Here is a 208,117-nt window from a genome sequence, read left to right as displayed (position 1 = left end):
CGCTGCGACCAGCGTTTCGCGGTCGGCCAGGAGACTTGGAAGCGGATCGCGGCCGCGGCGATCGGCCAGTTCTGCTCGACGATCAGACGCGCGAGCTTCAATCGGCTGCGCGGGGTCAGTGCCGCGTTAGCGTGGGCCACGGAGGACCTCCCGGTGGTGATGGGTGCCGTCAGACAGCTCCACAGCACTCCCGAGAGGTCCTCCCCTCAAGATCATTCAGACCGTGTCGTCACACCGGTTCAACCAACGTGTTCGGTCAGTACAACTAGCAACCGCGGGCGCCCGAGCACGGCGACTCCTCCCGGGCCGACCCATCCAGGGTATCTTTCGTGGCAGCAGGCGCCATCAATCGTGGGATCGGGCGCCGTCGAGAGGCGGAGCGACATGACCGGACGGGTCGCGGGGAAGGTCGCGCTGGTCACGGGCGCGGCGCGGGGGCAGGGGCGGGCCGACGCGGTCCGGCTCGCCGAGGAGGGCGCCGACGTGATCGTGGTCGACGTCTGCGGGCCGCTGCCCGGGGTCGACTACGCCTCGGCGACGCCGGCCGAGCTCGACGAGACCGTGGCCCTGGTCGAGAAGACCGGGCGGCGGGCGGTGGCGGGCCGGGTCGACGTCCGGGACCTCGACGGGCTGCGGACCGTGGTCGACGACGCCGTGACGACGCTGGGGCGGCTCGACGTCGTCGTGGCGAACGCGGGCATCTGCATCCCCCGCAGCTGGCACCGGGTCACCCCGGAGATCTTCCGCGACACCCTCGACGTCAACGTGACCGGCACCTGGAACACGATCATGGTCGGTGCACCGCACCTCGTCGCCGCGGGCGGCGGCTCGGTGATCGTCATCAGCTCGGCGGCGGGCATGAAGGTGCAGCCGTACATGGTCCCCTACACCGCGAGCAAGTGGGCCGTCCGCGGGATGGCGAAGGCGTTCGCCGCGGAGCTCGCGCAGCACTCGATCCGCGTCAACAGCGTGCACCCCACGGGCGTGGCCACCGGCATGACCGGGGAGGCGATGACGACCGCCCTCGGCGAGGCGATGGCCGAGAACCCGCGCCCGCGGGGGATGTTCACCAACCTGCTGCCGGTGGACATGACGCTCCCGGAGGACGTCGCCCAGACCGTGCTGTTCCTCGCCTCGGACGAGTCCCGCTACATCACGGCGCACGAACTGGCGCCGGATGCCGGGGTGACGGAGTTCTAGGTGGCCTCCGGCCCCGTGAGTACTTTTCCGTGCTCCAGCACGGAGAAGTACTCACAGGGAGCGGAGCTCCACCTCCAGCGCCTCGACGAACCGGTCCAGGCCCTCGTGGCCGCCGATGAGCCCCAGGTCGGCGTCGATCCCGAGACGCACGCGGCCGGCGTAGGAGAGCACCGAGACGCCGAGGCCGAGGCGGGCCGAGCACGGCACCCAGAACATCACGTCGCGGACGCGGACGGAGCCGATCGTCAGCTCCTCCAGCGGGCCGGGCACGTTCGAGATGATCAGCGATCCGGCCCGGGCGTAGCGGGCGACCAGGTTCTGCGTGTGCGACGGCGTCCCCAGCCCGGCCGCCGCGATGCCGGTGAAGCTCGCCAGCGCCTGGTTGGTCCGCTTGATCGTCGCCATCGACCGGTGCATCCGGTCGATGCGCCTGGCGCGGTCGGGCTCGTCGGTGGGCAACGGCGGCAGGACCAGCCCGAACTCGTTGCCGAGCTCGGCGGAGATCGGCCGGTCGAGCGGCCGCAGGTTCGTCGGCATCACCGCGCGCAACCGGGGCACGTCGTCGCCCAGGTGGGTCCGCAGGGCCCCCGCGATCGCCGCGCACAGCACGTCGTTGACGCTGCCGCCCGCGGCCTTCCCGGCCGCCTTCACGACGTCGAGCGGCACGTCCCCGGTCCACCGGGCGCCCTTCGCGACGCCGGGTCGGCCCTGCAGCGGTGACGGCTTCTCCCGCGGGGGGCTCGCCAGCAGCCACGCCGAGTTCTTGATGGCCCGGCCGGTCGCCCCGAGCTCCGCGGCGCCCTCGGGCGTGCCCGACCGCTTGATCGTCGCCCACAGCGCGGACGCCCGGTCCCGCACCTCGCGGCGGAAGAGCCGGAGGTCGTGGACCGGCTGCACCTCCTGCGGCGGATCGACGTAGACGGCCGGGGTGCGTGGGTCGGACACCGGGTCGGCCAGGGCGTGGAACAGGTGGCTCAGCGCGACGCCGTCGGCGAGGCCGTGGTGGATCGCGACGTGCACGGCGGTGCCCTCGTACCCGGTGATCGCCTCCATCCGCCACCAGGGCCGGTCGGTGGGCAGCGGCGTCGACATCAGCTCGCCGATCCGCCGGGCCAGCGCGTGGTCGTCCCCCGGCGCGGGGAGCGCCATGGTCGTCACGTGCCGGGTGAGGTCCGGCGGCGCGTCCACCCAGCGGGCCGGCCCGATCGGGCCGGTCGGCCACGTGGGGCGCTGCCGGAACCCCGGATACACGTCGACCCAGCGCTCGCGGACGCGGGTCCGCAGCTCCTCGAGGTCGATCGGTCCGTCACAGAACAACAGCCCGTGGACGACCATCCGGTTGGTCTCCTGCTCGAGCTGCAACCACGCCGTGTCGATCCCGGACGCCCAGCGGTCCATCGCACCTCCCGGAAGTGTGAGGTACGCACGGTACCGGGTGAGCGGGGCCACCGTGCAGGGACACCCGGCAGACTGGTGAGCATGAGCGCCACGCCGATCGACGACCAGGGGACGACCGTGGCGGTGCCCGACACGGTCCGCCGCGTCGTCAGCCTCGTCCCCTCCCTCACCGAGGCGATCGGGGTGTCCGACCCGCACCTGCTCGTCGGCGTCACCGACTGGTGCACCCACCCGACCGACCTCGACGACGTCGTCGTCACCCCGCCGGCGCGCATCCGAGGCACGAAGAACCCGGACCTGGACGCGATCGTCGCGCTGGCGCCCGACCTCGTCGTCGCGAACGAGGAGGAGAACAAGCCGGAGCACATCGCGCAGCTGCGCGAGCGCGGGATCGCGGTGTACGTCACCGACGTCCGCACCGTCGACGGCGCGTTCTCCAGCCTCGACGGGATGCTCGCCGCGTGCGGGCTCGAGCGCCCCGCCTGGCTCGAGGGCGCGGAGAAGGCCTGGTCGGAGATCGAGCCGGTGCCCGACGGGGAACGCCGGACCGCGATCGTGCCGATCTGGCGGCGGCCGTGGATGGCGGTCGGCGCCGACACGTTCGCGGGCGCGCTGCTCGACCGGCTCGGGATCGACAACGTCCTCGCCGACGGCGGGCCCACCGCGGAACGCTATCCGCGCTTCGACCCCGCCGACCTGCCCGCGCACGACCTCGTCGTCCTCCCCGACGAGCCCTACCGCTTCACCGCCGACGACGGGCCGGAGGCGTTCGACGTCCCCGCCGCGCTGGTCAGCGGCCGGTTGCTCACCTGGTACGGGCCGAGCCTGCTGGAGGCGGCGACGACGCTGCCGGGGGCGCTCCGGGTACCGACGGCGTGAGCGCCCGCCGCAGCACCGCGACCGTCTCCGCGGCCTGCCGCTGCGAGACGGCGGCGCCGGCGAGGATCACCGACCGGTGGAACGTGCCGGGGAACAGGTGCAGTTCGACCCCGACCCCGGCGGCGAGCAGCCCGGAGGCGTAGGCGAGGCCCTCGTCGCGCAGGGGGTCGTTCTCGTAGACCACGACGTAGGCCGGGGGCAGGTTCGCGAGATCCGTCGCCCGCGCGGGCGCGGCGTAGGCCGGCACGTCACCGTCCACGGTCCGCAGGTAGTGCACCCAGCTCCGCTCGGCGTCCGGCTGGCTCCACAGCGGGGTGTCGGTGAACGCGCGCATCGACGGGGTGTCGAGGCGGTCGTCGACCTCGGGGGCGTCGAGGACCTGGAAGCACACGGCCGGGCCGCCCCGGTCGCGGATCCGGAGGGTCAGCGCCGCCGCGAGCCCGCCGCCGGCGCTCATGCCGTGCAGGGCGACGCGGGCCGGGTCGACGTCGGGTCGCGCCGCCAGCCACGCGAGGGCGGCGGCGCAGTCGTCGAGCGCGGCCGGGTAGGGGTGCTCCGGCGCGAGCCGGTAGTCCGGGACCACGACGACGGCGGCCAACGCGGCCGCGAGGTCGGCCGCGAGCGTCGCGGACATGTCCGCGGACCCCATGACGAACCCGCCTCCGTGCAGCACGAGCACACCGGGGACCGGACCCGTCGTCGGGACCGGCGGGTGCGCGACGAGGACCCGCACCGGACCGTCGACCCCGGGCACCCGCTCCTCGACGACGGCGCCCGGGGGCGGCGGCGGAGTCCGGGCGGCGACCTCGCGCACCCGGGCACGGGCGACGTCGAGGTCGGCGATGTGCAGGTCGGGCAGCGCGGGCAGGGCCGCGGCCAGTTCGGGGTCCCAGCTCACCCCGCCGATCCCACCGTCCGGTCCCCGGTCGCGTCCAGGGACCTGGGTCGTGTCAGCTCGTGAGCAGCCCGCCCTCGACCGGCAGGGTGATCCCGGTGCAGTAGGACCCGGCGTCGGAGACCAGGAAGATCAGGGCCGTCGCGAGCTCCTCCGGGTCGCCGATGCGGCGGGCGAGGATGCGCGGGAGCTGCGCGTCGAGGTAGCCGTCCTGGTAGGAGTCGGTCATCTCGGAGGTGAAGAACCCGGGCGCGATCGCGTTCACGCGGATGCCCCGGCGCGGCGTCCACTGCTGGGCGAGGTCGCGGGTCAGGCCGATCAGGCCCGCCTTCGAGGCCGAGTAGGCGGCCTGCGGCAGACCCGCCGTCGTCATCCCGAGCACCGAGGAGATGTTGACGATGGAGCTGCCCTCCCCCATCACCCGCGCGGCGGCCTGCGCCATCCAGTAGCAGCCGTTGAGGTTCACGTCGATGACCTCGCGGAACTGCTCCGGGGTCTCCTTGAGCGCCGGCACCGCCGTGCCGATCCCGGCGTTGTTCACCAGCACGTCGACCCGGTCGAACTCGGCCATCGCGGCGTCGATCAGGGTCCGGCAGTCCTCCGGCGACGCCACGTCGGTCCGCACCGCGAGGGCCCGCCGACCCGCCTTCTCGACCGCCGCCCGCGTGTCGTCGAGCTTGTCGGTGCGCCGGGCGCCGAGCACGACGTCGGCGCCCGCCTCCGCGAGCGCCTGCGCGAACACCGCGCCGAGCCCCGAGGAGGCGCCGGTGACGACGGCGACGCGGTCGTCGAGACGGAAGCGGTCGAGGATGCCCATCCCCGGGACCGTAGTGGGTGCGCCGCGCTCAGGCCCGGGCCGAACTCTCGAGCGCCGCCGTCTCCCCGTGGTGTTCCTCCCGCGGCTCCGGGTCGAGCGCACCCGGCTCGGGCTCGGGCACCGGCTCGGGCCACACCCGCCCGCCGAGACGGCCCAGCTGCGTCTCCTCGGGGTCGGCGAAGATGTGCAGCCCGAAGCGGTCGGAGAGCTCGCGGAACACGTTGATCCCGCGCACCGAGTTGCCGTGCATGTCCAGGCCCGGGGAGAACACCGCCATCCCCACCTGGTTCGGGATCGCCGCCATGATCCCGCCGGACACGCCGCTCTTCGCCGGGATCCCCACGTCGTTGGCCCACTGACCGGCGGCGTCGTACATGCCGCACGTGAACATCACACCGATGACGTCGCGGACGTAGGTGCGCGGCATCGCCCGCTCCCCCGTCCGCGGGTTGACCCCACCGTTGGCGAGCGTCGCGCCCATCTCGGAGAGCTCCGCCGTCGTGACGTGCACCGAGCAGGCCGCCAGGTAGACCCGCAGGATCTCCTCCACCTCACCGACGAGCATCCCGAGCGAGCGCATGTAGTAGCTGATGCCGAGGTTGCGGTCGGCGTCGACCATCATCGCGTCGAGGAGGTCCTCGTCGACCTCGAGGTGCGGGTTCCCCGCGTAGATCCGCATCCGCTCGAGGAGACGGCCGACCTTCTCGTCGACGTCGGCGCCCCCGATGATGTCCGCGGCGACCAGGGCCCCGGCGTTGACCATCGGGTTGTGCGGGCGGCGGTGGACCTGGTCGAACTCCAGCGCGTTGAACGGGTCGCCGGACGGCTCGACCCCGACCCGGGTCAGCGTCGTCTCCCGCCCGTTGTCCTCCAGGGCGAGCGCGTACGTGAAGACCTTCGAGATCGACTGCAGCGGGAACCGGTGGTCGCAGTCGCCCACCGCCCACTGCGTGCCGTCGACGTGGGTGCCGGCGAGCGCGAACAGGTCCCGCTGGGCGATCGCCTCGGGCGGGTAGTAGGTGACGACGTCGGCGTGCCCCATCCGGGCCTGCCGTTCCAGCAGCTGCTCGAGCTGCTCCCGGGCACGCCGCTTCTCCTGCTCGGTGAGCGTTTCTTCCCACGACACGACGCGCATGATGACGTGCCGCATGGGTGATCGTCACGGGGGGAAGCCCCCGAACGTGCAACACGGCATCATGATGTTCCCGACCGACTACGCGATCGACCCGGCCACGCTGGCCAAGGAGGTCGAGGACCGCGGGTTCGACTCGCTGTGGTTCCCCGAGCACTCCCACATCCCGGTCTCGCGGCGGTCGCCGTACCCGGGTGGCGGCGACCTGCCCCGGATGTACGTCCACACCTACGACCCGTTCGTCGCCCTCTCCTTCGCGGCCGCCGCGACGACGACGCTGAAGGTCGCCACCGGCATCTGCCTGCTCATCCAGCGCGACACCATCCACACCGCGAAGGAGGTCGCCTCGCTCGACCGGCTCTCCGGCGGCCGGTTCCTCTTCGGGATCGGCGGCGGCTGGAACCGCGAGGAGATGGCCGACCACGGGACGAACCCGAAGACCCGCATGCGCCTCCTCGGCGAGCAGGTGCACGCCATGAAGGCGCTGTGGACGCAGGAGGAGGCCTCCTACGACGGCGAGTTCGTCCACTTCGAGACCTCCTGGGCCTGGCCGAAGCCGACCACGTCCCCCCACCCGCCGGTGATCGTCGGCGGCATGGGCCCGACCGTCGAGGACCGCATCCTCGATTTCGGCGACGAGTGGCTGCCGCAGCGCGTGGGCCCCGACAACGTCGACGAGTTCATCGAGCGCGCCGAGAAGCTCCAGCAGCGTGCCGCCGACGCCGGGCGCGGCCGCATCCCGATGTCGCTGTTCGGCGCCGAGACCTCGCAGGAGGCCCTCGACGGCTACCACCGCGCCGGGCTCGACCGCGTGATCTACGGCGTCTCCAGCGCCGACCGCGACACCGTGCTGAAGGAGCTCGACGAGCTCACGCCGCTGGTCCGGCAGCACTGATGCCCACGCTCGGGCCGGACGACGCGCGCGCACGGTTCGCCGCCGCGCGCGTCGCCCGGCTCGGGACGGCCTCCGCGACCGGCGAGCCCCACCTCGTGCCCGTGGTGTTCGCGGTGGTGGACGACCGGGTGCTGATCGCGATCGACCAGAAGCCCAAGCGGACCCGCGACCTGCGCCGGCTGCGCAACATCGAGGCGAACCCGACGGTGTCGCTGCTCGTCGACGTGTACTCCGACGACTGGTCCGCGCTCTGGTGGGTGCGTGCCGACGGGAGGGCCTCCGTGCGGGAGGACCTCCTCGGCGAGGCCCTTCCGCTGCTGGGGGCGCGCTACCCGCAGCACGCGGCGGATCCCCCGCAGGGTCCGGTCATCGAGGTGGCCGTCGCCCGGTGGTCCGGGTGGTCCGCGTCCTGACCGAGGGGCGATCGTCGCCACGTCGTGGGCGATTCCATCGTGCCCCATCGGACACTCCGACCCCACCCGTCACAGGAGCATGCACGATGGAGTGATGAGCAGCGCCGCTTCGATCACCATCGGTGTGCTCGTCGTCCTCACGATGGCCGCAGGCGTCCTCCTGGTGCGGCGCCGTGGACCCGGCGGGTCACACCGCGCCCCCGCCCCGCCGCCCCGCTTCCCCCTGGCCCACGCCGCACTCGCGGCCCTCACCGTGGGCAGTACCGCCTGGGCCGTCACGGTGCTCGCCGGAGGCGGCTCCCTCCCGGCCGCGCCCGAGCAGCCCCGGGCCCTTCCGCCCGGGGACGTACCCCGAGTCGTCGGGCCCGGCGCAGGCGCCCACCCGGACGGGCCGGCGCCGGACACCGGTCCGGTCGCACCCGTCGTCCTCGTCCCCGCCCCGGCGGCCACGCGCACGGTGGCCGCCACACCGGTGGTGCGCACGGTGTGGACGACCCTCGAGCCCATCGCCGACCTCGGCCGTCTCGTGCCCTGGCTGGATCGCCCCGCCGTGCACCTGCCCGCCGAGCGCCTGCCCGCCGTGCACCTTCCCGCCGTGGACCTGCCGGTGGCTCCCCTCCCGAACCTGCCCGTGCCGGGCGTGCCCCACCTCCCGGTCACGACCACGCCGAGCCTGCCGGTACCGACCCTGCCGTCCCTCCCCGGCACCACCGTCCCGGGCACGTCGCTGCCGACCACGACCCCTGCTCCGACGGCGCCGCCGATCCCTCCGACGACGCTTCCGATGACCCCGACGAGGACCACCTCCGGCGCGCCGACGCGCACGCCCGTGGCGTCCGCCGGCCCGACCGGGACGTCGACCTCCACCCCGTCGCGGTCGTCGAGCCCGTCGAGCCCGTCGAGCCCGTCCCGGACCTCGACGCCCGCGCGGTCGTCGTCCCACCCCACCAGCGCCCGCCCGATGCGCGGGTCGGACGGGCGTCGCCCGGAGGGACCGGGCCGCAGGACGTCCGACTGACCCGTCAGGCCGGAACGGGCACCGGAGCGCCCCGCCGCGCCTCCCGACGGGCGTGCACCTGCAGCCCGCCGCTCACCACCAGCACGGCCAGCCCGGCGACGGCGAGCACGGCCCCGACGAGGGCGGGCGCGAGCAGCCCGAACCCGGCCGCGATGACGATCCCGCCGAGCCACGCGCCGAGCGAGTTCGCGACGTTCGAGGCGGACTGGATCGCCGCCGAGGCCATCGTCGGGGCGTCGCCCACGATGTCCATGATCCGGGTCTGGATCGCCGGGCCGAGGGCCAGCGAGAACATGCCGGCCCCGAACAGGGACGCGACGGCGAGCACCGGGGTCCCGACGGTCAGCGGGAACGTCGCGAGCACCACGGCGAGGGCGACGAGGCAGCCGCAGAGCGTCTTCAGCGGCGCCCGGTCGGCGAGCCGGCCGCCGACGACCGATCCCGCGGTCATGCCGAGGCCGACGACGGCGAGAAGCAGCGTCACGGTCGTCGGGGCGAAGCCGCCGACGTCGGTGAGCATCGGGGTGACGTAGGAGTAGCAGGCGAACATCGCGCCGAAGCCGAAGACCACGGCGCCGAGCGAGAGCAGGACCTGCGGGTGGCGCAAGGCGGACACCTCGGTCCGCAGCGCGGCGCGACCGCCGCCGGACGGGGCGGCCTCCGGCACGAACGCCCACACGGCGGCGACGGCGAGCACCCCGATCACGCCGACGGCGGCGAACGTGGCACGCCAGCCGAGCGCCTGCCCGAGCAGCGTGCCGAGGGGGACGCCCGCGACGTTGGCGATCGTGAGGCCCAGGAACACCCGGGCGACGGCGGTGGCACGACGGTCCCGGTCGACCATCGAGGCCGCGGCCACGGACGCCGCCCCGAAGAACGCGCCGTGCGGCAGCCCGGTGAGGAACCGGATGACGAGCAGCGAGCCCATCTCGGGCGCGAGCGAGGAGAGCAGGTTCCCGACGGCGAAGGTGCCCATCAGGGCCATGAGCACCTGTCGGCGGGAGAAGCTCACTCCCGCCCCGGCGAGCAGCGGGGCACCGACGACGACACCGAGCCCGTAGGCGGAGATGAGGTGTCCGGCCTCCGTGACGGGCACCCTCAGCCCCGCGGCGACCTCGGGCAGCAGGCCCATGATGACGAACTCGGTGGTCCCGATGCCGAACGTGCCGACGGCAAGGGCGAACAACGCGAGCCCTGCGGAAGGACGACTGATCACGGCGGCTTCTCCAACGGGATCGATCCAGCAACGACGCGATCCAGGGTTGGCACGCCCGCGCCATAAGTCGAAGAACCGACACGCGAGAGTCGATAAGCTCAGCTTGTCTATGCTGGTCCGATGCCGACGCTGCGTCAGCTGGAGTCGTTCCTCACGGTCGTCGATGAGGGCTCGTTCACACGGGCGGCCGGCCTGCTCGGGGTGTCACAGCCCGGGTTGTCGCAGCAGATCGCCGCGTTGGAGGCCGAACTGGGCGCCTCGCTGTTCAGCCGGCTCCCCCGCACCGTGACGCTGACGCCCACCGGCCGGGCGCTCCTCCCCCACGCCCGCGCGGCCGTCGACGCCGCCGGCCGGGGCGCCCAGGCGGCCCGCGCCGTCGTCGGGACCGGGGCCGGCGAGCTGCGGATCGCGACGGTCTACTCGACCGGGCTCGGGGTCCTCCCGGCCGTCCTGACGCGCTGGCGCGCCGAGCACCCGGACGTCTCGGTGCGGCTGCTCGAGCACCGCACCACCGACGCGATGACCACCGCGATGCAGGCCGGGCAGGCCGACGTCGCGGTCGGGCCGACGCCCCCGGGGTGGCGGGGCCGGGTCCGGGTGCTGGGGGCGGAGGAGCTCGTCATCCTGCTGCCCGCCGAGGGCCCGCCGGACGTGCGGCACCACGAGGTCGCCCTCGAGCGGCTCGCCGACGCGGCGTGGGTGCAGTACGCCCAGAGCCACGGCCTCGCCGAGGAGCTCGACCGTGCGGCCGGTCAGGCCGGGTTCCGCCCGCGGGCCGCGGTGCGCACCGAGCAGACGGCCATGGCGCCCCTGCTCGTCGAGGCCGGGCTGGGCCCCGCGCTCGTGCCCGCCGGCATCGTCCCGGCGTCCTTCGCCGGCCGGATCGCCCGGCCGGTCCCGGTGATCACCCGGGAGCTGGCCGCGACGACGGGACCGGAACCCGACGAACTGACCTCACGCTTCGTCGCGCTGCTGGCCCGTCGGGCTGTCCTCATGCCCCCGCACGTCGCGCAGCGTCTGGGCTGAACCGGTCGCGAAATCGGGCGGCGAGGCCGCGCGCCGTCGACGACGGCACGCCCTCCGGGACCTCCAGCGGGGGCAGGTCGCCCAGGGCACGGGTGAGCAGGAGGTCGGCCAGCTCCGGGTTCCGGGCCAGGACCGGGCCGTGGAAGTAGGTCCCGACGACGGAGCCGCCCACGACGCCCTCGAGTCGGTCCCCGGTGCCGTTGCCGGCCCCGTTGCCCCGGACGCGGGCCAGCGGCGCGGCGTCCGGACCGAGGCTGGTGACCCCGCCGTGGTTCTCGAACCCGACCAGCAGCTCGGAGAGCCCGTCGACCAGCGGGTCGGCGGTCACGTCACCGATGCGTCGCGCCCCGCGACCGGGCACGGTCTCGACGTCGAGCCGGTCGAGGCCCGCTACGCGCGTCCCGTCGGCGACCGTGAACGCCCGCCCCAGGATCTGCAGGCCGGCGCACACGGCGAGGGTCGGGGCCCCGCGGTCGAGCGCGTGGCGCAGCCCGGCGGAGTCGCGCAGCCGCTCCACCGCGAGCATCTGCGCCGCGTCCTCACCACCGCCGAGGACGTAGACGTCGGCGTCGGCCGGGACGGCGTCGTCCCAGCCCACGGTCCGGACCTCGGCGTCGATGCCCCGCCAGCGCAGGCGCGTCGCGAGGACGGCCGCGTTGCCGGCGTCGCCGTAGGTGCCGAGCACCTCGGGCAGGACGAGGACGATCGTCGCGGGGCTCACGTCAGCACCCGCGCGGCGTCGTGGAAGGCGGTGTAGTTGCCGACGAGGTCGACCGCGCCCACCGTGTCGCGGGTCGCGCCCACGGCGTCGTCCGCGAGCCGGTGCGGGACGCCGGCGTAGGCCAGGCGCACCGAGAGCTCGCTCGCCCGCTCACCCGTCACGACCACAGGGTGCCCGGCCAGGCGTTCGAAGGGAACGTCCCACAGCCAGGAGACGTCGCGCCCGTCGGCCTCGCGGGAGTTCACCGCGACGACGACGGGGCGTCCCGGCCCCTCGTCGAGCAGGTCGAGCACCTGCGCCCAGCCAGCCGGGTTCTTCGCGAGCAGCAGCCGCGTGGTCCCACCCGGACGGGTCACCGTCCGGTAGCGGCCACCGACCTGCTCGAGCCCCCGCAGCCGGGCGGCGGCCACGGCGGGCGCGACGCCGAGCTCGGCCGCGACCGCGATCGTGAACGTCGCGTTGAGCCGGTTCGCGTGGCCGGGGAGCGCGAGCTCGAGCGGTACCTCGACCCCGTCCGGGCCCCGCGCCGACCACCCCCCGTCGGGGCGGTCCTTCTGCTGGACGAGCGCCCAGTCCCCCGGCGGGCGTTCGAGTCCGCAGGACCCGCAGGCCCAGCGCAGACCCATGTGCGACACCGGCCCGTCGCAGCGCGGGCACACCCCGGCGTCACCGGTCCAGCAGGACGGCGAGGACACCCAGAGCGGCGACGCGGACCGCAGCCCGGCCCCGGCGCAGAGCACGTCGTCGGCGAAGGCGACCACCCGGGCGCGCGGGTGCGCGGCCACCGCGTCACCGACCCGACGGGCGACGGTGCGGACCTCGCCCACCCGGTCGAGCTGGTCGCGGCTGAAGTTCAACAGCACGATCACGGCCGGATCCGTGGCCGCGGCGACCTGGCCGAGATAGGACTCGTCGACCTCCATGACGGCCAGCGTCAGGTCGGGGGCGTCGAGCAGCGCCGTCGTGATCCCGTCGGGCATGTTCGCGCCGAGGTGGTTGGTCGCGACCTGCCCGTCGCCGCCGAGCGCCCGCGCGATCATCGAGGTCGTCGTGGTCTTGCCGTTGGTCCCGGTGACCAGCACGACCGTGCGGCCCGCGGCCAGGCGCGCGAGCACCCGGCCGTCGAGCATGGTCGCCACCCGCCCGCCGATGACGGACCCGTTACGTCCCGTCCGACGGGCCACTTCGCTCACGCTGCGTGCAGCGGCGACGGCCAATCGGGCTCGCGTCGGCAGCCTCGGAGTCACGCTGTTGATCGTGCGCCCGCCCGGGTTAACGCTCGGCAAGACGACGCGCGGCACAGTACCGGCGAACGGGACCGTACCGTGATCGCCTGTGGCACAGCTGTGGGTCGTCGAGGACGACGACACGATCCGGGGAGTGCTCAGCTCCCGGCTGCAGGCGGAGGGTCACCAGGTCAGGGCGCTTCCCGACGGCGGGTCGGCGCTGGCCCGCCCGGTGACACCCCCGGACCTCGTCCTGCTCGACCTCGGGCTGCCCGACCTGGAGGGCACCGAGGTGTGTCGGCGACTACGGGTGACCTACCCGGACGCGGTCCTCGTGGTGGTCACCGCTCGCGACGACGAGATGGACGTCGTCGTCGCCCTCGAGGCGGGCGCGGACGACTACCTCACCAAGCCGGTGCGTTTCACCGAGCTCGCCGCGCGGGTGCGCGCCCACCTCCGCCGGGCGGGGGCGGCGATCCCCGAGGACCGGGGGGCACGGGTCGTCGTCGGGAACCTCACCATCGACCTCGCGGCCCGGCGGGTGACGCGCGGGGACGAGGACCTCCCGCTGCGCGCCAAGGAGTTCGACCTGCTCGCGCGCCTCGCGGCCGAGCCCGGGGTCGTCGTCACGCGGGAGACGCTGATGAGCGACGTGTGGGACGAGCACTGGTCGGGGTCGACGAAGACCCTCGACGTCCATATCGCCGCGCTGCGCCGCAAGCTCGGTGCCCGGCCCGCGATCGCGACCGTCCGCGGTCACGGGTACCGCCTCGAGAAGCCCTGATGCGCGCGCGCATCGTGCGGTTCGCGGTGGTGGTGTCCATGGTGGCGATCACGGTGTTCGGGCTGCCCCTGGCTGCCGGCGCCGCCCGCTACTACGTGGTGGACGAGCAGACCGACCTCGAGGGCGACACCCAGGTCGCCGCCGACGGGATCGCCGCCGTGCTCGCCGCGGGCGGCGTGCCCACCAACGTCTCCCCCGTCTCCGCCGAGAGCCCGGCCGCCGTCTACGCCCTCGACGGCCACCGCGTCACCGGCGACGGCCCGGACCGCATCGAGCCGATGCTCGCCGGTGCGCTCAGCGGCCGGATCGAACGTCGCAGCTCCTCCGGACTGTTCCTGGTCGCGGTGCCGGTGCTCGACGGGGACCGGCGCGTCGGCGTGCTGCGGGCGCAGCGCTCGCAGGGCGAGGCCGTCGAGCGGACGGCGATCACCTGGGGGGCGATGATCGTGCTCGGCCTGGCCGCCGTGGGAGGCAGCCGGCTCGTCGCGGGCCGGCTCGCGACGCGCCTCGCCGCCCCCCTCGAGGTCCTCGCCGACGACGCCCGGCGCCTCGGCGACGGCGACTTCACCGTCTCCGCGGACGCCGCCGACGACGCCGTGCCCGAGGTGGCCGCCGTCCAGCGGTCCCTCTCGTTCACCGCGACGCGCCTAGCCGACCTGCTCGCCCGCGAGCGCGCGTTCTCCGCCGAGGCGTCCCACCAGTTGCGCACCCCGCTCGCGGGGCTCCGGCTGCGCCTCGAGGAGGCCACGACCCTCCCGGCCGGCTCCCCGGCGCTCGCCGAGGCCCTGGAGAGCTCGCTGGAGTCGGCCGACCGGCTCGACCGCACCGTCACCGAACTCCTCGCCCTCGCCCGCGAGCCCGCCGGGGCACGACGGTCGACCGTGGACGTCGTCGCCCTGATGCACCAGGTCGTCGAGGAGGCCCGGGCCGACGGGATGACGGTCGACCTCGTCCTTCTCGACGACGGCGCGTCCATCTCGGGTTCGGGCGCGGCGGTCCGCCAGGTGCTGGCGGTGTTGCTGGAGAACGCGCGGGTCCACGGGGAGCCGCCCGTGACCGTGACGGTCCGCGAGGCGGGTCCGGCCGTCGCGGTCGACGTCGCCGACGCCGGGTCCCTGACGATCGACGAGTCGGCCCTGTTCGCGACCCGCCTCCCCACCGAGGGCCACGGCATCGGCCTCGCCCTCGCCCGACGCCTCGCCGAGGACCAGGGGGGCCGGCTCCGGTTGCGCTCCGCCTCCCCGACGACGATCACCCTGCTCCTCCCGGCCGCGTCCACCCCCGCAGCCTGAGGGGAACCTTCGCGCCACGAGAGCGCTCGAATCCTCCCATCACGATCACCGCCGGGGCCGCACACCCGCCGTCGGGAAGGGATGGAAGCCGGGCGCGCGGGGAAGGCAGCGCCCATGGACCTCGGACTGGGTGGAGCACGCGCGATCGTCACCGGGGCGTCGCGCGGCATCGGGTTGGCGTGCGCGCAGGCGCTGGCGGCGGAGGGTGCCCGGGTGGCGCTCGTGGCGCGGACGGCGGCGGACCTCGACGCCGCGGCCGCGACGGTCGACGGCGAGACGCTCCGGCTGACGGCCGACACCACCGACGACGCGGCGGTGCGGGCGGCGGTGGACCAGGTCGTGGCGGCCTGGGGCGGGGTGGACGTGCTGGTCAACGCCGCCGCCCGGCCCGCCGGCGGCGCGGCGATCCCGTCGCTGACCGACCTCACCGACGACGCGGTGCAGGTCGAGTTCGACACGAAGGTGATGGGCTACCTGCGGACGACCCGGGCGGTGGCGCCGTCGATGATCGCGCAGGGAGCGGGGCGCATCGTCAACATCAGTGGCCTGAACGCCCGCAGGACCGGGTCGATCGCCGGGACGATCCGCAACGTCGCCGTGGCGGCGCTGACCGCGAACCTCGCCGACGAGCTCGGCCCGCAGGGCATCAACGTGACCTGCGTGCACCCCGGCCTCACCGACACCGAGCGGACGCCCGGGATGCTGGCGGACATCGCCGCGAAGCAGGGCATCACCGAGGCGGAGGCCCGGGAGGGACTGGCGGCGACGACGAGCCTGCGGCGGGTGATCACGGCGGCGGAGGTGGCGGACGTCGTCACGTTCCTCACCTCGCCCCGTGCGGTCGCGGTGACCGGTGACTCGCTGGGCGCGGGCGGTGGGCAGCCGGGGGTCGTGCACTACTAGGTCCGGACACGCCGCGGCGGCGCCACCCCCGTCCCGGGAGTGACGCCGCCGTGGGCTTCGAAGGAACGTTCGGTATCGGGACCCGCCCCGGAGCTGATGTCTCGGGTCGCGGCTCACCGCTCGTGGGTCTGCGCTCTCTCGGCGTCGCCGCGCCGTACCTCGGGGGCTACGGGCGACCGGTGTCCGTTGAGCGGCACGAGCCGGTCCGGTGCGGGATGGTCCCTGCGATCAAACGATCACCTGCCTCCACGTCGGGACTGGGGTCGTGCCGCTGTTGGTCGATCCACGGGTGCTGCCTCGGTTGCTCTGTACCCTGTGATCGGAACCACATCGACACCCCCGAAACTACTCCGCGTCCGGTCGATGTCAACGCCCTCGTTCGCCCGCCGTTCGGGCGACGTTCACGCAGCGTCCCTCACCCACACGCGCGCCTTCCCTGCTCGGCACCGCATCGAGCGCCTGCCTCCCGCCGGCAGGGGTGGCGCGCACCTCGGACCGGCGCACAGCCGGTGTCGGGACCGATCGAGCGGCACCGGGACGGGTCAATCCGAGAAACACTCCGCGAGCCACTGCCGGTAGGTCCGGGCCGGGTGTCCGGTGCGGCGCGCGACCTCGTCGGTGACCGTGGCCGGCACCCCGTCGGTGGCCCGCCAGTAGCGGAAGAGCGAGTCGACGATGCCGGCCGGGACGAACCGGGTCATCTGCTCCCGGGCCTGCTCGGGGTCGACGGCCCGCACCTCGATCGGTCGTCCGACCCGCTCGGCGACCTGGCCGACCTGCTCGGCCATCGTCAGCGACTCCGGACCCGTGAGGTGCGGCGAGGCGTCGGCGGGGTCCGCGAGCAGGGCCGCGACCGCGACGTCGGCGATGTCGCGCTCGTCGATCGGGGTGGACTGGGCCTGCGGGAACGGCAGTTCGACGACGCCCGCGGCGATCCCCGGCGACCACTGCCCGGTGTTGCCCGCGAACGCTCCGGGGCGCAGCGCCGTCGTGGTGAGCCCGGCGTCGCGCAGGGCCGCCTCGGCGTCGGCGTGGTACGCCGCGATCCCCCCGGGCTCGGGGTCGGGCTCCTGCAGGACCGACTCGGAGGACAGGACGACGACGTGGCGCACGCCGGCGTCGGCCGCGGCGCGCGTGAACGGGCGGAGGTCCTCGGCGGCGTAGAGGAACACCCGGTCCACACCCGTCAGCGCGGGCTCGTACGACGACGGGTCGGCGAAGTCGAGCGCGACCCGCGCGCTCCCGTCGTCGGGAAGCAGGCCGGGATCGCGGCCGGCGGCACGGACATCGACGCCGGCGGCAAGCAGGCCCGCGCGGACGTGGGAACCGACGGCGCCGCGGGCGCCGGTGACGAGGACGGTCATGGCTCCACTGTGCTCCCGATCGATCACCCCGGCAGCGACAGGCGCACCAGCACCCCTCGGTGGTCGGTGCCCGGCAGGTCGAGCACCTCGCCGTCCTGCACGCCGACGCCGCCGGTGGTGAGCACGTGGTCGATCTGCACGCCGAACCAGCGCGGCAGGGACGACGGGAACGTGCCGGTCGTACCCGCGCCCACCGTCTCCAACGCGTCCGTGCAGCCGTCGGACGCCGACCGGAAGGCGCTCTGGTCGGTGGTGGCGTTGAGGTCCCCCGCGACGACGGCGGGTGCCCCGGCGCGGCAGGCGGGCGCGACGAGGTCCGCGAGGTCCCGCTGCCACATCCCGACCTGCCCGGACACCGGTGCCGCCGTGTGCACCGCCAGGAGCCGCACCCCGCCCGGCAGCGTCGTGGCGAGGCTCCCGAACAGCTGTCCCCGCAGCACCTGGACCGGCCCGACGTCGATCCGGGTCAACAAGGTGGTCGACCCGCCGTCCTCCACGGCGGGGGCGCTGACGCCGCGGTAGTCGGCGAGCAGCGGGGCGAGGCGGGTCCGGAACGTGTCGCCCCCCTCCGGGAGCACCACCACGTCGGGCGCCCGCTCCCGCACCAGCGCCGCGAGCGCCCCGACATCGGCCTGACCGTGGTCGACGTTGACCGACAGCACCGTCACGGACCGACCGGGCGGCGCGGGTTCGTCCGCCAGGAACCGGCTCCCGACGATCCCCGCCGCCCCCAGCGCCACGACCGCCGCACCGACCATGGCCGCGAACCCGACCGCGAACAACCGCGGCCGCCGCTCGTCGAGCGGTCGCCGCCCACGCCGCCGGGTGACCAGCACCCCCGCGAGCCGCCCGACGAACACCGACCCGGCGACCAGCACCAGCACCATCGGTGTCAGGGCGGCCAGCTGCACGAAGGGGGTGACGCGGTCCAGCCCGACGTAGCCGGGCAGCAGGACCACGAGACCCACGGCCACGCCCACCACACCACCGAGCAGGGCGGGCAGGGATCGGCGCACCCGATCATCGTCGCAGCAGCACCGGCCGCCGCGTGACCGCGTCCGACCGACGGGGCCACCACACCGCTACCGCCCGCAGGCGAGGACCCCCGTCACCGACCCCGGGAACGCCCCGGGCGCGTCGAGCTCGGCGAACCAGGCGGCGACCCGCGCCGCGTCGAGCCGGCCGTCGGCCACCGCCTCCTCCACGGGAGCGCGGACCGCCGAGGCCCACACCGGCGGCGGGATCGGCATCGCGAACGGCGTCTGCTCCACCACGAGCACGCCCGCGTCGGTGAGCAGCCGCCCGAGCGCGCGTCCCATCCGGTCGCAGCTCACCGTGCCGCACACCACCGCGAGCACCTCGTCGGCCGTCTTCGGGTCCCCGCCGAGCACTATCGAGGCGTAGTCCAGCTCGAAGAGCGCCACCCGTCCGTCGGGCCGGCGCACCCGGGCGATCTCGGCGACCACGTCGACCGCGTCGTCGGCGTACATGAGCACCCGCTCGGCGTAGACCGCGTCGACGCTGTCGTCGCCGAGGGGCAGCGCCTCCCCCGCCCCGGGCAACCACCGCACGGCGTCCCCGTAGCGCCCGGCCGCCTCCTCGAGCATCCGCGGCCGGTCGATCCCGACGACGGGTCCGGGCGCGTCCGCCGCCCGCGCAGCGGCGATCGCGGCCGCGTGGTGCCCCGCCCCGCACCCGACGTCGAGCACCGTCTCCCCCGCCGCGGGGGCGAGGTGCTCCGCCAGCCGCGTCCGGTAGGCGAGCACCGCCGGCGCCGCCTCGACCGACCGGAGGAACTCCACCGCGGGTCGGGCCGAGGTGCCCCGCTCCACGTCGTGGAACAGCCGGTGGATGTCCTCTCCACGCCCCGTCATGATGACCATGGAACGCGATCTTGGGGACACCGTCACCGTCCGGTCGGGTCGTGGATCCGTTTCCGGACGAAGTCGAGGACCGCGGGACGAACGATCTGCGCGCCCGGCGATCCGTACGGGTGATCGAAGACGTGGTCGGCGTAGGGCACCTGGACCAGTCGGCCCGGCACCCCGGCGTCGCGCAGGGCCGCGTCGAAGCCTCGGACGAGGTCGGCCCGGATGAAGTTGTCGGCCTTCCCCAGCACGAGCAGCGTCGGCGGCAGCCGGGGGTCGACGAGGTCGTCGGGCGAGGCGGCGCGCGTGAGGGCCGGGTGCGCGGAGGTGGACCCCCCGAACACCGCGTCCTGCAGCCCCGGAGCGATCTGCGTCATGTCGACGACGGGGTAGAACGCCACGGTCGCGCGCGGCGGCGGGGCGGTGCAGCCCCCGGGCAACGACGCGCGGGGCACCCCGGCCAGCGCCGCCGTCGTCGAGAGGGCGAGCGTGGCGCCGGCGGACTGGCCACCGAGGACGACCGCGTCGGGGTCGAGCCCGTGCGCCGTCCCGGGGCCCCGGACCCACGCGAGCGCGCACGCCACGTCGTTCCGCTGCGCCTCGCCGAGCGTCGAGCCGGGCAGCGGCGGGTCGCCGGGGAGGCGGTACTGCACCGCCACCACCGCGAGGCCGTGGTCGGCGTACCAGCGGTTGGCGCGGGCCCGGTCCGCGACGGTGCCGCGGACCCAGCTGCCGCCGTGCACCCACACCATCACCGGGTGCGGGCCGGGTCCCGACGGCAGGTGCACGGCCAGCTCCAGCCCCGGCTGGTAGGCGACGACGAGGTCCGGCGGGGCACCCCGCTGGTCGAGCGCCGTGAGGGTCAGCCCCCAGTCCAGACGCACGCCCGCGGCCCGTGCGGCGGCGGCCTGCGTCCCCAGGACCACGAGGGTCCCGACGACGGCGATCGCGCCGACCGTCGTCACCGCCCCGCCGAGACGGGGCACGCCGAGCGCGAGGAGCCCCACCCCGGCCGCGAGGCTCGCCACCGCCCCGAGCGCGGCGTGCAGCGGGTACTGGCCGGAGACGAACGACCCGAGGAAGCCGATCACCGGGAGCCGCGGCAGGAACGCGCCGAGCACGATCACCGCGAGTGCCACGGCGCCCGCGGCACCGACCAGACCGAGGGCGACCCGAGCGACCGTCACACCCCGATCTTCGCGGTGCGACGGTGCCCGGTGCGGGTGATCAGTGTCGCGGCCCCGCCAGGTCGTACACGGTCTCCGACCCGACGGTGCGTCCCGTGTAGTGGGCGGCCACCCACTCCTGGATCGGCAGGATGGCCTTTCCGCGGCCGTACCCGCCCCGCTGCGAGGCGGCGCCGCCCTGCTGCTGGAGCGCCGCCGGGACGATGTAGTAGCGGATGAGCCCGCGGGTCACGTCGTCCTGGAAGGCACCGAGCGTCGGTGTGGGGTCGCTCCCGGAGAACCCGCCGAGGCCCATGACCGAGGTGCCGCTCGCGAGTTCGAGGCTGGAGGCGGCCATCGTTGTCGGGGTGGCGGCGGACCACTGCGTGGTGGCCGAGCGCAGCAACGCCGTCACCTGCGGGTCCGTCCGGCCGTCGTAGCCGCCGCCGAAGCCCCCGAAGCCACCGGACCCGGCGGAGCCACCGCCGCCGGGGGCACCCGGTCGCCCGGCACGCGGGTACCGGGAGCCGCGCGCATCGCGGACCGTGGGCCCCGGGGAGTCGGCGCTGGTGTGCGGCGTCGCGACCGTGTCCACGGCCCACGCCGTCGTCCCGCCGAGCGCACCGACCAGGCCCAGCACGACGGCGGCCACGACGCCAACGCGCCGCGCCAGCCCGGCCGGGCCGAGCAGCACCACGGCCGCGAGCACGCCCGCGAGGAGCACCAGCCAGCGCATCCAGGGCACGAAGGTCGGCGCCCGATCGAGCAGCACGAACCCCCAGGCGGCGCTGCCGAGCACCCCGACCGCCAGCAGCACCCGGGCCGCGACGATCTCCCGCCGGCGCCACCCCTCGCGGGCACCGACGGCCACCAGCGCCGCGACCGCCGGGGCCATGACGATCGTGTAGTACGAGTGCACGGTCCCGGCCATGAACGAGAACACCGCGCCGCTCACCAGCAGCCACCCGCCCCAGAGCAGGGCCGCCGCGCGGGTGCGGTCGCCCCGCGGCGCGCGGCGGGTCGCCCACAGCAGGGCCACCAGGGCGAGCACCGCGACCGGCAGCAGCCACGCGATCTGACCGGCGAACTCGCCGGTGAACAGCCGCGTCAGGCCGGGCGCGTCACCGCCGCCGAACCCGCCGGGCCGTCCGCCGCCACCGCCGGCACCGCCGCCCCGGCCCTGCAGCCGCGACAACCCGTTGTAGCCGACCGCGAGCTGGAGCAGCGAGTTGTCGTCCGACCCGCCGATCCACGGCCGCTGCGACGCCGGCCAGAGCGACACCAGGGCGAGGAACCACCCGGCGCCCACCACGACCCCGAGGCCCCCGACGAGGAGCTGCCCCAGCCGCCGCGCCCACGTACCGGTGGCCACGACGAGGAACGTCACCGCGAACGCCGGCAGCACCAGCAGCGCGACGCCCATCTTCGCGAGGAACCCGAGCCCGATGAGCACGCCCGTGGCGGCCAACCATGCGGTCGCCGACCGGGCACCGACGGCGTCGACGGCGCGGACGAGCGTGTAGGCGGCCGCCACCAGCAGGAAGGTCAGCATCGGGTCGGGGTCGTCGAACCGCGACATGATCACCACGACCGGCGTCAGCGCCAGCACCGCGCCCGCCCCGATCGCGGCCGCGTCCCCGCACCAGCGGCGCACCGCGAACACGAGCAGCACCACGGACCCGATCCCGAGCAGCGCCTGCGGGATCAGCATCGACCAGGGTGAGAACCCGAAGACGTTCGCCCAGAGCCCCATCCACCAGTTGTCGGCCGGCGGCTTGTCGACCGTGATGAACCCGGGCGCGTCCACCGCCGCGAACAGCCACGCGACGGGGTTGCGGGTCGAGGCCTGCACGGCCGCGGCGTAGAACGGGTTCGCGTCGCCCTGCGCGCCGAGGTCCCACAGGTCGATCAGCGCGGAGAGGGCGACGACCACGGCGAGGGCCGGTCGGAACCAGTGGCGTTCCCGACGACCCGTGGGGGCAGCCGGGCGGGTGAGTGTGGCGGTCACGGACGCTGATGATCACCGCCCATCCTCACCACCGGGTGTGCCGTTGCTGTGCGCTCCCTGTGCGCGCGCCGAGCGGGCGGGACGGCCCGGCGGGCGGGGGTCGCGGGCGCCCGACCTGCCGCCCGGCCGGCTGGCTCGGCTGGCCGGGTCGCGCGGGCCGGCTCGGCGGGCCGGGTCGCGCTGACGCCGGACCGGCCATCATGATCAACAGCCCTTCGGCGGGCTGAACCGGGGTCCGGGAGCCCGTGCAGGGACTGTTGATCTTCGACGGGGGCCGACGGCCCTGACGGCGGGTCCCGGCGCGGGGTACCGACGGCTACGCGACCCGGGCGGGCCGCGGCCGACGCACCCGGAGCGTGCCGTCCGCCACGAGTCGGCGCACCACCGCAGCCACCACGACCGCCGCGGCGACGACGGCGGCGATCACCACGAGCACCGGGCGTCCGGCCACGACGATGCCGCCGAGCGCCCAGAGCACGGCCGCCGCGTAGGCCACCGGCGCCGGGCCCGCCGTCACCACCGCCGCCGCGATGAGGCCGGTGACGACCAGCATCACGACGCCGAGCGCGATCGCCACCCCGCCGGTCCCGGGCAGGCCGGCCCAGACGCCGGTGACCGCCGTGCCGACGACGGTCGCGACGCTCACCCAACCCGCGTAGAACGCGACCGGGACCGCGAGGAGCCAACGGTCCGCACCGGTTGTCGGGAAGGTGGCGAGGCGGGCGAGCACCACGGCGAGGCACACGAGCAGGACGATGATCACGATCTCCGCGAGGCCCGGCAGGGGCTGCGAGAAGAGCACGATCCAGGCCATGTTGGCGATCGCGGCCCCCACCAGCCACCACCCGGTGGCGCGGTGGACGGGGCGCGCCCACTGCGAGGGCAGCACCTGGCGGACCGCGAGGACGAGGACGCCCAGGTAGATCAGGCCCCAGATCGCGAAGGCTCCGCCGGCGGGGACGATCGGGGTCGAGAGTTCCGCGGACACCTCCGCGATCGGCCGCCCGAGGGCCCCCGACCCGCCGATCGACCCGACGACGAACTGGGCGAGCGCCGTCACGAGCACCGCCACGGCGCGGGCGGCATCCGATGTCTTGGTCACCAAGACATCATGCCCGGGCGTCACCCGGGCGAAACCGACGCGGATGGGATGCTGGGGCGGTGGCGAGCTTCGTGCGGGCCGGTCGGCAGCCGCGTTGGGTGCTCCCCGCGGCGCTCGCCGTCGTCGTGGTGCTGGCGCTCGTCGTGCTGGTGGTCGTCGTGACCGGCACCGGTCCCGCGGCCCGGCCGACCTGCACCGTCACCGCTCCCGCGAACTCACCGGGGCTGCGGTCGAGCTGGAGCGGGTCGCCGGAGCAGATGGACAACGCCGCGACGATCGCCGCGGTCGGCCGCAAGCTCGGTGCCCCCGACCGCGCGATCACGATCGCCCTGGCCACCGCGATCCAGGAGTCGACGCTGGCCAACCTGCCCGGCGGCGACCGCGACTCGGTCGGCCTCTTCCAGCAGCGGCCCTCGCAGGGCTGGGGCACGGTGTCCGAGCTGCTCGACACCGTCACCTCGTCGACCAAGTTCTACGAGGCGCTGCTCGCGACGCCGGGCTGGGCCGACATGGACGTCACCGAGGCCGCCCAGCGGGTGCAGCGCAGCGGCTTCCCCGAGGCCTACGCCGACCACGAACCCGAGGCGCGCACCCTCGCCGTCAACTTCCTCGGACAGAACCCGGGCGGGTTGACCTGCACCGACCTCGACCTGTCGGCGCCCCCCAAGGACACCGTGGCCGGGCTCGCGCGGGCCGAGCTCGGCAACGCCCGGCTCTCCGGGCCGCAGAACGCGGAGAACGGGTGGGCGATCGCGTCGTGGCTGGTCGCGCACTCGACCCGCCTCGCCCTCGACCGCGTCACCTACGACGGGCGGACCTGGACGGCGGCGTCCGGCACCTGGCAGCAGACGGGCGCCGCCGACGGCATCCTCGCCCTGCACCGCGTCGGAGAGCCCTGATCTCCGACGCGGCCGCGACGGGCGACCGGACGCGGGCCGCCCCGGCCTAGGGCAGCATCCAGCCGAGCACCGGCGTCGACTGCAGGAAGACGAGCAGCGCCATCCCGGCGAGGAAGGCCAGGCTCCACGGCAGGACGCGGCGGAAGATCTCGCCCTCGCGCCCGGCCATGCCCACAGCCGACGCGGCGATCGCCAGGTTCTGCGGCGACACCATCTTGCCGAGCACGCCACCGGAGGTGTTGGCGGCGGCGAGCAGCACCGGGTCGAGGCCGCTGCGCTGGGCCGCGGCGACCTGCAGGGCGCCGAACAGCGAGTTCGACGAGGTGTCCGAGCCGGTCACGGCCACGCCGAGCCAGCCCAGGACCGGCGAGAGCACCGCGAAGAACCCGCCCGTGGCCGCGAGCCACTGGCCGATCGTGATGGTCTGGCCCGAGAGGTTCATGACGTAGGCGAGGGCGAGGACCGCCATCACCGTCACGATCGCCGTGCGCAGCTCGGAGAGCGTCTGCCCGTACGAGCCGACGGCGGTGCGGGGCGCGACGCGCAGCACGAGCACGGTGATCAGACCCGCGATCAGCAGGATGGTCCCGGCGGTGGCCAGCCAGTTGAACGTGAAGGTGGTCGAGGAGACCTGGCTCCCCGAGGGCGAGCGCACGTCCAGCCCCGGCCACCGGAACTTCACGGTCGTGGCGTCGATCGCCTTCTTCACCGGCGGGATCTGCTGGATGGAGAAGAGCGCGATGATGATGATGTAGGGCAGGTAGGCCAGCAGGGTGTCGCGGGCGGAGTCCCGCTCGGGGGGCTCCGGAGCCGTGTCGACCCCGCCGTGGCGACCGGACCCGGCGTCGGGAACGTCCCCTCCCCCGGCTGCCACCGCCACCCGGTCCGCACTCCCGCGCCGGGCGCGGACGGTCAGGACCACGGCGCCGGCGCAGAGCAGGGACGCCACGATGTCGGTGAGCGGGACGGACAAGAAGTTCGACGTGAGGAACTGGGCGACCGCGAAGACCAGGCCGCCGACGAGCGCGACGCCCCAGGTCTCGCGCAGCCCGCGTACACCGTCGACGAGGGCCACGAGGACGAACGGCACGAACACCGCGAGCACGGGGGTCTGGCGCCCGACGACGGCGCCGAGGACGTCCTCGGGCAGGCCGGTGACCTGGGCGAGGGTCGTGATCGGAACGGCGATCGCGCCGAAGGCGACCGGCGCGGTGTTCGCGACGAGGGCCACCACCGCGGCCTTCAGCGGGTGGAAGTTGACCGCCATGAGCATGACCGTGCAGATGGCGACCGGCGCCCCGAAGCCCGCCAGTGCCTCGAGCAGCGCGCCGAACGCGAAGGCGATGATGATCGCCTGGACGCGCTGGTCGTCCGACACCGAACTGAAGGAGCGCCGGAGTACGTCGAAGTGCCCGGTGCGTACCGTCATCCGGTAGATCCACAGGGCGTTGATGACGATCCAGAGGATCGGGAAGAACCCGAACACCGCGCCCTCGCTGCCCGCGAGCAGGGCCTGCCCGACCGGCATGGCGTACACGAGGACCGCGACCAGCAGCGACACCACCAGCGCGATGATCGCGGCCAGCCATGCCCGGACCCGTAGCCCGCCGAGCAGGACGAACAGCACGAGAAGCGGCAGCGCCGCCACCAACGAACTCCAGGCCAGCGACTTCAGCACCGGCGCGTACTGCTGCACGTACATGGGCGGTTGCTCCTCGTCGTCGAGTTGCCGCGCTTGATACCCCTTTCATGGTCACGCACGCCACCGCACATCCACTTGACGGAATTTCCGACACCTACTGGTGCGGACCACTCAGTTTTGTCAGGGTGTCGGTCCGTGACCATCACCCCTGGTAACCCCGACGACCCGAAGGCGGTCGACCCCGCTGACGGGCGCGTGACGACGGCCGACGCACCCGATCCCGGCCAGGACTTCTCCGCCGACCGCCGGTTCTTCGGCCATCCCCTCGCGCTCGCGAACCTCTTCTCCGTGGAGCTGTGGGAGCGCTTCAGCTTCTACGGCATGCAGGCCGTCATGACGCTCTACCTCTACTACCAGGTCGCCGAGGGCGGTCTGGGCCTGGAGAAGAGCGAGGCGACGAGCATCGTCGGCGCCTACGCGGGCACCGTCTACCTCGCCTGCGTCGCCGGCGCCTGGATTGCGGACCGGCTGCTCGGCGCCGAACGCACGCTGTTCGGTGCGGCCTGCATCGTCATGCTCGGCCACCTCGCCCTCGCGGTCATCCCCGGCATCGCCGGTGTCGCGGTCGGCCTCTCGCTCGTCGCGCTCGGCTCCGGCGGGGTGAAGACGGCCGCGACCTCGGTGGTCGGCTCGCTCTACCGCCGCGACGACCCGCGCGCCGACGCCGGGTTCTCGATCTTCTACATGGGCGTGAACATCGGCGCCCTGGTCGGCCCGCTGCTCACCGGTCTGACCCGCACGACGTTCGGCTTCCACTGGGCCTTCGGCCTCGCGGCGGTCGGCATGGCGGTGGGCCTCGGCATCTACGTCACGGGCCGCAAGAACCTGCCGGACTCGGCGTCCGTCGTCCCGAACCCGCTGCCCCGCGGCGGGCTGACGCGGCCGGTCATGGGTGTCGTGGTCGTCGGCGTCGTCGTCGCCCTGCTGTTCGTGACCGGGGTCCTGACCGCCGAGAACCTCTCGACCGCGGTCGCGATCGTCGTCGCCGTGATCGCCGTCGGCATCTTCACGGTGCTGCTCTCCAGCCCCAGGGTGACGAGCGTGGAGCGGAGTCGGGTGCGGTCCTTCATCCCGATGTTCCTGGCCAGCGTGGTGTTCTGGTCGCTCTTCCAGCAGCAGTTCTCCGTCGTGGAGATCTACGCCGACGAGCGCCTCGACCGGGTGATCGGCGGGTGGGAGATGCCGACCGAGTTCGTCAACTCCCTCGAGCCGTTCTTCGTGATCGTGCTCGCCCCGCTGTTCGCCGTGCTCTGGACCAGGCTCGGCGAGCGGGGTCCCTCCACGCCGGTCAAGTTCGCGATCGGCGCGGCAGGCATGGGCGCGGCGTTCCTGCTCTTCCTGCCCTGGGCCGGCGGCACGGGGAACACGACCCCGCTGCTCGCGATCATCCTGATCCTGCTCGTGTTCGCGCTGGCCGAGATGAACCTGTCCCCGGTGGGCCTCTCGCTGTCCACCCGGATCGGACCGGCCCTGTTCCGCAATCAGACGGTGGCGCTGTACTACCTGTCGGTCTCCCTGGGCTCGGCGCTCGCGGGCACCCTGGCGAAGCTCTACGACCCGACGGTCGAGGGGACCTACTTCAGCGTCCTCGGCGTCGTCGCCCTGGTACTCGGCGGCGTCCTCCTCGCGCTCGCGCCGTGGGTGAAGCGGGCGATGCAGGGCGTGCGCTGAGCAGGAGGCCTCGGCGAGGGTGACGTCAGGCAGCCTCCGGTCGCCCCGGACCTGCCTGGCGTCACCGTCGCGGCCGCCCAGACGGCGCCGGTCAGAGCGAGTTCGTCGAGAACGTGTCGCAGCGCGTCGGGTCGCCGCCGGTGAACCCGGTGGTCAGCCACCGCTTGCGCTGGTCCGACGAGCCGTGGGTGAAGGAGTCGGGGTTCACCGTGCCGCCCCCGAGCTTGCCCTGGATGTAGTCGTCGCCGATCCGCGAGGCGGCGTCGACGGCGGAGGCCAGGTCGGCCTGCGTGATGTCCTGGATCAGCGCCGGGCGGCCGTTGGCCGGCTGGCTCGCGTGGTTCATCCACACGCCCGCGTAGCAGTCGGCCTGCAGCTCGAGGCGGACCGAGTCCGACGACGCGCCCTGACGGGTGCGGACCTTCGCCTCGGTACCGAGCTGCGCCTGGACGTGGTGGCCGTACTCGTGGGCGAGCACGTAGGCGTTCACCAGCGGGCCGCCCTGGGCGCCGAACTGCTGCTTGAGCTGGTCGTAGAAGCTCAGGTCGATGTAGACGAGGTTGTCGCCGGGGCAGTAGAAGGGCCCCGCGCTGGCGTCGGCCGAGCCGCACGCGGTGCGCACCCCACCGCTGAAGAACACCGTGTCGACGCGCTGGTAGGTGGGCTGGGCGCCCCGCACCGCCCCGGACGCCCGCGCGTACCCGCCGCCCGACCAGTAGCCCTGGATCGAGTTGATGTCGGCGACGATGGCGCAGTCGAGCTTGGTGTTCGCGTCGGCGCCGGTGCGGCACTCGCTCGCGAGGTCGCTGGTGCCGACCTTCGCCGGGCCGCCGGGCTGCCCGAAGCCGCCCGCGACCCCCGCCGTCGTGCCGGAGCCGCCGCCGAGGAACTGCACGGCGAGGAACCCGACCACCGCGAGCACGACGACGCCGAGGGTCGCCTTCCCGCCCCGTCCCCGCAGGAGCAGGCCGAGGACCAGGCCGATCAGCCCGCCGCCGCCTCCCCCACCGCCGAAGCCGCCGAGGCCGGACGACCCCCCGGAGCCGCCCCGCTGGTCGGTGACCTCGGACGCGTCGAGCTGGGCGTCGTCGTCGTAGCGCATCGCGTGCTTCCTCCGGCGGTGTCGGTTCGCGACGATCCTGTCGCGATCGCCCGTCCGACCGGAAGGCGGGGCCCGGGACGCCCTAGGAGCGGTAGTTCTTGCGCCCGTTCCACGCGTTGCGCCCGTCACGCCGCGCCCGTCCGGTCTCGGCGCGCCACCGCCCGAGGAAGTACCCGATGACGATCCCGACGAGCACGAACAACATCCACGACTCGATCACTGCCGTTCCCCCCCGTGTCATGACCCCGCCATGAGGAGTAGCACGCCAGTTCGAGGCGACGAGCGGAGTTACGACGTCGGGTGGTGCAGGTTCGGCCGGCCGGCTCACCCCATGGGCGGCTGGTCGGGCTCCGGTGACGCGGTGTCGATCGAGGGCGGGGTGGTCGTCGCCGGAGCCGGGGCGCGTGTGGACGTGGTCGTCGGGGCGGCGGCTGCCGGGGCGTCCGTCGTCGTGGCGGGCGCCGCCGCGCTCGTCGTGGCGGGCGCCGGGGTGCTCGTGGGGCCTGCGGGAGTCCCGGCAGGACCCGACGTCCGGAAGGCGGGGGCGCTGAGCGACGCCAGGCGGGCCGGGGCGGACACCGGGAGCACGGCCGCGGGCACGGGGGCGCCGGCGGCGAGCGGGGCGAGCCGGGTCCTCATCAACTCGACGCGGTAGGTGGTGAACTGCGACATCGTGAACCAGATGTCGGGCCCGCCGTTCCAGCGTGGCGTGATGTAGGGCGCGTAGGCCTGCGGGTAGTCCTTCGTGGTGGTGACCACCTGGGCGGGCGTCCACGGGCCCGTCGGTGCGGTGGCGGTGCGTAGGACGACCTCGCCGGTGTCGTCGACCAGGTACATCATGATCCAGCGCTGGTAATAGGCGTTCCAGCGCACCGAGAGCTCGCCGACGGGGCCCTTCACCACGGGCACGGCGTTCGCCTCCCCCGCCACCCAGCTCGTGCCGTTCCAGTAGCGGTAGGCGGCGGTGTCGGTCAGCCGGTCGGCCGCCACCTTCGCGAGGGACAGGTCGCCGTAGCGCCCGCCGGGGATGCCGTAGACGTAGATCTCCGAGCCCGGGGCCGTGCCCGCCTCGACCGGCGACGACGGGTCGTCGGGGCCGCCGGGACGCACGTAGGCGACCTGGCCGAACTTCGAGTCCGCGGGCCAGCGGGCGCCCGAGTCGGTCCAGGTGGTGCCGCCGTCGGTCGAGGTGACGATGCCCGAGCCGGTCAGCCGCCAGTGGCCGGGCCGGTCGAAACTGCGCACCGACATGTACTGCAGGTTCATGGTGGTGTTCTTCGCCCCGGTGGCGATGCCGTAGGTCGGGATCACCGTCTCCTGCACGCCCTTGTTCTTCTGCGAGGGGATGAGCTCCTTCGCGTGCCCGGAGCGGTCGGTGATCATCCCCTTGAACGGCAGGCCCTTCGCCGGGGAGGCCGGCGGGTCGATGGAGGCGATGACGTTGGAGCGCCAGTCGGTGTGCTTCACCGAGAAGAAGTCCTTCGCGGCCGGCGCACCGAACGTGTCGCCGAAGGCCATGGCCAGCTGCGGGCCGACCATGAACATGTGCCCGAGGTCGGTCCCCTCCACCCCGTAGCGTGCTCCCGTGTCGTTGATCGACCCGGCGCCGATCAGGTCGGCGACCTTCGCGGTGGCCGCCGGATCGACCACCCAGGCGCCCGTCTCCGCGGGGGCGGCCACGGCGGCCGTCCCGACGGTGAAGCCGACGAGGGCGACCACGCCGGCGGTCAGCACGGCGAGGATCCGTCGGCGGCGTGCGTGCTCCATGGCGGCGAACGCTAGGAAGCGGGCGGGCCGCGGCCGGGGCACGAAACACCTGGTCACCCACAGGTGTCCCAACGACCACCCGAGTACTCCCGGACCCGTCCGGCATGATCACGTTCCGCCCACCAGCACCCCGTTCGAGGAGTACCGATCGTGAGCGCGGAGATCGACACGCGAGCCTTGGCGTCCCTGGTGCGGCGCGGCGCCCGGATCGCGGTGGCCGACGGCTGCGGCACCCCCCGCGCGGCCTTCCCCGCCCTCGGCGACCTCGCCCGGGAGCGGGGGGACGTCCGACTGCTCCTCGGGTGGATGCCCGCCCCGGTGACGGGGCTCGACCTCGCCGCCTTCGCGGACGCGCGCACGGTCATGCCGGGCTGGGGCCTGCGGCCCGGGGTGAGCGCGGGCCACGTGCGGGCCGTCCCGGCGCGGCTCTCGGCGATGCCGGCGCTGCTCGCGGGCCCGCTGCGCCCGGACCTGCTCGTCGTGGCCGCGGCCCCGGGTCCCTATGGCCCGGTCCTCGGCAGCGAGGTCTCGTGGATGCGGGCCGTGATCGACGCCGGGGTGCCGCTCGCGGTCGTCCTCGACGACGCGCTGCCCCGCGCGACCGCCGGCCCGCCGCTGCCCGAGGAGCAGACCTTCGTGGTGGGGCACGCCTCCGACGGCCCCGCCGTGATCGCGTCGGCGCCCGAGCCGAGCCCGGAGCACCGTCGCATCGGCGAGCTCGTCGCCGGGCTCCTTCCCGACGATGCCCGGGTCCAGTGGGCCCCCGGCCAGCTCGGCCAGGCCGTGGTGGGCGGGATGCTCGCGCGGGGTCGCCCGGTGCACGTCGACTCGGGGCTGCTCGGTGACCCGGTGGTGGACCTCCACGAGGCCGGACTGCTGGCGTCGACGCCGACGGCCACCTACCTCGTCGGGACCCCGCGGCTGTACGGGTGGGCCGACGAGCAGGGGCGGGCGGGCCGCCCGGTGCTCCACGGGGTGGAGGTGACGCACGATCCGAACCGGCTGGCGGCGGACCCGCCCCTGGTCGCGGTGAACACCGCGGTGGAGATCGACCCGGACGGTCAGGTCAACGTCGAGGGTCCGGCCACGGCGATCGTCGGCGGGATCGGCGGGCACCCGGACTACGCCGCCGCCGCCACCCGCTCCCGCCGGGGCCTCTCGGTCGTGGCGCTCGCGAGCACGCACCGGGGCCGGTCGACCATGGTGGAGCACCTGTCCCGGCCGGTGACGACCGCGAGCCACGACGTCGACGTGGTCGTCACCGAACACGGCGTGGCCGACCTGCGCGGGCTCGACCGCGAGGAACGGCGGCGGGCGCTGTGTGCGCTCTGGCCCTGACCGGTCAGCTCGCGAGGACGCGCCCCGCGGCGTCCTCGCGAGGAACGTCGGGCCGCACGTGAAGCGCACGTGACGGTGCGGTTCGACCCGGCGACAGGACGGTGAACGGCGGGTAGCGTCGGCCCGCATGGCCGACCGAGTGCTGACCAGTGTCCCGACCGGCCCGGAGGCGGCGCCCGCGCTCCCGCCGGAGAAGCACGGGGACCCGCTGCACGCGCCGGACCTGCTCTCTGCGCTCGACCGGGGTGACGACGCCGCCGTCCGCGCCTGGATCGCGGCGCACGTCCCGGAGCCGGAGAGCCTCCTGATGTACGCGCTCTTCCTCGGGGCCGGCGTCCTCGGGCTCGTCGAGTGGCCCGCGGTGCTGCTCTCCTGCCTCGGCCAGCTCGTCGTCGACCGTCGCTTCGGCGGCGTGGAGAGTCTGGCGGCGGAGCTGCGGGCGCGGGTCGCTCCCCGCTGACCCGCGCTCCCGTCGTCGGACCCGGCGGCGCGCTACGCGGCGCGGTGCAGGTCCGGCGCGTCGTCGGCCCGCGCGCCGAGGACCTCGGTCGGCTCGATGACCTCGTGGTGCGCGGTGTCGAGCTGTCGGTGGTCGACCCGGAGCCGTGCGGGCTTCTCGGCCTTGCGCGGCGGCGCGTCGTTCGCAATGAGCACTGCGATCCACGGCAGGGGCACGGAGGCGACGATGAGCGCGACCGCGACCCACGTCCAGCCGAAGGCGATCCCGAAGAACCCGGCCAGGACGAGGCACGGGATACGCATCGCCATGATCCACGAGTAGCGACGGCGGCGGGCGGCGAACTCCTGCTCGAACGAGACGGCCGCGTCGGTGATGAGTACGGGTGACTGACGACGTCCCACGACGTCCTCCTCCCCGGGCGCCCTTGCCCGGAACCGCCGCCTCGCGCCCCGGTTCGGGACGGTGTCTCCAGCGGCATCCGGGACAACACCGGGGGATCTCCGGCCCATCCGTGGGCGGCTCCGGGGCGACGTGGCCTCAGTCATGTCGCCGTCGGCGGTTCGCGATCCGTACACCCTGTGCGACCCGATCGGGCGGTTCGAGGTTCTCGACGCGGCAATGCTCACATTGCGTGCAACTGCTTGAGGGTTCTACAGTTGCTCTGCCGGTCACTCGCCCCCCGAGTGGGCCGGTTCGACCCCGTCGCCCCTCCCCCCGGGGCGGCGGGGTCTCCTCATGTCCGGGGCCGGCCGGTCAGGATCGGACGAGCCGCGCGATCGCCGCCGAGGCCTCCGCGACCTTCTCCTTGGCCTCCGCGTCACCCGCCTTCGCCGCATCGACGACGCACGAGCCCATGTGCTCCTCGAGCAGCGCGAGCGCGAGGTTCTGCAGCGCACCGGTCACGGCGCTGACCTGCGTGAGGACGTCGATGCAGTACTTGTCCTCCTCGACCATGCGCGCGATCCCCCGCACCTGTCCCTCGACGCGCTTGAGCCGGCGCAGGTGCGCGTCCTTGTGCGGGGAGTAGCCGTGCTGGTGCTCGCTCACGGGTGTCATCATACCGGGGTGGGGTATGCCCACGACGATTGACTCGTATACCCCCTGGGGGTATCTCTGAAGACGTGGAGACGATGACGCCCGCCCTCGACGGCCGCACGAGCACCGAGCTCGCGATCTCCGGGATGACGTGCGCCTCCTGTGCGATGCGGATCGAGAAGAAGCTGAACCGTCTCGAGGGCGTCACCGCAGGCGTCAACTACGCGACGGGGAACGCCCGCGTCGAGCACCCCGCGGGGGTGTCGACGGCGACGCTGGTCGAGACGGTCGAGAAGCTCGGCTACGGCGCGGCCCCGCCGGCGACACGCGAGGAGCCCACGTCCGAGGGGGCCGACCGGTCCGACGGGTCCGGCGACTCCGGCGGCGAGGTCGGCGCGCTCCGCCACCGCGTGCTCGTCAGCGCGGCGCTCTCCGCCCCGGTCGTCGCCCTCGCGATGGTCCCCGCCTGGCAGTTCGTCGACTGGCAGTGGATCTCGCTGGTGCTCGCGGCACCCGTCGTCGTGTGGGGTGGCTGGCGCTTCCACCGCGCCGCCGCGGTGAACCTGCGCCACGGCACGGCGACGATGGACACGCTGATCTCGCTCGGCACGCTCGCCGCGCTGCTGTGGTCGGTGTGGGCGCTCGTGTTCGGCGACGCCGGGATGCCGGGCATGACCCACCGGCTCTCCTTCACCGCCGAGCCCGGCGATGCGATCTACCTCGAGACCGCCGCGGCGGTGACCACCTTCGTGCTCGCCGGCCGCTTCTTCGAGGAGCGCGCCCGACGTCGGGCCGGGGAGGCCCTGCGGGCGTTGCTCGACCTCGGCGCCAAGGACGTCGCGCTGCTCACCGACGCGGGCGAGGAACGCGTCCCGGTGGAGCGGCTCGTCGTCGGGGACCGGTTCGTGGTCCGGCCCGGGGAGCGGGTGGCGACCGACGGGGTCGTCGTCGCCGGCGTGGGCGCGGTCGACGCGAGCACGGTGACCGGGGAGTCGGTGCCGGTCGAGGTCTCCCAGGGCGCGGAGGTGGTCGGCGGCTGCGTCGCGGTCGGGTCGCGGCTCGTGGTGCGGGCGACGCGGGTCGGCGCGGACACCCAGCTCGCCCGGATCGCCCGGCGGGTCGCCGAGGCGCAGCACGGCAAGGCCGCGATCCAGCGGCTGGCCGACCGCGTGTCGGGCGTGTTCGTGCCCGTCGTGGTGCTGATCGCCGTCGCCACCTTCGTGGGCTGGCTCGTCCTCGCCCGCGACGTGACCGGTGCCTTCACCGCCGCCGTCGCGGTCCTCATCATCGCCTGCCCGTGTGCCCTCGGCCTCGCCACGCCGACGGCGCTCATGGTGGGCACCGGGCGCGGGGCGCAGCTGGGCATCCTGCTGCGTGGCCCGGAGGTGTTGGAGTCCACCCGGCGCGTCGACACCGTGGTGCTCGACAAGACCGGCACCCTCACCACGGGGCGGATGCGTCTGGTCGGGGACGTGGCGGACACCGCGTTGCGGCGGGCCGCCGCGGTCGAGGACGGGTCGACGCACCCGATCGCGCGGGCGATCGCGGACGCCGGGCGGGCCCGCGGTGCGCTGCCCGCCGCGACCGACGCACGGACGATCGACGGGCTGGGGGTGAGCGGGACGGTGGACGGCGTCGAGGTGCTGGTCGGCCGCCCCGCGCTGCTGGCCGAGCACGGGATGGACCTCACGGCCGCCCTGCGCGCCGAGCTCGAGGCCGCGCAGGCCGAGGGGGCCACGGCCGTCGTCGTGGGCTGGGAGGGCGCGGCCCGCGCGGTCCTCGCCGTGACCGACACGGTGCGCGAGACCTCGGCCGCGGCGATCGCCGAGCTCCGCGCCCTCGGGGTGCGCCCGGTGCTGCTCACCGGCGACCACGAGTCCGCCGCCCGGGCGGTCGCCGCGAGCGTCGGGATCGACGACGTCCGGGCCGGCGTGCTGCCCGAGCAGAAGGCCGACACCGTCGCCGCGCTGCAGGCCGAGGGGCACGCCGTGGCGATGGTCGGCGACGGCGTGAACGACGCCGCCGCCCTGGCCCAGGCCGACCTCGGGCTCGCGATGGGCGCGGGCACCGACGTGGCCATCGAGGCCGGCGACGTGACCCTCGTCCGGGAGGACCTGCGCGCCGTGCCGGACGCGCTGCGCCTGGCCCGCCGGACGCTCGGGACCATCCGCGGCAACCTGTTCTGGGCGTTCGCCTACAACGTGGCCGCTCTCCCGCTCGCCGCGCTCGGGCTGCTCGACCCGATGGTCGCGGGGGCCGCCATGGCGTTCTCCAGCGTGTTCGTCGTGGGCAACAGCCTGCGGCTGCGGCGGTTCCGGTGAGCCCGTTCGTGGCGCTGGCCGTCGTCGGCGGGGCCGCCCTCGTCGGCGTCGGCCTCGTCGTCGCCGTGTCGTGGCTCCTGCGGGCGGCGGCACGGACGCGACGGCCGCTGCTCGCCGCCCCGCACGCGGGCGGCATGCCCGTCGTGGAGCACGCGGTGTCCCGCTGGCACGTCCGGTGGTCCACCCTCGCGCTGGTCTTCCTCGCCTTCGACATGGAGATGCTCTTCATGTACCCGTGGACGCTCGTCGTGGCGCGGACCGGGACGGGCGCGGCGGTCGAGATGTTCGTGTTCCTCGCGGTCCTGCTCGTCGGGGTCGGCTACGCCTGGCGGGAGGGCGCCTTCCGGTGGTCCTGAGGTCCCTGCGATCGCCGGTCGCCCGCCGCCCGCACGTCCTGACGATCGCGCCCGCGACCGTCGACCCCGCGCTGCGGCTCGCCGTCGAGGCCGACCTCGCCCGCCGTCGCTGGCCCGCGGCCGACTCCCCCGCCGACACCGACGTCGTGCTCGTCCTCGGGGTGCCGGGGCCACGCCTCGCCGACGTGGTCCGCGCCGTGTGGGCCACCGTCCCGGCGCCGCGGGTGCTCACCGGGGTCACGACGACGGGTGCGGTGCGGTCGGTCCTCGACGACGCGGTGGCGGGGCTGCGGGGTCGTTCCCATGCCGGCAATGCGTCACTGCGTGCGTCCAGTGGCAGGGAATCCACATCGTCGGGCGCGGTGGCCGGAGCCGACGATGTGGATGTCCTGGCGTCCGGTGCACGCAGTGACGCATTGCTTGCACCGGAGCCCCAGATGGCCGACCTCGCCTTCTACGACCGGGACGGCCTCGCCCTCGACGCCCTGCACGTCGCACTCGGGCCGGTCCTCCCCCACTGGCCGCCGGGGCTGGTGGTGCACGCGACGCTGGCCGGCGACCTCATCACCGATGCGCGCGCCGAGGTGCTCGACGTCCCGGCGCGCGTGGGGCCCGGCAGCCGCGGGCGCTCGCCGCTCGGGCCGGACCGCACCCGGCTCGACGTCCTGACCCGCGTCCTCGGGCTGCTCGGTGCCGACCACCTCGCCGCCCGGGCCCGGCAGCTCCGCGACCGCGACCCGGTGCCCGGCGAGCTCACCACGTTCGGCCGCCGGCTGCGGCGGCACCGCCCGCTGCGGTGGGCCGTCCGCGGCGTCCCGCTGGTCGGCGGGGTCGTGGAGGAGCGGACGCTGGAGCAGCGGGTCGCGAACCTCGCGGGCGCCCTCGGCGGGAGCCTCCCGCCGCCCGTCCGGCCGACCGCGGAGAAGGCGGTGCAGGCCCTGATCGGGCTCGAACTCGGCACGGCCCGGCTCGTGCTGGCCGCCCTCGACCCCGACACCACCCTCGGCGCCGGCCCCGTCACCCCGTTCGCCCCGGCGGAGGTGGCCCATCACCATCACTGAGCTCGTCCTCCTCGCCCCCGCCCTCGTCGCCGCCGCCGGGCTCGCCGCCGTCGTCGGGGCCGCGGCCACCGGCGCGGGGCCGACCACCCCCGTCGTCGAGACCCTGCGTCTCCTGACCAAGCAGCGCCGCCGCACCCCGTCCGACGACCCGGGGCTGGCCCGGATCGGGCTCGCCGTGCTGCCGGTCGCGGCCGTGCTCGCGCTCGCCGTCGTGCCGCTCGGGGACCGGGCTCCGGTGGACCTCGACGTCGGCGTCGTGTGGTTCAACGCGATGGAGGTCGTGGCCTGGTTCGTGGTGTGGGTGGCCGGGTGGGGCCCCAACGCGGCGACGAGCGTCGCGGGCGGGTACCGGGTGCTGCCGCTCGGGCTCGCCTACGAGATCCCGCACATGCTCGCGATCATCACCCCGGCGATCGCGGCCGGCTCGCTGTCACCCGGGGCGATCGCCGCCGCCCAGCACGACCTCTGGTACGCCGTGTGGATGCCGGCGGCCTTCCTGCTCTACCTGCTCTCGGTCGCCGCCATGGCCTTCTGGGGGCCGTTCGCCGCGCCGCTGGGCCGCGACCTCGCGGGCGGGGCCGCCGCCGAGCACGCCGGGCTCGACCGCCTCCTCCTGCTCGCAGGCCGGTGGATGCTGCTCACGGCGGCCGCGGCGATGGCCGTGCCGCTGTTCCTCGGCGGGGGCGCACCGCCGCCGATCACCGGCCCCGACCCGCTCCCCGGCCTGCCCGCGCTCTGGTTCGCGGTGAAGCTCGTCGTCGTGCTCGGGCTGCTCCTGGTCCTGCGCCGCGCCGTGCCGATGCTGCGGATGGCGCGGTTCGCGACCCTCGCCTGGGTCGTGCTCGTCCCCCTCGCCGTCGCGCAGGCCCTCGTCGTCACGCTGGTGGTGCTCGCGTGATCGCGCTGGTCTCCGCGCTCGGCGCGGTCGCGGTGGTCACGGGCCTGCTCGTGTTCACCGCCGACTCGATGGCCCGGGCGACGTTCCTGCTGCTCGGGTCGTTCGTCGCGGTGGCGGTGGTGCTGATCGGGTTCGGGCTCGGCTACCTCGGCACCGTCGTGATCCTCATGATGACGATCGAGATGATGATCATGGTCGTCTTCATGGTGATGCTGATGATGAACCCGGCGGGGCTCATGCCGATGACGATGGTCCACAACCGGCGCGGCTCCTGGGCGATCGCGCTCGTCGTCTTCGGGCTCCTCACCGCCGGGGTGTGGCTCGTCCCCTTCCCGGTCCGGGCGGGCGCAGCGACGGGGGGTGTGACGTCGGGTCCTGCCGCGGGTCCCGACGCCACGGTCGCCCTGGGCGATGCCCTCATGGGCGGGCAGATGCTGACGATGATGACGCTCGGGCTCGCGCTGCTGGCCACGATCGTCGGGACGGTCGCGGTGGCGGTGAGCCGACGCGAGGGGCGAGCAGAGCGACGGGGGATCTCATGACCGAGCTCGTCCTGCGGATCGCGCTGACCGCGCCCGCCGCCCTGGTGGCCACCGGGCTCTACGGCGCGCTGTCCCAGCAGTCGGTCGTCATGATCATGATGGGGCTGGAGCTGGTGGTGAACGGCCTGATCCTGGGGGCGGGCGCGTTCTGGTGGGCCGGCGGAGCGCCCGTCGTCGCGAGCGTGCTGATCGTCGTGCTCGTGACCGTCATGGCCGTCGAGATGGCGATGGGCTTCGCCGTCGCACTCGCGATCTACCGGGCCCGGCAGGTCGACCTCACCGACGACGCCGAGGAGCTCGCCGGATGACCCTGCTGCTGGCGCTGCTGCTCGCCGTGCCCGTCCTCGCGGGCCTCGTGCTGCTCACCGCGTTCCCCCGGGCCACCGGCGCGCGGGTGGTCGCGGCCGGCCTGGTCGCGGCCGTGGTCACCGCCGTCCTCGCGGTCCAGCTCGCGACCTCCCACCCCGTCGTCGGCATCCCGCTGCTGATCGTGCCCCTCGTCCCGGCCGTCGACTCCCCCGTCGCTGCCCTCGCCCCGATCACCTTCACCTACGCCGTCGACGGGCTCGGCGCGGTCCTCGCGGTGACGGTCGCCGTGATCGGCACGCTGGTCCTGCTCGCGGCCGCCGGGGAGGAACGCCTCCGGCGCGGCCGGTTCGTCGGGATGGTGCTCGTGTTCCTCGGCGCGATGCTCGCCACCGTCACGGCCGCGACGCTGCCCGCCCTCCTCGCGCCCTGGGAGGTCATGGGCGCGGCGAGCTGGGCGCTCATCGCCTTCGACCGTCGCGACCCGGCGGTCGGGCCCGCCGCCGGCCGCGCCCTCCTGACGACGAGGGCGGCCGACGTCGGCCTCTACGTCGCCACCGGCGCAGCGCTGGCGGCCGGCGTGCCGGGCCTCTCGTTCGCGGCGCTCGGCGCCGCCGACCCTGCGTGGACCTCCCTCATCGCGGCGGGGCTCGTCGTCGCGGCCCTCGGCAAGTCCGCGCAGCTGCCGTTCTCCGGCTGGCTCTCCGGCGCGATGATCGGGCCGGGCCCGGTGTCGGCCCTGCTGCACTCGGCCACCATGGTCGCCGCCGGGGCCGTGCTGCTGCTGCGGTCCGCGCCGCTCCTCGCGAGCACGGGGTGGGCGGCCACGACCGTCGCCTGGGCCGGCGCGCTGACCGCGGTCGTCCTCGGCGTCGTCGCGTGCGTCCAGCGCGACCTCAAGCAGCTCCTCGCCGCCTCGACGTGCTCGCAGGTCGGACTCATGGTGCTGGGCGCCGGGGTGGGGGCGACCGCGGGCGCGGCGGGCCTGCTCGTCGCCCACGCGACGGTCAAGGCGCTGCTCTTCCTCGCGGCCGGCGGGTGGCTCGCCCTGCTGCGGACCCGGGCGCTGCCCGCACTGCGCGGCGCGGCCCGACGCCACCCGGCCGTCGGCGTGCCGTTCACGGTCGGCGCGATCGCCCTCGCGGGGGTGCCGCCGCTGTCGATCTGGTGGACCAAGGACGCCGTCCTCGCCGGCATCCCGCTCGGCGACGGCGGGCTCACCGTGGCCGCCCTGCTGGCCACGGCGCTCTCGGCGGTCTCGGCCACCCGTGCGGCCTGGTTCGTGTGGCGGCCGGTGCGCTCCCCGTCGATCCGTCGCGGCGCCGAGGGCACCGGCCGGACCCGGCGCCACGTGCCGCTGGCGATCACCGCGGCCCTGGCCGTGCTCGCGGTGCCCGCGGTCGCGGTGGGGGCGGTCGGGGTGGCGGTCGGCCTCGTCCCCGGGGCCGACCCCGGCCAGCTGGTGACGACCGGGGTCGTCGTCGTGCTGGTGGCCGCCGCGACGTGGGTGCTGCACAGCCGGCCGGTCCGGTTGCAGTCGCCGCGCTGGGGACGGGCGGCCGGCGTCGCGCGGGGCTGGCTGGGGCTCGAACGCGTGGTGGGCCCCGTCGTCGGGACCCCGGTCCTGGCGCTGGCGCGGCTCGTGGACCGGGCCGACGCTTCCCTCGGCACGGCGCTCCCGCGGGCCGCCGCGACGGTGCCCGCACTCGCCCGCGGGGTCGAGCGGTACGGCGAGCGGCCGATCGCCGCCGCCGTCGACCGGCTGGCCGCCGGGGTGCGGCGGCTCGGCGACCTCGCGCGGCGCCCGCAGACCGGACAGCAGCACCAGTACTACGCGCAGGGGGTGATCGCGATCGGCGTGCTGGCGGGGGTGGCGGTGGTCGTGGTGACGGCGGGGGTGCGCTGATGCTGACCGCGATGTGGGTCGCGCCGCTGGTGGTGGCGCTGCTGCTCGCCCCGGTGACGCGGCGCGAGGTGCTGCTCGGCGGCTGGATCCTGCTCGCCGTGCTCGAGGTGGTGCTCGCGGGCGTCGCGTGGGCGGGCGTCGGCACGGGCTACGCCCACGAGGTGGTCGTGGCGTGGATCCCGGCGTTCGGGGTCGGCTACCACGTCGGGCTCGACGGGCTGTCCGCGCCGCTGGTCGGGATGACGACGCTGGTGTTCCTCGCGGTCGCGCTGTACTCGCTGCGCGCCGACCCGGCCCAGGACGGCGACACCGACCCGCGCCGCACACGAGGCTGGGTGCTGCTCTTCCTCGGCCTCGAGGCGGTGTCGGTCGGCGTCTTCGTCGCCCTCGACCTCGTGCTGTTCTTCGTGTTCTTCGACGTCGCGATCGTGTTCATGTACTTCGTGATCGCCGGGTGGGGCAGCGGCGCGCGGGACGCCGAGCGGAGCGGCGCCGGATCCTCGACGGCGGCCCGGTCGGCGCTGCAGTTCTTCCTCTACACGTTCGTCGGGTCGCTGGTGATGCTGCTCGGCTTCCTCGCGCTCGCCGTCTCGGGCCCCCAGCTCACCTTCGACATCCCGACGCTGGCCGCGCGCCCGCTCGGGGGCACGGCCGGGACCCTCGCCCTCGTCGCGATCGGCGTCGGGCTCGCGATCAAGACGCCCGTGTGGCCGGTGCACACCTGGCTGCCGCCCGCCCACACCGACGCCCCGGCCGCCGGGTCGGCCGTGCTCGCGGCGGTCCTGCTCAAGATGGGGACCTACGGGTTCGTCCGCATCGCGCTGCCGCTGCTCCCCGGGCCGTGGCGCTCGCTGGCGCTCGTCGCGGTGGTGCTCGGCGTCGTCTCCGTCCTGTGGGGCGCGCTCGTCGCCCTGGCGCAGCGCGATCTCAAGCGGATGGTCGCCTACACGTCGGTGAACCACATGGGCTACGTCCTGCTCGCGCTCGGCGCCGCCGGGTTCGTGACGGCGGGTCCGGAGGCCCGGGGCCTCGCCGTCACCGGGGCCACCGTCCAGATGGTGAGCCACGGGCTGGTCACCGGGGCACTGTTCCTGCTGGCCGGGGTGCTGCGCGAACGCGGCGGGACGTCGGAGATCGCGGCGTGGTCGGGGGTCGCCGGCCCGATGCCGCGCTTCTCCTGGACCTTCGCCGTGGCGGCGTTCGCCTCGCTCGGGCTGCCGGGCCTGTCCGGGTTCGTCGCCGAGTTCTCGATGATCGCCGGGTCGCTGCCCGCCGTGCCGGTCGCGGCGGCACTGGCCGCCCTCGGCCTGGCGGTGACCGCGGCGCTGTTCGTGCGGGCGCTGCAGTCGATGCTGCTCGGTGACCGGCACCTGCCGCGTCGCGCGGAACGGGTGCCCCCGCGGACCGGGACCTTCCGCCGTCCGGCGTCGGTCGACCTGCGCGTGGGCCAGACCGTGGCGGTCGGGCTCCTGCTCGCCGCCTCGCTCGCGATCGGGCTCGCGCCGGCCCTCGTCACCTCGACCATCGCCCCGGCCGCGTCGACGGTGGTGGACCTGGTGTCGCGGTGACGGCCGACGTCCTCGTCCTCGCCCCCGAGGTGCTGCTCGCGCTCGGGGCGGTGCTCGGGTTGGCCGTCGGGACCTGGCTCCCGCCCGGGCGGGAGGGCGCCGTCCGCGGGATCGGCGTGCTCGGGGCGCTGGCGGCGGTCGTGGCGGCGCTCGGGGGTCCCCGCGGCACGGCGTTCGGCGGGACCTACCTGGTCGACACCGCGACCACCGTGGTCCGGGTCGTCGTCGCGGGCGCCGTGGTGGTGACGCTCGTGCTGGCCGGGGACCGGCCCGACGTCAGCGGTGGGCCACGGTCGACACCGGACGTCAGCGGTGGGCCACGGCTGACGGCGGACGGCGGCGCCCGGGTCGACACCGCGTTCGCGGTGCTGCTGCAGCTCGCCGCCGTCGGCGCGATGCTGCTCGGCGGGGCGACCGACCTGCTGCTGCTCGCGGCCGCGGTCCTGCTCGCCGGCCTCCCGCTCGCCGCCCTGGCCGGCCTCGCCCGCGACGGGCGCGCCACCGAGGCGGCTCTCAAGTACTTCCTCACCTCGGCCCTGTTCGGGCTCCTCGCCCTCACCGGCACGACCCTGCTGCTCGGCCTCGCCGGGGCCACCGCCTACCCCGCCCTCGTGGGCCTGACCGGACCGGCATCCGCCGTCGGGGTCGTCCTCGTCCTCGCCGGGCTGCTGATGGCGGCCGGGGCCGTTCCCGCCCACTTCTGGGTGCCCGACGCGGTCGACGGCACGACCCCGGTGACCGGCGCCGTCCTGACCACCACGGCCAAGATCGGTGCCCTCGTCGCGATCTGGCGGCTCACGGTCGCGCTGCCGGGGCTGCCGACGCCCCTGCTCGTCGCGATCCTGGCCGTCGCGTCGATGACCCTGGGCAACCTCGCGGCGTTCGCGCAGACCTCGCTGCGGCGGCTGCTCGCCTACTCCACGATCAGCCAGGTCGGGTACCTGCTCGTGCCGGTCGCCGTCGCGCGGGACACGGTGCTCGCACTGCCGGTCCTGCTCGGCTACCTGGCCGCGTACGCCGTCACCAACCTCGCCGTGTTCGCCGTCCTCGCCGCCCGGCCACAGGCCCTCGAGATCGGCGAGCAGCGCGGGCTCGCCCGGCGTCACCCGGGGCTCGCGGTCGCCCTGGCGGTCGGGCTGCTGGGCCTGGTCGGCACCCCGCCCACCGTCGTCTTCGCCGGCAAGCTCGGCGTGGTCGCCGCGGCCCTCGGCGGCGGGGCGGCGTGGCTCGGCGTCGTGGTCGTGGTCAATACGATCGCGAGCCTCGTCTACTACCTGCGCTGGATCGCGCCCGTGTTCTCCACGGGCGACCCGGTGCTGCGCGACCCGGTGGCGCCCCGCGCCCGCGCGGTGGCGGTGGTGCTGGCCGTGGCGTCGGTGGCGGGCACCGTCGCGCTGGCCGTGACGTCCTGACGCCGTCCCGGGTCGCCGGGTGTTCACACGCCGGAAACGCGCGTCCCGTGACGGGACGGGTCGTGGTACGGCAGGGTGGTTGCCCTGTCCGGGTGAAGGCGGTGTCGGAGGGTGGTCAATTCCGGGGACACGGCGTGGGTCCTGGCGTCGAGTGCGCTCGTCATGCTGATGACGCCGGGTCTCGCCTTCTTCTACGGCGGCATGGTGGGCACCCGCAGCGTGCTCAACATGCTGATGATGGTCTTCGCCTGCCTGGCCCTCGTGCCGGTCCTGTGGCTGCTCTACGGCTACTCGGTGGCGTTCGGCTCCGACGCCACCGAGCTCGGCCTCTTCGGCGGCCTGGAGCACGCGGGGATGCGGGCGGTGATCGGTGCGACGGTCTCGACCGGACCGGGCCACGCCATCCCGATGTTCGCCTACGTGATGTTCCAGCTCATGTTCGCGGTGGTGACCCCGGCCCTCATCGCCGGCGCGATCGCCGACCGCGCGCGGTTCGGCGCCTGGATGGTCTTCGTGGCGCTGTGGTCGACCCTCGTCTACTTCCCGGTGGCGCACTGGGTGTTCGACTTCTCCGGGTACGCGTCCTCGGTGTCGGGCGGGCCGGCCGACGGCGGCTGGATCGCCAACGTGCTCAAGGCGGAGGACTTCGCGGGCGGGACGGCCGTGCACATCAACGCGGGCGCCGCCGCCCTCGCGCTCGCCCTCGTGCTCGGGCGTCGGGAGGGCTGGCCGAGCTCCGCACCCCGGCCCCACCACGTGCCGTTCATCCTGCTCGGCGCCAGCCTGCTGTGGTTCGGCTGGTACGGGTTCAACGCCGGCTCGGCGCTCGCCGCCACCGACACCGCGGGGCTCGCCTTCACCAACACCACCGGCGCGACGGCGGTCGCCGTCCTCGGGTGGATGGCGATCGAGTGGTTGCGCGACGGGCAGCCGACGACCTTCGGCGCGGCGTCCGGGGCCGTCGCGGGCCTCGTGGCCGTGACGCCCGCCTGCGCCTACGTGAACACGATCGGTGCCCTGTGCATCGGCCTGGTCGCGGGCGTGGTCTGCGCCTGGGCGGTCGGGTGGAAGTACCGCCTCGGGTTCGACGACTCCCTCGACGTGGTCGGGGTGCACCTCGTCGGGGGTCTGATCGGGGTGCTGCTCATCGGCCTGTTCGGCACGTCGAGCACCGGCACGGCCGGCGCCGCGGACGGTCTCCTCTACGGCGGGGGCGTCGACCTCCTCGGGCGGCAGGCCCTCGCGGCCGGCGCGGTGGGCCTGTACTCGTTCCTCGTGGCGGGCGCCCTGGGGATCGCCATCTCGACGACCATCGGCTTCCGGATCCGTCGTGAGGAGGAGCTCGCCGGGATCGACGAGAACGAGCACGCGGAGACCGCCTACGACCTCGCCGGACTGCTCGCGGGCCCGTCCGCACCGCCGACGGGTGGGCTGCCCGTCGGGGAGCTGCCCCCCGGGGGCCGGCACGCCTCTCCCGACGAGGGCTCCCCGGACGGGGTCGCGGACCTCGACCCGGCCACCCTGCCGCCGTGGGCGCGGTGAGGGTCGGCGGCACGGAGCGCAGCGGCTAGCGTGCGGCGGGTGACCACCGCCTTCGACGCCCACTTCGACGTCGGACCCGGCTACCTGAACACGCCCTCGGTCGGCGTCCCGCCGCGCCACGTCGTCGACGCGGTCCGCTCCTGGACCGACGACTGGGCGGCCGGGCGCATCTCCGCGCCCGGGATGGACGCGCCGGTCGACGCCACCCGGGACGCCTTCGCCGCCCTCACCGGGTTCCCGACGACGGGTGTCGCCGTCGGATCGGTCGTCTCCGGCCTCCTCGGGCCGGTCGCGGCGTCGTTCCCGCCCGGCACCCGGGTGCTCACCGCGGCCGGTGAGTTCACGAGCGTGAGCTTCCCGTTCGCGGCGTGCGGGCACGACGTCACCGAGGTGCCGCTCGCGGACCTGCCTGCTCGGGCGGGCGAGCACGACGTGGTGGCGGTCAGCGTCGCGCAGTCCGCCGACGGTGCGCTCGTGGACCTGGCGGCCCTGCGGGCAGCGGGCAGCTTCGTCGTGCTCGACGCGACGCAGTCGCTGGGGTGGCTGCCGGTGGACCTGTCGTGGGCCGACGTCGTCGTCGCGGGCGGGTACAAGTGGCTGCTCGCGCCGCGCGGCTGTGCGTGGGGCGCGTTCTCCGACCGGGCGCTGGAGCGGGTGACGCCGAGCGGGGCGGGCTGGTACGCGGGCGAGGACCGGTGGAGCTCGGTGTACGGCCTGCCGCTGCGCCTCGCCGGCACGGCGCGGCGGCTGGACCTCTCCCCCGCCTGGTCGGCGTTCGCCGGTGCCGCCGTCTCGCTGCCGTGGCTCGCCGGTCTCGACCGCGACGCCGTGCACGCCCACGGCGTCGGCCTCGCGGACCGCCTGCGGACGGCGTTGGGCCTCGGCGCGGGCGGGTCCCCGATCGTCTCGATCCCCGGGGACCCGCAGCGCCTGCTCGACGCCGGGGTGCGCTGCGCCGCGCGCGCGGGCGCCACCCGGGTCGGCTTCCACCTGCACAACACCGACGCCGACGTCGACCTGGTGCTGGACGCCCTCGGCTGAGCCTCCTCAGACGTGGAAGGTGGTGAACCCCGCGACCGGTTCGCGCTCGGTCCGCAGGTCGTCGAGGGCGTGCTCCTCGTCCGCGTACCCGAGGGCGACGCCGCACACCATCATCTGCTCGGCCGGGATGCGCAGGTGGCGGCGGACGACCGGGTGGAAGTCGAGGAACGACGCCTGGGGGCAGGTGTCGAGCCCGCGGGCCCGGGCGAGCAGGACGATCGCCTGCAGGAACGCCCCGGCGTCCACGAGCCCGCCGCCGAGCGCCTGCCGGTCGACGGTGAGGACCAGCCCGACCGGCGCCCCGAAGAACGCGTAGTTGCGGCGGTGGTGGGCCAGCCGCCCCGCCGTGTCGGAGGCCTCGACGCCGAGGGTCGACCCGTAGAGCTCCTCGCCGAACCGGCGGCGCCGGGAGCGCAGCGGCTCGGACCAGTCGTCGGGATCGGGCTGGTAGGGGTACTCCGGGGTGGTCCGGTCGTCGGCCGCCAGCGCCTCCCAGAGGGCCTCCGTGAGGTCCCGCTTCGCCGCGCCGGTGACGACGTGGACGTGCCACGGCTGGGTGTTGGAGTTGCTCGCCGTCCGGGCCGCCAGCGCCAGGATCTCCTCGACGTCCTCGCGCGGGACGGGGCGGGGCAGGTAGGCCCGGACGCTGCGCCGGGTGGCCATCGCCTCGTCGACGTCGAGCCGGCGGCGGCTCCCGGGCCCGACCCGGTCCGGGGCCGTCGCGGTGCTCACGACGCGACGACCTCGCGCTCCTGGTCGGGGGCGGTGATGTCGTAGGAGATGCGGCCGGCCGGCAGGTAGAACAGCGCGATCACGGGGCCGCCCTTCGACTCCGGGTAGTGGTGGCTCGCCGGGGCGGGGGCGGTCCACCCGGCCGCGCACCAGCCGTTGGGCCCGCGCAGCACGGCGCCGGGCTCCAGGGGGACGACGAGGTTCAGCTCGCCGTAGGGGTGCTGGTGGTACTGCCCGCGGAAGGGCTCCTGGCTGTCCATGTACACGGCGGTGATGCTGAACCACTCGAGGCGCTCCTGGGGCTCCGCGATGCGGCTGCGCCGGTAGTGCGGCCCGTCGACCTCGATGTTCGCCGCCCAGCCGTCCCGGACGCCCTCGGTGATCATCGCCGCGAGGTCGTCGTAGAGGGGCGAGCCCGGGCCGTGGGTCGTGTTGAGCCAGGTCTCGAGGTCGGTGCCCGCCGTGCGGTTCCGGATGTCCCGGACGAACGGGATGCTGCGCTCGATCAGGTCCTCGGCCGTGTAGCTCATCGCTGCCTCCTGCGCGACGTGTCCTCTCCTACCGCCGACGACGCTAGGCCGGAGTTCGGTTACGTGCAATAGCTGTAACGTAACTTCACGGGTCGCGTCCGGTGCGGGACACTGGGCGCATGACCGACACCGCGCCCGTCGGGACGGCGGGGGGCGAGGAGACCGCCTCGCGGGGCGGCCGCCCCCGGGACCCCGCGCTCGACGAGTCGATCATCGAGGCCACCCGCCGGCGACTGGTCCTCGACGGGTACTCCGCCATGTCCCTGGGCGAGATCGCGAGCGATGCGGGGGTCTCCCGGCCCACCATCTACCGGCGCTGGGCGAACAAGCTCGACCTCACGATCGACGCCCTCGACTGGGGCTTCCGCCGCCAGCAGGCCAGCTACCCCACCGCGCCGCTGGCGACGATGCCGCCGCGTGCGGCGCTCACCGAGGCCGTGCGCCGGGTCGACCCCTGCTACTTCAACCCGGACGCGATGGTCCTCATGGGCAACTTCATGGGCGAGACGCTGCGCACCCCGGAGCTGCTCGCCCACGTGAAGTCCCACGCCGTCGAGCCCCGGGTCCGGCTCGTGGAGAACACCCTGGCCGAGTTGCAGGACCGTGGGGCCGTCCGGGCCGACGTCGACCGGCACACCGTGGCCACCCTGTGCTTCGGCGCCTACTACGCCGCGTTCCTGCGCGACGAGCACGACCGCGGGCGGCTGGCCGAGGACGTCGTCGCCACCCTGTGGCCGGCCCTGGCGGTGTGACGGCCGCCGCGCGATCGGCGTCACCGGGACAGGTCGGAGCGTGGCGGGCACCCTCGGGGTGCTCCCCGCGAACCGTCTGGAGGTGCGAGATGCGCACCGGAACCCGTCACGGGCAGGCCGTCACCAGCCTGTTGCTGGCCGCCCGCACGATCGTGCTGACCCGTCGCCGGACCGGCCGCCACGCCGAACTCTGCGACGCCGCGGTCAACGTCGTCACCAACGGGTTGACGAGCATCGCCGTCGACCCCCAGTCGGTGCCGACGCCGCTGCGGGAGGAGGCGACGGCCCTCGCCCACCGCATCGTCGACGACGACCACCCCGAGGACTCGCCGCTCTGGCCGCCGCCGGGCGAGGACCTGCCGGTCACCAGCTGGGTCCACCCCGACCGGGCGCCGTCACTGGTCGCCTAGCGTCCACCCCACCGGCTCGGCGAGGCGCAGCGCCTCCTGCGGGCCCCAGGAACCCGGCGCGTAGGGCCGGATCGGCGCCGACCCGTCGAGCGCCGCTCCCGCCGCCTCCCAGACCTCCTCGAGCCCGTCGGGGCGGGTGAAGAGCGTCCGGTCGCCGAGCAGGATGTCGTGGATCAGGCGGACGTAGGGCGGCAGCGGGTCACCGCCGTGCACGTCGTGCAGCGGGATCGTCGTCCACTGCGTGGTGAGCTGCGACTGGCTGCCGGGCAGCTCGATGTTCATCGAGAGCCCGAGCTCGCCGTCGCCGGAGAGGTCGAACCGGATGACGTTGCCGCGCGGCGGGATGTCGGCGCACTCCGGGGCGCCCGACTCGTTCGGCGCGCAGTACGGGCCGCCCTGCGGGTCGCGCATGATCAGCGACACCTTCTGGTGGCTCTCGGCCATCTTCTTGCCGGTGCGCATGAGGAACGGCACGTCGCGCCACCGGTCGGTGTCGACGAACATCCGGGCCGCGACGAAGGTCTCGGTGTCGGAGTCGTCGGCGACCTCGTCGATGTCGCGGTAGCCCTCGAACTGCCCGCGGACGATGTCGTCGGTGGTCAGCGGGCGGAACGCCTTGACCGCGTCGGCCCGGGCCTGCGCGATGTCGTCGGCGGCCAGGGTCTTCGGCGGCTCCATCGCGATCTCGGCCGCGACCTGGAACAGGTGCGTGACGAGCATGTCGAGGACGGCGCCGGTCTGGTCGTAGAACTCGGCGCGGTCGGCGACGTCGAGCGTCTCCGGCACGTCGATCTGCACCGAGGCGACGTGGTGGCGGTCCCAGCTCGAGCCGAACAGGCCGTTGGCGAAGCGCAGCGCGCGCAGCTGCTGCGTCGCCTCCTTCCCGAGGAAGTGGTCGATCCGGTAGATGACCGACTCGTCGTAGACCCGGTGGACGGCCTGGTCGAGGGACCGGAAGGACTCCAGCGAGGTGCCGAACGGCTTCTCGTAGACCACACGGCTGCGCTCGACGAGGTCGTGCGCGGCGAGGGCGTTCGTGTAGTCCTCGAAGGTGGTGGGCGGCAGCCCGAGGTAGTGGACCCGCTGGACCGTCGACGGGTCGCCGCCGCCCAGCTCCTGCTCGGCCTGCGCGACCTTGTCCACCAGCTCGCCCGGGTCGTCGACGGTGAAGCCGTCGCCGGCGAAGTGCAGCCGCGCCGCGAACTCCTCCCACGGCCCGTCCTCGGGCTTCGGCCCGAACTCGTCGAGCTTCTCGTGCACGTGGGCCCGGAAGTCGTCGTCGGAGAGCTTCCGCCGGCCGCTGCCGATCAGCTGCCACTCCGAGGGCAGGAGCTTCTCCTGCGCGAGCCGGAAGAACGCCGGCAGCACGAGACGCGCCGCGAGGTCGCCGCTCGCGCCGAACAAGACGAAGACGGTGGGCGGGGTGTCTCCGGGATCGGTCACGTAGACGAACTTCCCCCGCTTGCCCGCGCTTGACACGTCACCGGGCGTCCGGAGCGGGTTCGGTGACGCCGCAGTGGGAGCACTCGTGGACCTCGAACCGGGCCGACGGGCGCAGCAGCAGCGCCGTGAGCACGGCCGCGCCCAGCAGCAGGCACGCCGCGATGACGACGGCCCGGTGGTAGCCCGCCGAGAACGCCACCGGGTTCGTGTAGTCCGCCCCGGCGATGCCCGCCGCGGCCGGGATGACGGCGACGGCGAGCAGACCGGCCGCGCGGGCGACGGCGTTGTTCACCCCGGAGGCGACGCCCGCGTGCCGGTCGTCCGCGGCGTCGAGCACGGTCGCGGTGAGCGGGGCGACCGTCGCCGAGAGCCCGAGGGCGAACAGCAGGACGGCCGGCAGGACATCGGTCCAGTACGACGCGCCGGGGCCGACCCGCAGGAGCAGCAGCATCCCGGACGCGGCCACCACGAGCCCGACCGTCATCGGGAGCCGGGGACCGATCCGCGTCGCCAGCCGTCCGGCGCGCGCCGAGAGCAGCAGCATCACCAGCGTGATGGGCAGCGTGGAGAGCCCCGCGCGCAGGGGCGAGAACCCGGCGACGACCTGCAGCTGGAGCACCAGGAGCACGAACAGCACCCCGAGCGCGGCGTACATCAGCAGCGTCACGCCGTTGAGCGCGCTGAACCGCGGGTTCGCGAACAGGTCCGGCGGCACCAGCGGCGAGCGCGACCGGCGTTCCACCAGGACGAAGGCGACCAGCGCGACCACCCCGGCCGCGCCCGTCGTCAGGACCGCCGGGGACGGGCCCGCGGCACCGGCCTCGGTCAGCGACCACGTCACCGCGCCGAGCCCGAGCAGCGCGAGCACCGTGCCGGGGAGGTCGAGGTGCGGCGCCGCCGACGGATCCCGCGACTCCGGGACGTGCCGGAGCGCGGACGCCACCACTATTGCGGCGACCGGCAGGTTCACCAGGAACACCGCCCGCCAGTTCCACTCCACGAGCCAGCCGCCCACGAACGGGCCGACCGCCCCCGCCACCCCGGCGAGGCCCGACCAGGCCCCGATCGCCGCGGCCCGGTCCTCCCCGTGGAAGGACGCCGAGATCAGCGCGAGCGAGCCCGGCGTCAGGAGGGCCCCGCCGACGCCCTGCAGCGCGCGGGCCGCGATGAGCACCTCGACCGACGGCGCCAGCCCGCACAGCGCGGACGCGAGCGCGAACCAGACCACCCCGACGAGGAAGACGCGGCGGCGGCCGAACCGGTCCCCCAGGGAGCCGCCGAGCAGGATGAAGCCCGCCAGCGTGAGCGTGTAGGCGTTGATGGTCCACTGCAGGTCGGCGAACGCGGCGCCGAAGTCCGACCCGATGCGTTCGAGCGCGACGTTGACCACGGTCGAGTCGAGCATCGCGAGGCCCGACCCGAGCACCGTCGTGGCCAGCACCCACCGGCCGGCGGGGGTGCGCATCCGCAGCTCGGTCGTCACAGGGTCCCACGCTACGGTCAGGGGCACTGTGCTCGAACCACTCGGTGACCTCACCGCCGACCAGACCCAGGTCGCCCTGGTCGTCTGCGCCGGTCTCGTCGCGCTGCTCGTGATCGCCTTCGACACGACGTGGCGGGTGGCGCGCAACGTCGTCACGATCGCCCACGAGGGCGGGCACGCGCTCGTCGCGATCGCCACCGGCCGGACGATGACCCGCATCCGGCTGCACTCCGACACCTCCGGCGTGACCCTGTCCAAGGGGCGCCCGACCGGACCCGGCATGGCGTTCACGGCCTTCGCCGGCTACCCCACGCCGCCCCTGCTGGGGCTGGGCGCGGCCGCGCTGGTGGCAGGCGGGGCGGTCCCGACGATGCTCGGGCTGGCGATCATGGTGCTGCTCGGCACGCTCGTGCTGATCCGCAACGTCTTCGGCGTCGTCTCCGTGGTGCTGACCGGCGCCGTCGTCGCGCTCGTCATCGCCTACGGGTCGGTGACCACGCAGTACGCCTTCGCCTGCTTCGTGACGTGGTTCCTCATCGTCGGCGGCCTCAGGACGGTGCTGGAGATGGCGCAGAAGCGCTCCCGCCTGCAGCGTCGGGGCGCCCCGACCTCGGACCCCGACCAGGTCGAGCACCTCACCGGCGTGCCGGCCGGCGCCGTCGTCGCACTCTTCGCGCTGATCGGCGTGATCTCGCTGATCCTCGCGGCGAACCTGCTGCTCGCCTGGCCGCCCCTACCCTGAGTCGACGGTCGCGAGCACGCAGTCGCCGCAGGTCCCGCCGCCGGGCACCTGGTAGAAGAGGCAGCACGTCCGGCGCCGGAACCCGATCCCGGTCGGGTGCCGCGGCTCGGGCACGAACTCCCCCAGCCCCGCGAACGGCGGGTTCCCGACGACGGACCGGGCGACGTCGGCCGCGCGGGCGGCGGTCCCCGGGCGGTCGGTGAGGATCATCCGCAGCGCGCCGCCGACCGACGAGGCGACGTTGCCGCGCAGGACCGTCCCGGAGACGCTCGCCTGGCGGCCGATCGCGCCGAGGACGGGCTCCAGGGTGCGGGCGATCTCGGCGGTGGCGGTGGCCCCCAGGTCGTCGTGGGGCAACGCCTCGGGGCGCTCGACCCACAGCGGCGCCGGTCCCCCGGACCAGGGCCGCCAGTGGACCCGGTCGTGCAGGCGGGGCACCAGACCGTGCAGGGCCGCCGCCCCCAGCACGAGGCCCGTGATCCGCGCCGACACCGAGAGCCCCAGGAGCGAGCCGGCGACGCGGCGCGTGGCGCCGAGCTGGCGGGCGATGGCATCGATCCGCTCGTCGAGAACCGTGCCCGAGAACTCCGGTAGCGGCCGCCAGGACGGGTCGGCGCCCTCGACCGGACCCGTGGCGAGGACGAAGAAGCCGCCCAGCGAGTCGACGTCGGCGAGCGCCTCCGCGGCCGTCGGGATCGGTGCCATGGGGCCATCGTCCCGGACCGGGCGGGACCACACGTCGGTGGCTGTCGTACCCATTCGTTAAATTCGGCGCATGGTCGAGTCCGGTCTGCGGTTCGCGTTCGCCTTCCTGCCGGCGGGCGTCGCCGTCGTCGTGGGCCTGGTCCTGGCCGTCCAGCGGCGCAAGGTGCAGCCCGACGTGGCCACCCCGGCCTTCTGGGGCCTGGCGCTCCAGCTCGTCGCCATCATCGCCGGCGCCCTGGTCAACGTGATCCCGTCGTCGATCGTGCAGGGCGGTGGGAGCCCGCAGACGGCCGTCACGGTGGCGACGGTGATCGCCCTCGTGGTGGCGGCCCTCACCGTCGTGTCGTGGGTGCTGATCCTCACCGCGCTGTTCCGACGGCTGCCCTCGGAGGCCGCGGTGGCGGGGTCCGACGCGCCGACGCGCGCGGTGCCCACCCCTCCCCCGGGCTTCGCCCCCGAGCCGTTCGCCGACGACGCGCCCACCGGGCGGCACGCGCTGCTCGACGAGCACGGCCAGCAGGTGGTCGCCCAGGCCGGGGTCCGGCTCTCCCCGCAGACGGCCGGGCTCGCCGCGGGCGCGGCGGGGGGTGCGGCGGCCGTCGGGTTCGGCGCGGCCGCGGCCGGGTCGGGCCCGTTCGCTGTCCCGGAGCACACCGCCGACCTGCCGACCGAGGCCGTGCCCGTCGTCCGTACCCCGGATGCCGACGAGGCGCCGACGCCCGGTGAGCGGGACGCGGGCACCGTCGAGGCCGACCAGCCCGATCCCGGCCCGGCCGGGGTCGACGAGGCCGCCGTGGGCGGGACGCCCACCGGCGCCGACCCCGACGACGCCGAGGCACCCGTCTCGCCCGCGGACGTGGCCCCTCCGGCCGTCCCCGCGCAGTCCGTCGCGGCGCAGCCCGTCCCCGCCCGGCCCGACCCCGGTCCGGCCGGCGTCGACGAGGCCGCGGTCGGCGGCACCCCGACCGGCGCCGACGCGTCGGACGCCCCGGACGAGGGCGACACCGCTCTGACGCCCACCCCGGACGCCGCGCGCACGGCCCACGGGGTGGCAGAGGCCGCCGCGGTCGACGTGGACGAGGCCGCGGTGGGCGGCACCCCGACCACCGCCGACGCCGACCCCGGGACGCCCCCGGCCGACCACGGCACGAGCCAGACCGGCCCGGCCTCCGCGCCTCAGCCCGCCGTGCACCCGTCGGCGCAGCCGTCCTCCGCTCCGTCGTCGCCGCAGCCGTCCTCCGCTCCGTCGTCGCCGCAGCCGTCCTCCGCTCCGTCGTCGCCGCAGCCGTCCTCCGCGGCTCCGTCGTCGGCGGGGTCTCCGTCCGGCCCGCCGCCGGCGGCCCGCCCCACCCCGCGCCCGGCGCCGTCCCCGGTTGACGCCGAGGAGCCCGCCGACCCGTCGTCGGGCGCCCCGGCGAGCCACCCCGGTCTGGCCGGGACCATGCGCACGCCGCGCCCCGCCCCGGCACCCGCCCGCGGGTCGGATCTGTTCACGCCTTCGGCGCCCATCCCGGAGGTGCCCGAGGAGGCCGTGGGTGGGACGCCGGTCGAGCCGCAGGAGGCGAGCGCCACGCGAAGCCGGTCGTCCAAGGCCCCGGTCGCGGGGTGGTTCGAGCCCGTCACCGACGGGTCGGGCGACAGCTACGGCGCGGAGCACCGCGAGAACTGACGGCCGGGCGGAGTTCCTGCCGCGCGAGAGTGATGTCAGGCAGGCTTCGGGCGTTCACGGTCTGCGCGACGTCACTCTCGCGACGACCGGTCGCCCCGGTCAGGCGCCACATCCACGACGCCAGGTCCGCGAGTGGCATGTCTGGTGCACCGGATCCCTGTGCACCACACACGCCATGCGGTGCCCTAGCCGGCCGACACCGCCACGCGCGGCACCGTCTCTGCCGCGAGCACCCGCGCCACTCCGCGGACCGTCCCGACAGCCGACAGGATCGAACCCGGCCCCTCGAGCGGACTCCGCGCCCAGAACACGTCGTCGTCCGTGCCCCCGTCCTCACCCTCGTCCCCCGCGCCGACACGGACCACGGTGCCGGCCGACCGGGCTCCCCCGGTCCCGCCGATGCCGGTGAGGGCCGGGTCCGTGCCGTCGAGGACGGTCGTCGCCGCGAGCAGGCACCTCCCCTCGACCGACGCGTGCACCGACGAGGAACACCGTCCCCCGCGCTGCCCGGCCCGTCCCAGCACGACCTGCTCCACCACCCGCGCCGTCGCCCTCGCCGCCGCGTCGATCCGGACCGAGGGCGCCCACACGGCGCCGTCGCACACCACGGTCGGCTCCGGCACCCATACCAGGTCCGCCTGCTCCGCCAGCCGAGCCTCCACGTCGAACGACGCCTCCGTGCCCGGCTCCCGACCCGGTTGGACCACCGTCGCGGCCGCGGAGTGCACGGCGAGGTGCTCCCCCGGCCCGAGGTCGATCTCCAGGCGCAGCCGGTCGCCGCCCAGCGGCCCGCCGCCGACCGCGACGACGTGCACCCGGCTCGGTCCGGTCCGCCGCAGCACCACGGGGGGCGCGGAGGTCCAGGTCAACCGCCCGTCCACGAGGGACACCCGCGCCGCCGCGAGGACGGCTCCCGTCACGCGGTGACCCGGACCTGCGCCCGCACCCAGTCCACGATCTCGGGGATCGGTGCGGTCCGCACGCTCACCAGGGCGGTCGGCTTGCCGTCCCGGACACGGGCCGCGTCGGCCGCCATGCGGTCGGTGTCCGCGCCGACGAGGGGTCCGAGATCGACCTTGTTGATCACCAGGAGGTCGGCGCCCGCCACCCCGGGACCGCCCTTGCGCGGCACGTCGTCGCCACCGGCGGTGTCGATCACGAAGATCTGCCGGTCGATCAGGCCGTAGCTGAAGGTGGCGGTGAGGTTGTCGCCGCCCGACTCGACGAGCACCAGGTCCGGGTCGAAGCGCTCGACGAGGTCCTCCACGGCGTCGAGGTTCGCCGTCACGTCGTCGCGGATCGCGGTGTGCGGACAGCACCCGGTGCGCACCGCGACGATGCGCTCGGCGTCGAGGACGGCCTCGCGCCGGAGGAAGTCGGCGTCCTCGGTGGTGTAGATGTCGTTGGTGACGACGGCTACCGAGAGCTCGTCGCGCAGCACCCGGCACAGCGCCGCGACCAGCGCGGTCTTGCCGCAGCCGACCGGCCCGCCGATGCCGATCCGCACCGCCCGACCGGGCTTGGGGTGGTCGTGCGCGCCACCGGACAGGTCGAGCTCGTCGAGTCTATGAAGCAAAGAGGGCTCCCTCGGATCGGGCGTGCAGGACGGCGAGCACCTCCGGCAACGGCGTCGTCGCGGTGGGCAGCAGGTCGGCTTCGGCGGCCCCGGCCGCCGTCGTCCCGGCGTCGGCGGCCTTCCCGACGACGGGTCCGTGCGCGGTTAGGGCGCGGGCGTGGACCCCGGCGAGGGCCAGCGGGTCGAGTCCGAGGAGCCGGACCGCCGCGGAGCAGACCTGCCCGACGAGGTGGTGGACCGCCAGACCCGCGGCGTCCGTGGGCGTACCCCCGGCGGCGGCGGTGGCCACGCCGAGGACCAGCGCCTGGTGCGGTCGAGTGCCGAGCCCGGTGACCGCCGCGTGGGGCCAGGCGGCGCGCACCGTGCGCAGCATGGCCCGGCCCTGTTGCCGCGAGACCTCCCGGAGCGCTGCGACGGGCGTACGCGCCGAAATCGCCGCGTCCCACGGTTCCCAGTCCGGCCCCGTCGTCGTCCCGTCCCCGCGCGAGGGGAACTCTCGCGCCACAAGAGCGCTCGGATCGTCCCCTCGCGAATCGAGGAGGGCACAGGCCGCGGCCGCCGCCGCGGCCGTGACCAGACCCGCCGTCGGGACCCTGCCGGAGAGCCAGGCCGCGACGTCGTCCGGCGCGCGGACCAGGCCACGCCGGACCGCCGACTCGATGCCGCCGGAGTGCGCGTGCCCGCCCGTCGGCAGGCGGGAGTCGGCGAGCAGCCAGAGCTCCGGTGCGGGCACCCGGACACCGTAGACGGGCTCTGTTACGGCCGTGCTGTCAGCCGAACAGCGTCGGGACTCCGCGGCCCTCGAGGTCGAGCAGTGCGCGCTTGCGTTCCATCCCACCGCCGTAGCCGGTGAGGGAGCCGTTCGCCCCGATCACCCGGTGGCACGGCACGACGATGCTCACCGGGTTCTTCCCGTTGGCGAGCCCGACGGCGCGGACGGCCGTCGGGGACCCGATCGCGGCCGCGAGCTCGCCGTAGGTCCACGTCGCACCGAACGGGATCGTGCGCAGACCGGCCCACACCCGGGACTGGAACTCCGTGCCCCGCAGCACGACGTCGACCGTGAACTCCTGCAGCTCACCCGCGAAGTAGGCGGTGAGCTCCTCGCGGGCGGCCGGTACCGCGTCCTCGACCCGCTTCCCCAGGGCCTCGATGGCCGGCCCGTGCCGGTGCTCGGTCATGTACAGCCCGGAGAGCACGCCGTCGTCCGCCCGCAGGGTCAGCGGACCGAGCGGGCTGTCCGTGATCGAGTGCGTGACCGCCATGTGGCCTCCGGCCCTGTGAGCAGTAATCCGTGTCCCAGCACGGAAAAGTACTCACAGGGCCGAAGGCCACCTAGAACAGGAAGTACCGCTGCGCCATCGGGAGTTCGCGCACCGGATCGGGGTCGACCACGGACCCGTCGATCGTCACCGTGAACGTCTCCGGGTCGACGCGGATGTCGGGCGTCGCGTCGTTCTGCGGCATGTCGGCCTTGGCCACCGCCCGCGTCGACGTCACGGGCACGAACCGGCGCGCCACGTCGACGTCGGGCGGGGTCACGCCCGGCGCGGTGAAGAAGACCGACGACGCCGCCGGGGCGCGGCCGTAGGACCCGAACATCGGGCGGGACAGCTCGGGCTGCGGGGTCGGGATCGAGGCGTTGGCGTCGCCCATGCGGCCCCAGGCGATCATGCCGCCCTTGACGACGACCTGCGGGCGGACGCCGAAGAACGCCGGGTCCCAGAGCACGAGGTCGGCGAGCTTCCCGACCTCGACCGACCCGACCTCCCCGTCCAGCCCGTGCGCCACCGCGGGGCAGATCGTGTACTTCGCGACGTAGCGCCGCGCCCGGTCGTTGTCGTCGCCCGAGGCCGAGACACCGGACTGGCCGGTCACCCGTCGTCGGGCGGCGTGCGCGGTCTGCCAGGTCCGCAGGACGACCTCGCCGACCCGGCCCATCGCCTGCGAGTCGGAGCCGATCATCGAGATGGCACCGAGGTCGTGGAGCAGGTCCTCCGCGGCGATCGTCGACGCCCGGATGCGCGACTCGGCGAACGCCAGGTCCTCGGGGATCGACGGCGAGAGGTGGTGGCAGACCATGAGCATGTCGAGGTGCTCGTCGACGGTGTTCACCGTGTGCGGGCGCGTCGGGTTGGTCGACGACGGGAGCACGTGCGGCTGCCCCGCGACGGTGATGATGTCCGGCGCGTGCCCGCCCCCGGCCCCCTCGGTGTGGTACGCGTGGATCGACCGGCCGGCGATTGCGGCGAGGGTCGAGTCGACGTAGCCGGCCTCGTTGAGCGTGTCGGTGTGCAGGGCGACCTGCACCCCGGTCTCGTCGGCCACCCGCAGCGCGGCGTCGATCGCGGCGGGCGTGGCGCCCCAGTCCTCGTGGACCTTGAACCCGGACGCGCCCGCGGCGACCTGCTCGCGCATCGCCTCGAGGCCCACCGTGTTGCCCTTGCCGAGTAGCGACACGTTCAGCGGCACCGCGTCGAGTGCGGTGAACATCCGCGCGAGCCACCAGGCGCCCGGCGTCACGGTCGTCGCCTTCGTACCTTCCGCGGGACCGGTGCCCCCGGCGATCCACGTCGTGACCCCGGACCCGAGCGCCTCGGGGATCTGCTGCGGGCTGATGAGGTGGACGTGGCAGTCGACCGCACCCGCCGTCAGGATGAGCCCGTTCCCGGCGAGGATCTCCGTCGACGGGCCGATGACCAGCGCCGGGTCGACCCCGTCCATCGTGTCCGGGTTCCCGGCCTTGCCGAGCCCGACGATCCGGCCGTCGCGCACGCCGACGTCGGCCTTCACGACGCCCCAGTGGTCCAGCACCAGCGCGCCGGTGATGATCAGGTCGGCCGCACCCTCGGCCCGCGTGGCGCGCGACTGGCCCATCGACTCGCGGATGACCTTCCCGCCGCCGAACACCGCCTCGTCGCCGCCGCGCGGACCGCGTGAACGGTCCTCCTCGACGCGGATCGTCAGGTCGGTGTCGGCCAGCCGGACGCGGTCGCCCGTCGTCGGGCCGAAGAGCGCCGCGTACCGGTCGCGGCCCACGCTCCAACCGCTGCCCGTGCTTCCCGACGAGGAGTTCGTGCCGGCCGGGTCCGGCACGTCCAGCCGCCCGCCGGGGAACGACCCGCGTCCGCCCAGCGCGACGAGGTCGACGTCCTTCTCGACGCCGGGCTCGAACCGCACCGAGGTGCCCGCCTGGATCGCGAGGCGCATACCGGTGGCGGCGTCGCGGTCGAAGGAGAGCGCCGGGTTGGTCGACGCGAAGTGCATGTGCGAGCCGACCTGGATCGGCCGGTCGCCGGTGTTGGTCACCGTCACCGTGGCGGTGCGGGCGCCCTCGCCGGCGAGGATGTCGCCGTCGCCGGGGAGGATCGCGCCGGGGCCCTGATCGGTGCCGCTCACTGGATCGGCTCGTGCACGGTGACGAGCTTCGTCCCGTCCGGGAACGTCGCCTCGACCGCGACGCTGGGCACCATCTCGGGCACGCCCTCCATGACGTCGTCGCGGGTCAGCACGTGCTGGCCGTCCGCCATGAGCTCGGCGACCGACCGACCGTCACGGGCCCCCTCCAGAATCCAGGAGCTGAGCAGGGCGACGGCCTCGGGATGGTTCAGCCGGAGCCCACGGCCCCGCCGTTCCCTCGCGAGGTTCGCCGCCACGTGCAGCAGCAGTTTCTCCTGTTCGTGGGGCGACAGCAGCACCTCGAGGCTCCTCCGGGTCGGCTGGCGGCGAGACTACGGGGAGGCCGGCAGCACGTGGGTACCGCTGCGGTCGGTGGACAGGCACAGCGAGCAGACGTGACCGCTGCCGGTGCCCGAGGCGGTCATGTCGGGCCGCTCGAAGTCCTGGTCGCAGACCTGGCAGTGCAGGGTCTCCGCCGACGGGTTGCCGTGCCCGTCGAGCATCGGCGAGTCGATCCCGTCGTCGGGACGGCGCAGGTAGTACCGGCCCCGCGTGGCCATCGCGAGGACCGGCGGCAGCACGAAGGCGAGCCCGATCGCGACCAGCGGCGAGTACGACGCGAGCGTCGATCCGAGGACGCCGAAGAACGCGAGGATCGAGACACCGGCCGAGACGATCATGGAACCGAACCCGACGGGGTTGACGTTCGGGATCATGCCGCGGCGGAACTCCGGCTGCTTCGGCGAGAGCCCGAGCACGTACTTGTTGATCGCGATGTCGGTGGCGACGACGACCACCCACGACATGCCGCAGTTCGCGTAGAACCCGAGGATCGTGTTCAGGAAGTCGAACATGTTCGCTTCCATGAGGATCAGCGCGATCACGAGGTTCACGCCGAGGAACACGAGCCGGCCCGGGTAGTACTTCGTGACGCGGGTGAACGAGTTGGTCCACGCGAGCGACCCGGAGTACGCGTTCGTCACGTTGATCTTGATCTGACTGATGACGACGAGGATCACCGCGAGGGTGAGCGCCAGCCAGCCGGGCAGGATGTCGTTGTAGATCGCGACGAACTGGCGGACCGGCTCGTTCGCGAACTCCGCGGCCCCCGCCACGTTCGCGAGCAGGTACACCGCGAGGAACAGGCCGACGACCTGCTTGGCCGCCCCGAAGATCACCCAGCCCGGGCCCGCGAGGACGACGGCGGTCCACCAGCGCCGTGAGTTCTCGGGCGTCTTCGGCGGCATGAACCGCAGGTAGTCGATCTGCTCGGCGATCTGCGCGATCAGCGAGAGGCAGACGCCGGCGGCGAGCATGACGGCGCCGAGCGACGGCGTGCCCTTGCCCTCCTCGCCCTGGTAGGCGAAGAACGTCTGCACCGAGTCCGGGTGGCTCAGCAGCAGGTAGACGAACGGCGCGACCATGAGGACGAGCCACAGCGGCGTCGTCCAGAGCTGCAGTTTCGAGAGCAGGCTCATCCCGTAGACGACCAGCGGGAAGATGATCATCGTCGAGAGCGCGTAGCCCGCCCACAACGGCAGACCGAGCCCGAGTTCCAGGCCCTGCGCCATGATCGAGCCCTCGAGGGCGAAGAAGATGAACGTGAACGTCGCGAAGATGATGTTCGTGACGACGGAGCCGTAGTAGCCGAAGCCGCTGCCCCGGGTGATGAGGTCCAGATCGAGGTTGTAGCGCGCGGCGTAGTAGGCCAGCGGGAACCCGGACAGGAAGATCACGACGGCGAACACGCCGATCCCCCACAGCGCGTTCACCGTGCCGTAGGAGATGCCGATGTTGGCGCCGATGGCGAAGTCCGCGAGATACGCGATCCCGCCCAGCGCGGAGGTGGCGACGACGGCCGTGGACCACTTCCGGTAACTGCGCGGGGCGAACCGGAGGGTGTAGTCCTCGAGCGTCTCGTTGGCCTTGGCCGGTGGCGCCGCCGCCGGCGCCTCCACGTCCTGCGACATCAGCGCACCCCTTCGCCTCGGCCGACCCGATCGGGTGGCGCGCCGTGAAGCCTGGGTGAGCGCGATGAGGTCAGCTTTGCCGCGGTGTCACAGGGTCGTTAACGGCAGCCCGGACGGGCGGCGGAGCACAGTGCTCCTCGTGGTCGGCGTGCTCGGGCGTCTCGATCTGCAACGTGGAGTGATCGAGCCCGAACTCGTCGCGCAGGGCCGCGGCGGCCCGGTCGAGCACGCTCGAGTCCGCGGCCCGGCCCTCGCAGTGCGACGTGGTGCCGTCGTCGACCACGAGGTGCGCCGACGCGGCCGGGGTGCGGTCGGAGATGACCCACACGTGCAGATCGTGCACCGCGCGGACCCCGGGCACGGCCAGCAGGGCGGCGCGCACGTCGTCGACGTCGATCCCGGGGGGCGCGCCCTCGAGCAGGACGTGGGCGGTGGTGGAGAGCAGCGCGACCGTCCTCGGCACGAGGATCGCGACGATCACCAGCGAGGCCACGACGTCCGCGTACGGCCAACCGGTCAGCAGCAGCACGCCGGCCGCCACCATCACCGCGACCGAGCCGAGCGCGTCGCCGAGCACGTGCAGCGCCGCACCCCGCACGTTGAGCGAGCCGCTCCCCCCGGAGAGCACGGCGAGCGAGACGAGGTTCCCGACGAGGCCGACCGCACCGAAGACCAGCAGCGCGAACCCCGGCACCTCCGGGGGCGCGGCCGCGAGCAGGCGCTCCACCGCCTCGACGGCGACCCACACCGTCACGGCGAGCAGGGCCAACGCGTTGACCGCGGCGCCCAGCACCTCGCTGCGCCCGAGCCCGAAGGTCCGGCGTGCGCTCGGCGGGCGCTGCGCCAGGCGGGCGGCGACGACGGCCGTGACCAGCGCCGCCACGTCGGTGACCTGGTGCCCGAGGTCGGCGAGCAGCGACAGCGACCCGGTGACCCACGCCCCGACCGCTCCGGACACGAGGACGAGAGCGGTGATGACCAGGGCCACGGTCAGCCGACGGCCGTCCGTCGCGGCTCCGTGGCCATGACCGTGGCCATGTCCGTGCCCGTGGTCGTGCCCCATACCGCGCACCATACATGCACGCATGCGCATGTGGACTGCTCCACGTCGGCCCCGGTCCGGCCGTTCCCCGATCACCTCCCGGGCGTCGGACCGTGATCGTCGGACCGAGCGCGGGCGTCGCCGCATCGTCGCACGGGTCCCCGCCCGCGAAATCGGGTGCGACCCGTCGTCGGGAAGCGTTGGCTGTCCGCCGTGGGCGTGACCTTCCGGCCCGTGACGGCCGACGACTTCCCGCTGATCGGGCGCTGGCTCGCCGAGCCCCACGTGGCGCGGTGGTGGGCGCACGACCCGCGCCCCGAGGCGGTCGAGCGGGACTTCGGACCGACCCTGCGCGGTGAGGAACCGGCCGAGGACCTCGTCGCCGACCTCGACGGACGCCCCCTGGGCCTCTGCCAGCGCTCGTTCTGGCACGCCTACCCGGACGAGCTGACGGAGTACGCGGGGCAGATCGACGTCCCGACCGACGCCATGACGATCGACTACCTCGTCGGCGACCCCGCCGACATCGGGCACGGCCTCGGCAGCGTGCTGGTCGCCGCGCTCGCCACCGACACCTTCGCCGCGCATCCCGACGCCGGGTGCCTGCTCGTCCCGGTCGCGGTCGGCAACCGCGCCTCCCACCGGGTGCTCGAGAAGGCCGGGTTCCGGTTCGTCGGGCACGCGCGGGCGACGCCCGACAACCCCGTCGACCCACCGGATCACCGGGTGTACCGCCGCGACCGGTCCGATCCGCCGTCGCCGCGCCCGCCCCGGCACTAGATCCCCGTCGCTGCGCTCGCCCCGGCACTAGATCCCCGTCGCTGCGCTCGCCCCGGCACTAACATGCGCCGGTGCCCGACAACCCCTGGCTCACCGTCACCGGAGGGACCGCCGGACCCGGCTACGCGGAGCGTTTCGCGACGATGGCCGCGGCGGGCGCCGATCTGCACGGTGAGGCCCGGCGGGTCCACGCGCTGCTCGACGGGACGCCGTCCGACGTGCTCGACGCCGGGTGCGGGACCGGCCGCGTCGCCGTCCACCTCGCGGAACTCGGCCACCGCGTGGACGGCGTCGACCTCGACGTCTCGATGCTCGACGAGGCCCGCCGCGCCGCCCCGGGACTGCGCTGGCACCTCCGTGACCTCGCGACGCTCGACCTCGGCCGCCGCGTCGACCTCGTGGTGGGGGCCGGCAACCTCTGGCCGCTGCTCACCCCCGGCACGCACGCGCGGGTGATCGCCCGGCTGGCCGCGCACCTGCGCCCGGGCGGGCTCCTCGTGCTGGGGTTCGGGCTCGACGACGAGCACGTCCCCTTCATGCTCCCCGACGGCGTGCCGTTCCCCGACCTGCACGCCTACGACACGGCCGCCGTCGGCGCCGGCCTCCAGCTGCTCACGCGCACCGCCGACTGGGACGGCCACGAGCCGTACACCGGGGGCGGCTACGCGGTGAGCGTCCACCGTCGAGGGAGGACCGCCCCGTGAACGGGCTCGCCCTGCTGATCGTCCTCGTCGTCTCGCTCGCGGTCACCGCCCTCGCCGACCGGTTCCGCGTCTCCTCCCCGTTGCTGCTCGTGCTGGTCGGCCTCGTGCTGTCCTTCGTCCCCGGCATCCCCAACGTGCCGCTGGACCCCGACCTCGTCCTGTTCCTCGTCCTCCCGCCGCTGCTCTACTCCGCCGCGCTCGAGTCCTCGGCCCTGCGCATCCGGGAGAACCTCAACCGCATCGGCCAGCTCGCGTTCGGTCTCGTCATCTTCACGACGGCGGCCGTGGGTCTCGTCGCGTGGTGGGTCGTACCCGGGCTCCCGCTCGCGAGCGCACTGGTGCTGGGCGCCGTGGTCGCACCGCCGGACGCCGTCGCCGCGGCCTCGATCGGGCGCCGCCTCGGGCTGAACCGCCGCATGATGACCGTCCTCGAGGGCGAGAGCCTCCTCAACGACGCGACGGCGCTGACCCTGTTCCGGGTGCTGCTCGCGGTGGCCCTCGGGACGGGCGCGTCGCCGTGGGAGGGCATCGGCGAGTTCGTGCTGGCCGCAGCGGGCGGCATCGCGCTCGGAGCGGCCGCCGGCTGGGTGATCCACCGCCTGCGGCTGCGGCTCGGGGACTCGTCCCTGGAGAGCGCGGTCGGCCTCGTCGTGCCGTTCGCGATCTACCTGCTCGCCGAGGACCTGCACTGCTCGGGGGTGCTCGCCGTCGTGATCGCGGGGCTCTACCTCGGGCACAAGTCCAACGAGGGCGGGTTCGCGACCCGCATCCAGGACCAGGCCGTCTGGAAGGCGCTCGACCGCCTGCTCGAGGCCCTGGTCTTCGCGCTGATCGGGCTGCAGCTGGCGGTCGTCGTGGCGGACCTGCAGCTCACGTTCGCCCTCGTCGCGTGGTCGTCCGTCGCCGTGCTCGGCGCGACGATCCTCGCCCGCTTCGTCTGGATGTTCCCGACGATCTACCTCCCGCGGCTGCTGCCCAAGGTCCGGGCCCGGGGACCGGCGCTGCCCTGGAAGGTCCCGGTGGTGCTGTCGTGGGCGGGGATGCGCGGGGTGGTCACGCTCGCCGCGGCGTTCACGATCGACCCGCGGATGCCCGGCCGGGACATCGTGCTGTTCCTGGCGTTCGTGGTGACCGTCGGGACGCTGCTGCTCCAGGGCCTCTCGCTGCCGTGGGTGATCCGGCGGCTCAACGTCTACGACACCGGCGCCCAGGCCGACACGCTCAAGGAGGCCGCCGCGAAACAGGCGGCCGCCGAGCAGGCGCTGGCCCGCCTCGAGGAGTTGACCGGCATCGACGGCGACCGCACCCCCGGGCACGTCACCGACCAGCTCCGCTCCTGGGCCGAGCAACGTTCCAACGGCGCCTGGGAACGGCTCGGCCGCCCCGCCGAGGAGATCGGCGAATCGCCCTCGGTGGCGTTCGTCCGGCTGCGCCGCGCCATGCTCGACGCCGAGCGCCGGACCTTCGTCCGTTTCCGCGACATGGGGCGTCTCGACGAGTCCGCCATGCGTGAGCTGCTCCGCGAACTCGACTACGAGGAGGCCATGCTCGACCGCTGAGCCTCGCGGCGCGGAGCCCGCCGGGTCCGACACGGCGAGCCGTGGCGACCGCACGAGCGGCGGCCACCACGGCCCGACGTCACACCGTCGTCGTGATCTCCTGGAACTCCATGTCGACCCCGGCCTGGGCGAAGTTCTCCAGGTCGGCCACGGCCGCCTCTCCGGGCTCGGAGCCGAGGGCGGCCTGCGCGGCCTCCTTCGAGTCCCAGTCCAGCACCGCGATCAGCGCGTGCGCCGGCTGCGAGCCGTCGGGGGTCTCGCAGACACCCCACGTGAACGACCGGAGGTCGGGCAGCTTCGCGGCCAGCGGCGCGTGGGTGTCGCGGTAGTGCGCGACGAACTTGTCCTTGTCGGCGGGGTGGTGGTAAGAGGCGGTCAGGCGGTACGTCATCGGACCCTCCCTGCTGAATTCGGTGTGCACTGCAACACAACCAGCCCGACCCGTCGTCGGGAAGGGGTCAGCGGGCGGGAGTGACGATCGGGTTGTGCGCGCTCGCGGCGGGCTCGCCCGGCTCGGTGTCGGGGACGAAGAGTCGCCAGTCCCCGCTCACCATCGTGGGTCGGTCGATCAGGCGGGCACCGTCCGCGTAGTAGGTCGCGCCCAGGACCATGCGGGGGCGGGTGGTCCGGTTCGCGCCGGCGGTGTGGAAGCACAGCGTCGAGTGGAAGCTGACGTCGCCGAGGGCGAACGGCTCGTCGTGCACGACGACGCCGGCCTCCCGCAGCGACTCCGAGACCTGCAGGTCGTACGAGGTCCCGACCTTGTCGAACGGCACGTCCGCCAGCAGCCGCCAGGTGTCCATGCCGCGGGCGAAGGACAGCGGGCCCATCGCGGCGGGCACCGGCTGCAGCGGCATCCACGTCGAGATCACGTCGTGGGAGTCGAGCGGGAAGTGGTGGGCGTCGTAGTGCCACGGGGTGCGGCCGGCGCCGGGCTCCTTGCAGAGCGCGCTGTCGTGGTAGAGCCGCAGCGTGTCGTGCCCGAGCAGCGCCGCGCAGATCCCGGCGATCCGCGGCGAGAGGACCGCGGCGCGCACCAGCGGGTCCTCGAGCCACATCATCTCGCGGGCGCGCAGCGCGGAACCCGTCGTGGTCGCGAGCAGGTCGGTCAGCCGCCTGCGCAGTGCCTCGGCCGCGCCGGGGGTCACGACGCGCGGCAGCACCACGAAGCCGTCGGCCGCGAAGGCGCCGGCCGCGCCGAGGGGCAGGTCGTACGGTTCGGCGAGCTCGGCGATCACCGTGGCGTCGTCGGGCAGCGGGCCGGGGTCGGGGGCGGGGACGTCGACGAGGGCGGCCGGCTGCTCGTTGGCGGCAAGGGACATGTACCAGTCCCACCACTGCTCGTTGTCGCGGTCCCAGGCGGGGGCGACGTCGTCGGGGGCACCGGCCGCGGTGGCTTCGCTGAGGTGCGGGTTCATGTCGGTCTCTCCCAGGTGATGACGTCGACGACCTGCGTGAAGCGGTAGCCGTCGGCGCCGTGCTCGGCGGCGAGGTACTCCCCCACCGCACCCTCGGTCTCCATCCGTTCCAGCGGGACCGAGTCGTCGAACGCACAGCGCTGCAGGAAGCCCTCGATCACGCGCCGGTCGGGGTGCCCGACGTCGTAGCGGATCGTGGTGACCGCGGGCGTCACGCCCGCGGCGACGAGGGCCTCCCGGACCTGCTCGGCGCTGGTGAAGGGGACCGTGTCCGGGGCGAAGGTCGCCTGGAACGCCGCGGCGAAGCGCAGGTAGTGGGAGTCCGCGGCGGCGTGGACGACCGCACCGAAGCCACCGGGACGCTGCGCGGCGACCATCCGGGCGATCCCGGCCCCGATCTCGGTGGGCGGGACGACGTAGAGCGCGTGGGTGGCCCAGGCGACGTCGAACCCGCCGACGTCGTCGGGCAGATCCTGGATGCGGCACTCGTGCTCGCCACGCGGGACGAACGGTGCCTCGAGCACGGAGCGGGCCTCGGCGATCGAGAAGGCCGACGGGTCGAGGAGGTCGACCTCGACCCGGAGGTTCCCGACGGCGTCCGCGAGCCCCCGGCGCTGCAGCTCGGCCGGGAACTTGCCGCTGCCGCAGGCGACGTCGAGCACGCTCACCGCGTCGCCGTGGGCGTGGCCGCGCAGGTCCGTGGCCCAGTCCCGGGCGGCCACCATCTGGCGGTAGTCCTCGGCGGCGAGGGCGTAGAACGCCTCCATGCCGGCCCGCCCCTCCTCGGCCCAGTGGGCGAGGCTGCGTTGCTCGGTGGTGCCCTGCTGCGGCATGACCCGCGCCTCCGTAAGTGCCGTGACGGGCTGTCACACGAACAGAACCACGTCCACGGACGTTCGGCAGGGCGAGCTCAGCGGTGGCGGATCCGGTCGACCAGGCGCGTCGTGAGGGGGTCGAGGAACAGCAGGAAGAGGGCGTAGTAGCTGACCTGCGGGGCGACGAGGACGAGCAGGAACGCCAGCCCGATGTTGGTCGTCGCGGCGACGGAGCCGGTGACGAAGGAGTCCGGCGGGCCGCTGTCGTCCCCGTCCACCACCCCGAGGCGACGCAACAACACGGTGAGGGCGGTGAGCAGGCCGCTCGAGACCAGCAGGTCCCCGACGAAGCACCGAAGGACGAGGGCGCTCGACCCGTACGAGGAGACCAGCTCGACGAAGAACGGCAGCACCGTGATCGTGAGGATCCAGGCCAGGTTGACCGTCACCAGCGTCCGCGTCAGCCGCGTGGCGAAGCCGAACAGCCGGTGGTGGACGACCCACACGCGGGCGATGACGGCGAACCCGAGCAGGAAGCTGCCGATGGCGTCGAGGTTGCCGGTGATGATCCTCCCGGCCGGCTCGCCGGCCCGGACCCCCTCGGGGACGAGCTCCACGAGCGGGAGCACGAGCAGGGTCAGGGCGATCGCGACGGCGGCGTCGGTGAACGCCGCCATCCGCTCGGGCGTGGGATGCCGGTCCTCCGACCTCACAGCAGCTCCGCGACGTGACCCGTCTCGTTGACCGACCGCACCTTGCGGGTGCCCGACCGCGAGACGAGGACCCGGCTCAGGCCCACGTGGTCGAGCGGGAAGGTCAGCGGACGCGCCAGGGCCAGCTCGAGCGCGAGGAACATGTTGATCGTGCCCGCGTGGCAGACGACCAGGACCGACTCGCGGCCGGCGTCGGCGTGGCGCGCGAGGATCCGGTCGAAGGCGCCGCGGACCCGGGCGGTGAAGGCCCCCACGTCGACGAACTCGGGCAGGAACCCCTCCCGGATCCGCTCCCAGTCCGGGTCGTCGGACCCGATGCGCTGGTGCACCGGGGTGTAGGAGGACCGGCCCTGGTCGAACTCGGCGAGGTCCTCGTCGACGACGGGGACGAGGCCGAGGGCGTTCGCCGCCGGCTCGGCCGTCTCCTGGGCGCGGCGCATGCCGGAGACGACGATCTCGGTGACCTTCTCGCCGGTGTTGTTCGCGGCCCACCAGCCCAGCGCGCTCGCCTGGACCCGCCCGCGGGACGAGAGCTCGGGGTCGGCGGGGGCGCCGTCCGCGGTCGGTTCGGCGGCCACCGGCTCGGCGTGGCGGGCGAGGATGAGCTGCATCGACCCGTGTCCTGTCGCGTCGTGCGGTCAGGCCGGGACGTGGTCGCCGTGGCCGGCGGCGCGCAGGCCCGCCCGGATCCGCTCGGCCTGGTCGTCCATCGCCGCCTGGTCGGGGTCGCTCGCCGCCCGGGAGAAGTCGAACGCCTCGAGGCCCCACGCCGGGTGCACGTGGACGTGCAGGTGGGGCACCTCGAAGCCCGCGATCATGAGCGCGACGCGCGGGGGTTCGAAGACGTCGCGGATCACGGTGCCGATGGTCCGGGCCGTGGCCATCGCGTGCTCGAAGAGGCCGGTTGGGGCGTCGATCCACTGGTCAATCTCCTCGCGGGGCACCACGAGGGTGTGGCCGGGCCCCAGCGGGTTGATCGAGAGGAACCCGACGACCTGGTCGTCGGCCCACACGAAACGCCCGGGGATCTCGCCGTTGATGATCTTCGTGAAGACGGTCGCCACGCGCCGGAGCCTAACGACGCCGAGGGCGTCGGTGGGGGCCGGTAGCGTGGCGTCGACGTTCCTGTCCGCGTCCGAGGTGTTGAGGAGAATCGATGCAGCCCTGGCCGGGCACGTCCTACCCGCTGGGTGCCACCTACGACGGGGCGGGCACGAACTTCGCGCTGTTCAGCGAGGTGGCGACAGGGGTCACGCTGTGTCTCTACGATCCTGACGGCACCGAGACCTCGATCCCGCTGCCGGAGCGTGACGGGTTCGTGTGGCACGGCTACCTGCCCGGCGTCGTGCCCGGGCAGCGCTACGGCTACCGCGTGGACGGCCCCCTGGCCCCCGAGGCGGGCCAGCGGTGCAACCCGCACAAGCTGCTGATCGACCCGTACGCGAAGTCGATCGACGGGAGCCTGGGCCAGACCTACGCCTGGGACGAGAGCCTCTTCGGCTACCACTTCGAGAACCCCGACGAGGTCAACCACGACGACTCGGCGCCGCACGTGCCGAAGGCGGTCGTGGTCAACCCGTTCTTCGACTGGCACGACGACCGGCCGCCCCGCACGCCCTACCACGAGACCGTGATCTACGAGGCGCACGTCAAGGGGCTGACCTACCAGCACCCGGACATCCCCGAGGAGATGCGCGGCACCTACTCCGCCGTGGCCCACCCGGCGACGATCTCCCACCTGCAGCGGCTCGGCATCACCGCGATCGAGCTCATGCCGGTGCACCAGTTCGTGCACGACGACGCGCTCGTCCAGCGCGGTCTGCGCAACTACTGGGGCTACAACACGATCGCCTTCTTCGCCCCGCACTTCGGGTACGCGAGCGTCGGTCCGACGGGGACCACCACGCCGGGCTCGCAGGTGCAGGAGTTCAAGGCGATGGTGCGCGACCTGCACGCGGCCGGCATCGAGGTGATCCTCGACGTCGTCTACAACCACACCGCCGAGGGCAACCACCAGGGCCCGACACTGTCCATGCGCGGCATCGACAACCAGGCCTACTACCGCCTCGTCGACGACCAGCCGCAGTACTACATGGACTACACGGGCACCGGGAACTCGCTGAACGTCCGGCAGCCGCACACCCTGCAGCTGATCATGGACTCGCTGCGGTACTGGGTCACCGAGATGCACGTCGACGGCTTCCGGTTCGACCTCGCGTCCACCCTCGCCCGCGAGTTCTACGACGTCGACCGGCTGTCGACGTTCTTCGACCTCGTCCAGCAGGACCCGGTGATCTCGCAGGTCAAGCTGATCGCGGAGCCGTGGGACGTCGGCCCCGGCGGCTACCAGGTGGGCAACTTCCCGCCCGCGTGGACCGAGTGGAACGGCAAGTACCGCGACACCGTGCGCGACTTCTGGCGCGGCACGCCCGGCACGCTGGGCGAGTTCGCCGCCCGCCTCACCGGCTCCTCGGACCTCTACCAGGACGACGGCCGCCGGCCCTACGCGTCGATCAACTTCGTCACCGCGCACGACGGCTTCACCCTCAACGACCTCGTCTCCTACAACGAGAAGCACAACGAGGCGAACGGCGAGGGCGGGCAGGACGGCGCCGACGACAACAACTCGTGGAACTGCGGCGTCGAGGGCCCGACGGACGACGCGGCGGTGCTCGAGCTGCGGCAGCGCCAGCGCCGGAACTTCCTGGCGACGCTGTTCCTGTCCCAGGGCGTGCCGATGGTGCTGCACGGCGACGAGCAGGGCCGCACGCAGGACGGCAACAACAACGGCTACTGCCAGGACTCCGAGATCTCGTGGATGGAGTGGGCGCCCGAGAAGTCCGACTCCGAGCTCATGAGCTACACCTGTGAGATCTCGGCCCTCCGTGCCGCGCACCCCGTGTTCCGTCGGCGCCGCTTCTTCAACGGCCGCGAGATCCGTCCCGCCGCCCCCGGTTCCTCGGACGAGCCGCAGCGCGACATCGCCTGGTTCGCGCCCTCCGGTGAGGAGATGAACGACCAGGACTGGGAGGCCGGGTCGGCGGCGACGCTGACGGTGTTCCTCAACGGCGACGGGATCCTCGAGGCCGACCAGCGGGGCCAGCGGGTCGTCGACGACTCGTTCCTGCTGGTGTTCAACGCCCACTACGAGGACGTGGCGGTCACGCTGCCGGGCGAGGGCCTGCCCGACCGGTGGGCCACCGTGCTCGACACGGTGGACGGGACGGTGGTGGTCGGTACCGCGCGGTCGACGGCGCAGACCACGGTCGACGCGCTGCCCGACGACCTCGAGACCGTCGGCGGCGGGGACACCGTGACCCTCACGGCGCGCTCGATGCTGCTGCTCCAGAAGACGGACGCGGGCGCGTGAGCAGCCGTATCCCCTCCTCCGGGGCCAGCTCCGCTGCGCTGCGTGTCCCGTCCTCGACGTACCGGCTCCAGCTCTCCCCCGAGCAGGACTTCGCCGCGGCGACCGACCTCGTCGGCTACCTCGGCGACCTCGGCGCGGGAGCCCTCTACTGCTCCCCGCTGCTGCAGCCCTCTCCCGGCTCCATGCACGGCTACGACGTCGTCGACCCCACGCGGGTCAACGACGAGCTGGGCGGCGAGCAGGCCCGCGTGGCGCTGATCGGGGCGTTGCGCGAGGCGGGCCTGAAGGCCCTGATCGACCTGGTGCCGAACCACATGGGCGTCGCGGTGCCCCCTGCCAACCCGTCGTGGTGGTCGCTGCTGCAGCTCGGACCGGAGTCGCCGTACGCCTCCTGGTACGACGTCGACCTCTCGGTGCCCATCCTCATCCCGGTCCTCGGGTCGCCGGAGGACGTCGAGAAGCTCGAGATCTCCGACGACGGCTCCGAGCTGCGGTACTTCGAGCACCGCTACCCCGTGGCCCCCGGCACCGGGGAGGGCTCGCCGCAGGAGGTCCACGAGCGCCAGCACTACCGGCTCGTGCACTGGCGGCGCGGCAACGCGGAGCTGACCTACCGACGGTTCTTCGACGTCTCCGACCTCGCCGCCGTCCGCGTGGACGACCCGGCGGTCTTCGACGCGACGCACGCCGAGGTGCTGCGCTGGGTCGGCGCCGACCCCGACGTCGTGAGCGGCCTGCGGATCGACCACCCCGACGGGCTGACAGCTCCCGGGGCCTACCTGCGTCGGCTGCGCGAGCGGCTGGGCGACGACGCGTGGCTGCTGGTCGAGAAGATCACCTCGCTGCGCGCCGACGGCGCCACCGAGGCGCTGCCCGCGTCCTGGCCGGCCGACGGGACGACGGGTTACGACGCGCTGCGGGAGGTCTGCGGCCTGTTCATCGACCCGCGCGGCGAGTCGCTGGTCGAGCAGATCGCCGCCGAGCACACCGGCGAGCGCCAGCGGCTCTCCGTCGCCGAGCACACGGCGAAGCGGCTGGTCACCGACGAGATCCTGCTGGCCGAGGTCCGCCGGATCGCGGCGCTGGTGCCCGCGGGCGAGGAGCCGGCAGACGTCGTGCAGGACGCCGTGGCGGAGCTGCTGGCCGCCTACCCCGTGTACCGGTCCTACCTCCCGGAGGGACGGGCCGACCTGGAGCTGGCGGTCGACACGGCCTCGAGCGCCCGCCCCGAGCTGGCGCCCGTGGTGCGGCGGATCCGGGCGGCCATGATCGCCGACCCGGACGGGCCGCTGACGCTGCGCGTCGAGCAGACCAGCGGGATGGTCACCGCCAAGGGCGTCGAGGACACGACCTTCTACCGGTGGAACCGGTTCGTGGCGCTGAACGAGGTCGGCGGCGCCCCCGACCGGTTCGGGGTCTCCCCCGCCGAGTTCCACACGGCGGCCGCGCACCGCGACGCGGCGACCCCGTTCGCGATGACGACGCTCTCCACGCACGACACGAAGCGCTCCGAGGACGTCCGCGGCCGGCTGGCGGTGCTCTCCGAGCTCACCGCGGAGTGGGGCGCGTTCCTGCGGGCGCAGTCCGCGCGCCACCCGCTGCCCTCGCCGTCGCTGGAGCTGCTGGCGTGGCAGTCGGCGATCGGGGCCTGGCCGCTGACCGAGGACCGGCTCGGCGGCTACCTGACGAAGGCGTCCAAGGAGGCGAAGCTCGTCACCGCCCACGTCGACGCGAACGCCGAGGTCGACGAGCAGATCGCGGCGTGGCCGGGCCAGGTGCTGGGCGACGCGGAGACGGTCGCCGAGATCGAGACGTTCGTGGCGGAGATCGACGCGCACGGCCGGTCGAACTCGCTCGGACAGAAACTGCTCCAGATCACCGGGCCGGGCGTGCCCGACGTCTACCAGGGCACCGAGCTGTTCGAGTACTCCCTGGTCGACCCGGACAACCGGCGCCCCGTCGAGTTCTCCCGCCACCGCGAGCTGCTCGCCCGGATCGACGGCGGGTGGCTCCCGCCCGGCGACGACCCGGACGGCGCGTCCAAGCTGCTCGTGACGGCGGCGGCCCTGCGGCTGCGCCGGTTCCGGCCCGAGCTGTTCGACGGCTACACGCCCGTGCCCGCGTCGGGTCCCGCGGCCGAGCACGCGGTGGCGTTCGCCCGCGGTGGGCCGGCCGGGCGGGAGCGCCTCGTCGTCGTGGCGACCCGGCTGCCCGTCGGGCTCGCCGCCGCCGGAGGGTGGGCCGACACGGTCCTCCCGCTGCCCGGCGGCGCGTCGGACTGGACCGACATGGTCACCGGCGAGGCCGTCGACGGTGCCGCCCCGGCCCTGTCGGACCTGCTCGCCCGCTACCCCGTGGCGCTGCTGGTCCGCCCGGCCTGAGCACGGCCCGCCCGCGAGGGCTACGTCAGGCAGGATTCGACGCTCCGGGTCCTGCTCCACGTCACCCTCGCGGCGCGGGTCGGACCCTCAGCGGCGCGGCTTCGGCTCCAACGGGACCACGCGGCGGGCCGGGCGCACGGCGGGCAGTACCTCGGTCTGCGCGTCGACGGGCGACATCGTCTCGGTGACCGCCTCGTCCGGCCTCGCCGTTCGGGCGATCGGCACCTCCCCCGTCACGGCGCGGATCGCCTCCTCCGGCACCCGCCCCCGCTCGGAGACCGGGATCGAGGTCCGCCGTGTGTCGCGGCGCCGGTAGAGCAGCGCGACCACGATCGCGAGCGTCGAGACCAGTGGCACCACGAGGGTCCACCACGTCGTCCCCCGGAACGACAGGTTGAGCACGGCGTGCGCGACCACGACCGGCCAGCACAGGTACGACGACCAGTGCACCCAGAACCACACCCGCCGCGGGATCCGCGACCGGAGGACCGACGTCAGGATGATGGCGATGATCAGGTCGGTCGCGACCGTCCCGAGGGCCGCGCCGATCGGGTTGTACAGCGCGATGCCGGGCACGAACACGTCGACCACGCGCAGGTGCACGTAGTCGGTGACCAGCACCGTCACCACGTGCAGCACCACGAACACGACGGTGATCAGTGACAGGTTGCGGTGCAGCGCCACCAGCACGAACCGGGGCAGGCCCAGCTCGGCGTTCTTCACCACCGAGGTGTTGTGCAGGACCCCGAGGACCACGACGAGGCTGAGCAGCAGCAGGCCCATCGCGCCGAGGGCCCGCGAGACGAACCAGAGTTGGAGCACCCCGTCACCGCGTGAACGGCGTGTAGACGAGCGGCCCCTCCTGCGGGCGCGTGTACTGGTACTCCAGCGGCGTCACCCGCGGTACGTCGGGGGCGGAGGCGGTCGCGGAGATCGCGGCCTGCAGCCCGACGGTGAGTGCGGCGGCGATCGCGGTGATCCACGCGGTGGTCTCGACGATCATGCGCTTGTTCGTCTCGTGCTGGGACTTCTTGCGCGCGCCCGTTCCCGCCCGCACCGCTCCCGAGGCCGCCACGCCCCCAGGATGCCGGATGAGGTCCGGGTGAGATCACCCGAGGGCCGCCCAGCACCGGGCCTCGTGGGCACCCGGGGTCGGCGACGCGACCCGGGGTGCTCACGAGCCCGGTGAGGTCCTAGCCGAGCAGCGTCGCGTCGGCGGGCGAGAGCCGGTCGGTGATCGTGTTCTTCTGGTGCCAGTAGGGGTAGAGCAGCGGCATCGCGGAGACCTCGTCGAGGCGGCGCATCTCGTCGTCGGTGAGCGCGAGGTCGGCGGCGGCGAGGTTGTCGGCGAGCTGCTCCTCGGTGCGGGCGCCGATGACGAGGGACGTCACCCCGGGCTTGTGGAGCAGCCAGGCGTTGGCCACCTGCGCCACCGACACGCCGTGGGCGTCCCCGACCTCGGCGGCGACCTCGATGATGTCGTAGAGCCGCTCCCGGTCGTGCACCGGCGGCTCGGACCACTCGCCGAGGTGGCGCGAGGTCTCGGGGTCGTCCTTCCCACGGCGGAACTTGCCGGAGAGCAGGCCGCCGGCGATCGGGCTCCAGACGAGGATGCCGAGGCCCTGGTCGACCGAGACCGGGACCAGCTCGTTCTCCGCCTCGCGGGCCTGCAGGGTGTAGTGGATCTGCTGGGAGACGAACCGCTGGAACTCGCCGCGCTCGGAGACGCCCAGGGCCTTCATGATGTGCCAGGCCGAGTAGTTCGAGCAGCCGATGTAGCGGATCTTGCCCTTGCGCACGAGCGTGTCGAGCGCCTCGAGGGTCTCCTCGAGCGGGGTCTGCCCGTCCCAGCCGTGCAGCTGGTAGAGGTCGATGTGCTCGACGCCGAGCCGGCGCAGGCTGTCCTCGCAGGACCGCACGATGCGGGCGCGGGAGGCGCCGCCGTCGTTCGGGCCGTCGCCCATCGGGAATCGCATCTTGGTGGCGAGGTAGACGTCGTCGCGGTGGTTCTTCGTGGCCTCCCCGACGATCTCCTCGGACTGGCCCGCCGAGTACATGTCGGCGGTGTCGACGAGGTTGACGCCGTGGTCCACGCACATGTCGATCTGCCGGGTGGCGCCCTCGACGTCGGTGGTGCCGAGCTGCTCGAACATGCCCCGGCCGCCGAAGGTCATCGTGCCCATCGTCATCGTCGAGACCTTGAGTCCCGACCGGCCCAGCTGCCTGTACTCCATGCCGGTCGGATGCCCGCCACCGGACGTCCCCGAACAGGGCCGGCGGTCACCGCTCAGGGGCGGGCGGCGGCCTCCCGCGGCGCGGCCAGCCCGCTGAGCGCGAGGACCCGGGCGGCGGGCCCGGTCTCCGGCAGCACCAGCGTCGCGCCGGCGTCGGCCGCCGTGAGCAGCACGCCGATGCCCGCGCTCGCGAGGTAACCGATCCCGGTGACGTCGACCGACCACGTCGGCGCGGGCGGGGTGGCGACGACCCGGGCCAGCACCTCGGCCCCGGCGAGATCGAGGTCCCCGGCGACCCGCACCGTGCCGCCGTCGACCGTCACCGCCACCTCGCGGTCGGGCGCGGACGCGGACGCGGGCACCTCGCGGTCGCTGCGGCCCGAGCGCCGGGCCGGCGGCACCGTGAACGACACCGTCGTGCCGCCCGGCCCGGCGTCGAGCACGACGGCGGAGGCCAGCGCCCGGATCAGCGAGAGGCCACGACCACGGTGCCCGGGGTCGGTCGGGATCTCCCGCCACGTCCCGTGGTCGGACACGTCCACCACGACGCCGCCGTCGGGCTGGACCGTGAGGGAGACGGTGACCTCGGCGTCGGCGGGCGGGACCGTGCCGTACGCGTGCTCGACGGCGTTCGTGGCGGCCTCGCCGAGCGCGAGCTGGAGGTCCTCCGCGACCTCGTCGCGCAGCCCCGCCGGGCCCGACCACGCCCGGACCGCGCGGCGCATGCGGGCCAGCTCGGTGGGATCGGCCGGGAAGGTGCGGGTCATGGGCGAGGGCGCCAGCCGCAGCACGACGACCGCCACGTCGTCGATCGCCTCGCTCGGCGCGAGCGCGTCGAGCAGGTAGGTGGCCGTCGGCTCGGGCGCGACGTCGGGTCGCGCCACGGCGACGGCGACGAGGCGGTCGAGGCCCTCGTCGAGCGACTCGCCGCGGCGTTCCACGAGCCCGTCGGTGTAGAGCACGAGGTCGTCGCCGTCGCGGATGGTGACGACGCCCTCGGTGCGCGGCACCCGGGACTCCTGGGCGAGGCCGAGCAGCGGGCCGTGTCCGGCGGAGTCGGTCAGCAGCCGGGGCCCGGCGTCGTCGACGAGCAGCGCGGGCAGGTGTCCCGCGCGGGCCCAGCGGACCTCGCCGCTGTCGGTGTCGACGAGCACGCAGATCGCGGTGGAGGCCCGCGCCCCGGGCACCCGGGCGACGAGCCCGTCGAGCAGGTCGAGGGCCGGCCCGGGGCCGTGGCCCGCGAGCAGGTACCCGGACAGGGCGGTGCGCAGCTGGCCCATCACGGCCGCCGCCGCGGTCCCCTGGCCCACGACGTCGCCCACCACCACGGCCACATGGTGGGAGCCGACCTCGACGACGTCGTACCAGTCGCCGCCCGCCGAGGTCCCGACGGCGCCGGGCAGGTAACGCACCGCGACGGGGAGGCGCGCCACCTCCGGGAGTGCCTGCGGCAGCAGCGAGCGCTGCAGGGTCTGGGCGATCTCGTGCTCGGCCCGGAAGAGGCGGGCGCGGTCCAGGGCGACCGCGCAGGGCTCGGCGAGCGCCAGCAGCGTCGTGCGCTCCCCCGCGTCGAGCCGGCCGAGGACGTCCCGGCCGACGGCCAGGGCACCGACGACGTTGCCCGCCGCGATCAGCGGCACGGTCACCACCTTGCGCATGCCCCGGGCACGCATGAGGGCCACCAGCTCCGGGTCCTGCGCGTCCTCGGGCTCGCCCGGCTCGGGCTCGTGGACCCAGATCGAGCGCTCGGAGCGCACGGCGCGGGTGAGCAGGGTGTCGGTGTCGAGGGACACGACGTCACCGTTGGACCGCGGGTCACGCGCCGGCGGACGGCGGGTGACCATGCGCAGCTCGCGGCCGGCGCGGTCGTACTCGAAGACGGCCGCCTGGGCGTCGTCCCCGAGGAGCTCGACGACGTGGTCCATCATCGCCCGGCCGACCTCGGCCGGGGTCGCCGCCGCGGAGAAGGCCGCGGTGGCGTGCTGGACGATCGCGAGCCGGTGCGCGGCGCTGCGCTCGTCGGCGTAGAGCAGCGCGTTGTCCAGGCTCGGGAGGGTGCGGCCGACCACCTCGTCGACGACCCCGCGGTCGGCCTCGGACCAGGGCGCGACGGTCGGGTCCCGCTCGAGCACGAGCACCCCGATGGTCCGGTCGCGCACCCGCAGCGGACGCACCAGCCGGTGGGTGTCCCCCGCGGCGCCGACCTCGCCGCTGTCGTCGATCTCGACGCGGTCGGCCAGGCCGGCGTCGCGCAGGACCCGGGCGAGCTCCCGCAGCCGGCCCGCGACGGTGTCGGTGGACTCCATGCCGGCACCGACCTCGGCGAGCAGCCGGGCCCGGTCGGCCTCCCGCAGGCGGGTCTCCACGTCCACGGCGGCCCCGACCCAGCCGGTCGCGCGGCCGTCGGGGCCGGGCACGGGCGTCGCCTGCTCGACGAGGCGGTGGTACGTGCCGTCGACGTGACGGAGCCGGAAGTCGGTCTCCCAGCTGCGCCCCTCGGCGCGGGCACCCTCGACCGCCTCGTCGTAGCCCGCGCGGTCGAGCGGGTGCATCCCCGTGACCCAGCCCTCGCCGAGCTCGTCGGCCCGGTCGCGCCCGGTGAAGCGGGTCCACCCGGCGTTGAGGAAGACCCGTCGACCGGCGGCGTCGGAGACCCAGATCATCGCCGGGGCGAGGTCGGCGACCGCGGTGAAGCGGGCCTCGGCCTCCCGCCGGGCCCGTCCGAGCTGCAGGTGGGCCTGCACGCGGGCCTGCAGCTCGCCGGGGGCGAACGGCTTGACGAGGTAGTCGTCGGCCTGGGCGGCGAGCCCCTCGACGGCGGCCTCCTCCCCGGCCCGCGCGGAGAGCAGCAGCACCGGGACGCGGGCGGTGCGCGGGTCCGAGCGCAGGGCGGAGAGCAGACCGAGGCCGTCGCGGCCCGGCATCATCACGTCGGAGACGACCATGTCCGGCGGGTCGGCCAGCGCCAGCTCGAGCGCGGCGTCGCCGTCGACCGCCGTCACCACGGTGCAGCGGGGGGCGAGCAGCCGGCTCACGTAGGCCCGCATGTCGGCGTTGTCGTCGGCCACCAGCACCCGGCCGATCACCGGCCGGTCGGGGTCGGGCCTGCCCGCGGTGGGTCCGGCCGGGACCCAGAGCTCCGCCTCGTCGACGAGCGCCCGTCCCCGGTCGGAGTCGTCGGACCCGTCGTCCGGGACGTCCCCGGTCTCCTCGCCGGTCGCGCTGACCGGCATCGAGACGGTGAAGGTGGTCCCGACGCCGAGCTCGCTCGCGACCTCGACCGACCCGCCGTCGTACTCGACGAGCTCGCGCACGAGCGCGAGCCCGATCCCGCTGCCCTCGGCGCTGCGGGCCCAGGTGCCCTCGATGCGGTGGAACCGTTCGAACAGCCGCGGCAGCTCGTCGGCGGCGATCCCGATGCCGGTGTCGGACACGGTGAGCACCGCCCGGTCGTCCTCCCGCCGCAGCCGGACCGCCACGGTGCCGGCGCGCGTGTACTTGAGGGCGTTGGCGACGAGGTTGAGCACGATGCGCTCCCACCCGACACGGCTGACGGCCACCGGGGTCCCCCACGGCGACGCGTCCACGACGTAGTCGAGGCCCGCGCGCTCCATCGCCGACGCCACCATCCCGGCGACGTCGGCGGTGAACCGGCCCAGGTCGAGGGCGCTGCGGCGGGGCTCCGCGCTGCCCGCCTGCAGCCGCGCCACCTCCAGCAGGTCCCCGACGAGCCGGGTCAGCCGCCGCGTGTTGCGGGCGACGACCTCCAGGTCGCCCCGGGCGCGCGCCGGGCCGAGCTCGGGGTCGGCGAGCAGGCCGTCGACCGGACCGGAGATCAGGGTCAGCGGGGTCCGCAGCTCGTGGCTGGCGTCGGCGAAGAACCGGCGGCGCGCCTTGTCGAGCTCGGCGAGCGCCTCGGCGCGGCGGCGCTCGGACTCCGCCGCGCGGGCGTCGAGCACGCCGGAGGTCACCTGACCCGCGACGAGCTCGACGAAGTCGCGGTAGAGGTCGTCGAAGGCGAGGAACCGGGAGAGCCCGACGACGAGCACGCCGAGCACGTCGTCCGGCGCGGCGCCCGGCGGGCGCAACGGGACGAGGACCGCCCGGTCGCAGACGTCGGGCACCGTGGCTCGCACGTCGGCGGGCAGCTCGACCTGCACGGTGCCCTGCCGGGCGCGGTCCAGCGCCCAGGGCCCGGCGTCGTCGAGGGTCGCGGTGACGGGCGCGCCCGGTCCGCCGCGGCGGGTGCCGATGGCGGCGGCGAGCTGCAGGTCGTCGCCCTCCTGCAGGTAGACCAGCCCGAACGGGATGTCGGCGTGGTCGCCGCCGAGCACGTCGACCGCCGCGTCGGCCACCTGCCGCGTGGTGCGGGCCAGGGTCATCGCGCTCGCCAGGTCCCGCAGGAACGCCATGCGCCGCTCCGAGAGCACCCGCGGTGTCGTCTCGGCCACGGCGCAGAACAGGCCGTGGACCTCGCCCTGCTCGTCGACGAGCGGGCTGTAGGAGAACGTGTGGTAGGTCTCCTCGGGCCAGCCGTTGCGCTCGAGGTAGAGCAGCAGGTCCTCGTCCCAGGTCGCCTCACCGCGCTCGGTGACGGCCGTGACCTGCGGCCGCACCGCGTCGTAGATCTCCGCCCAGACCTCGCGGAACGGCCGTCCCAGCGCCCACGGGTGCTTGGCGCGCAGCGTGTCCCGCCGGTAGGCGTCGTTGTAGAAGAACGTGAGGTCCGGGCCCCAGGCCATCCACATGGAGAACCGCGAGGTCAGCAGCAGCCGGACGACGGTGCGCAGCTCCTGCGGCCACGACCGCGAGGGCCCGAGGGGCGTGGCGGCCCAGTCGACCTCCGCCATCGCCGCCGCGACGTCACCGTCCGCGGCGAACAGGGGATCGACCTGCCCCACGTGCGCCTCGTCCGATGCGCCTGCCATCCGTGCTGCTCCTCCGTGCCGTCGCCGACCGACCCTAACGCCGCGAGCGTGTACCCGGTTCACGCAGCGACGCGTCCTCCGGACCGGGATCATCACGTGTCATGACGGGACTGGGCGTCGACGGGACGTTCGCGGTGTGGGCTCCGACGGCGGACTCGGTGTCGGTGGTGGTCGACGGGACCACCCGGCCCATGACCGTCGAGGGAGGGTGGTGGACCGCCACCGTCGACGGCGCCGGCCCGGGCAGCTCCTACGCCTACTCCCTGGACGGCGCGGACCCGCTGCCCGACCCGCGGTCCCGCCGGCAGCCCGACGGCGTCCACGCCCCCTCGCAGGTCTGGGAGCCTCCGGGGCTTCCCGACGACGGGTGGACGGGGCGGGCGCTGCCCGGTGCGGTGATCTATGAGCTGCACGTGGGGACGTTCACGCCCGGGGGGACCTTCGACTGCGCGGTCGACCGCCTCGACCACCTCGTCGACCTCGGCGTGACGATCGTCGAGGTGCTCCCCGTGAACGCCTTCGACGGCACCCGCGGCTGGGGCTACGACGGCGTGCTGTGGTTCGCGGTCACCGAGAACTACGGCGGCCCCGACGCCTTCCGCCGGTTCGTCGACGCCTGCCACGACCGCGGCCTGGGCGTGGCGCTCGACGTCGTCTACAACCACCTCGGGCCGTCCGGCGCCTACCTCGACCGGTTCGGGCCCTACTTCGCCGGGTCCAACGACTGGGGGTCCGCGCTCAACCTCGACGGTCCGGACTCGGATACCGTGCGGGCCTACATCCTCGAGAACGTGACGATGTGGTTCGTCGACTTCGGGGTGGACGCGCTGCGACTCGACGCGGTGCACGCGCTGCGCGACACCCGGGCGACCCACCTGCTCGAGGAGATGGCGGTCCACGTGCAGGGGCTCGAGGCGGCGCTGGGACGCCCGCTCACGCTCATCGCCGAGTCGGACCTGAACGACCCCCGGCTGGTCACCCCGCGGGAGGCGGGCGGCTACGGGCTCGACGCGCAGTGGTGCGACGACATCCACCACGCGCTGCACTCCACGCTCACCGGCGAGACCCAGGGCTACTACGTCGACTTCGGCGACCTGGAGACCCTCGGCCGCGTCCTGCGCGAGGCCTACGTGCACGCCGGGACCTGGTCGACGTTCCGCGTCCGCACCCACGGCCGCGCCGTCGACCTCGACCGCGTGCCCGGCTGGCGCTTCCTCGCCTACCTGCAGGACCACGACCAGGTCGGCAACCGCGCGGGCGGCGACCGGCTGTCCGCCTCCCTCTCCCCCGGCCGCCTGGCCTGCGGAGCGGCACTGGTGTTCTGCTCGCCGTTCACACCGATGATCTGGATGGGCGAGGAGTGGGGTGCGTCCACCCCCTGGGCGTTCTTCGTCGGCTTCGAGGACCCGGGGTTGCAGGACGCCGTCCGGGAGGGGCGCCGGCGGGAGTTCGCCGAGCACGGCTGGGGCGCCGAGGAGGTCCCCGACCCGACCGACCCCGCCACGTTCGAGCGCTCCCGTCTGGACTGGGCGGAACCCGAGGAGGGCCAGCACGCCTGGCTGCTCGAGGTCTACCGGTCCCTCATCGCCCTGCGGCGCACCGAGCGGGAACTCGCCGACCCACGCCTGGACCGGGTCCACGTCGACGTGGACCCGGCCGCCCGCACCCTCGTCGTGCACCGCGGGGCCCTGCGGCTCGTGGTCAACCTCGGCGGCGGGGAGGCCACGGTGCCCCTCGACGGGGCGACCGACGTCCTGTGGGCACCGTTCGAGGTGGGGCTCTCCGAGGCCGCGGTGGTGCTGCCCGCCGAGTCGTGCGCGGTGGTCCGGACGTCGTAGCCCCCACCGGATGGCAGCGAAGCGTCACTGCTTGCACCCAGTGCCAGGAAATCCGGCTCCGTCGATCAGCCCCGCAGCGCCGCCCGGGCCTGGTCGAGCGCCGCCGGGTCGACGATCGACGTCGTGTCCCCCGGCTCCCGGCCGGACGCGAGGTCGAGCAGCAGGCGGCGCATGATCTTGCCGGAGCGGGTCTTCGGCAGCACCGAGACCACGTGCACCTGCTGCGGCCGGGCGACCGGGCCGAGCTCGCGGGTGACGTGCGCCCGCAGGTCGGCGGTGAGGTCCTCGTCGGGCGCGCCCTCGCCCCGGGTCACGACGAAGGCGACGACCGCCTGACCCGTCGTCGGGTCCGGCGCCCCGATCACGCCGGCCTCGCCGACGCGCGGGTGGCTGACGAGCGCGGACTCCAGCTCGATCGAGGACAGCCGGTGGCCGGAGACGTTCATGACGTCGTCGACCCGGCCCTGGAGCCAGACGTACCCGTCGTCGTCGATGCGGGCGCCGTCGCCCGCGAGGTACCAGCGCTGCGCCCGGAAGCGTTCGAAGTAGGACGACACGAAGCGGTCGGGGTCGCCCCAGACGGTGCGGGCCATCGACGGCCAGGGACGGTCGACCACGAGCAGGCCGCCCTCGTCGGGGTCGGCGTCGGTGCCGTCCTCACGGACCACCCGGACCGAGACGCCGGGCAGCGGCCGCGTCGCCGAGCCCGGCTTCAACGTCGTCGTGCCGGGCAGCGGGGCGACCATCGCGGCGCCGGTCTCGGACTGCCACCAGGTGTCGACGATCGGGCAGCGCCCGCCGCCCACGTGCTCGTGCAGCCAGCGCCACGCCTCGGGGTTGATGGCCTCGCCGACGCTGCCGAGCAGGCGCAGCGCCGACAGGTCGTGCCCGTCGGTGATCCCGGTGCCCCACGTCATGAACGTGCGCACGAGGGTCGGCGCGGTGTAGTACACGGTGACGCCGTAGCGGGCCATGATCTCGAAGTGGCGGCCGCGGTGCGGGGTGTCCGGCGTGCCCTCGTAGAGGACCTGGGTGACGCCGTTCGCGAGCGGGCCGTAGACCTCGTAGGTGTGCGCGGTGACCCAGGCCAGGTCGGCCTGGCACCAGTAGACGTCGTCGTCGCGGTGGTCGAAGCACGCCCAGGCGGTCCACGCCGTCTGCGTCAGGTAGCCGCCCATGGTGTGGACCAGGCCCTTCGGCCGGCCCGTCGTCCCGGACGTGTAGATGAGGAAGAGCGGGGTCTCGGCGTCGAACGCCCGGGCCTCGTGCGTGGTCGGCTGCGTCTCGACGACGTCGTGCCACCAGACGTCGCGGCCCTCGGTCCACGGCACGTCCTGCGCGGTCCGGCGGACGACGAGGACGTGCTCGACGTCGGTGCCCGCCACCGCGTGGTCGGCGTTCTCCTTGACCGCGATCGCCTTCCCGCGCCGGTACTGCCCGTCGGTGGTGACGACGACCTTCGCCCGCCCGTCGGTCACGCGGAACCGCAGCGCCTCGGCCGAGAACCCGCCGAACACCAGCGAGTGCAGCGCCCCGATCCGCGCGCACGCGAGCATCACGACGACCGTCTCGACGAGCACCGGCAGGTACACGACGACGACGTCACCGGTCCCGACGCCGAGCCCGGTCAGCGCGTGCGCGGCCTGCGCCACCCGGCGCTGCAGGTCGGCGTAGGTGACGGCGACCCGGTCCCCCGGCTCGCCCTCCCAGTACAGCGCGACCTTCTCCCCGCGCCCGGCGGCGACGTGCCGGTCGACGCAGTTGTGCGCCACGTTGAGCCGACCGTCGGCGAACCAGGTGACGAACGGGTGCTCCGTCCCGTCGTAGCCCTGCGTCGGCTCCCGCTCCCAGTCCAGCTCCCGGGCCCGGGCGAGCCAGAACGCGTCGAGGTCGGCGTCCGCCTCGGCGCGTAGCCGCGTCTCGTCGTCGGCGGTCACGTTCGCCCGGGCGGCCAGCGCGGCGGGCGGGGCGTAGCGGTCGTCGTCCATCCCGGATCGATGCCCCCTCCGTGGCAGCAACGCGTCGTTGCCGGCGTCCAGTGGGAGGAACACCACATCGTGGCTCCGGCTCAGCACCCCGCCGGGAGATCGCGCCGCACCCAGAGCGACCCCGCCCTCGTCGTCGCCACCTGCCGGAAACCGGCTCCGAGGGCGACCGAGGTGGGGCGCCAGGCGTCGTCGGCGGGATCGGGGGTCCCGACGACGAGCACGCTGTCGAGCGGGTAGCCCGCCCGCATCGCGCCGGCCAGGTCGACGTCGGGCGGCACGGACTCGAGCGCGTCCTGGCTCGGGGCGAGCACCGGGACGGCGCGGGCCCGGTCCGTGTAGCCCCAGACGTAGTAGGACGCGGTCCCCGACACGTTGCCGAGGTCCAGCAGCCCCGCGTCGGCCGCGACGTACCCGACGAACGACGAGTCGGGGCGCAGCGTCACCGCCCGGTCGCGCCCGTCGTCGGTGTCGAGCTGCACGATGGTGGCGCCGTGCGGTGCACAGGCGCTCATCGACCGGATCTCGGCGAGACGCTCGCCCTCCGCGCGCAGTGGGCCCGTCCGGACGACCACGAGCGCCACGGTCACCCCGACGGCCGCGGCGGCCGCGACCGCCACCACGGCGGTCCCCGTCCGGGCGAGCCGCGACGAGCCGTCGGCGAACGTCCCCCGCGCGCCGGCCTGGGCCCCCACCCACGCGGTGAGCAGGACCGGCGGCAGCACCGCGAGCCGGGTCGCCGCGAGGCTGACCGACCCGATGCTCTCGGGGGTGACCACCGCGATCACCTCGAGCACGAGGGCGGCGACCAGGAGGCCGTCGATCCGCCGGAGCCACGGTGCGCCGGTCACCCGACGTCGGCGGACCCGCTCCGCGACCACGAGGACGACCGCGACGACGAGCAGCACCGTGAGCACCCGCACCAGCTGGTACTCCCACCGCGACCAGCTCGCGACCGCCTTTGTCAGGTCCGCGGCGCGGGCACCCCCGCCGAACCAGCGGCTGGAGATCCCGCCGTCGCTCCCGCCGGTCGCGGCGAAGCCGAGCGTCAGCAGCGCCACCACCGCGACCCCGGGACCGGCGGACCGCAGCGTGCGACGCATCCCGACCCGGACCAGGAGGACCGCGACGACGGCCACGACCGCCGACAGCGCCGGGATCAGGTGGGTGAACCAGGTCAGCGCGAGCAGCAGGGCGAGCTGGACCGGCCGAGTGCGGACGGGGCGCAGGGCGACGGCGATCGTGATCACGGCGAGCACGACGGCCGCGGCGAAGCCGAGCAGGCCCGCCATGAGGCTCACGTTCGCCGCGAACGGCAGGGCCAGGGTCGCGGACCACCACGGCGCCCCTGCCGCTCGCGCGAGCAGCAGCACCGCCCCGGAGAAGCCGAGCACGACGACGACCGCCAGGCCCCGGACGACGACGTCACCGTCGAGCACCGGGGTCAGCACCAGCGCGAGCGCCTCGACGGTGAGGTTCGGCGCGAGGACCGGGCGCCACGTCAGCAGGTCCCCCCACCGGCCGTCGACCAGGCCGCGCAGTGCGGTCGCGGACGACAGGTGCAGACCGCCGTCCATCAGGACGAGTTGGCGCGGGATCGCGAGGCCCGCGACCACGACGGCCGTCACCGCGGCGTGGGGGACGAACCACCATCGTGAGCCCGACGACGGCTCGACGTCCTCCGTCGACCGGCGCATCCGCGGGATGCGCCCGACCCCCGTGTCGTGTCCGGCCGTGACTCGACGGCTCGTTGCCGAATCTGCGTGCACGTACGCCCCCCGGCGTCCCCACCCGGTCGTGGACGACCGAGCCCCCGGGTGTGACGTCGGGTGACGGCGACGCGGTGTTACGCGGGCGGGTCGTCGATCAGCTCGTCCAGCGTCACGAAGAGCGGCTCGCCCCGCTCCCGGGCCCGCGCGGCGGCCCGTCGGGCGGCGGCCGCGATCCGGCTCAGCTCGTCGGCACCGACCACCCGGGTCTGCACGACCTCGCCCGACTCGTCGGTCAGCGTGACGGCGACCAGGCCGGTCTCACGCTCCTCCGAGAACGACAGCGGCATACCTCCACCCTAGGCGCCGACGGTGCCGCTTTTCCTGGCGCTGGGTGCACGCAGTGACGCATTGCTTGCACGTCAGTGCAGGGCCGCCGCCATCCGTTCGAGCGCCTCGGCGAGGACCGGGCGCGCCGTGGCGAGGGTGATCCGCATCCCGCCCGGGCCGCCGCAGCGTGCCCCGTCGGTCAGCACCACGCCGGCCTCCCGGGCGAAGAACGCCGCCGGCGGCTCGTCGAGCCCGAGGCCGGACGCGTCCAGCCACGCCAGGTACGTCCCCTCCGGCACCACGGTCCCGACGCCGGGCAGGGGCGAGTCGCGCAGCAGGGCGCGGTTGCCGTCGAGGTAGGCCAGCACGTCGTCGAGCCAGGCCTTCCCGTCGCGGTACGCCGCGGTCGAGGCGAGCACACCCGGCGTCGCGGTGCTGTGCTCGGCGAGGTAACCGCGCTCGGCCCAGGTCGCCGCGTCGGCGTCGTTCGACAGGATCACCTGGCCGCACTTGAGACCGGGCAGGTTCCACGCCTTCGACGCCGAGGTCGCCGTGACGGTGTGCGCCGCGGCCGCCGCCGAGGTCGACGCGTACGGGACGTGCGCCCGGCCGTCGAACGTCAGCGGGGCGTGGATCTCGTCGGCGAACACCCGCGCGCCGTGCCGCTCGACGACGGCCGTCACCGCGGCGAGCTCCTCGGCGGTGAACACCCGCCCGGTGGGGTTGTGCGGGTTCGTGAGTACGAGCAGCCGCGCGCCCGACCGCGAGAACGCCGCGTCCAGGGCGTCGAGGTCGAGGGCGAACGAGCCGGTGGCTCGCGCCATCGGCACCGGCACCATCTCCCGCCCGAGCCGCCCGGGCACCGTCAGGAACGGCATGTAGGCGGGCATCGGCAGCAGCACCGGCGTTCCGGACGGGGTGTAGTGCTCGATCGTCGCGACCAGCGCGGTCATGACGTCGGGGACGGGCCGGATCCGCTCCGGGTCCACCGACCAGCCGAAGCGGTCGGTCCAGTACGCGGCGCACGCCTCGGCGAGGTCCGCGACCCACGCGTCGGCGAGGTAGCCGAAGCGGGACGCGTCGGCGCTCGCGCGGACCGCGTCGGCGACCACGTCCGCCGTCGGGAAGTCCATCTCGGCGACGAACGCGCCGAGCAGGGGGCGGCCGTGCCGGTCGGTCCCGTCGGCGACGCCCTGGCCCGACCACTTCCACGAGCCACCGGCCCGCATCACGTCGGCAGTCAGGGCGTCGAACGGGTGCGCCATGCCCCCATCCAACCGACTAGTGCGTGTCCTCGCCCAGCCGGTGCACGCGGATGAGGTTGGTCTTGCCGGCCTGCCCGGGCGGCGAGCCGGCGACGATGACGACGAGCTCGCCGGGGGCGAAGCGGCCGATCTGCAGGATCGACGCGTCGACGCGGGCGATCATCGCGTCCGTCGTCTCCTCCCACGGCACGAGGAACGTCTCGACGCCCCAGGAGAGCGCGAGCTGCGAGCGGATCGCCGGCACGGGCGTGAACGCGAGCACGGGCAGCCGGGTGTGCAGCCGGGCGAGGCGGCGCACGGTGTCCCCGGAGCGCGTGAAGGCGACGAGCGCGCGGGCGTTGAGCCGCTCGCCGATGTCGCGGGCGGCCGTGGTGACGACGCCGCGCTGGGTCCGCGGGACGTGCTGGATCGCGGGCACCGACGCCGGGCCGGACTCGACGGCCTCGACGATGCGCGACATCGTCTGCACCGTCTCGATGGGGTAGTCGCCGACCGACGTCTCGCCCGAGAGCATCACCGCGTCGGCGCCGTCGAGCACCGCGTTCGCGACGTCGCTGGCCTCGGCGCGGGTCGGGCGGAAGTTGTGGATCATCGACTCGAGCATCTGCGTCGCGACGATCACCGGCTTCGCGTTCTCCCGCGCGATCTGCACCGCGCGCTTCTGCACCAGCGGGACGTCCTCGAGCGCCAGCTCCACGCCCAGGTCACCGCGCGCGACCATGACGGCGTCGAAGGCCAGCACGATCGCCTCGAGCGCGTCGACCGCCTCGGGCTTCTCCAGCTTGGCGATCACGGGCAGCCGGCACTCGTACTCGTCCATGATCTTGTGGACCAGCTCGGCGTCGGCCGGGGAGCGCACGAAGGACAGCGCGATCATGTCGACCCGCAGGCCCAGGGCGAAGCGCAGGTCGGCCTCGTCCTTCTCGCTCATGGCCGGGACCGACACCACGGTGCCCGGCAGCGAGATGCCCTTGTTGTCCGAGACGCGGCCGCCCTCGACGACGCGGCACACCACGTCGCGGCCCTCGACGGCGGTCACCTCGACCGAGACGTTCCCGTCGTCGATCAGCAGCGACTCGCCCGGCCGCACGTCGTCGGCGAGGCCCTTGTAGGTGGTGGACACCCGGTCGTGCGTGCCGGGGACGTCCTCGGTGGTGATCCGGACGGTCTCGCCGGTGGCCCACATCTGCGGCCCGTCGGTGAAGCGGCCGAGCCGGATCTTCGGGCCCTGCAGGTCGGCGAGGATGCCGACCGCGCGGCCCTCGGCGTCGGCGGCCTCGCGCACGAGGCGGTAGACCTCCGCGTGCTGGGCGTGCTCACCGTGGGAGAAGTTGAGCCGGGCGACATCCATCCCGGCCCGGACGAGGGCTCGGATCCGTTCCGGGGACGACGTCGACGGACCCAGCGTGCAGACGATCTTCGCGCGACGGCTCACGGCCCTCAGCCTACGCCGCTCTGCACCGATCAAGAAGCCCGGGACACGATGCGCCCGGACGCCTCATCTTCAGGTCGGCCGTCCGGCCCTCCGACCAGCGCGGGTCTACCGTGACGCCCGTGACGGCGCAGCGTGGGACCGGGACCGGCGCCCCGGAGGTGGTGGGCGACCGCATGGACCCCGCGGCGGGACAGACCACCACGGCCCGGCCGCTCGTGGAGGCGAGCCCGAAGCGCCCGAAGCAGCGCTGGACGATCCCGCGCGGCCTCGACGTCGCCGCCGGGCTCGCGTGGCGCGTCGTCCTCATCGCGGCCGCCGTCGCCACCGTCATCTACGTCGCGAGCACTCTCTCGGTCGTCCTCATCCCGGTGGTCATCGCGCTCATCCTCGCCTCGCTGCTCGCGCCCGAGGCCCACCTGATGAGCTCGAAGGTCCGCTGGCTCCCCCACGCCCTCGCCACGGCGATCGTCATCATCGGCGGGCTCGCCATCGTCGGCGGCGTGTTCACCGGGGTGGTCTACGCCTTCATCTCCGGGCTCCCCCAGCTCACGAGCGCCTTCTCCGGGAGCCTCGCCGAGATCCAGAACTGGGTGCGCACCGGGCCGCTCGGACTGAACAACCAGCAGTTCGCCCAGATCGGCGACCAGATCCTCGGCAGCATCCAGTCGAGCCAGGCCGCCATCGCGACGAGCGCGCTGAGCGCCGTCGGCACCGTGGGCGAGCTGTTGACCGAGGGCCTGCTGGCCCTGTTCACGCTGATCTTCCTCATCCACGACGGCGGAGCCATCTGGCGCTTCCTGCTCGGCGGCGTCCCGCGGGCGGTGCGCGACCGGGCCGACGTCGCCGGCCGCCGGGCGTTCGCCTCGCTGGTCGGCTACACGCGGGCGATCATCGTCGTGGCCTTCATCGACGCGGTGACGGCGGGCATCGGACTCTGGCTCATCGGCGTCCCGCTGGCGGTCCCGCTGGCCGCCCTCATCTTCTTCGGCGCGTTCATCCCGACCCTGGGCGCCGTCATCTCGGGCGCCGTCGCGGCGCTGGTCGCGCTCGTCAGCGGCGGCCTCACCGACGCCCTGCTCGTCGTGCTGCTCCTGCTCGCCGTGCAGAACCTCGAGGGCTACATCCTGCAGCCGCTCTTCCTCGGCAAGTCGATCAAGCTGCACCCGCTGGCGGTGGTGCTCCCGATCGCCTGCGGCCTCGTCGTCGCCGGCATCCCCGGGGCGTTGCTCGCGGTGCCGCTGGTGACCGTGGTCGACAACGGCGTCCGGTCGCTGCTGCGCACGTCCGACGGCGAGGTCGACCCCGGGACGGTGAACCCGCTCGACCCGCGCAGTGCCCGCCCCGAGTACCACTCCGATCCCGCGGTCGACGTGGTCCCCGAGGCGAGCTGATCCGTTCTACGCTCCGGCCATGACCCTGGTCGTGGCCTCGCGGTTCACCTGGAGCGACTACCCCGGGCTGCGGCCCGGACGGGTCTACGCGGGCAAGCCCGACCTGTTCCGGCGCCCGTCCGGTGACGTCCACCTGCTCGCCGACGGGGACGCGGACGCCACGCGGTGCGGGCTGCCGCGGGCGGACTTCCCCTACGAGTTCGCGTCCGCCGACGCGATGGTCAAGGCGACGCCGTGCGCCGCGTGTGGGCTCTAGCGAGGGCTGTCGCCCTCTGACCTCTCACCGGGCGACGCCACCGGCTCGATGTCGGGGTTGGCGTACTCCCGCATGAGGTCGAGCAGCATCGCCTGGCGCCGGTCCTCGATCCGTGGGATGGCGTGCGGCATGTCGGGCGCCTCCGCGCCGCGGGCGGCGGGCAGGTCGGCGCCCTCGCCGTCGGACACGTGCGCCATCGCCCACTGCCCGAAGGCGCGCGCGGAGACCACGCCCTCGTCGAGCGTCTCCACCTTCTCGTGCCGCTGGTCGGCGTCGATGGTGGCGTACAGCTCGCGCACCGTCGCCTCGTCGCCCTCGAGCACCTGGACGAAGGTGTCCTGCCACACGAGCAGCGCCCCGCTGAGCCGGCGGTCGTGGTTCTTGCGCCGCGACACCTCGAAGATCTCCTCGAGCTCCGCGGGCCGGTTCTCGCTGCCCATCGTGGTGCGGCTGCGGTAGACGAGGCGGAAGACCTGCTCCCCGAGCTGCGCGGTCGTGTCGGTCACGTCGTCGTACTCCTTCATCGCGCTCCGGGGTGCTCGGTCGGCCGAGCGCCCGGGCGCCGCTCGCCGGAGGATCGGGAGTGCCCGAGCTCGACCGGCGCCACACCCGGGCGTTCAGGACCGCCCGGCCCGGAAGAACGCCTCCAGGCCCGGCACGTCGGAGATCAGGTTCTCCGCCGCGGTGATGCGCCCGTCGGCGACGGTGAACACGATGACGACCTGCTCGTCGAGCACCGTCCCGTTCCGCTCGCCGGTGTTGTGCAGCAGCACCGCCACCCGGTCCCGTCCGGTCAACTCGTACTGCAGCCGGATCGAGACGCCCCCGGCCGCCACCGCCCGGGCCCGCTCGACCACGGCGTCGGCACCTCGGGCGACCCCGGAGATGCCGTGGTCGCCCGGCACGCTCCAGGTCGCGTCGGGCGCCAGCGCCGCGTGCATGCGGTCGAAGTCGTGCTCCATCACGCCGGCGACGAAGTCGCGGGCGAGATCGCGTGCGCTCACGGGGGTGCGGTACCCGCAGGTGAGCAGAAAGTGGGGCTATGGGCCCACTTTCTGCTCACGTGGCCGACGGCCACACCGGAGATCGCTTCTCCCGCAGCGCCGCCACGCCCTCGTGGACGTCGGGGCCGAGGAAGCAGAGCATCTCGTAGGCCGCGGACTGGTCGAAGGTCGGTCCCATCGCCCGCAGCCAGTTGTTCAGCGACTTCTTGGTCAGCCGGATCGCCTGCTGGGACCCGGTGGCCAGCACGTCCGCGACCCGCAGCGCCTCGGCGAGCACCTGGTCCCGCGGCAGCGCCTTCGCCACCATGCCCAGCTTCTCGGCCTCCGCCCCGGTCACCATCTCGCCGGTGAGCAGGTAGTAGCGCGCCTTCGCCATGCCGGCCAGCAGCGGCCAGATGATCGCGGCGTGGTCCCCGGCGGAGACGCCGAGCTTGACGTGCCCGTCGCCGAGCTTCGCGTCCTCGGCGGCGATCGCGACGTCGGCCAGCAGGGCCACCACGACGCCCGCCCCGACGGCCACGCCGTTGATCGCCGAGACGATCGGCTTCTCGCAGTCGATGATCCCGTAGACCAGCTCGGACATCTCCTTGAGCATGTGCGAGACCCGCGCGTGGTCGCCCGCCATCCGCTCCACCATCGCGAGGTCGCCGCCGGCGGAGAACGCCTTCCCGGCCCCGGTCACCACCGCGACCCGCACCTCGGGGTCCGCGTCCACCTCGCGCCAGACCCGGGCGAGCTCGCCGTGGAGCTGCTCGTCGGTGGCGTTGTACTTGTCCGGGTTGTTGATCGTGATCAGCAGGACGCCGTGGTCCCGGCGTTCGAACACCAGCTGGCCGTAGTCATCGAAGGACATCCGTGCCTCCTCGCCTCTGACGTGAGCAGGCCGCCTGCTCCGTCGCCCGGTCCTGCATCCTCGTCCGGGTCGCGGTCCACGGCAGCGCGTCGACGATCACGAGCGCGACGCTCAGGACATCGACAGCCCGCCGCTGACGCTGACCGTCTGGCCGGTGACGAAGCCGGCCTCGCCGGACGCGAGGAACGACACCGTGGGCGCCACGTCGGCGGGCTGCGCGAGCCGCCGCATCGGGATCGACTTGATCAGGGCGTCGCGGAGCCGGTCGTTGCCCTCGACCACCGAGGCGAACAGCGCGGTGTCGGTCGGGCCCGGGCACACGCAGTTGACGCGGATCTGGTGGCGGGCGGTCTCGCGGGCGACGGTCTTGGTGAACGCGATGATCCCGCCCTTGGCCGCCGAGTACACGGCCTCGCCGGACGAGCCGACGCGCCCCGCGTCGGACCCGAGGTTCACCACCGCCCCGCGCCGCCGGGAGATCATCACCGGCAGCACCGCATGGCAGGTGTTCAGCACGCCGTAGAGGTTGATCCCGATGATGCGGCCCCAGCGGTCGGGGTCGGAGTCGACGAAGGGCCCGACCTCGTCGTAGCCGGCGTTGTTGACCAGCACGTCGATCCGACCGTGCTGCTCGAGCACCCGGGCCACCAGGGCGTCCACCGCCGCCCGGTCGCTGACGTCGGCCGCGATGCCCGTGCCACCGACCGCGGCCGCGGTGTCGTGCGCGGCGGCCTCGTCGACGTCGGTCGCGACGACGACGGCGCCCTCGGCCGCGAGCGTCTCCGCGATCGCCCGGCCGATGCCACGCCCGGCACCGGTCACGATGGCGACGTTGCCGTCGTGTCGTCCCATGGGCTCCTCCTCGTGCTCGCCCGTGAGCAGAAAGTGGGGTCGCAGCCCCACTTCCTGCTCATCTGCGGAGCACCTCAGCTGGCCGACGTCACCCGGTAGACGTCGTAGACGCCCTCGACGTTGCGGACCACGCGCAGCACGTGCCCGAGGTGCTTCGGGTCGCCCATCTCGAAGCTGAACCGGCTGACGGCGACGCGGTCACGGCTCGTCGTCACCGACGCGGAGAGGATGTTGACCTTCTCGTCGGCGAGCGCCTTCGTGATGTCGGAGAGCAGCCGGTGCCGGTCGAGCGCCTCGACCTGGATCGCCACGAGGAACACCGCGGTCGACGACGAGGCCCAGCTGACGTCGACCAGCCGCTCCGGCTCGGAGCGCAGGTCGTCGGCGTTGGTGCAGTCGGTCCGGTGCACCGAGACGCCGCCGCCGCGCGTGACGAACCCGAGGATGTCGTCGCCGGGGACGGGCGTGCAGCAGCGGGCGAGCTTGATCCACAGGTCGGTCGACGAGGACTCGTCGTCGGCGTCGACGCCGTTGATGACCACCCCGACGTCGCCGGTGCCCCGGCGGCGCTGGACCGTCGAGGGCGTCGCGCGCTCGGCGAGCTCGTCCTCGTTCTGCTCCACCCCGCCGAGCAGGGCGACCAGACGCTGCACCACGTGGCGGGCGGAGACGTGGTGCTCCCCCACCGCGGCGTAGAGCGCGGTGACGTCGGCGTAGCGCAGCTCGCGGGCGAGCGCGCCCATCGAGTCGGCGGACACGAGCCGCTGCAGCGGCAGGCCGGTGCGCCGCGCCTCGCGGGTGATCGAGTCCTTGCCCTCCTCGATCGCCTCCTCGCGGCGCTCCTTGGCGAACCACTGCTTGATCTTCTGCTTCGCCCGGGGCGAGGAGACGAACCCGAGCCAGTCCTTCGACGGGCCCGCGCTCTCGGCCTTCGAGGTGAAGATCTCGACGACCTCACCGTTCTCGAGCTGGCGCTCGAGCGCGACGAGCCGGCCGTTGACCCGCGAGCCGATGCACTTGTTGCCGACCTCGGTGTGCACCGCGTACGCGAAGTCCACCGGGGTGGAGCCGTGCGGCAGCGTGATCACGTCACCCTTGGGCGTGAACACGAAGATCTCGCGGGTGGCGAGGTCGTAGCGCAGCGACTCGAGGAACTCGCCGGGGTCGGCCGCCTCCCGCTGCCAGTCGAGCAGCTGGCGCATCCAGGCCATCTCGTCGAGCTCGAGCCCGGCGGTGTTGTGCGAGCCCTTCGTCTCCTTGTAGCGCCAGTGCGCGGCGATGCCGTACTCGGCGGTGCGGTGCATCTCGTGGGTGCGGATCTGCACCTCGAGGGGCTGCCCGTCCGGCCCGATCACGGTGGTGTGCAGCGACTGGTACACCCCGAAGCGGGGCTGGGCGATGTAGTCCTTGAACCGGCCCGGCATCGGCTGCCACAGCGCGTGGACCATGCCCATCGCGGCGTAGCAGTCGCGGACGTCCTCGACGAGGATGCGCACGCCCACCAGGTCGTGGATGTCGTCGAAGTCCTTACCCTTGACGATCATCTTCTGGTAGATCGAGTAGTAGTGCTTCGGGCGCCCGAGCACCTCGGCCTTCACCCGCGCCGCCTCAAGCTGGCCCGAGACCTCGTCGATCACCGAGCGCAGGTAGGTGTCGCGGCTCGGGGCGCGGTCGGCCACGAGGCGGACGATCTCGTCGTAGCGCTTCGGGTGCAGGATCGCGAACGCGAGGTCCTCGAGCTCCCACTTGACCGTCGACATCCCCAGCCGGTGGGCCAGCGGCGCGAGCACCTCGAGCGTCTCGCGGGCCTTCTTGGCCTGCTTCTCGGGCTTGAGGAAGCGCATCGTGCGCATGTTGTGCAGCCGGTCGGCCAGCTTGATGACGAGGACCCGCGGGTCGCGCGCCATCGCCACGACCATCTTGCGGATCGTCTCCGCCTCGGCCGCCGCCCCGAGCTGGACCTTGTCGAGCTTGGTCACCCCGTCGACGAGGTGTGCGACCTCGGCGCCGAAATCCGCGGCGAGGCGTTCCAGCGAGTACTCGGTGTCCTCGACGGTGTCGTGCAGCAGCGCCGCCACCAGCGTCGTGGAGTCCATGCCCAGCTCGGCGAGGATCGTCGCGACGGCGAGCGGATGGGTGATGTACGGGTCGCCCGACTTGCGCATCTGGCCCTCGTGGAAGGCCTCCGCGGTGTCGTACGCGCGCTGCAGGATCGCGAGGTCGGCGCTCGGGTGGAGTTCCCGGTGGACCGTGGCGAGCGGTTCGAGGACCGGCTTGATCGGCCCGGTGCGCTGCGCGGTGATACGCCGCGCGATGCGCGCACGCACGCGCCGGGTGGCGGACCGCGGCCGCGCACCGCCGGATCCGGCGACCGGCTCCAGCCGGTGGGCCTCCCGCGGCTCGGTCGACCCGACGGTCGGCTCCGCGGCGGCTCCGGCCTCCCCGGTGCCCTCGACCGTGTCGACCGGCCCCACGTCCTGGCTCACGGTCACCTCCGCTGGTACGGCCTCCTGCGCATCCCGTGGAACGCCCTCGTCCCCGGAATCAGTCCAGCGTAGGTCAGGAGCGACGACGGTGTCCGGCGACGTCGCCGGTCGGTCCCCCCGGGGCGGCGGCCCGTGGTCGCCCCGGACCGCCGTCCGGTGAGTGGTCGCTCAGCGGCGGGCGACGCGGGACGGGCGCAGCACCACGTCGTGCGTCCCGCCCGCCACCCGCCCGGCGTAGGGCGCGTAACCGTCGGCCGCGACGACCAGCTGCCGCCATCCGTCGTCGGGAACGTCCACGGTGAAGCGGCCGTCGGCCGCGGCGTGGACCCGGCCCCGCTGCGTCCCGTCGGGGTCGACCACGGTGACGACGGCCGCCAGGCCCGCGCCCCGCTCGTCGGTCACGCGTCCGCACAGCCCGGCCGTCCCGACGACGGGTGGGGGTGACATCTCCGCGTCCGCCGCGGCGGCGTCCGGGTCGATCTCGTGCAGCGCCACGAGTGCGCCGTGCAGGGCCGAGAGCTCGGTGAGCAGGTCGTCCGGCGCGTCCTCCCAGCCCCGGTGCCGGTGCTCCCCCGGGCCGCGGCCCTCGGCGAGCGCGTCGACCAGGCCCTGGACGGCCCGGGTGGCGGCGCCGACCCGCTCGTGGCGCACGGCCGGGTCGGAGCGCCGGGTGCGCTCGAGCTGGAGCGCGGCCTCGACGAGCGCCCGCACCCGCACCGCGCACCGCACCCACGCGGCGAGCCGCCGGGCGATCGTCGGACGCCGCCGCGCGCCGCCCGGCGCGAACCGCAGCGAGAGGGGCACGCCGATGAGGGCGAGCTGGTGCACCGCGGCGTCGAGCGCCCGGGCGCGGGCGTGGAGGTCGGGGCGCTCCGTGGCGGTCCCGTGCACCACCGCGGCCACGTCGGTGGTCGCCGCGCGCAGCTCCTCCGCGAGCCGCGTCCGCGCCGCGCGCTCGGCCCGCAGCGCGGTGATCGGCAGGAACGACACCGCGACGACACCGCCGATCACGGCACCCAGCGCCGTCTCCCCCACGCGCAGCGCGAGGAGCCCGCCGGAGTAGGTGCCGAGCAACTCGTAGAGCTCGGCGACGATCAGTGTCACGGCGAACGCCAGCGACGTGTACGACACCCGGAACAGGTAGAACCCGACGAAGATCGCCACGAGGATCACGGTCAGCGAGACGGCCGTCGAGTGGCCGAGCCACGGCACGACGACGAGCGCGACGACGACGCCGACCAGGGTCCCCACCGTGCGCTGCGCGGCCTTGCGGACGGTCTCGGCCGCGGTGGCCGTCCCGGTGAAGGCGAGGAAGCAGGCGAGGACCGCCCAGTACCAGCGCTGCCCCGACACCGCGTCGCCCAGCGCGATCGCGAGGGCGCCCGCGAGCGAGATCTGCCAGGCCTGCCGGGTCGACAGCAGCATCCCGCCCGCGCGCCGGTCCGCGGCGTCGTCCTCCGGCGCCACCATCGGCCCGACGGTGATGGCGCTGCCGGGCAGGAACCCGGCGAACAGGTCGGTGGCGGGCGTGAACGGAGCGGGCTCCCCCGTCCCGTCGTCGGGCCGCGGCCGGCCGCGCCGGTCGTCGTCGAGGACCGCGTCGAGGGCGGCGAGGGCGTCGGTGACGGCGCGATCGTCGGTGGGGTCGTCGGTGGGGTCGTCGGTGGGGTCGTCGGTGGGGTCGTCGGTGGGGTCGTCGATGGGGTCGTCGGTGGGGTCGTCGATGGGGTCGTCGATGGGGTCGTCGGTGGGGTCGTCGATGGGGTCGTCGTCCAGCGCGCGGGCCAGCGCCGCCTCGACCCGGATCACGGCGGCCCGGACGTCGCCGGCCCGGGCGGGGTCGGCGAGCGAACCGGGGATCGCGAGCTGGCCGTCGACGAGCACCGCGGCCTCGTTGACGCGCAGGACCGCGCGGTCGCGGGCGGTCTCGTCGGCCCGCCGCCAGGCCGGGCGCAGGTCGGGGTCGCGGTGCTCGGCGACCGCGATACGGACCCGGGCGCCGAACGAGTCGACCATCCGGCGCAGCCGCAGCGCCGGACGCTGCGGGGCGACGACCAGGGCGATCAGGAGCAGCAGGACCGTGGTCGTCGCGACGGCGAGCAGGACGGTCGGGAGCTGGGCGAACGTCAGCTGCAGGAACAGGGCGATGAAGTAGCCCATCCACGCGACCATGCCGCAGGCGAAGGCGCGCGGCCCGAAGCGGCGCACCCACACGACCACGAACATCACGACGACGAAGACCGACAGCGAGAGCACGCGGTGCTTGTCCACGAGGGTGCTCAGCGTGATCCCGGCGAGCATCGCCAGCGGGAGACACACCTGCGTGATCGCGCGGCCGCCCGGGGTGGGATCGGCGGCGGTGAAGGTCGTGATCATCGTGAGCACGGCGCCGAGGACCAGCACGATGATCGCCTGAATGCCGGCGAGCCCGAGGACCGAGGCCAGCACCGCGGAGACGCCGAGGGACAGCGCCAGCGCCACGGCCGCCCGGGAGGCGAGCGCGAGCCGGACGTGGCCCGGGTCGGAGGCGAGCAGCCGGTCGCGGGTCCGGACCACGGCGCGGGGCCCGTGGGGCCGCGGCGTCGGGTCCGGCGCACCGGCAGGGGTCGAGGGGCGGACCACCCGATCCGTCGGGGTGGGCTCCTCCGGCCCGTCGTCCCCGGTGTCCGCGCGGCGACCGGTCGCCTGGATGGTCATCGTCCTCCTTCTCGAACGGCCGTCCAGAATGTTAGCTGGGCGAAGCAATTCGTGGACGCAGAGGAGTAGTTCCCGGGCCGGGTGTGCTCAATCCCCTCCCGGACGACGGACCTCGGGCGCCCGTCGCCGGGTCAGCGCTCCAGCACGGTGTGCAGCGGGCGGCCGCCGAGGCGGTCACGGCCGGCCAGCGCCGGGAGCTCGAGCACGACGGAGAGCGCGGCCACGTGGGCGCCGCAGCTCTCGACGAGCTCGCTCGCGGCCGCGGCGGTCCCGCCGGTGGCCAGCACGTCGTCGACGAGCAGCGCCCGGGTCCCGGGGGCCAGCACGTCGGCGGGGAGCTCCAGGGTCGCGGAGCCGTACTCCAGGTCGTAGGACCGCGACGCCGCCACCACCGGGAGCTTGCCCTGCTTGCGGACGGGCACGATCCCGAGCCCGAGCGCCTGCGCGACCGCGGCCCCGAGCAGGAAGCCCCGCGCCTCGATTCCGACGACGACGTCCACCCCGCTCGCCGCGACCGGCTCGCTGAGCAGCCGGGTCGTCGCGGCCAGTCCGGCCGCGTCGGCCAGCACCGGGGTCAGGTCCCAGAACCGGATGCCCGGCTCCGGGAAGTCCGGGACCGCCCGCAACAGCTGCTCGACGGTCTCCCGGTCGGTGGCCGGGCTCACCGGCGACGCTTGCCGCTCGGCCGGCCCGACTTCCCCGCCGGACGGGCGCCGGGACGGGGCGCCGTCGACGCGCGCCCGTCGACCACCGGCCGGGACGCGACCCCGGCACCGGCTGCGGCGACCGCGCGGGTGTCGATGACCTCGGTGCTCTCGCCGGGCGTCGGGCCCTCCTCGGCGCGCCGGGCGTTCTTCGCACGCCGGGCCGTGACGCGCTGGGCCTGCTGGATCCACGTCCGGTCCCGCATCGCCAGGTCGACCACGATCGGCGTCGCGAGGAGCACCGACGAGGCGGCACCGATGATGGTGCCGACCAGCTGCACGAGGGCGAGGTCGCCCAGGACCCCGACGCCCAGCAGCACGACGCCCACCACGAACAGGCCGATCAGCGGCAGGGCCGCGATGAGCGAGGTGTTCAGCGACCGCATCAGGGTCTGGTTGACCGCGAGGTTGGCCGCCTCGGCGTAGGTCCGCCGCGTGAGGCTCTGCAGCCCCCGCGTGTTCTCGCGGACCTTGTCGAACACGACCACGGTGTCGTAGAGGGAGAACCCGAGGATCGTCAGCAGACCGATGACCGTCGCCGGGGACACCTCGAACCCGACCAGGGAGTAGACGCCCGCCGTCACGACGATGTCGTTCGCGAGCGCCACGAGGGCGGCCAGGGCCATCCGCCGTTCGAAGTAGAACGCCAGGTAGATCGAGACGAGCACCAGGAAGACGACGAGCGCGATGAGCGCCTGCCGCGTGATCTCACCGCCCCAGCTCGCGCTGACCGCGCTGTCGCTCACCGCGTTCTGGTCGGGGACGCCGGCGCTGTCGAGGGGCTGGAACCGGGTGAACAGGGCCTGCCGGAGGCCGACGACCTCGCCCTGGGACAGCCGGTCGGACTTGATGATGATCGTGGCGTTGGTGCCGGTGCCGGCGGTCTGCACGCTCTCGGCCGGGCGCCCGACCGCCTGGTCGAACACCTGCTGCACCTGGCTGACGTCGGCCACCCCCGTCGCCCCGCGGGCGGGGAACTGGACCGACGTGCCGCCCTCGAAGTCGATCGAGAAGTTGAAGCCCCGCAGGATGATCGAGAGCAGGCAGACCACGACGACGGCGCCGAACACGGCGTACCACGTCTTCGACCGGCCGATGATGTCGAGGCCGCCGTTGCCCTCGTACAGCGCGTCGAGCCGGCTGCGCCGGCCGCGCCGCGCCGCGGGAGCGGCGACGTCGTCGTCGGGCTCGGCGTCACCGTCGGGGTCGGGTCCGGCGTCCTCGGACACCAGGTCCTCGGGGTCGTCGTGGGCGTCGCGGCCGGGACGGCCGCCTGCGCGGGTCATCGGGCACCTCCGCGGCCGGAGCCGCTGCGCGTGGTCGAGCGGTTACGGGTGCTGGAACTGCGGGAGCTCCCGGCCCGGGCCCCCACCCGGGGCGTCGCGCCGGGGCGCGGGCCGGTGGACCGGGACTGGTTCGCCACCTTGCCGAGGCCGGACCACGCCGGGCTGGCGAACAGCTTCGAGTTCGAGGCGAGCGCCAGCAGGGGGTGCGTGACGAGGAAGACGACGATGAGGTCGAGGATCGTCGACATGCCCAGGGTGAACGCGAAGCCGCGGACCTGTCCGACGGCCAGCACGTAGAGCACCACGGCGGCGAGGAAACTGACCGCGTCGCCCGAGAGGATCGTGCGCCGGGCGCGGACCCACCCGCGCGGCACGGCCGAGCGGAAGCTCCGCCCCTCCCGCATCTCGTCCTTGATCCGTTCGAAGAAGATGACGAACGAGTCCGCCGTGATGCCGATGGCGACGATGAACCCGGCGACCCCGCTGAGGTCGAGCGTGAAGCCGATGCTGCGCCCGAGCAGGACCAGCACCGCGTAGACGATCAGGCCCGACAGGACGAGCGACAGGATCGTCAGCACGCCGAGCGCGCGGTAGTAGAACAAGGAGTAGACGAACACCAGGGCCAGGCCGATCACACCGGCGATCAGGCCGGCCTCCAGCGAGGCGAGCCCGAGGGTGGCCGAGATCGTCTGGGCGTCGGAGGTGTCGAAGGAGAGCGGCAGCGAGCCGTAGCGCAGCACGTTCGCGAGGTCCGTCGCGGACTGCTGGTTGAAGTTGCCGCTCACCTGCGAGTTGCCGGCGGGCTGTGCCGCCTGGATCACCGGCGCGGAGACGACCTCGGAGTCGAGCACGAACGCGACGGCCTGACCGATGTTGGCGGCCGTGTACTGCGCCCAGATGCCCGCGCCCTCGGACTTGAAGGTCACGTCGATGACGTAGCCCGCGCCCTGCGGGTTGGGGCTGGCGTTCGCGCCGGCCACCTCGGTGCCCGAGAGGATCGACGGCCCGAGGACGTACTTCGCGGTGCCGTTGCGGTCGCACGCCACGAGCGGGCGCGTCGGGTCGTCGTAGCCGCGCAGCGGGTCGTCCGCGGCGCAGTTCAGCGTGGTGAGCGCCCGGGCCTGGACGGCCGGGTCGGTGCTCTGCCGCGTCTGCTTGGCCTGCGCGATCGCCGCGGCCAGCCGTGGGTCCTGCGACGTGCCGCCGCCGGGCGACGGCGACGGCGGGGTCGGCTGCTGGGCGGGCAGCTGCACGGACTGACCGGCGGGCGCCTGTCCGGGCGTGGCCGCACCGGTGCTCCCGGGCTGGCCCTGCTGGCCGGTCTGGCCCTGCTGCCCCGTCTGGCCCTGCTGGCCGGACTGGCCCTGCGGGGCGGTGGCCGGGGTGGCCGCGACCGGCCCGTTGACCACCGGGCGGAAGTACAGCCGCGCGGTCTGGCCGAGGCTGCGGGCCTGGTCGCCCGAGGTGCCCGGGACCGTGATGACGAGGTTGTTGCCGTTCTGGACGACCTCCGCGCCGGAGACACCCAGGCCGTTCACGCGCTGCTCGATGATCTGGCGCGCGAGGTTCAGCTGGTCGGGCGTCGGCGCGGCTCCGGTCTCGGTGCGCGCGGTGAGCGTGACCTGCGTGCCGCCCTGCAGGTCGATACCGAGCTTGGGGGTGGGCCGACCGTCTCCGGTGAGGAAGACCAGGCCGTACAGGACCGCCACGATGGCCACGAAGACGGCCAGGTAGCGCCCGGGCCGGAACCGGACGGTGGGAGGGGCCACGCTGCGAACTCCTGGGTCAGGCGGGATCGTGTCCTCGGGTCGGCCGGCGGCGGGCCCGGCGTCCGACGCCCCGCCCGCCGCGCGGGGTGCCGCGGCGCTCGGCCGCGGCGGCCCCCGAGAGGCCTCACCGCAGGGTAGGACCACCCTCCGACCACGACCGCACCCGGCCCGCGACGGACGCCCGGTCGGCGTCCGCTACGGACGGTGTCAGTTGTTGCGGGACTCCTGGGTGCCGGCGGACACGCCGGTGCCGTTGGGGCGGGCGTCCTGCGGCTCGGTGGCCACGGCCGGGGCTGCCACCGTCGGCGACGACTCGACCGCGGTCGCGTCCTCGGCGTCCTCGACCGGGGTGACCCCCTCGGCGTCGGTCGACAGCTTCTCGCGGACCGCGGCGCGCAGCCACGTGGTGATGACGTCGGGCGCGATCTCGAGGTCGATGGTGCGCTCGTCGTCGACGTCGACGACGGTGCCGCTGATGCCGGAGGTCATGAGCACGACGTCACCGACGGCGATCGCGTTCTGCAGGCTCTCCTGCTGCTGCTGCTGCTTCTTCCGCTGACGGTTCGAGAAGAAGATCATGCCGATCATGAAGACGATCAGCAGGGGGAAGAGGAGGTCCATCTCTCTCCAATGCGGGTACTCGGTCGGATTGACGGTGGGTCCGCCTCCGAGTCTGCCAGCTCAACCGAAGAGCGTGGGCGGGCCGTGGTCATCCGGTTCGTCCTGAGCGTCCGGTTCGGGGGGCGTCTCGCCCAGGTGTCGCCAGGCCGCCGGGGTGGCGACGCGCCCCCGTGGGGTGCGCGCGAGCATGCCCGCGCGCACCAGATAGGGCTCGCAGACCTCCTCCACCGTGCCGGGCTCCTCCCCCACCGCGACGGCGAGCGTGGACACCCCGACCGGGCCGCCGCCGAAGGACCGGACGAGCGCCCCGAGCACGGCGCGGTCGAGCCGGTCGAGGCCCAGTTCGTCGACGTCGTAGACCGCGAGCGCGGCCCGGGCGATGTCGCGGGTCACGCGCCCGTCGGCGCGGACCTCGGCGTAGTCGCGCACCCGGCGGAGCAGCCGGTTGGCGATGCGGGGCGTGCCGCGCGAGCGGCGGGCGATCTCCCGCCCACCGTCGGGCTGCAGGTCGACCTCGAGGATCTGGGCGCTGCGGGCGACCACGAGCTCCAGGTCGGACGGCTCGTAGAACTCCATGTGGCCCGTGAAGCCGAAGCGGTCGCGCAGCGGGCCGGTGAGTGACCCGGCCCGTGTCGTGGCGCCCACGAGGGTGAACGGCGCGACGTCGAGCGGGATGGAGGTGGCCCCGGGGCCCTTCCCGACGACGATGTCGACCCGGAAGTCCTCCATCGCGAGGTAGAGCATCTCCTCGGCCGGACGTGCCATCCGGTGGATCTCGTCGATGAACAGGACGTCGCCCTCGACCAGGTTGGAGAGCATGGCCGCGAGGTCACCGGCCCGCTCGAGCGCCGGTCCGCTGGTGATGCGCACCCCGCTGCCCAGCTCGGTACCGATGATCATCGCGAGGCTGGTCTTGCCCAGCCCGGGCGGGCCCGACAGCAGCACGTGGTCCGGCGGGCGGCCACGGCGCATCGCGCCCTGCAGCACGAGGTCGAGCTGCTCACGGACGCGCGGCTGCCCGATGAACTCGGTGAGCCGGGCGGGCCGGAGGCGGTTCTCCAGGTCGGACTCCCCGACCTCCCGGGTGGCCGCGAGCGCCCGTTCCAGGTCGGCGGACAGCTCGTCCCCGCTCACGCCGTCCTCCCGTGACACCGCTGGCCGCTCATCGGTTCGGCCCCAGCCGGTGCAGGGCCGCGCGCAGGACCGCCGACGACCCGGCGGTCTCCCCGAGCGCGCCCACGGTCTCGTCGACCGCCTTCTCCGCCGGCTTCGCCGCGAAGCCGAGCCCGACGAGGGCCTCGACCACCTGCTCGCGCATCGTGCCCGAGGCGACCACCGAGCCCGTCGCCCCGTCGTCGGCCGGCAGGTCGGCCACCGGGTCCGGCGGCGCGACCTTGTCCCGCAGCTCCACGACGAGCCGCTCGGCGCCCTTGCGGCCGATGCCGGGGACGCTCATGAGCGTGGTCAGGTTGCCGTCGGCCAGGGCCCGCGAGAGCGCGGCAGGATCGAGCACCGCGAGGGTGGCGAGCGCGAGGCGCGGACCGACCCCGGTGACGGTCTGCAGCAGGCCGAACAGCTCGCGCTCGGCGGCGTCGGCGAAGCCGAACAGCGTGAGGGAGTCCTCCCGCACCACGAGCGCGGTCTCGAGCCGGGCCGCCTGTCCGCGACGCAGCCCGGCGAGCGTGTTGGGTGTGGCCTGGACAGCCATCCCGACCCCGCCGACCTCGACCACGGCGTGGTCCAGCCCCACCGAGAGGACCTCACCGCGCAACGACGAGATCATCGTCCACCTCTCCCCGACCCGCCCGCCCCACGAACACCTGTTCGACGCGGGACGCTACCGCGAGGGTCCGACACCGCCGCCCCGACCCGCCGCCGGGGCCACGCACGGGCGGGTGAGCCGTCAGCGGGCGCCGCGCCGCCGGGTCGCGGCCGCGAGCTTCGCGGCGTGCACGCGGGAGAGCTCGGCCGCCCGCGCCTCCGCCTCGGCCAGCCGGGCGGCCATCGGGGCGCGCCAGCAGTGGCAGACGGCGAGCGCGAGGGCGTCGGCGGCGTCGGCGGGCCGCGGCGGGGCGTCCAGGGCGAGCACGCGCGTGACCATGGCCGTGACCTGCGCCTTGTCCGCCCGTCCGGAACCGGTGACCGCCGCCTTCACCTCGGAGGGCGTGTGGAAGGCGACCGGCAGCCCGGCCCGTCCGGCGACGAGGGCGACCACACCGCCGGCCTGTGCGGTGCCGATGACGGACCGCACGTTGTGCTGGCTGAACACCCGCTCCACCGCGACGACATCGGGGCGGTGCCGGGCGATCCACCCCTCGACCGCGTCGGCGATGGCACCCAGCCGGGCCGCGACGTCGTCGTCGGGCGGGGTGCGGACGACGTCCACGGCGACGGCCCGGACCTCGCGGCCGCGCACGCCCTCGACGACGCCGAAACCGCATCGCGTCAGCCCGGGGTCGACGCCCAGCACCCGCATGCGTCCCCCGTCGCTCGGCCCGGTCCGGCCGGGATGTCCGGGTCACGCTACCCAGCGGCGCCCTCGCACCCCCACGACGCGCCCGGCGTGGTGAGGTGATCGTCATGAGCACCCCCACCGAGGAGCCCCGGCCCCCGTTCCCGCCCTTCGACGCCGAGAGCGCCGCGAAGAAGGTCCGGGCCGCCGAGAACGCCTGGAACACCCGCGACCCCGAGAAGGTCTCGCTCGCCTACACCGCCGACACGGTCTGGCGGAACCGCAGCGAGTGGGTCCGGGGGCGCGAGGAGGTCGTGGCGTTCCTGACCCGCAAGTGGGAGCGCGAGCTCGACTACGCGCTGCGCAAGTCGCTGTGGGCGTTCGCGGACAACCGGATCGCGGTGCGCTTCCAGTACGAGTGTCGCGACGCGGACGGCCAGTGGTGGCGCTGCTACGGCAACGAGAACTGGGAGTTCGCCGACAACGGCCTGATGCGCCGCCGGGAGGCGAGCATCAACGACCTGCGGATCACCGAGGCCGAGCGCCGCATCGTCGGCGCGCGCGAGGAGGGCGACGAGTCGGACCTGCCCGTCTGACCCTCTCCCGGCCGGGCTCAGCGCAGCGCCCAGGCGGGGATCTCCCGCGCCCGCTCGGACCGTGCGGCCACCGGCCCCGGGTCGGAGTGGCGGAACGTCACACTGATGCGCGGACCCGCGCCGGGCTCCTTGGGCACGGTGTGCTGCCACTCGTGCTGGCACCGCCCGCCCATCACCAGCAGGTCGCCCCCGCAGACCGTCAGCCAGCGGGTCCCGCCGCCGCGCCGCCCGCTCGCCCCCGCCGGCCCGACCGGGCGCAGTCCGAAGCGCCGTGGCGCCCCGAGCGAGACGATCGCGACCACCGGGGAGGGGTGCGTGAACCGGACGCGGTCCCCGTGCCAGGCCACGGAGTCGGTGCCGTCGCGGTAGAAGTTCGCCGACACCCGGTCGAAGGCCACGTCGTAGCGCTCCACCAGGTGCGCGGCCAGCTCGTCCGACGGCGCGGGGGCGTCGGCCAGCGCCCAGCCGGAGGTCAGCCGCGGCTCCACGATCTCCTGCTCGAACATCCGGCGCCGCCGCTGCTGCCACGGGACCTCGTGCGACAGATGCGAGAACCACGACTCGGCGCCCGGCAGCCAGCCCGGCACCACGTCGACCCAGGACCGCTCGTCGAGCTGCGTCCGGTGGGCACCCGACCACGAGACGTCGCCGGGGCGCCCGGGCACGAGGTCGGCACCGTCGAAGAGGGAGGGCGTGAACACCGCGGTCATGAGCTAGATTCGAACACATGTTCGACGACGGGGCAAGTCGCATCGCGGCGCCGGGTCCAGGGTACGAAGCACGCCATGAGCGCGCGTCACCTCGTCGTCCACGGCACCGTGCAGGGTGTGTTCTTCCGCGCGAGCGCGGAGCAGGAGGCCCGACGGCTCGGGGTGGCCGGGTGGGTGCGCAACCGGTCGGACGGGACCGTCGAGATGGTGGCCGAGGGTGACGACGAGGCGGTGGACGCCCTGGTCGGGTGGGCGCACCAGGGCCCACCCCGCGCGGACGTCACGGGGGTCGACGTCACCGACCGCGAGCCCGAGGGGCTCACGGACTTCACGGAGCGGTGAGCCGGGCGGGGTCCCGGTCGTCCGCCCACTCCTCGGGACCTGCCCGGACGGAGGGGGCGGTTCCCGCTGATCCCGATCGGGTACGTCAGTGGCCGAGCGGATCGCACGATCCGACGCCCATCACGGAAGGGGACGCCATGAGCGGCGCCGACAAGGCCGAGAACAAGGGCGAGGAGCTCAAGGGCAAGGTCAAGGAGTCCGCCGGGAGCGCGGTCGGCAACGAGTCCCTCGAGGCCGAGGGCAAGGCCGACCAGACCAAGAGCAGCATCAAGCAGGCCGGTGAGAAGATCAAGGACGCCTTCAAGTCCTGATCAGAGCGACTCGACGGCGCCCGCGGCCCCTGGCCCGGGCGCCGTCGTCGTTTCCGGGCACAGGCCGTTCGTCCTGCGACTTCTGGCGTGTCTCCGCAGGTCCGTTCGAGTGATCGGCGCGCGTGCGGACCTCGTCCGTCGCTACGGTCCGTTCGTGCCGACCAGCCCGCCGACCCCGCCGGAGGTCGTCGTGATCGGCGCCGGCGTGCTCGGTCTGACGTCGGCCGTCGTGCTGTCGGCCACCGGACGACGCACCGAGGTCTGGACCGCCGACGACCCGTCGGACACTCCCTCGTACCGCGCGGGCGCCGTGTGGACCCCGGTCCCGCAGGCCCCGCTCGAGACGTCGCTGGAGTGGTCCGCCCGATCGCTGCAGGAGTTCTGCGGGCTCAGCCGGGTCCCGGGCACGGGCGTGGCCCTCGCCGAGGGCCTGACCCTGACGGCGGACGGACTCGACGGGCGCCTGCCCCCGCTCACCCGCCTCTCCCCCGACCTTCGTGACGCCCGGCCGGAGGAGCTGCCGGCGGGCATCGCCGCGGGAGTGCGCTACCGGGTCCCGGTGGTCGACATGACGCGGTACGTCCCCTGGCTGATGCGGCGTCTCACCGACGCCGGGGGCCGGGTGCGGCGACGACGGGTGGCGACCCTGGGCGAGGCGCTCGCGGCTGCACCCGTCGTCGTGAACGCCTCCGGGCTCGGGGCGCGCGACCTGACCCCCGACCCGACGGTGCGCCCCGTCTTCTCGCAGTACGTGGTCACCGACAACCCGGGGCTCGAGCAGGTGGTCGTCGACACCCGGGACCCGCGCCGGTGGGTCTCGATCCTCCCGCACCGTGACCGGGTCCACCTCGGGGGTGTCCGGATCACCGGGCGCGACGACGACCGGCCCGACCGCGAGCTCACCGTGGACGTGCTGCGCCGCTGCCGGGAGATCGAGCCGGCGCTGGTCGACGCCCGGGTCCAGCGCGTCGACACCGGCCTGCTGCCGAGCCGCCCGACGATGCGGGTGGAGGCCGAGCCGCGCGACGAGGGGCTCGTGGTGCACGCCTACGGCCACGCGAGCGGCGGGGTGACGACCAGCTGGGGCGCGGCCCACGCGGTCGCGGACCTGGTGGCGGGCTAGAAGGGGCGCCGGCCGAGCCCGGCGACCCGCGCGGGCGGGACCACCTCGCCCCGGGCGCGCTGCGCGGCGTGGCGCAGCACGGTCACGAGCCGATCGCCGTTGCGGCGCCCGCTGACGGGGTCGAGCCGGTCGTGCACGAGCGGGTTCGGGTGGGGTGCCCGCGAGACGGTGGCCGTGGTGAGCTGCCAGGGCAGGCCCGCGCGCCGCGCCAGCACGTCCCACGCCTTCGTCGCGGGGGCACCGAGCAGCACCACCTCCGCGGGCGGGGCGCCGAGCAGGTCGAGGAACTCCGCGAGCCGGGGCTTCGCGCGGACCACCTCGTCGACGAGGCGCCGCGGCGGGTGGTGGTTCGGGTTCGCGATCCACCAGGGCACGAGGTGCCAGTGCAGCGTCACCTCGTGGCCGAGCCCGGCTCGGTCGGCGGCGCGGTAGAGGTTGGCCGAGACCGCGTCGTTGGCGTAGCGGCTGACGAAGCCGCTGCCGTCCTCGGCGTCCGCGGCCGGTTCGTGCAGGAGCAGCAGGACCCGCGCACCGTCGGCGGCGGCCGTCGGGTCGACGTACGGGACGTTCTCCAGGGTGGTGTCGCGCAGCCGGTCGACCCACCGGTTGAGCCGACCCGGCGCGCCGTCGTGCCGACGCGCCCACCAGAAGGCGTGCCGCTCCGGGTCGAGCTCGCGGCTGAACAGCTCCCCCCGTCGCTGGGCGAGCCGGTTCCACACCACGCGTTCCGGGCGTGCCACCGGGCGCCGCTCGTCCTGCCCCACACGATCCACCCTAGGGTGCGCCACAATGCGCGGCGTGCTGTGCGCGCACCGGGCCCGCTGATGGCCGACGACGTCGTGGTGCGGCTGGTCGGGGGTCCCGACCACCCCGGCGAGCTCGACGCGGCCGGGCTGCGGGGCGTCCTGGGCGCCGTCCAGCTGCTGACCACCCGGGCGGCCCGCCACCTCGTCGACCAGGCCCGTCCGGGACGCAGCGCCGGGGTGGTCGAACGCTCGGCCCGGGTGCGGCTGGTGGGACTCGCCGGAGAGGGGTCGGCGACGGTGCTCCGGTTCGCGGTCGGCGAGGAGGGCGTCCTCGGCGACGGGCTCGAGCACGAGGTCACCGACACCGTCTTCGAACTCGTGCGGGGGCTGTGGAACGAGGTCCCGCCCGGCTGGACGACCCCGCTGCTCGGCGACGCGTGCGTGGAACTGCTCGACGCGCTCGCGCGGGTGGCGCGGACGACGACGTTCGGCGGAGCGCGGTTCCGCGAGGTCAGCTTCGCGCCGGGTGCCCTGTCGCGGGACGTGTGGCCCCGGGAGGACGCCCCGCGCCGGTACGGGGCGGCGGCCACCGTGCGCGGCCGGCTGGACCGCGTCGACCTGCGGCGACGGGTCCTCCGGGTGCTCGACGAGTCCGGCGCGGACGTCGTCGTCGAGAGCGTGCTGGCCGGCTACGACGCCGACGCGGATCCGTTCGTGGCGGCCGCGCGCCTCATCGGGAGCGAGGTGGTGGTCACCGGGCCCGCCAGCCGTGGCCCGGGCGGCCTGCGGCTGCGCGGGGCGACGGTGCGGCCGGCCTGACCGGGACCGCCGCAGGATTCCTGGAACCGATCGACGCCCGGCGCACTCCAAGGGGATGACGGCACCCGCGACCCCAGGAGGCAGCCGTGAGCGCGACCGCTCGCACCCGAGGGCCCCGCACCCCCGATCCCGCCCTCGGGCCGACCCGCTACCCGCCGGCCCTGCCGGGCTGGGACGACGTGGTCGTCACCGCGCTGGTGCCCCCGGCCGCCCTGCCCCTGCTGCGGTCGCGGCGTCCGGGCGAGACGGTGCGGGTCGCGCTCGCCATCGCCGAGGAGGAGATCCGGCCCGCCCTCGTCGGCGCGGACCGCTGGCGCGCCGACCACCGCGCCCGGGTCGACGCCCGCGGGAGCTTCGGCCGGCTCCCCGGCGAGCCGCTCTGCTCCCCCGGCCACCTCGAGGTGGTCGGGCGCCGGTGGCCCCTCGGGGCGGGCGTCGACGTCCGCCCGGGCGCCCGGCTCGAGGTCGCGGGCCTCCTCCACGTCGTGCTCGACGCCACGCCCTTCACCCGGCCCTGGGTCGTCCGCGCGTGGCACCGCCAGGGCCGGGACGCCGTCGTCGACCTGGCCGAGCCCGCCCTCGGGCGGACGGCGTGAAGCGTCCCCGCCGCCGCCGTCCGGTGCGGGTCGCGGGCGACCGGCGGGGCGGCCCCGTCGTCGTGCACCGCCACCGCACCGACGAACTGGCGGTCCAACTGCCCTCGACGTTCCTCGACGACCCCGACCTCGCGTCGCTGGTGCCCGGCGCCGTGATCGACGCGGCGCCGGCGTTGTTCGTGGCCGAGACGCTGCCGGCGGGGGCCGGGCCGGACGGCTGGACGCACGACGAGCTCGGCCTGGTGCGCGCGCAGGGCACGGTCCTCTCCGCCCTGCCCAGCGACGGCGGGGCGCCGCCGGTCAGCGTGCTCGACGCGGGCGAACGGCTGTTCCCGCTGTTCTGGTCGACCACCGAGCCGCGAACGGGGCGACTCGCCGTCGCCGGCGCGCTCTACCTCGACCCGGACCTGGCGCCGGGGACGGGCCACGGGGAGCAGGTCGCCCTGTGCCGCGAGCGCTACCGCGTCACCGCCCTCCGGCTCTCCTCGCGCCTGTCCTGGCACCCCGAACCGCCGCGGCACCTCACGGAGGTGCCCCGGGAGATCGGCGAGGATCTCGTCCTCGTGGTCGGGCTGGTCCCGGCCGGGGTCGCCGACACGCCCCGGGTCCCCCGTGTCGGCTGACCGGGGACCGACGGGGCCAGGGCCTACGGTGCACGACGTGCGGGTGGAGGCGGTCGTGCCGGCGTGGATGCTGGCCGACGGGGAGTACGTCGGGCTCGCGCCCGGTGACCACGTCCGGACCGGGTTCGCGCTCGCCGTCACCGCGACCTCCGCCGGGGATACGGACCGCTTCGCCCAGTGGACGGACCGACCCGGGCTCACGACGGTCGGCGGCCGCTCCACCACCGTCGGCCGGACGACCGTCCTGTGCAGCGGGCCGTGGGCGCTGGCCCTGTTCACCAGCGGTCGCCTGCCGAAGGACGTGGGGCTCGAGGTCGAGGGATGGCTCACCGTCGAGCCGTTCCTCTGGGTTCCCGACGGCGAGCTCGCGCGGACCCGGCCCGACGGGCGCCTCGGGTGGACGGTCGTCCGGGTCCGGGTCGTGGGCGACGACGCCACCGACCTCGACCGGCTCCCCGACGAGGACGGCATCGACGCCGACGCCGCCTACGTCCTCGACCTCACCCGCTGAGCCACCAGCCGGCGTGGCTGGGCGGGCCGCCGTCGCACGGGAGGATCGACCACGCCTCCGCGCTCCAGCGGAAGATCGCATCCTGGCCGTGGCGCGCGCCGAGGGCGACGGCCTCGTCGTCGGTGAGGCCCTCGACGAGCACGCTCCGTTCGGTGTGCGAGCCGTCGGCGGCGCCCGCCTCGGCCTCCCAGCGGCGCGTCGTGGGACCGAGCTCGTCGACGAGGGCGTCCTGACGGCGGGCGTTCTCCTCCGTGGTGAGCCGCGCCGGGCCGGGGTCGTGCGCGGTGAGGACGTGGACCGGAGCCGGGAAGGGGAACGTCCCCGCGGTGACGCCCGGTTCGCGGGGGTGCACCTCGATGGTCCGGCCCGCCAGGTCGTGGATCCGCAGCCGCGCTCGCCGGTAGCCGGCGAAGCGCTCCTCCCGGTCGGGCACGTCCCCGATCCTGCCCGACGCGGTCCGGCGCATGTCGGCACAGGTGGCGGGACACCTGGGGTGCTCCACACGCGACACGCCACGTCCGGCGGGTGCGCGCCGGCAGGAGGTGTCGGTGCGGCACGCTGACGCGCATGACGTTGGTCCGGGGGGCGGCGCCACTGGTTCTGCCTCTGGGACCGGTGGCGACCGAGGCGTACGGAAGACCGGCGTCGTCGACGACCCGTCGGGCGCGGGAGTCGGCGTGGTGCGTCGCGCTCTGGCTCGCTGCGGCCGCCTGGTTCTGCTGGCTCGCGTCCGCCGCGTCGAGCTCGGGGACGATCACCGGCGAGGAGGCGTCGATCAGTCTCCGGGACCCGCTGGCGATCCTGCTGCGCTGGCAACCGTCGGTGTGGTCGACCAACGTCGGGGGCGCGGCGTTCTACGGACTCGCGGGCTGGTTGCACCCCGACCCGGGGTTGCTGTCGATGCGTCCGGCGAAAGCACTCGCGACTGCGCTGCTCGCGCCACTGGTCTACCTCGTCGCCCGGCGGCGGCTCGGGTGCGAGCGGCCGGCAGCGGTGGCCGGGGCGGCGGGCGTAGCGCTGCTGCCCGGGGTCTCGACGATGGCCTGGGTGGCCATCGAGACGCCGCTGGACACCGTCGCGGGCGCGGCGGCGCTGTTCGTGGTGACCTCGCATCGCCGCTGGTGGCCGACGGGGCTGCTGCTGGCCGGACTGAGCGTGTCGATCTACACGGCGGGCCTGGCATGGGCCGCGGTCGTCCTGCTGGTCGCTCTGGCCCGGGTCCGCTCGTTCCGTGCCGCCGGCGCCGTGACCGCCGCGGTCGCGGGCGGCACCGCGGTCGTGGCCTGGCCTCTGGCTTGGTGGCTCAACGGCGGCGTCATCGTCACCGGCGGTGGGCACGGCGGGCCGGACCTCGGCGCGCTGCCCGGCCACCTGGCCGAGCTCGGCCGCTATCTCGCGATCGACGGCAGCTCCTACTACTACTTCTCCGATGCCCCGATGCTCGGGCACTGGTGGCTCGCGGCGCTGGTGGCCGGCGCCGTCGTCGCGTCGGCTGCAGCGCGTTGGCGGGTGCTGTGGCCGTGGCTGGTGCTCGGGCTCGCGAGCTGCGGGCTCTACGCCGTGTCCTCCGGTGTGCCGGGTTCGCGGCGGGTGGTCGCGCTGTGCGTGGTGGCGGCCCTCGCCGTGGCGGTCGCGCTCGACACCCTCGGCGCGGTGGTACCGATCGAGGGGCAGCCCACCTACCGGGTCATGTCGGCCGTCGCGGCCGTGGTCCTCGTCGCCGCCGCGACCGTGCCGAGCGCCGTGGCGTGGCGAGCCGACATGCTCGACGGGGCCCGTGCGTTGCCCCACGACTGGCCGTTGCACCCGGACCCGAGCGGGCCCACCGCCACGGTGGACCGGCTCGACGCCGACCTGAGGACCGGGCGGGTCACGGTCGGCGAGGTCGCCGAGCAGCACGGAGGAACCCGAATCCTCGCGATGGTCTGGGTACTGCACAAGCACGACCCGTCGCCGCCGTTCCCCGTCGGCGAGATCGTCGAGGCCTACTGGCGCTCCGGGGACCGCTGCTCTCTCGACGGCGGCTGCTGAATCCACCACGGCCAGGACGCGCCGGAGCAGGCTCGTCGAGTCGACCGGGCCGCCTCCGTCCGTCCGGTTCGACGCGGACGCCGAGGTCACCGTCGGGCCGCTGCTCGCCGGAGCCGTGCTGATTCTGCCGGGGACCAGGAGATCTTGACGTCGTCGGACGACCACGGTCACCGTGCCCCGGATGACGAAGGATCGGATCACGAACGTGCTCGGGGTCCTCGGGGCGATCTTCTGTCTCGTGGCGGTCCTGACCGGGTTCGGCCACGCCCCGGCCACGGACGACAACGGGAACGCCGCGCCCGCCCCACCGCCGACCGGCCAGGTCGCGCCCGCCCCGGCGCCGCCGGCCGCTCCCACGGCGCAGCAGGACGGGAACGGGTAAGCCGTTCGCCGTCGGTGAAAGCCGACCAACCCGTCGTCGGGACGGACGACGATCAGCAACCGTGACCCGCACCGAGCTCGTCGTCGACACCCCGGACGGCCCCTGCCGCGCCACGCTGCACACGCCGGAGGGGTCGGGGCCGTGGCCCGGGGTCCTCTACTACCCCGACGCGGGCGGGGTCCGGGGGACCATCGGCGGGATGGCCGACGCGGTGGCTGACCAGGGCTTCGCCGTGCTGCTCCCCGACATCTACCACCGCACGCCCTACGCACCGTTCGACACCTCGACGCTGTTCGGCGACCCGGAGGAGTTCGCACGGCTGACCGCGCTGGCCGGCAGCCTGACCCCGACGCAGGTGGTCACCGACGCGCGAGCCCTGGTCGCGACGCTCGTGGCGCGGGCCGAGGTGGCGCCGGGCGGGGTCGGTGCGGTCGGGTACTGCTTCGGCGGGTCGATGGCGTTCCGAGCGGCGGCGGCCGAGCCGGAGCACGTCGCGGCCGTCGCGACCTTCCACGGCGGGAACCTCGCGGCGGCCGACGACCCGTCGAGCCCGCACCTGCTGGCCGGGTCGATCAGCGCCGCGGTCTACGTCGCCGCGGCCACCGACGACGCGAGCTTCGACGCCGACCAGCACGCCCGGCTGCAAGCGGCCTGCGAGGAGGCGGGAGTGCCGCTCACGCTGGAGACCTACCCCGCCGCCCACGGCTTCGCGGTACCCGACAACCCGACGCACGACGACGGGGCCGACCGCCGCCATCGCGAGACGCTCGCGGCGTTCCTCAGCGAGCACCTCCGCCGTCGGGGATGAGCGGGAGCGCGTGCTGCCGGAAGAACCGGCCGTCGGCGGGGTGGGACAGCAGGCCCGGCACGTCGACGGCCGGCACCCAGCGCGCCTCCGGGTTGGCGGGGTCGAGCGGTCGCAGGTCGGCGGCACGGCTGCGGAACAGGAACAGCGTGATCGTCTTGTGCTCCGGCAGGCCGTGACGGACCGCCATCCGACTGAAGGAGCCGAGCTCCTGCACGAGGTCCAGACCGTCGAGCCCGCACTCCTCGTGGATCTCCCGGCGCGCCGCGTCGAGCACGCCCTCGCCCTCCTCGACGTGTCCCTTGGGCAGTGACCACGTCCGAGAGCGTTGACGCACGACGACCACGTGGCCCCGCGGGTCGACGACGACGCCCCCCGCGGCCCGGCTGGAGAACATGTCCGCAGTCTCCCCGGTCAGGCCGCCAGGACCCTGCCCACGCCACCCCGGGCCGCTGCCTCGGACGTCACGTGCCGCGCGGGAGCCCGCGTCCGGACCCGCCGTCGACGATGTGGCGTTCCTACCACTGGATGCCAGCAACGACGCTTCGCTGCCACCGGGGAGCAGGGCCGTCACGACGCGGGCGTGACCTCGACGACCGGTTCCTGCACGTCCGCGACCCCGGCGTGCACCGGGCGGGCGGCTTTGCGGGCACGCTTGTTCTCGTACATCGCCGCGTCGGCCTCGGCGAGGGCGCGGGCGAAACCGCCGTCCACCCGGAACGGCGCGACCCCCACCGAGCACGGGACGTCGGCGTCGGTCAGGACCGCCTGGAGCCGGTCGGCCAGTCGTGCGGCGTCGTCGGCGGTGACCGCGGCCACCAGCCCGAACTCGTCGCCGCCGAGACGCGCGAGCGGGTCCCCGGAACGGACCGCACCGAGCAGGGTCTCCGCAGTGCGGCGCAGGTAGCGGTCGCCGGCGTCGTGCCCCTCGGTGTCGTTGACCGTCTTGAGCCCGTCGAGGTCGAACATCACCACCGCGGCCGGGTCGCCGAAGCGCCGGAACCGGTCCTCCTCGCGCTCCATCCACCGCTGCCAGCCCCGCCGGTTGAGCAGACCCGTGAGCTGGTCGGTCTCCGCGTCGGAGACCGCCCGCTCCAACGCCCGCGCGGTCTCCACGGCCGCGCTGTCGGCCTCGAGCACGCTCGACAGGAGGCTGGAGAGCAGGTCCAGCAGCGTCTCGTGCTCCAGGAACGTGTCAGGCAGCGGATCGGGGTTGAGCCCGACGACGGTCCCGAACAGCGAGCCGTCCGGCTGCAGGATCGGCGTCCCGACGTAGGCCCCGACGCGCACCGCGCCCTTCGCCTGCGCGTCGACGGCCTCGGCGAGGTCGGGGACGAGCGCGGTGTCCGCCACGACGCGGGGCGTCGAGCCCAGCGACATCGTGCGGCACAGGGAGGTCGACCAGGCCACCTCGGCGCCGGGCCGGATGCCGTAGGCGCGGTCGGCGGTGACCAGCATCGTCTGCCGCCGTCCGACCACGCGGGACACCGCCCACACGCCCATGGGCACGGTGTCGGCGAGGTAGTCCACGACCATCCGGCACGCGGCGTCGAACGCCTTCGGTGGCGTCAGCTCCGCGGCCACCTCCTCGAGCGCCGTCGGCACGGTGACCCCCTCGTCGTCGGCGGGAACTCCGCCTACCGGTACCACCGCCCGGCCCCCTCCTACGCGTCGTTCCCGCGACGTCCACCCCGTCGGGCGGTGTCCGGCGCTCACGATCGGGCGGCGGACCCCTTCCGGGCACGTTTGTCGGAATACATGGCCGCATCGGCCTCCGACACCGCCTCGGAGAAGCCCGTCGCCACCCCGACCGCCGCCACGCCGACCGAGCAGGGCGTGCCGGCCTCGTCGAGCACGGCCTGCAGCCGGCGGACGAGCGGCCCCGCGTCGTCGGGGCCCACGGTCGCCACCATCGCGAACTCGTCGCCGCCGAGGCGGGCGAGCGGGTCCCCGTGGCGGGTCGCGCGGCGGAGCGCGTCGGCGGCGCGGCGCAGGTAGCGGTCCCCGGCGTCGTGGCCCTGGGTGTCGTTGACCGTCTTCAGCCCGTCGAGGTCCATCATCACGACGCAGGCCGGGTCCCCGAAGCGGCGGAAGCGTTCCTCCTCGCGCTCCAGCCACCGGGTCCACCCCCGCCGGTTGAGCAGGCCGGTCAGCTGGTCGGTCTCGGCGTCGGACACGGCCCGCTCGAGCTCCCGGGCGGACTCCACCGACGTCGTGTCGGCCTCGAGCACGCTGGAGAGCAGACTCGACAGCAGGTCGAGCAGGCCCTCGTGCTCGACGAACCCGGGCTCCATGGGCCGCCGGTTCAGCCCGAGCAGGGTGCCGAACAGCGCGCCTCCCGGCTGGACGATCGGCGTGCCCACGTAGGCCGCGATCGGGAACTCCATCGCGGCCGCCGACGCGACCGGTCCGGCCAGCTGCGGATGGGCCGCGACGTCGGGCACCACCCGCGGGGTCTCCCCCGTCACCATCGTGCGGCACATCGCCTCGGTCCAGCGCTGCTCGACGCCGGGCTGGAGCCCGTAGTCGCGGTCGCGCGCCACGAGCACGGTCTGGCGGCCCGCGGCCACCCGCGTCACCGCCCAGGCCCCGAGCGGGACCGCCTCACCCAGGTAGTCGACGACCATCCGGCAGGCCTGGTCGAAGGCCCGCGGCGGCAGGACGTCCGTCAGCAGGAGGTTCTCGTCACCGTTGTCCACGTCGTCCCCCACGAAACACAGCACGCATTCTGAGCGATGTGTTCACCCGCTGCTAGGGAGGGGTGACCCGTCTGAGGTGGATCAGCGGGTACGGGCGACCGTCGGCGTCGGTCTCGGAGCGCGCGGTCTCGACGAAGCCGCGGCGCCGGTACCAGGCCCGCGCCCCCGGGTTCTGCTCGTTGACCTGGAGCGTGAGGATCGGGGCACGCACGTCGTCGAGCAGGGCGGTGCCGATCCCGCGCCCGTGGGCGGCCGGGTCGACGAACAGCATGTCGACCTCGCCGCCGCGCGCGGCGAGGAAGCCGAGCGGCCCGTCGTCGGGACCCACCGCGACCCGCACCGCCGCCCGGGGGAGATCCGCGCGCAGCCGCTCCTCGAGGCCGTCGATCACCGACGTCGTCAGGAACCGGTGGGTCGCCTCGACCGCGCGGCGCCAGATCCCGACGAGCACCTCGAGGTCGGCCGGAGCGGCGTCTCGCAGTTGCATGGTCCCCCGTCGCTCCGCTCGCCCCGGCACTTGACCCTCACGCGACGTCAGGCCGGAACCTCTCCATCATGACCGGGATGACGGAGACGGGGTGGACGGTGGGCCGGCTCGCCGAGCGCTTCGGGCTCACGGTGCGCACGCTGCACCACTACGACGAGGTGGGGCTGCTGCGGCCGAGCCGTCGCAGCCCCTCGGGCTACCGCCTCTACACCGACGCCGACATCACCCGCCTGCAGCACGTCGTGGTCTACCGACGGCTCGGGTTCGCCCTGGAGGACATCGCCGCCCTCCTCGACGACCCGGACGCCGACGTCGCGGCGCACCTGCGCCGGCAGCGGGACGCGGTCACCACCCGGCTCGACGAGCTCACCGACCTCGTCGTGGCCATCGACCGAGCCCTGGAGGCGGAGATGGACGGAATCCAGCTCACCCGCGAGGAGCGCCGCGAGCTCTTCGGCGACGGTTTCTCCGACGAGTACCGGGCCGAGGCGCGCGAGCGCTGGGGCGAGACCGAGCAGTGGCGGCAGTCGCAGGAGCGGACCGCGCGCTACACGAAGGACGACTGGGTCGCGATCACGGCCGAGACCGACGCCGTCAATGCCGCCTTCGTCGCGGCCAAGCGGGCGGGCGCCGCCCCCGACTCGGCGGCGGCCCGTGCGGCGGCGGAGGCGCACGGACGGCAGATCCACGAGCGGTTCTACGACCTCTCGCCGGAGATGCACCGCAACCTCGCCTGCCTCTACGTGACCGACGAGCGGTTCGCGGCGACCTACGACGACCTCGAGCCCGGCCTCGCGCAGTACGTGCACGACGCGATCCAGGCGTACCGGGGCGAGCGGAGCGACGGGGAACCGGACCGGGCGGACTGAAGCGGCCCCACCCGGCGTCGGGAACGTGTCACGATCGACGGGCACCGAGGAGGTGACATGAGCATCAGCTACTCCGCTCCCTCGCGGCTGCTCGTGCTCGCCGACTGGGAGGCGCTCCCGGAGGACGAGCTGCATCACGTGGAACTCGTCGAGGGGGTGCTGCACGTGTCGCCGCGCCCACACATCCGCCATCAGGACGTGCTCGGGCGCACCTACCGCACCCTGTGCGCCCGGGTGCCGGCGCGGTGGACGGTGCTTCTCGAGGTCGAGGTCGTCGTGGAGGGTGACCCGGTGCCGACCGTGCGCGTCCCCGATCTGGTCATCGTTCCGGCCGCGAGCGTCGACGCCCGCCCCCGTCTGGACGCGGCCGAGGTCGCCGTCGCGGTGGAGGTCCTCTCCCCCGGATCCCGCCGAACTGACCGCATCATGAAGGCGGCCGAGTACGCGTCGGTCGGCATCGGCACGTACGTGCTCGTCGACCCGGAGGGCGCCATCACCGTGCTGGAGCTCCACGGCGACCGCTACGCCGAGGTCGACGCCCTGGAGCTGGACGGCGCGCGGATCGACCTCGACTGAGGTGCCCACCTACCTCGGCGTCGACATCGGGACGCAGAGCTCCAAGGGCGTGCTCGTCGGCGACGACGGCACCGTCCTGGCCCGGGCCCAGGTGGAGCACGCGACGTCCTACCCGGCGTCGGGGCACGTCGAGCACGACGCCGAGACGGTCTGGTGGCACGACCTCATCCACCTGGTGCGCGAGCTCGGCGGGACGCCCGACGCGGTCGGCCTCAGCGGGATCGGACCGGTCCTGCTCCCCGCGGACGCCGACGGCCGGCCGCTGCGCCCGGCGATCCTCTACGGGGTCGACACCCGGGCCGGCCGCGAGATCGAGGAGCTCACGGACCGGCTCGGGGCGGCGGAGATCCTGCGCCGGGGCGGGACGCCGCTCTCGAGCCAGGCGGTCGGCCCGAAGATCGCCTGGCTGCGCCGTCACGAACCCGAGGTCTGGGAGCGGACGGCGATGCTGCTCATGGCGAGCTCGTTCCTCGTGCACCGGCTCACCGGCGAGTACGTCCTCGACCACCACTCCGCGAGCCAGTGCGACCCGCTGTACGACCTCGACGCCGCGGACTGGGCGCACGACTGGGCCGACGAGGTCGCGCCCGGACTGACGTTGCCGCGGCTGGCGTGGCCGACCGAGGTCGTCGGGCACGTGATGCGAGCGGCGGCCGAGGCCACCGGGCTCCCCGCGGGCATCCCGGTCACGACGGGGACCATCGACGCCTGGGCCGAGGCCGCGTCGGTCGGCATCGCGGCGCCCGGGGACACGATGGTCATGTACGGCACGACGATGTTCCTGGTCCAGACCGCAGCGGCCCCGGCCCGTCACGAGACGCTCTGGTCCACGCGCGGCGTCCGGCCCGGCTCGTTCACGACGGCGGCCGGGATGGCCACGGGCGGCGCGGTCACCACCTGGTTGCGCGACCTCGTCGCCGGGGACCACGCGGCGCTGACCGCCGCGGCCGGGGACGTCCCGGCGGGCGCGAACGGGTTGCTGCTGCTCCCCTACTTCGCCGGCGAACGGACCCCGGTGTTCGACCCGGACGCCCGCGGGGTGCTGATCGGCCTGACCACGCGGCACGACGCGCCCGACCTCTACCGCGCCGCCCTCGAGGGCATCGCGCACGGGGTGCGGCACAACCTCGCCTCGTTCCCCGCGCCCGACCCACGGCTCGTCGCCGTCGGGGGCGGCACCGCCGGCGGGGTGTGGACGCAGATCGTCAGCGACGTGACGGGCCTGCCCCAGGACGTTCCCGTCGACACCACCGGCGCCGCCCTCGGCGACGCGTGGCTCGCCGCGGTCGCGACCGGGACCGAGCCGGACATCGGAGCCTGGAACCCCGTCGTCAGGACCCTGGAGCCGGACCCGGCGACCAGGGACCTGTACGACGAGCTGCACGAGCACTACCGCGCCCTCTACCCGGCGACCCGGGCGACGGCGCACGTGCTCGCGCGCCTCAGACGGTGATCGCGACCTTGCCGGTCATGTGCCCGCCCTCGACCAGCTCGTGCGCGCGCTGCAGGTTCTCGGCGGTGAGGCCGTCGAGCCGCTCCGAGAGCGTGGTGCGCACCGAGCCGGCCGCGACGAGCTCGGCGGTGCGGTCCAGCAGCTCGTGCTGGGCGATCATGTCGGCCGCCTCGAACATCGGTCGCGTGAACATGAGCTCCCAGTGCAGGGCGAGGCACTTGTCCTTGAGCGGGAGCGTCTCCAGGCCCTCCGGCTCGTCGATCGCGACGATCCCGCCGCCCGGGTTCAGCAGCTCCGCGTAGCTCTCGATCATGCCCTCGGTGTAGGGCGAGAACACGAGGTCGACCCCCTCCGGGGCCACCTTCCGCACCGACGCGACCAGGTCGTGGTGGTCGGCCGTGTGGTGGGCCCCCATCGCGGTCGCCCAGTCGCGGGAGGCCTCGCGGGAGGCGGTGCCGACGAGCGTGAGGTCGGTCAGCGCCCGCGCGTACTGCAGCACCATCGACCCGACCCCGCCGGCCGCACCCATGACGAGCAACGTGCGCGACCTGCCGTCGGGAAGGCGGAAGCGGTCGAACAGCGACTCCCACGCGGTGATCGCGGTCAGCGGGAGCGCGGCGGCCTCGGCCCAGTCGAGGGTCGAGGGCTTGCGGCCGACGATCCGCTCGTCGACGACGTGGTACTGCGCGTTGGTCCCCGGGCGCAGGATCGAGCCGGCCTCCATCACCTCGTCGCCGACGGCGAAGAGCGTCACCTCGTCGCCGACCGCGGTGACCACCCCGGCGGCGTCGAAGCCGAGGACCTTCGGCTCGCCACCCGGATCGACCCCGTGGTGCAGCTTCGTGTCGACGGGGTTGACCGAGACCGCGCGGACCTCCACGACGACGTCGCGGGGCCCGGGGGTCGGCTCGGGCAGCTCGATCTCGGTGAACGGGCCGGACTTCTCGGTATAGGCGATGGCCTTCATGGAGGTGCGGTACCCGCTCGTGAGCACTTTCCGTGGCTCCCGCCACGGAAAGTGCTCACGAGCGTCAGCCCAAGGTGAACGGATCCCGCGTGCCGCCGGTGAGCTCGACCCACACGGCCTTGGTCTCGAGGTAGGCGTCGATGCCGTGCAGACCGTTCTCGCGGCCGAGGCCGGACTGCTTGAACCCGCCGAACGGCACGCTCGGCGACAGGACGCGGTAGGCGTTGATCCACACCGTGCCCGCCCGGATCTTCCCGGCGACCCGGTGGCCGCGGTGGATGTCCTTCGTCCACACCGCGCCCGCGAGCCCGTAGGGCGTGTCGTTGGCGAGCTTGATCGCCTCCTCCTCGTCGGTGAACGTCACCGCCGAGAGGACCGGGCCGAAGACCTCCTCGCGGTACACGGTGTCGCTCGGCTTGACGCTCAGCACGGTGGGCCGCACGAAGTAGCTGCCGAGCGACTCCTCGGCCACGCCGCCGTACGCGATGGTCGCGCCCTCGTTCCGCGCGGTCTCCAGGTAGCCCAGCACCTTCTCGTACTGCGGCTGGTTGGCCACCGGACCCATCTCGGTCTCGGCGTCCATCGGGTTGCCCAGCTTGATGGTCGCGGCGCGCTCGGCGACGAGCCGCACGAGCTCGTCGTGGACGTCGGCGTGGACGATGAGGCGGGAGCCCGCCATGCAGGTCTGACCGGTCGCGGCGAACACCCCGGCGACGAGGCCGTTCGCGGCCGCCTGCAGGTCGGCGTCGGCGAACACCACCTGCGGCGACTTGCCGCCCAGCTCCAGGGTGACCGGGTTGAGGTTCTCCATGGCGGCCTGACCGACGTGCTTGCCGGTGGCGGTCGAGCCGGTGAAGGCGACCTTGTCGACGTCGGGGTGGGCGGCCAGGTGCGCGCCGGTCTCGCGGCTGAGGCCGGTGACGACGTTGACCACGCCCGCCGGGATCCCCGCCTGCTCGATCAGCTCGGCGAAGCCCAGCGTCGAGGCAGGGGCGTGCTCGGACGGCTTGATCACGACGGTGCAGCCGGCCGCGAGCAGCGGCGCCAGCTTGAAGGTCATGAGCAGCAGCGGCGAGTTCCACGGCGTGATCGCGGCGACGACGCCGATCGGCTCGCGTCGGGTGTAGACGAGGTAGTTCGGGTTCGGCGACGGGATCTGCGCGCCCTCGATCTTGTCGGCCAGGCCCGCGAAGTAGTGGTACCAGCCGCCGAGCCCGTTGAGCTGCCCGAGCATCTCGCGGTAGAGCTTGCCGGAGTCGTTGACCTCGAGCGTCGCCAGCCGCTCCGCGTTCTGCCCGATGAGGTCGCCGAGGCGACGCAGGCACGCGGCGCGGGCGAACCCGGTCATGGCGCCCCACTCGCCCTCGAAGGCCGACCGCGCGGCCGCGACGGCGGCGTCGACGTCCTCCGGGCCGCCGTCGGGGATCGTCGCCCAGTTCTCCCCGGTGTACGGGTTCTGCGACTCGAAGGTCTTCCCGGAGACGGCGTCGACGGCCCGGCCGCCGATCAGCATCTGGAACTGCTCCATCGGACTCACTCCCTCGTGATCAGATCGGTGACGGCGAGGTCCACGAGGCCCTCGACGCGGGCGAACGCCCCGGCGGTGACCGTGTCGAGGAGCTCGCCCGATTCCTCGTCCAGCAGCGTGCAGAGCACCGCGACCGGCCCGAGGCCGGCCAGTTCGATGAGCGCCGAGGCGGCCTCGGCGGTACCGACCCGGTCCGGGCGGGTCGCCGTCGCGACGACGTGGCCGGGGCGGGTGAGGTCCTCCGGGCGAGTCGCGGGGTCGGCGAGCAGCGCCAGGGTGCGGGCCCGGTCGGTGGCGCTGATACCGGTGCTCACGCCCGACGCGGCGTCGAAGGGCACCGTCCGGGCGCTGCGCCCGTAGGCGGGCGGGAGGTCCAGCGCGTCCAGCACCGACTCCGGTGCGGCCGCCTCCAGGAACCCGCTGCCGTACCGCACCAGGAACGCGACGGTCGCGGGTGTGATGCCGGCGGCCGCGGCCACGAGGACCGCCCCCTGCACACCCCCGTGCACGACGACGGGTCGGCCACGTCCGAGCTCGGCGAGCGCGAGGTCGACGGTGTCGACGGACGGGGCGACGGCGAGGCTCACGGCGGGTCCTTCCGCGGGTTCTGGTGTGGGGTGTGGTGCGTCGGCGGCTAGAGCAGCGGGGCGAGGGCGGTGACGGCGGGCGCGGCGCGCACCGCCGTCGTGAACTCGCCGAAGGCCCGCCCGTGGGCGGCGACGAGCTCGAGGGTCTCGGCGGTCAGCTCGCCGTCGGGTCCGAAGTGCGCGCCGCTGAGGAACAGGCCGGGTGAGAGCACCTGGGCGGCGAAGAACCCGGCGAGGATCGAGCGCAGGTCGTCGACGGCGAGGAAGTGCTCGGCGGCGTTGCCCGTGTGGACGATCGCGGTGGCCTTGCCCCGCAGCGGCGCCCGCTGTTCCCCGGCGGCGCCGCGCTGGGTGTTCTCGAGGAACGCCTTGATCAGCCCGGACGACCGGGCGCGGTAGGTCGGGGTCGCGAACACGACGCCGTCCGCCGCCTCGACCGCCCGCTGCAGGTCCTCCGGGTCGGGCCCCTGGCCGAGCTCGACGACCGTGCTCGGGGCCCCCGTGGCGTCGAGGAACGCCTGGAGCGCCGTGGAGCTGCGGCCCCCGGCGTTCGGCGATCCGACGAGACCGAGCAGGGAGACGGTCACCAGTTGACCTCCGGGTCCGGGGGATGTCGCACGGGCGGGGTACCCCGGAACGCTAGGGAGCCGCCCGGTCGTGCCCCATCCGTCTCGCGCACCGGGTCAGCCGATTCGCGCAGGCTCCTCGCTGCGACAGCAACGCGTCATTGCTGTCATCCAGTGGGAGGAAGTCCACATCGTCGCGGCGGGTGGCTGCGACGGCTCCTGCGCGCGACGCACACATTCCGCCCCGCCAGGCACGCGATCGCGCCGATCCCTGCGCGCCACGCACACACCGTCGGGCGCAACACGGTCTCCGGCCCGGCGGTCGCTCATGATCGGCTCCTCATGCGCGACACGCGCACGTGGTGCTGCGACGCGCTCACGAGGTCCGCCCGTGCACCTCGAACCGACCCCCCACGCCACGTCCGGGCCGCGTCGCAGTGCATGAGGAGCGCCATGTCCCAGCACCGAGGGGCGTGAACGCACGACGGGGCGGGCCTGTCGGACCGGATCGGCCCGAGGGTCCACGCACACCGAGGCGCGGCCGGCGTCGCGGGAGCTCCCACGTCGGGCCCGGGCGGAGACCAACTCGGCGAGCAAGGATCCCGACGCCGGCATCGGCGGGGACGGGCGCGGGCTGACCCCGGGCGCTCCCCGGACCGAGTACGCCACGGTGACAGGCCTCGACGGCACCGCCGCCACTCTGGATTGTGTGCGCCGCGCGCAGGCCCTCGCGGAGCCCTACCGGTCGACCGCCGGGCTGTGTGCGCCACGCGCAGGCCCCCACCGCACAGAACCGGCCCACCCCCGGAATGCGTGCGCCACGCGCAGGACCCCACGGAACCGAAGCGGCCCACGCCCGGACTGCGCGCGTCACGCGCGGACCCCGCAGCAGCCGGACCCGCCCAGCCCCGAACTGTGTGCGCCACGCGCGCGCACCTTCCGGGACAAAGCAGAGCCGGGGACGACCCGGCGTCGGGAAGGATCAGGCGTCGGTGGCGCTGCGGGCGGCCGCGTGGCGGGCGCCGAGGATGTGGGAGCGCATCGCGGACTCGGCGAGGGCAGCGTCGCGGTGCTCGATGCCGAGGACGAGGTCGTGGTGGCCGGTGACGCTGCGGGCGAGGTCGGGGTCGGCGTAGTGGCCGAAGGCGAGCGCGACGAGCGGGGTCGACGAGACCGAGGCCAGCAGCGACGCGAGGCGGGGGCTGTCGGCGGCCTGCATCACCGCGTCGTGCAGCGCGCCGTTGGCCTCGACGGCACGCCGCAACGCCGGCGCCCCGTCCTCGCCGGCGGCGCGGAGCCGGGAGAGGTCGGCCGCGGCGGCGGCGAAGGCGCGGTCGTGCTCGCGCAGCGTGGCGACCACCGAGGCGTCGGCACGCTCGGCGGCCAGCCGGGCGCCCTCCCCCTCGAGAAGCGCGCGGAGGGTGTAGACCTCGTCGACGTCGCGGCGGGTCCAGGAGCTCACCCGGGCGCCGCGGTGGCGGACGATCTCCACCAGGCCCTCCGCGGCGAGCGCGTTGAGGGCCTCCCGCACGGGGGTGCGGCTGACCCCGAGCGTGTCGGCGAGCGGTCCCTCCCGCACCCAGGAGCCGGGCACGAGCGCACCCGCGGCGATGTCGGAGCGGATGCGGTGGTAGGCCTGCGTGCGGGCCCCGTCCGGCTGGACGGCGGAGGACATCGAGGGGACTCCCTGACGGGTCGAGGCGCGGATCGTATGCGTTCCGGCGCCCAACCTCGCGGTCTGCTCCACGTGGCGGGGTCGTCGTATGCATCCTAGTGTGACCCCGACCACGACGCATCGGACGCGTGGGCGGCGGGCCTCTGACAGCCGCGACATTAGGGGCACCAGCCGCGACGTGCCCCCGACCCGTCGTCGAGAATCGTATGCAGGATCGCCCGTGCGAACCGTCGAACGGCCGCCTTGCGCGCGGATCGTATGCGTGCGACCGTGACTGCCACCACACGACGGCGTGATCGAGCAAGGGGTCATGCAGGTGAGCGCTCCGACCGAGGAACCCCTGGCCGCCCACGCGGTGATGAACACCGACGACGTCGACGAGGCGCGTCACGTCGTCACCGAGGTCTACGTCCCGCACGAGCTGGACTCGCTGGGCGGTCGCCCGCTCGACGCGCGGCTGAACAGCGTCGCCTCGGAGCGGCTCACCCTGGGCTACCTCGTCTACGGCGCGCACGCGTCGCTCGACCTGCCGCCGCTCGAGCACTGCTACCACGTCAACCTGACGCTCTCCGGGCGGACCGAGGTGACCCGTCGTCGGGGGCGGGAGCGGGCGGTCACCGAGGGTGGACGCAGCGGCGCGGTGCTGCTGCCGACCGAGGACTCGACGGTCACGTGGACCCCCGAGGCGACGCAGTTCGCCATGAAGTTCCCGCGCGGCCCGCTCGAGGACCACCTGGGCGGGCTGCTCGGCCACCCCATCCACGACGCGCTCGACTTCGACGTCTCGATGGACCTGACGGCGGGTTCCGGCGCGGCCCTGATGAGCGCGGTGCGGTTCCTGCAGACCGAGCTCGACCGGCCCGGCGGGATCGCCGCCGCTCCCCTGGCGCGCGCGCAGCTCGAGACCTACGTGATGACCGCCCTGCTCCACGGGGTCGGGCACCAGTACACCGACGAGCTGCTGACCCCCCGCACCGAGGAACGGCCCGCCGTCGTCCGCCAGGCCCTCGCGTTCATCGAGGCCCACGCCGCGGAGCCGTTCAGCATCCCGCAGCTCGCGCAGCGCATGGGTGTCTCGACGCGGACGCTGCAGGTGACGTTCGCGCGCCACGTCGGGATGACGCCGAGCGAGTACGTCCGCGACGTCCGCCTCGCCCGGGTGCACGCGGACCTGCTGGCCGCCAATCCGGCCGACCACTCGGTCACCGAGCTCGCCGCCACGTGGGGCTTCCTGCACCAGGGCCGGTTCTCCGAGCAGTACCGCGCCAAGTACGGGCGCCTGCCGTCGCAGACCCTGCGTTCCTGACGTCAGGTGCTGCGCACTTCGGATGCCCGGCTGCGCCAACCGGATGGAACGGCCGCGCGCGACTTCCTAGCGTGATCGCAGTCACCGAGGACGCCCTTGGAGGTAGTCACCCATGGTCCAGACGATCACGTACGGCCGCGAGCAGACGCTGCCCCTGGAGCACACCCGCACCGGGCCGTCCATCTTCAACGACCAGAAGATGAAGCTCGGCCTGTTCGGGTCGAACTGTTCGGGCGGCCTGTGCATGACCGACGCCCCCACCACCTACGAGATCACCTGGGACCACACCAAGTCGATCGCGCAGAAGGCCGACCGCCTCGGCATGGAGGCGATGGTCCCGGTCGCCCGCTGGAAGGGCTTCGGCGGCAACGTCAACTTCAACGGCACCAACTTCGAGACGTTCACCTGGGCCGCCGGCATCGCCGAGGCCACCGAACAGATCACCGTCTTCACCACCACGCACATCCCGACGGTGCACCCGGTGGTCGCCGCGAACATGGCCGTCACCAACGACCACATCGCGCAGGGCCGGTTCGGGATGAACCTGGTGATGGGCTGGTTCACCCCGGAGATGGGGATGTTCAACCCCAAGCAGCTCGAGCACGACGAGCGCTACGTCTACGGCGGGGAGTGGATCGAGCTCGTCGAGCGCCTCTGGACCGCCGAGGGCGAGTTCGACTTCGACGGCACCTACTTCCAGGCGAAGGCGCTCGAGTCCGAGCCGAAGCCGGTCCAGGACCCGCGCCCGGTGCTCATCAACGCCGGCAACTCGAAGTCCGGCACCGACTTCTCCGCGAAGTACGTCGACATCAACTTCGCGTCGCTCGACATGGACGCGATGGCCGACTACACGAAGGAGATCAAGCGCAAGGCCCGCGAGGAGTACCAGCGGACGATCTCCACCATGACCTACGGCCTGATCGTCTGCCGCGACACCGAGGCCGAGGCCAAGCGCGACCACCAGCGCATCATCGACGAGGGCGACTGGCCGGGCGCTCGCAACCTCATGTCGATCATCGGCATGGAGTCGCAGTCGTTCAACGAGCAGATCGAGAAGTTCCAGGAGCGCTTCATCGCGGGCTGGGCGGGCCAGCCGCTGGTCGGCACGCCCGAGCAGGTCGTGGAGGGGTTCCAGCAGCTCTCCGACCACGGCATGGAGGGCATGATCATGGGCTTCCTCGACTACAACGAGGAGATCGACCAGTTCGGCGAGCAGGTCATGCCGCTCATGCGCGAGGCGGGTCTGCGTCACTGACGTGCCCTGAGCACTTTCCGTGGCCAGAGCCACGGAAAGTGCTCACAGGAGCGCCAGCTCACGGACGAGGTCGTCCAGGCCCAGCGACCCCTGGGCCAGGGCGCCCGCGTGCCAGGCGGGCAGGTCGAAGTCCGCGCCCGCCCGACGCCGGGCCTCGTCCCGCCCCGCCAGCCACGCGCGCTCGCCGAGCTTGTAGCCGATCGCCTGGCCCGGCCCGCCGAGGTAGCGGATGAGCTCGGAGTCCAGCATCTCGGTCGAGCGCCCGCTGTGTCGCCCGAAGAACTCGCGCGCCAGCTCCGGGGTCCACCGCTCCCCCGCCCCGACCGGCGAGTCGTCCGGGATCGGCAGCGACAGGTGCATGCCGAGGTCGATCACCACCCGGATCGCCCGCAGCATCTGCGCGTCGAGGTACCCGAGCCGCGAGCCCGGGTCGGCGTGGTGCCCGAGCTCGTCCATGAGGCGCTCCGCGTAGAGCGCCCAGCCCTCGACGTTCGCACTGACCGCGCCGGCCATCGAGGTCTGGAAGAGCGACAGCCGCTCGGCGTGCAGCGGCCACGACGCCAGCTGCAGGTGATGCCCCGGGACGCCCTCGTGGTACCAGGTCGAGTAGAGCCCCCACATCGGGTAGCGGTCGTCGGACGCGGCCGGGAGCCACGTCCGGCCCGGGCGGGCGAAGTCCATCGACGGAGGCGTGTAGTACGGCGCCGCGGCGCTCCCCACGGGCGCGAGCCGGGCCTCGACCCGCCGGATCGGCCCCGACAGGTCGAACTGCGACCCGTCCAGCGCGGCGATCGTCGCGTCCATGACCTCCTGCAGGTGCGCCACCGCGGCCTCACCCCCGGTGAGGACCTCGCCCGCGGTGTCCAGGTGCGCCATCGCCGTCGCCGCGTCGGCCCCGGGCAGCACCCGGTCCGCCTCGACGGCGATCTCGTCGCGCAGCCGCCGGAACTCCGACCAGCCCCAGGCGTACACCTCCTCGACGTCGAGGTCGGTGCCGTTCCAGTACCGCGCCGCGATCCGGTAGCGCTCGGCGCCCACCCCGTCCGGCGTGCCCTCGGCCGCGGGCAGGTACTCCTCGAGCAGCCAGTCCCGCAGCCCGGCGAGGGTCCCGGCGGCGGCCGCCGCGCCCCGGTCCAGCTCCTTCCGGACGGCGGGTCCGACCTCGGCGTCGCGCGCGAACGCCGAGAACCAGCCGCGCCCGCCGTCGTCGTCGAGCCAGGCCCGGAGCTGGGCCGCCACCCGGACGACCTGCCGCGGTGCCGCGAACAGGCCCCGTCGTCGACCCTCCTCCAGCGAGCGCCGGTAGCCCTCGAGGGCGGCCGGGACGCGCGCGGCGCGCCGGGCGACCGCGGCCCAGTCGTCCTCGGTCCCGGTCGGCATGAGCGTGAACGCCATGCGCACCCCGGCCGTCGGACCGAACAGCTCCTGGACCGTGCGCAGCGGCTCGCCCGACGCACTGTGCGCGAGCTCGGCCTCCAGCCGCTCGACCAGGAGCCGGGCGCAGCGGCGTTCGTCCGCGTCGGTCGGGGTGGGCAGCGCCGCGAGGCGGGCGAGCGTGCCGCGGCGGACCGCCTCGCCGGCGGCGATGCCGTCCGGCGAGAGGTCGGGCAGCTCGTCGAGGCGGTCGTTCCACCCGAGCTCACCCGCGAGGATCGGGTCGAGGTCGGCGAGGCGGCGGACGTGGTCGTCGGCGAGCTCGCGCACGGCGCGCTGCGGATCGGTCTCGGTCATCGCGGTGCAGTGTGCCCCGGTGCGGGCGGGGGCACAGAAGAGTGTGTCGACCACGATGCCCGCCCCCGCCAGCGAGCCCGGCGAGGCCGCCGACCTCGACACGTTGCGGGACGTCGAGAAGCGGGTCCTCTGGCTCTCGACCGCGATCGTCGACCACGCGAACCGTGTCCGGGAGTCCACCGGCGGCGTCAAGGTCGGCGGCCACCAGGCGTCCTCGGCGTCGATCGTCTCCATCATGACGGCGTTGTGGTTCGGCGTCCTGCGCCCCGAGGACCGGGTCTCGGTGAAGCCGCACGCGAGCCCGGTCCTGCACGCGATCAACCACCTCCTGGGGCGGCTCGACGCCCGCTACCTGACGACGTTGCGGCAGAAGGGCGGGCTGCAGTCCTACCCGTCGCGGTCGAAGGACCCCGACCCCGTCGACTACTCGACCGGGTCCGTCGGCATCGGCGCGACCGCCCCGATCTGGGGGGCCATCGCCCGCCGGTACGCCCACGGGCTCGGCACGCGGGCGGGCACCGGCCGGCAGTTCTCGCTGGTCGGCGACGCGGAGCTGGACGAGGGCGCGGTCTGGGAGGCGGTGCTCGACCCGATCGTCCGGGAGCTCGGCGAGGTCACGTGGATCGTCGACTTCAACCGTCAGTCGCTCGACCGCGTCGTCCCCGACATCTCCGTCACCCGGCTGCAGGGCCTGTTCGAGGCGGCCGGCTGGCAGGTCATCACCGTCAAGTACGGGCGGCTGCTCACCGACCTCTACGCCCGCGAGGGCGGGGACGCGCTGCGCCGTCGCATCGACACGATGTCGAACCCGGAGTACCAGCGCCTGCTGCGCTGCAGCGCCGCCGAGCTGCGGGAACGGTTGCCACAGGCCTCCGACGACTTTCCGGACGACGGGTCGCTGGTGGCGTCCCTGCTCGACGGGCTCGACGACGACGCGGTCCACGCCGCGATCCGCAACCTCGGCGGCCACGACCTCGGGGCGCTGCTCGACGCGTTCACGCGCATCGACGACACCCGCCCCACCGTGATCTTCGCCTACACGGTGAAGGGCTACGGCCTCGCCACCCAGGGTCACCCGCAGAACCACTCCTCGCTGCTCACCGAGGACCAGATGCGCGAGCTCGCCGCGTGGGCGGGCACCGACCTCGACGAGCCGTGGGCCGCGCTCTCCCCCGACTCCCCCGCCGCGCGCCTGTGTGCCGACACGGCGGAGCGGCTCACGCGGCCCGACGAGACCGACCGCCGCGGCTCCCGGCCGGCGAGCCAGGACCACGGGCCCGAGCTCCCCGAGATCCCCACCGACGTCGGACGCACCCCGTCGGGCACCGGCACCACCCAGCAGGCCCTGGGCCGCGCGCTGCTCGACCTCACCCGCTCGGCGCCGGAGGCCGCCGGACGGGTGGTGACGTGCTCGCCCGACGTCGCCTCGTCCACGAACCTCGGCGGCTGGTTGAACAAGGTCGGCTCGTGGTCGCCCCGGGAGCGGCGCGACTGGTTCGCCGACGACGCCGAGACGATCCTGCACTGGAAGGAACGGCCGACCGGGCGGCACATCGAGCTCGGGATCGCCGAGACCAACCTCGTCGGGCTGCTCGGCGAGCTCGGGGCGACCTGGTCACGCTGGGGCGAGCCGCTGCTGCCCATCGGCGTGCTCTACGACCCGTTCGTCGCCCGGGCGCTCGAGCCCTGGGCCTTCGGGATGTACGCGGGCGGGCAGTCGATCCTGGTCGGCACCCCGTCCGGCGTCTCGCTCGCACCCGAGGGCGGCGCCCACCAGTCGATCACCACGCCGTCGATCGGGCTGGAGCAGCCGGGCTGCACGGCGTTCGAGCCCGCGTTCGCCGTCGAGGTGGCGTGGTGCCTGCTCGACGGGCTGCGGCGCCTCGGCCGCCCCGACGGGTCGTCGACCTACCTGCGGCTCTCGACGCGGCCGGTCGACCAGTCGATCGCCGGGGTCCCCGAGGACCCGGCCGCCCGGGAACGGCGGCGCCGCCAGGTGGTGGGCGGCGGCTATCTGCTGCGCCGCGCCGAGCGCCGGCCGCAGGTGACGATCGCGGCGATGGGTGCCGTCGTCCCGCAGGCCCTGGAGGCCGCCGAGCGGCTGGACGCGCTCGGGCACCCGGCCGACGTCGTCGTCGTGACCAGCGGGGACCTGCTCTTCCGGGCCCTCGACACGGGCGACCGGGCCGTGCTCGACGCGGCGCTCCCGCCGGACCGCGCGGCGCCGCTGGTCACGGTGCTCGACGGGCACCCGCACACGCTGGCGTTCCTCGCGGGCGTGCACCGGGTGCGGGCGCGCCACCTGGGCGTGCGGACGTTCGGGCAGTCGTCCGACCTCGCCGACGCCTATGCCGTGCACGGCATCGACGCCGACGGGATCGTGTTCGCGGGGCTGGATGTGGCTGGCGCCATGTGAGCACTTTCCGTGGCGCCAGCCACGGAAAGTGCTCACGAGGCCGCAGGCCACCCGGCCTCTACTCGAACGGCCCGTTCTTGACGAGGCCGCCGGCCGGCCCCTCGGCGTACCGGTAGTCGGCGTTCGGCACGCGGGTGTCGGTGCCGTCGGCGGTGTCGGGGCGGTTGCCGTCGACGTTCGAGGCGTCCTTGCCCTGGGCGAGGAAGTCGGCGCCGAGGGCACTGACGGCGGAGGCGGCCTGGAGCGGGCTCTGGCTCTCGTCGGCCTGCGCCACGCCCGCGAGCAGCGGGAGGGTGGCGCCGGCCAGCCCGAGGGCGGCGAGCGGCTTGCGGAAGGACACGATTTCTCCCTGGTGTCTCGAGGTCACATCTTCTCCGCGCCGGCCTTGATGGCCTCGCGGATGCGGTTGTAGGTGCCGCAGCGACAGATGTTGCGCAGCTCCTCGATCGCGGCGTCGTCGACCTCGCGGCCCTCCGCCCGGCACTGCCGGACCTTGGCGACGGCCGCCATGATCTGGCCGGGCTGGCAGTAGCCGCACTGGGCGACGTCGTTGTCGATCCACGCCTGCTGCATCGGGTGCAGGCCGCCCCCCGCCTCGGTGGCGGCGAGGCCCTCGATGGTGGTGACCTCGTCGGTCGGCTTGATGGCGCCGACCGGGACCGAGCAGGGGTTGAACGCCTTGCCGTTGATGTGGCTGGTGCACGCCTTGCAGACGTTGATGCCGCAGCCGTACTTGGGGCCGGTGACGCCGAGCAGGTCGCGGATGACCCACAGCAGGCGGACGTCGTCCTCGACGTCGACGTTCACCGGCTCGCCGTTGAGCCTGAAGGTGTGGTTGGGCATGCGGAACTCCTCGTCAGAACGTGGTCTCGAGGCCGTTGGTCGGCGAGGGCGGGACGGGCGGCGACGTCGGGTAGGGCGTGAACGGCAGCGGGTCCTTGTGGTCCAGCGGGAAGTAGGTCGGCGTCTTCCCGGTGGCGCGCACGTAGGCGCAGGCGATCGCGCCGCACGTCGCGGCGATACCGAACTCGCCGACGCCGCCGGGCTCGGGCGCGTCGGAGTCCTCGACGACGATGATGTTCATCTCCGGCGGGGTGTTCCACTGCCGGGTGTAGAAGTAGTTGTCCCAGCTCGCCTCGACGAAGTGGCCGTCGGTGAGGTGCAGGCTCGAGGTCAGCGTCATCGCCAGGGCGTCGTTGATCCCGCCCATCATCTGGGCGCGGACGCCCCGGGGGTTGATGACGAGCCCGACGTCGACGACGTAGGTCACCTTGGTGACGCGCGGGCCGGTCCGGGCCTGGCGGATCTGCCGATTGACCGTCTCCGGGCGGCAGTCGAGCTCGACGACCGCGCAGGCCACGCCCTTGTACTCGACGTGCATGCCGATGCCCTGGGCGGTGCCGTCGGCCATCGACTTCCCCCAGTCGGCCTCCTTCGCGGCCCGGTCGACGACCTTCTTCCAGCGCTCGAGCTTCGTGAACTCGCTGCGGAACTCGTAGGGGTCCTTGCCCATCTGCGCGGCGATCCGGTCGACCATGAGCTCGCGGGCGGTGGCGACGTCCGGGGAGTAGATGTTGCGCATCGAGCTGGTGTTGAAGCGCATGTCGACCTCGCTGAGGAAGCGGGTCGACACCCCGACGTTGTAGGGCGTCACCTGGGTGGTCTCCCAGATGCTCTCGGAGACGGTCAGGTTGCCGCCGGGCGCCTTCTGCGCGGACGCGGTGATCGCCTCGGAGAGACCGGGGTTGGTCTCGGTGGCGACGCTGGTGTGCCGGATCTCGAAGCTCGCGACGGCGTCGCCGACGACGTTGGCGCGGACGCGGGTGGTGGCCATCGGGTGGACGCGGCCCTGGCGCGAGTCGTCGGCGCGGGTCCACATCAGCTTGACCGGCTTGCCCATGGCCTTCGAGACCTCGGCCGCCTCGAGGGCGGCGTCGTAGAAGAGCTTGCGGCCGAACGAGCCGCCGCCCTCCATCACGTGGAAGGTGACCGCGTTCTGCGGGATCCCGAGCTTGCGCGCGATGTCGTTCTGCGCGGCGATGGGGCTCTTGGCCGGGCCCCAGATCGTCGCGCTGTTCGCCCGGACGTCGGCGATGGCGCAGTTCGTCTCCAGCGAGGAGTTGCTGCGGAAGTAGAAGACGGTGTCGCTCTCGAGCGTCGTCCCGACGCCCTTCGGCACCGCGAGCGGCAGCTCGGCGGCACGGAGCTTGCGCAGCACCGACTCGTCGTCCGCGCCGGGGACGGTGCCGGCGGCCCAGCGGACCTCGAGCGCGTCGACCGCGTCGATGGCCTGCCCGTAGGTCTTCGCCCGCACCGCCACACCACTGCCGACCTTCACGACGTCGGTGACCCCGGGCATGGCCCGGACCGCGTCGAGGTTGCCCACCGAGCGCGGGAACCCGTTGAGGTCGGGCGCCCGGCAGATCACCGTCGGCAGCGCGTCGGGGATCCTCAGGTCGGTCGTGAACTTCTTCTTCCCCGTGACCATGGCGAGCGCGTCGGACTTCGTCCGGTTCTTCCCGATGACGGTGAACTTCTCGCGCTGCTTGAGCACGACGTTCGCGGCCTCGGTGACCGGCGCCGCCGCCTTCGCGGTGAGGTCGCCGAAGGGCAGGGACCTCCCGTTCGGGCCGGTGATGAGGCCCTGGCGGCTGGTGAGGACCGAGACGTCCTGGTCGAGCTCGTTCGCGGCGGCCCCCAGGAGGCGGCCCTGCGCGAGTGCCGCCGCGACCCGGATCGGCGTGTAGGTGCTGAACGTGGTGCTCGACCCACCGGTGAGCTGGTTGAACACCAGCTCGGGGCGGGCGTCGGCGAGGGTGACCACCACCTGGTCGGGGTCGAGGTTCATCTCCTCGGCGATGATCATCTGGGTCGAGGTGATGATGCCCTGCCCGTTGTCCGAGCGGGGCAGGGCGAAGGAGACCGTGCCGTCCTTGTTCACCTTGACGGTGATGAGGTTGGCGGTGGGCCGGGCGCTGTCGCGGATGACGTCGAGCAGGTCGTAGAGCTCGGCGGGCTGCGGGGCCGAGGGCAGGGCCACGGCCGAGGCGTCCGGCACGGAGTCCACGAGCGTCTGCCGCCCGATCTCGGCGGCGGTGACCAGCACCGGCGCCGCGACCAGGAGCCCGAGGAAGCTGCGACGCTTCACGTCCGCGCGGTGCGCGGGTTCGGCGGTCGGTCGCGAGCGCGTGGTGGTCGCTCGGTGAGTGGGCATCGTCGTCCCTCCCGACAGCGTCCGAACGGCTCATGGGGGGAGCGGCCGTCCGGACGAGGACTGTGTTGAGGGCCTCAACGAAGTGACGTTTTAACGGTCACGCGACGTTCCGGCGACGGACGGTTGAAAGTCCGACGACGGAACGTCGTTCTCGCAGGTCAACGGACCTGAAACAGACGTGAAACTTTGTTGCTAGCTCGATCGGGTGATGCGGCGTGTCGGGGCTCGACACGCGGAGGGGCTGACTAGCGCAACGGGTGCCGCGGGATGGAGCGCAGGTTCGACCGGGCGAGCTGGACCATCTTCCCGACGCCGCCCGCGAGCACCGTGCGCATGCCCGCGAGGGCGAACCCGCGGACCTGCTCGGCGGTGATGTGCGGCGGGATGGAGAGGGCGTCGGGGTCGGTGCGCACGTCGACCAGGGACGGACCCCGGTGGTCGAGGGCGGCCCGGAGCGCCGCGCGCAGCTCGCCCGGGCGCTCCACCGTCACCGCGTGCAGCCCGGCGGCCGCGGCGATCGCCCCGAGGTCGGCGGGGCCGTGGTCGGTCTGGAAGGACGGGAACCCGGCCACCATCATCTCCAGCCGGATCATGCCCAGCGCGCCGTTGTTGAACGCGACCACCGTGAGGTCCAGGTCGTGCTCGGCCGCGGTCAGCAGCTCCCCGAGCAGCATCGTCAGCCCGCCGTCGCCGGACATCGACACGACCTGGCGGCCCGGGTGCGACACCGCCGCGCCGATCGCGTGCGGCAGCGCGTTGGCCATGGTCCCGTGGCGGAACGACCCGAGGATGCGGCGCCGGCCCGTCGGGGTGATGTACCGGGCGGCCCACACGTTGCACATGCCGGTGTCGACCGTGACCACCGCGTCGTCGGCGAGCTCGTCGTCGAGGACGTCGGCCACGTACTCGGGGTGGATCGGGGTGTGCTCGGCGACCTTCGAGGTGTAGGCGTCCACGACGTGCTCCAGGGCGTCGGCGTGGTGGCGCAGCATCTCGTCGAGGAACGTCCGGTCGGTCTTCGCGGTGATCAGCGGCAGGAGCATCCGGAGGGTCTCCCCCACGTCGCCCTCGACGCCGAGATCGAGCACGCTCCGCCGCCCGAGGTGCCGGCCGTCCGCGTCGACCTGCACCGTGCGGGCCTGCGGCAGGAACCCGTCGTACGGGAAGTCGGTGCCGAGCAGCACCAGCAGGTCCGCCTCGTGGGAGGCCTCGTAGCAGGCGCCGTAGCCGAGCAGTCCGCTCATCCCGACGTCGTACGGGTTGTCGTACTGGATCCACTCCTTGCCGCCCAGCGAGTGCCCGACCGGCGCCTTCACCTTCTCCGCGAGGGCCAGGACCTCCTCCCGGGCGTCCCGCGCCCCGGCCCCCACGAACAGCGTGACCCGGCCCGCCCGGTTCACGTGCTCGGCGAGCGCCTCGACACGGTCCAGGGCCGGCACGACCACCGACGACGGCGCGACGAGATCGCCCGTCCCGGTCACGTGCGCGACCGGCTCGGCCGTGACGTCCCCCGGGACGACCATGACCGCGACCCCGCGGTCGGCGAGCGCCGTCTGGATCGCGACCCGCTGCAGCCGCGGCAACTGCTCCGGCCGGGAGATGAGCTCGCACCAGCTCGAGGCCTCGAGGAAGAGACGCTCGGGGTGGGTCTCCTGGAAGTAGGTGGTCCCGATCTGCGTCGACGGGATGTGCGAGGCGATCGCCAGCACCGGCGCGCCCGACCGGTGGGCGTCGTACAGCCCCTGGATCAGGTGCGTGTTGCCCGGCCCGCAGCTGCCGGCGCACACCGCGAGCGTGCCGGTGAGCTGCGCCTCCGCCGCCGCGGCGAGGGCGCCCGCCTCCTCGTTGTGCACGTGGATCCAGTCGATCCCGCCCTGCGCCGCGCCGCCGGAGCGGCGGACGGCGTCGACGATCGGGTTCAGGCTGTCGCCCACGAGCCCGTAGATGCGCCGGACGCCGGCCTGCACCAGCACCTCGATCATCTGGTCGGCGACGGTGCGTGCCATGGCGTGGTCCTCCGGGTGCCTCGGGTGGTGCCTCGGGTGTCCGCCCCGGTGATGCCCGGGCGCCGCGCCCGGCACGCCCGTCCTAGGCTGATCGGGCCGTCTCGCCCGGAAGGAGGAACCCGATCTCACGCTCCGTAGGAACGTCCGGCCCGGCACCCCTCGGGCTGCTCCTCGTCCTCTCGGCCCTCGTCCTCGTGCTGGTCGGGCCGGAGGTGTTCGCCGTCGGCGTCGGGACCGCGCCCACGTGGCAGACCTGGTCGACCGTCTTCGTCGCGATCGTCCTGCAGGCCCTGCCCTACCTCGCGCTCGGCGTCGTCGTCGGCGCGGTCGTGACGGTGCTCGTGCCCGACCGGGCGCTGCGGGCCGTCGTCCCGGCGAACCCGACGGCCGCGGTCCCGGTGGCCGCCGTCGCGGGCGCGGCCCTGCCCGGCTGCGAGTGCGGGTCGGTGCCACTGGCCGCGCGCCTGGTCGACCGCGGCGTCCGGCCGTCGGCGGCGCTGGCGTTCATGCTCTCCTCCCCCGCGGTGAACCCGGTGGTCCTGGTGGCGACCGCGGTCGCGTTCCCCGGGCAGCCGCGCATGGTCCTGGCCCGGGCGATCGCCTCCCTCGTCGTCGCGACGGTCGTCGGGTGGCTGTGGACCCGCCTGGGGCGGCCCCTCCCGGTGCGCCGCGGGACCCACCACCACGACGACGGCGTGCTCGGCGTCGTGACGCACGACCTGCTGCACGCGGGTGGCTTCCTCGTCGTCGGCGCCGCGTGCGCGGCGACGCTGAACGTGGCCGTCCCCCCGACCTGGGTGGGCGCCGTGGCGGGGGTCCCGCTGCTCTCCGTGGTCGTGCTCGGGCTGCTCGCCGTGCTGCTGGCGGTGTGCTCCGAGGCCGACGCCTTCGTCGTCGCGAGCCTGACGGCGTTCTCCGACACCGCGAAGCTCGCCTTCCTCGTCGTGGGCCCGGCGATCGACGTGAAGCTGGCCGCCATGCAGGCGGGGACCTTCGGGCCCCCGGTCGCGGCCCGGCTCGGGCCGCTGACCTTCGTCGTCGCCATCGCGACCACGCTCGTCGTCGGGACCCTGCTGCTGTGAGGCGCGACCTCGGCGCGGGACTGCTGGCCGTCGTCGGTCTGGTGCTGGCCGTCTCGACGCTGACCGGCGGCTACCTCGACTACGTCCGGCCCTCGCACCGGTGGTGGTTGCTGGCGACGGCGGTCCTGCTGCTGGTCGCCGGAGCGGCCGGCCTGGTCGGCTGGGCGCGGCGGCCCGACCGTCCCGACCGTCCCGGCGGTCACGACGACGGGCGCCGCGCGGCCCGACTCCACACCCACGGGCCGTTGGCGGCCGCCCCGGCGGAGATCGCGGCCGCGCGGGAGGCGGACCGCGACCGCGGTCAGGGCGCCGGGCACCGACCCGCCGTCGGGTGGTTGCTCGTGGTCCCGGTTCTGCTGGTGCTCCTCGTCCCGGCGAGCCCGCTGGGCAGTTGGGCCGCCGCCCGGCAGGGGCCGACGGTGCCGGCGACGACGGCGAGGTCGGGCCCGCTGCCGCCCGCGGGCCCGGTGGAGCTGGCGGTCCCGGACTACGCCGTGCGCGCCGCCTACGACGCGGGTCGCGGGATCGCCGACCGGGACGTCGCCCTCGTCGGCTTCGTCACCCCGGCCGACGACGGCGGGTGGTACGTCACGCGGACCGCGATCAGCTGCTGCGCGGCGGACGCCCGCAGTTACCTGGTCGCGGTCGACGGCCCACCGGCCCCCGCCCGCGACACCTGGGTGCGGGTGGTCGGACGGTGGACGCCGGCCGTGACGCCGGGCACCGCCCGCCTCCGGGTGACCACGGTGACACCGGTGCCGGCGCCCGCCTCGCCCTACGTCACCTGACGGGTGCGCCTACCCCGCGGCCGGGCGGCGGGAATCGGCGTAGACCGCGAACAGCTGCTCGAGCGGCACCTGCTCCCAGTCCGGCGCCACGTCGGGGTGCAGGCCACGCAGCCGGCACGCGAGCCCCCGGGCGTGCCTGGCCGCCCGGAACCGGCACAGCCGGGCCAGGGCGAGCGAGGAGTCGCACCACGCCTCGGACACGTCGACGACGATCGCCTGGGGCACCGGGGCGAGCGCGACGAGGAGCGCCTCCAGCCGCTCGCGGGCGGGTCGGTCGAGGTCACCGATGAGCTCGACGACGACGGTCGGGCCGGTCGGGCCGGACGGGTCGGTCGGGTCGGTCGGGAAGGCGCGAGACGCCATGGGTCCCCCCACGGGAGCATCGGGGTGTCGCACGGCGTCGGACGTGAACCGCAGGACGAGAAGGTTCGACCGTGCACCAGGGATTCGTCCCGGGTCCACGTCCGGCGAGGTCAGGCCGCGACGCCCAGAGCCGACCCGACAGAGCGAGCGACCCCGCGGAGCTGGTCGGTCGGCTTCTGCTGCTCCCCGGCCTGGGCGTTGAGCACCACGAGCGCCCCGGTGAGCGCGGGGACGACCAGCTGCAGCACGTGCAGCTGGCGCTGCGCCTGCGCGGCCCCGATCGGCAGGGACTCGGCGGCGGCGCTCATCGCCTGGCCCGCCCGCTTGTCGGCCTCCTGCACGGCCTGGGCGGCGCCGCCGCGCCCCTCCTGCGTGGTGCCGCGGTCGAGGTGCGTGGTGGTGCTCGAGGAGATGCCGGGCGAGTCATGGATGACCGCGTCCTCGACCTTCTTGCCCACCACCCGCGTGTAGGCGGTCACGCCCAGCGCGGCGCCGGTGAGGACGAGCTTGGCGATCGTCGTCCCGGCGGCACCCTTCTGGGCCGCGGCCCGCTTGCGGTTCGCCGCGAGCAGCCCGGCGCCGCCGACGAGGTGGGCGCCGATGAGCGCGGTGTTGACCGGGCTCCACTTCGCCCAGCCGATGCTCGTGATGCGGGCGGTGGTGCGCTGCTGGTCGGCTTCCTCGGCCGCGGCGTTCAGGCCGGCGACGCCGAAGAGCGAGCCGCCGAACCAGGCCGCCAGGCCGATGTCGTGGAGGGCGCGGAAGCCGGTGTCGCGAGTGCTCATGCAGGTGCTCCTGGGGACGGAGAGGCGCCTCCCTCGCTGTTGTGCGGGGGCGCAGGATCGTCCGCCGCCCTCGATGTGGACCGCGGTGGCCGGTGATGCCCCGCGTGGCCACATCGCGAATCGTCGTCCTGTCGCCGCCCGACCGGCCGCCCGATCCGGCACCATCGTCGGCGATGACGAGCGGAGCGGAACGGACCGGGATCGTGCTCCGGCTGCCGGGCCTCGGCCCGGAGGCGGTGCCGCTCGACCACGCCCTCGCCGCGGTGGTCGGCTACGCCCGGGGCCGCCGGTGGCTGCGCTTCCGCTCGCCGGGCCGCCCCGAGGGCCGCTGGGTGCAGGTGCCGGCCTACGGCTGGGCACGGTTCGACGCCCGTCCGGGCAGCACCGGCCTCGACGCGGACGTCCTCGTCGCCGAGGGGCTCCACGGCCGCCTCGACCGCAGCGGCTGGCACGAGGTGCACGACGCGCTGGTCCGCGTCGGGCCGCTCGTCGACGCGGCCTGCTCCCGGGCCGCCGGACGGCCGTTCCACGCCCTGCCCGCCGCGGAGTTCTCGGTGCTGGACGAGCCAGGGACGGTGGGCGCGCTGCTGCGCCGCCTCGGGGACGACGCCGGTCCGCACGCCGGCCACGTCCTCGCCGCCCTGCACCACCGGCACCCGGGCCTCGTCCCGCACCTCACGCCCACCACCCGCCGCGCGCTGCTCCCCCACGTCGAGGAGGGCGACAGCGGCGTCGAGGCCGTGGTGGCCCGGGAACTGCGCGCCAACGACGAGGCGTTCGCCGCACTGGCGGCCGCCGTCGCCGCCGTGCTCGACGACGCCCGGCCCGGGCCCCTGCGCCTGCACGACGTGCTGCTCTGGCTCACCACGACGCTGCGGTTCGCCCACGCCGTCGAGTGCGGGCGGCCCGTCCTCGCGGCCGCCCGGGGCTAGAGGGCGGCGACCGGCGACACCCGCAGCTGCGGTGTCGCGATCGGGCCCGAGCAGGCCTTCCCCGCCCGCGGCAGCGTCGCCGGGGCCGACGTGCCCGGAGCCCGGACGCGCAGCCCGGAGACGTCGACGGCGGCGCAGGTCGTCGCGTCAAACTCCGTCACCGGCGCGATCCGCAGCGTCGCGGCGACGGACCCGCCGGGGGCGAGCGTGAGAGCGGGCCCACGCGTCCCGGCCCGGGTCGCGGGGTCGCCGACGGTCCTCCCGCCCGCCACGAACGACACCGCGGGGAACCCCCGCACCGTGCACGCCGTGTCGCCGCGGTTGGTGAACAGGATGCGCACCGTCGCGCCCGCCCCGGACAGCGAGGACACGACGCTGCGACACGCCGCGGGCGGTGCCGGCACAGCCGGCGCGCCGGGGGCCGGGGCGGGCGCCGGGATCTGCGGGAGCGGGGCGTCGCCACCGTCGGGGGCGCCCGGCGCGGTGCCCGGGGTCACGTCCGTCGGGTCGGTCGGCTCGGCGGGGTCGGCCACGACGGGCTCCGTCCCCGGCGCGACGGCGGGCGCGGGCGCCGGCGCGGCGGGCGCCGCGACGACGGGGGCGGCGGGCGCCGGGTCGGGCACCCGGGCGCTCAGCGGCGAGGAGTCACCCGTCAGCACGACACCCCCGACCACTCCGCCGGCCAGCACGAGCACGGCCGCGGCGCCGAGCAGACCGCGACGCAGCGAGCCGGTCCGGGCCGAGGTCCCGACGGGGCTCGCGGGCGGCGTCGGGGCGACGACGGCGAGCGGGACGGCGGCCCGCGACGGTGCGGCGTCGCCGGTACGGGGCGCCGGCAGTGACGTACGGCCGTCACCGCAGGCGGCGGGGCCGGGCACGACGACGGTCGGGCCGATCACGACCGACGAGCGCGACGGCCCCTCGGCCGCCACCGCCACACGCACGGCCGACGTCTCCCCGTCGGGTCCCGGGGTCGGTGCGAGCGCACGGAGGCGGGTCCGGGCGGCCTCGGCGGAGGGACGGTCGACCGGGGCGGCGGCGGTCATGGCCACGAGCAGGTCCCGCAGCTCGTCGGGCAGCCCGGGCGGGACCACCGGGTCACGGTGCAGCCGGGCGACCGAGGACTCGACCGGCCCGCCGGGGAACTCGCGGCGCCCGGTGCGGCACTCGAGCAGCACGAGCCCCAGGGCGTAGACGTCGGCCGGGGACCCGACGTCGTCCCCGCGCACCTGCTCGGGCGCCAGGTAGGCGGCGGTGCCGGTGACCTGCCCGTGGGCGGTCGTCGCGGTGGCCACGGCGGCGACGCCGAAGTCGGCGAGCACGGGGTGGACCCGCCCCGGCCCGTGGTCGTCCGGGTCGTCCGGGTCGTCGTCGTGCGCGTCGTCCGCCGGGTCGAGCAGGATGTTCGCGGGCTTCACGTCGCGGTGGACGATGCCCAGCGCGTGCACGTGGGCGAGGGCGGCCAGCATCTCGACGGCGAGCCCCACCACCACCGCGGTCGGCAGCGGTCCGGCCGCCAGGGTGTCCGCCAGCGAGCCGCCGGTGACGAGCCGCGTCACGAGGAAGACGCGGTCGCCGGTCTCGCCGACGTCGAACACGTCGAGCACCCCGGGGTGCGAGACCTGGGCCGCCGCCTGCAGCTCACGGCGCACCGCGGCGGAGTCGAGGGTCCCGACGCCGGGTGCGAAGAGCTTCACCGCCACCTCGCGCTGCAGGAGGCGGTCCTGGGCGCGGTAGACCGTCGCGGTCGCCCCGCGGCCGAGCCGCGCGCCGAGCTCGAAACGGTCGCCGACGACCGCGGGGGCCGCGCCGTCGTCGAGGGTGACGACCGTACCCGCGCCGTCGGAGGTCCCGTGCTCGCCGTCCGCCACCCCGAGATCGTGACGGACGCCATCCGATCGAGGTCAGCCACCCCCCGATCGGGCGCACGCCGTCGTCACTCCCGTGGTGAGATGGGACCGACAATCATGACCGACAAGGGTCGTGATCTCGGTCCCGACCTGCGGATGTGCCCGTGAGGTGGACCAGCGTCGGCCGGCAATTCACGGCGGTCGACACGGAGCGGGCGAGGAGACGACGGCATGGTGGCGTGGGGTGCGCTGGCGGCGAGGGCGGCCGGAGCGGTGGCGAGCGGCGTGGCCGGGGTCGCCGTCGTCGAGGGCGTGAAGAAGCTCTCCGGCGGCCGTGCGGTGCACGAGTCCGCGGTCGCCGTCACCACGATCGGCCTGAAGGTGTCGCGCGCCGCGGAGGCCGGCGCCGAGCGGGTCCGGCTGAACACCGCCGACGTCGTCGCCGAGGCCCGCGAGCGGCTGGGCGAGCAGGCGCCGCCGCCCGGTGCCGCCGAGCACGACCACGAGCACTGACGTGGGCGCTGCCGTGCGGCACCTGCACCCGGTTCCCGACGACGGGTCCGGCCTCCGGGTCGTCTCCGACGCGGCGGGGCGGGTGCGGTTCGACGCCCCGGACCTGCGGGCCGCGATCGGGCTCGCCGTCGCGGTCGAGGAGGCGCTCGACGGCGTCGACGGCGTGCGCCAGGTCCACGCGTTTCCGCGCACCGGCGCGCTGGTCGTCTGGTACGACCGGGCGCGCTGCTCGGTGGCCGCGATCCGCGAGACCTACCGCGACGTGACCGTCGTGACCCCGCACGACGAGCCCGCGACCCGGCTGCCGCGCTCCGCCGAGGTGGGCAACGGCGACCTCCTGCGGATGGCCGTCGGCGGCATCGCCCTGCTGCTGCTCGGCGGACGCCGCTGGGTGTTGCGCCGGCCCCCAATGCTCGGCCCGACGAGCCGCACCGTCGCCACCGGGATCACGATCTTCACCGGCTACCCCTTCCTGCGCGGTGCCCTGCGCGCCCTCGTCGGCGGGCGCGGAGCGGGCACCGACGCCCTCGTCTCGGCCGCCACGGTGGCCTCGCTGGTGCTGCGCGAGAACGTCGTCGCGCTGACGGTGCTGTGGCTGCTCAACATCGGCGAGTACCTGCAGGACCTCACGCTGCGCCGCAGCCGGCGGGCCATCTCCGACCTGCTCACCGGGGCCCGGACCACGACGTGGATGCGCGTCGCCCCGGCCGGGGCGAGCGCAGCGACGGGGGACGGGACGAGCGCCGCGGGCGAGGCCGCCGAGGTCGAGGTGCCGATCGACCGGGTGCGCGTCGGCGACGAGATCGTCGTCCACGAGCACGTGGTGCTCCCGGTCGACGGCGTGGTGGTCGAGGCCGCGGGCGAGGGCTGCCTCGTCGACCAGGCCGCCATCACCGGGGAGAACCTGCCCGTCACCGCCGAGGTCGGCGACGAACTGCACGCCGGGTCGGTGCTCCTGCGGGGCCGGCTCGTGGTCCGCGCGACCGCGGTCGGCAGCGACACCGCCGTCGGGCGGATCATCGAGCGCGTCGAGGCGGCGCAGTCCGACCGGGCCCCGATCCAGACCGTCGGCGAGAACTTCTCCCGCCGCTTCGTCCCGCTGTCCTTCGCGCTCTCCGCCGCGACCCTGCTCGTCACCCGCGACGTCCGCCGGGCCATGACGATGCTGCTGGTCGCCTGCCCCTGCGCGGTCGGGCTCTCCACCCCGACCGCGATCAGCGCGGCGATCGGCAACGGCGCCCGGCGCGGCATCCTCATCAAGGGCGGCTCGCACCTCGAGGCGGCCGGCCGGGTGGACGCGGTGGTGCTCGACAAGACCGGCACCCTCACGTCGGGACGACCCGTCGTCACGAACGTCGTCTCCTTCCACGACGACTACGCCCCGGAGCAGGTCCTCGCCCTCGCGGCCTCGTCGGAGATTCACTCGCGGCACCCGCTCGCGCAGGCCGTCATCCGGTCGACCGAGGAGCGGCGGATCGAGATCCCGCCGCACGAGGAGTGCGAGGTGCTCCTCGGGCAGGGCATGCGGGTGCAGGCCGACGGCCGCACGCTGCTGCTGGGCTCGCGGGCCCTGTTCCGGGAGCAGAAGGTCCGCGTCTCGCGCCAGGCCTCGGACTGGGTCCGCCGCCTGCAGCGCCAGGCCGAGACCCCGCTGCTGCTCGCGGTCGACGGCACGCTCATCGGGCTGATCAGCCTGCGCGACACCGTCCGGCCCGAGGCCGTCGAGGTCCTCGAGGCACTCCGGGCCGACGGCGTCCGCCGGATCGTCATGCTCTCCGGGGACCACCCCGACGTCGCCGCGGCCGTCGCCGCCGAGCTCGGCATCGACGAGTGGCGCGCCGAGGTGATGCCCGAGGACAAGCAGGACGCGGTCCGCGCGCTGCAGGCCGAGGGCCACACGGTCGCGATGGTCGGCGACGGCAGCAACGACGCCCCGGCCCTCGCGCTCGCCGACCTCGGCATCGCGATGGGGGTCGCCGGCACCGACGTGGCCGTGGAGACCGCCGACGTCGCCCTGGCCGGCGACCGGCTCACCGCGCTGCTGGACCTGCGCGACCTCGGCCGCCGCGGCGTCGGCGTGATCCGGCAGAACTACGGCATGTCGATCGCGGTCAACGCCGTCGGGCTGGTCGTCTCCGCCGGCGGAGCGCTCTCCCCCGTCGTCGCCGCGATCCTGCACAACGCGTCGTCGGTGGCCGTCGTCGCGAACTCCTCGCGCCTGATCCGGTACCAGCTCGAGCCCGCCGGGACGTAGCGGACACACTGGACGCCGATGGACATCGACGACCCGGTGACGGCGCCGATCCCGGCCTCCCCCGGACACCCCCGCGCGCCGGGACGGAGCGGGAGTGCCGCTCGTTCGGGGGCGCGGTCCCGGTCCCGACGCCGGGTCGCGCCCGCCGGGCACGCGGGGCACGCGTGGCACGGCCACGGCCCCGCCCCCGCGGTCGGCCGCACCGTCCGGCGGCTGTTGGCGGCGCTGCTCGTGCCGTGCGGGCTCGCCGTCGCCGTCGGGCTGGTGCTGCTCGCGCCGTCGCCGTCGGAGTACCGGGCGGTGCTCGACGGCAGTCACGCCGCCGCGGCGGGGACCAGCAGCGGGGCGGTCGCCGCGATGGCCACCCAGCCGCTCGACGGCACGATCGTGCGCGCGGGCGCGGAGGCCGACTGCTCCGACCCGACACTCGCGGTCACCGAGGCCGGCACCGGGTGCCATCCGCTGCAGGTCCGGCTCGACGAGGGCCCGGCGTCGGGGCGGACGATCGGGACGCTCCTGCCGGGCGGGCCCGCGACGCCGCACTTCGTCGACGGCGACGCGGTGGTGCTGGCCTGGTCCGGCGGCGACCCGGCCGACGCGTCGGGCTACCAGGTGGTCGACCGGCAGCGCGGCGGCCCGCTCCTGCTCCTCGCCGGGGTCTTCGCCCTCGCGGTCGTGCTGCTCGGGCGCCGGCAGGGGCTCGCCGCGCTCGGCGCCCTCGGCATCACGCTGCTCGTGCTGGGCCTGTTCGTGCTCCCCGCGCTGCTCACGGGTGCGGCGCCGGTGCCGGTCGCGCTCGTCGCGTCGGGCCTGATCGTCGCCGTGGTGTTCCCGACGATCCACGGGTTCTCCGCGCGGACCGCGACCGCCGCCCTCGGCACGGTGGTGTCCCTCGGGGTGATCGGGGTGCTCGCCCTGGTCTTCGGCGGCCTCACCCGGCTGACCGGGCTCGACGAACCCTCCACCGAGCTCCTCGGCGTCCTCGGGGCCGGGATCGACGCGCGCGGCCTGCTGCTCGCCGGGCTGATCATCGGCGCCCTCGGTGTCCTCGACGACGTCACCGTCACCCAGACCTCGACCGTGTGGGAGCTCCACCGCGCCGACCCGTCGTCGGGAACGCGGGAGCTCCACGCGGCCGCGATGCGCGTGGGCCGCGACCACGTGGCGTCGGCGGTGAACACGCTCGTGCTCGCCTACGCCGGCGCTGCGTTGCCGCTCCTGCTGCTGTTCACCCTCTCCGGCCGCGGGCTCGGTGATCTACTCACCGCCGAGGACGTCGCCCAGGAGGTGCTGCGGACGCTCGTCGGGTCGATCGGCATCGTCGCGGCGGTGCCGGTGACGACACTCGTCGCGGCGGTCGTCGCCCGCTCCGGGTCCGACCGTCGCCCGCCCGCCACGGCGTGAGGGAACCCTCGGGCGCTCTCGTGGTGCGAGGGTTCCCCTCACGCGGGCAGGGTGACCGGCGTGCGTGACATCGAGCGGCGCGTGGCCGTCGCCGGGGCGGCCGTCGTCGGGGTGGCCTTCGGCATGGGGCGGTTCTGCTTCGGGCTCACGCTCCCGGACCTGCGCGTCGACCCCGCACTCTCGACGACGGGCGTGCCCGACGCGATGCTCGGGCTCATCGCGGGCGGGACGTTCGCCGGGTTCCTCGCCGGCATCGTCGGCGTCCCGCTGCTCGCCGCGCGCCGGGGACCGCGGGCGCCGACCACCGTGGGCGGGGTGTGCGGGGCGCTCGGCGCGCTGGTCGTGGTGCTGGCGCCGTCACCCGCCGTGCTCGCGGTCGGGGCGGTGCTGGCCGGCAGCGCCGCGGGCTGGGTGTGGGCGCCCTACTCCGACCTCGCGAAGGTCCTGGTGGCCCCGGAGCGCCGGCCCCGGCTGCTGTCGTTCGTCAGCACCGGGACCTGTGGCGGCCTGGTCCTGGTCGCGGTCGTCGCCGTCGCGGCGGCGGGGGCCTGGCGGGCGGCGTGGGTCGCAGTGGCCGTGTGCTCGGCCCTGGCCGCCCTGCTCAACCGGCGGTGGGTGCCGGCGGTGCCGCCGACCCCGGTCACGGAGCGCGCGCCGATGCCGTGGCGGGCCCTGCGGGCGCCGGCGCTCTACGCGGTCGTCTACCAGGCCGGGACGGCCGTGGCCTTCACCTACAGCGCGGACGTCGCCACCCGCGCCGGGCTGTCGTCGGGCGTCCGGCCGCTGCTGTTCGTGATCATCGGGGTGCTCGGGCTCGCCGGGTTCTCCACCGGGGCGATGACGGCCAGGGTCGGCCCGCCACGGGTGGCCGCCGGATGTCTGCTGACCATCGCCGTGTCGCTGCTGTTGCTCGCCGTCGGGGAGCGGTCCCCGGTGGTCGCGCTGCTCGCCGCCGCCGTCTTCGCCGCGCCCTACATGGTCGGCGCGGCCACGCTCGCCGTGTGGACGGGGAGCGTGGCGGCGTCGGACCCGGGACGTGCCCTCTCGGCCGCCATGGTCGTCGGAGCCCTCGGGGCGGTCCTGGCGCCGATCGTCGTCGGCTCGCTGGTCACCACGCTCGGCCTGCCGGTGCTGCTGGCCGCCGTCGGGGTGCTGTGCGGGCTGGTCGGCGCCGGGCTCGTCAGGTCCCGCAGTACGTGACGAACGGGCCCGAGCCCGGCTCGGCGTAGCGCTCGCGGCCCGCCTGCACGGTGAAGGGATGCGAGACGACCTCGAGGATCTCCTGGAACGGCCCGAGGTCACCGCCCTCCGCGGCCGTCAGCGCCTCGTCGACGAGGTGGTTGCGCGGCACGTAGACCGGGTTGACGTGGTCGCGGTCGAGCTCCGGGTGCCACCGCTGCGCCCACGCGTCGTAGGCCTCCCGGTCGAGGAACTCATCCCGCGGGTTCTCGGCCCGGAAGAACGTCGTCCAGTCGACCTGCTGGGCGTGGAGCAGGGCGAGCAGGTCGGCGACGAGGTCGGGGTCCGGCTCGCGCAGCCCGAGCTTCGCGGCCATGCCCACCTGGAAGTGGCGCTCGTAGACGTCGCCGAACTCCTGCACCACCGCGGTCGCCTGCTCGATCGCGCGGTCGGTGTCGGAGTCGATCAGCGGCAGCAGCGCCTCCCCGAGCCGGGCGAGGTTCCACCGCGCGATCGGCGGCTGGTGGGAGTACGCGTACCGGCCGGCGTGGTCGATCGAGCTGAACACGGTCTGCGGGTCGTACCGGTCCATGAACGCGCACGGCCCGTAGTCGATCGTCTCGCCCGAGATCGTCGTGTTGTCGGTGTTCATGACGCCGTGGATGAACCCGACGAGCATCCACTGCGCGATCAGCTCCGCCTGGGCGTGCACCACGCGGCGGTAGAAGTCGAGGTAGCCGGTGGCCTCCGGGTGGTGCCGCGCGATCGCGTGGTCGGCGAGGGCCTTCACGACGGCGGGTCCGCCGCTGGCCGCCGCGTACTGGAACGTCCCGACGCGGATGTGGCTCGACGCCACGCGCGCCAGCACCGCGCCGGGCAGGAGCCCGGTGTCGCGCGGGACGTCCTCGCCCGTCGTCGAGACCGCGAGGCCCCGGCTGGTGGGGACGCCGAGGGCGTGCATGGCCTCGCCCATCAGGTACTCGCGCAGCATCGGACCGAGCGCCGCCCGGCCGTCACCGCCCCGGGCGAAGGGCGTGCGGCCCGAGCCCTTGAGGTGCAGGTCGTGCCGCCGGCCCCTCGGGTCGACGAGCTCGCCGAGCAGCAGCGCCCGCCCGTCGCCGAGCCGCGGCTGGTACATCCCGAACTGGTGGCCGGAGTAGACCATCGCCACGGGCTGGACGCCCTCGGGCACCGTGCCGGTCAGCAGGCCGGACTCCCGCAGCTGCACGGGGTCGAGCCCGAGCTCGGCCGCGAGGTCGTCGTTGACGACCAGCGCGGACGGGTGCGGCGTCGGCGCGGCCGTCCAGTTCGTGACGAGGTCGGGGACCGCGTCGGCGTAGGTGTGCTCGAGCAGCGAGACGGCGGTACTCACTCCGACGACGCTACGCGGACCGGCGCGGGTCGGACGGGCCGCGCGCGAAGCGCACCCGGGCCGGTACGGCGCGTTCACGTCGTCGTTCCACCGCTGGGCCACCCGGGTGGCCGAAATGGTGACCAAGGCCACACCGAGAGCACTCTCGGTGACTCCATCGCGAGAGGAGGCCCCGATGACGGATCGGGTGAAGACGGCACGGCAGCTCGTGACGCCGTGGGAGGACGGCGACGTCGACGTGATCGACGAGGTGCTGCCCGCCGACGTGGTCTACCACCTGGCCGGGTTCCCGGACATGGACCGGGAGTCCCTCAAGCAGTTCATGGCCGGATTCCACCGGTCGTTCCCCGACTTCTCGGTCACGATCGAGGAGGACCTGAGCGACGGCGGGAGCAGCGCGCACCGCTGGGTGTGCACCGGGACGTTCTCCGGTGCGGGCGGAGCCATCCCGGCCGAACCCACCGGAGCCCGGACGCAGGCGTCGGGGACGCACGTCATCCACTGGCGCGACGACCGCCCCGTGGAGATCTGGCACTTCGGCGACTGGCTCGGCTGGCTGCAGGGAGCGGGAGTGCTGCCCCCGCTCGGCTGACCGTGCGACGTGCGACGGTGTGTCGCGTGACCGCGTACTCCCAGGGGCACGCCGCGAGCGTGCTGCGCTCGCAGACGTGGCGCACCGTCGACAACTCGGCCGCCTACCTCGCGCCGCACCTGCGACCCGACATGCGGGTCCTCGACGTCGGGTGTGGTCCCGGGACGATCACCGCGGACCTCGCGACGCGGGTCGGGTCCGTCGTCGGGATCGACAGCGACCCCGGCGTGGTGGAGCGGGCGCGGGCGCTGGGGGTGGCGGCGGAGGTGGGCGACGTGTCCGCCCTGCCCGACGGGCCGTTCGACGTCGTCCACGCCCACCAGGTGCTGCTGCACCTGACCGATCCGGTCGCGGCCCTGCGCGAGATGATGCGGGTGACGACGCCGGGTGGGCTCGTCGCCGCCCGCGACTGCGACTACGCCGGCGTGATGCTGTACCCCCACGACCCGCGGCTCGACCGCTGGCTCGCGATCTACCGGGGCGTCGCCCGCGCCCACGGCACCGAGCCGGACGCGGGCCGCCGCCTCCTCGCCTGGGCGCACGCCGCCGGCGCCGTGGACGTGACCCCGTCCGCCTCGATCTGGTGCCACGCCACCCCGGAGGAGCGCGCCTGGTGGGGCGGACAGTGGGCCGAGCGCATCGTCGACTCGACCATCGCCGAGCGGGCCGTGGCGGGCGGCTTCGCCACCGCCGAGGAGCTCGCCGACATCGCCGACGGGTGGCGGACCTGGGCCGCCGACCCCGACGGCTTCTTCTCGATCCCCCACGGCGAGGTGCTGATCCGCGTGCCTACCGATCGTTGAGCACCGGCCGCAGGTCCTCGAGCCGGTCGTAGGCCCACCACAGGTAGTTCTCGGTGCCGCCCTCGCGCAGCGGGTGCAGGTCGGTGTGGTCGGGGTCGTCCTTGAACGCCTGGAAGGCCTCCGCCGAGGGCCACTCCACGAGCACCATCACCTGGCGGGGAGTGCCACCGGAGGACTCGCTGTCCGCGCTGAGCCGCCCGAGCGCGACGACCCGGCCGCCGTGCTTCCCGACCGCCGCCACCGACCGCTTCGAGTAGGCCTTGTAGTCGTCGTTCGGCGCGAGGTCGAAGAGGTTCAGGGCGTAGACGGCGCTCATGGGCGCAGTGTGGCACCGCGCCCACGAGGCCCGCGGTCAGCCGAGGAAGGCGTCGACCGTGATCGGGACGGACCGGACGCGGACACCCGTCGCGTGGTGCGCGGCGTTCGCGACCGCCGCGGCGGCCCCGACGATCCCGATCTCCCCGATGCCCTTCGAGCCCATCGGGTTGACGTGCGGGTCGACCTCGTCGATCCACTCCACGTCGATCTCGCCGACGTCGGCGCACGAGGCGATGTGGTAGTTCGCGAGGTCGTGGTTCACCACGTGGCCGGAGCGCGGGTCCATCACGCTGTCCTCGTGCAGGGCCATCGAGAGGCCCATGGTCATCCCGCCGAGGAGCTGCGAACGGGCGGTGGTCGGGTTGAGGATCCGCCCGGCCGCGAACACGCCGAGCATGCGCGGCACCCGGATCTCGCCGGTGTCGGCGTGGACCGCCACCTCGACGAAGTGCGCGCCGAACGCGGACATCGCGTAGTGCTCGGCCGCGTCGGTCTCCGGGGTCGTGCCGTCGGCCTCGTCGCCGTCGGACGGGTCGGCGCCGAACTTCTCCCGGAACCGCTGCGCCGCGTCGACGACGGCGGTGCCCCAGTTCGTGGTGCCCGACGAGCCACCGGCGACGGTCGCGGCCGGGACCGCGGTGTCCCCCACCGTCACCTCGACGGTGTCCACGTCCACGTCGAGTGCGTCCGCGGCGATCTGGCCGAGCACCGTCCGGGCGCCGGTCCCGATGTCGGCGGCCGCGATCTCGACGTCCCAGTGCTCCTCGCCGCCGGCGGCCGGGGCGTGGAAGCGGACGGTGGCGCCCGAGCCCGGCGCGCGGTTCGCCGGGTAGGCCGCCGCGGCGACCCCGGTGCCCGTCCACCAGCCGTCGACCAGACGCGCCCGGGGCGTCGGGTCGCGCCGGGACCAGCCGAAGCGCTCGACGCCGCGGCGCAGGCACTCGACGAGGTGCCGGCTGGAGAACGGCTTGCCGGACTCCGGGTCGGCGTCCGGCTCGTTGCGGATCCGCAGCTCCACGGGGTCGAGCCCGCACGCCGTCGCGAGCTCGTCCATCGCGACCTCCGCCGCGAAGCTGCCGGGGCACTCCCCCGGCGCCCGCATCCACGACGGGACGGGGACGTCCAGGGGATCGAGCCGGTGGGTCGTGCGGCGGTGGGGGGCCGCGTAGACCGAGCGGCTGTAGGTCGCGGTCTGCTCCGCGAACTCCTTGATGCGCGAGGTCTGCTCGACGACGTCGTGGACGAGGCCGGTCAGCCGCCCGTCGGGCGAGGCCCCGAGCCGCACGTGCTGGACCGTCGGGGTCCGGTAGCCGACGAGCGAGAACATCTGCTGCCGGGTCAGGGCGTACGTCACGGGCCGGCCGGGGACGCGCCGGGCGGCGAGGCACGCGAGCACCACGTTGGCGTGCATGTTCCCCTTGGACCCGAAGCCGCCACCGACGTGCGGGCTGATGACGTCGACGTCGCCCGGGTCGAGCCCGAACACGGTCGCCACGTTGCGCCGCGTGGCACTGACGCCCTGGGTGGAGTCGAAGATCGTGAACCGGCCGCCGGTCCCGGCGGGTTCCCACACGACGATCGAGGCGTGCGGCTCCATCGGGTTGTTGTGCGTCATCGCCGTCCGGTAGGTCGCGTCGACGGTGACCGGCGCGTCGCGCAGCGCCGAGGAGACGTCGCCGATCACGGAGTCGGTGGCGAAGGCCGGGTTGACCGAGTCCGGCGCGTAGAGCTCGCCGGAGTCCGGGTCGAGGCGGGCGCGGAAGGGGTCCTCGTCGTAGGTGACGCGCACGAGGTCGGCGCCGTGCCGGGCGGTCTCCGAGGTGTCGGCGAGCACGGCGGCCACGTACTGGCCGCGGAACCCGATCTCGTCGTCCTGCAGCACCGCGAACTCGCGGTCGGCGGTGTCGGCAAGGGCCTCGGCGTCACGGGTGGTGAGCACGGCGACGACGCCGTCCAGGGCCTCGGCCGCGGTGGTGTGGATCGCGGTGACGCGGCCGCGGGGGACGGTCGCGAGGATGGGGTGCAGGTGCAGCGGACGGGCGACGGCGTACTCGGCGGCGTAGCGCGCGGTCCCGGTGACCTTGGCGGGGCCCTCGGTGCGACGGCGCGGGGTGCCCATGGCCCGGGCGGGGACGAGATCGGTGGTGGTCACGGGCGCTCCTCGGCCAGTCGGCGCAGGGTGGTGGTGAGGGTGCCGCGCAGGAGCGGGACCTTGAACGCGTTGCCGCCGACCTCGGTGTCCAGGGGCGTCGCGTCGGCGAGCTCGGCGTCGGCCGCCGCGCGGTAGGTGTCCTCGGTGGCGGGCGCCCCGCGCAGCACCTCCTCGGCCCGTGTGGCGCGCCAGGGGCGGTGGGCGACCCCGCCGAACGCCACGCGGGCGTCGGTGATCGTGCCGTCCTCGACGGCGACCGCGGCCGCCACCGAGACCAGGGCGAACGCGTAGGACGCGCGGTCGCGGACCTTGCGGTACGTCGAGCGGGCGGCCACCGGCAGCGGTGGGAGGTCCACGGCCGTGACGAGCTCGCCCTGCCGCAGCACGGTGTCGCGGGACGGGTCGTCCCCGGGGAGGCGGTGGAACTCCCCGAGCGGCACCGCGCGGTCGCCGTCGGGTCCCGCCAGCTGCACGACGGCGTCGAAGGCGACCATCGGCACCGCCATGTCCGAGGGGTGGGTGGCCACGCAGTGCCGCAGGCCTGCCGCGTCCTGGGCGGCGCCGAGGATCGCGTGGTAGCGCGTCCAGCCGTCGCGGGCGGCGCATCCCTGGCCGGGGACACGCTTGTTGCAGGGCGTCGTGACGTCCTGGAAGTAGGCGCAGCGGGTGCGCTGGAGCAGGTTCCCGCCGGTGGTGGCCTGGTTGCGGAGCTGGCCGGACGCGCCGGCGAGCAGGGCCATCGCGAGGCCCGGGTAGTCGCGGCGGACGCGGGGGTCACCGGCGAGGTCGCTGTTGCGCACGCCCGCCCCGATCCGCAACCCGCCGTCGGGGAGGTCCTCGACGGCCGTGGACGTGAGCCCGCGCAGGTCGACGAGCGTGCCGGGCGTCGCGACGCCGAGCTTGAGGTGGTCGACGAGGTTGGTCCCGCCCGCGAGGAAGACGGCGTCGGGGTCGGCGGCGACCGCGTCGATCGCGTCGGCGGCCGAGTCGGGGCGGACGTGGACGAACGGCTTCACCGGACCGCCCCGTTCCCCACGGCGGACACCGCGTCGACGATGTGCGCGTACGCCCCGCAGCGGCAGAGGTTGCCGCTCATGCGCTCGGCGATCTCGTGGCGGTCGAGGACGACCTCGTCGGCCGCGAGGTCGGGCGTCACCGCGCTCGGCCACCCGTCGGCGGCCTCGTCGAGCACCCCGACCGCCGAGCAGATCTGTCCGGGGGTGCAGTAGCCGCACTGGTAGGCGTCCGCGTCGAGGAACGCCTCCGCCACGGGATGCAGCTCGTCCCCGCGCCCGAGGCCGTCGGCGGTCACGACGACGGCGCCGTCGTGTGCGACGGCGAGGGCGAGGCAGATCAGGGTGCGACGGCCGTCGAGCAGCACGGTGCACGACCCGCACTGCCCGTGGTCGCAGCCCTTCTTCGGGCTCGTCACGCCGAGGTGCTCGCGCAGGGCGTCGAGCAGGGTCGTCCGGGGATCGACGGTGAGTGATCGTTCCCGACCGTCCACGGTCAGGGTGATGTCGGCATTCATCGATGCGGGTGACCGATCGCCGGGACCGCTATCCCGGGGTTCGCGTGCCGGCCACCCAGCGGTCGCCGCGCACGGGGTGGCCGTGCGTGGCGACGACGAGAGCGGGCTCGAGCGCCGCGGGCGAGATGGTCGGACCCTGGCACGCGACCATGCGCAGGTCACGGGGGCGTACGGTGGCGGTTACCGAGGGTTTCCCGCACGTCGGCGCTCGAGCCGCCGTCGTCGTCGGCGCAGTCCTCGCCCGGTCGACGACCGGAGACGGGAGTGCCGGCATGAGCCCGGCCCCGGACACGATCCCCACCACCGAAGCCCGCTCGCGGGTGAAGCCGGACGGCCCGAGGACCGGCTACGTCGACGGGGCCTGGTGGCCCCGCTCCGACGACCTGTCGACCGAGCTGTCGGCGCTGCTGACCGGCCTGTCCTCGCGCACCGGCCCCGTGGCCCGCGTCGCCTACCACCTCGACGACTGGGGCCGGGCCCCTCGCCGGCTGCCCCGCGGCCAGGTGCGGCTCGAGGGGTTCCGCACGACCGCCCCGCACACGGTGACGCTCGTGGGCCCGGCCGGCATGCGGCTCGTGCTGCTGGTCATCCCGCCGTCGACCACCGACGCGGCGGCCGAACAGGCGATGACTGCGGCGGTCGACCCGGCCGACCGGCACTCGCCCGCCGACCTCCTCGCCGGCGCCGCCCGGTGACCGAGCAGCGCGCGGAACCGGCCACCGGGGCGTCGGACCCCACCTGCGCCATGTGCCCGCACCCGTGGTCGGCGCACGACGCGCTCGGGCGCCGCTTCTGCACCGCCACCCAGGTCGGCGTGTGGACGCGAGGATGCATCTGCACCCCTCCTCGGCCTCGCTGAGCCCGGGCCCTCAGTACTCGTACGCCGGTGTCGGCTCGGGCACCGCGACGGCGTCGCGGACCGTCACGGTCGGGACGAAGCCGGTCTCCCGGGTCGCCGTGCCCGGGACGAGCCGGACCCGGGCGGCGACCCACCGGTCGGCGCCGGTCCCCGGAGCGCCGACGACCCCCTGCGGGTCGTCCACGTGCACCCGCACCGGGCTCGCATCGGCGGCACAGCACGAGATGACCAGCCGGGCGAGGTCGACACCGCGACCGTCCCGGGCGGGCACCACGAACCCGGTCAGCGTCACCTCGCGTCCGGCGAGCGCCCCGCCGTCCGGGGTCGCCGCCGCCCGGGCCACGAGGTCGACCACCGGGACCGCCGGTGCCGCCCCGGGCGGCAACGGTTCCTCGGGCGCGCGCCCCACGGCCACGGTGCGGGATCCGGCGAGGTCCACCGCGTCCGACCCCAACCACGGCGGCGCCGCGAGCAGCACGACGAGGACGGGGACGAGCAGCAACCACGCCGACCGGCCCTCGTGGTCGTGCTCGCCGTCCGGAACGGCGCGGCGCCGCAGGTCCTGCGCCACGTCGAGCAGCGCCAGCGCGATCACCACCGCGCCCGCCACGGCCACGAGCGGCGCCATCCCCGGTCGCACGTAGTGCAGCACCGCGCCGTCGACGACGATCAGCACCAGGACCGCGCCGACGAACACCAGCAGGGCGTTCCGCACCTCGCGCGTCACAGCAGGAGCACCCCCGCGCCGACCCCGCACAGCACGGCCGCCACGAACGTCAGCGGCGCGAACCGGACCGCGAAGCCCCGCCCGAACGTCCCGGCCTGCAGCGCGATCAGCTTCAGGTCGACCGCCGGGCCGACCACGAGGAACACCAGGCGCGGCAACAGCGGCAGTGCCGACAACGACGCCGCCACGAACGCATCACCCTCGCTGCACAGCGACATCAGCACCCCGAGCAGGGCCATCACGAGCACGGCGAGCACGACCTGCTCCCCCAGGCCCGCGATCCACGCCTCCGGCACCACCGTGGTCAGCACGGCCGCCGCGAGCCCGCCGAGCACGAGGAACCCGCCCGCGTCGACCAGGTCGTGCCGCGCCGTGGCCGCCGCGACGCGCCAGCGGGGGCCGTCGCCCGTCGTCGGGACCCGGCGGACCCGCTCGGCCAGCCACTCCGCGCGCCCGGCGCGGGCCCAGACCCAGCCGACCACGCTCGCCGTCAGGAACGAGCCGAGGAAGCGGGCGCCGACCATCTCCGGGGCGTCGGGGAAGGCGACCGCCGTGGCCACGAGCACGACGGGGTTCACCGCGGGCGCGGCGAGCAGGAAGGCCAGCGCCACCGCGTCGGGCACCCCGCGCGCGATCAGCCGCCGGGCGACCGGCACCGACGCGCACTCGCACCCGGGCAGCGCCACTCCCGCAGCGACGGCGACCGGCACCGCCGCCCCCGCCCGCGCGGGCAGCACCCGGCGCAGGGCGAGCGGCGACGCGTAGGCGGTCAGCACGCCGGAGAGCAGCACCCCGAACACCAGGAACGGCAGCGCCTGCACGACGACGGCCACGAACACCGTGGCCCCGACCCGCAGCTGCGGCGTGACCAGCGGATCCACCCCGAGCACCCGCAGCCCGAGCGCGACGACGAGGACGGCGGCGAGGACCTCCACGCCGCCGGCCCGTCGGACCACACCCGTCGTCATGATCGCGATGGTGACAGAGGGGTCCGACACCGTGGGCCGGAACCGGCGACGGTGCCGCCTTTCCTGCCACTGGGTGCACGCAGTGACGCATTGCTTGCACCCGGAGCGGGGTCAGCGGGTGCGGAGATACCGGACGAGGATCGTCGAGTCCTCGACGAGCAGCGAGCCCACCGTGAACCCGCGCGGCTCGTCCAGCGGGTCGTCCGTCCGGGCGACCCGGCCCGCCTGCCCCGCGACCGCGGTCGGGACGAAGCTGATCCGCATCTCGTCGACGAGGTCGGCGTCGAGCAGCTTGCCGGTGAGCCCGGGGCCGCCCTCGCAGTCGATCCGGCGCAGCCCGCGCTCGGCGAGCTGGCGCACCGCGTCGACCAGGTCCACGTCCTCGTCCCCGGCGACGAGCACCTCGGCGCCCGCGTCCTTCCAGGCCTGCTGCTTCTCGTCCGGTGCCGACGCGCACGTGATCACGATGGTCGGCACGAGCACGTCGACGATGCTCGGCGCGTCCGCGGGCAGCGACCCGGAGGTCACGACGGCGAGCGGCGGCACCTCGGCGAGCCCGTGGCGACGACGACGCTCGGCCGACTCGCCCTCCGGCCGCAGGCCCGGGTACTCCTCGGCGACCGCGGTGCCGGAGGCGAGCAGCACGACGTCGGCGAGGTCGTGGCCCAGCCCGAACACCGTGCGGTCGGCGTCGGAGGAGAGTCCGCGGCTCGTCCCGTCGATCTCGATGCCGCCGTCGAGGGAGCTGACGAAGTTCACCGCCACCCAGCCCGCGTCGCGCACCGGGTACGTGTACAGCTCCTCCAGCTGCTCGGCGCTCAGTTCCCCCGCCGGCTGCGGCCACACCTGCTGCACTACATCCACCTCTCGGCGCGCGAGGGCGGGCGGTGGCCCAGCACGCTCGCGACCATCTCCAGGGTCTGCCGGGTCTCCTCGACCTGGTGCGCGCGGACCATCGTCACGCCCATCTGGGCGCACAGCGCGGTGGCGGCCAGCGTCCCGGTGAGGCGGCCGTCGAGCGGGACGTCGAGGGTCTCCCCCACCACGCCCTTGTTCGACATCGCGAGCAGCACGGGCCACCCGGTGTCGATCAGGCGCGGCAGCGTGCGCAGCACCTCGAGGCTCTGCAGGGTGTTCTTGCCGAAGTCGATCGTGGGGTCGAGCAGGATGCCCTCGGCGGGCACCCCCGCCTCGACCGCCCGCTCGGCGAGCGCCACCGTGAAGTCGACGACGTCGCCCATGACGTCGTCGTAGACCGGCTTCACCGGGTCGGTCCGCGGCGTCAGCCCGCCGGTGTGCGCGGCGACGTAGCCGGCGCCGTGGCGGGCCGTCACCGGCAGGATCTCCTCGTCCCACCCCGCCCAGCTGTCGTTGACCAGGTCGGCCCCGGCCTCCAGCAGCGCGGCCGCGGCCTCGGCGCGGTAGGTGTCGATCGAGATCGTCAGCTCGGGGAACCGCTCGCGCGCCCACACCAGTGTCGGGCGCACCCGGTCGATCTCGTCGGCGACGGTGACCTCGGGACCGGGGCTGGCCGGCACGCCGCCGAGGTCGACGACGTCCGCTCCCTGTGCGACGGCCCGCTCGACGGCGGCCTCGGCGGCGGCGGGCTGCCAGGTCGACCCGTGGTCGTAGAACGAGTTCGGGGTGCGGTTGACGATGGCCATGATCAGGGCGCGGTCCCGCCGGAGCCGCCGGCCGTGAATCGTCATCTCCACACCCGCGCGGGTGGGGGCACTCACCGGATGACCGTGGTCTCGATCAGGATCGGCATGAGGACTTGATACACGGGCACTGCCGACCCAGCCACCGCACCGTCACCCGGCCCGCTCAGTGCGCCCTGAAGGCCTCGGCCAACCACCAGGCCGGTGCGTCCGAGGTCACCTTCGCGTCGAGCAGCACCGGTCGGTCCCGCGGCCCGGCCAGCCAGTCCCGCAGCACGGCGAGGTCGTGGGTGGACCGCACCACCGTGGCCTCGCAGCCGTGGCCCCGCGCGATCGCGGCGAGGTCGGCGTCGGGGAAGCGGACGGCGCCGTGGTCGGCGTCGGTGAAGTGGTGGAACTCGGCGCCGTACCCGGCGTCGTCGTAGACCACGACGACGAGGCCCAGCCCGAGCCGGACCGCCGTCTCCAGCTCCGAGATGCCCATGAGGAACCCGCCGTCCCCGCACGCGGCGACCGGCACCCGGTCGGGCCGGGCGAGCGCGGCCCCGATCGCCGTCGAGAGCCCGAGGCCGATCGACTGGAAGCCCTGGGTGAAGCAGAACCCGGCCTCGTCGGGCACGCGGAGGTAGCCCGCCGGGTAGCCCATGAAGTTGCCGGAGTCGACGGCGACCGTCCGCTCGGTCGGCAGCACCTCGTCGAGCGCGGCGGACAGGACGCGGGGGTCGATCCGCTCCGCCACCACCTCGGCGGGCGCGACGTGGCGGGCGTCGGTCCGCAGCCGCTCCGCGACGGCCGCCGTGCGGTAGCCCTCCTGCTCGTCGACGACCGTCAGCGTCTCCCGCGCGGTCGCCGCCACGTCGCCCAGCACCCCGAGCGTGACCGGCCGCTGCGCCCCGAGCGCCGCCGGCGTGTCGTCGACCTGGACGAGCGTGGCCCCGGCCGTCAGCTCGCCGTGCCGCGTGGTCCACGCGGTGAGCGACGCTCCCCAGGCCACGATCACGTCGGCGTCGGCGATGAGCTCGGCGGCCAGCGGCGTGGCGAAGCCGCCCGAGATGCCGACCGACCAGGGCGAGCCGGTGAACAGGCCGTGCGCCACCGCCGACGTGGCGAGCAGCGCCCCGCAGCGATCGGCCAGCGCCTCCAGTTCGGCGCGCGCGCCGCGGGCCCCGCGCCCCGCCACGAACACCGGCCGCTCGGCCGTGTCGAGCAGGCCGGCGAGGTCGACCACCGAGTCCGCGTCCGGCGCGGGCGGGCCCCAGGTCGTCCGGGACGGCACCGGCACGTCGACCGCGGCGGCCGCCTGGACGTCGAGCGGGAGATCGAGCACCACCGTCCGCCGCTGGTCCCGGCAGATGCCGTACGCGCGCACGACGTCGGCCGCCGCCGAGGCCGCGGTGTGGACCCGCTCCGGCACGGCCCCGACCGCCCGGGCGAGCGCGTCCTGGTCGACACGGAAGTTCGACCGCACGTCGTGGCCCGCGGTGTCGGCGGCGAGCACCAGCAGCGGGGTGCGCGACTTCGCGGCCTCGGTGATCCCGGTCAGTGCGTTCGTGAGCCCGCAGCCCTGGTGGAGGCTGACCACGCCCACCTCGCCGGAGGTGCGGGCGTAGGCGTCGGCCATGGTCGCGGCCCCGCCCTCGTGCCGCGCCGCGGTGTAGGCGACCCCGGCCGCCCGCAGCGCGTTGGTGACGTGGAGGTTGCCGCTCCCGACCACCCCGAACGCGTGCCCGACGCCGAGGTCGGCGAGCAGCGTCCCCACCTGCTCGGCGACCGTCCTCACGCGTGCTCCACCAGCGCCAGCACCCGCGCGGGCGACCCGGACCCGCCGACGATCGGGAGCGGACAGACCACCAGGACCGCACCCGTCGTCGGGACCCGCGCGAGGTTGCGCAGGCTCGTCAGGCCCCACTTGTGGGCGCCCATGAGGAAGTGGTGGCAGGCGAACGGCGGGTCGAAGCCCCCGGCCGCGCCCGCGTCGGTGCCGACGGTCTCCACCCCGAACCCGCCGAGCGGCGACTCCTCGGCGATCCACCGGGCGCACGCCGCGGAGACACCGGGGGTGTGCGGCCCGGCCTCGTCGGCGTTGACGAACTCCTCCTGCGTGGCGCCCCGCACCTCCCAGCCCGTGCGGTAGAGGAGCCACCCGCCGTCGGGCAGCGGACCGTGCTCCGCCTGCCATGCCTCGAGGTCGGACACCTCGAGCAGGTGGTCCGGATCGGCGGCCACCTCGGCGGTCCGGTCGATGACGACGACGGGCGCGACGAGGGTGCGCATCGGCGCCTGCGAGACGTCGGGCCCCTCGCGCCCCGTGACCCAGTGGTTCGGCGCGTCGAGGTGAGTGCCGGTGTGCTCGCCGGTGTGGATGTCGTTCCAGTACCAGGCGGGCCCGCGGTCGTCGTAGCGCGAGAGCTCCTCGAGCCGGAACCGCGAGGTGTTCGCGAACGGTGCGGGCAGCTCCAGGATCGGCGTCGAGGACTGCAGCGGCGTCGTGAGGTCGACGACCTCGACCGCGCCGGAGCGCATCGCCTCGGCGAACGCGGACAGGACGGACACGGGCGGCTCCTCCGGTGTGATGGGATCAGGCTGGGTCCCTCGTCGCGCGTGATGCTGCCACCGACCCACGACAATGTCCGGCGTGCGAGCCGTGGTGATCACCGAGTTCGGGTCCGAACCCGCCGTCGTCGAGCGGCCGGACCCGGCGCCCGACCCCGACGGCGTCGTCGTCGCGGTGGAGGCGACGGGCCTCTGCGCGAGCGACCGCTTCGCGTGGCGGGGCCACGACGACGGGGTGGTGCTGCCGCTGGTGCCGGGCCACGAGCTGGTGGGGCGGGTGGTCGCGGTCGGTTCGCGGGTGCATCGGGTCCGGGAGGGCGACCGGGTGCTCACCCCGTTCGTCGAGGGCTGCGGGCACTGCGCGGAGTGCGCGGCCGGGCAGGCGCAGGTCTGCCCCGACCAGGAGCAGCCCGGCTTCACCCACGACGGCTCGTTCGCCGAGCTCGTGGCCCTTCGCCACGCGGACGCGAACCTCGTCGCCGTCCCCGACGATCTCGACGCCGGGGGCGCGGCCCTGCTCGGGTGCCGCGTGGCCACGGCGTACCGGGCGGTCGTCGACCGTGCCCGGGTCGGGCCCGGCGACCGGGTGCTCGTGCTCGGTGCGGGCGGCGTGGGCCTCGCGGCGGTGCTCGTGGCGGGGGTCCTCGGCGCGGAGGTCGCCGCCGCCGACCCCTCCCCCGCCGCGCGCGACCGCGCACTCGCACTGGGGGCCGCGACCGCGCTCGACCCCGCGGAGGTCCCCGACGGCGGGTTCACCGTCGCGATCGAGGCCGCCGGGCGCGCGGAGTCCCTGACGACGGGCCTGCGTGCCCTGCGCCGGCAGGGCACGGTCGTGCAGGTCGGGCTGCTCGCCGCCGACCCGGTGGTCCCGGTGCCCGCGATGATCGCCCGCGAGCTCGCGGTGCTGGGCAGTCACGGCATGGCCGCCGCCGACTACCCGGCGCTCATGGCCCTCGTGACGTCGGGGCGGCTCGATCCCGCCGGTCTGGTCACCCGCCGCATCGGTCTCGACGCGGCCCCGGCCGCGCTCGCCGCCCCGCCCGTTCCCGGGGAGGTCGTCGTCATCGAGCCGGGTCGCTGACCTCCGTGGCCCGGCGGCTGCCCAGGAGGTGGGCGGCGAACGCGACGCCGGCGCCCACGAACCAGGAGAACGCGGCGACGTCCGACGACCCGAGGAGCACCAGCAGCAGCGCGCCCACCGCGCCGAGGGCCGTGGCCCCGATCGCCACCGGGTTGTAGCCGCCGCGGAAGTGGTAGCGACCCGCGGGGTCGAGCGTGTACATCGCGTCGACGTCGATGCGCTGCCGCTTCACCAGGAAGTAGTCGGCGATGAGCACCCCGTAGAGCGGACCGATGACGGCCCCGAGCGTGTCGAGCGTGTAGTGGATGACGTCGGGACTCGAGTACAGGTTCCAGGGCGTGAGCAGCACCGACCCGACGGCCGCGATCATGCCGCCGGTGCGCCAGCTGATGCGCTGCGGCGCGACGTTGGAGAAGTCGAACGCGGGCGAGACGAAGTTCGCGACGATGTTGATGCCGATCGTCGCGATCATGAAGGTGAGCGCGCCCAGCACCACGGCGGTCGTCGAGTCCAGGCGCGCCACCGTCTGCACCGGGTCGTCGATCAGCTCGCCGAACACCGGCCGGGTCGCGGCCGCCGTCACCACCACGAGCAGGGCGAACACGAGGAAGTTGACCGGCAGCCCGAGGAAGTTGCCCCGCTTCACGGCCGCGAAGCTCTTCCCGTACCGCGAGAAGTCGCCGTAGTTGAGCATCGGTCCGGAGAAGTAGGAGACGACGAGGGCCACCGCGGTCGCCATCAGCGGCAGCACCGCCCAGCCGCTGACCACGTTCGCCGAGAGGTTGAGGTCGATCGACGACCACCCGGCCCGCAGGACGAGGTAGCCCGCCAGCAGGAACATCACGACGTAGACGGCGGGCCCGCAGAAGTCGATGAAGCGCCGGATCGCCTCCATGCCCTTCCAGAACACGACGGCCTGCAGCACCCACATCACCGCGAAGGCCACCCACCCGACGGTCGACAGGCCCGTGAACCCCGTCGAGTTGTCCGCGTAGGGCGCGAGCCCGGGCCAGAGCTTGAGGGCCACGACGACGAGCGACGCCGAGGCGAGGTAGGTCTGGATGCCGTACCAGGCCACGGCGATGAGGCCGCGGATGACGGCCGGGACGTTCGCCCCGAGCACGCCGAAGGCCGACCGGCAGACCACCGGGTACGGCGTCCCGGTGGCCTGCGAGGGCCGCGCGACGAGGTTGCAGAGCAGGTAGACGATCCCGATCCCGACGAGCAGGGCCACGAGCACCTGCCACGCGGCGAGGCCCAGGGCGAAGAGGGAGCCCGCCGTCAGGTAGCCGCCGACGGAGTGGACGTCGCTCATCCAGAACGCGAAGAAGTTGTACGACGACCAGGTCTGCTCCCGCAGCGGGGCCAGGTCCTCGTTGGTCAGTCGCGGGTCGTACCCGTCGGCGACCGGGGAACCGGCCGCTTCCACCAGGTCGTCGTGACCTGCTCGCATCTGCTCGGTCATCGCGGTCCTCCCCGGGGCCTCTGCCGGGGGACGCTAGGTCGACCGTCCCGGCCGACCACGGGGATCTCCGAAAGCGTCACACGATCCTCACACGGGGAACGTGCCCGCAACGAGCACAGTGATCGGCGTGCGCATCCTCGTCGTCAACGTGAACACCACGGCCGCCGTCACCGACGGCATCGCCCGGGCGGCCGCGGCGGTGGCCGCTCCCGGCACCGAGATCGTCGGGGTGACGCCGTGGTTCGGGGCCGAGTCCGTCGAGGGCAACGTCGAGAGTCACCTCGCGGCGGTCGGCGTCCTCGACGCCGTCCTGCGACACCGCGGCCCCTACGACGCCGTGGTCCAGGCCGGCTTCGGCGAGCACGGCCGGGAGGCCCTGCAGGAGGCCCTGACCGTCCCCGTCGTCGACATCACCGAGGCCGCGGCCACCACGGCGACCTTCCTCGGCCGCCGGTACTCGGTGGTCACCTCCCTCGACCGGACCGTCCCCCTCATCGAGGACCGACTCCTGCTCGCCGGGCTCGACCGGCGGTGCGCCTCGGTGCGCGCCTCGGGGATGGGGGTCCTCGACCTCGAACGGGATCCGGACGCCGCGGCGGCGGCCGTGGCGGAGCAGGCCGCCGTCGCGGTGCGTGACGACGGCGCCGAGGTGATCGTGCTCGGCTGCGGGGGCCTGGCCGGACTCGACGAGCAGGTGCGCGAGCGCACCGGGGTCCCCGTGGTCGACGGGGTGGCGGCGGCCGTGACGACGGCCGAGAGCCTGGTCCGCCTGGGCCTGACGACGTCGAAGACCAGGACTTTCGCCCCGGCCCGCAGCAAGAGGGTGTCCGGGTGGCCCCTCACGCAAGCATGAGGCAAAGTGTTCGTCGAGGGGACAGCACGTGCGCTCGGGGCATAGCGGCCCGGTGTCCTGCGGCCTAGGTTCAGCCGCTCACGCATCGCGACCGTGCATCCGAGCACGGGAACGGAGCAGGGCCATGGGGGACTTGGACGGGCGGGTGCTGCTCGTCGTCGGGGGGGCCGGCGGGACCGGGTCCGCGATCGTGGACGCCCTCGTCACCGACGGCGCGACCGTGGAGATCCTCGACGAGGACGGGGACGCCGCCCAGGAGTCGGCCCGCCGCCACGGCGGCCCCCTCGGCCGCGTGTCGTTCCGGCGGCTGTCGGTCGACGCGTGCGAGGAGACGGTCCGCGACGTCGTGACCGGGGTGGTGGCCGACCGCGGGCTCCTCGACGGGATCGTCACCGTCGCGCGCACCGAGGCCGCCACCGTCCCCGTCCTGCGCGCCGCCCGGGCGCCGCTGCGGGCGTCGCCCCACGCCGCCGTCGTGATCGTGGGGGGCGACGCCGACCGGACGGCGGGCCTCGCGGAATGGCTCGCGGACGACGGGGTGCGGGTGAACTCGGTCAGCGACGGTCAGGGGCCCGACGACACGGCCCACGCCGTGCGCTTCCTGCTCTCCCCCGCGGCCGATCACGTGACGGGCGTCCGGTGGCCGGCGGCGGACCGGACCGCTGCGATCCCCCGCCGCTCCGGGCCCCTCCCGGACTGACGCGACCCCGGCGGACGGCCACCACCCCGTCACTGCCCTGGAGCCGGCACCGTCGCCCAGACGGCGGGCAACATCTCCTCCACCTCGTGCGCCCGCTCGACCTCGGCGGCGTGGAGCATCCCCAGGGTGAAGTCGTGGGTGACCTCCCGCGGGCCCGGCCCGCCGCCGGCGAGCTCGAGCAGGGTCGCGCGGGTGACCACCGAGTCCTGGTGCACGCCGAGCAGTTCCTGGACGTCCTTCATCCGGCGCCGCAGCCGGCGGGCCGGGTCGCCGAGCGCCGGCTCCGCGACCTCCGTCGCGTACCGCAGCCGCTTGGCCTTCTTGCGCGTCTCGTGCAGGGCCGCGTCGCGCTCCGGGCCGCGCGGGACCCCGTCGGCGGCCGCCATCGCGACCACCACCTTCCGGTGCGCGCGGTCGACCTCGCGCGGCAGGACCTCCCGGGCGACGCGCGGCGCCCGGGCGGTCAGCGGCGGGTCGGCGAGCAGCGCGTCGAGGGCCCGCAGCACCGCGACGTAGCGCTTGGAGTCCAGCGCGGCGAGCACCCGCCCGCGGGCTGCGGCACCGCGACGGGCGAACGCCTGCGCCACCTCGGCGGCGACCGGCCCGACGACGAGCGTGGGCGGCAGCGCGGCGAGCATGTCCTGCAGCCGTGCCAGCATCACCTCGGTGTCGCGGGCCGGGGCGAGCTCGCCGGCGAGCCAGCGCAGCTCGTCGGTGAGGGCGCGGGTGCGCTCGCGGTCGAGCACGCGCCCGAAGCCCTGCAGCGCACTGCGCAGCCGGCGCGCCGACACCCGCATCTGGTGCACCGCGTCCTCGCGGTCGAGCCGGACCAGCGGGTCCCAGCCGCGCAGCGTGCGGCCGTGCTCGGCCAGGTAGCGCAGCACCACGCCGGCGGCCGTGTCCTCGTCCGGGAGCCGCGGGGCGGGCCGCTCGCCGAGGACGCGGCCGACCTTCGAGGCGCTCGGCGACCGCCGGATCCCCCGTGCCGCGAGCCGCTCCTCCACGACGTCGAGGTAGCCCTCCGGAGCGGCCGGCCCGACCTCGACCTCGATCTCCTGCCAGGCCTGCATCGCCTCGCCCCCCGCCCCGGTGCGGGCCGTGACCTGGTCGACCACCAGCTCCGCCACCCGCTGCCCCGCCGCGTCCGTCGCCTCCCACGCCCGACGGCGGGTCATCAGCTCGGCCACCGGCCCGAGCGGCCGGCCCCGCGCGGCGGCCCGGACCAGGGCCGTGACGTCGGGCGGCGGGGCGGATCCGGCGGGGGTGAGCGGGGCGTGCAGCTCCTCGCGACGGTCGCCGGCCGCGGGCAGCTTGACGTGCCACCCGTCGTCGGGACCGCCGGTGCGTCGCCGGAGGGTGACGCGGTCGCCGTGCAGGGCCAGGTCGGCGGTGTCGAAGTAGACGGCCTCCTGCAGCCGTTCGACCGGCTCGGCCGGGACGTGGTGGCCCAGCACCCGGGCCACGTCGGCGCCGTCGAGGACCTCGGCCCCGGCCACCTCGAACGTCCGCTCGACCTCACCGGCCGCCGTCACGGGCATCGTCGCCACCTTCCGTCCCCGTCCATCGAACCCGATCCGCGGCCGGGCGGGCAGGGGCCGGGAACGGTTCAGCCGGCGGGCTCGAACCGGTACCCCCGGCCGGGCTCGGTGATGAGGTACCGCGGCCGGGACGGGTCGGGCTCCAGCTTGCGGCGCAGGTGCCCGAGGTAGACGCGCAGGTAGTGCCCCTCCGTGCCGTACTGCGGGCCCCACACCTCCTGCAGCAGCTGCTGCTGGGTGACGAGCATCCCCGGGTGCCGCACGAGGTGCTCCAGCACGCCCCACTCGGTGGGCGACAGGTGCACCTCGACCCCGCCGCGCACGACCTTCTTCGCGACGAGGTCGACCTCGAAGTCGGGGGTGGCGACGCGCGGCTCCCCCTCCCCCGGCACCGTCGCCGCCCGGCGCACCGCAGCGCGGATGCGGGCGAGCAGCTCCGGCATCCCGAACGGCTTGGTCACGTAGTCGTCGGCGCCGCCGTCGAGCGCGGCCACCTTGTCGCCCGCGTCGGTGCGCGCCGACAGGACGATCACCGGCATCGCGCTCCAGCCCCGGATCCCCTCGAGCACCTCGAGGCCCGGGATGTCGGGCAGGCCGAGGTCGAGCACGACGACGTCGGGCGCGGGCCGGTCGGCGGCCGCGCGCAGGGCGCCCGCCCCGGTGGCCACCGGGACCACGGTGTGCCCGTGGGCGGTGAGGTTGATCCGCAGCGTCCGCAGCAGGTGGGGGTCGTCGTCGACGACGAGGACCCGGCTCACGACGCCGCCCCCGCGACGACGGGCCGACTCGGCAGCGGGGCGCCGGCACGCGGCAGCGACAGCACCATGGTCAGCCCGCCCCCGGGGGTCTCCTCGGGCTCGAGGGTGCCGCCCATCGCGCGGGCGAAACCGCGGGCCACGTGCAGCCCGAGACCCAGGCCGCCGGAGGTGCCGTTGGAGTCGTGGTCACCGAGGTGCTGGAACGCGGTGAACAGCTCCGCGTCCCGGGCCACGCCGGGCCCCCGGTCGACGACCCGCAGCTCGACCCGGTCGGCGTGCGCGCTGGTCCGCAGCGACACGGGGCCGTCGCCCCCGTGCCGCATGGCGTTGTCCACCAGGTTCGCGATGATGCGTTCCGCCAGGCCCGGGTCGGTCACCACCTCGTCGGACTCGCCGGGCGGGGACGGCGTGATCTCGACCCGGCCGCGGATCTCGGCGGTGGGCAGGGCGGCCACGGCGGCGTCGACGATCTCGGCCACCCCCACGGTGATGCGGTACGGGGTGACCGCTCCGGTGGCCAGGCGCGAGGAGTCCAGCAGGTTGTCGACGAGGGCGACCAGGCGGTCACCGGACTCCTCCACGGTGGCGAGCAGCTCCTCGGAGTCCTCGGGCCCGAGCGCCAGCTCGGGGTCCCGCAGGCTCGACACGGCCGCCTTGATCGCCGACAGCGGCGTCCGCAGGTCGTGGCCGACGGCGGAGAGCAGCGCCGTGCGCAGGCCGCTCGCCTCCGCGCGCCGGGCCGCGTCGACCGCCTCGGCGCTGATCCGGCGGTTCCGCAGCGCCAGCAGGGCGGGACCCGCGACCGCGGCGAACAGCCGGTTCTCGGCGGCCGTCAGGGTGCGCCCGCACCCGACGAGGTGGGACCCCTCGTCGATCTCGACGTCGGCGTCGGCGTCGGCCGGGTCCCCGCCGTCGGCCGGGTCCCCGCCGTCGGCCGCTCGGTCCGCGTCGGCCGCGGACACCCCCTCGGGCACCCGCGCGATGACCCGCCACGACGACTTCGGGCCCCGCTCCAGGACCGCGACCGAGCTGAACCCGAACGCCTCGCGCACCCGGTCGAGCAGGCGCGGCAGCGGGTCCGACCGGGAGATCACGACCCGGGCGAACGACGCGAGCAGGGTCGCTTCGGCGCGGGCCTGCGCGGCCTGGGCGGCCCGGCGATCGGCGCGGTCGACCACCGCGGCGACGAGGATCGCGATGAGCAGCATCGTGGTCACCGCGACGAGGTCCTCGAACCGGCCGACGGTGAACGAGTACAGCGGCGGGGTGAAGAAGTAGTTGAGCAGCGCTCCGCCGAACAGGGCGGCCACCACCGCGGGCACGAGACCGCCGATGACCGCGGTGATCACCGTGGCGAGGAAGAAGGCGACCGTGTCGGTGGACAGCCCGACACCCGGGAACAGCCAGCCGAAGCCCGTGGCGAGGACCGGGAGCACGATCGCGGCGGGCCACCCGCGGATCGCGCGTCGGCCGCGCAGCAGCCGCTCGAGGCGCGGCCACCACCCGCCGTCGCCGTCCGCCGGCCCGTCGTCGGGCGTGTCGACGTGGGAGACGAGGTGGACGTCGATGGCCCCCGAGGCCGCGATCGCCCGGGCGCCGATCCCCGGGTCGACCAGGCGGGCGAGACGGGAGCGGCGGGACGTGCCGAGCACGAGCTGGGTGGCGTTCGCCCCGCGGGCGAAGTCGAGCAGCGCGGTGGCCACGTCGTCGCCGACCACGGTGTGGAAGGACGCGCCGACCTCCTTGGCGAGGCGGCGCAGGTCGCGGCCCCGCCCGGTGTCGCGCGTGGCGACCCCGTCCCCGCGCAGGACCTGGACGCACAGCAGGTCGGCCGCGCCGGCGCGCCGCGCGATCCGCGCCGCCCGCCGCAACACCGTGAGGCTCTCCGGCCCGCCGGTGACCGCGACGACCACCCGCTCGCGGGCCTCCCACACCTCGTCGATCTGCTCGTCGGCGCGGTAGCGGCGCAGCGCGACGTCCACCTGGTCGGCCACCCACAGCAGGGCGAGCTCGCGCAGCGCGATGAGGTTCCCGGTGCGGAAGTAGTGCGCCAGGGACGCGTCGATCCGCTCGGCCGGGTAGACGTTCCCGTGCGCGAGGCGCCGGCGGAGCGCCTCCGGCGTGATGTCGACCAGCTCCACCTGCTCGGCGGCGCGCACCACCTCGTCCGGGACGGTCTCCTGCTGGCGCGTGCCGGTGATGCGCTCGACGACGTCGTGCAGCGACTCGAGGTGCTGCACGTTCACCGTCGAGATGACGTCGATGCCCGCCGCGAGCAGTTCCTCGACGTCCTCGTACCGGCGCGCGTGCCGACTGCCGGGGGCGTTGGTGTGCGCCAGCTCGTCGACGACCACCACCTCGGGCGCCCGGGCGAGCACGGCCTCGACGTCGAGCTCGGAGAGCGCGGTGCCCCGGTGGGTGACGGTGCGCCGCGGCAGGACCTCCAGGCCTTCCAGCAGGTCGGCCGTCCGGGCGCGTCCGTGCGTCTCGACGAGCCCGACCACGACGTCGGTCCCCCGGTCCTGCCGCCGCCGCGCCTCGCACAGCGCCGCGTACGTCTTCCCGACGCCGGGTGCGGCGCCCAGGTGGATGCGCAGCTCACCGCGGGCGGGGTCGCTGCGCACCGACTCCCGGCCCGCGGGCCGGGAGTCGTAGCGCTGCGACGTGTCCTCCACGTCGTCCATCATGGACCGACCCCCCGACGACCTCGATTACCGAAGCCCCGGTCGGGTGGCCGCGAGCGCCGCGTTCAGCTCCGAGGTGTCCACCGTGGGCTCGCCGAACACGCCCAGCGCGCGGCCGTGGGTGGCGTCGGCGACGAGCGCCTCGACCTGCGCGGGCGCCAGCCCGGTCACCCGCGCGACCCGCGGCACCTGCAGCGCCGCGTAGGCCGGGCTGATGTCCGGGTCGAGCCCCGAGGCCGACGCGGTGACGGCGTCGTCGGGCACCGCGGCGGGAGACACGCCCTCCCGGCCCGCGATGGCGGAGCGCCGCTGGGCGACCGCCTGGGCGAGCTTGTCCGCCGTCGTGGCGAGGTTCGACCCGCCGGAGGTCGACGGGTCGGCCGGGCCCAGGCCCGCCGTCGCCGACGCCGGGGCCGACGCCGAGGGTCGCAGGTGGAACCAGGGGTCGGCACCCGGGTCGGCCGGGACCGGGTCGATGCCGATGAGCGACGCGGACCCGGACGCGGACACCGAGCCCTCGGCCGGGCCGGACAGGCCCGGCATCCGGCTGATCCCCCACACGACGGCGGGGTAGACGACGCCGAGCAGGACGGTCGCGACGAGCATGAGGCGCAGCGCCGGTCCGAGCTGGCGGACGAGCCCCCGCAGGACGGGGGTCCGGGTCGCCTCCTCGGTCGCGTCGGGCGCGGCCTCGGAGCCGTGGTCCAGAGTGGTGGTCACGTGATTCACCCGATCCCCGGGATCAGCCGGACGACGAGGTCGATGAGCGGGATGGCGAGGAACGGCACGACGACGCCGCCCACCCCGTAGATCAGCAGGTTGCGCCGCAGCATCTGCTCGGAGCTCACCGGCCGGAAGCGCACACCGCGCAGGGCCAGCGGGATGAGCGCGACGATGATCAGCGCGTTGAACACGACCGCGGAGAGGATCGCCGACTCCGGGGTCGCCAGGCCCATGACGTTGAGCAGGCCGAGCTGCGGGTACAGCGCGGCGAACATGGCGGGCAGGATCGCGAAGTACTTCGCCAGGTCGTTGGCCACCGAGAAGGTGGTGAGCGCCCCGCGGGTGACCAGCAGCTGCTTGCCCACCTCGACGATGCCGATGAGCTTGGTCGGGTCGGAGTCCAGGTCGACCATCGACCCGGCCTCCTTCGCGGCCGTGGTGCCGGTGTTCATCGCGACGCCGACGTCGGCCTGGGCCAGCGCGGGGGCGTCGTTGGTGCCGTCGCCCGTCATCGCGACGAGGCGCCCGCCCCGCTGCTCGCGCCGGATCAGCGCCAGCTTGTCCTCCGGCGTGGCCTCGGCGAGCACCTCGTCCACGCCGGCCTGCTCGCCGATGGCCCGCGCGGTCACCGGGTTGTCCCCGGTGACCATCACGGTGCGGATGCCCATGGCCCGCAGGTCGGCGAAGCGCTCGGCGATCCCGGGCTTGACCACGTCGGACAGCTCGATCGCGCCGCCGAGCAGCGCGGTCGACCCCGTGACCTGCCCGCACACCAGCGGGGTGCCGCCGCGCCCGGAGATCTCGTCGGCGATGCCCCGGACGCGCTCGTGCTCGTCGGGGTCGACCCCGCCGTGCTCGTCGAGCCACGCGAGGACCGAGGCGACCGCGCCCTTCCGGACGGCGACGGTGGTCCCGTCGGGGCCCGCGACGTCCACCCCGGACATGCGGGTCGTGGCCGAGAACGGCACGAACTCCGCCCGGGCCTCGTCCGCGGACGCCTCGGCGGGCAGGCCGAACCGCTCCGCGCAGAGCTCGACGACCGACCGGCCCTCGGGCGTGCCGTCGGCGAGCGAGGCCAGCCGCGCGAGCCGCGCGAGCTCGGCGTCGGGAACGCCGACCGCGTGCAGCTCGGTGGCGCGCCGGTTGCCGTAGGTGATGGTGCCGGTCTTGTCGAGCAGCAGCGTCGAGACGTCCCCGGCGGCCTCGACCGCCCGCCCGGAGGTGGCGAGCACGTTGCGCTGCACCAGCCGGTCCATGCCGGCGATGCCGATGGCCGAGAGCAGCGCGCCGATGGTGGTCGGGATGAGGCAGACCAGCAGGGCGACGAGCACGACCAACGACTGCGGCGAGCCGGAGTAGATGGCCATCGGCTGCAGCGTGACCACCGCGAGCAGGAAGACGATCGTCAGGGCCGACAGCAGGATCGACAGGGCGATCTCGTTCGGCGTCTTCTGTCGCTGGGCGCCCTCCACCAGGGCGATCATGCGGTCGACGAAGGACTCGCCGGGCTTGGCCGTCACGGCGACGACGATGCGGTCGGAGAGCACGGTGGTGCCGCCGGTGACCGCGGACCGGTCGCCGCCGGACTCGCGGATGACGGGCGCGGACTCACCGGTGATCGCGGACTCGTCGACGGTCGCGATGCCCTCGACGACGTCGCCGTCGCCGGGGATCGTCATGCCGGCCTCGACGACCACCCGGTCGCCGGGACGCAGCTCGGTCGCCGGCACCTCGCTGCCGTCCTCACGACGGGCCACGGTGCCGGTCCGGGTGCGGCGCAGCGCGTCGGCCTGCGCCTTGCCGCGGCCCTCGGCGACGGCCTCGGCGAGGTTGGCGAACAGCACCGTGAACCACAGCCAGACGGCGACCAGCCACGCGAAGACGCTCGGGTCGACGATCGCGGCCACCGTGACGAGGACCGAACCGATCCACACCACGAACATGACCGGGTTGCGCAGCTGCACGCGCGGGTCGAACTTGCGCAGCGCCAGGGGCGTGGCCTCGAGCAGGGCCCGGGGCCGGAAGGCGCCGGCCGCGACGGCCCGGCCGCCGGACTGCCGGCGTTCCGGCGGGGTGTCCGTGCCGGAGGGCGGGGTGAGGACCGAGGAGGTCACTGGTGCACTCCGATCTGGGCGGTCGCCGTGAGGCCCTCGGCGACGGGGCTGAGGGCCAGGGCGGGCAGGAAGGTGATCGCGCTGACGAGCAGGACCGTCGCGGTGACGAGGCCCGCGAACAGCGGCGTGCCGGTGCGCAGCGTCCCGGCGGACGCCTCGCGGCGGGGCTGCGCGGAGAGCAGACCGGCGAGGGCGATCACCGCGAGGATCGGCAGGAAGCGGCCGAAGAGCATCGCGGCGCCGAGCGCGATCTGGAAGAACGGCGAGGTGACCGTGAGCCCGCCGAACGCCGAGCCGTTGTTGTTGGCGGCGGAGGCGAACGCGTAGAAGACCTCGGACAGGCCGTGCGGGCCGGCGTTGGTCAGGGCGTCGGACGTGCCGGGCAGGACCACTGCGGCACCCGTGCCGAGCAGGACCAGTGCCGGCATCACCAGCACGACGATCGCCGCGCAGGTGACCTCCCGACGCCCGAGCGACTTCCCGAGCAGCTCCGGGGTCCGGCCGACCATGAGGCCGGCGAGGAACACGGCGATGATCGCGATGACGAGGATCGAGTAGAGCCCGGTCCCGACGCCGCCGGGGCTGACCTCGCCGAACAGCATGTTCAGCAGCGTCCCGCCACCACCGAACGCGGTGTAGGAGTCGTGCAGCGAGTTCACCGCGCCGGTCGAGGTCCCGGTGGTGCTGTCGGCGAAGAGGGCCGACGACGGGATCCCGAAGCGGGTCTCCTTGCCCTCCATCCCGCCGCCGGTCACGGCGGGGGCGTGCGCCTCGGCGGCCCAGATGACGGCGAGCATGCCGCCCCACAGGATCGTCATGACGGCCAGGAGCGAGACGCCCTGGCGCATGTCGCCGACCATGCGACCGAAGGTCCGCGTGAGCGCCACCGGGATGAGCAGCATCGCGAGGATCTCGAGGACGTTCGTGCCACCGTTGGGGTTCTCGAACGGGTGCGCGGAGTTGGCGTTGAGGATGCCGCCTCCGTTGGTGCCCAGTTCCTTGATCGACTCCTGCGAGGCGACCGGGCCGATCGCGGCGGCGTGCGTGCTGCCGTCGGCCGCGGTGAGGGTGATGCCGGTGCGGAAGCTCATCACCACGCCGCACGCGACGAGCACGATCGCGAGCACGACCGACAGGGGTACGAGGACGCGGACGGTGCCGCGGACGAGGTCGACCCAGGCGTTGCCGATGCGCCCGCTGCGGGAGCGGAGGAAGCCGCGCACCAGGGCGACCGCGACGGCCATGCCGACCGCCGCGGACACGAAGTTCTGGACGGCGAGCGCCGCCGCGTTGGCGACGTGGCCCATGGTCGTCTCGGGGACGTAGGACTGCCAGTTCGTGTTCGTGACGAAGGAGATCGCCGTGTTGAACGCGACCGACGGGTCCACCGCGCCCTTGCTGTCACCGCCCGCGGTGCCGTCCAGCGGCAGGAACCCCTGCACCCGCTGGATCAGGTAGACGAGCAGCACACCGACGAACGAGACCGCGAGGATCGCCAGCGCGTAGGTGCCGGCGCGCTGGTCGGAGTCGGGGTCGACGCGGCCGACCCGGTAGATCGCCCGCTCGACCCGCCAGTGCCCCTCCGCGGTGTACACGCGCGCCATCCAGTCGCCCAGGGGGCGCCAGGCGGCCGCAAGCAGCACCAGGAGGACGAGGAGTTGCAGCAGCCCGGCTGCGGTGTCCGACATCAGAACCACTCGGGGCGCAGCAGGGACACGACGAGGTAGAGCAGCAGCCCGAGGGCGACGAGCCCGCCGACGACGTCGCCGGCCACCCCGCTCACAACCGCTCCAGTCCGCGCGCCGCGAGCGCCAGGATCGCGAAGAGCACGATCACCAGGCCCACGTAGAGGAGGTCCGCCACGTCCGCCGTCCGTTCTCGATCGAGGCGGTCCGCCCGAGGTGGGGCCGCCGTGCGGACGCCACCCTGCGTCGGGCCCGGTCGGGGTACGCGGCCGTTGACACGTCGTTGACGCCGGGCCCGGTCCTCTTGACGGCCCGCGCACGGCCTGTGACCTGCCCGACGGCGGGTCCGGTCGTCCCGGGCGCCGCGCGGTACACACCACGCTTCCCGCGGACGCGGTACCGGCGCCGGAGCGTCGACCGTTCCCGTCCGACCGGGTCGTCCGGATCCGGTCGCACATGGGGGTCCCCGCGGGGAACGGGCCGCCTCAGCCGCGGAGCAGTGCCGCGATCACCGGCCCCTTGGCGCGGCGGTAGACGGCGAGGTCGCGGTGGTCCCCGACGAGGCCGCGGCGGACGTCGGTGTAGCGACGCGCGGCCTGCGGGTCGGTGCGCAGCAGGTCCCGGAACCGGAGCACCGGCTCGACGGCCGGGTCGTCACGGCGCAGCAGGCGGACCTCGACGGCGGTCGGGCACGTGGCGTCGTCGGGACGGCGACCGCGGCGCCACGTCCCGGCGCCGCGGTCGACGAGATCGCGGGCCTCGAGGGCGATCCGCACCGCCTCGTCGTCGGGACCCGCCCCGGGGACCAGGACGAGGAGGTCGACCTGCGCGACCGCGGGCAGGTCCGGCACCGCGGTCGCCCCGACGTGGTGGACCTCCCCCACGCCCGCGAGGCGGCCGGCCCACCGGGCGGCCTCGGCGGGCCAGCCGGGGTCGGGCGGGACGAGGTCGACCCGCACCGGGCGCGGCCACGCGGCCGAGGCCCGCTGCAGGTCGACGTCGAGCGCCTCCTCACTCATCGCGGGCTCACGCGACGGCGGGCTCCAGCGTGCCGACCTGGTCGACCTTCGCCTGCTGGACGACCTCGGGGCGGTAGTGCTCGATGATCTCCATGAACTCCTTCGTCTCCGCCGCGGGGACGCCCAGGAAGCGCAGGGTGGCCTCGATCTCGAAGGACACGGCGTTGAACTGCTCGTCGGTGATGTGCAGCGAGGTGTGGGCGGCGATCATGTCCAGGCCCGGGTAGCACTTCGGTCCGCCGGCGGCCTCGATCGACCACGCCGTGACGAGGAACTTGTAGCCCGGGCCGTTGGGCGCGACGTGGTGCTCGGCGACACCCGGGTTCGCGATGACGCCGGCGTTCTCGAAGAGCCGGTCGACCAGGACGTCGACCGCGCCCGCGATCGCGTAGGTCCCGCCCAGACGCTCGTACAGCGAGGTGCTCATGTGGTGGCCTCCACAGCATCATTGGTGATCCACACCACTCTGACACCCGAGTCGATCGTGCACAACCGTCATTGCCGGAACGCCCCGGGCTCGACCAAGCTCACCGACCGTGCCGATCCGCGTCGAGACCGACCCCGACGACGACCGCGTCCTCGTCATCACCATCGACCGCCCGGAGGCGCGCAACGCGCTCGACCCGGAGCACCAGCGGGACCTCGGGGCCGCCGTCGCGGACTTCGAGGCCGACGACGCCCGGCTCGTCGCGGTGCTCACCGGCGCCGGCGACACCACGTTCTCGGCCGGGGCCGACCTCAAGAAGCTGATCCCGGCCTACCGGGAGGCCGTCCGCGCGGGCGAGGACCCCCCGTGGAACTTCGGCGGCTTCACCGCGACGACGCGGTACAAGCCGCTGATCGCCGCCGTGAACGGGCACGCACTCGCCGGTGGTCTGGAGATGGCGCTGGCGTGCGACATCCGGCTCTGCTCGCCGAACGCGACCTTCGGGCTCGCCGAGACGAAGTGGGCGATCATCCCGGGCGCGGGCGGCACGGTGCGCCTACCGCGGGCCGTGCCGCTGGGCCTGGCGATGGAGATGATCCTCTCGGGCGAGCCGATCGACGCCGCCGAGGCGTACCGCTCCGGCCTCGTCAACCGCGTGGTCGAACCCGCCGAGCTGGTCCCCGCGGCGTGCGCGCTGGCCCGCTCGATCGCGGCGAAGGGACCCCTCGCGGTGCGGGCCGCCCGCGAGCGGGTCCTCGACGGGCTCGGGCTGGACCACGAGGCCGCGATGGCGCGGGAGCACGAGGCGTTCCTCGCGGTGATGCGCACCGACGACGCCGTCGAGGGCCCGGCGGCGTTCGCCGAGAAACGGCCGCCACGCTACCGCGGCGCCTGAGGCGTGATCAGCCGTACTTGAGCGACCCGTCGTCGAGATCGGCGGCGGGCAGCGTGTGCCGCTCCTCGGCGAACTCGTGCATGTGGGTCCACGGGGCCCGGTCGCCCTGCTTGAACATCCGGTCCTGGGACCGCATGACGTAGCCGGGGTTGAAGTTCTCCGGGTCCGACCAGGGCCGGAGCTCGACGTCCGGTCCGGCGACCGGGGTCACGGACGCGACCCCGAGGTCGTCCATGTGCTGCAGCAGCCGGGTGACGAGGTCGGAGATCAGGTCGGCCCGCAGGGTCCAGGAGTGGCGGAAGTAGCCGAAGACGAAGGCCATGTTCGGCACCCCGTCGATCATGATCCCGCGCCAGGTGACCCGCTCGGAGAAGTCCACGGGCTCGCCGTCGACCGTGAAGGCGACGTCGCCGAAGCACGACAGGTTGAAGCCGGTGGCCGTGACGATGATGTCGGCCTCGAGCTCCTCGCCGGACGCGAGCCGGATGCCGGTCTCGGTGAAGGTCTCGATGGTGTCGGTGACGACGGAGGAGCGGCCCGCCTTGATCGTCGCGAACATGTCCCCGTCGGGCAGCAGGGCGATCCGCTGCTGCCAGGGCCGGTAGGCCGGGTTGAAGTGCTTCTCGATGTCGAAGCCCTCCGGCAGGTGCGGGCGCATCTCCTCGAGCAGGTACTGCCGGGCGGTGTCCGGGTCCTCCGCCGAGAGCCGCGTCAGCTCGTTGAACTGCTCGATGTAGGTCCGGCGCAGGATCTCGTAGGTCCACTCCTCGGGGATGTCGAGGGCGCGGAGCTGGATCGCGAGCTCGTGGGTCTTCGGCGCCGCGATCATGAACGTCGGCGTGCGCTGCAGCATCGTCACGTGCTCGGCGGTCTCCGCCATCGCCGGCACGACGGTGGCCGCCGTCGCCCCGGAGCCGATGACGACGACCTTCTTCCCGGTCCAGTCCAGGTCCGCGGGCCAGCTCTGCGGGTGCACGATCGTCCCGCCGAAGCGCTCGCGGCCCGGGAACTCCGGGACGTAGGGCTCGTCGTGCTTGTAGTAGCCCTGACACATCCACAGGAAGTGGCAGCTCAGCCGCACCGTCTCGTCGGTGTCCTCGCGGTGCACCTCGACGGTCCAGCGGTTCTGCTCCGAGGACCAGCTCGTGGCGACGACCCGGTGCCGGTACCGGATCCGGTCGGCGAGGTGGTCCTCGTCGATGACCTCGTCGAGGTAGTTCAGGATCTCCTCCGACGAGGCGATCGACGGGCCCCGCCACGGCTTGTGCCGGTAGCCGTAGGTGAACAGGTCGGAGTCCGAGCGGGCGCCGGGGTAGCGGTGGGTCCACCACGTGCCGCCGCGGTCGGGGTGGGCGTCGAGGATGAGGAAGCTGCGGTCCGGGAAGTTCTCCCGCAGGTGGTGTCCGGCGCCGATGCCGGCGACACCGGCTCCCACGACGAGCACGTCGACGTGCTCGACCGCGCCGCGGTCGGTGGTCTCGGGACGGGTCTCGGTGACGGTCATTCCTCACGCCTCCAGGGCGGATCGCAGGGCGGCGACGGAGTCGTCCACGAGCCGGGCCCCCGACGGCGTGGCGCCGAGGGTCCAGAGGAAGCCGTGGATCATGCCGTCGTAGCGGGTGGCGGTGACGGGGACGCCGGCCGCGCGCATCGACGCGGCGTAGGCCTCGCCCTCGTCGCGCAGCGGGTCGAACTCGGCGGTGGCGACGAAGGCGGGCGGCAGGTCGGCGAACGTGGCGGCGCGGGCGGGGAAGACGGTCTGGTCCTTGTCCGGGTCGGTGGCGCCGAGGTAGTGGGCCCAGAACCACTGCATCGTCGCGCGCTGCAGCAGGTAGCCCTCGCCGTTCTCGGCGTGCGACGGCGTGGTGAACGCGAAGTCGGTCACCGGGTAGATCAGCAGCTGGAAGGCGATGGCGGGACCGCCGTGATCACGGGCGTGGAGGGAGACCGCGGCGGCGAGATGGCCGCCCGCCGAGTCGCCGCCGACCGCCAGCCGCGTCGGGTCGACGTTCAGCTCGTCGGCGTGCTCGGCGACCCACCGGGTCGCGGCGAGGCAGTCCTCGAACGCCGCGGGCTGCCGGTGCTCGGGGGCGAGCCGGTAGTCCACCGAGACGACCACGACGTCCGCGCCGTTGGCGAGGCTGCGGCACGGCCGGTCGACGGTCTCGAGGTCGCCGATCACCCAGCCGCCGCCGTGGAAGTACAGCAGGACGCCGCGGACCTTCTCCCCCGCTCCGCCCGCCCCGTCGCTGCGCTCGCCCCGACCCGGCACGTAGATGCGCACCGGGATGTCACCCGCCGGCCCCGGGATCGCCCGGTCCGAGACGGTGCCGACCTCCTCGGCCGGTGGCTGCAGATCCAGGAACGCCGCGGTCGCCTGGCGGGCCTGCGGCACCGTCATGCACTCGAACGGCGGGCTGCCCATCTCGGCCAGCGCGTCCAACAGGGCCTGGGCCTCGGGGTGCAGGGGCACTCGGTCACCTCCGTCGTGGGGAGGTTCCACCGTGACCCGGACCACACCGGGACCGCTTCGTCCCCGGGGGACCAAGCGCGGGCCCTGGTTCGTCCGCGGGCGGGGAGCTAGGGTCGTGGTGGCGGGAGTCACAGGGTGGTGGTCGCGTGCAGGAGCTCGGCGGCACGCTGCCCCGGCACGACGACGGGTCCGCCCCCGCTGCCGCCGTGGCCGCGGCCCTCGCCCGGCACCGGGGCGAGATCAGCGAGGCGATCCGAGACCTGCTCGCTGCCCGGATCGACGAGCTGCGGGGCGACCCGGGTCTGATCGACCTGCTCGGGGCGAGCGTCGAGGGCAACGTCGAGACGATCGTGCACATGCTCGCGCACGGCCTGCCGCCGCGACGGATCGAGGCGCCGCCGGCCGCGGTGGAGTACGCCCGGCGACTCGCCCAGCGCGGGGTCCCCGTCAACGCCCTGGTGCGGGCCTACCGCCTCGGCCAGGCGCACCTCATGGAGTGGGCGTTCGCCTGCGTGGGGCCCGAGGACGTGGCCGCGGTGTCGCAGCACGTCGTGCTGACCGTCTTCGAGTACGTCGACCACGTCTCGCAGCACGTCGTCGCGGTGTACGAGGCGGAGCGGGACCGCTGGCTGGAGAACCGCCACGCGATCCGCGTGGCCCGCATCCGCGACGTGCTCGACGGCCGCGCCCCGGTCGGCGCGGACGACCGGCTCGCCATCGAGTCCGTCCTCGGCTACCGCTTCGCCCGGGAGCACCTCGGGCTGGTCCTGTGGACCGACGAGCCGACGGCGGGCCCGGCGCTGGTCGCCCTGGAACGGTGCGCCGACGCCCTGGCCCAGGCGCTGGGGGCGACCGGCCGGGCCCTCGTCGTCCCGTGGGACACCACGAGCGCCTGGGTGTGGCTGCCGGGGGTGGTCGAGGTGTCCCGGGAGACCGTGTCGGGGGTGGTGCGCCGCGGCGGTGAGGCGGTCCGGGTCGCGTGCGGCGCCCCGGCCGCCGACGTCGACGGGTTCCGGGTGACCCACGAGCAGGCGCTGCGGGCCCGCGCCGTGACCCTCGCGGCCGGCGAGGACGCCCCGGCCGTGACCCTCTTCGACGAGGTCGGGGCCGTCGCCCTGCTCTGTGCCGACCTCGACGCCGCCACCGCCTGGGTGCGGCGCGTCCTCGGTCCGCTCGCCGAGCCCGGGAGCACCTGCGCCCGCCTGCGCGAGACGTTGCGGGTCTTCCTCGCGACCGGCGGCAGCAACGCCACCACGGCGAGCCGGCTCGGCGTGCACCCCTCGACGGTGAAGTACCGGGTCCGCCGGGCGAAGGAGGTCCGGGGCCGGCCGGTCGGGGACGACCGCCTGGACGTGGAGCTGGCCCTGCTCGCCTGTGCCTGGCTCGGCGCCGGGCGCTGACGGCCGCGCGCTCCTCGCGAAGGTGCTGACGGGAGCGGGGCGGCGGCATGATGGGCGGCGTGACCTCCCGGATCCTCGACCGCGCCGACCTGGACTTCCTCCTGCACGACTGGCTGCGCGTCGGCGACCTGCTCGACCGCGCCCCGTTCGCCGAGCACGACCGCGAGACGATCGACGCGGTGCTCGACCTCGCCGAGCAGATCGCCACGGAGCGCTTCGAGCCGCACAACCGGGCCGCCGACCTCGCCGAGCCGCACCAGGGCCCGGACGGCAAGGTCGTGCTGGTCGACGGCGTGCAGGAGGCGATCCGGGCGTTCGCGGAGGCCGGTTTCATCGCCGCGTCGGTCCCCGCCGAGCACGGCGGCACCGGCCTGCCGTTCACCGTCGCGCGGGCGGCGCTCGCCTGGTTCCAGGCCGCCAACATCGGGACGGCCTCCTACCCGTTCCTGACGACGGCCGCGGTCAACCTGCTCCTCGCCCACGGCACGCGCGAGCAGATCGACGCGTGGGTGCCGGGGATGCTCGACGGCACCACGTCCGGGACGATGTGCCTGTCCGAGCCGCAGGCCGGCTCCTCGCTCGCCGACATCACCACGCGCGCCGAGCCGCAGGACGACGGCTCCTACCGGGTCTTCGGCACGAAGATGTGGATCTCCGGCGGCGAGCACGAGCTCACCGACAACATCGTCCACCTGGTGCTGGCCAAGATCCCGGGCGGGCCGGCGGGTGTGAAGGGCATCAGCCTGATCGCGGTGCCGCGGGTCCTCGACGGGGGCGAGCGCAACGACGTCGTCCTCGCCGGGATCAACCACAAGATGGGCTACCGCGGCACCGTCAACACGCTGCTGAACTTCGGGGAGCACGACGGGGCCGTCGGCTGGCTGGTCGGCGCCGAGCACGGCGGGCTGGCCGCCATGTTCCACATGATGAACGAGGCCCGGGTCGGCGTCGGGATGGGCGCGACGGCCCTCGGCGTCACCGGCTACCTGCACTCGCGGGAGTACGCGCTCACCCGGACGCAGGGTCGCGCGGTCGGCGGCCGCGACGTCTCCACGCCGATGATCCCGATCGCCCGCCACCCCGACGTCAAGCGGATGCTGCTCGCGCAGAAGGCCTACGCCGAGGCCGGGATGGCGCTCGGGCTGTACTGCTCGCGCCTCGTCGACGAGAAGGACACCCATCCCGACGACGGGTCGCGCGCCGAGGCCGCGCTGCTGCTCGACGTCCTGACCCCGATCGCGAAGAGCTGGCCGTCGCAGTGGTGCCTCGCCGCGAACGACCTCGCGATCCAGGTGCTCGGCGGCTCGGGGTACACCCGCGACTTCCCGGTCGAGCAGTTCTACCGGGACAACCGCCTCAACCCGATCCACGAGGGCACGCACGGCATCCAGGCGATCGACCTGCTGGGCCGCAAGGCCGTGATGCGCGGCGGCGCCGGGCTCGAGCTCCTGCTCAGGACGATCCGCGCGACGATCGAGCGGGCGGGTGAGTACCCCGAGTACGCCGCGGCGCTCGAGGCCGCGCTGGTACGCATCGAGAAGACCACGGCGACGCTGCACGCGGCCGGGGACCCCGACGTCACCCTGGCCAACGCGAGCGTCTACCTGGAGGCGGTCGGCCACGTGGTCGCCGCCTGGATCTGGCTGGAGCAGCTCGTGGCCGTCGGGACCCGCGACGACGCGTTCGCCGCGGGCAAGCGGTCCGCCGCCCGGTTCTTCTACCGCTTCGAGCTGCCGCGGACGGGGCCCTGGTTCGACCTGCTCGACTCGCTCGACACCACCACCCTGGAGTGGGACCCGAGCTGAGCGGCGCACCGCTCGAGCAGGAACTCCGCGTAGGCATCGGCGGGGTGGTCGGCGATGAGCCGCCGCAGGTGCGCGGCGGCCGGGCCCCACTGCGCGGAGGACATCAGCGCCTCCACCAGCAGGATGCGCGGGATCGTCGTCGAGGGATCGTCCTCGACGACCGCCCCGAGCAGCCGCGCGGCCTCGCTCCACTCCCCGCGCTCGCCGTGGCGCAGCGCGACGGTCCACCCCTCGTCGGGAAGGTCCTCCTCCGGCGGGGCCGGCGACACCACCGACGGCATCGTCGGCCCGACGTCGCGTCGCACGACCGCCTCCGCGAGCTCGTCGGGCGTGACGACCACCGCCGCGCCCGGGAGCCGGAGCCCGCCGACCGGGCCCACGACCAGGACCGGCACGTCGCGGAAGTCCTCGACCAGGCCGAGGAAGGCCGCGAGCAGCGCCGTCGGCCCGGCGACCGCCACCACCGCGTCGGCCCCGCGCACCGCGTCCAGTGCGGCGGTCAGGGCCGGCGGCGTGCGGCCCGTGACGATCGCGGCCGTCATGTCGACGGCGTGGTCGCGCGGCAGCACGCGGTCCGTCGTCACCAGGGCCGGGCTCGCGGCCCGCAGCGCCGTGGCGACCGCCGTCGCCGTCCGTTCCGCGAGGACGTGGGTCGACGACGGCCGCCCGATCCCGCCGTCGACCACCACCACCCGACGCGGCGTGAGCCACCCCGCGCCGTTCACGTCCGCATCCGGGCGGCCAGCACGACCACGTCACCGAGGTCGTCGAGGTCGAGTTCGGCCGAGCACCACAGGCGCAGCCGTTCCGCCTCCTCCCGCGAATAGGGCCCGAAGCTCTCGATCCCGCCCGTCTGCGGGTCCGAGAGGACCACCACCCACGGCTCCTGCACCTGCGTCATACCACTCCCTCGCCGTATCCCTCGACGAGCCGGTTATCGGCCGAGGACGGACGGACGTCAGCGGCGTGACGCGGGTCGATCACATCGAGTAGTGCGCAACCGGAGTCGGCGTGTCGTTCACTCACACGGCCCAGCGACGCGCTATCACCCCACGCGGCGGGCGGACGCGAGAGGCGGGAGTCGGGTGTGGTGTTCGGCGTCGCGCGGTGGACCGACGGACCGGCCGGGGTACGCGGTGCGCGTGATCGCCGCGATGTCCCCCGACGAGGCCCGCGCGCGCCTGCGGGAGCTGGTCCCGCCCGGCGCCGACGTCATCGTGCCGATCGGTCAGGGTGAGCCGCAGACCCGCGACCACGTCGTCGGGGATGTCGCGCATCCGCGCCCAGCTCACCGCGGGCAGCGTCGTCACCACGCTGAAGAACACGGTCGACCACGTCGTCACCGAGTACGGCGTGGCCTCGCTGCGCGGGCGGTCGATCGCCCAGCGCGCCCGGGAGCTGATCGCCATCGCGGCCCCCGAGCACCGCGACGAGCTGCGCCACGAGGCGAAGCGGTTCGAGCTGCTGCCGTAGGGAGGATGAGCCGGTGCGCGCCACCTCCCTGGCCGGGGTCGACCTCAACCTGCTGCCCGCGCTCGACGCGCTGCTGACCGAGCGCAGCGTCTCCGCGGCGGGCGCGCCGGATGAGCGTCGGCCAGCCCGCCATGAGCGGCTCGCTCGCGCGGTTGCGGGCGCACTTCGACGACCCGCTGTCGGTCCGTCGGGGCCGCGGCTCGGCGCTCACCCCGGTGGCGGAGGGGCTCCTCGAGCCGGTCCGCGTGGCCATGGCCGGGATCGAGGAGGTGCTCGGCCGGCGGGCGCCGTTCGACCCCACGACGACGGAGCGGACCTTCACCATCGCCACGAGCGACTACGTGGCGGTCGTCCTGCTCCGCCCGCTGCTCGCCGACCTCGCCCGCCGCGCGCCCGGGATCCGGCTGCGGGTCCGCCCCTCCCCCGCGGGCGACGACGTGGCCGACCTGGTCGTCCGGCCGACGGAGATCGTGCGCGACGACGCGCGACGCGCGAGCCGACCCCGATCACCGGCCTGCGACACCGTCGATCAGCGCGCGTGCCGCCCGGCGGGCGCGATCGGCGGTCGGGGCGTCGGTGACGCGGTCGGCGGTGAGGAAGCCGTCGGCGTCGAGCGTCGCGTAGCCGTGGGCGAGGGCCACGACCTGCTCGGTGAGCTCCAGCGCGTCGTCCCCGGCGATCTCGCGGGCGGGTTCGAGGAAGCGCCCCATCACGGCGCGGCCCGCCGCCGCGAGGTCGGCGTCGCGCGCGCCGCGCAGGGCCGGCGAGAAGATCACGTCGATCCCGAGGCGCTGCTCGGCGACGAACGCGGCGTAGGCGCCGGCCGCCGCGGCGAGCCGGTCGCGTGGGTCGTCCTCCCCGTCGGCGGCGGCCGCCAGGGCCGTCGCGAGCCGGTCGGCGGCGCGTGCGGCGACAGCCGCCAGGAACCCGTCGCGGTCGGTGAAGTGGCGGTACGGCGCGGCCGTGCTCACCCCCACCCGCCGGGCCACCTCCGCGACCGAGAACCGGGCCGGGCCCGTCGTCGCGAGCTGCTCCAGCCCGGCGTCGAGCAGCGCCGAGGGCAGGTCGCCGTGGTGGTAGCGCCCGCGCTGCCGCGGTCCTCCCGGCATGATCACCTCCACCGATGTGAGAGGGCTGTTACTCTAGCGAGTGATAGCCCTATCGCATCCGAGGAGGACACCGTGGACGCACCCGTCGTCGTGATCACCGGCGCCAGCAGCGGGATCGGGGCGGCGACCGCCCGGCTGCTGGCCGCCCAGGGCGCCCGGCTCATCCTCGGGGCCCGGCGGGCGGACCGGCTCGAGGCGCTGGCGGCCGAGCTCGGGAGCGCGGTGCGGACCCGGCCGACCGACGTCCGTCGTCGGGAGGACGTGGCCGCGCTCGTCGACCTCGCCGTGGCGGAGTTCGGGCGGCTGGACGTGTTCGTGGCCAACGCGGGGGTGGCGCACGTCGGCCCACTCGACACACAGGGCCCCGACCAGTGGGACGAGATGATCGACGTCAACCTGCGGGGCGTGCTGCACGGCGTGGCCGCCGCGCTGCCCGTGTTCCGGGCGCAGTCCGCCGGCCACCTCGTCGCAGTCGTCTCCACCGCCGGGCTGCGGATCGTGCCGGACCAGGTCGTCTACGCCGCCACGAAGAACGCGGTCCGCACCCTGTGCGAGGGGCTGCGCCAGGAGGCCGGGCCGCACCTGCGGGTCACCGCCGTCTCCCCCGGCTTCACCGCCACCGAGTTCGTCGACACGGTGGCCGACCCCCGAGGTCCGAGCCGCCTACCAGGAGCGGATGGCGCAGATCGCGATGCCGCCGGACGCGGTCGCCGGGGCGGTGGCCTTCGCGATGGCCCAGCCGGCGGGCGTGGACGTCGGCGAGATCGTCGTCCGGCCGACCGCGCAGAATTGAACGTCGACCTCACGCCACGGCGGGCGATCCGGGCGCACCATGGGGACATGGACGACGAGCAGGCGGACCGGCCGGCCGAGACGCCCCGCCTGCGGGTCGGCCACGACGAGCGCACGGCGGCGATGAAGGCGCTCGACGAACACCTCGAGGCCGGGCGGCTCGACGTGGCCGAGTACAGCGATCGCTCGGCCGCGGCCGGTGTCGCCGTCTACCGCGACGAGCTCGACGCGCTCTTCCGGGACCTCCCCGAGCCGCACCTCGCCCCGGCGGGCCAGGTGGTCCCCGTGGCGCCCCACCTGCCCGCGCGGACGGTGTGGCCGGTCGCGCTCATCCCGATCGTGCTGGCCCTGGGCATGGTCACCCTGACGGTGCTCGGGCACCCCGTGGGCTTCGTGATGTTCCCGCTGCTCTTCCTGCTCATGGGCTCGCTCGGGCACCGACGCCGGCCGTTCTGAGCGAGTAGGTTCCTCCCGCCCCACCGCCGAGGCCAGGAGGTCCCACGTGAGCCGCGAGATCCGCACCGTCGTCGACGGGATGTCCTTCACCGAGTGCCCGCGCTGGCACGAGGACCGGCTGTGGTTCGTCGACTTCTACACCCACCGCGTGTTCTCGGCGGCCGAGGACGGCACGGACCTCCGCACCGAGCTCGAGATCCCGGCTCAGCCCTCCGGTCTCGGCTGGCTCCCCGACGGCCGCCTCCTCGCGGTCTCCGCGCGCGACCGGCGGATCCTGCGCCGCGAGGCCGACGGCTCGGTGGTGACGCACGCCGACCTCTCCGACCGCGTGCCGGCGCAGCTCAACGACATGGTCGTCGACTCCACCACCGGCCGCGCGTGGGTCGGCAACTTCGGGTTCGACCTGATGGGCGGCGAGGCCGTCGCCCCGACCACGGTGTACCGCGTCGACCCCGACGGCTCGGTGACCGCCGCCGCCGACGACCTGTGGTTCCCCAACGGCAGCGTCGTCGCGGGCGGGACGCTGCTCGTCGACGAGACGTTCGGCAACCGGATCAGCGCCTTCGACCTCCACGACGACGGGTCGCTCGGCCCGCGCCGCGACTGGGCGTCGTTCGGCCCGCTGCCGACCGCCTCCGACCTCGAGACGGTGCTGGGCGGCCAGCTCGTCGTCGCCCCCGACGGCTGCTCACCGACCCTCGACGCGGAGGGCTGTCTGTGGGTCGCGGACGCGCTCGGCGGCCGGGCGGTCCGGGTCCGCGAGGGTGGCGAGATCGTCGACGCCGTGGAGCCCGGCACCGGCGTGTACGCCTGCGGCCTCGGCGGGTCCGACGGCCGCACGCTCTACCTCTGCACCGCGCCGGACTTCCTGGAGCACAACCGTCGCGACGCCCGCGAGGCGGCCGTCCAGGCAGTGACGGTGGACGTGCCGTCGGCGTGACCCGCACGAGCGGCACCCTCGCAGCACACGTGGGTGCGAGAGTGCCGCTCGCCCGGGACGGTCAGGCCTTCGCCGGCTTCTTCTTCGGCAGGTACAGGTCGGTCAGCGTGCCCTCGAACGCGTCGGCGGCCATACCCACGGTCTCCGACAGCGTCGGGTGCGGGTGGATGGTCAACCCGATGTCGGCGGCGTCGGCGCCGAGCTCGATGGCGAGGGCCGCCTCGGTGATGAGGTCACCCGCCGCGGGCCCCACGATCCCGGCGCCGATGATCCGGTCGGTCTCGGTGTCGAAGAGCAGCTTGGTCGAGCCCTCGGAGCGGCCCAGCGACAACGAGCGCCCGGACGCGGCCCACGGGAACGTGCCCGTGCCGTAGGAGAGCCCCTGCGCCTTCGCCTCGTTCTCGGTGACGCCGACCCACGCGACCTCCGGGTCGGTGTAGGCCACCGACGGGATGACCTTGGCGTCGAAGGCGCTCTTCTTCCCGGCCGCGACCTCGGCGGCGACCTTGCCCTCGTGCACGGCCTTGTGGGCGAGCATGGGCTGCCCGACGATGTCGCCGATCGCGAAGATGTGCGCGACGTTCGTGCGCATCTGCTCGTCGACCGCGAGGAAACCGCGGTCGTTGACGTCGACGCCCGCCGCGTCGAGCCCGAGCACCTTCCCGTTCGGCACCCGGCCGACCGAGACGAGCACCGCGTCGAACGTGTCCTGCTCCGGCGCCTTCGTCCCCTCCATCGACACGACGAGGCCCTTCTCCGTCGCCTCGACATTCGTGCACTTCGTGGAGAGGAAAACGTTCTCGTAGCGCGCCGTGATGTGCTTGGCCAGCGGCTTCACGAGGTCCTTGTCGGCCCCCGGGATGATCTGGTCCATCAGCTCGACGACCGTGATCCTCGAGCCCAGCTCCGCGTACACCGTGGCCATCTCCAGCCCGATGATGCCGCCGCCCAGCACGAGCAACCGCTCGGGCACCTCGGCGAGCTCGAGCGCGGAGGTGGAGTCGAGCACCCGCGGGTCGTCGTGCGGGACGAACGGGAGCTTCACCGGCTCCGACCCGGCCGCGACGATGGCCTGGTCGAACCCGACCGTCGTCGTCGACCCGTCGGCCGTCGTCACCTCGACCCGGTGCGGCGAGACGAAGCGCCCGACCCCCTGCAGCGTCGCGACCTTGCGCTGCTTCGCGAGCCCGGCCAGACCGCCGACGAGCTTCCCGACGACGCCGTCCTTCCAGTCCCGCAGCTTGTCGAGGTCGATCGAGGGGGCGCCGAACGAGACGCCGTGGTCGGCCATCTCCTTGGTCTCCGCGATCACCTTCGCGGCGTGCAGCAGCGCCTTCGACGGGATGCACCCGACGTTGAGGCAGACGCCGCCGAGGGTGTCGCGGGAGTCGACGACGAGCACCTCGAGCCCGAGGTCGGCCGCCCGGAACGCCGCGGTGTAGCCGCCGGGGCCCGCGCCGAGGACGAGCAGCCCGACGTGCCGGTCCTCGTCGCCATCGGAAGCTGGGGTCGGCGCGGACCGGTTCCGCTCCTTCGCCCCGGGCTTCTCGGCCTGCGTCGAGGCCTTCTTCGTCGGGGCGGGGGTGGCCGGCTCCTCCGACCCGGTGCCCGCCGGGGTCACGACGAGGATCGCGGTGCCCTGCGAGACCCGGTCGCCCACCGCGACCCGCACCTCGGTGACCGTGCCCGCCACCTCGGCGGGGACGTCCATCGTCGCCTTGTCGGACTCGAGGGTCAGCAGCGGTTCGTCGAGGGCGACCTCGCTGCCCTCGGTGACGTGGACCTCGATGACGGGGACGTCGGTGAAGTCGCCGATGTCGGGGACCTCGACGACGACGGTGTCAGCCACAGCGGGTTCTCCTTCGACGTGAGTGTGGTGGCCTGCGGCCCCGTGAGCACTTTCCGCCGTCATGGCCACGGAAAGTGCTCACCTGCCGGAGGCACCTAGAGGAGCAGGCGGCGCTCGTCGCCCATGGTGTGCGCGACGTGCCGGGTGAAGCGGGCGGCCAGGGCGCCGTCGATGACGCGATGGTCGTAGGAGAAGCACAGCGGCAGCAGCGTCCGCGGCGCGAACTCCGTGCCGTTCCACACCGGTGCCACCCGCGAGCGCACGACGCCGAGGATCGCGACCTCGGGGGCGTTGACGATCGGTGTGAACGCGGTGCCGCCGATCCCGCCGAGCGAGGAGATCGTGAAGGTGCCGCCCCTCATGTCGTCGCTGGTGAGCTTCCCGTCCCGGGCCCGCGCCGAGACCTCGCCGAGTTCCTTCGACAGCTCGACGATGCCCTTGCGGTCGACGTCCCGGATCACCGGCACCACGAGCCCGCCGGGCGTGTCCACCGCGACCCCGATGTGGTAGTAGCGCTTCAGGATCAGCGCGTCCTTCTCCGGGGTCAGGGACGCGTTCACCGTCGGGAAGGCCTTGAGCGCCGAGACGCTCGCCTTCATGAGGAACGCGAGCAGCGTGACCCGGTACCCGTCGGCCTTCGCCGCGGTGTCGAGCTCCTTGCGGTAGCGGTCGGTGTCGGTGATGTCCGCGTCGTCGTTGTGCGTGACGTGCGGGACGTTCAGCCACGACCGGTGCAGGAACGGCCCGGAGATGCGGGTGATCCGCGACAGCGGCTGCGTCTCCACCTCCCCGAACACCGAGAAGTCCTGGGCCGGGATCGCCGGGATGCCCGAGCCCTGCGCGGCGGGGGCCGGGGCGGCCGCCGCCGGGGCCGACGCGCCGTCGCCGCCGCGGACGAAGGACAGCAGGTCGTCCTTCGTGATCCGGCCCTTGGGGCCGCTCGCGGAGACCTGCGCGAGGTCGATCCCGAACTCCCGGGCGAGCTTGCGCACGCTCGGGCCCGCGTGGGCCGGCAGCTCGGAGGCCGGCGGGGTGGCGGTCGTCGATGCCGACGACGAGGCCGAGGACGGGGCCGACCGGCCGTTCGAGGAGCCGTTGGACGCCGCCGCGCCCCGCTCGGTGTCCGGCTCCTGCGCGGCGGCCTCGGTGTCGGCCTGCGCGACGGCGTCGGTGGGTTCGGGCGCGGCGTCGTCGTCCTCGGTCGGCTCGCCCTCCCCCGCGTCCAGCACGACGACGGGGGTGCCCTCGCTGACGGCGTCGCCGACGGAGACGAGCACCTCGCTCACCGTCCCGGCGTGCGAGGACGGCACGTCCATCGTCGCCTTGTCGGACTCGAGCGTGAGCAGCGGGTCGTCCACAGCGATGGTGTCGCCCGGCGACACGTGGACCTCGATGATCGGGACGTCGGAGAAGTCCCCGATGTTGGGGACGGTGACGCGAGTGTTGCTGGTTGCCGCGGGGGCCGACATCAGTGGGTGCCTCTCTGTGCGGTCATCGGGGGTCAGGCGTGGGCCGGCGCGGGGCGCTCGGGGTCGATCTCGTACTTCGCGATCGCGTCGGCGACCACCGAGGCCTCGATCCGTCCGTCGCGGGCCAGGGCGGACAGCGCGGCGACGGTGACGAACCGGCGGTCGACCTCGAAGAAGTCCCGCAGCGCGGCCCGGTAGTCCGAGCGGCCGAACCCGTCGGTCCCGAGCACCTCGTAGCGCCGACCGACGACGAAGGCGCGGATCTGGTCGGGGAAGGCCCGCATGTAGTCGGTCGCGGCGACCACCGGCCCCTCCGGACGGCTCTCGAGCTGCTGCTCGACCCACGACTTGCGGGGTTCCGACGTCGGGTGGAGCAGGTTCCAGCGCTCGGTGTCGATGCCGTCACGGCGCAGCTCGGTGAAGCTCGGCGCGCTCCACACGTCGGCGACCACGCCCCAGTCGGACTCCAGCATCCCGGCCGCGGCCAGCACCTCGTTGAGGATCGTGCCCGACCCCATCAGCTGCACGCGGGGCTTCTGCGCGGCCTTCGAGCGGGACCTCCTCGCCCCCTCCTTGACCGCCGGCGCACCTTCCTGCAGCAGGTAGAGCCCCTTGATGATCCCCTCCCGCGCTGCGGCCTCCGCGGCGTCGTCGCCGAGACCGGGCAGCGCCGGGTGGTGGTAGTTCTCGTTCATCAGGGTCAGGTAGTAGAAGACGTCCTCCTGCTCGGCGTACATCCGCCGCAGGCCGTCCTGCACGATCACCGCGACCTCGTGGGCGAAGGTCGGGTCGTAGGACACGCAGTTGGGGATGACCGACGAGAACAGGTGCGAGTGCCCGTCCTCGTGCTGCAGGCCCTCGCCGTTGAGCGTGGTCCGCCCCGCCGTGCCCCCGAGCAGGAAGCCGCGGGCCCGGAGGTCGCCGGCCGCCCACGCGAGGTCGCCGACCCGCTGGAAGCCGAACATCGAGTAGTAGATGTAGAACGGGATCATCGGGACGTCACTGGTGGAGTACGCCGTCGCCGCCGCGATCCAGGACGACATCGCGCCCAGCTCGTTGATGCCCTCCTGGAGCAGCTGGCCGTTCTCGGCCTCCCGGTAGCTCATCAGCTGGCCCTGGTCCTCGGGCGTGTAGAGCTGACCGACGCGGGAGAAGATCCCGAACTGCCGGAACATGCCCTCCATGCCGAAGGTGCGGGACTCGTCGGGGACGATCGGGACGACCCGCTTGCCGATCTTCTTGTCCCGCAGCAGCGTGTTGAGCACGCGGACGAACGCCATCGTCGTGGAGATCTTCCGGTCCCCGGAGTCGGCGAGCTGGGCGCCGAACGCGGACAGCGCGGGGACCTCGAGGGACTCCGAGCGCGTCCGCCGCTGGGGCAGCGACCCGCCCAGCGCCGCCCGGTGCTCCCGGAGGTAGCGCCCCTCCTCCGAGTCCGGCGCGAAGCTCAGGTAGGGCAGCGTGTCGATCTCGTCGTCGGAGATCGGCAGGTCGAAGCGGTCGCGGAAGATCGTGAGCTGTTCGCCCGCCATCTTCTTCTGCTGGTGGGAGATGTTCTGGCCCTCACCGGCCTCGCCCATGCCGTAGCCCTTGACCGTCTTGGCCAGGATCACGGTGGGGCGGTTCGGCTCGTTCACCGCGGCGGAGTAGGCGGCGTAGATCTTCGACGGGTCGTGCCCGCCACGCGTCAGACCCCAGATCTCCTCGTCCGACCAGTCCTCGACGAGCGCCGCCGTCTCCGGGTAGCGGCCGAAGAAGTGCTCGCGGACGTAGGCACCGTCCTTGGACTTGAAGGTCTGGTAGTCGCCGTCGACGCACTCCTCCATGAGCTGGTGGAGCCGACCGGTGCTGTCCCGCTTGAGCAGCTCGTCCCAGCGGCTGCCCCAGATCACCTTGACGACGTTCCAGCCCGCGCCGCGGAACAGGCCCTCCAGCTCCTGGATGATCTTGCCGTTGCCGCGCACCGGACCGTCGAGCCGCTGCAGATTGCAGTTCACGACGAAGATCAGGTTGTCCAGGCGCTCCCGCCCGGCCAGCGAGATCGCACCCAGCGACTCGGGCTCGTCCATCTCGCCGTCGCCGAGGAACGCCCACACGTGCCGGTCCTCGGTCCGCGCGAGGTCGCGGCCCTGCAGGTACTTGAGGAAACGGGCCTGGTAGATCGCCATGAGCGGCCCGAGCCCCATCGACACCGTGGGGAACTGCCAGAAGTCCGGCATGAGCCACGGGTGCGGGTACGACGACAGGCCCCGGCCGCCGGTCTCCTGCCGGAAGGCGTCCATCTGCGCCTCGGTGAGGCGGCCCTCGAGGAAGGCGCGGGCGTAGATGCCGGGCGAGGAGTGCCCCTGCATCATCACGAGGTCCCCGCCGTGGTCCTCGGACGGCGCGTGCCAGAAGTGCTGGAACCCGGTGTCGTAGAGCGTGGCCGCCGACTGGAAGCTCGCGATGTGCCCGCCGAGCTCGGAGGACTCCTTGTTCGCGCGCAGCACCGTCGCGACCGCGTTCCATCGGATGGCCGACCGGATGCGGTGCTCCACCGCCCGGTCCCCCGGGTGCGGCGGCTCGTCCTCCACCGGGATGGTGTTCACGTACGGCGTGGTCGCCGAGTACGGGACGGGGGCGCCGGCCCGGCGGGCCTGCGCGATGAGTTCGTCGAGGAGGTCGTGGGCGCGCTGCGGCCCCTCCACCGCCAGCACGGACTCGAGCGCCTCGCGCCACTCGTCGGTGCCCTCGGGGTCGGGGTCGCGCTGTTCGCTGGAGTCGGAGAGCATCGGAGCAGTCCTCGTTGATCGCCGGCCGGGTCGTGTGTCCTGAGCGACCCAGCCTGCCGTGCCGGTCGTCACGGCGAAAGCGCAGCGGCCGCTCGCCTGAGCCTTCGTTGAGCTTCGACCCCGGATGGATCGCAGAGGGATGGATCGCGGTCCACGATCGGCTGGATCGTGTCGGGCGGGGCATGACCCTCCGACGACCACCGGAAACGGCTCCTCCCGTCCGTTCGGGCAGGTCCGATCGGTGCGGCTCCGGGCCGGACGGCCCTGATCGGAGCTCTCTGGATCGAACCCGAGCCGTGACCGGCCGTCGCTGCCGGTGGCCTCCATCCGGATGACGTGCCACTTTTCTCGGCAAGGTGTGCGAGGCGCAGGAGGGGTGGGCCGTGACCAAGTTCGTGTACGACTTCGCCGAGGGCGACAGGAACCAGCGTGACCTGCTGGGCGGCAAGGGGGCGAACCTCGCCGAGATGACCAACCTCGGCCTGCCGGTGCCACCGGGGTTCGTCATCACCACCGACGCCTGCCGCGCCTACCTCGCCGAGGGCGCCGAGCCCGCGGGCATGGCCGACGAGGTCACCGAGCACCTCACCGCCCTCGAGGCCACGATGGGCAAACACCTCGGCCAGGCCGACGACCCGCTGCTGGTCTCCGTGCGCTCCGGCGCCAAGTTCTCGATGCCCGGGATGATGGAGACGGTCCTCAACGTCGGGCTCAACGACTCCTCGGTGCACGGCCTCGCGAGCCAGGCCGGCGACGACCGCTTCGCCTGGGACTCCTACCGCCGCCTCGTGCAGATGTTCGGCGCGACGGTGCTCGGGATCGACGCCGAGCACTTCCACGACGCCCTGGAGGCCGCGAAGGCGGCGAAGGGCTCGAGGAACGACCTCGACCTCGACGCCGGCGACCTCGCCACCCTCGTCGAGACCTACAAGGGCATCGTGCGCGAGCACGCGGACCGGGAGTTCCCGCAGGAGCCCCGCGAGCAGCTCGACCTCGCCGTCCGCGCCGTCTTCGACTCGTGGAACTCCGAGCGCGCGCACATCTACCGCCGCCAGGAGCGCATCCCGGCCGACCTCGGCACCGCCGTGTCGGTGTGCTCGATGGTGTTCGGCAACCTGGGGATGGACTCGGGCACCGGGGTCGCGTTCACCCGCGACCCGGCGTCGGGAACCCGCGGCGTCTACGGCGACTACCTGCAGAACGCCCAGGGCGAGGACGTCGTCGCCGGCATCCGCAACACGCTCCCGCTGACCGACCTCGAGCGCCTGGACAAGAGCTCCTACGACGAGCTCATGGGCATCATGACCACGCTCGAGCAGCACTACCGCGACCTCTGCGACATCGAGTTCACGATCGAGCGCGGCAAGCTCTGGATGCTGCAGACGCGCGTCGGCAAGCGCACCGCGGCCGCCGCGTTCACCGTCGCGACACAGCTCGTCGACGAGGGCCTCATCGACCTCGACGAGGCCCTGCTGCGCGTCACCGGCCACCAGCTCGCACAGCTGATGTTCCCCCGCTTCGACCCGGACGCCGAGAAGGAGCTCCTGACGACGGGGATGAACGCCTCCCCCGGCGCGGCCGGCGGGAAGGCGGTGTTCGACTCCGCGACCGCGATCGCGTGGGCGAAGCGGGGCGACAAGGTCGTCCTCGTCCGGCGCGAGACCAACCCCGACGACCTCGGCGGCATGATCGCCGCGGAGGGCGTCCTCACCAGCCGGGGCGGGCGCACCTCGCACGCCGCGGTGGTGGCGCGCGGCATGGGCAAGACCGCGGTCTGCGGGGCCGAGGAGCTCGAGGTCGACGTCCGCGGGAAGAAGTTCACGACGTCCTCGGGCCGCGAGGTCGTCGAGGGCGACGTCATCTCCATCGACGGCACGTCCGGCGAGGTCTACCTCGGCGAGATCCCGGTGTCGGCGAGCCCCGTCGTCTCCTACCTGGAGACCGGCGAGGTGGACCCCGACGACGAGCTCGTCGTCGCCGTGGACCGGATCATGGCCCACGCCGACGCGCGCCGGCGGATGAGAGTCCGCGCCAACGCCGACACCGGCGAGGACGCGGGTCTCGCGCGGCGGTTCGGCGCCGAGGGCATCGGGCTGTGCCGCACCGAGCACATGTTCCTGGGTGAGCGCCGCTCGCTGGTCGAGGACCTCGTGCTCGCGGAGACCGCCGAGGAGCGGGAGAAGGCCCTCGCGGCGCTGCTGCCGATGCAGATCGACGACTTCACCGCGCTGTACCGGGCGATGGCCGGGCTGCCGGTGACGATCCGGCTGCTCGACCCTCCCCTGCACGAGTTCCTGCCCGACCTCATCGAGCTGTCGGTGGAGGTCGCGGTCGCCCGCGAGCGCGGGGAGCTGACCGACAAGCAGGAGGCGCTGCTGGAGAACGTGCGGCGTCTGCACGAGCAGAACCCGATGCTCGGCCTGCGCGGCGTCCGCCTCGGTATCCAGGTGCCCGGCCTGTTCGCGATGCAGGTCCGTGCCATCACCCGGGCCGCGGCGACGCTGGCCGAGGAGGGCGTGACCGTGCTCCCCGAGATCATGGTGCCGCTGGTCGGCACCGTGCAGGAGCTGCAGGCGGTGGCGGCGGAGATCGCCGAGGTGGTGCACGAGCCGGAGTCGCTGGTGAACGGCGCCCCCGTCGAGCACCAGGTCGGCACGATGATCGAGCTGCCCCGTGCGGCCCTGGTGGCGGCGCAGATCGCCGAGGTCGCGCAGTTCTTCTCGTTCGGCACCAACGACCTCACCCAGACCACCTGGGGCTTCTCCCGCGACGACGTCGAGAGCTCGTTCTTCTCGGCCTACCTCGACCACGGCATCTTCGGCGTCTCGCCCTTCGAGTCGCTCGACACCGTCGGGGTCGGGGAGCTCGTGGAGATCGCCTCGTGGCGTGGCCGCGAGGTTAGGCCCGACCTCAAGCTCGGCATCTGCGGCGAGCACGGCGGCGACCCCGACTCGGTGCACTTCTTCCACCGCGCCGGGCTCGACTACGTGTCCTGCTCACCCTTCCGCGTGCCGGTCGCCCGCCTCGAGGCCGGCCGCGCCGCGGTCCAGCACGGGTAGCGGCCACCCCTGGATGCCGGCAGAGCGTCGTTGCCGGCATCCAGGGGCAGGGAGGCCACACCGTCGCAGACGTCTCAGGAGCGGTCGCCGAGCGCGTCGAGGAACTCGCGCGCCCGCTCCCGCAGGCCGCGACGCCGTTCGTCGACGGTGAGGCCGGGGTCGGGGCGCAGGGCCGCGGTCGGGCGGTCGACCCGGACGTGGCGGGCGCACGCGAGGTCGGCGCACACGTAGGTGCCGACGGTGTCGCCACGTCGCCCGGCCGCGCCCCGCCGGGTCGCGGCGAACAGCGCCACTCCCCCGGCGCCGTGCGTCGTGCGGCAGAGCGCGCACATCGCGCTGGACCGGACCCCGTGCTCCGACGCGGCGCTTAGGACGACCCCGGCCGGTCCGTCGTCCGTCGGCACCAGGAGCACCGCCCGTCCCGGCGCCTTGGCGTCCCGCCACCCGAGCACGTCGTCGAGCGTCGCGAGGTCGATCTCGCGGGCCCAGCCCGGCAGCGCCAACCGACCCGCCTCGCCGCGCGAGCAGTTGACCGTCACCCGGTGCAGCGGGAGGTCCTGGAGCGTCGTCATGTCGTCCCTTCCGGCGTCGCGGGGGTGGTGGTGGCACGGGAGCGCAGCAGGGCGTCCAGCGCGTCGAGGGTCCAGGACCAGCTCTGCGCCGGGTCGGGCTCGGAGTGGTCGAAGCTCCCGGCCTGCTCGAGGTCGATGTAGCCCCGCAGGACACTGCCGAGCAGGCGCACCGCGTGCACCTCCTCGGACTCCGGCAGGCCGTAGCCGCGCAGCACCGCCCGGGCCAGCTCGGCGTGCCGGACACCGGCACCGGCGGCAGCCGCCTCGGCCGTCAGCCGGAACTCGCTCGCCCGGAACCGGCCGGGGAACCGGCGTGCGTAGTCGCGGTACACCCCGCCGAGAGCCACGAGCGCGTCCCGGCCCGCGCGGCCGGCCAGCGCCGCGGACGCCAGGTCGGCCATCTCGGTGAGTGCGAGCCCGCAGATGCGCGACTTCAGGTCGGCGGAGTTCGCCACGTGCGCGTACAGGCTGGCGAGCCGGACCCCGTGCCGACGGGCCAGCGCCGAGAGCGTCACCTGCTCGAAGCCGACCTCGTCGGCCAGCTCCGCGCCCGACCGCACCAGGCGCTCGGTGCTCAACCCTGCCCGTGTCACCTCCTCAGCCTATACCCCTCAGGCACCGAGCTATGAGGTGTAGCCGGAGCCCGACCGGATGCTCGTCGGGATGTCAGTGGCACGCGGGTACCTCCCGGGCACCCCGTGCCACTGACATCGGTCACGGACATCGGTCACGGACATCGGTCACGGACATCGGTCACGGGCATCGGTCACGGGCATCGGTCACGGACGGCGGGCGGACCGGCGCGACACCCCGACCCCGACGAGGCAGAGTGCGCCACCGACGAAGGCCAGCGGGGCGGGCACCTCGGCGAGGAGCAGCCACGACAGGCGATCGCCTTCGTGGCCGCGGGGATCGGCATCACGGTGCTCCCGGTCCTCGGGACGCGCGGGCTGCCGCCGGAACTGTGCACCGTCCGAGTGGTGCGTCCGACCCCGGCGCGGACCATCATGGCCGTCGTCCGCGACGCGGCGGCGCACGCGCCGCCGGTCGTCGCCACCCTGGAGACGTTGGAGGGAGTGTCGGCGACGTGCGTGTGACCACCGACGACGGGGTCGGCCTGGCGGTCTACGACACAGGAGGAGACGGCGCGCAGCGGAGCTCGACCGTCGGCCCCGACGACGCCCCGCCGATCCTCTTCCTCCACGAGTTCGGCGGCGACCACCGCTCGTGGGCGCCGCAGTTCGGCCACCTCACCGGGCGGTACCGCTGCATCACCTACGACGCGCGCGGCTACCCGCACTCCGACGTCCCGACCGACCCGGGCGCCTACTCCCAGGCCCGGGCGGTCGCGGACGCGGTCGCGGTGCTGGACGCGCTGGGGATCGAGCGCGCGGTCGTCGTCGGGAACTCCATGGGCGGGTTCGCGACGCTGCACCTCGGCCTGACCCACCCCGACCGGTGCGCCGGGCTCGTCGTCGCCGGCTGCGGGTACGGCGCGGCGCCGGACCGCGCCGCGGCCTTCCGGGCCGACGCGCTCGCCCTGGCCGACGCCTACGAGCGCGACGGGTCGGCCGCGGTCGCCGCCGAGTACGGCAACCGCCCGGCGCGGCGGTCGCTGCGCGAGCGCGACGAGCACGCCCACGACGAGCACCTGCGCGTGCTCGCCGAGCACGACCCGGTCGGCGCGGCCCTGACGATGCGCGGGGTCCAGGCGTCGCGCCCCTCGCTCTACGACCTCACCGACCGGCTGGTGTCGATGACGGTGCCGACGCTGCTGGTGGTCGGCGACCGCGACGACGAGGCCATCGACGCCACGCTGATGCTGCGGCGCACCCTCCCGGTGGCCGACCTCGCGGTCCTCCCCCGCGCCGGGCACCTCACCAACCTCGAGTACCCGGAGATCTTCAGCCGGCTCGTCGACCTGCACGCGGCCCGCGCGCTCGGCTGAGACCGCCGCCCGTCAGTCCTCGGGGCGGGATAACGCCCGCGACATCAACGACCTCGCCATCGTCGTGACGACGGTGCGGTCGTAGGTGAGGACGTAGTCGAACAGTCGATCCCCGTCCGGCGCCTCGTCGTGCCGGTCGCGGGCCACGAGGGCCCCGGCGAAGTGCGGGCCGAGGACGACGACGCTCCACTCCTCGCGCAGCGGGTCGGAGCCGGCGAGATCGATCCCCCGGACGCCGGGGACGGGCTCGGCGTCGAGACCCGTCCCGAGGGCGACGACCAGCGTCGCCCTCGTGGCGAGCGCGGCGTAACGCCTGGCCACGGCAGGGGTGACGTGCCGCTCCTCCTCCAAGGCCGCGAGGATCACGCTCGGCCCGTCCATGACGACGGCGTGCTCCTCGATGAGCCGGCTCACCTCGCCGAGCAGGCGCCGGCTCCCCTGCAGGGGTTCGCGGTGACGCGCGGCGATGGCGAACGGACTGTCGTTCCGTCGGCCCGCGACGGGCGGCCGCGGCGCCGGGAGGACGTGCCCGTCCGTCGGCGGCGGCGTGCTCCCGAGCGGGCCCGGCCGGCCGAATCGCCACCCCTGGCCGTGCGTGGCACCGAGGGACCGGGCCACCTGCTCGTGCACCGCGGTCTCGATGCCCTCGGCCAGCACGATCGCGTCGGACTCCTCGGCGAACGCCGTCACGGCCGTCATGATCCGGGCCTGCTCGGGCCCGGAGTGGCGTTGCACCACGCCGAGGTCGAGCTTCACCACGTCCGGCTGCAGGAACGGCATCAGGGCCAACGACGCCGGGTCCGCCCCCACGTCGTCGAGGGCCAACCCGACACCCTCGGCCCGCAGCGTCTGCGCGAACGACAACAGCCGTGCCGGGTCGGCGAGCAGCGCCCGTTCGGTCACCTCGACCACCACGGGCAGCCCGTGGACCCGTCGGGCCGCCAGCAGCTCGGGCAGCGGCCCCTGCTCGGTCATCGCGGCGGGCTCGACGTTCACGAACAGGGTGGCGGGCCGGCAGAGCCCGGCCCGCACGGCCGCGGCGACCGCCTGCCGCTGGCAGAGGGCGTCGAGTTCGTCGAGCCGGCCCCGTTCCCGGGCGGCGCCGAAGAGTCGGTCGGGCGTGTGCAGGGGCCCCGATGGGCCGCGGGCCAGGGCCTCGTACGCCACGGTGACGCCGTCGCGCAGGCTGACGATCGGCTGGAACACGGGGGACACGGCGGCGGTGTCGAGCACCGCGTCGAGTTCCGCCCCGATCCCGTCGACGAGCACAGGCCTCCACCCCCCGATGGCGACGGCCGGAGCATCACGTCCGGACCAGCGTCGGAGCCGACCCTGACACGGGACGAGTCGACTGGCCACGGGGCGTCGATCCTGGTCGATGAGCGAAGTGGCATATGAGCCGAGCGGCGTCCGGACGGGCGAGCCTCAGGTCCACACGACGTTGCGGCGGACCACCTTCGCCGGGCAGCCGGCGAGCACGGTCCCGGGTTCGGTGAAGACCCCGGCGACGACCGCACCGGAGGCGACCGAGGTGTCGTCGGGGATGACCGCGCCCTTGAGCACCGTGGCGCGGGAGCCGATCCAGACGTGGTTGCCGATGGTGATCGGGGCGCCGGTCGGCCGGACGTCGCCGTCGACGATCACCTCGTGGAAGTCCTCGTCGAGCAGCTGGACGTCCCAGGAGATCGCGCAGTCGTCGCCGATGGTGATCCCGTTCATCGCCACGATCCGGGTGCTCGGGGAGAAGTAGGTCCGGTCGCCGACGGTCAACCGGGCGCCCTCCCCCACCACCCACGCCGCTCCCACCCCGACCTGGACGTTGCCCCGCAGCACGAGGTCGCCGTCGAGCCGGAGGAGCCCGCCCTCGTCGCCCCGGGCGAACCCGAAGGCGTGCGTCCCGAGGCGCAGCCGGGCGGACGGCGTGGTGAGCCGGATGCGGTCGCGGTGGCGCACCCGGAACCTGCGCGACGCCGTCACGCGGCTCGGGTGTCCCAGCGCCAGCGTGCGCCACGGCGACACCCGGAACTCACCCACGACCTTCTCGGCCCAGCCCATGACTCGATCGTCGGTCGAGATCGGATCTCTGTTACCGAGGGTGAGAGATCGTCTCGAACGTCACCGTCCCGCCGCCGCGACCGGGCTCTCCGTCGCCGTCGGCCGGGTCAGCGCGAACCCCGGGTAGCCGGCCGCGGCCTCCTCGGCGCACGTGTCGCGGTAGCGGGCGTAGCCCCCGGCGTAGGGTAGGAACACCCGGGCCTTGCCCGGCACGTTCGCGCCCAGGTACCAGGAGCTCGCCGCCTGCGGCAGCAGGGTCGCCTCGGCGGCGCGGACGACCTCGTGGGCCCAGGCCTCCTCCGCCTCCGGGGTGGGTTCGGCCCGCTCCCCCGTGTCGCGCAGCCGCAGCAGCAGGTCGGTGGTCCACTCGACGTGCTGCTCGATCGCGACCGGCATGTTCGTCAGCACCGACGGGCTGCCGGGTCCGGTGATCGTGAAGAGGTCGGGGAAGCCGGACACGCCGAGTCCGAGGTGGGTGCGCGGCCCGTCCGCCCACGCCTCGCGCAGGGACACCCCGTCGCGTCCGCGGATGTCCATCCCGAGCAGCGGCCCGGTCAGCGCGTCGAAGCCGGTGGCGAACACGAGGACGTCGAGCCGGTGCTCGGCGCCCGACTCCAGCCGCACGCCGGTGGGCGTGACGGCGGCGATCGGGTCCGCCTTGACGTCCACGAGGGAGACGTCGTCGCGGTTGTAGGTCTCGAAGTAGTGCGTGTCGATCGGCGGGCGCTTCGTCGCGAACGGGTGGTCCCGGGGGGTGAGCGTCTCGGCGGTCGCCGGGTCGTGCACCGTCTCGCGGATCTTCTCCCGGATGAAGTCGCTGGCGTCGTCGTTCACGGCGCGGTCGGTGAGGAGGTCCTTCACCGCCGCCCGGAACCGCAGGCCGCCCCGCTCCCACGCCGCCTCGTAGAGCTCGCGGCGCCGGTCAGCGGGCAGGTCGAGGACGTCGACGTCGGACAGGACGAACGGGTGACCGTTGGTCGAGGCCTGCTGCACCCGCCGGATGGCGGCGTAGTCGGCCCTGGTCGCCGCGGTCTCCGCCGCCGACACCGGTGCGTTGCGCGCCGGGATCGAGTAGTTGGGGGTGCGCTGGAAGACGGTGAGGTGCCCGGCCTGCTCCGCGAGGACGGGGATCACCTGGATACCGGTCGACCCGGTCCCCACGACCCCCACGCGCTTCCCGCCCACGTCCACACCCTCGTGCGGCCAGCGCCCGGTGTGGTGCCACTCCCCCGCGAAATCCGCGAGCCCGGGGAGATCGGGAACGTTCGCCGCGGACAGGCAGCCGACCGCGGTGACCAGCCAACGGCAGCGTCGGGACGAGCCGTCCTCCGCGGTCACGGTCCAGCCGGACTCGTCCCACGCCGCGGCCGACACCCGTACCCCGAACTCGATGTCGCGGCGCAGGTCGTACCGGTCGGCGACGTGCTCGAGGTAGCCGCGGATCTCCTCCTGACCCGGGTAGCGCTCGGTCCAGGTCCACTCCCGCTCGAGCTCGGGGTCGAACGAGTAGCAGTAGTAGTAGCTCTCGGAGTCGCAGCGCGCGCCCGGGTAGCGGTTCCAGAACCAGGTGCCGCCGACGCCGTCGGCCTGCTCCAGCACCCGCACCGAGAACCCGAGGGACCGCAACCGGTGCAGGGCGTACAGGCCGGAGAACCCGGCTCCGATCACGAGAACGTCGGTGTGCTCGCCGTCACCCATGGTCCTGAGCCTGCCTCACGAATCTGCGCCTCGCCCGACGACGGGTCGGGACGGGACCCGGCGTCCTCCTCGGCGTTTCACCCGGGCGGGTGAACGGTGATCCTGCTGTCATGTCCCGGGGAGCCGTGCCGCCGTCACGTCCTGGCACGGTCGGCTCGCTCGCCCGGCTGCTGGGCCTGCTCGTCCTCGCGGGCGCGCTGGTGGCCGCGGGCCTGTTCCCCGTGGTCGGGGGCCTCGGGGTGCTGGCGGCCAGGTCCTCGGAGGGGACGGCCGCCGACACCCCGGGGGTGCTCACCGGGCAGCTGCCGGACACGACGACGGTGACCGACGCGGCCGGGACGCCCATCGCCCGGCTGTTCGACCAGGACCGGCAGGTGGTCGGGTCCGGAGCCATCGCCCCCGCGATGAAGGGCGCGATCGTCGCGATCGAGGACCGGCAGTTCTTCACCGAGCCCGCCCTCAACCCACGCAGCGTGGGCCGCGCCCTGGTCAACAACTCCTCCGGCGGGTCCACCCAGGGCGCGTCGACGCTCACCCAGCAGTACGTGAAGAACTACGACCAGTACGTCGCCGCCCGGACGCCGTCGGAGCGGCTCCGCGCCGGCGAGGCGACGCTCGGCCGCAAGCTCCGCGAGGCCGAGAGCGCGGTGCAGCTCGACCGCGCCCTGTCCAAGGACGAGATCCTCACCCGGTACCTCAACCTGGTCTCGTTCGGCCACGAGCTCTACGGCGTCGCCACCGCCGCACGGACCTACTTCCACACCACCCCGGACCTGCTGACCGTGCCGCAGGCGGCGCTGCTCGCGGGCATGGTGCAGAGCCCCGCGGCCGACGACCCCGTCCAGCACCCGGAGGCCGCGACCCGCCGTCGGAACGTCGTCCTGAACCAGATGCGTGTCCAGGGCATGATCGATCCAGCAACGGCGGCCGCCGCCACCGCGGCCCCGCTGGGCGTCGATCCCGCCCTCCCCGTCCCCACCCAGGGATGTCTCGGCGCCGGGATCGCCGGCTTCTTCTGCACCTACGTGCTCGACTACCTCGACCGTGCCGGGGTCCCGCCCGAGCAGCTGCGCCAGGGCGGCTACACGATCCGCACGACGATGGACCACGACGCCACCGTCGCGGCGAAGGCGGCGGTGGACGCGCAGGTGCCGCCGGGGACGCCGCACGCGGCGGACGTGCTGGCGACGGTGCTCCCGGGTCCGACCCGCCATCCCGTCACCGCGCTGGTGGCCAACCGGGGCTACGGGCTCGACGCCGCCGCCCACGAGACGACCTACGCCCTGCCCTCGGGCCCGGAGAACCTCGGCGCCGGCTCGGCGTACAAGATCTTCACCTCGTCGACGTACCTGGCGCAGGGCGGTGGCATCCAGGACGTCATCCCGGTGCCGCAGCCGACCTACACCTCGCCGCTCACACCGGGCTACACGATCGCGAACGCGGAGCCGAACCCGCCGACGCTCACGGTCCAGGACGCGCTCGCCCGCTCGCCCAACACCGCCTTCGTCCGCCTGGAGGAGTCCACTGGCATCGCGCCCGTCGTCGACACCGCGGTGCGCATGGGTGTGCGGAGCCTGGCCGAGTCCCCCGGTCCCGGGCTCCCGTCGCCGGCGGACACCATCAAGGCCCAGAACCAGGCGTCGTTCACCCTGGGCCCGACCCCGACCAGTCCGCTCGAGCTCGCCAACGTCGGCGCCACCCTCGCGAGCCACGGCATCTGGTGCCCGCCCGACCCGATCGCATCCGTCACCGACGCGCGCGGCCGCCCGGTCCCCCTCGCCACCGAGCCGTGCTCGGCGGCGCTCCCGCCCGCCGTCGCCGACACCGAGATGACCGGCCTCTCGAAGGACGACCAACCCGGCGGGACGTCCGAGCCCGCGGCCGCGGCGACTGGCTGGACCCGACCCACCGCCGCGAAGACCGGCACGACGAACACCGCCGAGTCGGGCGTCTTCGTCGCCGCCACCCCCTCGCTCGCCGGGGCGTCGGTCGTCTTCGACGACTCGCCCTCGCCGCGCCCGCTCTGCGACGGCACCCCGCCGACGAGCTGCGGGGAGGGCACCCTCGCCGGTGGCAACGTCCCGGCCCGCACCTTCTACACGGCGGCGACGACGATGCTCGCCGGGCAGCCCGCACTCCCGCTGCCGGCGCC

At 74.3% G+C, this 208,117-nt stretch carries 191 protein-coding genes and 1 pseudogene (1 of these 192 cut by a window edge); 77 read left to right on the top strand and 115 right to left on the bottom strand.

Going from position 1 to position 208,117, the window contains the following annotated elements; translation table 11 throughout:
- Positions 1-140, bottom strand: a pseudogene (locus A3CO_RS36610) (IS481 family transposase); the annotation flags it as partial.
- Between the two features lie 244 nt (positions 141-384).
- Here A3CO_RS36610 and A3CO_RS0107545 point away from each other — a divergent pair.
- A complete protein-coding gene (locus A3CO_RS0107545; protein WP_018331637.1) occupies positions 385-1,200 on the top strand; it encodes a mycofactocin-coupled SDR family oxidoreductase in 816 nt (271 codons plus the stop codon).
- Between the two features lie 51 nt (positions 1,201-1,251).
- On the opposite strand, the gene A3CO_RS0107540 is transcribed toward A3CO_RS0107545, so the two are convergent.
- Entirely contained in the window at positions 1,252-2,598 is a 1,347-nt protein-coding gene (locus tag A3CO_RS0107540; protein WP_018331636.1) for a wax ester/triacylglycerol synthase domain-containing protein, read from the bottom strand.
- An 81-nt stretch (positions 2,599-2,679) separates the two neighbouring features.
- Between A3CO_RS0107540 and A3CO_RS0107535 the strand changes: the two genes are divergently transcribed.
- On the top strand, positions 2,680-3,477 hold the full coding sequence (locus tag A3CO_RS0107535) for a helical backbone metal receptor (RefSeq protein WP_018331635.1): 798 nt from the start codon (positions 2,680-2,682) through the stop codon (positions 3,475-3,477).
- On the opposite strand, the gene A3CO_RS30660 is transcribed toward A3CO_RS0107535, so the two are convergent.
- From A3CO_RS30660 to glsA, 3 genes are read right to left on the bottom strand one after another with little or no spacing between them, the layout of a single operon-like run.
- Positions 3,404-4,375, bottom strand: coding sequence for an alpha/beta hydrolase (locus tag A3CO_RS30660; RefSeq protein ID WP_018331634.1), 972 nt, complete (start codon positions 4,373-4,375; stop codon positions 3,404-3,406). The genes A3CO_RS0107535 and A3CO_RS30660 overlap by 74 nt on opposite strands.
- 52 nt (positions 4,376-4,427) lie before the next feature.
- Positions 4,428-5,189: an SDR family NAD(P)-dependent oxidoreductase gene (locus A3CO_RS0107525; protein ID WP_018331633.1), complete on the bottom strand. Its 762-nt coding sequence runs from the start codon at positions 5,187-5,189 to the stop codon at positions 4,428-4,430.
- A gap of 28 nt (positions 5,190-5,217) precedes the next feature.
- On the bottom strand, positions 5,218-6,324 hold the full coding sequence (gene glsA, locus A3CO_RS30655; RefSeq protein WP_157647177.1) for a glutaminase A: 1,107 nt from the start codon (positions 6,322-6,324) through the stop codon (positions 5,218-5,220).
- 61 nt (positions 6,325-6,385) lie between these two features.
- Here glsA and A3CO_RS0107515 point away from each other — a divergent pair, with 61 nt between their 5' ends.
- From A3CO_RS0107515 to A3CO_RS0107505, 3 genes are all read left to right on the top strand, one after another.
- On the top strand, positions 6,386-7,216 hold the full coding sequence (locus A3CO_RS0107515) for an LLM class F420-dependent oxidoreductase (RefSeq protein WP_018331631.1): 831 nt from the start codon (positions 6,386-6,388) through the stop codon (positions 7,214-7,216).
- The gene (locus tag A3CO_RS0107510) at positions 7,216-7,629 is read left to right on the top strand and encodes a TIGR03668 family PPOX class F420-dependent oxidoreductase (protein ID WP_018331630.1); all 414 of its coding nucleotides are present in this window, start codon (positions 7,216-7,218) and stop codon (positions 7,627-7,629) included. Before A3CO_RS0107515 ends, A3CO_RS0107510 begins: the two co-directional genes overlap by 1 nt.
- Before the next feature lie 94 nt (positions 7,630-7,723).
- Entirely contained in the window at positions 7,724-8,647 is a 924-nt protein-coding gene (locus A3CO_RS0107505) for a hypothetical protein (RefSeq protein ID WP_026204374.1), read from the top strand.
- Positions 8,648-8,651: 4 nt separating this feature from the next.
- Here the strand turns inward: A3CO_RS0107505 and A3CO_RS0107500 are convergent, their stop codons facing one another.
- Complete coding sequence (locus A3CO_RS0107500) at positions 8,652-9,779, bottom strand: MFS transporter (RefSeq protein WP_084681615.1); 1,128 nt, start codon at positions 9,777-9,779, stop codon at positions 8,652-8,654.
- Positions 9,780-9,983: 204 nt separating this feature from the next.
- Between A3CO_RS0107500 and A3CO_RS0107495 the strand changes: the two genes are divergently transcribed.
- The gene (locus tag A3CO_RS0107495; protein WP_018331628.1) at positions 9,984-10,889 is read left to right on the top strand and encodes a LysR family transcriptional regulator; all 906 of its coding nucleotides are present in this window, start codon (positions 9,984-9,986) and stop codon (positions 10,887-10,889) included.
- Here the strand turns inward: A3CO_RS0107495 and A3CO_RS0107490 are convergent.
- Both A3CO_RS0107490 and A3CO_RS0107485 read right to left on the bottom strand, forming a co-directional pair.
- On the bottom strand, positions 10,855-11,610 hold the full coding sequence (locus A3CO_RS0107490; protein ID WP_018331627.1) for a type 1 glutamine amidotransferase: 756 nt from the start codon (positions 11,608-11,610) through the stop codon (positions 10,855-10,857). The two genes, A3CO_RS0107495 and A3CO_RS0107490, sit on opposite strands and share 35 nt — an antisense overlap.
- A complete protein-coding gene (locus A3CO_RS0107485; RefSeq protein WP_245561445.1) occupies positions 11,607-12,794 on the bottom strand; it encodes a MurT ligase domain-containing protein in 1,188 nt (395 codons plus the stop codon). The genes A3CO_RS0107490 and A3CO_RS0107485 overlap by 4 nt, the downstream gene beginning before the upstream one ends.
- A gap of 151 nt (positions 12,795-12,945) precedes the next feature.
- Here A3CO_RS0107485 and A3CO_RS0107480 point away from each other — a divergent pair, with 151 nt between their 5' ends.
- The 3 genes from A3CO_RS0107480 to A3CO_RS0107470 all read left to right on the top strand — a co-directional run bounded on the left by A3CO_RS0107480 (position 12,946) and on the right by A3CO_RS0107470 (position 15,815).
- Positions 12,946-13,620, top strand: a complete 675-nt coding sequence (locus A3CO_RS0107480) for a response regulator transcription factor (RefSeq protein ID WP_018331625.1) — start codon at positions 12,946-12,948, stop codon at positions 13,618-13,620.
- Positions 13,620-14,912: a sensor histidine kinase gene (locus A3CO_RS0107475; RefSeq protein WP_018331624.1), complete on the top strand. Its 1,293-nt coding sequence runs from the start codon at positions 13,620-13,622 to the stop codon at positions 14,910-14,912. The genes A3CO_RS0107480 and A3CO_RS0107475 overlap by 1 nt, the downstream gene beginning before the upstream one ends.
- A 114-nt stretch (positions 14,913-15,026) precedes the next feature.
- Positions 15,027-15,815: an SDR family NAD(P)-dependent oxidoreductase gene (locus A3CO_RS0107470; protein ID WP_018331623.1), complete on the top strand. Its 789-nt coding sequence runs from the start codon at positions 15,027-15,029 to the stop codon at positions 15,813-15,815.
- Between the two features lie 542 nt (positions 15,816-16,357).
- Here the strand turns inward: A3CO_RS0107470 and A3CO_RS0107465 are convergent.
- The 6 genes from A3CO_RS0107465 to A3CO_RS0107440 all read right to left on the bottom strand — a co-directional run bounded on the left by A3CO_RS0107465 (position 16,358) and on the right by A3CO_RS0107440 (position 23,323).
- Positions 16,358-17,179, bottom strand: coding sequence for an NAD(P)H-binding protein (locus A3CO_RS0107465; RefSeq protein ID WP_018331622.1), 822 nt, complete (start codon positions 17,177-17,179; stop codon positions 16,358-16,360).
- Between the two features lie 23 nt (positions 17,180-17,202).
- The gene (locus A3CO_RS30650) at positions 17,203-18,195 is read right to left on the bottom strand and encodes an endonuclease/exonuclease/phosphatase family protein (protein ID WP_018331621.1); all 993 of its coding nucleotides are present in this window, start codon (positions 18,193-18,195) and stop codon (positions 17,203-17,205) included.
- A 66-nt stretch (positions 18,196-18,261) separates the two neighbouring features.
- A complete protein-coding gene (locus tag A3CO_RS35440) occupies positions 18,262-19,053 on the bottom strand; it encodes a methyltransferase domain-containing protein (RefSeq protein ID WP_157647141.1) in 792 nt (263 codons plus the stop codon).
- A 32-nt stretch (positions 19,054-19,085) separates the two neighbouring features.
- Positions 19,086-20,234, bottom strand: coding sequence for an alpha/beta hydrolase (locus A3CO_RS0107450; RefSeq protein ID WP_018331619.1), 1,149 nt, complete (start codon positions 20,232-20,234; stop codon positions 19,086-19,088).
- Between the two features lie 40 nt (positions 20,235-20,274).
- The gene (locus tag A3CO_RS0107445) at positions 20,275-22,221 is read right to left on the bottom strand and encodes a glycosyltransferase family 39 protein (RefSeq protein WP_026204372.1); all 1,947 of its coding nucleotides are present in this window, start codon (positions 22,219-22,221) and stop codon (positions 20,275-20,277) included.
- 316 nt (positions 22,222-22,537) lie between these two features.
- Positions 22,538-23,323 carry a hypothetical protein gene (locus tag A3CO_RS0107440; RefSeq protein ID WP_157647139.1) on the bottom strand — a complete coding sequence of 262 codons (786 nt, stop codon included), beginning with the start codon at positions 23,321-23,323 and terminating at the stop codon, positions 22,538-22,540.
- A gap of 59 nt (positions 23,324-23,382) precedes the next feature.
- On the opposite strand from A3CO_RS0107440, the gene A3CO_RS0107435 reads away from it, so the two are divergent.
- Positions 23,383-24,222 carry a hypothetical protein gene (locus A3CO_RS0107435; RefSeq protein WP_018331616.1) on the top strand — a complete coding sequence of 280 codons (840 nt, stop codon included), beginning with the start codon at positions 23,383-23,385 and terminating at the stop codon, positions 24,220-24,222.
- 46 nt (positions 24,223-24,268) lie between these two features.
- On the opposite strand, the gene A3CO_RS0107430 is transcribed toward A3CO_RS0107435, so the two are convergent.
- Positions 24,269-25,924: an L-lactate permease gene (locus A3CO_RS0107430; protein WP_018331615.1), complete on the bottom strand. Its 1,656-nt coding sequence runs from the start codon at positions 25,922-25,924 to the stop codon at positions 24,269-24,271.
- A 195-nt stretch (positions 25,925-26,119) separates the two neighbouring features.
- Between A3CO_RS0107430 and A3CO_RS0107425 the strand changes: the two genes are divergently transcribed.
- Positions 26,120-27,595, top strand: a complete 1,476-nt coding sequence (locus A3CO_RS0107425) for a peptide MFS transporter (RefSeq protein ID WP_018331614.1) — start codon at positions 26,120-26,122, stop codon at positions 27,593-27,595.
- Between the two features lie 91 nt (positions 27,596-27,686).
- On the opposite strand, the gene ypfJ is transcribed toward A3CO_RS0107425, so the two are convergent.
- From ypfJ to A3CO_RS30640, 3 genes are all read right to left on the bottom strand, one after another.
- Positions 27,687-28,697, bottom strand: a complete 1,011-nt coding sequence (gene ypfJ / locus A3CO_RS0107420; protein WP_018331613.1) for a KPN_02809 family neutral zinc metallopeptidase — start codon at positions 28,695-28,697, stop codon at positions 27,687-27,689.
- 82 nt (positions 28,698-28,779) lie between these two features.
- Entirely contained in the window at positions 28,780-28,917 is a 138-nt protein-coding gene (locus A3CO_RS37885; RefSeq protein ID WP_018331612.1) for a hypothetical protein, read from the bottom strand.
- A 104-nt stretch (positions 28,918-29,021) separates the two neighbouring features.
- Positions 29,022-30,464: a glycoside hydrolase family 183 protein gene (locus tag A3CO_RS30640; protein ID WP_018331611.1), complete on the bottom strand. Its 1,443-nt coding sequence runs from the start codon at positions 30,462-30,464 to the stop codon at positions 29,022-29,024.
- Between the two features lie 150 nt (positions 30,465-30,614).
- Between A3CO_RS30640 and A3CO_RS0107405 the strand changes: the two genes are divergently transcribed.
- On the top strand, positions 30,615-31,802 hold the full coding sequence (locus tag A3CO_RS0107405; RefSeq protein WP_018331610.1) for an acetyl-CoA hydrolase/transferase C-terminal domain-containing protein: 1,188 nt from the start codon (positions 30,615-30,617) through the stop codon (positions 31,800-31,802).
- Between the two features lie 127 nt (positions 31,803-31,929).
- Positions 31,930-32,262: a hypothetical protein gene (locus A3CO_RS0107400; protein WP_018331609.1), complete on the top strand. Its 333-nt coding sequence runs from the start codon at positions 31,930-31,932 to the stop codon at positions 32,260-32,262.
- 32 nt (positions 32,263-32,294) lie between these two features.
- On the opposite strand, the gene A3CO_RS30635 is transcribed toward A3CO_RS0107400, so the two are convergent.
- On the bottom strand, positions 32,295-32,663 hold the full coding sequence (locus tag A3CO_RS30635) for a DUF3099 domain-containing protein (RefSeq protein ID WP_018331608.1): 369 nt from the start codon (positions 32,661-32,663) through the stop codon (positions 32,295-32,297).
- Between the two features lie 352 nt (positions 32,664-33,015).
- On the bottom strand, positions 33,016-33,318 hold the full coding sequence (locus A3CO_RS0107390) for a metal-sensitive transcriptional regulator (protein ID WP_085942338.1): 303 nt from the start codon (positions 33,316-33,318) through the stop codon (positions 33,016-33,018).
- 74 nt (positions 33,319-33,392) lie between these two features.
- On the opposite strand from A3CO_RS0107390, the gene A3CO_RS0107385 reads away from it, so the two are divergent.
- The 11 genes from A3CO_RS0107385 (at position 33,393) to A3CO_RS0107335 (ending at position 46,250) form a co-directional block, all read left to right on the top strand.
- Positions 33,393-35,618 (top strand): heavy metal translocating P-type ATPase, encoded by a 2,226-nt coding sequence (locus A3CO_RS0107385; RefSeq protein WP_018331606.1) that lies wholly within the window; start codon positions 33,393-33,395, stop codon positions 35,616-35,618.
- Complete coding sequence (locus tag A3CO_RS0107380) at positions 35,615-35,974, top strand: NADH-quinone oxidoreductase subunit A (protein WP_018331605.1); 360 nt, start codon at positions 35,615-35,617, stop codon at positions 35,972-35,974. The genes A3CO_RS0107385 and A3CO_RS0107380 overlap by 4 nt, the downstream gene beginning before the upstream one ends.
- Positions 35,965-37,035 carry a hypothetical protein gene (locus A3CO_RS0107375; RefSeq protein ID WP_018331604.1) on the top strand — a complete coding sequence of 357 codons (1,071 nt, stop codon included), beginning with the start codon at positions 35,965-35,967 and terminating at the stop codon, positions 37,033-37,035. Before A3CO_RS0107380 ends, A3CO_RS0107375 begins: the two co-directional genes overlap by 10 nt.
- Positions 37,022-37,933 carry an NADH-quinone oxidoreductase subunit H gene (locus A3CO_RS0107370; protein WP_026204368.1) on the top strand — a complete coding sequence of 304 codons (912 nt, stop codon included), beginning with the start codon at positions 37,022-37,024 and terminating at the stop codon, positions 37,931-37,933. The genes A3CO_RS0107375 and A3CO_RS0107370 overlap by 14 nt, the downstream gene beginning before the upstream one ends.
- The gene (locus A3CO_RS34925; RefSeq protein WP_018331602.1) at positions 37,930-38,475 is read left to right on the top strand and encodes an NADH-quinone oxidoreductase subunit J; all 546 of its coding nucleotides are present in this window, start codon (positions 37,930-37,932) and stop codon (positions 38,473-38,475) included. Before A3CO_RS0107370 ends, A3CO_RS34925 begins: the two co-directional genes overlap by 4 nt.
- Complete coding sequence (locus tag A3CO_RS0107360; RefSeq protein WP_018331601.1) at positions 38,472-38,783, top strand: NADH-quinone oxidoreductase subunit NuoK; 312 nt, start codon at positions 38,472-38,474, stop codon at positions 38,781-38,783. Before A3CO_RS34925 ends, A3CO_RS0107360 begins: the two co-directional genes overlap by 4 nt.
- Positions 38,780-40,687, top strand: coding sequence for a proton-conducting transporter transmembrane domain-containing protein (locus tag A3CO_RS36605; protein WP_018331600.1), 1,908 nt, complete (start codon positions 38,780-38,782; stop codon positions 40,685-40,687). Before A3CO_RS0107360 ends, A3CO_RS36605 begins: the two co-directional genes overlap by 4 nt.
- A complete protein-coding gene (locus tag A3CO_RS0107350; protein WP_018331599.1) occupies positions 40,687-42,255 on the top strand; it encodes a complex I subunit 4 family protein in 1,569 nt (522 codons plus the stop codon). The genes A3CO_RS36605 and A3CO_RS0107350 overlap by 1 nt, the downstream gene beginning before the upstream one ends.
- Positions 42,252-43,667, top strand: a complete 1,416-nt coding sequence (locus A3CO_RS0107345) for an NADH-quinone oxidoreductase subunit N (protein ID WP_018331598.1) — start codon at positions 42,252-42,254, stop codon at positions 43,665-43,667. Before A3CO_RS0107350 ends, A3CO_RS0107345 begins: the two co-directional genes overlap by 4 nt.
- 111 nt (positions 43,668-43,778) lie before the next feature.
- Positions 43,779-45,209 carry an ammonium transporter gene (locus tag A3CO_RS0107340; RefSeq protein WP_018331597.1) on the top strand — a complete coding sequence of 477 codons (1,431 nt, stop codon included), beginning with the start codon at positions 43,779-43,781 and terminating at the stop codon, positions 45,207-45,209.
- A 39-nt stretch (positions 45,210-45,248) separates the two neighbouring features.
- A complete protein-coding gene (locus A3CO_RS0107335; protein ID WP_026204366.1) occupies positions 45,249-46,250 on the top strand; it encodes an aminotransferase class V-fold PLP-dependent enzyme in 1,002 nt (333 codons plus the stop codon).
- A gap of 6 nt (positions 46,251-46,256) precedes the next feature.
- Here A3CO_RS0107335 and A3CO_RS0107330 read toward each other — a convergent pair whose 3' ends face one another.
- Together A3CO_RS0107330 and A3CO_RS0107325 are read right to left on the bottom strand one after the other, a co-directional pair.
- Complete coding sequence (locus A3CO_RS0107330; RefSeq protein WP_018331595.1) at positions 46,257-46,982, bottom strand: nitroreductase; 726 nt, start codon at positions 46,980-46,982, stop codon at positions 46,257-46,259.
- Positions 46,979-47,512, bottom strand: a complete 534-nt coding sequence (locus A3CO_RS0107325; RefSeq protein ID WP_018331594.1) for a DUF4863 family protein — start codon at positions 47,510-47,512, stop codon at positions 46,979-46,981. Before A3CO_RS0107325 ends, A3CO_RS0107330 begins: the two co-directional genes overlap by 4 nt.
- Positions 47,513-47,631: 119 nt before the next feature.
- Here A3CO_RS0107325 and A3CO_RS0107320 point away from each other — a divergent pair, with 119 nt between their 5' ends.
- Both A3CO_RS0107320 and A3CO_RS0107315 read left to right on the top strand, forming a co-directional pair.
- On the top strand, positions 47,632-48,264 hold the full coding sequence (locus A3CO_RS0107320) for a TetR/AcrR family transcriptional regulator (RefSeq protein ID WP_018331593.1): 633 nt from the start codon (positions 47,632-47,634) through the stop codon (positions 48,262-48,264).
- An 89-nt stretch (positions 48,265-48,353) separates the two neighbouring features.
- A complete protein-coding gene (locus tag A3CO_RS0107315) occupies positions 48,354-48,674 on the top strand; it encodes a hypothetical protein (protein ID WP_018331592.1) in 321 nt (106 codons plus the stop codon).
- On the opposite strand, the gene A3CO_RS0107310 is transcribed toward A3CO_RS0107315, so the two are convergent.
- Together A3CO_RS0107310 and A3CO_RS0107305 are read right to left on the bottom strand one after the other, a co-directional pair.
- Positions 48,660-50,117: a glucose-6-phosphate dehydrogenase gene (locus A3CO_RS0107310; protein ID WP_018331591.1), complete on the bottom strand. Its 1,458-nt coding sequence runs from the start codon at positions 50,115-50,117 to the stop codon at positions 48,660-48,662. The two genes, A3CO_RS0107315 and A3CO_RS0107310, sit on opposite strands and share 15 nt — an antisense overlap.
- Before the next feature lie 37 nt (positions 50,118-50,154).
- Positions 50,155-51,582, bottom strand: a complete 1,428-nt coding sequence (locus A3CO_RS0107305) for an MFS transporter (protein ID WP_033413956.1) — start codon at positions 51,580-51,582, stop codon at positions 50,155-50,157.
- 46 nt (positions 51,583-51,628) lie between these two features.
- On the opposite strand from A3CO_RS0107305, the gene A3CO_RS0107300 reads away from it, so the two are divergent.
- A complete protein-coding gene (locus A3CO_RS0107300; RefSeq protein WP_018331589.1) occupies positions 51,629-52,342 on the top strand; it encodes a M50 family metallopeptidase in 714 nt (237 codons plus the stop codon).
- Here the strand turns inward: A3CO_RS0107300 and A3CO_RS30630 are convergent.
- Positions 52,334-53,047, bottom strand: coding sequence for a (2Fe-2S)-binding protein (locus tag A3CO_RS30630; RefSeq protein WP_018331588.1), 714 nt, complete (start codon positions 53,045-53,047; stop codon positions 52,334-52,336). The genes A3CO_RS0107300 and A3CO_RS30630 overlap by 9 nt on opposite strands.
- Positions 53,048-53,117: 70 nt before the next feature.
- On the opposite strand from A3CO_RS30630, the gene A3CO_RS0107290 reads away from it, so the two are divergent.
- Positions 53,118-54,716: a hypothetical protein gene (locus tag A3CO_RS0107290; protein ID WP_026204365.1), complete on the top strand. Its 1,599-nt coding sequence runs from the start codon at positions 53,118-53,120 to the stop codon at positions 54,714-54,716.
- 185 nt (positions 54,717-54,901) lie between these two features.
- Here the strand turns inward: A3CO_RS0107290 and A3CO_RS30625 are convergent, their stop codons facing one another.
- The 8 genes from A3CO_RS30625 to A3CO_RS30620 form a co-directional block, all read right to left on the bottom strand.
- A complete protein-coding gene (locus tag A3CO_RS30625) occupies positions 54,902-55,636 on the bottom strand; it encodes an urease accessory protein UreD (RefSeq protein WP_018331587.1) in 735 nt (244 codons plus the stop codon).
- Positions 55,633-56,265 (bottom strand): urease accessory protein UreG, encoded by a 633-nt coding sequence (gene ureG, locus A3CO_RS0107280; protein WP_026204364.1) that lies wholly within the window; start codon positions 56,263-56,265, stop codon positions 55,633-55,635. The genes A3CO_RS30625 and ureG overlap by 4 nt, the downstream gene beginning before the upstream one ends.
- A 16-nt stretch (positions 56,266-56,281) precedes the next feature.
- Positions 56,282-57,025: an urease accessory protein UreF gene (locus tag A3CO_RS0107275; RefSeq protein WP_018331585.1), complete on the bottom strand. Its 744-nt coding sequence runs from the start codon at positions 57,023-57,025 to the stop codon at positions 56,282-56,284.
- Between the two features lie 37 nt (positions 57,026-57,062).
- Complete coding sequence (locus A3CO_RS0107270; protein ID WP_018331584.1) at positions 57,063-57,557, bottom strand: methylated-DNA--[protein]-cysteine S-methyltransferase; 495 nt, start codon at positions 57,555-57,557, stop codon at positions 57,063-57,065.
- Positions 57,558-57,627: 70 nt separating this feature from the next.
- On the bottom strand, positions 57,628-59,691 hold the full coding sequence (locus tag A3CO_RS0107265; RefSeq protein ID WP_018331583.1) for an urease subunit alpha: 2,064 nt from the start codon (positions 59,689-59,691) through the stop codon (positions 57,628-57,630).
- A complete protein-coding gene (locus A3CO_RS0107260; RefSeq protein ID WP_018331582.1) occupies positions 59,688-59,990 on the bottom strand; it encodes an urease subunit gamma in 303 nt (100 codons plus the stop codon). Before A3CO_RS0107260 ends, A3CO_RS0107265 begins: the two co-directional genes overlap by 4 nt.
- A 33-nt stretch (positions 59,991-60,023) precedes the next feature.
- Positions 60,024-61,661, bottom strand: a complete 1,638-nt coding sequence (locus tag A3CO_RS0107255) for a purine-cytosine permease family protein (RefSeq protein WP_018331581.1) — start codon at positions 61,659-61,661, stop codon at positions 60,024-60,026.
- A gap of 70 nt (positions 61,662-61,731) precedes the next feature.
- A complete protein-coding gene (locus A3CO_RS30620; protein ID WP_051085859.1) occupies positions 61,732-62,724 on the bottom strand; it encodes a cation diffusion facilitator family transporter in 993 nt (330 codons plus the stop codon).
- Positions 62,725-62,880: 156 nt separating this feature from the next.
- On the opposite strand from A3CO_RS30620, the gene A3CO_RS0107245 reads away from it, so the two are divergent.
- The 3 genes from A3CO_RS0107245 to A3CO_RS0107235 all read left to right on the top strand — a co-directional run bounded on the left by A3CO_RS0107245 (position 62,881) and on the right by A3CO_RS0107235 (position 65,746).
- Positions 62,881-63,483, top strand: a complete 603-nt coding sequence (locus A3CO_RS0107245) for a GNAT family N-acetyltransferase (protein ID WP_018331579.1) — start codon at positions 62,881-62,883, stop codon at positions 63,481-63,483.
- A gap of 71 nt (positions 63,484-63,554) precedes the next feature.
- Entirely contained in the window at positions 63,555-64,187 is a 633-nt protein-coding gene (locus A3CO_RS0107240; protein WP_018331578.1) for a class I SAM-dependent methyltransferase, read from the top strand.
- A complete protein-coding gene (locus A3CO_RS0107235) occupies positions 64,184-65,746 on the top strand; it encodes a Na+/H+ antiporter (RefSeq protein WP_018331577.1) in 1,563 nt (520 codons plus the stop codon). The genes A3CO_RS0107240 and A3CO_RS0107235 overlap by 4 nt, the downstream gene beginning before the upstream one ends.
- Before the next feature lie 79 nt (positions 65,747-65,825).
- Here A3CO_RS0107235 and A3CO_RS0107230 read toward each other — a convergent pair whose 3' ends face one another.
- The 6 genes from A3CO_RS0107230 to A3CO_RS0107205 form a co-directional block, all read right to left on the bottom strand.
- Positions 65,826-66,137 carry an EthD family reductase gene (locus A3CO_RS0107230; protein WP_018331576.1) on the bottom strand — a complete coding sequence of 104 codons (312 nt, stop codon included), beginning with the start codon at positions 66,135-66,137 and terminating at the stop codon, positions 65,826-65,828.
- A 67-nt stretch (positions 66,138-66,204) separates the two neighbouring features.
- A complete protein-coding gene (locus A3CO_RS0107225) occupies positions 66,205-67,164 on the bottom strand; it encodes a phytanoyl-CoA dioxygenase family protein (RefSeq protein WP_018331575.1) in 960 nt (319 codons plus the stop codon).
- The gene (locus A3CO_RS0107220; protein ID WP_018331574.1) at positions 67,161-67,997 is read right to left on the bottom strand and encodes a class I SAM-dependent methyltransferase; all 837 of its coding nucleotides are present in this window, start codon (positions 67,995-67,997) and stop codon (positions 67,161-67,163) included. Before A3CO_RS0107220 ends, A3CO_RS0107225 begins: the two co-directional genes overlap by 4 nt.
- A 77-nt stretch (positions 67,998-68,074) precedes the next feature.
- On the bottom strand, positions 68,075-68,692 hold the full coding sequence (locus A3CO_RS0107215) for a TMEM175 family protein (protein ID WP_157647137.1): 618 nt from the start codon (positions 68,690-68,692) through the stop codon (positions 68,075-68,077).
- Complete coding sequence (locus A3CO_RS0107210) at positions 68,689-69,303, bottom strand: histidine phosphatase family protein (protein WP_018331572.1); 615 nt, start codon at positions 69,301-69,303, stop codon at positions 68,689-68,691. Before A3CO_RS0107210 ends, A3CO_RS0107215 begins: the two co-directional genes overlap by 4 nt.
- Positions 69,304-69,330: 27 nt before the next feature.
- Entirely contained in the window at positions 69,331-69,756 is a 426-nt protein-coding gene (locus A3CO_RS0107205; protein WP_018331571.1) for an HIT family protein, read from the bottom strand.
- A gap of 92 nt (positions 69,757-69,848) precedes the next feature.
- On the opposite strand from A3CO_RS0107205, the gene glgX reads away from it, so the two are divergent.
- Entirely contained in the window at positions 69,849-72,062 is a 2,214-nt protein-coding gene (gene glgX / locus A3CO_RS0107200) for a glycogen debranching protein GlgX (protein ID WP_018331570.1), read from the top strand.
- Positions 72,059-74,443, top strand: a complete 2,385-nt coding sequence (treY, locus tag A3CO_RS0107195; protein WP_018331569.1) for a malto-oligosyltrehalose synthase — start codon at positions 72,059-72,061, stop codon at positions 74,441-74,443. The genes glgX and treY overlap by 4 nt, the downstream gene beginning before the upstream one ends.
- Before the next feature lie 87 nt (positions 74,444-74,530).
- Here the strand turns inward: treY and A3CO_RS30615 are convergent, their stop codons facing one another.
- From A3CO_RS30615 to A3CO_RS35435, 4 genes are all read right to left on the bottom strand, one after another.
- Positions 74,531-75,265 (bottom strand): ferric reductase-like transmembrane domain-containing protein, encoded by a 735-nt coding sequence (locus tag A3CO_RS30615; RefSeq protein WP_018331568.1) that lies wholly within the window; start codon positions 75,263-75,265, stop codon positions 74,531-74,533.
- Positions 75,266-75,269: 4 nt separating this feature from the next.
- Positions 75,270-75,518: a hypothetical protein gene (locus tag A3CO_RS0107185; RefSeq protein WP_018331567.1), complete on the bottom strand. Its 249-nt coding sequence runs from the start codon at positions 75,516-75,518 to the stop codon at positions 75,270-75,272.
- 118 nt (positions 75,519-75,636) lie between these two features.
- Entirely contained in the window at positions 75,637-76,677 is a 1,041-nt protein-coding gene (locus A3CO_RS0107180) for an aldo/keto reductase (protein WP_018331566.1), read from the bottom strand.
- A 53-nt stretch (positions 76,678-76,730) separates the two neighbouring features.
- Positions 76,731-81,605 carry a SpoIIE family protein phosphatase gene (locus A3CO_RS35435; protein ID WP_084681598.1) on the bottom strand — a complete coding sequence of 1,625 codons (4,875 nt, stop codon included), beginning with the start codon at positions 81,603-81,605 and terminating at the stop codon, positions 76,731-76,733.
- 101 nt (positions 81,606-81,706) lie between these two features.
- Here A3CO_RS35435 and treZ point away from each other — a divergent pair, with 101 nt between their 5' ends.
- Complete coding sequence (treZ, locus tag A3CO_RS0107170) at positions 81,707-83,443, top strand: malto-oligosyltrehalose trehalohydrolase (RefSeq protein ID WP_018331564.1); 1,737 nt, start codon at positions 81,707-81,709, stop codon at positions 83,441-83,443.
- Between the two features lie 65 nt (positions 83,444-83,508).
- On the opposite strand, the gene acs is transcribed toward treZ, so the two are convergent.
- The 5 genes from acs to pyk form a co-directional block, all read right to left on the bottom strand.
- Complete coding sequence (gene acs / locus A3CO_RS0107165; protein WP_018331563.1) at positions 83,509-85,431, bottom strand: acetate--CoA ligase; 1,923 nt, start codon at positions 85,429-85,431, stop codon at positions 83,509-83,511.
- An 80-nt stretch (positions 85,432-85,511) separates the two neighbouring features.
- Positions 85,512-87,125, bottom strand: a complete 1,614-nt coding sequence (locus A3CO_RS0107160; RefSeq protein ID WP_018331562.1) for a hypothetical protein — start codon at positions 87,123-87,125, stop codon at positions 85,512-85,514.
- Positions 87,126-87,274: 149 nt separating this feature from the next.
- Entirely contained in the window at positions 87,275-87,487 is a 213-nt protein-coding gene (locus tag A3CO_RS0107155; RefSeq protein ID WP_018331561.1) for a hypothetical protein, read from the bottom strand.
- Between the two features lie 72 nt (positions 87,488-87,559).
- Entirely contained in the window at positions 87,560-88,732 is a 1,173-nt protein-coding gene (locus A3CO_RS0107150; RefSeq protein ID WP_018331560.1) for a MalY/PatB family protein, read from the bottom strand.
- Positions 88,733-88,748: 16 nt separating this feature from the next.
- The gene (pyk, locus tag A3CO_RS0107145; RefSeq protein WP_018331559.1) at positions 88,749-90,167 is read right to left on the bottom strand and encodes a pyruvate kinase; all 1,419 of its coding nucleotides are present in this window, start codon (positions 90,165-90,167) and stop codon (positions 88,749-88,751) included.
- A gap of 119 nt (positions 90,168-90,286) precedes the next feature.
- Between pyk and A3CO_RS0107140 the strand changes: the two genes are divergently transcribed.
- Positions 90,287-91,558, top strand: coding sequence for an AI-2E family transporter (locus A3CO_RS0107140; protein WP_157647135.1), 1,272 nt, complete (start codon positions 90,287-90,289; stop codon positions 91,556-91,558).
- 19 nt (positions 91,559-91,577) lie between these two features.
- The gene (locus tag A3CO_RS0107135) at positions 91,578-91,814 is read left to right on the top strand and encodes a hypothetical protein (RefSeq protein ID WP_018331557.1); all 237 of its coding nucleotides are present in this window, start codon (positions 91,578-91,580) and stop codon (positions 91,812-91,814) included.
- On the opposite strand, the gene A3CO_RS35430 is transcribed toward A3CO_RS0107135, so the two are convergent.
- The 13 genes from A3CO_RS35430 to ruvC form a co-directional block, all read right to left on the bottom strand.
- Positions 91,811-92,320 carry a BLUF domain-containing protein gene (locus A3CO_RS35430; protein WP_157647133.1) on the bottom strand — a complete coding sequence of 170 codons (510 nt, stop codon included), beginning with the start codon at positions 92,318-92,320 and terminating at the stop codon, positions 91,811-91,813. The genes A3CO_RS0107135 and A3CO_RS35430 overlap by 4 nt on opposite strands.
- Positions 92,321-92,431: 111 nt before the next feature.
- Complete coding sequence (locus tag A3CO_RS0107125) at positions 92,432-92,818, bottom strand: nuclear transport factor 2 family protein (RefSeq protein ID WP_018331555.1); 387 nt, start codon at positions 92,816-92,818, stop codon at positions 92,432-92,434.
- A 55-nt stretch (positions 92,819-92,873) separates the two neighbouring features.
- Positions 92,874-93,671 carry an enoyl-CoA hydratase/isomerase family protein gene (locus A3CO_RS0107120; protein WP_018331554.1) on the bottom strand — a complete coding sequence of 266 codons (798 nt, stop codon included), beginning with the start codon at positions 93,669-93,671 and terminating at the stop codon, positions 92,874-92,876.
- Positions 93,672-93,782: 111 nt separating this feature from the next.
- Positions 93,783-94,523 (bottom strand): SDR family NAD(P)-dependent oxidoreductase, encoded by a 741-nt coding sequence (locus A3CO_RS0107115; RefSeq protein ID WP_026204361.1) that lies wholly within the window; start codon positions 94,521-94,523, stop codon positions 93,783-93,785.
- Between the two features lie 74 nt (positions 94,524-94,597).
- On the bottom strand, positions 94,598-96,904 hold the full coding sequence (locus A3CO_RS0107110) for a RelA/SpoT family protein (RefSeq protein ID WP_033413941.1): 2,307 nt from the start codon (positions 96,902-96,904) through the stop codon (positions 94,598-94,600).
- A gap of 273 nt (positions 96,905-97,177) precedes the next feature.
- On the bottom strand, positions 97,178-99,706 hold the full coding sequence (locus A3CO_RS0107105) for an FUSC family protein (protein ID WP_018331551.1): 2,529 nt from the start codon (positions 99,704-99,706) through the stop codon (positions 97,178-97,180).
- A 131-nt stretch (positions 99,707-99,837) separates the two neighbouring features.
- Positions 99,838-100,371, bottom strand: a complete 534-nt coding sequence (locus tag A3CO_RS0107100) for an adenine phosphoribosyltransferase (protein ID WP_018331550.1) — start codon at positions 100,369-100,371, stop codon at positions 99,838-99,840.
- On the bottom strand, positions 100,368-101,696 hold the full coding sequence (gene secF, locus A3CO_RS0107095) for a protein translocase subunit SecF (RefSeq protein ID WP_018331549.1): 1,329 nt from the start codon (positions 101,694-101,696) through the stop codon (positions 100,368-100,370). The genes A3CO_RS0107100 and secF overlap by 4 nt, the downstream gene beginning before the upstream one ends.
- Entirely contained in the window at positions 101,693-103,465 is a 1,773-nt protein-coding gene (secD, locus tag A3CO_RS0107090; protein ID WP_018331548.1) for a protein translocase subunit SecD, read from the bottom strand. The genes secF and secD overlap by 4 nt, the downstream gene beginning before the upstream one ends.
- 207 nt (positions 103,466-103,672) lie before the next feature.
- The gene (gene yajC / locus A3CO_RS30600) at positions 103,673-104,086 is read right to left on the bottom strand and encodes a preprotein translocase subunit YajC (RefSeq protein WP_018331547.1); all 414 of its coding nucleotides are present in this window, start codon (positions 104,084-104,086) and stop codon (positions 103,673-103,675) included.
- 60 nt (positions 104,087-104,146) lie between these two features.
- Complete coding sequence (gene ruvB, locus A3CO_RS0107080) at positions 104,147-105,220, bottom strand: Holliday junction branch migration DNA helicase RuvB (protein ID WP_018331546.1); 1,074 nt, start codon at positions 105,218-105,220, stop codon at positions 104,147-104,149.
- A 28-nt stretch (positions 105,221-105,248) separates the two neighbouring features.
- Complete coding sequence (gene ruvA / locus A3CO_RS0107075) at positions 105,249-105,869, bottom strand: Holliday junction branch migration protein RuvA (RefSeq protein ID WP_018331545.1); 621 nt, start codon at positions 105,867-105,869, stop codon at positions 105,249-105,251.
- A gap of 120 nt (positions 105,870-105,989) precedes the next feature.
- The gene (ruvC, locus tag A3CO_RS0107070) at positions 105,990-106,562 is read right to left on the bottom strand and encodes a crossover junction endodeoxyribonuclease RuvC (RefSeq protein WP_018331544.1); all 573 of its coding nucleotides are present in this window, start codon (positions 106,560-106,562) and stop codon (positions 105,990-105,992) included.
- A 104-nt stretch (positions 106,563-106,666) separates the two neighbouring features.
- Here ruvC and A3CO_RS0107065 point away from each other — a divergent pair, with 104 nt between their 5' ends.
- Entirely contained in the window at positions 106,667-107,134 is a 468-nt protein-coding gene (locus tag A3CO_RS0107065; RefSeq protein ID WP_033413937.1) for a nuclear transport factor 2 family protein, read from the top strand.
- Between the two features lie 17 nt (positions 107,135-107,151).
- On the opposite strand, the gene A3CO_RS30595 is transcribed toward A3CO_RS0107065, so the two are convergent.
- Positions 107,152-107,844, bottom strand: coding sequence for an alpha-ketoglutarate-dependent dioxygenase AlkB (locus A3CO_RS30595; protein WP_018331542.1), 693 nt, complete (start codon positions 107,842-107,844; stop codon positions 107,152-107,154).
- A 75-nt stretch (positions 107,845-107,919) separates the two neighbouring features.
- On the opposite strand from A3CO_RS30595, the gene A3CO_RS0107055 reads away from it, so the two are divergent.
- The 3 genes from A3CO_RS0107055 (at position 107,920) to A3CO_RS0107045 (ending at position 109,620) form a co-directional block, all read left to right on the top strand.
- Positions 107,920-108,186 carry an acylphosphatase gene (locus A3CO_RS0107055; RefSeq protein WP_018331541.1) on the top strand — a complete coding sequence of 89 codons (267 nt, stop codon included), beginning with the start codon at positions 107,920-107,922 and terminating at the stop codon, positions 108,184-108,186.
- Positions 108,187-108,323: 137 nt separating this feature from the next.
- Positions 108,324-108,497: a CsbD family protein gene (locus tag A3CO_RS30590; protein ID WP_018331540.1), complete on the top strand. Its 174-nt coding sequence runs from the start codon at positions 108,324-108,326 to the stop codon at positions 108,495-108,497.
- A 154-nt stretch (positions 108,498-108,651) separates the two neighbouring features.
- Positions 108,652-109,620, top strand: a complete 969-nt coding sequence (locus A3CO_RS0107045; protein WP_026204360.1) for an FAD-dependent oxidoreductase — start codon at positions 108,652-108,654, stop codon at positions 109,618-109,620.
- Here A3CO_RS0107045 and A3CO_RS35425 read toward each other — a convergent pair.
- The gene (locus A3CO_RS35425; protein WP_018331538.1) at positions 109,617-110,384 is read right to left on the bottom strand and encodes a uracil-DNA glycosylase family protein; all 768 of its coding nucleotides are present in this window, start codon (positions 110,382-110,384) and stop codon (positions 109,617-109,619) included. The two genes, A3CO_RS0107045 and A3CO_RS35425, sit on opposite strands and share 4 nt — an antisense overlap.
- A 39-nt stretch (positions 110,385-110,423) precedes the next feature.
- Between A3CO_RS35425 and A3CO_RS0107035 the strand changes: the two genes are divergently transcribed.
- The 4 genes from A3CO_RS0107035 to A3CO_RS0107020 all read left to right on the top strand — a co-directional run bounded on the left by A3CO_RS0107035 (position 110,424) and on the right by A3CO_RS0107020 (position 112,915).
- Positions 110,424-111,185 carry a hypothetical protein gene (locus tag A3CO_RS0107035; protein ID WP_018331537.1) on the top strand — a complete coding sequence of 254 codons (762 nt, stop codon included), beginning with the start codon at positions 110,424-110,426 and terminating at the stop codon, positions 111,183-111,185.
- A gap of 86 nt (positions 111,186-111,271) precedes the next feature.
- Entirely contained in the window at positions 111,272-111,781 is a 510-nt protein-coding gene (locus A3CO_RS0107030) for a hypothetical protein (protein WP_018331536.1), read from the top strand.
- Complete coding sequence (locus A3CO_RS0107025; RefSeq protein WP_018331535.1) at positions 111,778-112,404, top strand: hypothetical protein; 627 nt, start codon at positions 111,778-111,780, stop codon at positions 112,402-112,404. The genes A3CO_RS0107030 and A3CO_RS0107025 overlap by 4 nt, the downstream gene beginning before the upstream one ends.
- Before the next feature lie 37 nt (positions 112,405-112,441).
- The gene (locus A3CO_RS0107020; RefSeq protein WP_157647131.1) at positions 112,442-112,915 is read left to right on the top strand and encodes a hypothetical protein; all 474 of its coding nucleotides are present in this window, start codon (positions 112,442-112,444) and stop codon (positions 112,913-112,915) included.
- On the opposite strand, the gene A3CO_RS0107015 is transcribed toward A3CO_RS0107020, so the two are convergent.
- Positions 112,905-113,348 carry a DUF3293 domain-containing protein gene (locus tag A3CO_RS0107015; RefSeq protein ID WP_157647129.1) on the bottom strand — a complete coding sequence of 148 codons (444 nt, stop codon included), beginning with the start codon at positions 113,346-113,348 and terminating at the stop codon, positions 112,905-112,907. The genes A3CO_RS0107020 and A3CO_RS0107015 overlap by 11 nt on opposite strands.
- A 182-nt stretch (positions 113,349-113,530) precedes the next feature.
- On the opposite strand from A3CO_RS0107015, the gene A3CO_RS0107010 reads away from it, so the two are divergent.
- The 3 genes from A3CO_RS0107010 to A3CO_RS0107000 all read left to right on the top strand — a co-directional run bounded on the left by A3CO_RS0107010 (position 113,531) and on the right by A3CO_RS0107000 (position 116,136).
- Positions 113,531-114,946: a hypothetical protein gene (locus A3CO_RS0107010; protein ID WP_018331532.1), complete on the top strand. Its 1,416-nt coding sequence runs from the start codon at positions 113,531-113,533 to the stop codon at positions 114,944-114,946.
- Between the two features lie 181 nt (positions 114,947-115,127).
- On the top strand, positions 115,128-115,328 hold the full coding sequence (locus A3CO_RS0107005) for a hypothetical protein (protein ID WP_018331531.1): 201 nt from the start codon (positions 115,128-115,130) through the stop codon (positions 115,326-115,328).
- A 61-nt stretch (positions 115,329-115,389) separates the two neighbouring features.
- Entirely contained in the window at positions 115,390-116,136 is a 747-nt protein-coding gene (locus A3CO_RS0107000) for a dienelactone hydrolase family protein (RefSeq protein WP_018331530.1), read from the top strand.
- Here A3CO_RS0107000 and A3CO_RS35420 read toward each other — a convergent pair.
- The 4 genes from A3CO_RS35420 to A3CO_RS0106980 form a co-directional block, all read right to left on the bottom strand.
- Positions 116,108-116,530 carry an NUDIX domain-containing protein gene (locus tag A3CO_RS35420; RefSeq protein WP_018331529.1) on the bottom strand — a complete coding sequence of 141 codons (423 nt, stop codon included), beginning with the start codon at positions 116,528-116,530 and terminating at the stop codon, positions 116,108-116,110. The two genes, A3CO_RS0107000 and A3CO_RS35420, sit on opposite strands and share 29 nt — an antisense overlap.
- Positions 116,531-116,703: 173 nt before the next feature.
- Positions 116,704-117,738 carry a GGDEF domain-containing protein gene (locus A3CO_RS30575; RefSeq protein WP_018331528.1) on the bottom strand — a complete coding sequence of 345 codons (1,035 nt, stop codon included), beginning with the start codon at positions 117,736-117,738 and terminating at the stop codon, positions 116,704-116,706.
- Positions 117,739-117,845: 107 nt separating this feature from the next.
- A complete protein-coding gene (locus tag A3CO_RS39945) occupies positions 117,846-118,844 on the bottom strand; it encodes a sensor domain-containing diguanylate cyclase (protein WP_281167681.1) in 999 nt (332 codons plus the stop codon).
- 40 nt (positions 118,845-118,884) lie between these two features.
- The gene (locus tag A3CO_RS0106980) at positions 118,885-119,319 is read right to left on the bottom strand and encodes an acetyltransferase (RefSeq protein ID WP_018331526.1); all 435 of its coding nucleotides are present in this window, start codon (positions 119,317-119,319) and stop codon (positions 118,885-118,887) included.
- A 77-nt stretch (positions 119,320-119,396) separates the two neighbouring features.
- Here A3CO_RS0106980 and A3CO_RS0106975 point away from each other — a divergent pair, with 77 nt between their 5' ends.
- Genes A3CO_RS0106975 through A3CO_RS0106965 form a run of 3 tightly spaced genes read left to right on the top strand, consistent with a single transcriptional unit; the run spans position 119,397 to position 122,217 of the window.
- A complete protein-coding gene (locus A3CO_RS0106975) occupies positions 119,397-120,188 on the top strand; it encodes a MerR family transcriptional regulator (protein WP_051085878.1) in 792 nt (263 codons plus the stop codon).
- Positions 120,189-120,245: 57 nt separating this feature from the next.
- Entirely contained in the window at positions 120,246-120,764 is a 519-nt protein-coding gene (locus A3CO_RS30565) for a Uma2 family endonuclease (protein ID WP_018331524.1), read from the top strand.
- A gap of 1 nt (position 120,765) precedes the next feature.
- Positions 120,766-122,217 (top strand): FGGY-family carbohydrate kinase, encoded by a 1,452-nt coding sequence (locus A3CO_RS0106965; protein ID WP_018331523.1) that lies wholly within the window; start codon positions 120,766-120,768, stop codon positions 122,215-122,217.
- Here the strand turns inward: A3CO_RS0106965 and A3CO_RS0106960 are convergent.
- The 5 genes from A3CO_RS0106960 to A3CO_RS0106940 all read right to left on the bottom strand — a co-directional run bounded on the left by A3CO_RS0106960 (position 122,207) and on the right by A3CO_RS0106940 (position 127,540).
- Entirely contained in the window at positions 122,207-123,184 is a 978-nt protein-coding gene (locus A3CO_RS0106960) for a zinc-binding alcohol dehydrogenase family protein (RefSeq protein WP_026204358.1), read from the bottom strand. The two genes, A3CO_RS0106965 and A3CO_RS0106960, sit on opposite strands and share 11 nt — an antisense overlap.
- Before the next feature lie 64 nt (positions 123,185-123,248).
- Positions 123,249-124,712, bottom strand: coding sequence for an aldehyde dehydrogenase (locus tag A3CO_RS0106955; protein ID WP_018331521.1), 1,464 nt, complete (start codon positions 124,710-124,712; stop codon positions 123,249-123,251).
- 5 nt (positions 124,713-124,717) lie between these two features.
- The gene (locus A3CO_RS30560) at positions 124,718-125,299 is read right to left on the bottom strand and encodes a 3,4-dihydroxy-2-butanone-4-phosphate synthase (protein ID WP_018331520.1); all 582 of its coding nucleotides are present in this window, start codon (positions 125,297-125,299) and stop codon (positions 124,718-124,720) included.
- A gap of 47 nt (positions 125,300-125,346) precedes the next feature.
- Positions 125,347-125,886 carry an NADPH-dependent FMN reductase gene (locus A3CO_RS0106945; RefSeq protein WP_018331519.1) on the bottom strand — a complete coding sequence of 180 codons (540 nt, stop codon included), beginning with the start codon at positions 125,884-125,886 and terminating at the stop codon, positions 125,347-125,349.
- Positions 125,887-126,847: 961 nt separating this feature from the next.
- Complete coding sequence (locus A3CO_RS0106940) at positions 126,848-127,540, bottom strand: GntR family transcriptional regulator (RefSeq protein ID WP_018331518.1); 693 nt, start codon at positions 127,538-127,540, stop codon at positions 126,848-126,850.
- A 316-nt stretch (positions 127,541-127,856) separates the two neighbouring features.
- On the opposite strand from A3CO_RS0106940, the gene A3CO_RS0106935 reads away from it, so the two are divergent.
- Both A3CO_RS0106935 and A3CO_RS0106930 read left to right on the top strand, forming a co-directional pair.
- A complete protein-coding gene (locus A3CO_RS0106935; RefSeq protein ID WP_169510929.1) occupies positions 127,857-128,846 on the top strand; it encodes an AraC family transcriptional regulator in 990 nt (329 codons plus the stop codon).
- 112 nt (positions 128,847-128,958) lie between these two features.
- Complete coding sequence (locus A3CO_RS0106930; RefSeq protein ID WP_018331516.1) at positions 128,959-130,101, top strand: LLM class flavin-dependent oxidoreductase; 1,143 nt, start codon at positions 128,959-128,961, stop codon at positions 130,099-130,101.
- Between the two features lie 42 nt (positions 130,102-130,143).
- Here A3CO_RS0106930 and A3CO_RS0106925 read toward each other — a convergent pair whose 3' ends face one another.
- Positions 130,144-131,832: a DUF885 domain-containing protein gene (locus tag A3CO_RS0106925; protein ID WP_026204354.1), complete on the bottom strand. Its 1,689-nt coding sequence runs from the start codon at positions 131,830-131,832 to the stop codon at positions 130,144-130,146.
- Positions 131,833-131,887: 55 nt separating this feature from the next.
- On the opposite strand from A3CO_RS0106925, the gene A3CO_RS37880 reads away from it, so the two are divergent.
- A complete protein-coding gene (locus A3CO_RS37880; protein WP_033413737.1) occupies positions 131,888-134,248 on the top strand; it encodes a transketolase-like TK C-terminal-containing protein in 2,361 nt (786 codons plus the stop codon).
- Between the two features lie 58 nt (positions 134,249-134,306).
- On the opposite strand, the gene A3CO_RS0106915 is transcribed toward A3CO_RS37880, so the two are convergent.
- From A3CO_RS0106915 to A3CO_RS0106900, 4 genes are all read right to left on the bottom strand, one after another.
- Positions 134,307-134,588, bottom strand: a complete 282-nt coding sequence (locus tag A3CO_RS0106915) for a hypothetical protein (protein WP_018331513.1) — start codon at positions 134,586-134,588, stop codon at positions 134,307-134,309.
- 23 nt (positions 134,589-134,611) lie between these two features.
- Positions 134,612-135,091: a (2Fe-2S)-binding protein gene (locus A3CO_RS0106910; protein WP_018331512.1), complete on the bottom strand. Its 480-nt coding sequence runs from the start codon at positions 135,089-135,091 to the stop codon at positions 134,612-134,614.
- 13 nt (positions 135,092-135,104) lie between these two features.
- Positions 135,105-137,462: a molybdopterin cofactor-binding domain-containing protein gene (locus A3CO_RS0106905; RefSeq protein WP_018331511.1), complete on the bottom strand. Its 2,358-nt coding sequence runs from the start codon at positions 137,460-137,462 to the stop codon at positions 135,105-135,107.
- 245 nt (positions 137,463-137,707) lie between these two features.
- Complete coding sequence (locus A3CO_RS0106900) at positions 137,708-139,468, bottom strand: pyruvate dehydrogenase (RefSeq protein WP_018331510.1); 1,761 nt, start codon at positions 139,466-139,468, stop codon at positions 137,708-137,710.
- 194 nt (positions 139,469-139,662) lie between these two features.
- On the opposite strand from A3CO_RS0106900, the gene A3CO_RS0106895 reads away from it, so the two are divergent.
- Together A3CO_RS0106895 and A3CO_RS0106890 are read left to right on the top strand one after the other, a co-directional pair.
- The gene (locus tag A3CO_RS0106895; protein WP_018331509.1) at positions 139,663-140,550 is read left to right on the top strand and encodes a permease; all 888 of its coding nucleotides are present in this window, start codon (positions 139,663-139,665) and stop codon (positions 140,548-140,550) included.
- Positions 140,547-141,338, top strand: coding sequence for a TIGR03943 family putative permease subunit (locus tag A3CO_RS0106890; protein WP_018331508.1), 792 nt, complete (start codon positions 140,547-140,549; stop codon positions 141,336-141,338). The genes A3CO_RS0106895 and A3CO_RS0106890 overlap by 4 nt, the downstream gene beginning before the upstream one ends.
- Positions 141,339-141,347: 9 nt before the next feature.
- Here A3CO_RS0106890 and A3CO_RS0106885 read toward each other — a convergent pair whose 3' ends face one another.
- Complete coding sequence (locus tag A3CO_RS0106885) at positions 141,348-141,701, bottom strand: STAS domain-containing protein (RefSeq protein ID WP_018331507.1); 354 nt, start codon at positions 141,699-141,701, stop codon at positions 141,348-141,350.
- A gap of 110 nt (positions 141,702-141,811) precedes the next feature.
- Positions 141,812-142,486: a hypothetical protein gene (locus A3CO_RS0106880; protein ID WP_018331506.1), complete on the bottom strand. Its 675-nt coding sequence runs from the start codon at positions 142,484-142,486 to the stop codon at positions 141,812-141,814.
- Positions 142,487-142,659: 173 nt separating this feature from the next.
- Between A3CO_RS0106880 and A3CO_RS0106875 the strand changes: the two genes are divergently transcribed.
- Entirely contained in the window at positions 142,660-143,418 is a 759-nt protein-coding gene (locus A3CO_RS0106875) for a hypothetical protein (protein WP_018331505.1), read from the top strand.
- On the opposite strand, the gene A3CO_RS35415 is transcribed toward A3CO_RS0106875, so the two are convergent.
- On the bottom strand, positions 143,415-145,289 hold the full coding sequence (locus tag A3CO_RS35415; protein ID WP_018331504.1) for a protein kinase domain-containing protein: 1,875 nt from the start codon (positions 145,287-145,289) through the stop codon (positions 143,415-143,417). The genes A3CO_RS0106875 and A3CO_RS35415 overlap by 4 nt on opposite strands.
- Positions 145,290-145,499: 210 nt before the next feature.
- Here A3CO_RS35415 and A3CO_RS0106865 point away from each other — a divergent pair, with 210 nt between their 5' ends.
- Genes A3CO_RS0106865 through A3CO_RS30550 form a run of 4 tightly spaced genes read left to right on the top strand, consistent with a single transcriptional unit; the run spans position 145,500 to position 150,639 of the window.
- Entirely contained in the window at positions 145,500-145,781 is a 282-nt protein-coding gene (locus tag A3CO_RS0106865; RefSeq protein WP_018331503.1) for a DUF1490 family protein, read from the top strand.
- A 1-nt stretch (position 145,782) separates the two neighbouring features.
- The gene (locus A3CO_RS0106860; protein ID WP_051085858.1) at positions 145,783-148,035 is read left to right on the top strand and encodes a heavy metal translocating P-type ATPase; all 2,253 of its coding nucleotides are present in this window, start codon (positions 145,783-145,785) and stop codon (positions 148,033-148,035) included.
- An 18-nt stretch (positions 148,036-148,053) separates the two neighbouring features.
- On the top strand, positions 148,054-149,439 hold the full coding sequence (locus A3CO_RS0106855) for a YibE/F family protein (protein ID WP_018331501.1): 1,386 nt from the start codon (positions 148,054-148,056) through the stop codon (positions 149,437-149,439).
- Positions 149,440-149,499: 60 nt separating this feature from the next.
- Complete coding sequence (locus A3CO_RS30550; RefSeq protein ID WP_157647125.1) at positions 149,500-150,639, top strand: MFS transporter; 1,140 nt, start codon at positions 149,500-149,502, stop codon at positions 150,637-150,639.
- Here A3CO_RS30550 and A3CO_RS0106845 read toward each other — a convergent pair.
- Positions 150,620-151,990, bottom strand: coding sequence for a protein adenylyltransferase SelO (locus A3CO_RS0106845; protein ID WP_018331499.1), 1,371 nt, complete (start codon positions 151,988-151,990; stop codon positions 150,620-150,622). The two genes, A3CO_RS30550 and A3CO_RS0106845, sit on opposite strands and share 20 nt — an antisense overlap.
- Before the next feature lie 175 nt (positions 151,991-152,165).
- On the opposite strand from A3CO_RS0106845, the gene A3CO_RS35410 reads away from it, so the two are divergent.
- Together A3CO_RS35410 and A3CO_RS0106835 are read left to right on the top strand one after the other, a co-directional pair.
- On the top strand, positions 152,166-152,582 hold the full coding sequence (locus tag A3CO_RS35410) for an ester cyclase (RefSeq protein WP_018331498.1): 417 nt from the start codon (positions 152,166-152,168) through the stop codon (positions 152,580-152,582).
- Between the two features lie 26 nt (positions 152,583-152,608).
- Entirely contained in the window at positions 152,609-153,385 is a 777-nt protein-coding gene (locus A3CO_RS0106835; RefSeq protein ID WP_018331497.1) for a methyltransferase domain-containing protein, read from the top strand.
- Here the strand turns inward: A3CO_RS0106835 and A3CO_RS0106830 are convergent.
- Genes A3CO_RS0106830 through A3CO_RS0106815 form a run of 4 tightly spaced genes read right to left on the bottom strand, consistent with a single transcriptional unit; the run spans position 153,372 to position 157,386 of the window.
- Positions 153,372-153,701 carry a DUF1330 domain-containing protein gene (locus A3CO_RS0106830; RefSeq protein WP_018331496.1) on the bottom strand — a complete coding sequence of 110 codons (330 nt, stop codon included), beginning with the start codon at positions 153,699-153,701 and terminating at the stop codon, positions 153,372-153,374. The two genes, A3CO_RS0106835 and A3CO_RS0106830, sit on opposite strands and share 14 nt — an antisense overlap.
- A gap of 36 nt (positions 153,702-153,737) precedes the next feature.
- Positions 153,738-155,822, bottom strand: coding sequence for a xanthine dehydrogenase family protein molybdopterin-binding subunit (locus tag A3CO_RS0106825; RefSeq protein WP_033413915.1), 2,085 nt, complete (start codon positions 155,820-155,822; stop codon positions 153,738-153,740).
- Between the two features lie 29 nt (positions 155,823-155,851).
- On the bottom strand, positions 155,852-156,871 hold the full coding sequence (locus A3CO_RS0106820) for an FAD binding domain-containing protein (protein WP_018331494.1): 1,020 nt from the start codon (positions 156,869-156,871) through the stop codon (positions 155,852-155,854).
- Positions 156,868-157,386, bottom strand: a complete 519-nt coding sequence (locus A3CO_RS0106815; protein WP_018331493.1) for a 2Fe-2S iron-sulfur cluster-binding protein — start codon at positions 157,384-157,386, stop codon at positions 156,868-156,870. Before A3CO_RS0106815 ends, A3CO_RS0106820 begins: the two co-directional genes overlap by 4 nt.
- 272 nt (positions 157,387-157,658) lie before the next feature.
- On the opposite strand from A3CO_RS0106815, the gene A3CO_RS0106805 reads away from it, so the two are divergent.
- Positions 157,659-158,081: a DUF5994 family protein gene (locus A3CO_RS0106805; RefSeq protein WP_018331491.1), complete on the top strand. Its 423-nt coding sequence runs from the start codon at positions 157,659-157,661 to the stop codon at positions 158,079-158,081.
- Positions 158,078-158,245 (top strand): RGCVC family protein, encoded by a 168-nt coding sequence (locus tag A3CO_RS38960; RefSeq protein ID WP_085942332.1) that lies wholly within the window; start codon positions 158,078-158,080, stop codon positions 158,243-158,245. Before A3CO_RS0106805 ends, A3CO_RS38960 begins: the two co-directional genes overlap by 4 nt.
- 10 nt (positions 158,246-158,255) lie before the next feature.
- Here A3CO_RS38960 and A3CO_RS0106800 read toward each other — a convergent pair whose 3' ends face one another.
- From A3CO_RS0106800 to A3CO_RS0106775, 6 genes are all read right to left on the bottom strand, one after another.
- Positions 158,256-158,972, bottom strand: coding sequence for a TIGR03943 family putative permease subunit (locus A3CO_RS0106800; protein WP_018331490.1), 717 nt, complete (start codon positions 158,970-158,972; stop codon positions 158,256-158,258).
- Positions 158,969-159,940: a permease gene (locus A3CO_RS0106795; protein ID WP_033413735.1), complete on the bottom strand. Its 972-nt coding sequence runs from the start codon at positions 159,938-159,940 to the stop codon at positions 158,969-158,971. The genes A3CO_RS0106800 and A3CO_RS0106795 overlap by 4 nt, the downstream gene beginning before the upstream one ends.
- Positions 159,941-160,051: 111 nt before the next feature.
- Positions 160,052-160,795: a dihydrofolate reductase family protein gene (locus A3CO_RS0106790; protein WP_018331488.1), complete on the bottom strand. Its 744-nt coding sequence runs from the start codon at positions 160,793-160,795 to the stop codon at positions 160,052-160,054.
- Positions 160,795-161,649, bottom strand: a complete 855-nt coding sequence (gene folP, locus A3CO_RS0106785; protein ID WP_033413734.1) for a dihydropteroate synthase — start codon at positions 161,647-161,649, stop codon at positions 160,795-160,797. Before folP ends, A3CO_RS0106790 begins: the two co-directional genes overlap by 1 nt.
- A 118-nt stretch (positions 161,650-161,767) precedes the next feature.
- Positions 161,768-163,381 carry a thiamine pyrophosphate-binding protein gene (locus A3CO_RS0106780; protein WP_018331486.1) on the bottom strand — a complete coding sequence of 538 codons (1,614 nt, stop codon included), beginning with the start codon at positions 163,379-163,381 and terminating at the stop codon, positions 161,768-161,770.
- The gene (locus A3CO_RS0106775) at positions 163,378-164,124 is read right to left on the bottom strand and encodes a cyclase family protein (protein ID WP_425393405.1); all 747 of its coding nucleotides are present in this window, start codon (positions 164,122-164,124) and stop codon (positions 163,378-163,380) included. Before A3CO_RS0106775 ends, A3CO_RS0106780 begins: the two co-directional genes overlap by 4 nt.
- A gap of 103 nt (positions 164,125-164,227) precedes the next feature.
- On the opposite strand from A3CO_RS0106775, the gene A3CO_RS0106770 reads away from it, so the two are divergent.
- The gene (locus A3CO_RS0106770; protein ID WP_018331484.1) at positions 164,228-165,235 is read left to right on the top strand and encodes an alcohol dehydrogenase catalytic domain-containing protein; all 1,008 of its coding nucleotides are present in this window, start codon (positions 164,228-164,230) and stop codon (positions 165,233-165,235) included.
- Here the strand turns inward: A3CO_RS0106770 and A3CO_RS0106765 are convergent.
- Entirely contained in the window at positions 165,216-166,700 is a 1,485-nt protein-coding gene (locus tag A3CO_RS0106765; protein ID WP_018331483.1) for an NCS1 family nucleobase:cation symporter-1, read from the bottom strand. The genes A3CO_RS0106770 and A3CO_RS0106765 overlap by 20 nt on opposite strands.
- 127 nt (positions 166,701-166,827) lie before the next feature.
- On the opposite strand from A3CO_RS0106765, the gene A3CO_RS0106760 reads away from it, so the two are divergent.
- Together A3CO_RS0106760 and A3CO_RS38955 are read left to right on the top strand one after the other, a co-directional pair.
- Entirely contained in the window at positions 166,828-167,553 is a 726-nt protein-coding gene (locus tag A3CO_RS0106760) for an aspartate/glutamate racemase family protein (protein ID WP_026204351.1), read from the top strand.
- A gap of 124 nt (positions 167,554-167,677) precedes the next feature.
- Positions 167,678-168,253 carry an SDR family NAD(P)-dependent oxidoreductase gene (locus tag A3CO_RS38955; RefSeq protein WP_018331481.1) on the top strand — a complete coding sequence of 192 codons (576 nt, stop codon included), beginning with the start codon at positions 167,678-167,680 and terminating at the stop codon, positions 168,251-168,253.
- Positions 168,254-168,282: 29 nt separating this feature from the next.
- On the opposite strand, the gene A3CO_RS30540 is transcribed toward A3CO_RS38955, so the two are convergent.
- From A3CO_RS30540 to A3CO_RS0106705, 9 genes are all read right to left on the bottom strand, one after another.
- Positions 168,283-169,791: a CYTH and CHAD domain-containing protein gene (locus A3CO_RS30540; protein WP_084681609.1), complete on the bottom strand. Its 1,509-nt coding sequence runs from the start codon at positions 169,789-169,791 to the stop codon at positions 168,283-168,285.
- A gap of 68 nt (positions 169,792-169,859) precedes the next feature.
- Positions 169,860-170,549 carry a response regulator gene (locus A3CO_RS0106745; protein ID WP_018331479.1) on the bottom strand — a complete coding sequence of 230 codons (690 nt, stop codon included), beginning with the start codon at positions 170,547-170,549 and terminating at the stop codon, positions 169,860-169,862.
- A complete protein-coding gene (locus A3CO_RS30535; RefSeq protein WP_018331478.1) occupies positions 170,546-173,233 on the bottom strand; it encodes a sensor histidine kinase in 2,688 nt (895 codons plus the stop codon). Before A3CO_RS30535 ends, A3CO_RS0106745 begins: the two co-directional genes overlap by 4 nt.
- Before the next feature lie 27 nt (positions 173,234-173,260).
- A complete protein-coding gene (locus A3CO_RS0106735; RefSeq protein ID WP_026204350.1) occupies positions 173,261-173,881 on the bottom strand; it encodes a potassium-transporting ATPase subunit C in 621 nt (206 codons plus the stop codon).
- A gap of 77 nt (positions 173,882-173,958) precedes the next feature.
- Positions 173,959-176,070 (bottom strand): potassium-transporting ATPase subunit KdpB, encoded by a 2,112-nt coding sequence (gene kdpB, locus A3CO_RS0106730; protein WP_018331476.1) that lies wholly within the window; start codon positions 176,068-176,070, stop codon positions 173,959-173,961.
- Positions 176,067-177,758: a potassium-transporting ATPase subunit KdpA gene (gene kdpA / locus A3CO_RS0106725; RefSeq protein WP_018331475.1), complete on the bottom strand. Its 1,692-nt coding sequence runs from the start codon at positions 177,756-177,758 to the stop codon at positions 176,067-176,069. Before kdpA ends, kdpB begins: the two co-directional genes overlap by 4 nt.
- The gene (kdpF, locus tag A3CO_RS39360) at positions 177,758-177,853 is read right to left on the bottom strand and encodes a K(+)-transporting ATPase subunit F (RefSeq protein WP_018331474.1); all 96 of its coding nucleotides are present in this window, start codon (positions 177,851-177,853) and stop codon (positions 177,758-177,760) included. Before kdpF ends, kdpA begins: the two co-directional genes overlap by 1 nt.
- 387 nt (positions 177,854-178,240) lie before the next feature.
- Positions 178,241-178,774: a GrpB family protein gene (locus A3CO_RS35405; RefSeq protein ID WP_018331473.1), complete on the bottom strand. Its 534-nt coding sequence runs from the start codon at positions 178,772-178,774 to the stop codon at positions 178,241-178,243.
- Positions 178,775-178,781: 7 nt separating this feature from the next.
- Positions 178,782-179,201, bottom strand: a complete 420-nt coding sequence (locus A3CO_RS0106705) for a group I truncated hemoglobin (RefSeq protein ID WP_018331472.1) — start codon at positions 179,199-179,201, stop codon at positions 178,782-178,784.
- A 109-nt stretch (positions 179,202-179,310) separates the two neighbouring features.
- On the opposite strand from A3CO_RS0106705, the gene A3CO_RS0106700 reads away from it, so the two are divergent.
- Positions 179,311-180,096: an enoyl-CoA hydratase/isomerase family protein gene (locus tag A3CO_RS0106700; RefSeq protein ID WP_018331471.1), complete on the top strand. Its 786-nt coding sequence runs from the start codon at positions 179,311-179,313 to the stop codon at positions 180,094-180,096.
- Positions 180,097-180,103: 7 nt separating this feature from the next.
- Here A3CO_RS0106700 and A3CO_RS0106695 read toward each other — a convergent pair whose 3' ends face one another.
- Positions 180,104-181,600 (bottom strand): flavin-containing monooxygenase, encoded by a 1,497-nt coding sequence (locus A3CO_RS0106695; protein WP_018331470.1) that lies wholly within the window; start codon positions 181,598-181,600, stop codon positions 180,104-180,106.
- 3 nt (positions 181,601-181,603) lie between these two features.
- Positions 181,604-182,569, bottom strand: coding sequence for an alpha/beta hydrolase (locus tag A3CO_RS0106690; protein ID WP_018331469.1), 966 nt, complete (start codon positions 182,567-182,569; stop codon positions 181,604-181,606).
- A 146-nt stretch (positions 182,570-182,715) separates the two neighbouring features.
- Here A3CO_RS0106690 and A3CO_RS0106685 point away from each other — a divergent pair, with 146 nt between their 5' ends.
- Together A3CO_RS0106685 and A3CO_RS0106680 are read left to right on the top strand one after the other, a co-directional pair.
- A complete protein-coding gene (locus A3CO_RS0106685; RefSeq protein ID WP_157647121.1) occupies positions 182,716-183,969 on the top strand; it encodes a PucR family transcriptional regulator in 1,254 nt (417 codons plus the stop codon).
- 50 nt (positions 183,970-184,019) lie between these two features.
- Positions 184,020-185,774, top strand: a complete 1,755-nt coding sequence (locus tag A3CO_RS0106680) for an acyl-CoA dehydrogenase (RefSeq protein ID WP_018331466.1) — start codon at positions 184,020-184,022, stop codon at positions 185,772-185,774.
- Here A3CO_RS0106680 and A3CO_RS35400 read toward each other — a convergent pair.
- Both A3CO_RS35400 and A3CO_RS0106670 read right to left on the bottom strand, forming a co-directional pair.
- Positions 185,687-186,499 carry a tetratricopeptide repeat protein gene (locus A3CO_RS35400; RefSeq protein WP_018331465.1) on the bottom strand — a complete coding sequence of 271 codons (813 nt, stop codon included), beginning with the start codon at positions 186,497-186,499 and terminating at the stop codon, positions 185,687-185,689. The genes A3CO_RS0106680 and A3CO_RS35400 overlap by 88 nt on opposite strands.
- Positions 186,496-186,675, bottom strand: a complete 180-nt coding sequence (locus A3CO_RS0106670) for a hypothetical protein (RefSeq protein WP_018331464.1) — start codon at positions 186,673-186,675, stop codon at positions 186,496-186,498. Before A3CO_RS0106670 ends, A3CO_RS35400 begins: the two co-directional genes overlap by 4 nt.
- A 332-nt stretch (positions 186,676-187,007) precedes the next feature.
- Between A3CO_RS0106670 and A3CO_RS0106665 the strand changes: the two genes are divergently transcribed.
- On the top strand, positions 187,008-187,247 hold the full coding sequence (locus A3CO_RS0106665; RefSeq protein ID WP_245561443.1) for an acetyl-CoA hydrolase/transferase C-terminal domain-containing protein: 240 nt from the start codon (positions 187,008-187,010) through the stop codon (positions 187,245-187,247).
- A gap of 506 nt (positions 187,248-187,753) precedes the next feature.
- Here A3CO_RS0106665 and A3CO_RS0106660 read toward each other — a convergent pair.
- Positions 187,754-188,356, bottom strand: coding sequence for a TetR/AcrR family transcriptional regulator (locus A3CO_RS0106660; protein WP_033413902.1), 603 nt, complete (start codon positions 188,354-188,356; stop codon positions 187,754-187,756).
- 72 nt (positions 188,357-188,428) lie between these two features.
- Between A3CO_RS0106660 and A3CO_RS40195 the strand changes: the two genes are divergently transcribed.
- A complete protein-coding gene (locus A3CO_RS40195) occupies positions 188,429-189,604 on the top strand; it encodes an SDR family NAD(P)-dependent oxidoreductase (protein ID WP_342663149.1) in 1,176 nt (391 codons plus the stop codon).
- A gap of 46 nt (positions 189,605-189,650) precedes the next feature.
- Entirely contained in the window at positions 189,651-190,544 is an 894-nt protein-coding gene (locus A3CO_RS0106645) for an SMP-30/gluconolactonase/LRE family protein (protein ID WP_018331461.1), read from the top strand.
- A gap of 61 nt (positions 190,545-190,605) precedes the next feature.
- Here A3CO_RS0106645 and lpdA read toward each other — a convergent pair whose 3' ends face one another.
- The 3 genes from lpdA to aceE all read right to left on the bottom strand — a co-directional run bounded on the left by lpdA (position 190,606) and on the right by aceE (position 196,633).
- On the bottom strand, positions 190,606-192,393 hold the full coding sequence (gene lpdA, locus A3CO_RS0106640; RefSeq protein ID WP_018331460.1) for a dihydrolipoyl dehydrogenase: 1,788 nt from the start codon (positions 192,391-192,393) through the stop codon (positions 190,606-190,608).
- 95 nt (positions 192,394-192,488) lie between these two features.
- Positions 192,489-193,862, bottom strand: coding sequence for a 2-oxo acid dehydrogenase subunit E2 (locus tag A3CO_RS0106635; protein ID WP_018331459.1), 1,374 nt, complete (start codon positions 193,860-193,862; stop codon positions 192,489-192,491).
- 32 nt (positions 193,863-193,894) lie between these two features.
- A complete protein-coding gene (gene aceE, locus A3CO_RS0106630) occupies positions 193,895-196,633 on the bottom strand; it encodes a pyruvate dehydrogenase (acetyl-transferring), homodimeric type (RefSeq protein WP_018331458.1) in 2,739 nt (912 codons plus the stop codon).
- Positions 196,634-197,016: 383 nt separating this feature from the next.
- Between aceE and ppdK the strand changes: the two genes are divergently transcribed.
- Positions 197,017-199,692, top strand: a complete 2,676-nt coding sequence (gene ppdK, locus A3CO_RS0106625) for a pyruvate, phosphate dikinase (protein WP_026204345.1) — start codon at positions 197,017-197,019, stop codon at positions 199,690-199,692.
- Between the two features lie 74 nt (positions 199,693-199,766).
- Here ppdK and A3CO_RS0106620 read toward each other — a convergent pair whose 3' ends face one another.
- Both A3CO_RS0106620 and A3CO_RS0106615 read right to left on the bottom strand, forming a co-directional pair.
- A complete protein-coding gene (locus A3CO_RS0106620; protein WP_018331456.1) occupies positions 199,767-200,264 on the bottom strand; it encodes an FBP domain-containing protein in 498 nt (165 codons plus the stop codon).
- Positions 200,261-200,842: a TetR/AcrR family transcriptional regulator gene (locus A3CO_RS0106615; protein ID WP_018331455.1), complete on the bottom strand. Its 582-nt coding sequence runs from the start codon at positions 200,840-200,842 to the stop codon at positions 200,261-200,263. The genes A3CO_RS0106620 and A3CO_RS0106615 overlap by 4 nt, the downstream gene beginning before the upstream one ends.
- A 321-nt stretch (positions 200,843-201,163) precedes the next feature.
- Here A3CO_RS0106615 and A3CO_RS38620 point away from each other — a divergent pair, with 321 nt between their 5' ends.
- Together A3CO_RS38620 and A3CO_RS30515 are read left to right on the top strand one after the other, a co-directional pair.
- Positions 201,164-201,361, top strand: coding sequence for a hypothetical protein (locus tag A3CO_RS38620; protein ID WP_018331454.1), 198 nt, complete (start codon positions 201,164-201,166; stop codon positions 201,359-201,361).
- Positions 201,352-202,212, top strand: coding sequence for an alpha/beta fold hydrolase (locus A3CO_RS30515; protein ID WP_157647117.1), 861 nt, complete (start codon positions 201,352-201,354; stop codon positions 202,210-202,212). The genes A3CO_RS38620 and A3CO_RS30515 overlap by 10 nt, the downstream gene beginning before the upstream one ends.
- Before the next feature lie 12 nt (positions 202,213-202,224).
- Here A3CO_RS30515 and A3CO_RS30510 read toward each other — a convergent pair whose 3' ends face one another.
- The 3 genes from A3CO_RS30510 to A3CO_RS30500 all read right to left on the bottom strand — a co-directional run bounded on the left by A3CO_RS30510 (position 202,225) and on the right by A3CO_RS30500 (position 205,965).
- Positions 202,225-203,481 carry a sensor domain-containing phosphodiesterase gene (locus A3CO_RS30510; RefSeq protein WP_018331452.1) on the bottom strand — a complete coding sequence of 419 codons (1,257 nt, stop codon included), beginning with the start codon at positions 203,479-203,481 and terminating at the stop codon, positions 202,225-202,227.
- A gap of 156 nt (positions 203,482-203,637) precedes the next feature.
- On the bottom strand, positions 203,638-204,267 hold the full coding sequence (locus A3CO_RS35395; RefSeq protein WP_018331451.1) for an acyltransferase: 630 nt from the start codon (positions 204,265-204,267) through the stop codon (positions 203,638-203,640).
- 60 nt (positions 204,268-204,327) lie between these two features.
- A complete protein-coding gene (locus tag A3CO_RS30500; protein WP_018331450.1) occupies positions 204,328-205,965 on the bottom strand; it encodes a flavin-containing monooxygenase in 1,638 nt (545 codons plus the stop codon).
- A 110-nt stretch (positions 205,966-206,075) separates the two neighbouring features.
- Between A3CO_RS30500 and A3CO_RS0106580 the strand changes: the two genes are divergently transcribed.
- On the top strand, positions 206,076-208,117 hold the 5' portion of the coding sequence (locus A3CO_RS0106580) for a transglycosylase domain-containing protein (protein WP_051085855.1). 250 nt of this gene lie beyond the right edge of the window; the window shows 2,042 of its 2,292 coding nt (coding positions 1-2,042); it begins with the start codon at positions 206,076-206,078; the stop codon falls past the right edge of the window.

The organism is Actinomycetospora chiangmaiensis DSM 45062, from assembly GCF_000379625.1.
In the GTDB taxonomy this organism is placed as follows: domain Bacteria; phylum Actinomycetota; class Actinomycetes; order Mycobacteriales; family Pseudonocardiaceae; genus Actinomycetospora; species Actinomycetospora chiangmaiensis.
Note: the sequence above shows the minus strand (reverse complement) of the source record. Positions and strands in the feature narration are given on the sequence as shown.

Coding starts and splice junctions, on each gene's coding strand:
- A3CO_RS0107545 (WP_018331637.1), top strand. CDS start 385: ATGACCGGACGGGTCGCGGGGAAGGTCGCGCTGGTCACGGGCGCGGCG.
- A3CO_RS0107540 (WP_018331636.1), bottom strand. CDS start 2,598: ATGGACCGCTGGGCGTCCGGGATCGACACGGCGTGGTTGCAGCTCGAG.
- A3CO_RS0107535 (WP_018331635.1), top strand. CDS start 2,680: ATGAGCGCCACGCCGATCGACGACCAGGGGACGACCGTGGCGGTGCCC.
- A3CO_RS0107525 (WP_018331633.1), bottom strand. CDS start 5,189: ATGGGCATCCTCGACCGCTTCCGTCTCGACGACCGCGTCGCCGTCGTC.
- glsA (WP_157647177.1), bottom strand. CDS start 6,324: ATGCGCGTCGTGTCGTGGGAAGAAACGCTCACCGAGCAGGAGAAGCGG.
- A3CO_RS0107515 (WP_018331631.1), top strand. CDS start 6,386: ATGATGTTCCCGACCGACTACGCGATCGACCCGGCCACGCTGGCCAAG.
- A3CO_RS0107510 (WP_018331630.1), top strand. CDS start 7,216: ATGCCCACGCTCGGGCCGGACGACGCGCGCGCACGGTTCGCCGCCGCG.
- A3CO_RS0107505 (WP_026204374.1), top strand. CDS start 7,724: ATGAGCAGCGCCGCTTCGATCACCATCGGTGTGCTCGTCGTCCTCACG.
- A3CO_RS0107500 (WP_084681615.1), bottom strand. CDS start 9,779: ATGGGCCTGCTGCCCGAGGTCGCCGCGGGGCTGAGGGTGCCCGTCACG.
- A3CO_RS0107495 (WP_018331628.1), top strand. CDS start 9,984: ATGCCGACGCTGCGTCAGCTGGAGTCGTTCCTCACGGTCGTCGATGAG.
- A3CO_RS0107475 (WP_018331624.1), top strand. CDS start 13,620: ATGCGCGCGCGCATCGTGCGGTTCGCGGTGGTGGTGTCCATGGTGGCG.
- A3CO_RS0107470 (WP_018331623.1), top strand. CDS start 15,027: ATGGACCTCGGACTGGGTGGAGCACGCGCGATCGTCACCGGGGCGTCG.
- A3CO_RS0107465 (WP_018331622.1), bottom strand. CDS start 17,179: ATGACCGTCCTCGTCACCGGCGCCCGCGGCGCCGTCGGTTCCCACGTC.
- A3CO_RS35440 (WP_157647141.1), bottom strand. CDS start 19,053: ATGACGGGGCGTGGAGAGGACATCCACCGGCTGTTCCACGACGTGGAG.
- A3CO_RS0107430 (WP_018331615.1), bottom strand. CDS start 25,924: ATGTACGTGCAGCAGTACGCGCCGGTGCTGAAGTCGCTGGCCTGGAGT.
- ypfJ (WP_018331613.1), bottom strand. CDS start 28,697: ATGCGCTACGACGACGACGCCCAGCTCGACGCGTCCGAGGTCACCGAC.
- A3CO_RS30640 (WP_018331611.1), bottom strand. CDS start 30,464: ATGGAGCACGCACGCCGCCGACGGATCCTCGCCGTGCTGACCGCCGGC.
- A3CO_RS0107400 (WP_018331609.1), top strand. CDS start 31,930: ATGGCCGACCGAGTGCTGACCAGTGTCCCGACCGGCCCGGAGGCGGCG.
- A3CO_RS0107390 (WP_085942338.1), bottom strand. CDS start 33,318: ATGACACCCGTGAGCGAGCACCAGCACGGCTACTCCCCGCACAAGGAC.
- A3CO_RS0107385 (WP_018331606.1), top strand. CDS start 33,393: ATGACGCCCGCCCTCGACGGCCGCACGAGCACCGAGCTCGCGATCTCC.
- A3CO_RS0107360 (WP_018331601.1), top strand. CDS start 38,472: ATGACCGAGCTCGTCCTGCGGATCGCGCTGACCGCGCCCGCCGCCCTG.
- A3CO_RS36605 (WP_018331600.1), top strand. CDS start 38,780: ATGACCCTGCTGCTGGCGCTGCTGCTCGCCGTGCCCGTCCTCGCGGGC.
- A3CO_RS0107350 (WP_018331599.1), top strand. CDS start 40,687: ATGCTGACCGCGATGTGGGTCGCGCCGCTGGTGGTGGCGCTGCTGCTC.
- A3CO_RS0107325 (WP_018331594.1), bottom strand. CDS start 47,512: ATGAGCTACACGGCCGAGGACCTGATCGAGCGCAGCATCCCGTTCGTC.
- A3CO_RS0107320 (WP_018331593.1), top strand. CDS start 47,632: ATGACCGACACCGCGCCCGTCGGGACGGCGGGGGGCGAGGAGACCGCC.
- A3CO_RS0107315 (WP_018331592.1), top strand. CDS start 48,354: ATGCGCACCGGAACCCGTCACGGGCAGGCCGTCACCAGCCTGTTGCTG.
- A3CO_RS0107305 (WP_033413956.1), bottom strand. CDS start 51,582: ATGCGCACCCCCGCCGGCCGGTGGGTGCTGGCCACGACGGTGCTCGGG.
- A3CO_RS30630 (WP_018331588.1), bottom strand. CDS start 53,047: ATGGCACCGATCCCGACGGCCGCGGAGGCGCTCGCCGACGTCGACTCG.
- A3CO_RS0107290 (WP_026204365.1), top strand. CDS start 53,118: ATGGTCGAGTCCGGTCTGCGGTTCGCGTTCGCCTTCCTGCCGGCGGGC.
- A3CO_RS0107270 (WP_018331584.1), bottom strand. CDS start 57,557: ATGGCGGTCACGCACTCGATCACGGACAGCCCGCTCGGTCCGCTGACC.
- A3CO_RS0107255 (WP_018331581.1), bottom strand. CDS start 61,661: ATGTCGCAGGACGTGGAGGCGCCGGCGGCGGCGCCACCGGCCAAGGCC.
- A3CO_RS30620 (WP_051085859.1), bottom strand. CDS start 62,724: ATGGGGCACGACCACGGGCACGGACATGGCCACGGTCATGGCCACGGA.
- A3CO_RS0107230 (WP_018331576.1), bottom strand. CDS start 66,137: ATGACGTACCGCCTGACCGCCTCTTACCACCACCCCGCCGACAAGGAC.
- A3CO_RS0107225 (WP_018331575.1), bottom strand. CDS start 67,164: ATGAACCCGCACCTCAGCGAAGCCACCGCGGCCGGTGCCCCCGACGAC.
- A3CO_RS0107220 (WP_018331574.1), bottom strand. CDS start 67,997: ATGCCGCAGCAGGGCACCACCGAGCAACGCAGCCTCGCCCACTGGGCC.
- A3CO_RS0107210 (WP_018331572.1), bottom strand. CDS start 69,303: ATGCAGCTCATCCTCGCCCGCCACGCCGAGCCGGTGGCCGCCGAACCG.
- glgX (WP_018331570.1), top strand. CDS start 69,849: ATGCAGCCCTGGCCGGGCACGTCCTACCCGCTGGGTGCCACCTACGAC.
- A3CO_RS0107180 (WP_018331566.1), bottom strand. CDS start 76,677: ATGGAGTACAGGCAGCTGGGCCGGTCGGGACTCAAGGTCTCGACGATG.
- A3CO_RS35435 (WP_084681598.1), bottom strand. CDS start 81,605: ATGGCAGGCGCATCGGACGAGGCGCACGTGGGGCAGGTCGATCCCCTG.
- treZ (WP_018331564.1), top strand. CDS start 81,707: ATGACGGGACTGGGCGTCGACGGGACGTTCGCGGTGTGGGCTCCGACG.
- acs (WP_018331563.1), bottom strand. CDS start 85,431: ATGGACGACGACCGCTACGCCCCGCCCGCCGCGCTGGCCGCCCGGGCG.
- A3CO_RS0107160 (WP_018331562.1), bottom strand. CDS start 87,125: ATGCGCCGGTCGACGGAGGACGTCGAGCCGTCGTCGGGCTCACGATGG.
- A3CO_RS0107155 (WP_018331561.1), bottom strand. CDS start 87,487: ATGCCGCTGTCGTTCTCGGAGGAGCGTGAGACCGGCCTGGTCGCCGTC.
- A3CO_RS0107150 (WP_018331560.1), bottom strand. CDS start 88,732: ATGGCGCACCCGTTCGACGCCCTGACTGCCGACGTGATGCGGGCCGGT.
- A3CO_RS0107135 (WP_018331557.1), top strand. CDS start 91,578: ATGACCCTGGTCGTGGCCTCGCGGTTCACCTGGAGCGACTACCCCGGG.
- A3CO_RS0107120 (WP_018331554.1), bottom strand. CDS start 93,671: ATGTCCTTCGATGACTACGGCCAGCTGGTGTTCGAACGCCGGGACCAC.
- A3CO_RS0107115 (WP_026204361.1), bottom strand. CDS start 94,523: ATGGGACGACACGACGGCAACGTCGCCATCGTGACCGGTGCCGGGCGT.
- A3CO_RS0107105 (WP_018331551.1), bottom strand. CDS start 99,706: ATGACCATCCAGGCGACCGGTCGCCGCGCGGACACCGGGGACGACGGG.
- secF (WP_018331549.1), bottom strand. CDS start 101,696: ATGACCCGCGCAGGCGGCCGTCCCGGCCGCGACGCCCACGACGACCCC.
- yajC (WP_018331547.1), bottom strand. CDS start 104,086: ATGGACCTCCTCTTCCCCCTGCTGATCGTCTTCATGATCGGCATGATC.
- ruvA (WP_018331545.1), bottom strand. CDS start 105,869: ATGATCTCGTCGTTGCGCGGTGAGGTCCTCTCGGTGGGGCTGGACCAC.
- ruvC (WP_018331544.1), bottom strand. CDS start 106,562: ATGCGGGTGCTGGGCGTCGACCCCGGGCTGACGCGATGCGGTTTCGGC.
- A3CO_RS0107065 (WP_033413937.1), top strand. CDS start 106,667: ATGAGCACCCCCACCGAGGAGCCCCGGCCCCCGTTCCCGCCCTTCGAC.
- A3CO_RS30595 (WP_018331542.1), bottom strand. CDS start 107,844: ATGACCGCGGTGTTCACGCCCTCCCTCTTCGACGGTGCCGACCTCGTG.
- A3CO_RS0107055 (WP_018331541.1), top strand. CDS start 107,920: ATGAGCGCGCGTCACCTCGTCGTCCACGGCACCGTGCAGGGTGTGTTC.
- A3CO_RS30590 (WP_018331540.1), top strand. CDS start 108,324: ATGAGCGGCGCCGACAAGGCCGAGAACAAGGGCGAGGAGCTCAAGGGC.
- A3CO_RS0107005 (WP_018331531.1), top strand. CDS start 115,128: ATGACGAAGGATCGGATCACGAACGTGCTCGGGGTCCTCGGGGCGATC.
- A3CO_RS35420 (WP_018331529.1), bottom strand. CDS start 116,530: ATGTTCTCCAGCCGGGCCGCGGGGGGCGTCGTCGTCGACCCGCGGGGC.
- A3CO_RS0106980 (WP_018331526.1), bottom strand. CDS start 119,319: ATGCAACTGCGAGACGCCGCTCCGGCCGACCTCGAGGTGCTCGTCGGG.
- A3CO_RS0106975 (WP_051085878.1), top strand. CDS start 119,397: ATGACGGAGACGGGGTGGACGGTGGGCCGGCTCGCCGAGCGCTTCGGG.
- A3CO_RS30565 (WP_018331524.1), top strand. CDS start 120,246: ATGAGCATCAGCTACTCCGCTCCCTCGCGGCTGCTCGTGCTCGCCGAC.
- A3CO_RS0106960 (WP_026204358.1), bottom strand. CDS start 123,184: ATGAAGGCCATCGCCTATACCGAGAAGTCCGGCCCGTTCACCGAGATC.
- A3CO_RS0106955 (WP_018331521.1), bottom strand. CDS start 124,712: ATGGAGCAGTTCCAGATGCTGATCGGCGGCCGGGCCGTCGACGCCGTC.
- A3CO_RS0106940 (WP_018331518.1), bottom strand. CDS start 127,540: ATGTCCTCCGCCGTCCAGCCGGACGGGGCCCGCACGCAGGCCTACCAC.
- A3CO_RS0106930 (WP_018331516.1), top strand. CDS start 128,959: ATGGTCCAGACGATCACGTACGGCCGCGAGCAGACGCTGCCCCTGGAG.
- A3CO_RS0106925 (WP_026204354.1), bottom strand. CDS start 131,832: ATGACCGAGACCGATCCGCAGCGCGCCGTGCGCGAGCTCGCCGACGAC.
- A3CO_RS37880 (WP_033413737.1), top strand. CDS start 131,888: ATGCCCGCCCCCGCCAGCGAGCCCGGCGAGGCCGCCGACCTCGACACG.
- A3CO_RS0106910 (WP_018331512.1), bottom strand. CDS start 135,091: ATGCCCAACCACACCTTCAGGCTCAACGGCGAGCCGGTGAACGTCGAC.
- A3CO_RS0106905 (WP_018331511.1), bottom strand. CDS start 137,462: ATGCCCACTCACCGAGCGACCACCACGCGCTCGCGACCGACCGCCGAA.
- A3CO_RS0106900 (WP_018331510.1), bottom strand. CDS start 139,468: ATGGCACGCACCGTCGCCGACCAGATGATCGAGGTGCTGGTGCAGGCC.
- A3CO_RS0106885 (WP_018331507.1), bottom strand. CDS start 141,701: ATGGCGTCTCGCGCCTTCCCGACCGACCCGACCGACCCGTCCGGCCCG.
- A3CO_RS0106880 (WP_018331506.1), bottom strand. CDS start 142,486: ATGAGCACTCGCGACACCGGCTTCCGCGCCCTCCACGACATCGGCCTG.
- A3CO_RS0106875 (WP_018331505.1), top strand. CDS start 142,660: ATGACGAGCGGAGCGGAACGGACCGGGATCGTGCTCCGGCTGCCGGGC.
- A3CO_RS0106865 (WP_018331503.1), top strand. CDS start 145,500: ATGGTGGCGTGGGGTGCGCTGGCGGCGAGGGCGGCCGGAGCGGTGGCG.
- A3CO_RS0106855 (WP_018331501.1), top strand. CDS start 148,054: ATGGACATCGACGACCCGGTGACGGCGCCGATCCCGGCCTCCCCCGGA.
- A3CO_RS35410 (WP_018331498.1), top strand. CDS start 152,166: ATGACGGATCGGGTGAAGACGGCACGGCAGCTCGTGACGCCGTGGGAG.
- A3CO_RS0106830 (WP_018331496.1), bottom strand. CDS start 153,701: ATGAGCGCCGTCTACGCCCTGAACCTCTTCGACCTCGCGCCGAACGAC.
- A3CO_RS0106825 (WP_033413915.1), bottom strand. CDS start 155,822: ATGGGCACCCCGCGCCGTCGCACCGAGGGCCCCGCCAAGGTCACCGGG.
- A3CO_RS0106815 (WP_018331493.1), bottom strand. CDS start 157,386: ATGAATGCCGACATCACCCTGACCGTGGACGGTCGGGAACGATCACTC.
- A3CO_RS0106805 (WP_018331491.1), top strand. CDS start 157,659: ATGAGCCCGGCCCCGGACACGATCCCCACCACCGAAGCCCGCTCGCGG.
- A3CO_RS0106795 (WP_033413735.1), bottom strand. CDS start 159,940: ATGACGACGGGTGTGGTCCGACGGGCCGGCGGCGTGGAGGTCCTCGCC.
- folP (WP_033413734.1), bottom strand. CDS start 161,649: ATGACGATTCACGGCCGGCGGCTCCGGCGGGACCGCGCCCTGATCATG.
- A3CO_RS0106775 (WP_425393405.1), bottom strand. CDS start 164,124: ATGCGCTCCGGCGCGGTCGAGGTCGTCGACCTCACGACGCCGCTGCAG.
- A3CO_RS0106770 (WP_018331484.1), top strand. CDS start 164,228: ATGTCCGGCGTGCGAGCCGTGGTGATCACCGAGTTCGGGTCCGAACCC.
- A3CO_RS0106765 (WP_018331483.1), bottom strand. CDS start 166,700: ATGACCGAGCAGATGCGAGCAGGTCACGACGACCTGGTGGAAGCGGCC.
- A3CO_RS38955 (WP_018331481.1), top strand. CDS start 167,678: ATGGGGGACTTGGACGGGCGGGTGCTGCTCGTCGTCGGGGGGGCCGGC.
- A3CO_RS30540 (WP_084681609.1), bottom strand. CDS start 169,791: ATGCCCGTGACGGCGGCCGGTGAGGTCGAGCGGACGTTCGAGGTGGCC.
- A3CO_RS30535 (WP_018331478.1), bottom strand. CDS start 173,233: ATGGACGACGTGGAGGACACGTCGCAGCGCTACGACTCCCGGCCCGCG.
- kdpA (WP_018331475.1), bottom strand. CDS start 177,758: ATGTCGGACACCGCAGCCGGGCTGCTGCAACTCCTCGTCCTCCTGGTG.
- A3CO_RS35405 (WP_018331473.1), bottom strand. CDS start 178,774: ATGAGTGAGGAGGCGCTCGACGTCGACCTGCAGCGGGCCTCGGCCGCG.
- A3CO_RS0106705 (WP_018331472.1), bottom strand. CDS start 179,201: ATGAGCACCTCGCTGTACGAGCGTCTGGGCGGGACCTACGCGATCGCG.
- A3CO_RS0106695 (WP_018331470.1), bottom strand. CDS start 181,600: ATGACCGTCACCGAGACCCGTCCCGAGACCACCGACCGCGGCGCGGTC.
- A3CO_RS0106680 (WP_018331466.1), top strand. CDS start 184,020: ATGGGCGGCGTGACCTCCCGGATCCTCGACCGCGCCGACCTGGACTTC.
- A3CO_RS0106670 (WP_018331464.1), bottom strand. CDS start 186,675: ATGACGCAGGTGCAGGAGCCGTGGGTGGTGGTCCTCTCGGACCCGCAG.
- A3CO_RS0106660 (WP_033413902.1), bottom strand. CDS start 188,356: ATGCCGGGAGGACCGCGGCAGCGCGGGCGCTACCACCACGGCGACCTG.
- A3CO_RS0106635 (WP_018331459.1), bottom strand. CDS start 193,862: ATGTCGGCCCCCGCGGCAACCAGCAACACTCGCGTCACCGTCCCCAAC.
- aceE (WP_018331458.1), bottom strand. CDS start 196,633: ATGCTCTCCGACTCCAGCGAACAGCGCGACCCCGACCCCGAGGGCACC.
- A3CO_RS0106620 (WP_018331456.1), bottom strand. CDS start 200,264: ATGACGACGCTCCAGGACCTCCCGCTGCACCGGGTGACGGTCAACTGC.
- A3CO_RS35395 (WP_018331451.1), bottom strand. CDS start 204,267: ATGGGCTGGGCCGAGAAGGTCGTGGGTGAGTTCCGGGTGTCGCCGTGG.
- A3CO_RS30500 (WP_018331450.1), bottom strand. CDS start 205,965: ATGGGTGACGGCGAGCACACCGACGTTCTCGTGATCGGAGCCGGGTTC.